Origin of the sequence: Ruminococcus albus 7 = DSM 20455 (genome assembly GCF_000179635.2) — a bacterium.
Classification (GTDB): Bacteria; Bacillota; Clostridia; order Oscillospirales; family Ruminococcaceae; genus Hominimerdicola; species Hominimerdicola alba.
Window position 1 is genome coordinate 2842197 of the sequence record NC_014833.1, and the last position, 230686, is coordinate 3072882.

The following is a 230686-nucleotide window of genomic DNA, read 5'->3' on the forward strand; positions in this document are numbered from 1 at the left end:
TTTTCCAAGTTATGTCCGCAACAAGTATGACACATATCAGGAGGATATTCCCGAACGTTTTCAGAAAACGGAATGGAACGAGCATAATATCCGAGAATGGGCGGCATCTATCGGCAAGCAGACCTTAACTGTCATTGAACGAATTTTCAAGAGCTATCGCACTTCAGAACAGGGTATCAATCCCGCAATGTCAGTGTTGAAGCTGAGTAAGAAATACTCCTCCGAGCGTCTTGAAACAGCTTGTACGATGGCACTTGAACACGTCTGTGTACCTCGCTATTCGCATCTAAAAGCTATCCTTGCTTCCGGGCAGGATCTGGAATACAAAGAGAAAAAGAAGAATGAGAATGTATCATCACCCTCGGGATTTGTACGCGGTGCTGCATATTACGGAGGTGACGATCATGCTGAGTGAGGAAACAAGACGCAAGCTGCGTGAGATGAACTTCGGCGAGCTGGTCGAAGCCATTGACCTTCAGGAGAAACAGCCGGAATATTTGGCACTTACCTTTGATGAACGCATGAACCTTGCGGTAGATCAAGCCTATTCTGCAAAATACAATGCTAAGGTACATCGTCTTATCCATTCCGCTAAATTCCGTATTGCCGATGCCACGCTTGTGAATGTATTTTATGAAAAACGCGGACTTGACAAAGAGATAATACTTTCACTGGGGACCTGTGGTTTCATCGAAAAGAACCAGCCGGTCGTGTTCAATGGATTCACCGGTTCCGGCAAGAGCTACCTTGCGTGTGCCATTGGAAGACAAGCTTGTATGCAGGGCTATCGCACAAGATATATCCGAGTTCCCGATCTTATGCAGCTTCTCGGTGAGGCATCACTTGACATACATGGCAGGGCTAAACTTCTTAAAAAGTTCGTAAGCGCCAACCAAACCCAGCCCCTAAAGAGAAAAGCCGAGGCTTCCAATGAAACCTCGGCTTTGATTATTAGAGCCATCTACTTGTACTTTACTACCGGTTACTATACTTCTCTACCAACGGCTGTAACTCTACTTTACAGCCAATTACTTTACCTCACTGTAAGTTTGCTTAGTAGGTACTGATATTGATGCCGTTCTCATTGCACCATTCTTCGACTTTCTTTCCGCTGCTCTGACATTCCTGTACCATTGCCGCCCATTCTTTGTGACGCACCTGCTTTTTTATCTCGCGTATTCTTCCCATGATATCTTACTCCTTTCAGGTTTCGATTTGCCCTCAGAGTAATTATATCATTCTTTGCTAACTTTGTCATTGGCTGGGGGTGGTTGGCGGTTACAAAAGTTCAGCGGATACCGTCTGCTGATCCTTGACGAATGGCTGCTCAATGATATGACTGAGAGCGAACAGCACTTTATATTTGAACTGATCGAGCGTCGCTATGATTGTACCTCAACGATCTTCTGTACGCAGTACAAGCGTGAGGACTGGCACAGCAGGTTGGGCGGCGGTATTCATGCCGATGCAATAATGGACAGGATCGTACATACTGCTGCTTGGGTGTATTCAGGCGACATCAATATACGTGAGTTGCAGGCAAAGGAGGCGGAGTCATGATGAAAGATCGCTGCGCCTTCAGCAAAGACCATAAATGTCTGAAATGGGAAGACTATGAGCTGACCCGTCACGAACTGGATGAGGCTGATAGACTTTGTCACAGCAATTGGATAGAGATCCAGAGACTGTATAAATACATAGACGCACTCAGATCCATCTTGGATGAAAACAACATTGATTATCCGGAAATGTGATGATCAGTAACATTAGGTTGGTTCACTGCCAATCATCAGGACAGAAGCTTCTTGGCGTGTGACCACCGCCGTTTTCACGGCTTCCGCCTTCATTCCGCTTCGCTCCATTACGGCGGAAGCCGTGAAAACATTTATTCAGATATGATACGTTCTATTATCTTTCTGGTAGTACACTTTGGTTTTGAATCATCGGCAAGTGCATTCCTTACGCGGATTGATGCGTTCCTCGTTTCAAATCGGTGCGTTCCTTGATTCGGATTAACGTTTTCCTTGTTGCGGATTGGTGTTTTCCTGGGAGTGAAATAATCACCATCACAACGGAAGTCTGTTCTGTCTTGCGTCCGAATATCTGCTTTCTGAACCATTCAAGCTGTTGATTTGCCAGTGCGAGTTCGTCTCTGAGAACAGCATTTTCATTACGGAGCGATACGATTTCCGATGTCATATTCTGTTCGGACATAAAGAACCCCTCCGTTCGTGATGATACATTCATGATACCACGAAAAGAGGGGCTTTTCAAGCACATATTCTGAATATTCATATGGCATTGGTTTAATACATCGCACAGGGTTTTCCCTCACGGATAGCTTTCGGCTGTTCGATCTTCAAACCTTCCAGAAGCCAACGTATCTGCTGCGATGTAAGCAAAAGTGCTTCTGATTCACTGCGCGGCCACTGGAATCTTCCGTTATCCAGCCGTTTGTATAACAGCAGAAAACCGTCGCCTTCCCAAAGCAAACCTTTGATCCTGTCACAGCGTCTTCCGCAGAATAAAAACAACGCCTTACTGAAAGGATCGAGCAAAAGCTGACCTTGAACGATAGCTGCAAGACCGTCTATCCCGCGCCGTAGGTCTGTATACCCCGTCACAAGGTAAACTCGTGTATTATTTGCAATATCCTTCAGCATAATTCTTTGACCAGTGCCAGGAGAACTTCAGGAGAAATATCTGTTGGCAGAGATATCTGCAAACCGTTTTTCTCGATACGGATATTCTCACTTGAACGTGGCAACGGTACCGGGACGACAGTCGGAGATTTCTCCATATACTGCTCCCGAACTTTTCTTAAGCGGTTGTAATACGTGTTGGGCTTGATCCCTTTTTCTTTGCACCATTCCCGGATCGTCAGACCGCTTGCCTGCTGCGCTTCGATCTGTGCAGTCCATTCTTGCAGACGTACTTCCTGCTTTATTGTTGTGATGCTTGTCGTATTTGACTGCATATATTTCACCAACTCCTATCTGTCTAATATACTCCAATTAACTCCATGGACCAATTTGGATTGTCCAATTTACTTCATGGTGTTCCTTGGAGTTTATTATACTTCATTAGACTTCGGTGGGGTAGGTGCGGAGGGTTATACGCTTACCCTCATAGGACTGTTTATAAGTCTTATGAGAGATTTTCTTATAAAACTGAACTATTCAATTACATGGTTATCCCTTTAACACACCACAGATAATTTACAATGCTGTCCAAATAAACAGACCTCAAAACTCAGAAAATATAGTATAATAGTGACAGAAACCGAAGGGAGCTGTCGCTATGTCAAAAAGATTTCCGAAACCTGAGATCACACTTGATGGGATATACTCAAAGTTCGCAGATGAAAGCTTTTGCAAGGATTTTCTGCTTGATATCCGCTTTGAAAAGGGTTTTGCCTGCCCGTTTTGCGGTGGCTCTGAGTACCGCAGGATAAGGTCACGCCATCTGCTGCGATGCAAGTTCTGTAAAGCAGATATATCCGCCACAAACGGAACTTTTATGCACAGAACACATATTCCGCTCAGACTGTGGATAGTCACCGCATTCCTCATTATGAGCAACAAATGCAGCGTTTCTGCTGTTACGCTGATGAGGTCTTTGGGGGTGACCTACAAGACTGCATGGTACATCCTTCATCGCATCAGAAAAGCTATGAAATGCCGTGAAGAACGCTATTTGCTTGACGGGATCGTTGAACTTGATGACACGTATCTCGGTGCTCCGACTCACGGTAAAAAGCGTGGCAGAGGAACTGAAAAAGTCAAGATGATAGTAGCTTTGTCAAAGAACGCAGCAGGAAATCCCGAGTACGTTAAAATGAGCGATGTGCCGAATTTAAAGGGTATAACTGTTGGTAGATTTGCCAGGGATAATATCCGCGCAGGCTCGAAGATCGAGAGTGATAATGCTCGAAGTTACAAGAAACCGTTGGCACAGAAATACTTCCATGTTTTTGAAACATATGATCCGACAAGCGGTCAGCTGAACTGGATGCATAAAGTTATATCAAACTTCAAAGCAATGATCATGGGAACTTACCACGGAAACGAAAAGATCCACACAGCGTTATATGCTGCCGAATACTGCTACAAATTCAACCGTCGTAAGCTGGGAAACAGTGCGTATTTAAGGCTTTTGGCTGCTTTGGTGCAGTGATCTTACTTGTGGTGTGTTAAAGGGATAACCATATTCAATTATGAAATCGGGCGATTTAAGCTTGCTGCAAGCAGAAGTTTTTTCTGGTACGCCTCGAAGTCGTTTAAGGTTTCCTTCAGGGTATCCGCTCTGCCGGAGGTAATGCAATCAGAAATATATGAAAAAGCATAACTGTTCCGGTAACTGATTGGAAGCCAACTCCTGCACATTAACGTGCGTATAGACTTTCTCATTCAGCAACATAGCACCGGAATGACCGACGATCTTCTTTATCAGCGTAGGCGATACCTCTTTCTCGGTCATCATCGAGATACAGGTGTGACGGTTATTTTTATGTTTTTTTCAGCATAATTATCCACTTGAAATCGGAGACTTCATGTGATATAATATTATTTGCAGGCTTTTTCCTGTTGATGTATCTTATCCGTGTATGCGGAAAGGTAACATAATTATAAGTATAAGGAGATATATGCTTATGAAAAACACTGTTTCAACCCTACTTAAGCAGAAGCAATCGGGTGAAAAGATCACGATGCTTACTGCTTATGACTACACTACCGCACGTATTATTGATGAGTGCGGTGTAAACTCCATACTGGTCGGAGATTCACTCGGAATGGTTATGCTTGGGTATGAGAATACTCTCCCTGTCACTATGGAGGATATGATACACCATACCCGCGCTGTGGCAAGAGGTGCTGAAAATGCCTTTGTTGTTGCCGATATGCCGTTTATGTCATATCAGGCGAGCGTCAGGGAGGCTGTTCTCAATGCAGGCAGACTTATCAAAGAAGGCGGCGCAAACGCAGTAAAGCTTGAGGGCGGTGCTGAGGTCTGCGAGCAGATACGGGCTATCGTGAATGCTTCTATTCCCGTTGTGGCGCATCTTGGACTTACTCCGCAGTCTGTCAATGTTTTCGGCGGATTCAAGGTGCAGGGCAAAAGCATCGACAAAGCAAAGAAGCTCATAGAAGATGCACTGAAGATACAGGAAGCCGGTGCTTGTGCGGTGACCCTTGAAGGCATACCTGCAAAGCTGGCTGAGATAATTACCTCAAAGCTGTATATCCCCACCATAGGTATCGGTGCGGGCAACGGCTGTGACGGTCAGGTGCTGGTATATCATGATATGCTGGGACTGACTGTCGGTCATACTCCGAAATTTGCAAAACGCTTTGCCGATATAGGCGAGCTTATGCGCAAAGGAATTACGGACTATATCACCGAGGTTAAGAATGGTACATTCCCCTCAGAGGAACATACTTATTCGATAGATGAAGATGTGATAAATGAAATAGCAAAGGAGTATGAGTAAAATGAAGATAGTTAAGACTATAGATGAAGTACGCAGACAGGTAAAGGAATGGAAATCACAGGGACTGAGCGTTGGACTTGTACCTACAATGGGATATCTCCATGAGGGTCATGCAAGCCTTATAGATGCTTCTCACCGCGATAATGACAGGACGGTAGTATCCGATTTTGTCAATCCCATGCAGTTCGGACCGACCGAGGATCTTGAAAGCTATCCCCGTGATATCGACCGTGATGCAGCCCTTGTTGAAGAACACGGCGGTGATATCATATTCAATCCAGAGCCAAGCGAGATGTATCACGAAGGATTTTCTTCCTTTGTTGATATGGATGTGCTGACAAAGGAACTCTGCGGACTCAGCCGACCTGTACATTTCAGGGGAGTTTGCACTGTAGTATCAAAGCTTTTCAATATAGTTCAGCCCGATAAAGCATACTTCGGCAAAAAGGATGCTCAGCAGCTGGCGGTCATAAAGCATATGGTCGATGACCTGAATATGGATATCGAGATAATCGGCTGCCCCATAGTGCGAGAGGAAGACGGTCTGGCAAAAAGTTCGCGCAACACATATCTAAGCGCTGAGGAAAGAAAGGCTGCTCTTGTTCTTTCGCAGGCGATAAATATAGGTATGGATATGGTAAGAAACGGTGTTACCGATTGCAGTAAGATCACCGATGCGATGAAAGCGCATATCAGCGCCGAACCCCTCGCAAAGATAGATTATGTAAAGATAGTTGACCTTGCAACTATGCAGCAGATACCCGCTATAGACCGTCCTGCACTTTGCGCAATAGCGGTATATATCGGCAGTACCCGTCTTATAGATAACTTCTTTACCGAAGATATTTAAGGAGAGCAGCATGAAACTATCTATACTTAAAAGCAAGATACACCGAGCTGTCATCACTCAGGCTGAACTTAACTATGTGGGTAGCGTCACCATAGACGAGGATCTGATAGATGCGGCAGGTCTTTATGAGTATGAACACGTACATATCGTTAATGTAAACAGCGGAAGCCGCATTGAAACATACGTCATCGCAGGTGAACGTGGCAGCGGTATGATATGCCTCAACGGTGCTGCTGCAAGGGCAGGTCAGGCAGGCGACCCTGTAATAATAATGTCATACGCCGATATGACTCCCGAGGAATTAAAGAACTTTGCACCTAAGGTAGTATTCGTTGATGATAAAAACAAGGCTGTACGTGTGGCAAGCTACGAAAAACACGGTGAGCTGAGCGTCTGATCCATAACTTTGATAGTGTAAAGACAGGTATTTAAAATAATAAACAGGATACCGACCGCAGGATGATCTTTCTGAGTAAAGTTCATTCTGCGGTCTGTTTGTTGCAAAGAAATATAAAATACCGGCAGTCCACGTAGAAACTGTCGGTATTTCAATGTTATTTAGTTTGTATCAGTTTACTGAAACCGTAACAGCGTGCGCAGGAGCCTGTGCAGTCACCCATTTGCCGTTTATCTTGGCTACAACAACTGTACTGTAATAGCCGCCGCTTATCTTGGGCGATGTATAAGTGTACACGCTGCTGTCAAGCTGCTTTACTATCTGCCACTTGTTTGCCTGATATAAAGCTATAGAATATTTCTCCGCGCCGGGAACTGCTTCCCACTTGTAGCCTATCTTTCCGTTTATAACTTGTGTCCTGAATTTTGGATAGTAAGACACTATTTTCGGGGTCACTGTTACAGCATTTGAGAAGTCCTTTATCCACTGTCCGCCTGCCTTAGCAACAACGGCTACTTTGTAGCTTGTGCCTGCTTTCAGGTTTTTAAGTACATAAGATGTTCCCTTGCCGTGATCGAGAAGCTTCCATTTGCCGCCTGTGTATCCTGCAACACCGTATTCATCGACACCTTCAACTTCTGTCCAGCTGAGCTTTACTGCGCCGTCACATTTTTCATAGGATATAGCAGGTGCGGTGTAAGTCAGTTTTGGCAGAGCTACAATACAGTTGTTCTCCCATGACTCGCCGTCGATGATCACTGTCCCAACATAGCTAATAAAGCCTGTTCCGGTATAGGTAGCTGGGTATACTTGTTTTTTCGTAACTACAGCATCTTCATCAATAACCTTAGCACCGCATCTATTGCACTTCACGGTAAGGTGGGCTGAAGTATGGTCATCACTCCATGTCCATACAGGTTTGTCAAAGTCGTGACCGAGCGCTTTGACAATTGTATCCTCATAGCTGATCTCGTTCTCGCACTTTTCGTCGGAATAGTATTTGTTACTGAACGTATTGTACCAGTATTCGATATTACCGTCCTTGGTGCAGGTAGGTTCATTGGCTATATAATGTATGGTCCTGTTGAATTCGCTGATATTACCGAAATCTATTTTCAGCGATGTGCTAAGCTGTGCATTTCCATTGAAATCTTCATAAACGATCATTATACTGTAACTTGGTTCTGCACCCGGATAAACAACTGTTGATTTACAAAGGAGCATATGGTTCATGCCGGCTACCAGCTGACTTCCGAGATAAGCTATCGGACGGACATCTACACCTACACGACCGTCCATCGCCTTATTGAAAGCCGCAAGAACATCTTCATGGGCTGAAAGCGAAGTATCGCCGTCATTGACAGAGTAGCCGCCGGTTGCACCTTCACTTGGGCTGTTCAATACCGTTGTTCTGCCGATGAATTCCGCATCGCCCTTGAGATCCTCATAGATGTATACAAGCTGATAAGAGGGCTTTGCCTTCGGTGCGACAGGCTTGACTTTGCATAACATACAGTAATTTGTTCCCGCAACGCACTGCCTTGCAAGTACTGCAACAGGGGTGTAAGCAACTCCGTCGAGATATTTTAGCGCATTATCCAGTGCGGCAACAGCATCGGGATTGCTTTCAGGTGAAGTATCTCCCCTTACGACCTCCCAGCCGCCTGCGACCTGCTCCGAAGCTTCGTGATATCCGTAACTTTCTCCTTTATCCTCTGCATTTGCTGCCAAAGCAGGCAGACAGCCTGCCATGCACATAACAGCGGTCATACCCGCTAGTGTACGCTTAATAACGTTGTGTTTCTTTTCCACTCTGATTACCTCCGTTTTCAATTGATCTTTTTACTACACCATAATACTGTCAGTTTGTTCATCTGACACTGATCATTATATTACAATTTTTCAAACTACGCAAGCAGTTCGGCAGATTTTTTGATTATATCGGTAATAATTTGTGGAAAATAAACATTCAGTATAGAATAAGTTAGGAAAAGGTGACGAGTGTACACAGCAGCGAAAAGCCTTATATTTCCAGCATTTTTGATAACAGCAGACTTGCCGTCATGAAATATAATATATGAGTACACGTCCATTGTATCCTTGGTGTCTTTCAGTTACCTATACATTATTTTTACGGTATTTTGACGGTGATACGCAGGCATATTTCTGGAATACTTTTGAGAAATAAGAATAGTCTGGATATCCGCATTTTTCAGATACCTCGATAACAGAAAGGTCAGTAGTGGTAAGCAGCTGTTTTGCATATTCCATACGGCTGGTGAGTATATCCTTGGTACAGGGGATGCCGTAGCGCTGCTTGTAAAGACGCTGAAAATGAGATACGGACAAATTCAGCTTCTGTGCTGCCTGTGGTATGTTCCAATCTGCAGAAGGATCATCATATATCGCCTTGCGGATATTCTCCAGTTCGCTTTCGTACTGGGTATGACTGCACTTGTCATCAGGATTTGAACTGCTCTTTATCTGCATGAATATAGCTTTCATAAGATACCTTAGGGTAGCATCCTTTTCGGTATCATCAGATCCAAACACATCAACACATATCCTGATAAGCTCGGAAACAACATCGCTGTTCAGATGTATTGGAGAATTTCGCACTATACCAAGGGAATCTATAAATTCGGAATCATCATCCTCAAGGTCGAACCTTATCCAGTCATCAACATACTCCTCCCCTTCACCGTACAGTGCATGGGGATAGCAGCTTTCAACTACAAAAATAGTATTATTATCCACATTGTAGATATTGCTGCCCATACCTATGCGCGCCTTTGAACGCAAAAGAAGTATCTGCATACCGTGTATGCCGTTGGGTCTGTCCTTATAGAAGTCAGCAGGATGCTTGCTATGCCAGCCTAACATATATGCTTTCATAATGTACCCACCTTTTAGATATCATAGTGTTATTCTTTAATAACTTATATTTTTTGAACTTCTTCCCTATAGGGTATATCAATCGTCAACATTATTATATAATATCCTCCCCTGCAATGTCATTAACTTTTTGCAACAAAATGACAAATTTTTGATAGATTTCTACATTGAAAAGAAAGTGTACAAATGGTAAAATGATATTACAAACTCACGACAACCCAAAACAGGTTAGTTTATCAGAATGGAGGACTTTCAAATGAGTGGTATGACCAAAAAAATTGCCTCACTTGCAGCGTCGGTATTGCTTGCAGCAACATCGACAGTAGGTGCAGTGAGCAGCATCACAGCCAACGCTGCTTACGGTGTGGGCGGCAACGGAACTGCGATCATGGAATACCTTGACAGAGGTATTTATGCCGTTAAAAGCGGTAACGGTATGTTCGTAAGCTGGCGTTACAATGCTAACGATGCAGACAATGCCGAGTTCAGACTTTACCGCGACAACAAGCTGATCTACACAAGTAAATCAGGCGATGCAACTTCCTATCAGGACAACGGCGGCAGCACAAATTCAAAGTACCGCGTTGACTGCGTATCAGGCGGAAAGGTAATAGATTCGCAGAACTGCAAATTCACATCCGGCAACAATTATTTCGACATCAAGCTTAACAGACCCGGAAGCCAGTATTCACCCAATGACTGTGTTGTAGGCGACGTTAACGGCGACGGACAGTACGAGATATTCCTGAAATGGGATCCCTCTAACCAGAAGGATAACTCTCAGGAGGGAAAGACTGACAATGTCTATATCGACTGCTATACACTGGAGGGAAAACAGCTCTGGCGTGTAGATCTGGGCAAGAATATCCGAGCAGGTCAGCATTACACCCAGATGTGTGTGGCTGACTTTGACTGTGACGGCAAGGCTGAACTCATAACAAAGACCGCTGACGGCACCAAGGACGGCAAGGGCAAGGTCATCGGCGATGGCAGCAAGGACTACCGCAACGGCAAGGGTTATATACTGGACGGTCCTGAATATATGACACTGTTTGACGGTCAGACAGGTGCAGCACTTGATACCATCGACTTCCCTGTTCCACGCGGCAAGGTTTCAGACTGGGGCGATAACTACGGAAACCGTGTAGACAGAATGAACAGCGGTATCGCTTATCTTGACGGCGTACACCCAAGTGCTATCTACGGCAGAGGCTACTACACAAGACTTACCTGGTCTGCAGTTGATGTAAGTAACAAGAAGCTGAAAGTCAGGTGGAAGTACGATTCGACCTTCAACAAATCCACTAAGGGCTGGGGCTGCGGCAACCACAATGTTATGGTAGCTGACTGCGATAACGACGGCAAACAGGAGATATTCACAGGTGCTAACTGCATTGATGACAACGGCAAGCTGCTGTGGTCAACAGGCGACCTTCACGGTGATGCTATGCACGTAGGCGACCTTATCCCCGACAGAGCCGGTCTTGAAGTATGGGAATGCCACGAGGATAAACCATACGGTGAAACTTGCTATGATGCAAAGACCGGTCAGAAGATATTCCACATAAACAACAGCAAAGATACAGGACGCTGTGTAGCCGACAATGTATGGGCAGGCAGCAAGGGCGCAGAATTCTGGGGCGCTGCAGACGGTAATGTATACAATACTACCGGCAAGAAGATAGGCGGAACAAAGCCTGCTCAGAACTTCCTGATCTACTGGGACGGCGACCTTGAGCGTGAGATCCTCGACGGCAACAAGATATCCAAGATGACTGGTGCCGACAAGATCGACCGCATATTCACAGCTAACGGCTGCGGTTCAAATAACAGTTCCAAGAACAATCCCTGTATGACAGTTGACCTTTTCGGTGACTGGCGTGAGGAGCTGATACTCAGAACTGACGACAACACCAAGCTGCGTGTATGGTGCACAACCAATACCACCAAGGTACGTCTTACCACACTTATGCATGATATGCAGTACAGGGCACAGAACTGCTGCCAGCAGAGTGCATACAATCAGCCTCCCCATGTAAGCTATTATCTGGGAAGCGATGCACCTATCCCCGCAAGACCCAAGATAAAGCTGAATAATAGTTATAATCCAGGTCCTAATCCAAACCCAGATCCTGATCCCGATCCTACACCAGATCCCGTAATACCCGAAACTGACATCATCGACGGACAGGTATACACCTTCAAGAATGTGAACAGCGGACTTTACCTCTCAGTTGAAGGTGCAGCTGCAGCAAACGGCGCTAATGTCGAGCAGGGTAACGCTAACGGCAAGCAGGTACAGTTCAAGGCAGTTTCTGCTGGTGACGGATACTTCTATCTGGTATCACAGCTGGGTGACGGCAAGACCTACGCAATTGATGTAAGCGGCAGACACACAGAAGATGAAACAAACATCGAGATATACGAATTCAACAAGGGCGACAATCAGAAGTTCAGGATAGACAAGAATTCTGACGGTACATACAGCATCCTCACCAAGATAACAAACGGCAATTCTGCACTTGACGTAAACGGCAAATCTACCAATGCAGGCGCAAACGTACAGCAGTACACCTACAAGGGCAGCACAAACCAGAAATGGTATGCAGAGGCAGTTAAGCAGAACAACAACGATAATCCTCAGAACCCTCCCGTTGTTCAGACATCGGATATCACTGACGGACAGATCTACACTATCAAGAACCTCAACAGCGGACTTTACCTCTCTGTTAAGGGTTCAAATGCCGGAAACGGTGTAAATGTTGAACAGGCAGCTGCAAACGGTGCACAGAACAAGTTCAAGGCAGTTGCAGCAGGTGACGGATATTTCTATCTGGTATCTCAGCTGGGTGACGGCAATTCCTATGCACTTGATGTAAACGGCAGAAAGACAGAGGACGGAACTAATATCGAGATCTACACCTTCAACAAGGGTGAGAATCAGAAGTTCAAGTTCGTAAAGAATTCTGACGGAACATACAGCATTCTTACAAAGATCACTGACGGAAAGTCTGCACTTGATGTAAACGGACAGTCCCGCGATGCAGGTGCAAATATACAGCAGTACACCTACAACGGCGGCAATAATCAGAAGTGGTATGTTGAAACTTCTTCTACATCAGGCAATATCACTACAGGCAGCTATCCTGTGGTAACAAGCATCGAATACAACGCACTTTATCATCAGTTCAAGATGAACTGGACATCCGTAAAGAACGCTGAAAAGTACGGTATCGCTGTATACCTCGCAGGCAAGTGGAGAGTTCAGACTTACACCAATGATACTACATTCACATCACCCAAGCTGAAGGCTGGCGACAGATACAGAGTACTCGTTGCTGCAAGAGTTGGCGGTCAGTGGGATCTCTCTGATCTCAAAGAAAGATCTGTCATTATAAGTATCAAGTAATGATTCCTTCAACTGATCATTCTATTATTCATACAATCAACCTTCCTTAAATTATACACTACACCGAGAACATCCCATGTGGCAATACCACACGGGATGTTCTTGCTTATATATAACTTCCGGTATACAGGGTGTATCATTTGTCAGCATTATCCTGCAACACTATGTCATCAGCAATTTGCAACAAAATGACATATTTATGATAGGTTTCTACATTGAAAAAAAAGTCCACAAATGGTAAAATAATATTACAAACTCAGAACATCCGAAAATTGTTTGGATCATCAGAACGGAGGAGTATCAAATGAGCAGTATAAACAAGAAAATTGCAGCGTTTGCCGCATCAATGGTGTTAGCTGCAACTTCCGGTGCAGGCGTAATAAGCAGCATAAATACTAGTGCTGCCGGAAACGGACAGGCTGTAACAAATGTAAGCAAAAAATTTGACCTTGGTGCAAATGCTACCGGCGGCTTTACCACTGTCAAGGCAGCTGACAAGTATTCTGCAAACAAGGGCTACGGTTTTTCAGGCAACAATGTCAAAGACGTTGCAGCCTCAGGCAGAAACGAACTCAGCGACGCTGTACAATTCACAGGCAATACTACTTTCAATGCTGATGTTCCCAACGGTCTTTACAAGGTCAAGGTGACCCTGGGCAACACCTCACGAACCAGCGTGTATATGGAAAATATGCTCCAGATCGTCAATATGACAGGCAACAACGCAGTTGATGAGATAATACTCCCTGTTACTGACGGTCAGCTGAATATACGTGCAGCCGCAGGCAAGGACGGCACTCCTTATTCCATAAGTGCTATCGAGATAAACAGGATATCCGACAAAGCTGTAATGCCCAAGACAGTATGGCTCTGCGGCGATTCAACAGTATGCAACTACTATCCTCTTACATCAAGCAACCAGGCAGGCTGGGGACAGATGCTCGGCAAATATCTGGGTAATGATGTATACATAAGAAATATGGCAGCAAGCGGTGAATACGCTAAGGGCTTTGTTGACCACGGCAATTTCAACTGTATTGAAAAATACGGCAAGAGCGGTGATACATTTATCATCTCTATCGGTATAAATGACGGTAAGTACTACAAAGGTGCTGAGTACAAGAAAGTAGTTACCGATATGGTAAAGAGAGCAAAGGCTAAGGGCATGGATGTCATCCTTGTGAAGCAGCAGGGACGCAAGGGCGATTATACACTCAAGCCACTGCTGAAGAGCAGATACTTCGCTGCTGAGCTGGATCAGATAGCATCCGAACAGGGCTGCAAGATCATCGACCTGTTCACTCTCTGGCAGAACTACTGCGTATCTGTAGGCGCTTCAAAGGCTGATTCAATGTACATCGACAACGTTCACCCCAACCGTACTGGTGCTGACAAGCTGGCTGAGCTGGTCGCATCCAAGATGGATAAGACAAATTCTTCTCCATCTAATCCTTCTACTCCGTCTGATCCGCCTACCTATACAACAGACATCATCGACGGACAGGTATACACCTTCAAGAATGTGAACAGCGGACTTTACCTCTCAGTTGAAGGTGCAGCTGCAGCAAACGGCGCTAATGTCGAGCAGGGTAACGCTAACGGCAAGCAGGTACAGTTCAAGGCAGTTTCTGCTGGTGACGGATACTTCTATCTGGTATCACAGCTGGGTGACGGCAAGACCTACGCAATTGATGTAAGCGGCAGACACACAGAAGATGAAACAAACATCGAGATATACGAATTCAACAAGGGCGAGAACCAGAAGTTCAGGATAGACAAGAATTCTGACGGTACATACAGCATCCTCACCAAGATAACAAACGGCAATTCTGCACTTGACGTAAACGGCAAATCTACCAATGCAGGCGCAAACGTACAGCAGTACACCTACAAGGGCAGCACAAACCAGAAATGGTATGCCGAGGCAGTTAAGCAGAACAACAACGATAATCCTCAGAACCCTCAGAACCCTCCCGTTGTTCAGACATCGGATATCACTGACGGACAGATCTACACTATCAAGAACCTCAACAGCGGACTTTACCTCTCTGTTAAGGGTTCAAATGCCGGAAACGGTGTAAATGTTGAACAGGCAGCTGCAAACGGTGCACAGAACAAGTTCAAGGCAGTTGCAGCAGGTGACGGATATTTCTATCTGGTATCTCAGCTGGGTGACGGCAATTCCTATGCACTTGATGTAAACGGCAGAAAGACAGAGGACGGAACTAATATCGAGATCTACACCTTCAACAAGGGTGAGAATCAGAAGTTCAAGTTCGTAAAGAATTCTGACGGAACATACAGCATACTTACAAAGATCACTGACGGAAAGTCTGCACTTGATGTAAACGGACAGTCCCGCGATGCAGGTGCAAATATACAGCAGTACACCTACAACGGCGGCAATAATCAGAAGTGGTATGTTGAAACTTCTTCTACATCAGGCAATATCACTACAGGCAGCTATCCTGTGGTAACAAGCATCGAATACAACGCACTTTATCATCAGTTCAAGATGAACTGGACATCCGTAAAGAACGCTGAAAAGTACGGTATCGCTGTATACCTCGCAGGCAAGTGGAGAGTTCAGACTTATACCAATGATACTACATTCACATCACCCAAACTGAAGGCTGGCGACAGATACAGAGTACTCGTTGCTGCAAGAGTTGGCGGTCAGTGGGATCTCTCTGATCTTAAAGAAAGATCTGTCATTATAAGTATCAGGTAATGATTCCTTCAACTGATCATTCTATTATTCATACAATCAACCTTCCTTAAATTATACACTACACCGAGAACATCCCATGTGGCAATACCACACGGGATGTTCTTGCTTATATATACTGAAAAAACTGTATCATATCATATAGAACCAGGATGTGTCCTCCTCGAAATCCACTCTCTCCACAGGAGGGAAAGCATCGTAATTATACCTGAGTTCCTGACTCTTCACACTGACTTTCGCTCCATCCGGAACAGACCGCGTTATGAATGCGTTACCGCCTATAACTACGTCCTTACCTATGACAGTATCTCCGCCCAGTATAGAAGCTCCCGAATATATTGTCACATTGTCCTCGATAGTAGGATGACGTTTTCTGCTTTTAAGCGACTGTCCTCCTCTTGTGGACAAAGCACCTAAAGTCACACCCTGATATATCTTTACGTTATTGCCTATGACGGTAGTTTCACCGATCACTATACCTGTACCGTGATCTATGAAAAAATATTTACCTATCGTAGCACCCGGGTGAATATCTATACCTGTTTCATTATGGGCATACTCAGTCATCATACGAGGTATTATCGGAACATTCAGCAAAAAGAGCTCATGGGCTATCCTGTTTATAAGTATTGCAAAAAGCCCCGGATATGAGTATATTATCTCATCCTCGCTGTAAGCAGCAGGATCACCGTCATAAGCCGCCTGAACATCTGTAAGTATATACTCCCTTATCTTGCGCAGACGCTTTATGAATTCAAGGGATATCGCTCTCGCCTTTGCCAGTATCTCATCGTTGTTTTCGCCTTCATTACCAAGTACGATCGTTATCTGTTTTGTCAGCTTGAAGATCACATCCTCCAAAAGCATTGAAAGATTACTTTTAAGTGTATATACCTTGATATCCCTGTTTCTGAAATAACCGGGAAATATTATTTTTCTCAGGCTGCTGAGTATATTTATTATAGCCTCTTTATCAGGGTGGTTGAATATCTTAAACTCCTCAGCACCATTATCATTATCGTAATCAGCAAGCAGATCATTGACAATACCATTAACGGTCTCTTCAATATTACTCATATAGATATAACTCCTTTTTTCATATCATTTCGATTGGAATAATCATTTTAATATAGTATACCATAATAGTATTATAATGTCAACATTACTGTCACCGACTTTTGGAAAAATCGCTGTCTGTGATCATGATACGCAAAAAGACAGCAAAGTGGAACTTAACTTTTCGGGGCGGTATGATAAGAAAGATACTCATATAGAAGTTTTAGCCATAGTATTTCTGATTTACAGTCAGAAGTACTATGGCGTTTTTATTGACAATGCAGCAATGTTATGCTATAATTGTTACGAATATAAACCGTAATTTAGAGGAGAATTGAAAATATATGAACAGCATTGTTTTAGAACATATTAATGACTTGTTTGATTCATATGATTTATTTAGCAGCACAGGCAAAAAGAGGATACGCAGTTCAATTATAACAAGATTTCCCGATATATCAGATAAAGAGATCAAAGAAGCAGAGGAGTATTTGCATTCCTTTTATGAGTGTTGTTTGAAATATGCAGATATAATAGCCTCTAAATATAAAACACCATTCTTACCTAAAGGAGAAGATGCACAAAAGGAAATCTCGGAATATGAGAGTGAATGCAGGAAACAATATCCCGAAATTGATGCAGAGAAAATTAAAAGTGTTTTTTCTATCGTTTGTTGGTTAGCTAACAGATAACTGAGTTATAAATTCTGGTTTATCTTAGCAACCGTATAAAATAGAATGCCCCTAAGCGCTTAAACGCTTGGGGGCAAAACTTCTATATGGGTATCCGTCTTATGCTCCGCAGCTTTTTTATTTTCTCCATAACAACACTTCACGTACAAAGCTTCACGCAAAAAATAAAATCGTCATATTTGCTAAAACCCAAATATTGTCACTAATAGTATTTCACAAAATTATCGGCTGAAATTATTAAAACATCTAAAGTACTTGATAAAAATAAATGAATATGATATAATAATTAACGTTAATGTACATCATGAAACTTTTTCTTAGGATAACAAAGTATATCCCACGAAAAAATCTATTTTTGAGGAGGAAAGAAAAATGATAGTTCACAAAACATTGAAACGCTTAGCTGCCGCATCGCTGGCAATTACTCTTGTTGGTGGTGCAGTACCAGCAAACATAGGGGCATTTGACCTGTCACGCAGTACTTCTGTTGTAGCAAGTGCCGAATCGGAGATCAGCATTTCAAATGCAACCGTAACAATGAAAGCGCACTCAGCCAAAGTTCAGTCCGTAGAACTTAACGGCACAAAATTACAGAAAGACATTGATTACACCGTTTCTTATTCCCAGACGGATTCCGACGGAAAAATCACTGAATTTTCTGCGCCCCCGAAACAAACAGGCAACTATAATGCTGTTATCACGGGTATAGGTGACTATCAGGGTGTTATAACAAGATCGTTTGATATCGTCGGAAGCGGTTATGAGGGTATTTCCATAATTGATGGCAGTCAGGGCTCTGATACACCTTCAAATGAACACCTATTTCTTATATTTGATAAAAATCGAAACACCAAAATGTGCAGCAAAGTTAACCGCGCGGGCATTTATGCCAATAGAGACAGTGACTGGCTGCTGTTTGAGGCTGATACTCCTTTTGCTATCCATAACTATGTTCTGACTACCGCAAATGATACTTCACACTACACGGGCAGAAACTGGAAAAGCTGGCGTATCTACGGAAGCAACAGCGAAGCGGCAGCAGATTATACAGCCTCCTATACCGAACATAAAGTTACAGACATAGATGAAGATATCTGGTCACTTGTACAGCAGGTAACAGACGATACTGTTTTACAGCCTGTGAATTATACGGAATTTGCCTATGCTGTTCCTCATAACAAAAACAAGTATAAATATTATCTGCTTATTCTTGATGATATCGTAGATACCTCCAATAATATCCAGCAGATGTCCGAAATTGAGTTCAATGCCGCTCTGCCTGTCTCCGTTACCCATGTTGATGCAGTACCTGCCGACTGCCTTAACGCAGGCAATATCGAACACTGGTACGACGAGTACAACGATAAGTATTATCTCGATGAAGACGCACAAAACGAGGTAGACGAGGAAGACGTCATTATCCCCGCGTCAGGTCACAGCTACGGCAGACCCGAATGGAATTATGACGCTAAAAACCAAACCGTAACGGCAACTTTCAAGTGTGAGAACTGCGAAGATGTACAGACTGTTGATGCGACCATCACTTCAAAGACTACCAGCCCGACATACGTAAAAGAAGGTAAGATAGTTTATACCGCTTCAGTAAAACTTAACGGTCAGACCTACACCACAAACAAGACAGTGATCATAGACAAGCTCACCTACACTCCTCCTACGATCACCAGCTTAAAGGGCTATGGCGCTGTAAAACTCCAGTGGACTGATGTAAAGGGAGCTGAAAAGTACGCAGTTGCAGGTTTTATAAGCGGCAAATGGAGAATATTAGATCAGGGTGAGGGTACTTCATACGTGCTTAAAAACCTCCTGGCTGGCAAGGAATACAAGGTATGTGTAGCAACAAAACTGAACGGCGAATGGTTCACCGACCCATCCAATGCTATCGTAGTTACACCGAAACTCAAGCCTGTAAAGGACAACCCCGCTGTTACATTTGAAAAGGGCAAGAACACTGTCAAGCTCAGCTGGGATGCTGTTGAAGGTGCTGAAAAATATGCAGTTGCAGGATATATAAACGGCAGATGGAAGATACTTGCTGAGGGTGTCGGCAATTCATATGTGCTCAAAGACCTCAAAGCCGGCTATCAGTACAAGGTGGCTGTATCCGCGATGTTCAACGGAAAATGGAACACAGATCTCAACAATGCGATAACTGTGACCCCGAAATAAATAACCTGTCCCTAGTTCAGTACACAGGACAATTAGGGTAATATAAGCTTTAAACGGATAACAGTCCATGCTCCAACTAAAGGAGTTACGGTCGTGATATACCGATCTCGGCTGATCATCAATTACCCGAATATAACGAAACATACAAGCGGCAGGGACAACAGTCCTTTGCCGCTTTATTTATCGAAATGCTGATTTGTTGGATCAATGTTTGCTTTATGTTGATAGGTAATTGACGTATCGGTGAAGATGCTGTATAATAAATAATAAGGACAAGTAATATGCTTACTCTTGAAATCGGCGATGACCATGCTCTTTAGGAGCATCGGATCCATTTATAAGAAATAACATAATTACAGGAAATCTGACAGCTTTTGAAAAAAGGAGAAATCAATGGATTATAAGGTTTTAGATGATTTTGAAAAATTGAGTGATGTAAGCCCTGAGACTATAAAAAAATATGAGGATAAACTGCCTTCCGAGTGGATCGAGTTTTGGAAAGAATATGGATACGGTTCGTTTATGAACGGATATTTCAGGGTGATCGATCCTGATGTTTACAAGGATTTTTATAAAGAAAGCACTTTGAGATTATACAAACAGGAACCTGTTCCTGTTATAGTTACTGCTTTTGGAGATATTATTGCTTTTATAACTACTTTTAAAGATGGTAAGTTGAAATGGAGTCTGGAGTGTGCGTATTACAGATATATGCGTAACATTTTTTTCCTGCCGTCGGTAGATCATTTCTTTAAAGGTCTATGCAGTCTCGAGGCTTATGGTAATGAAGAACAATATACGTTCATAAAGTACTCCGAGGCAGTAGACAAACTCGGGGAACCAGAATACGATCAGTGTTTCGGATATGATCCGATATTGACAAAGCGGAGCAAAGAAAAAATGAGTGATCTTCGTATCGTAGATACAAAGGATTACTTAAAGGCAGTGTTTGAACAGAATGGACGTATCGAAGATCTTATGCCCGACGGAAAAACTATAGATGTTTCATATGCTGCAAAAAAAGAAAAGAAACCCAAGAGAGTCATCGTTGACAACCCTTATGAGTTAAAGCCGATCAATGAGCCTGCACTTAGATTTGATAATTTCAATTTCAAATTATGTATCATACAGGTGCTTATGTATGAAAAGGAGCTTCTGAAACCTAAATTCGATATATATGAGTTTGCCAAATGCTATCCGCCCCGTGAGATAAATATTGATGATGAAGGCTATGATCCGATCAAACCTGCCATCGAGTATTTTAAGAAACTAGAGATCCCGTCATCTCTTGCCCACGAGATCGAAGAGATCATTATGGATGGCGGCGATGATATCTACGGTCAGATCTATCCGTTCTGGGACGGCGAAGATGATTATTTTGACCTGAAAAGAGTTTCAGATGCAGAGCTTTCTCAATTTCCGAATCTAAAGCTCATACAATTGATAAACAGCCCTGAAAATCTAAGCAAAACGCTGATAAGCAGGCTAAAGAAACATGGGATCGAAATAAAGGAATAATATACAGAATGAATATGATATACCTCCTGCGCTTAGACTTGATTAAGCGGATTCCCTCTATTGCAGGACGTCCGTTCTTTTATAATTCACCCCTTTTGTTTAGCAATTATTAGGAGAGTTAACCGTTACTGCAAAGACCACTTTATCTTTATTGACAAGCTAGAACACATATTCAAATCAAAAAGCCAACCAAATAAACCATACAAAACAAAAAAGCTCTGAAACAACGTATTCTCGTTATTTCAGAGCTTATAACTAAGCGCCACCTGTTGGACTCGAACCAACGACCCTGCGGTTAACAGCCGCATGCTCTACCGACTGAGCTAAGGAGGCAGATACGCCAAAACACTCCGAAGAGTGTTTTGGGAGAGCCGGCGACAACTTATTTTCCCGGGCGGTCGCCCGCCGAGTATTTTCAGCGAAGATGAGCTTAACTTCTGTGTTCGGCATGGGAACAGGTGTGACCTCATCTCAATGATCACCGACTATAAATTAGAGGTAACAGTAACCTCAAAATTGAATAATGAAGGGTAATTTAAGGATTAACATAATTTAGGACAAGCCCTCGACCAATTAGTACACGCTAGCTAAATACATCACTGTACTTACACTTTGTGCCTATCAACCTTGTAGTCTTCAAGGGGTCTTACTCCATAAAGGATGAGATATCTTATCTTAAGGGCGGCTTCACGCTTAGATGCCTTCAGCGTTTATCCGTTCCGCACATAGCTGCCCAGCTGTGCCACTGGCGTGACAACTGGTGCACCAGAGGTGCGTCCATCCCGGTCCTCTCGTACTAGGGACAGCTCCTTGCAAATATCTTACGCCCACGACAGATAGGGACCGAACTGTCTCACGACGTTCTGAACCCAGCTCGCGTACCGCTTTAATTGGCGAACAGCCAAACCCTTGGGACCGAATTCAGCCCCAGGATGCGATGAGCCGACATCGAGGTGCCAAACCTCCCCGTCGATGTGGACTCTTGGGGGAGATCAGCCTGTTATCCCCAGGGTAGCTTTTATCCGTTGAGCGACGGCATTTCCATTCACATACCGCCGGATCACTAACTCCAACTTTCGTTACTGCTCGAACCGTCATTCTCGCAGTTAGGCTCGCTTTTTGCGTTTACACTCTGACGCATGGTTTCCATCCATGCAGAGCGAACCTTTGAGCGCCTCCGTTACTCTTTAGGAGGCGACCGCCCCAGTCAAACTGCCCACCTAACAATGTCCCCCGACTTGATTCAAAGCCGCAGGTTAGAACTCCAGCACTTCAAGAGTGGTATCCCAACAGTGACTCCACATCAGCTGACGCCAATGCTTCCCAGTCTCCCACCTATCCTGTACATGAAATACCGAAATCCAATATTAGGCTACAGTAAAGCTCCATGGGGTCTTTCCGTCTAGTCGCGGGTAACCGGCATCTTCACCGGTACTACAATTTCGCCGGGCGGGTTGTTGAGACAGTGCCCAGATCGTTACACCATTCGTGCGGGTCAGAACTTACCTGACAAGGAATTTCGCTACCTTAGGACCGTTATAGTTACGGCCGCCGTTTACCGGGGCTTCAATTCGATGCTCTCACATCTCCTCTTAACCTTCCGGCACCGGGCAGGTGTCAGCCCCTATACGTCATCTTTCGATTTAGCAGAGACCTGTGTTTTTGCTAAACAGTCGCCTGGGCCTATTCTCTGCGGCTTGATCACTCAAGCACCCCTTATCCCTAAGTTACGGGGTCAACTTGCCGAGTTCCTTAACAACCCTTCTCCCGTTGGCCTTAGAATCTTCTTCCTATCTACCTGTGTCGGTTTGCGGTACGGGCACCTAAGATATTCATATAGCTTTTCTTGTCTCCGTCTATGATGCCTTCTCTACTTATTTTCGATCCCTTACGACCGGGTCAACCATCGCCCGGCTACATCACTTTCGAAGCGTCCCTATACTTAAATCTTTCGGTGGCTACGGAATTTCAACCGTATGTGCATCGGCTACGCCTTTCGGCCTGACCTTAGCCCCCGGCTTACCCTGAGCGGACGAACCTTCCTCAGGAAACCTTAGATTTTCGGCCATTATGATTCTCACATAATTCTCGCTACTCATTCCGGCATTCTCACTCGAATAAAGTCCACCAGCGCTTACGCTCTGACTTCACCCCTTATTCGACGCTCTCCTACCACTCATACTATTGTATGAATCCCAAGCTTCGGTGTATGTTTTAGCCCCGTTGAATTTTCGGCGCAGGGTCACTCGACCAGTGAGCTATTACGCACTCTTTTAATGAGTGGCTGCTTCTAAGCCAACATCCTGGTTGTTTATGCAACCCCACATCCTTTTCCACTTAAACATACTTTGGGACCTTAGCTGTGGGTCTGGGCTGTTTCCCTTTTGACTGTGAGACTTATCTCACACAGTCTGACTCCCATGAATCGATTATCCGGCATTCTTAGTTTGATAAGGTTCAGTAATCTTTCGACCCCTAGCCCATTCAGTGCTTTACCTCCGGTAATCTGTCATGAGGCTAGCCCTAAAGCTATTTCGGAGAGAACCAGCTATATCCGAGTTCGATTGGAATTTCACCGCTAACCACACCTCATCCCCGGCCTTTTCAACGGACGTGGGTTCGGCCCTCCATGGAGTTTTACCTCCACTTCAGCCTGGACATGGTTAGGTCACTCGGTTTCGGGTCTATTGCATACGACTTTGCCGCCCTATTCAGACTCGCTCTCGCTTCGGCTCCGTGCCTTAAGCACTTAACCTTGCCGCATACAATAACTCGCCGGACCATTCTACAAAAGGTACCCGATCACTCATTGACGAGCTCTCGGTGCTTGTAAGCATAGGGTTTCAGGTTCTATTTCACTCCCCTCCCGGGGTTCTTTTCACCGTTCCTTCACAGTACTATTCGCTATCGGTCATTAGGTAGTATTTAGGCTTGGAGGATGGTCCCCCCATCTTCCCACGGGGTTTCACGTGTCCCGCGGTACTCCGGATACAGCTCGCTGATCAGACTTTTCGCTTACGTGACTCTCACACTCTTCGGTTCGTTTTCCCACACGATTCAACTAAATCCTTTCAATACTAAATGCTGTCCAAAACCCCGAAAGTATTGCTACTCTCGGTTTAGCCTCTTCCGCTTTCGCTCGCCACTACTCACAGAATCTCGGTTGATTTCTCTTCCTCGCCCTACTTAGATGTTTCAGTTCAGGCGGTTCCCCCCATACAGCTATTTTATTCACTGTACAGTGCATGAGCATACTCATGCGGATTGCTCCATTCGGAAATCTGCGGATCATTAGATACTTGCTCTTCCCCGCAGCTTATCGCAGCTTATCACGTCCTTCATCGGCTCCTAATGCCAAGGCATTCTCCCTACGCTCTTATTAGCTTAACCTTAGAATTATGTTATCCTTAATGTTATGCTGATTGTAGTTTTCCCGACTAATTTCTTTTAGTCGTTTTCCTCATTTGCATTACTTTTAATATTGCTTCATTATTCAATTTTCAAGTTACTGTCAGAGGACTTTTGTCCTCAGTGGGCACAAGTGGACTCGAACCACCGACCTCACGCTTATCAGGCGTGCGCTCTAACCACCTGAGCTATGCGCCCAAAAATCGCTAAAGCGATGTTTTGGCAACGAGTTTTAGTTCTCGTCTCAGTTCAGCTGTGTGATTGCGTCCTCGTCCCATGGTGGAGATGAGGAGGATCGAACTCCTGACCCCCTGCTTGCAAAGCAGGTGCTCTCCCAGCTGAGCTACACCCCCGTTTAAGGGACTCTTATGCTCTTTTAAAGATACCTTGCGGCATCCTCAAAATTGAACAACCAGCTGTTTCCACCACTTGCTGACCGGAGATTTTTTTGAAGTTTTTTAAACTTCGGTTCTCCATAGAAAGGAGGTGATCCAGCCGCACCTTCCGATACGGCTACCTTGTTACGACTTCACCCCAGTCATCAATCCCACCTTCGACTGCTTCCTCCTTGCGGTTAGAACACAGGCTTCGGGTGTTACCGACTCCCATGGCGTGACGGGCGGTGTGTACAAGGCCCGGGAACGTATTCACCGCGGCATGCTGATCCGCGATTACTAGCAATTCCGACTTCATGTAGGCGGGTTGCAGCCTACAATCCGAACTAAGACTGCTTTTAGGGTTTTGCTCCACATCACTGTTTTGCTTCCCTCTGTTAACAGCCATTGTAGTACGTGTGTAGCCCAGGTCATAAGGGGCATGATGATTTGACGTCATCCCCACCTTCCTCCGTTTTGTCAACGGCAGTCCTGCTAGAGTGCTCTTGCGTAGCAACTAACAGTAAGGGTTGCGCTCGTTGCGGGACTTAACCCAACATCTCACGACACGAGCTGACGACAACCATGCACCACCTGTCTATACGTCCCCGAAGGGATTTCACATATCTCTATGCTATGCGTACGATGTCAAGACCTGGTAAGGTTCTTCGCGTTGCTTCGAATTAAACCACATACTCCACTGCTTGTGCGGGCCCCCGTCAATTCCTTTGAGTTTCAGCCTTGCGGCCGTACTCCCCAGGTGGATTACTTATTGTGTTAACTGCGGCACGGAAGGGGTCAGTCCCCCCACACCTAGTAATCATCGTTTACGGCGTGGACTACCAGGGTATCTAATCCTGTTTGCTCCCCACGCTTTCGAGCCTCAGCGTCAGTTAAAGCCCAGTAAGCCGCCTTCGCCACTGATGTTCCTCCTAATATCTACGCATTTCACCGCTACACTAGGAATTCCGCTTACCTCTACTTCACTCAAGAACTACAGTTTCAAGTGCAGTTCAGGGGTTAAGCCCCTAAATTTCACACCTGACTTGCAATCCCGCCTACGCTCCCTTTACACCCAGTAATTCCGGACAACGCTCGCTCCCTACGTATTACCGCGGCTGCTGGCACGTAGTTAGCCGGAGCTTCCTCCTTGGGTACCGTCATTATCGTCCCCAAAGACAGAGGTTTACAATCCTAAAACCTTCTTCCCTCACGCGGCATCGCTGCATCAGGCTTTCGCCCATTGTGCAATATTCCCCACTGCTGCCTCCCGTAGGAGTCTGGGCCGTGTCTCAGTCCCAATGTGGCCGTTCAACCTCTCAGTCCGGCTACTGATCGTCGGCTTGGTGGGCCGTTACCTCACCAACTACCTAATCAGACGCGAGCTCATCTTTCGGCGAAATTCATTTGATAACAAAGTCATGCGGCTTCGTTATGTTATGAGGTATTAACAATCGTTTCCAATTGGTATCCCTCTCCGAAAGGCAGATTGCTCACGTGTTACTCACCCGTCCGCCACTAGCTAGAGAGTGCAAGCACTCTTTCGCTCGTTCGACTTGCATGTGTTAAGCGTGCCGCCAGCGTTCGTCCTGAGCCAGGATCAAACTCTTAATAAAGTTGTATCCTAATACTCTTCTCAGAGTAATTATGATCTCAGTTTCGTTTCACTGAACGTTTGTACATTTTCTTAGTCTTGTACTTGACTTCGATGAATTCATTCATCGTTAATACCTCAATCACTCAAAGTATTTTCAAGGGTTTTCGTATTCTTGGTTGTTCAATTTTCAAGATGCCTTTTCGTTGTCTGTCTTTTGTCAGACAACTCATTTATTATACCACACTTTTCTTCATTTGTCAACCCCTTTTCAGAAGTTTTTTGAAGATTTTTTCATCTCTTTTTCAGAGATTTTTGTGTGTTATAAGCTTTTCTATTATACCACATTTTTCTTCGTTTGTCAAGTCTTTTTCAGAACTTTTTTGAAGCTTTTTTCTGAGCAGTTCTTTTTTACTGAACTTTTCTCTCGTGCGGTACTTTTTAGTATATCACATTTTCTCGCTTTTGTCAAGACCTTTTGTGATATTTTTTTCTGCCTTTTTCGAGTTCGCTTTTTCTGAACTTCTACCCCACTCGTTCTCTTATCCCTAAGTTTCCTGCGGTTTTTCGCTCTTTTCGCTCGCTCTCTCGTTGACAGCTTAATTATTATAGCATCATTTTCACGTTTTGTCAAGTAAAATCATTTTCCACTATTTGTCGAATTTATGTGTATTTTGACGATGAATAATTTTATACTCTTTGTAAATAATATCCCTATAATTGATTCAGGAGGTCTACTATGAGATCAGACATTAAATATATATCTAAATTCCTCGCTCTTATAATCTCCCTGTTATTGCTTGCCGCTATTATAGGCAGAATTGTTCCCCATGAACAACAAACCGTTTCCTCCATCGGATCTTACGGAAATGAAGTAAGAGCAATTCAGGAGAAATTAAAGGAACGTGGGCTTTTCAAGGCTAACGTAACAGGTTATTACGGCGAGATTACGCGAAATGCAGTCAAAGCCTTCCAGAAACAGCAAGGCATCACCCAAACAGGTACAGCAGGCCCTATAACGCTTAAAGCCCTTGGTATATCAATAGGTACTGTACCTGCTGCAACCGAAGCTAATATAGATCTTCTTGCACGTATCATATCCGCCGAAGCACGAGGTGAACCTTATGTTGGTCAAGTAGCTGTAGGTGCCGTTATACTCAATCGTATCGAACACCCGTCCTTTCCCGATACTCTTGCAGGTGTCATCTATCAGAACGGCGCCTTTACCGCTGTAACCGATGGTCAGTTTAACCAGCCCGTTTCTCCCTCCGCCTATAATGCCGCCCGCGATGCACTCAACGGCTGGGACCCCACAAACGGCTGCATTTACTACTACAATCCCAATAAGACCTCCAACAAATTTATATGGTCAAGGCAGGTCGTGACCGTCATAGGCGCTCACCGGTTCTGTATATGATAAAATAATACGGCGTTCCCATTTTGTGAGAACGCCGTTATTTTTTATACGTTGAATTTGAACAGCACGATATCTCCGTCCTGCATTACGTACTCCTTGCCTTCCTGCCTAGCCAGTCCTTTTTCACGGACAGCTGTCATTGAGCCATACTGCATCAGATCATCGAAGCTTACTACCTCCGCACGTATAAATCCACGCTCAAAGTCGGAGTGTATCTTGCCTGCCGCCTGAGGTGCCTTTGTGCCTTTGGTTATAGTCCATGCCCTTACCTCGGGCTCACCTGCTGTAAGAAACGAGATCAGTCCCAGAAGTGCATATCCTTCCTTGATTATACGGTCAAGTCCGGATGTTTCCAGTCCCAGGTCAGCTAAGAACATTTTCTTGTCCTCAGCATCCATATCCGATATCTCAGCTTCTATCTGTGCGCATATAGGCAGCACTGCTGACTTCTCCTTTGCTGCTATCTCGCAGACCTTCTTGTAATTTGCATTTGTCTCGATATTGTTGCGGAAATCGTCCTCACACAGATTAGCAGCATAGATTACAGGCTTCAGCGAAAGCAGAGGTGTTTCCTTCAGGAGCTCAAGCTCGTCGTCAGTCATATCAAAACTTCTGGCAGAACGTCCTTCTTCAAGATGTGCCTTCAGCCTCTCAAGGAACTCAACAACAGCCCCAAGGCTCTTGTCGCCCTTCATAGCCTTCTTTGTACGGTCGATACGTCTGTCGATAAGCTCGATATCCGAGAATATCAGCTCCAGGTCGATAGTTTCAATATCCCTCGCAGGGTCGATCGAACCGTCAACGTGGATTATATTATCGTCTTCAAAACACCTTACAACATGAACTATCGCATCCACCTCACGGATATTCGCAAGGAACTTGTTTCCAAGTCCTTCACCCTTTGATGCACCCTTTACCAGACCTGCGATATCAACAAATTCCAGTGTTGCAGGTGTGAACTTAACAGGGTGATACATCTCAGCCAGCGCATCAAGTCTTTTATCAGGTACAGATACTATACCAACATTCGGTTCTATGGTGCAGAACGGGTAGTTGGCAGACTCTGCCCCTGCATTAGTAAGTGCGTTAAAAAGTGTGGATTTACCGACATTCGGCAGTCCGACCATTCCGAGTTTCATATTTTTTACTCTCCTTTAAATGATTATTACAATGACCGACAAGGTCACAAGCACATATTACCTATGTAAGCCCGAACTATCAGTCACCGCAGAAATTGCCGCAGCATTCCTCTTCTTCTTCGTTTTTATCTTCCTGCTTGTTCTTGCAGCAAGGTTCAGTTAAATTGCCGCCTTCAATGCAGTTGTTGCCGTTGTCACAGCCTATCTTTATGCCCTTTTTGATGGGCGCAAATGTAAATCCGATGATAATGCCCAGCAGGAAAAGTGCCAGACCCTTCCAGAAATATCCCACCGAAGGAGTCTTGACCTCATTATCGATGATCTCTCTTACTGTTTCTCTGATCTTCTCTTTCATTGTTTGTACCTCCTGTAAAATTATTTATACAACGGGGGTCCCCCGTTTTTTTCTGTTGTTCAAATACAAGTACCGTGTTACCTTGCACACGGAATCGTGATATACATTACTCCACCGATTTCAGCGAGCCTATCATATCTACTTTTTTCAGGCTGAAATGCAGTGCCCCATTTACAGCCAGTGTGAACAAAGCCGTTATGAGCGCACCGTATACCATCGCAGAGGGTGCCAGCGAGTGATCGAATATCAGTATATCCACCTCAGCCGTGACCGTAACGAAATAGTGCAGTATACGTCCCACGGGAAGACCCAGGACTATACCCACAGCCGCCGAGATAAGGTTCTCGCGTAGAATATAATCATCAGTTTCACGGTCAAAGAAACCCAGAACCTTTACAGTCGCTATCTCACGCATACGTTCGGTTATATTAATGCTCGCAAGATCGTACAGCACTACAGCCGCCAGCAGTCCCGCGCTGAATATCAGCACACCTACCACCGTATTCAGGCTGTCCATAGAGTCCAGAAAGCCCCTTGACTGATCTTCCTTGTAGTTCAGCCCGTATACTTCACTGCTTTCCAGCAGGCGGCTCCTGAGCTCATCCTTATCCGTACCTTCCGCCAGCTTTATGAAGCTGACATTGTATACAGGCTTTCTCCCGAAGTATCTTTCATAGTCATTCGGGGTGATGAACACATAGTGGAATGCATAGTTTTTGCATATATCTCCCACCGTGAACTCAACCTTCGATCCGTCCGCTTCTGTAACAGTGAAAGTGCTGCCCTTTTCAAGATCCAGGATATCTGCCATCTTCTGCGTAATTATAACACTTCCGTCCTTTACAGTCAGCGTACTTCCGTCCTTTGTGCTTCTTAACAGTACAAAATCATCAAGCTCGTCCCCTTCAGAAGGAACACAGATATTCACCATGCACTTATTTTCGCCCACCGAAGCATCAACCTCATTGATGAGCGTCTGCATATGGTTTTCCAGACCTTCAGCGTCATTCAGCTTACTTTCAAGCTCATCGTATGTGAACCTGTCGTTCAGCACCGCGATACCGTCATACACGAACACTTCACCGAACTGTCTGTCCGCCACCGAGCTAATGGAATTTTTAAGCCCGAATCCCGTGATTATAAGTGCTGTGCACCCGGTAACTCCGGCAAGGGTCATGAAGAAACGCCGCTTTGAGCGCAGCATATTCCTGGTAGTCACCTTGCCCATAAAGCTGAATCTTCCCCACACCGCCGACCATTTTTCCAGCAGCACTCTCTTGCCTGCCTTAGGGGGTTTCGGACGCATAAGGCTGCCCGGGACTTCTTTAAGATCCCTCATGCAGGTGAATACCGTCACACCGCATATACATACAGCCGATGCCGCAGTGCAGGCGGCTATGTATCCCCACCTCAGGGGAGTATCTATCTTCGGGATATTGTAAAGCATCCTGTACCCGTTGAATATCATCCGCGGGAATATTTTAAGTCCAGCCGCTGAACCGCACAGACCGCCTGTCACAGCAGCCACGCCCGAGTATATCAGGTACTTTGAAAGTATCTTCCCCCGCGGATAGCCCAGCGCCTTGTATACACCTATCAGACCGCGCTGCTCATCCATAAGCCTTGACATCGTAGCAAGACATACAAGTCCTGCCACCAGCATGAAGAATACAGGGAATACCTTTGCTATGGAATCTATCTTCCTGCTGTCGCCCTCAAATGAGGAATAGTCCGAGCTTGCCGAAAATCTGTCATAGCTGTACACCGTCGGTTCAGGAGTATCTTCAAGCTGCTTTTTAGCATCATCTATCTCCCGTCTGGAATCCTGCAGCTGTGCCCTGTATTTCTCATGTGCCGAGCCGTCATCATCATCTGCAAGCTCACGAGCTATATTCAGTGCCTTTTCAGCCTGCAGCATAGTGGATTTTTCAAGGTATGCACGCTTGCCCTTATCGACCTCGCTCTCATAGATGCGTCTTGCCTCCGCAGCCTTTTTCTCCCACTCCGTCAGATGTTTCCGAAGGTCTTCCCTGTCCATATCAAGGACATTATTCAGCGTATCCGCAGTTTTCTGTGCCGCAGCTATCCTGTCCTCAGCACGGCTGCGGAGCGTATCATATCTTTCGTTTACGCTCTTCCTGAAAGCCGCCTCAGCCGCCGCGCCCTTTTCTTTCACGCTTCTGCGGTACTCCTCCGAGAACGGATCGCTCTCATCAAGTCCCTCCAGGTCAACGAACATCTCTGTATAGTAATTGGTATAAAATTCCTCCTCACGGAGAAATACATTACTGACGATAAGCTCTTCTCCTTGGCATAACTTTCAACTTTGCTATTGCCATAACCATGTTATGACCCGCCGTCAAGCAATCTTCCCTCTCTCACAAAACTATAAATAGGCGGAATCGGCCCGCCCGGCCGAGGGCAATTATGAATTAGATTGCCCATATCGCTGTTGAGCCGCAGGGCAGTACGCCCTTTGTCGCTTCAACGGGAAGTCCTATCTCGTCCGCAGTCACACTTCCGCCCCGCTGGGTGGTCAGCACATCATTCAGTATGTACGCCATTACCGAGGGTGAAAGTCCCGTGGTATAGCTGTTCAAAAGGAAGAACAGCGGCTTGTCGCTCAGTACTCCCGCACAGGTCTTGACAAGGTCGTATATGCAGTCTTCAAGCTTCCATACCTCGCCACCGGGGCCTCTTCCGTAGCTGGGCGGGTCCATAACGATACCGTCATAGAAGTTCCCGCGTCTTATCTCACGCTTTACGAACTTTTCACAATCGTCCACCAGCCAGCGTATCGGCTTGTCCGAAAGTCCCGATGCCGCCGCATTATCTCTCGCCCACTGCACCATGCCCTTTGAAGCATCAACGTGGGATACACTTGCTCCCGCCGCCGCACAGGCAAGGGTCGCACCGCCTGTGTATGCAAACAGGTTCAGCACCTTTACGGGACGTCCTGCGTTCTTTATCTTATCTGCCATAAAATCCCAGTTAACAGCCTGCTCGGGGAAAAGTCCCGTGTGCTTGAAGCCTGTGGGTCTTATGACAAAGGTCAGGTCTCTGTACTTTATGTTCCAGCTTTCGGGGAGTTTTCTGCGGTACTCCCACTCGCCGCCGCCCTTTGAAGAACGGTGATATACTGCGTCTGCCTTATCCCACATATCAGTGCGCTTCGGGCTTTTCCAGATTATCTGTGGGTCGGGTCTTACAAGCACCTTGCCGCCCCAGCTTTCCAGCTTGTCACCGTCAGTGGTGTCAAGTATACGATAGTCGTTCCATTTATCTGCAATTCTCATAAATAATTTCCTTTGCTTTGTATTTTAGTCATACCAAGAAATATCCGATGTTATGCCAATGTAGTTCTTCATTACTTAAATTCATTTTATCCTCCTGCTAATATCACTCTATTATTTTTATTGATTCACAATCAATTTTGTGATCTGGATTATTGATTTTATCATTCATAGAATCTAAATAATCATCATCTGCATATATATTTAAGGTTAACTTAATTTTTCCATTAATTTCCTCAATGTGTGATTTTAATTCTGAAAACTCATTTTCAATGTTACTGTTCTTTTCGTATTCACGTTGTGGTATGCATACATGCATAATTAAACTAGGTCTTTCTGAATTATCCTCTATGCTGCTTACTGATTTTATGATTTCTTCCGCGGAAGCATTTACATCGTATTCACTTGAAAATAGGTTGCTTGAAGACGAGAAAAACTTTGTATAATACTCATCAATGTTTGTATCATTCACATATCCGTCAATCCATTTCTCCATTTTTTCTTTAATGACTTTTCCATAATAGGCTTCGCTTTTTACATATAACTCATTATAATTCTTTGGGTATACATTAACATAATACTTTTCCTCATTACCGTCTTCACCAATATTCACTGTAATATTATAATATAGACCCTTAGACGTTCCTAAAAAAACTCCCCCTGAGATTCCTTTATGGGTAACAACAGCCTTGACACCATATTTATCATTAAAATATTTTTCAACTAACGGATCAACCTGATCTTCAAGCTTTTCAAGCGCATCTCTAGATAATTGCACCTGCCCATCATTGTTGTTCTTAAAAAGCGAACAACTCGTTAAACTAAAAAGCCCAATAATTCCAGCCGCCATTATTATTTTTGAAAGATGTTTTCGTAATTGTCCCATAATTATTACCTCAATGAGTTGACATGGAACTGTAAAACAGCATATTTCTTTAAATTCATAGTGTTCTCCTCTGTTTTTTCTAATTATTTAATATAGATACAGCCTTTTTATACTTTTCAAGCCTTGCCCTGTCCTTGTCGGTCATGGGTCTGTTAAATCTTGTGGTATCGCTGTTATGTGTGAGGTCTGCAAGCTTTACAGCCCGCGCTATGGGATCATTCTTTATCCTCTCTACATATTCGAGATAGGGTTCATCATCATCGTGGGTAAGCATCTCCACCGCTTTGACGACTTCCTCGCTTATACCCGCTTTCAGCAGGTCATCGGCTGTGACATCGGTATCTTCGATAACGTCATGAAGAAGTGCCGCGCAGCAGCTTTCCTCCGTCACCATCTGTTCGGCAACGTGCCACGGGTGGAAAACATAGGGCACACCGCTCTTGTCCATCTGATCCTTGTGGGCTTCAAACATTATGCCCATGGCTTTTCTCGTCATATCAGTGTAGATCATTTGCTTTCCTCCGTTCACTTAAAAAGATATTCCTGTGCTCGAACAGATACATTCTCATGCGCAGCCGCATCTCGTCGATATCACATTTCTTTTCAACTACCACACCGCTGTCAGCATATTCTGCCTTGGTATCGTACCACCAGTCCATATACCACACAAATTCGCATAACGCCATGGACATCGCCATATCCCTGCCGTCATACCTGCGTGTGACTTTTATATCGTAGTCGGCTTCGCGCTCGGTAATATCAATATCGAATACGTCCTCTACCTCTTCGAGCACTTCCACAGCTATACCACCTTGGTATAATACTGTTCCAGAATACCAAGTACTTCTTTTCTCTTGTCTTCGGGAACTGTTATTTTCAAATCCTGCCCGCGCTTTGCACTGAATATCACATTATCATCTTCAAGGGAATAGCTGTACTTTTTACGATCGTATTTCTGTCCGCCAAGATAGAAACAGTCATTGCAAAGCCTGAACTCGTTATACTTGAAATAAACTACCAGCCAGTGTATCAAAACAATAACATAGAATCCCATCAATGTACCACACGATGATATCATCTCTATATTTTTAAGTGTCCATTCAGCAACATCACGTCTGTATAATCCCATAAAAACACCAGTTACTAATAACAATATTCCTAAAATTGACATCCACAGTGCTTTCACAAATTCGGGATACTTATGCCTGAACGACACGCCGCCTGCCTTCTCAGCCTCTTTCATTCCTTTGCTTCTCTTCGATATATCTACTGTAATACAGATGAGAAAAACGATCAAAAGCAACGGCATGATATATATCAATATTTTCATACTATCTATCCATTCTCACTTTTAGTATAATGCTTTCCAAGAATACCCAGTACTTCTTTTCTCTTCTTTTCGGGTACTGTTATACGCTTTTCGATACGACCCGATCTGAATACCACTTCTTCGCCGTCAAGAGAATAGGTGTAATGCTTCTTTTCGTACTTGGCACCGCCAAAGTAGAAACAATTCGCACACAGCCTGAATTCGTTATACTTCATATACTGCTGTATCGAGAATATGAAGATCATTACATAGATCACCAGTGCTATCCATAAAAAGATGTCTGCTTTTTTAGCATTTGACCAAGCATCGGCATTCGATTTTGACCTGCCTATTTTCGACATCAGCAGTCCGGACGTAGTCAATATGAATGCAATACTGTTCCAAACCAGACTTAACAGCCCGCGGTCTTTGTGTTTGAAAACTACACCGCCTGCCATCTTTGAACTCTCAGTTACTGTAAAGCGTTTCGATGATGACACTATCATATAGATAATATCCACGATTGCCAGCACCAGCAGGCTAAACGCTATTATCGTATATGCCTTTATCATACTAAACTATCTCCTTTTCAGCGGCGATTATGAACCTCTGTATAATACTGCCCTCACGGACGGTCTTTACAGCTTCTTCAAAGGTGAACCACTTAGCTTCAAGCAGTTCCCCGGAGATATTGGTATCAGCTTTTTTTACTCTTGCAATAAGTCCCAGCATAAGCTGATCTCTGCCCTCGTAAAATGCGCTGTCTATGTAGGTCACGCTTTCAGGAGCAAGCCCTGTTTCTTCAAGAACTTCTCTTGCGCCTGCTTCTTCGGGGGTCTCACCGATTTTCATAAAGCCCGCAACGCCCACATACTTCGATGTATCGCCGTAGCTCTGCCTTATGAGCAGTACCTCGTTATATTCATTGACCACCACGTTCAGCACACAGGTGGAAAACATATCAAACAGGGGACGGCTGCACTTTTCGCAGTAGGGTATATCGCCCTCGTCACCTATCTTTTTGAGTATGGTCTTTTCCCCGCAGAAGGGGCAGTATTCAAATCTCATCTTATCACCCTAAAATTTATCGCCGTAGTAACTCAGCAATGTTTCGGCATCTATACCGCCGATATTGCATATCACAGCGTGTTCCCAGCGTTCTTTTAGAGACTTGCCGTCATAGATCTTCGCCGTGAACATCTCCTCGGCAGAAGAATACTCGCATCCGTCGGGGATATCGCAGTAGCCGACCCAGTAGGGCTTATCCTGACCGCCTATCCAGCCGAGATAATGCTCCTGTTCTTCGGGGTCATCGTCAAAATAGAACGTAGTCTCGTCCACATTTATCTTATCGGCGTTCTCAAATATCCGCAGGAATTTTTCGTAGGTAAGCTCCATAGGTTCACGCTCCTCAATTCGCCGCAGGACTGCGGGGGTATCTTTTCTTTAACACAAGGAAAGCCCCACCCGCCCGCCCACGACAAAGCCGCTTCGTAAAGGGAAAATACCTTACATATTCTCTACAAGCTTAGCTATGCTGTTTGCGTACTCGGTTATAACAGCCGTGTCCTTGCCCTCTATCATAACTCTTACCAGTGGCTCGGTGCCCGATTCTCTTACGAGTATGCGTCCGTCGCCGCCCAGCTTTTCTTCATACATCTTTATAGCATCGGTTATCTCGGGTACAGTATCCCACTTGCCTTTATTATCGGCAGTTATCTTGACATTCACAAGCACCTGGGGATAACATTCCATAACTGATGCCAGCTCGCTTGCCTTTTTGCCTGTTTTTGCCATTATCTGTAAGAACATAGCACCTGTCATCTCGCCGTCACCGGTGTTTGCATGGTCGAGAAGTATGATGTGTCCCGATTGCTCACCGCCTATGTTGTGACCGTTCTTCTGCATCTCTTCAAGCACGTATCTGTCACCGACTTTGGTAGTAGCAGTAACTACGCCCTCTTTTTCAGCAAATTTGAAGAATCCAAGATTCGACATTACAGTAACAACACAGCAGTCGTTTTTCAGAGTGCCCTCAGCCTTCATAAACTTCGAGAATATAGCCAGCAGCTTGTCACCGTCGATAAGTTCGCCGTTTTCGTCTACTGCCAGACATCTGTCAGCATCGCCGTCAAATGCAAGACCTACATCGCAGCCATTCTCCACAACAGCCTTTTTCAGACCCTCCATATGTGTTGAACCGCACTTTTCATTGATGTTAGTGCCGTCGGGCTTGTCGTTGGTCATAACGACCTCAGCGCCAAGACCCTCGAATATCTTCTGTGCGCATACGCTCGAAGAACCGTTGGCACAGTCAAGACATACCTTTATGCCCTTGAAGTCAACGTCAACGGTGCTCTTAACATGGGCGATATAATCGTTTACTGCATCAGCACAGACTTTCATTCTGCCTACATTTACGCCCTCGCTGAGATTTTTCTCCATTTCCTCGGGAGTATCGAGTATAAGCGCTTCTATCTCGTTTTCAACATCGTCGGGAAGCTTGAAGCCCTCGCCCGAGAACAGCTTTATACCGTTGAATTCCACCGAGTTGTGCGAAGCGGATATCATCACGCCCGCATCAGCATTGTATTTTTTTACCAGCATAGCAACCGCAGGAGTAGGCACTACTCCCAGCAGTACAGCATCCGCACCCACCGAGCATATGCCTGCGCAGAGAGCCGCCTCAAGCACATCACCCGATATACGTGTATCCTTGCCTATTATTATCTTCGGTCTGTGACCGCAGTCTTTTGCCAGCACCAAAGCCGCCGCTTTACCTATCTGAGTAGCCGTCTCCACTGTAAGCTCTGTTATAGCTACACCTCTTGCGCCGTCTGTACCAAATAATCTTCCCATCTTGATCTTTTCTCCTTATAATTATTTTTCTATTACAAATATATGATCGGGAATTTCTCCCGTTATTTGCATTTTAAATGTACTGTCTCACTACGCTAAGGGATCTGAAAAACTTTATATACCATATCATAACGCCTATCACCGCACCTGTTATCAAGGCAAGTACGATGTCAGCCGCCAAAAGCTTTCCTGCGCCGATGTCTTTCCTTTTCACCGACATTCCCGAAAGCACACCGCCGATGACCGCCAGTATGAAGCTTACTCCTGCCGCGATCAGCGCTACAGCTTTGCCTGCCAGCAGTATCCAACCGTAGTTTTCAGGATCAACATTATTGAAACTGTTTGCCAACATATACGACGATACTATGCGCCACATCAGCGGAAAAAGCAGTACAGCCCATGCCGCCACCGTGACTTTCTTGGCTGTATAGTACAGCTTACTTCTCATATCATACCTCTTTATACTCCCTGTCCGCCGATGATGATAGCCACGGGTATGCGCACAAGTTTTTTTGCTTTTTTTAGTTGAGCGGAAGCCATTTTTGCCCCTTTCAGACATCTATAAACTCTATCAGCATTTCAAGTTCTGTCATGCCGTTTTCGTCCAGCACTTTTCCCGTGAACTCAAAGCCCATATGCTTGTAGAAATCTATCGCATTCACATTGCCTTTCAGCACAAAAAGCGTGACCCTCCGCGCTTTCATTTCAGCGAAAGCCCTTTCCATAAGCGCCTTGCCGACACCTTTGCGCTGAAATTTTTTCAGCACATACAGTGCGACTATCTCGCCGCTTTCCTCACAGGTACAGAAGTCCCTTGCCCGCGGCAGAAAGCCTACCGCGCCTGCGGCTTCGCCGTCTGCATAGGCTATAAACTTATTTTCGGGAGAGAGCATTGCTCTTTCTGTCCACCGTTCAGCCCTGCGCCCATCGAGTATCTCATCTGGTATCAGACCGCGGTAAGTTTCGCCCCAAGCATCGCATATCACTTTGCCGAAATCCTCGGCGTTTTCTGCACAGACAGAAACTATCTCCACCGCGCATCCTCCTCACATCAGCGAAAGTATTTTAACTGCTTGAAGAAGTCATATGCTTCACCTTTCAGAAAAAAATCTTAATAAGATCAACTATAAGCTATGATGAAAACCAGCTATTACCGAACTAATTAACAAATAAGTCGGGTAACTGAATACTAAAACATTTATTATCCCCAGAATGATATGACCGGTCATGTAATAATCGCCTTTTATTCTGACTGCCACAGAAGCTGCTAAGCCCCCGACAGACATTAAAATGCAAGGAATCGTCAAAAACACACAACTAAACCATAAAAATGCGAAAATAATATTGATCTGAAAACAGCAGCCAATAAACAGTAATATCATTAAACCCGATGCACACAAAGACATCTTCGTAAGTGCTTTAGCAGCAGTAAATAATTTTTCCATTATCTGTAGTCTCCTTTATCATCTAGGTGCGTTGTTTCTCTTTGCCCGCACCAATAATTATGAATTATGAATTAAAGATGCGTCTGCCCGTTTTTCAGTATCCCAAGATGGTCATACGCCAGCTGTGTCGCACAGCGTCCCCTCGGAGTCTTTGCCAGAAATCCCAGCTGCATAAGATATGGTTCACACACATCTTCAAGAGTTACCGCTTCTTCGCCTATGGCTGCCGCCAAGGTCGAAAGCCCCACAGGACCTCCGTTATAGCCCTTGATTATCATTTCAAGCAAACGCCTGTCAAGGCTGTCAAGCCCCAGTTTATCGACTTCCATACGGTTCAGGGCTATCTTCGCGATATCCTGAGTTATGCGCCCGTTGCCGATGACTTCGGCAAAATCGCGCACACGTTTTAAGTAGCGGTTTGCTATTCGGGGGGTACACCTTGCGCGGGCGGCTATCTCAGTCGCACCGTCATCATCGCAGGAAACTCCCAGTATTGTTGCGGAACGCTTTACGATATCCGCTAGTTCTTCCACCGAGTACATCTCCATGTGCATCAGCATACCGAAACGGTCTCTCAGCGGTGCCGAAAGCTGTCCCGAACGTGTGGTAGCGCCTATCAGCGTGAACTTGTTCAGCTCTATCCTTATAGACCTTGCGGCAGGTCCCTTACCCATGATAATATCGAGGGCATAGTCCTCCATGGCGGGGTAGAGTATCTCCTCCACCTGTCTTGAAAGACGGTGTATCTCATCGATGAAAAGTACATCGCCTTTTTCAAGGTTGGTCAGAAGTGCCGCCAGGTCGCCGGGCTTTTCAATGGCAGGTCCCGATGTAGTGCGGATATTCACACCCATCTCGTGAGCTATGATATTCGCAAGGGTGGTCTTGCCAAGACCGGGAGGGCCGTATAACAGCACATGGTCAAGGCTGTCGCCGCGGCGTTTTGCCGCATCTATATATATTTTCATGTTCTCCTTGACCTTTTCCTGACCGATATACTCGGCAAGAGTGAGAGGTCGGAGACTTATCTCAAAATCGTCCGTAGTTTCCTGCTCGGTCTCCTTAGGAGAAACCAAGCGTTCATAATCGAAATCGGATTCTTCTATCATCAGTTCACTTCCCTTTTAAACTCTGTCATCAATTTTTCCATACTTTTTGATCAGATCGCTAAGTTTCATTTCCAATGAAAGTATGTAATCATCGGTAACTGTTTCTCTGCCCATATGATCTTTCACCGTTACCTTTACAGGGGCGTTACCGAGCGCTCCACATAGATCAACTTGAGTTCTGAGACCGTTTTTGTAATCTATAGCCATGATGGTATTATACTCCTCACGCTCAATGGGGATAGTTTTACAGATTTCGCCGTCTTTGAGAATACCCATCGTAGGCTGATCGTCATCGAGATATATCGAATACCCTTTAAAAACGTCGTCTCCGCTTTTTTTGTATTCCAATGTAACGGCAGCAGGTGTGCTGAGAGTAATTGCATAATTCAGCATCATCACTAAAAGTATCAGTGAAAGCATTATAAACACCGCCAGGATAATCGGCTTATTTCTTGCGAAAAACCGCTTAATAAGTGCTTTTACATCTTCCTTTGTGAGCCTACTCATAGTTCTCATAAATATCACCTCCCGAAACCTTGCAGCAGTAAAAAACGAACTGCGCCATCTCAGCCGCGTAATTATGAATTGCTCAGAACCTTGCCAATCTTACAAGTGCTGTCTTTTATCATCAGTTCACTTCCATTTTTAACTTTAGGCTAATCGATATACCTATCTCTCAAAACACCGATCTTGTAGTACAGCGAGCTCAATAAAGCCGGCGTAGCCTTTCCGTTGACAGACTTTTCTTTGCCCGAAGCATCGGTCAGCGTGATCTTATAATATGTCACAACATTTCCATCGACAGTTACGTCGCGATCGGAATAATTACCGTATCCTACATTCATCATAGAATCATAATCTTCCTGTTCGATCGGGATAGTTCTATACGTGACACCGCCTTCGATAAGCCCCATCATTGGCTGTTTGTCATCAAGATAGAACGAATACCCTTGATACCCGCCGTCTTCTTTTCCGCTTAATTCAACTGTCACCGCAACAGGGGTATCTTTTGGCTTTATGATCTTGTCCAATTTGGGAGAAAATTTAAAGTACAATAACAGCACCAGCATTACTATACGTATCAATTTCCAGTGTCTTCTGATAAATTCCTTTATGACTTCCTTTTGATATTTCTCAAATTTCTCATCCATGATATCACTTCCTGAAAAAGTCCATGCACCGCGCAATTTATGAACGCAATATTGCTTCGCTTATATTGCTATGCATTATGAATAGCTCAGAACCTTGCCAGCCTTACAAGTGCCGTCTTTATCAGTTCCTCAACTGTTGCAGTAGGTTCAGCCCCTGCAAGTGCCTGTGCGGCTTCGCCCTCGGAGTAGCCCAGTACAACCAGCGCCGTTATAGCTTCATCAAGGGCGCCGCCCCGGGGTACCGCCGATGCGATAGTCTCACCGCCGCGGACGGAAATCGTATTCTCCTTGGCTATCTTGTCTTTCAGTTCAAGCACTATCCTCTGGGCGGTCTTGGCGCCTATGCCCTTGCTTTTTGTAAGGGACTTGAAATCCCCCGTGGCAACTGTCAGCGCAAACTGCGAGGGTGTATTCGATGAAAGTATGGAAAGCGCTGCCTTGGGACCTACTCCCGATACGGTTATAAGCATTTTGAAACAGCGAAGTTCCTCCTGCGACGAAAAGCCGAAAAGGTCAACGTCATTTTCCCTGACCGCAAGGTAGGTGTACAGCGTTACCTCGCTTTCACCTGCTATTTTCTGCAGGGTATAGAATGTGGTCTTGCAGGCATATCCAACGCCGCTGCATTCGACCACGGCAAGTTCGCTTTCTGTATGTATAAGTTTTCCTCTTACGGAATATATCATTGTTGATTCTCCTTGATGTTTTTTATATATTCGCTCATTCTGCCGACCCACAGGCATTTTTGGCATCTGCCGTTTTTGAATACGTGGGAACAGTTCTCATATCCGTAAAGAATATGTGCGCATTCGGGGCAGAGAGATCTCATTTTCGATGACGAAAGCAGAAATTCACTTCCGCACTCATCGCATATGCCGATATCTTTTTCCATGAGGGCACCTCACTTTGCGGCTTTGTCATACTTCTCCATGACCTTTCTGGTATTCACCGAAAGCCCGTGAGTAATGGCTATCGCCATAGCATCAGCCGCATCGTCGGGTCTTATTATCTCGGAAAGATGAAGCATGGAGCGAACCATTTCCTGCACCTGTTTTTTCTCGGCATAACCGTACCCGACTATTGAGCTTTTCACCTGCAGAGGCGTATATTCATACACGGGAAGTTCATTCATGACAGCAGGCAGCAGGGTGACTCCCCTTGCCTGTGCCACATCTATGCCCGTGGTGATATTTGTGTTGAAGAACAGCTTTTCCACTGCCACTTCATCAGGGCGGTAATACCCTATAAGCTTCTGCATATCGAGATATATGACCCTCAGCCTTTTCATAAAATCCATATCCGAGGGGGTCTTTATGGTGCCTGCCTTTATCGGCGTAAAACGTCCGCGGTCATATTCCACAAAACCGTAACCGACTATACCGTAACCGGGGTCGATGCCCATTATCCTCAAAATACTTCCTCCTTGCCAAAAAGGGTACAATTTCTCATATTAACAATTTATTATAGCATACTTTTTTAATAAATGCAAGTGTGAGCACGCTTAATAAATGGCAAAAACGGCTTGATTTATTGGTCATTCTGATATTTTGGCTATTAGGGCGTATGCTGTATAAGGGCAAATATCAAGACAAAATTGTTATTCTGTTGTCAAGCTGCTGATGAACTCTGTACAGTATAGCACGTCGCTTCATATCCCCGTAGTCATAGTCAGCGTCAGCCTGCCATCGTGCGTACAAAGATCTATATATGTAAACGGCACTTGAAGCACCGGGATTTTTATGATTTATGGTTATACCTTTGGCACACCGCCACAAAGTGCATATAGCACATAAATGATATCCGCCAAGTATTTCAAGTTCCGATATAATACTGATTGATTTGGCGGGTCAGCGGGATAACCATATTATGATTAATAACAGAAGGGGCATTCGGGAAAGTTTCTATTACTTGCTGAAAGGTGATCGGTGAGTCCGCCCGATGAACATCCCCCTCTATATACAGCGAAAAACTGCAAAAAGTTGTACGTTTTTGTACAACTTTTGCAGAAATATGTCCGAGTTAAAAGTAAAATCATTTGTTTATACAAGATGTTGATGCGTTATATGTACAATAAGTACAACACTTTGGAATATATGAACATAGGAACATATGAGTTAAGTCCAAAAATAATCACTTCGACACTTCCGTTTTTTACATGGATGCGGGATCGGTTTTATCACCATTCTGTAATAGTTGTTACAGTTTGTAATAATCCCTCCGCATTCAAGATGACCTGAAAGACCGTACAGCAAAGCAGCTGAAAGATCCCCACATAAAAAAGCAATAAATTACTGTCCAAAAAAGCGAACAAGGTTTTTGGGTGTAAAATTGTACAACATCCACCTTAAAAAGCCTTGAAATAGTCGTGATGTACAATATATAGGACTTGTTTTCATGCCCGAAAATTGTTTTTACAACTTGATAAACAGCTGAAAAATTCATATTTATAGGGATATTTTGTGTAATTTACAAAAATTTTCTCGAATTTTCAAAAAAAGCATTCTGCACCTATTGATTTTTTGAGAATTGTATGGTACAATAAGATAGTCTAAAAAGCTTAATACATTTTTAAGCTTTATCCGGACGGCATCACCTCTCACAGTAGGGCACGCGCGTTTTGCTGATAACGCACGCCGCTCCGTATCGTGCTGCCGCAACGGATGTGGTATTGCCATTTACTGCCGCAGTTATATCGGTATATGCTTTACCACGCTTATCAAATTGCAGGAGTCGGCAAGCGGCAAGATATAAAAATTCTTCCGGCTCTCAAGGAGTGTATTATTTTGGAGAAGTTCTTTATCAGGGGAGGTCATCCCCTTAAAGGCACAGTGTATGTGAGCGGTGCTAAGAATGCCGCAGTTGCACTGGTTGCCGCTACTATTTTATGCGATGAACCCTGTACGCTTGAAAACGTTCCCGCTATAAGCGATATCACAAAATGTCTTGATATCCTTAAAAGCATGGGCGCTGTTGTGAAGATGGAGAGAGAGGGTGTCATATATATTGACACCAGCACCATCACCACCACAAAGGTACCCTACAAGCTGGCGGAAACAATGAGAGCGTCAAGTTATTTTCTTGGCACCTTGCTTGGCAGGTTCCATGAAGCTTTTGTTCCCATGCCCGGCGGATGCTATCTTGGCGACAGACCTATTGACCAGCATTTAAAGGCTTTCAAGGCTCTGGGCGCTACTGATGAGGTAGTGAGAGGGGCTAATTACGTCAAGGCGGACAAGCTGGTGGGCAACCAGATCTACTTTGATTTTGTAACTGTTGGCGCTACGATGAATGCGATCTTCGCTGCTGTTAAGGCGAAGGGACAGACCATTATCGAGAACGCTGCGAAGGAGCCTCATATAGTTGATGTAGCTAATTTCCTCAACTCTATGGGCGCTGATATAAGAGGTGCAGGCACCGACGTTATCAAGATAAGAGGCGTTGAGTACCTCCACGGCACCACCTATGCTACTATCCCCGACCAGATCGAGGCAGGCACTTATATGGTAGCTGCTGCCGCAACAAAGGGCGATGTAGTCGTGGCTAACGTTATACCCAAGCATCTTGAATCCATAACAGCCAAGCTGCGCAAGTGCGGTGTAAATGTTGAGGAGAACGACGAGAGCGTTCATGTATGGGTAGATTCACCGCTTATGAACACCACCGTCAAAACTCAGCCTCACCCGGGTTTCCCTACTGATATGCAGCCGCAGTTCTCAACACTGCTGACCATGGCTCAGGGTACCAGCAAGGTGACTGAGGAGATATTCAACAACAGATTCAGATACGTTGCCGAGCTTCGCAAAATGGGTGCTGATGTATCCGTTGAAGGCGGAAAGGTAGCGATAATACAGGGTGTTCCTACACTGAAGGGAGCTCCCGTACAGGCGACCGACCTGAGAGCAGGTGCTGCGCTCGTTATCGCAGGTCTTGCGGCAGACGGTCTGACAGAGATAGACAATATCCACTACATCGAGCGCGGATATGAGTGCATAGATGTCAAGCTCAGAGAACTGGGCGCTGACATACAGCGTGTCATCGTTCCTGACAACGAGAACGTTGTGCTCAGCAGCTGATAAAAAAACAAGTCCCTCCGCTGTATGGCAGAGGGACTTTATTGGTGTTATAATATTATTCAGCAGGGCTGAAATCATCCTTGCCCACACCACAGAGGGGACATACGAAATCATCGGGAACAGCTTCCCACTCTGTTCCTGCAGGAACTCCGCTGTCGGGTGCACCCTCAGCAGGATCGTAGATATATCCGCAGATGTTGCATACGTATTTCACCAAAACACCTCCTTAATAAAATTTTTATAAGTATAACATAAATTTACAAAAATTGCAAGAGGTATTTTTATATCAAATTTTTCCTCAGCAAAATTACACAGGGTCAGATCGCCGTTCTTTTCCCATGACAGAAAGGAGAAAACCATGCAGCTATATATATCAGATCTGGACGGTACACTGCTTGACAGGAACGCAGAGATCACCGAGTATACCAAAACCGCACTGAACAGGCTTATTGCCAAGGGTATGAACTTTACAGTCGCAACAGCCCGTACCTACAGCTCGGCAGGGCGGATACTGGCAGGGCTTAACCTGCAGCTGCCGATCGTACTAATGAACGGGGTGCTGATATATCACCCTGTCCGCCACGAGTACGAAGTGATAAACACGCTCGCAGACGCAGATGCCGAAAAGATCATATCCCTTTGCGGGGAGCATGGACTGTCACCATTCATGTACCTGATGAACGGAAGCGTTATGTCAACGGCGTACAGCAAGCTCACCAATCAGGCGATGAAGGATTTTCTTGATGAGCGTGTACAGAAGTACGGCAAGGCTTTCATACATACTGACAACCTGACAGAGACGGAGGGTGATGTGATATACTTCTGTTTTCTGGATGACTACGAGAAACTGGCACCCATGCAGGAGATACTTTCCGGTATGCCCTCCCTGAAAACTGCGTTCTATCACGATATTTACGGTGACGAATGGTATCTTGAAGTATTCAGCGCAGAGGCTTCAAAGGAATCCGGTGTCAGGTATCTGCGTGAAAAGTACGGGTTTGAGAAGATAACCGCATTCGGAGACAATCTGAACGACCTGCCGATGTTCGCGGCGGCAGACGAGCGCATAGCCGTAAGCAACGCGGCAGAGGAACTTATAAAAACAAGCCACAGGGTCATCGGTGCGAACACTGAGGACGGTGTGGCGAAGTATCTGGAGGAACTATACAATGGCTAGAATGTACCCTCTGTTCTCATCAAGCAGCGGAAACTGCACTTACATAGGCGATGAAAAGTCAGGGATACTCGTTGATGCAGGTGTCAGCTGCAAAAAGATATGCACTGCCCTGGAAAATGCAGGCATAGGTACCTCTGCAGTAAAGGCGGTGCTTGTCACCCATACCCACACCGACCACATCTCAGGGCTGAAGGTACTTACCAAGAAGCTGAAAGTTCCTGTATACTCTGTTTCGGGAAATCTTGAATTGCTGGCAGAGAAGGACAAGGTCTGCGAGGGGTGCGTGCTGGAAGAACTTGGTGAAGGTACAGAAGATATCGGCGGTTTCGGAGTGACAGCTTTTATGACACCCCATGATACACCCGTAAGCTGCGGATTCAGGATAACCGTTCCCGGAGGTGCTGACTGTGCGGTATGCACAGACTTAGGTATCGTGACCGATGATATTCATGAACAGCTGATAAAGTGCAGACTGGTACTACTGGAATCAAATTACGATCCGAGGATGCTGAAATACGGTCCTTACCCCGAAGAACTAAAATCACGCATAGCTTCTGATCACGGGCACCTTTCAAACGGCGACTGCGGCAGAGAGCTTGTAAGGCTCGTAAAAGCAGGAGTTTACAGCTTTGTGCTGGGGCATATAAGTCAGCACAACAACACACCTCAGCTGGCTGAAGGCGCTGCAGTAAAGGCTCTTTGTGAGTATACCCGCGGCGATGATTACCTGCTGACGGCAGCAAAGCCTGAGGGCACAGGAAGGGCGGTGGTCTTTTAATGATAAGAGTGAATCTTATTACAGTAGGCAAGCTTAAAGAGAAGTACTGGCGTGATGCTGCTGCGGAATACATCAAGCGTCTGGGGGCTTTCTGCAAGGCGGAGATAGTTGAACTTAATGAATACCGACTTCCCGATTCCCCTTCCGACAAGGAGATACAGACAGCCCTCGAGAACGAGGCTGCTTCAATGGAGAAATATCTCAGTGTGAACGGTGCATACAATATTGCCATGTGCATAGAAGGCAAACAGCTTACCAGCGAAGAACTTTCTGCCGCCATGACTGACTGCGGAACGCGTGGTTATTCAACACTGAATTTCATTATCGGCTCATCCTTCGGAATTGCACCCTCGGTAAAGCAAAGGGCGGATATGAAGCTTTCAATGTCGAAGATGACATTCCCTCATCAGCTGGCAAGGATACTTCTGCTGGAGCAGATATACCGCGGATTCCAGATAGAGAAGGGATCCAAATACCACAAGTGATTGTTTGATTCATAATCTGATTATCCCGTTTACACACCAATTAATTTGGTGTAATATCAAAACTAGAAATAATCGGCGGTTATCCTTCCCCCGCCGCAGGCGGGGGAAGGATAACATCAACACGATGATTCATTGTTATATAGCATTTTGTAATGGTGTGTTAAAGGGATAACCATGATTCATAATTATTGACAGAATCGGAAGATAGGCTTCTTGCTAAACTATGCTTTCACCAAAATGTCTTTAAGCATGATTTTTGAACAGTATCCCATATATAGCAAAAGACACTTTCGTTTGGTGCGAAAGTGTCTTTACTATTTTTAAGAGAGGATAATGCCTTTTTTCATAAGTTCCTTGCCCAGTTTTTTCTTGCGGCGGGACAGGATATTTTCTGCCTTTTTAGGTTTAATGTTATGCTTTTCTGCGATATCTCTTATGGTCAGGCGGAAGTAATAACGCTCTATAAAGATCTCACGTTCGGGAGAGGGCATCTCGCGTATAGTTTCGGCTATTATGCGCATATTCACCTTTTTAGCGGCTTCGTCCTCATAATCGATATCTATGCCCAGATCGTTTTCCTTTTCGGAGATATCATCGGTATTTGCATGACGTGCAGTACTGCGGCGCTTGTCCTCGGCGCAGCTTCTCGCCACCATACTTATGTACCCTTTAAGGCTTCGTTTTTCTGTATCTATGGAAGACCTGTTGCGCCACACCTTAAAAAAGGTGTCCTGCACAGCTTCCTCGATATCGGCGCTGCCCCTGACCGACTGTGAGATTATGAAGCTCACGAGTGTTTTATATCTTTCCATCAGCGCATCAAGTGCTGAGGTATCATTCTGCTGCATCAGAGCCAATATCTCTTCATCTGTCATGGGGTCACCGCCTTTCTTTTAGTATTTTTAGATATTATTTTACAGGGATAACAACTGAACCTACATGGATAGCCTTGACCTTACGCGCATCGAAGGGAGCGTCAAGGCAATCGAATACCATAATATAACCTTTTTCAATTTTTCCGTTTTTATCAGGCTTTTCAGTATTCATTATATCAACAGTTTTAAATTGAGGAATCTCTATGTTACCGTCATCTAATTCAAGTTTTATAAAGTCGTAATCACAGTCAAGCTGGTTTACCTGATTATTGTCACTATTACCTGCCATCTTATTTTTCTCAGCTTGTGCCATCCAAGTCAATGTAAGATCATCACGGAGCTCATCAAGTTCTTTGCCGCCAAATATTTCAGCCATTATCTCACAATTTGAAAAATAAATGTCTCCCACTTTATATTTCATTTTTTTGGGTTCTTGTTTCACCGCATACTCGTTGATATCCCACGCACCATTTGTTAACTCATTAGCCATGGCTCCAAAATCCGGGAAACCAAGATCCAATTCTTCAAAGATTTCCGCTTTAAGAACAGCTTCAAACACACCATCATATCTTATCTCTGTATTATCATCTTTTGTCGAAGACATATCACTAAGCCTTATAATAATGTTTGAATCTTCATCAACGGCATCTTCATCAATGCTCAACCAATCTGCATATATAGTATATATAGCCGTATCATTGCTTACACTTACCAAATGTGATACTTCGGGTTTGACTGATTCATCTCCTACAAATACCTCAAGTAACGAATCATTCAGGATTTTTTCAGGGTCTGATATACCTTCTGCAAAATCACTACCGTCCTTGTTTTTGATAACAATATCAAACACGGAACTGTTCGTAGAACTGCACATACGTACATCACACAGGCTGATATCAAGACCTTCAAAGCCTTCTTTTATCTCACCGACTTTGCTTTCCATCGGAAAAACATTATTCTTGGCAAGTTCGTAATCATAGCCGTGGATATCATAGAAAAGTTTAGCATAGGCTTCATTTGCCAGTTTTTCCTCGTTAACTGGCTGAGAACCGAATACATCACCCAGCTTGAATTCAGCTGTGAAAAGACCTTCAAGCGGTTCATCGTAATCATCCATAAACAAATATCTTATTTCATAATGAACTGTACTATCAGCATTAAGAACTTCTGATGCTTCGGGATAATCTTCATAGGGATCGAATCCTTCATCTGCTGCACAAACATGGGCATCAAGATCAATAGTAAACATACCTACTGCTTTATCACCGAAGATATGCATCGACAAACCATCACTGCCGCCTGATAAATTATAGCCATCTATAACAACATCACCTTTAAAAGCTATATACTCCAGATCTTTCGGTAGATCGCTGCCATCCTTGGTCTGCATGGCAACAAGTACGCTGTATTCACTGCCATTTACCAGCACCCCGGGCACCCAGATATCGTAATTATCAAAGCCCTCGGTAACAGTACCTAACTTGCTGTCCATGATATGCAAGCCATCACCCATTGTAGTGATATCCATATCTATGTCTTCAAAAAAGCGTTTGGCTAACTCATAGTTCAGTTCTTCTTCGGGATTTCGTTCCTGTTGTGTTGTGTCCTCGGCATCGGTAGTAACTGTGCTGCTTTCATTCGGTGCTGCAGGTTCGGAGATATCGTTTCCCCTGTAATGTATCGCACCTGCCACAGCTACGACAGCGCAGGCTGCTATAGCAACAGCCGCGGAGGCTTTGTTCTTTATTTTAGCTTTACCGTTCTGCACATTGGTTTTTATTTTATTTTCTTCGCTGTTATTCATATCAAGACCTCCCGTCATTTCTTCAAGGGGGATGTCCTTTAGAAGTTCTGTTAAATTTTTCACTAGGTATCCTCCTTTTCTTAGTTCTGAAAGATCTTTCATATACATATACGGATGAAAATTAAAAACCACTCACTTTTTGAAATAATATTTTCAAAAAAAAGCGTGTACCCGCTTGTGACGGATACACGCATAAGTTTTTTATTAGTTGCCGTACTTAGCAGTATTTACTCTGATACCAACGCCCATTGTAGAAGCGACGGTGATGCTCTTCAGATACTGACCCTTTGCAGCTGCAGGCTTAGCCTTAACTACTGCATCAACGAGAGTATTGAAGTTCTGCTCGAGCTTCTCAACGCCGAAGGAAGCCTTGCCGATTGGGCAGTGGATGATGTTGGTCTTATCAAGTCTGTACTCGATCTTACCAGCCTTAGCATCGGTAACTGCCTTTGCAACATCGGGAGTAACTGTGCCTGCCTTGGGGTTAGGCATCAGACCACGAGGTCCGAGGACCTTACCGAGTCTACCAACAACGCCCATCATATCGGGAGAAGCGATAACTACGTCGAAATCCATCCAGTTTTCCTTGGTGATCTTGTCAACGAATTCCATGCCGCCTGCATACTCAGCGCCAGCTGCCTTTGCAGCCTCGATCTTGTCTTCCTTGCAGAATACCAGAACTCTAACCTTCTTACCTGTACCGTTAGGAAGAACAACTGCGCCTCTGACCTGCTGATCAGCGTGTCTGGAGTCAACGCCCAGACGGATATGCAGCTCGATAGTCTCATCGAACTTAGCCTTTGCATTGCTTGCTGCGAGCTCAAGAGCTTCGTTTGCATCATACTGCTTAGCTCTGTCAACTACCTTGGCAGCGTCAACATACTTCTTGCCGTGTTTCATTCTTTATACCTCCCCTCAGTCCTCAACTACAACGCCCATAGAGCGGCAGGTACCTGCGATCATGCTCATAGCGCTTTCGATGTTAGCAGCGTTAAGATCGGGCATCTTCTGCTCAGCGATCTGCTTAACCTGCTCCTTCTTGATAGTTGCGACCTTAGTCTTGTTGGGCACGCCCGAACCGGACTCGATCTTGCAAGCCTTCTTGATCAGAACAGCTGCAGGGGGAGTCTTGGTGATGAATGTAAAGGATCTGTCAGCATAAACTGTGATAACAACAGGGATGATCAGACCGATATCGTTCTTGGTTCTCTCGTTGAAATCCTTTGTGAATGCCATAATGTTAACGCCGTGCTGACCCAGTGCAGGACCAACAGGGGGAGCAGGAGTTGCCTTTCCTGCGGGGATCTGAAGCTTGATATAGCCTACTACCTTCTGTGCCATTATATTGCACCTCCATAATTAAGTGGTAAGGCGAGCCTTTTGGCTCTCCCACGTTTCCGGAAGTATTACTTCCATGTACCTTCTGTCGGGGACTTTCACCCCGTGCTGTTCTCAGTCCTCTTTTCTCAGCTGAGTGAGAGGCAGTGTTACTGTTGTTTCTCTGCCGAACATAGACACTGTTACATCTGCCGCAGCATTTTCCAGATCAAGTGAGGATACTGTACCGCTCATACCATCGAAGGAACCGCCGACCATGATAACATCGTCGCCGACTGCGATATCGGTTCTTACTGTCTGTGTTCCCACATCTACGCCAAGCGCCTCAACTTCCCTGTCGGAAAGCGGCACAGGCTTGCTTCCGGGACCTACGAAACCTGTAACGCCTCTGGTATTCCTTACTATATACCAGCTGTCATCTGTCAGGACCATTTTTACCAGCACATAGCTGGGAAACAGCTTCTTTTCTGCTTCAACGGTCTTTTCGCCCTTTATCTCGGTGACGGTCTCCATAGGGATCCTCACCTCGGGTATAAGATCGTGGAGCTTACGGTTTTCAACGACCTTTTCAATATTCTGGGCTACCTTATTCTCATAGCCGGAATAGGTGTGTACTACATACCACTTTGCTTCTTCTGCCATGTCTGATTAAACCTCCGTATTGATGTCGTTCATACCGTCGCAGACATTTAGCCTGCTCCCAGACCGATAAGCTGCTTTATAGCGTAGCTCAGTCCGGTGTCGACTGCGAAAAGGAACAGACCTACTACTGACATTACCACCAGTACAACACCCGTATTGTTTACGACCTGCTGTCTTGTGGGCCATACGACCTTTTTCAGCTCAGCGCGAAGCTCTTTGAAATACTTCTTGAGTCCGCCCTTGCTTTTTTCCTCATTCGCATTCTTTTTGTTAGACTTTGTGTCCTTAGCGTCCTTAGCCATAGCTAACTCCTTTCAGAATCACTTAGTCTCTTTGTGAAGAGTGTGCTTCTTGCAGAACTTGCAGTACTTATTCATCTCAAGTCTGTCAGGGTCATTCTTCTTGTTCTTCTTGGTGTTGTAGTTTCTCTGCTTGCATTCTGTGCAGGCGAGGGTGATCTTAACTCTCATTTCGGCACCTCCTGACGAAATTTATACCCCTTAAAGAACGATCGGGGTACGTCTTTGCCTCCCTCATGCGCATCCAAGCGCAAATGCCGCACCTTACGGCATTCTGAGGTAACTTATGATTTTCTGCATCCGTATTTTTTACGGCGCAAAAAAATAGACCTCATAAAGAGGTACAAACATTATAACATATACAGACTCCGATGTCAAGTGTCGGAACGTTTAAATTGTAAACATTATGTAAATTATCATGACCGACGTGTTTTTCCGCCGCCTGACACGGGCATATTATCTCACGGAGAATAATTGTGTAAAGTTTTTTATTATTGTCATTTAACTATCACATTCACGCGTATAATTTATATTATCGGTCAGTGAAGGTGTATCCCTACGGATATACTATATCACGTTTCAGAAGATCTGTCAAGGAGGGCGTTTTATGAGCGAATATAACGGCGGCGGATATCCGCCTTATAACGATAACGGGGCACCCTCTGTTCAGCAGCCCTATGTTAACCGTGAAAGCTACGGTGAACCCAGGTATTATGATCCTCAGGGTGCAGCCAATGAATACTCTTACCAGCCGCCGGTCAGAAAGAGTTCGGCAGGCAGAAAGATACTGACTGCATTTGCAGCGATGGTAGGTGTAGCGGCTATAGCTGTTACTTCGATAGTCGGCTACAGGATAGTTGTCGGGAAGGACAACATCACACCTGCGGACAGGCGGAACAATAATATATCCGATACGGCTGTGGAAAATAAAGGCATAGATCCGCAGACTGCTTCTTTCAGCAGGAGCGATCTTCCGACGCTGGAGCAGCTGGCAGCTCCCGATGATGCCATGAAGATACCCGATATCATCAGCAAGATGTCACCTTCGGTAGTCGGCATAAGCTGTATAACAGACAAGGGCATCGGAACCGGTTCGGGTATAGTACTGAGCGAAGACGGTTTTATAATAACCAACGCCCATGTAATTAAGGATGCGCAGTCCATATCCGTTGTACTGCCGCCTTATTATGGCAATAATAACGAAAGCCAGGATGATCTGACGTATACGGCGGTAAACGTCGGCAAGGATTCGCAGACAGATCTCGCTGTGCTGAAAATAGACAGGAACGATCTTGTAAAGGCTGAGATCGGAAAGTCCTCGGAAGTGCAGGTAGGCGAACTCGCTATAGTAATAGGAAACCCTCTGGGACTTGACCTGGCAAACACTGCGACTTCGGGAATAATCTCGGCTAAGGACAGGACGATAACTGTTGAGGATATCACCATGAAGGTATTCCAGACAGACGCTTCCATAAACGGAGGAAACTCTGGCGGTGCGCTGATAAATGCCTACGGGCAGGTCATCGGTATAACCTCTGCAAAGGTCGCATCGGCTGAGGTCGAGGGTCTTGGATTCGCAATACCGATAGATGATGCGCTGCCTATAGTCAGCGATCTTATGACATACGGATATGTAACAGGCAGACCCAGCCTTGGTATAACAGGCGCTGATGTAAAGCCTGCATACTCCACCTACTACGGTATTCCGCAGGGATTCCTTGTTAAGACCGTGACCCCCGGCAGCGGTGCTGAGGCGGCAGGCCTTAAAGAAAACGATATAATCATAGCTATTGATAATACTATCATAAACGGCATAGTTCAGCTGAACGATGTCAAAAACAAGCACAAGCCCGGTGATACGGTAACACTGACCGTATACCGCAGCAACCGCAAGATAAATATAAATGTCGTACTCGATGAATCCACCGGCGAAGAAGCATCTGTTCCCCAGGGATCACAGAAAGAGGATGACTATTATGACCGGTACAACGACTATGATTATTACTATGATCCCTTCAGCTTTTTCGGAGGGTTCTGACAAAGTATTCTTCTAATCATTTTTTTCATATTCTTTACTTCCGGGAAAGAGCCGTACAGCGATGTACGGCTCTTTTTCTGTCTCAAGATGTGTGATGCGATCTTTTATCTCCGAAAGCATCCGATCGCTGACAGATAATAAGCAAAGCGCTGTCCGTGACCAACAGCGCTTTGAGTTTATTATCAGTTATATATCTCTGCTTTAAGGAGACCGCGGCAGGATTCTATATCAACATCAAGAGTTGACTGACCGCCATGCGAACCGAAGCTGTATTGTCCCTCTGCGGGAAGACGCAGGGTCTCAATATCATAATTCATAGAGAATACAGCCTTATAAGCCAGCAGCATCATCTCGGCGCGGCTCATATTGGTTGAAAGATCGGAGCATACCGCCTTTGCAAAACTGTTTATCGTAAGGGGATCGGATGACCTTACCTTCTTTATGATCTTACCTATGACCTCACGCTGTCTTTCGGTGCGCTGGAAATCAGCGTTGCCCACGTATCTCAGCCTTGCATAGGCAAGTGTCTGGTTGCCGTTGAGCAGAAGCTTTCCGCCATGGTCAAGCCGATCGGTAGCCTCGGGCTGTTTCAGATAATGGTTCTGTTCGCCAAGGGGATCCTCCATGCCTGCGGCTTCACCATCGGTGATATCCAGTTCAAGTCCGCCTATTGAATCTACGATATCTATAAATGAAAAGAAATCAACATACACATAGTCATCTACCGATATATCAAAATTATACTCTATGGTATCCATAAGCAGCTCTGCGCCGCCGAAGACGTATGCCGAATTCATCTTGTCCCAAACGTCGATATCCTCACCATTAGTTCTTTTGCCTCGTATCTCAACATACATATCGCGCATGAAGGATGTCATGGTGATAGTCTTTTTATCCTTGTTGATCGACAGGAGTATCATACTGTCAGTTCTTCCGTTCTCGTTCTCGCTTCGGGTATCTGAACCGATCAGAAGTATATTTCTTACACTGCTGCTGTTCATCGAGCCGTTTGTGAAGGTACGTTCTCCGCGCCCTCTGCGGTTCACAAGGGTGATATAGTAGTAAAGCAGAGCATTCAGACCAATGAAGATCACCAGCAGCAGTATTATCAGCGTTCTGAAAAAGCTGCGTACAGGGTGTCGTTTTTCATGTGCGGGTACCCTGCCTTTGCTGCGTCCGCCAAAATGAAGCTCTTCGCCGCCATAATGAATCTCGCGCTTTTCTGGTCTTTTAGCGGGACGCGGTGCAGGTCTTTTGGTTTTTTGAGGTGTACGCGGTGCAGGACGTTCTTCCCTTCTCTCTCTTGTTCTTTCGGGAGCGCTGTTTCCGCTGCGCTGAGGTCTGCGCCTGCCCTCGGGGGCAGGATAACGCTGCGGGCGTTTTTCACCCGAACCTCTCTCGGGGCGATATCCCTGCTCGCTGCTGCGCTGACCCGGCGCTGTATCTCGCGGATACCTGCTGCCTTCATAGCCTCCCCTTTCCTGCTGTACAGGCGCGGTATACTTACTGTCATTAGAGGCAGAACCGTTACGCTGATACTCCGAGGCAAACGCATCATCGGCGCTGCCCATTGTAAGATCTATATCACCGCTTCCGTCCTCGCCTGCTATACGGGAATACTCTTCCAGCTGACGAAGATACTCTTCCTCATAAGGATCCACGGGGCGGCCTCGCCTTTCGTTTTTATCCATATAATATCCTCTCCGGTATTCAAATATTTAAAAATGATAACTTAATCAAACGAACATCCCTATTATATAGTATAACGAAACGTTTGTCAAACCATCCGAGGATGTTTTCACCTCTATTTCACTGAAATTTTACCATTCTTTCTTACGGGGGCAAAAAAACAGCGCTGACTGCATACAAAGCAAATCAGCACCTTATTGTAAATTTATGTCAGATCCAGCCGCCGTCCACCCGAAGCACCTGACCCGTGATGTATGCCGCTGACGATCCTGCCAGAAACAGCACTGCATCAGCGATATCATCGGGCTTGCCCATGCGTCCCATCGGTATCTCATCGGTCACGGCACTGAGATCCTCCGAAGATAGCGTACTGTTCATCTTGGTATCTATAAGTCCGCAGCTGACACAGTTCACGCGCACCCCGCTTGGAGCGCATTCCTTCGCCAGCGCCTTTGTGAAGCCTATAAGCCCTGCCTTGGCGGCAGAATAAGCCACCTCACAGGAAGCACCGCATTCGCCCCACACTGAGGATATATTTATCACACATCCCTCATGCCTGCGCAGCATAGCAGGCAGTACGGCTTTGGTAAGACGCATATGCCCCAGCAGATCGGTGTTCATTATCTCTGTCAGGCGTTCATCAGTAAGATCGGTGAAAAGACCGATATCGGCTATACCTGCGTTGTTTACCAGAAGTTCACACTCACCCAGAGTGTTTTCGACCGCTTTCAGAAGATCCGCTGTCCCTGAGGGGTCAGCTATGTCGCAGTGAAACGCCTCTGCCGTAAAGCCCTGTGTTCTCAGTTCTTCTGCTAGTTTTTCTGCCGATGCCTTATCCCTGTTATATCCTATGGCGGTCAGGTATCCTGCCTGTGCAAGTCTGCGTGAGACCGCGCCTCCTATACCGCCCGAACCGCCTGTTACTATTGCGGCTTTTTTTATCCTGCCCATGATATACTGTCCTTTCGGTATGATATTTCTACTACATTATATCACGGATATCTCTGTTGTGCAAGACCCTTGCTACTATATACCCTCTGGCGGCATTGGACGTGATGTGTTTTCAGCCCTGATATCATCATCTGCTGTGCAGCGTTCTCCCGACGGTATATACACTCGTGTTCCGTCAATCGGGTCAACGGGAAGAGGACAGTTTTTATTATCTTTCACAGTATCGCTCCTTTCATTTTTCGTTGACTTTATTATGCACCGCAATAGAGAAAATATCCGCAGCAGAAAACAAGTACAATAAAGCGTACACATGATGACAACTTTAATTTTTCCACTTGTATTGAAAATATTTTTGTGTTATAATTACATCATCACATACTTGCAAGGAGTGACCTGATATGAAATATAACAGAAAAACAGCACTGATCTACGGGCTGCTGAAAGGGCTTCAGACTGAGTTTTTCGGGATATTCGTTATGCTTTTTTTCTGGGCGGTGTCCAAGGCTATGGGCATTTTTGCTAACCTGATGTTCGGCTTCACGGGATTGATGTGCGTGGTATGCATAATAGCGGACTACGGCATGAAAGAGGGCGGTAAAGCCGCCAATGCAGATACTCTCCACGGTGATGATGTCGGCAGAAAATTCGGACTTAAAACAGGGCTTATCGCTATGCTGCCATTTGCGCTGACAGCCGTAATACTTGCTGTATCGAAATTCAGCGGAGCATTTGATTTTCTTGCTATATTCAAGATAGCTAACGCCTGCCTTTTCCCCGTAATGGATATTTTTGCACATTCCGCTGACATAAAGGATATGAGCCCCGCAGTTTTCCTGCTGATACTCCCATATCTCGGGCTTTTCCCGCTTTCGGCTTATATCGGCTTCAGATGGGGCTACGATAAGGTAGACCTCAAAGACAAGCTGGTGTACAAAAACAAGTAAGCCCGATTTCAGCAAAGGAGGATATCAATGAGATTCGCACACGTTTCCGATCTGCACCTGGGCAAAAGGCTGGGAAGCTACACACTCATCGAAGATCAGCGCTACATACTTTCACAGATAGCAGATACAGCATCTGCCGAAAAATGCGACGGCATACTCATAGCGGGAGACATCTACGACAAGAGCGCACCGTCAGCGGAGGCTGTGAAGCTGTTCGGTGAATTCCTTACAAAGCTGAGCAAAGCGGGGCTCTCGGTATATATAATCAGCGGAAATCACGACAGCCCCGAAAGGATCGACTACGGACGTGAGATAATGGCAGGGGCTGATATACATATATGTGCCTGCTACGAGGGCAGTGCAGAGGTGCTTACGGTAAAGGACGAGTACGGAGAGCTGGATATATGCTCGGTGCCATTCATAAAGCCGTCATTGGTGCGCAGCTATTGTCCCGAAGCGGATATACATACTTACACCGACATGATGCGCACTGTTATAGAACAAAGCGGCATCGACAGGGATAGGCGCTGTATAATGATGTGTCATCAGTTCATAACAGGGGCGGCTACCTGCGATTCGGAATATCTCTCGGTGGGAACTCTGGACAATGTGGATGCAGAGGTATTCGACGGCTTCGACTATGTGGCACTGGGGCATATCCACAGTCCGCAGAACGTGAGAAAGAATATACGCTACTGCGGAACTCCGCTTATATACTCAGCCTCGGAGATATCGAACAAAAAATCAGTGACCATAGCAGATATAAAGGAAAAGGGTAATGTGGAGATAAGCACAGTTCCCCTCAGACCCCTGCGCGATGTTATGGAACTAAAGGGAAGATATGACGAGCTGATGGCAAGGAGTTACTACGAAAGCCTTGACACCGAAGGCTTCTTCTACATAACGCTGACGGATGATACGGATATACCAAACGTTATGCCCAAGCTCAGGACGGTCTATCAGAATATAGTTCAGCTGAGCTTTGACAACAGCCGTACCCGTACTGTATCAGTGGTGACCGCCGCTGTTAATACCGACACCAAGACCCCATACGAACTTGTGGCGGAGCTTTTCAAAGAGCAGAACGGCGCTGATATGACCGAGGAACAATCGGAGTACGTAAAAGATATTATAGACAGTATATGGGGGGACAATGTATGAGACCTCTTAAACTAACTGTACAGGCGTTCGGTCCCTATGCGGACAGAACAGAGATAGATATGGAAAAGCTTGGCGGCGAAGGTCTTTACCTTATCACGGGCGATACGGGTGCGGGAAAGACCACAATATTCGACGGTGTATGCTACGCCCTTTTCGGCAAAGCCAGCGGAGATATCAGATCGGTGAATACCTTCAGGAGCGAATATGCCGATGCAGGCGTGATAACCTTTGCAGAACTGCTTTTTGAGTATGGCGGTACACAGTACCTCGTCCACCGCGAGCCGCGTCAGAAAACTCCCAAAAAGCGCGGTGAGGGCGAAACTGATCTGAACACTACCAACGAACTTTTCTCAGGCAACGGAGAAAAGCTTATTGCTTCGGGGGAAAACGAAGTCACCGAAAAGATCAAGGAGATACTGGGTCTTGACCGCGAACAGTACAGAAATGTTGCGATGATAGCCCAGGGAAGTTTTGCAGAACTGCTGAACACCAAGACCGAGCACCGCACCAAGATACTGAGTGCCATATTCTCCACGGGAAAGTACAGGTTCCTGCAGGACAGACTCAGGGATGAGGCTATTGCGGTCTACAGAAAATACGAAAGATCGGTGGACAGCATACGCTATCTGCTGGAAAATATAAAACTCGGTGCGGATGACCCCTTCCGCGAAGAAATAGCCGCTGCGGCAGCCGCACCCGAATCCGCGGCAGACACGGATATAGAAGAAGTATGCCATAAAGCACGTGACTATGAAAAAGCTTCGGCAAAGGATGCTGAGAAGGGATACTCCGCGGCTGAAAAAAAGCACAAGGAAGCTGCACTGGCACTGGACAGCGGCAAGAAGCTTTCGGAGATCTTCTTAAAGCTTGCCAACGCAGAAAAAACTATGGAAAAACTTCTTCCCGAGCTTGAAAAGGCTCGTGCGGAAGCAGCTGCCATGAACGAAAGATCTCCCGAGCAGAAAGAACTGATAGGTCAGATAGCTGCGGAGGAAAAGCAGCTTAAGAACTACGATGAGGCTGAGGCTGTTATGAAAGAGGCTGACAAATTGAGGAGATCAGCTGATGCGGAGCAAAAGAAGCTTGCCGCACTGAATGAACAGCTAACGTCGGACAGCCGCAAACTCGATGAAACAAAAAAGCTCATATCCGAGCTTGGTGACCTTGGTGCGATGCAGGCTGAAACATCGGGTGAGGCTGAAAAATGCAGGAGCGAGCTGGAGCATATTATGGCTACAGGCAAGGAATTATCGGATGCGGTAAATATGGAAAAAGAAGTAAATGCCGCACTTAAAGCCTACGAGAATAAACAGGCGGAGATGGAACGTCTTGAACAGCAGTATTCTGAGCTGTTTAAGCTTTATCTTGCAGAACAGGCTGGTCTGCTGGCTAAAAAGCTGGAGGACGGAAAGCCATGCCCTGTATGCGGTTCGTTACACCATCCGCAAAAAGCTGTTATATCCGATAAAGCCCCCGACAAGCAGACCGTTGACAAGGCAGACGCTGCGCTGGGAAGGGCTCGTGAAGCAGCTATGAAAGCGGCAGCAGACCATGCGTCGGCAAAGTCAGCACACAGCAAGGCACTGGAAACCGCTATGGCTCACGCCGGGAAGTACAGCGAGGGCTGCACCCCCGAAAAAGCCCTTGAAAACGCCCGTGAAGACTACAAGGTGAAAAACACGTTCCTGAAAGATCTTGAAAAGAAGAAAGAGCTTCTTGAAAAGCAGGTGCAGCAGAGATCAGCCGCAGAAAAGTCCGCATCCGATCTTGAAAAGGCTATCGCTGATAATACACAGAGTATCACAGCTGTGCAGATCAGTTTAAAAGAGTTCTCCGCCAAAGCAGAGGAAAAAAGTCTTTCCGCCAAAAAGCAGCTTGATGCTCTTGCTTACAATAACAAGGCTGAGGCGATGAAACATATAGATGACCTGAAAAACAAGCTGTCAGCCATTGACAAAGCTATCAAGGAAGCACAGGACAGACTTGCAGTTCTTGAAAAACAGCACACTGAACTCACGGGCAGGATCGGTGAACTGAAAGAACAGACAAAGCTTCAGGAACAGCCCGACTGCGAAACACTTGAAAAGGCTGTCAAGGAATGCAAATCGCTTGCCGCTGCTGCACTCGAACGTCGCGACCAAACGTTGAAATGCCTGTCCTCTGCTGAGGAAACGCTTAAAAAGCTCAAAACAGAAATGGCAGACAACCGCGCGCTGCGAAGAGAGTACGGAATAAAGAATGCCGTAAGCTGCACCGTAAACGGCACGCTGACAGGCAAACAGAGGATCCCGCTGGAAACCTATGCTCAGATGGAATATTTTGACAGGATACTCGCCCATGCAAATGTAAGACTGCTGCAGATGACTAACGGTCAGTACGAACTGATACGCAGCGACTCCAGCCGCGGCACTTCAAAAACAGGTCTGGATATTGATGTTAATGATCATTTCACGGGAAGTATACGAAGCATACGTTCCCTTTCAGGCGGAGAGAGCTTTATGGCATCCCTTGCGCTGGCACTGGGATTCTCCGATGAGATACAGCGTTCTTCGGGTAACGTGCGTATAGATTCGATGTTCGTCGATGAAGGCTTCGGCACACTTGATGACGAAACCCTCGATAAAGCCATTACAGCGCTGAACGGTCTGGCAGAGAATTCAAGACTGGTAGGTATAATCTCCCATGTGCCCGAACTCAAAGAAAGGATAGACAGACAGATAGTTGTCACAAAAGACAAATCCCTCGGAAGCTCGGTAAGGATAGTCACCTGACCGACACAGACAAAAGTATATAGACTCGGACAGCTGTGACAGACCACGGCTGCCCGAGTTTTTTCATGTTGATAAAACGGCTGATGCAAAAACACTGTACCGTCTATAAATACTTGCCTCTCACGTACTGGTTAAATTTTATTTTCAGTTAATTATTTTTTTGCATTTGCGCACTTGGAATAATTGCCCAATAACGCAATCGTTTTATGAAGAAATCACGTCACAAATATTCAGGTTAGTAATATTTTGATGTACATAATGCTGAAATCCAATATTTGGCGCTTTGCGATTGACAAATCGGTCAAATTTGCTTGACAAATTTAATCACTATTGGTATAATATAAATATAAAAGTTATCAGCTGCCGATAGCTGAAATCTATTGGGGAAAGGAATTGAGATTCAATGAAATCTATCGGAATTGTTAGAAAGGTCGATGATCTTGGAAGGATCGTGCTTCCCATCGAACTCAGAAGGACCTTTGACCTTGCAGTTAAGGATTCTATCGAAATATACACAGAGGATGACAAGATCATACTCAAAAAGTATCAGAGAAACTGCATATTCTGCGGCGAAACGGAGAATCTTGTTGACTACAAGGAAAAGTCGATATGCGCTAACTGCCTTGCGGAGATCAAGGGATCAAAGTGATCTGAAGGATAAACTGTGCTGACAGCATAGTATCATCAACAGTTATTGCACTATTGCTGTATCCGGTATCAACAAAAAGTTTCAAAACGTGCGTATAAAGATCAGACCCATCGGGGATAATCCCGATGGGTCTTTTGCTTTACTTTGTATATACCGCTTTAAGGGACAGATCTTTCGTATCCAGCAGCAGGATATGTGTAGCCTTACCAACAGTCAGACTGCCGTAATTGTCATCCGCACCTATCGAGCGGCATGGATTAATGGTGGCTGCTTTTATCGCACTTTCAAGGGGAATGCCCATATTTACAGCGGTACGCACACAGTCAGCCAGAGTTGTTACACTGCCTGCAAGAGTTCCGTCAGAAAGTAAGGCTCGGCTGCCTTTTTTTGTCACCTGCTGTCCGCCAAGCTGATACAAACCGTCAGGCATACCTGCAGCCTCCATACTGTCACTTATCAATACTATACGGTCATCCCCGAACAGGGCAAAGGCTGCCCTTATCGCTGTGGGTGAGATATGTACACCGTCGCATATAAGTTCGGCAAATACATTTTCAGTATCGTAGGCAGCACCTATCAGCGAGGGTTCGCGGTGAGTAAAGGGCGGCATGGCGTTATATATATGCGTTACATGGTCTGCCCCGGCAGCAAAGGCTTTTATTGCTGCATCATAGTCACAGGCTGTGTGACCGAGAGAAAAATGCATACTTCCCGAAAGTCTGTGTATACAATCAGCCGCACCCTCTGTTTCAGGGGCAATAGTCACAAGCTTTATCAGCCCTTCGGCAGCCGACTGCCATTCCAGCAGCTTTTCAGCTGAAGGCGGCTGTATAAGTTCCTTCTTCTGTGCGCCGCATTTTTCATAAGATATGAACGGACCTTCCAGATGTATACCTAAAAGCTTCGCACTCTCCTCCCCTGCCGATGTACTGCTGTGATCGACAGCTGTTTTCAGTATAGCGATGATATCATCATCAGGCAGAGTCATAGTTGCAGGGCATAGGGTCGTCACGCCCTGTGAATACTCATACCTGCAGATACACCCGAGTGCATCTGCTGATGCCTCGCAGAAGTCATGACCTGCACAGCCGTGAAAATGTACATCGGTAAATCCCGGTACAACATAGCACCCCGAAGCATCTGCGACCTCGCCGCCGTATTTTACCATAGCGTCCGCAGGAAGTATATCTGTTATGACCCCACTGTCAGTAATGACAGTGAGAGGCTCAAATCGGCATTTTTCAGTAAACACCAGACCATTCTTTATAAGCATGATATGCAGCCTCCTACGGCATCACGATGAAACCTGCTACATCCCCGACACGCACATCATGCAGACCGCTTTTTATGGCATCGGTGTCTATACTGTCACCAAAAGCATAGCTTACTGCCAGCTGAGGAAAATTCACACCAACGGCATCAGCCTTGTAACATCCGCCTGCCATACGGGTATTTATCTCCATAAAGACGTGTTCACCGTTAAGGGGGCGCAGCTGTATATTGTAAGGGTAGTCTATTCTGACCTTTTCGGATATGCGTTCAGCTATGCTTATGAATTCCTTATCGAACCGCAGTGATGTGATATGGGCATCCAGTTTGCAGCGCGGCACAGCGATAAGTCCGCCATCTGTCCTCATGCAGTCGATGCTTATCTCAGGCTCGCTGAGGTATGGCATAACTACAGTAGGATATATCCTGCTGCGTTTTTTAAGGTCGGCAAGGTATGCCTCATAGCTTATATCCTCAGGCATGGACTTAGGTGCGTCATCGTCATAAAGCCGTCTGTAAGTGATACCGCCCTCGTCGCGGTCAGCCTTTATGCATACCTTATGATCCTTTCCATATCTTTCCTTTACCGCCGCATAAGCCTGCTCAAAACCCTCGACAGTGGTTATGCGCTCCATATACGGAGTAGGACAAAGACCGTTTTCCCTCATGAATATGCAGGACTTCATTTTACTGTCAAGCATATCGTTCTGCTCGGTATCGTGGTCAGCAGTAACGTGGGTGCCAATTGCCTCAAATTCGGATATATGGCTTATAACCGCCGCTCTCCAGCGTTTCGGGAAGAATACATCCACAGAATGCTCTCTGCAGAACCCCAGCGCCCATGCTGCATACTCCTCACCGTTCACACCATTTGGCTCAACATACCTTTCGTCTGCCGATGCACCAAAGACGAAATCGGGTTTCTTGGCTGAGGCTATAATGAAGTTTCGCTCATCGCGTTTGAGCAGCTCTATAAAATTATAAGCCTGGCTGAACCAGTGATTGAACCATATTACTCTTTTTCCGTTTTTCATAAAATATCTCCTTGATCTTCAGCGCTTTTATAGTCGTGCTCCTGTCATTTTATCCAAGCACTGAAATTATAGCACATCTGATAAAAAAAGTAAACCCTAATAAGCTCTCTGCGTATACGTTCCTTTATGCAAAATCTATCACAGTACGTTATCCCTGCGGCACTGAAAGGCTCAGGCACTCCCGATATGGGACTTCTACCCGAAGGACTTCCTGAGCACATACAGACAGAACTGACAGACATAAAGCAAGGCTGTACATTTAAATGCGTACAGCCTTTTCTGTTATATCAGAAGCCTTCCTTCCAGCGGCGGATATCCTTGTCGCTGAAGAATGAGAATCCTCCTACGGTAAAGGATCTCTGTTTCAGCTCTTCCTCAGTGAACCAGGGCGTTGTTTCTCCGCCCTCAAGATCATTTACGATATGGAAGCATACCGCAGGTATAAAGCTTTGTCCGAAAAGGTAGCATTTTTCTCCTTTTTCGTTAACTGCCATATCCACTACCATGACCACATGGGTCTCATCGCAGACGATATCACCTATCTGCAATTCATCAGGAGTTATTACTGTGGATTCTTTCATCAGCGAAAGAGTTCCCGCATAGCGCATCACCATTTTGAGATAATTGCGGTACTGCTGTTCGCTGTCATCGGGAAACGCCGCAGGTATCTCGCAGGAATAGTCACCCAGCACCAGCATCCTTTTGCCGTTTTTCCACCTATCGTAGCTGCATTCATCGCCGTTTGAAAACATGAAAGATATCTTGTCATACTGTTCATTCTCATAATAGTAATCACCGTATAGCCTGATTATACTGTCCGCACACTGCTGATAACCCTCATCCCCCACGGTTATATCGAATATAGCCGCAGTGTAGGGTGATTCTTTCGTTGTACCGTCAAACACCGGCAAAGCAGTACCAGCGGGATAAAGGGGGTAATCACGCAGATATTCCGCAAAGCTGCCTTTATCGACAGGTACGCGAGTGTAGCCCTCAGGCGGGAGTATGCGCGTCTGCAAAGTCGTTCCATCGGGGTCGATGGAGTTTATTTCATATTTTTTCTCCGCCTGAACAATGGTAAGTTCAGCGGCTTTCCACTTGGGATTCACGCGGATAAATACTGCCGCGAGAACAGCAGCTATAAATATCAGAAATACTATCAGTATAACTGTCTTTTTGCTTTTTGGTTTTGCCATTTGACACATTCCTTTCGTATTCTGAGAAGTTCTCTTGATAAATGATACCACAAAAGAGATCTCTTGTCAATATCAGGGGATTTTATTGTACAGTTGCTCCATCCTGTATTGACATCGAAAAGATAGTATGCTATACTGATCTTACATTAAAAAACTGCATCTAAAGGAGAATGGATACTATGAATTACAATACGTTAGGACTTTATTTTGAGGCTGAAATGGCAGGATTTGACGGCGAGTGTTTTCATTACAGTGTATACACCGATGACACCCCCGACGAAAATAAAGTGCAGGAAATCGACAAGGCGATAGCAGAATACTTCGAACCCTACGACAGCAAGGAAATTTATATGGGCTATATCGATGTCACTAACGAGGGTGAGAAAATAAACATCGAACTCGACCTGGGAAATGTCGATCCAAAATACGAAAACACAGCCATTGAGGGAATACTCAAGGCTATGAACACTGTTAAAGGCATCAAAAAAGTAATAGTAAACGAAGATTGTGACGATTTCGATTTCTGAATAATACCACTAACGCTGTACCGCAGTTGGTACAGCGTTTTTTGCTGTCCAAAGTCAAATCGACTAAACAAAAACCTGTTGAACTGCTATGTTTTCGGGGTTTTGCTTATTGTAAATATAATTAAATCATGGTATAATAAATAGGTATGCTGAAATTTGTATCGGAGGTCGGAAATGATGTGATTTGCTGATACCATCGCGATCAAAAGACATGATATCCCTGATCTTCCCTGCAAACGGGAGGGTCTCACATATAACGGAGGAAAATTAATGGGCTTAAAAGAAGAAATAAACCGCAGGCGAACTTTCGCCATAATATCGCACCCCGATGCAGGTAAGACCACACTTACGGAAAAGTTCCTGCTGTACGGCGGCGCTATCGCACAGGCAGGTGCTGTTAAGGGAAAGAAAAATTCCCGTCATGCAGTTTCTGACTGGATGGAGATAGAAAAACAGAGAGGTATCTCTGTAACATCATCGGTAATGCAGTTCCAATACGACGGCTACTGCATAAACATCCTCGATACTCCCGGACATCAGGATTTCTCGGAGGATACCTACCGTACCCTTATGGCGGCGGATTCCGCTGTAATGGTGATAGATGCTTCAAAGGGTGTTGAGAACCAGACCAGAAAGCTTTTCAAGGTCTGCGTTATGAGACATATCCCGATATTCACATTCATAAACAAAATGGACAGAGAGGCACGCAGCCCCTTTGACCTTATCGAACAGATAGAGAACGAGCTTGGTATACAGACCTATCCCGTAAACTGGCCTATCGGCTGCGGCAAGGAGTTCAAGGGTGTATACGACAGAGATAAGCGTCATATCATATCATTCTCCAGTGATTCGGAAATGGCTTTCGGCAAGAAAAAGGTAGCTATGGAGGAAGTCGAGCTTTCCGATCCCGCACTGGATGATATGCTGGGAGAGCATCTGCATCAGAACCTTTCAGACGATATCGAGCTTCTGGACGGCGCAAGCTACGAGTTCGATATAAATAAAGTACGAAACGGTGAGCTTTCACCCGTATTCTTCGGTTCTGCACTGACAAACTTCGGCGTTGAGCCTTTCCTTGAAAGATTTCTGGAGATGACCACTTCTCCCACCGCAAGAATGAGCAGCGAAGGTCTTGTAGACCCCTTTGACCCCGAATTCTCAGCTTTCGTATTCAAGATACAGGCTAACATGAACAAGGCTCACCGCGACAGGATCACTTTCCTGCGCGTATGCTCGGGCAAATTCGATAAGGAAATGGACGTTCTCCACGTTCAGGGCAACAAGAAGATGCGCCTTTCTCAGCCACAGCAGATAATGGCACAGGAGCGAGAGATAATCGATGAGGCTTACGCAGGCGATATCATCGGCGTATTCGACCCCGGCATATTCTCCATAGGCGATACCATATGTTCACCGAAGAGAAAGTTCGAGTTTGAGCCGATACCTACATTCGCCCCCGAACACTTCATGCGCGTAAGACAGAAGGACACCCTGAAGCGTAAACAGTTCGTAAAAGGCGCTACCCAGATAGCTCAGGAGGGTGCGATACAGATTTTCCAGGAACCCGAAACAGGTATGGAAGAAGTGATCATCGGCGTTGTGGGCGTGCTCCAGCTTGAAGTTTTCGAGTACCGTATGAAGAACGAGTACAATGTTGAACTTTTCAAGGAGAGCCTTTCATACAGCCATATCAGGTGGATAGACAACAAGGATATCGACGTTAAGAAGCTGAAGCTTTCCAGCGATACCAAGCTGGTGCAGGATTTCCGCGGAAATTATCTGCTGCTGTTCACAAGTGAATGGAATATCCGCTGGGCACTTGAAAAGAATGAGGGTCTTGAACTCAGCGAGTTCAACCGCGGTGCACTGCAGTAATAAATATGTACATCAATACCCGTGGTACTAAGGCGGGTACTCATACAGAACGTTTGTTATCATTATTTTCAGCTATGCTGATACTCAGGGAAAACTCTTTTTTTCAAAAGAATTTTCCCTCAATAATGATAATAAATTTTCTTTATGGATACCGCCATTAAGTATCACGGATATTTTTATGCTGTTATGTCTTTTTTTCTTAGGTAAAAGCGCTGTATTATACCTAGTATTTTGATAGGATATCTAGTCAGAAATTACAAAGATAAATAATTTTCTAAAAACCTATTGACATGATAGGAAAAATATGATATTATTAGTCCATCGAAAGAAACCTAGTAAACAAGTAGGATAAAGATGATAAGAAAGCAGGTGATGATATGAAACATATCAGCCGAAGCGTAAAAGTATCATCACATCTGCGAATGTGTTGTACGATGCTTTAAAAACGCTTGATCGATACTATTTAAATTTTAAATTATAAGAAAAGAGGATAATAACTATGAGCAATATAAATGAAAGAAAACTGAGATTCGAGACCAGACAGCTTCACGTAGGACAGGAGAACCCCGACCCCGCTACCGATGCAAGAGCAGTACCGATATACCTGACATCCAGCTATGTGTTCCACAACTCCGAGCACGCTGCTGACAGATTCGGTCTGAGAGATGCAGGCAATATCTACGGCAGACTTACAAACCCCACACAGGGCGTTTTCGAGGAAAGAGTTGCTTCACTGGAGGGCGGCGTTGCTGCTCTGGCAGTATCCTCTGGTGCAGCTGCTATAACATACGCTATACAGGGTGCAGCTCACGCAGGTGACCACATCGTAGCTGCTAAGAACATCTACGGCGGTACTTACAACCTGCTGAAGCACACACTTCCCGCTTACGGCATCGAAAGCACATTCGTTGATCCTTTCGATTATGATGCTATCGAAGCTGCTATTCAGGATAACACCAAGGCTATCGAGATCGAAACTCTCGGCAACCCCAATTCCGAGGTAGTTGATATCGAGCGCATCGCTAAGATCGCACACGCACACAATATACCACTGATAGTTGATAATACATTCGCTACACCTTATCTGGTAAGACCAATCGAACACGGTGCTGATATCGTTGTACATTCAGCTACCAAGTTCATAGGCGGTCACGGCACAACTATAGGCGGTATCATCGTTGACAGCGGAAACTTCGACTGGGAGGGTGCAGGCAAGCACCCCTGGCTGTATGAACCAAACGTAAGCTACCACGGTGTAAGCTTCACAAAGGCAGTTGGCGCAGCAGCTTATGTTACCTATATAAGAGCTATCCTGCTGAGAGATACAGGCTCTACCCTCTCTCCCGTACACGCATTTGTATTCCTGCAGGGTCTTGAAACACTCTCACTGAGAGTTGAGCGTCATGTTGAGAACGCACTGAAGGTAGTGCAGTTCCTGAAATCTCAGCCCCAGGTAGAAAAGGTAAATCACCCCTCTGTTTCTGAGGATCCCAAGCAGCAGGAGCTTTACAAGAAGTATTTCCCCAACGGCGGCGGTTCCATATTCACATTCGAGATAAAGGGCGGCGCAGCAGAGGCTCAGAAGTTCATCGACAATCTGCAGCTGTTCAGCCTGCTTGCTAACGTTGCTGACGTTAAGTCACTGGCTATACATCCTGCATCTACAACACATTCCGAGTGCAACGAAGAAGAACTGCTGGAGCAGGGCATCCGTCCCAATACTATCAGACTTTCCATCGGTACCGAACATATCGACGATATCATAGAAGACCTCTCCGAAGCATTTAAAGCGCTGTAAGGCTTGGTGCGAAGCTTTTCAGAACAGATAGCATAACAAAGTATTTTATAGGTCATTGACGATCATACCTTCTTAATAAAAAACGCCGCGGCAAGCCATAGTACCGCGGCGTTATTTGATATATACAGTACCGTTTTATTATCACGAAACGTTAAACAAAAACGCGGCAGACCCTTTATAGGATCATGCCGCGTATATTATTTAAGTTTACTTTGCAGATTTCTTATCAACGAACTCGCCTGTAGAAACATCGAATGCCTCACGGGACTTGCTGCTGATTATGAACCATATAACACCTACAGCAACTGCAACACCGGCAACTATACCTATGATAATGCCGACGATATTCTTCTTCTTGGCTTCCTTCTCTTTCTCCTGTGCTGCCTTTTCCTGCTCAGCGATAGAAGGATCTACCCAGTGATTGCCTTCGTCCTTGCAGTTAGTGATAGTAACGGAATTTACCTTGATCTTAGCATCATTGGTAGAACCGAAAAGCAAAGCATCGACCTTCTCAAAATTGTCAGAGCCGTATGCAGTTACGATATCAGCATAGTTGAAGGATTCGGTATTATTCTCGGTATCGACCTCAGCAGGAGCTACCTTTCCCCATACACCGCCTGTGGCATTTACCATTGGGGTATCGGGATTAGACCAGCTCTGGATGATAAGCTCTACGGGGTAGCCTGTAGGGGTTTCGGTCTCATAAGTTTCAAGGATATCATACTTTACTGTAACAACAGACTGATCTGTGATCCTTGTTGCATCAAAGCTCTTGAGATCATCTGGATCCTCAGCGTTGTAATTGAACTGTACGCTCTGTGTCCAGTTATCCGATTCGACCGCATTTGAGCAATCGAGCTGAACATCACCGTCTGCAAAGGCGATGACAGACTGACCTGCCATAACAAATGCTGCCATTAATGCAGTTGTGATCCTGCTGAAAAGTTTGTTTCTCATTTCATGCACCCTTTCATATCATTATCTATTTCCGAACTAACATATTCCCTAATACCATTTTAATACAAGGTTATTTTAGCATATTTCAGCTACTAAGTAAATAGGCAGACTGTAAATTTAAGTAAAAATTCACAGTTACACTGCTCTAAAATCGTCAGGTTGACAAAGTCTGTAAATTAGTATATAATTAAAGAACATCTTAAACGTTTCATTTCACATTTCTCACAAAGTCGAAGTCAGATCATTGTGTTTAAAGCACAAAATAAATTCACATTTTTTATTGCATATCAATAAATTAATAGCTATACCTCCGGCATACCATATTGATCGGTGTTATATTGGAATTTGAAATACCCGACGGTCATTATTCCCACTGCCTGAGGCAGGTGAAGGATAATATCAGCACGATATTTCATTGTTATATAGCACTTCGTGGTGTTGTACTAAAGGGATAGCCATGATGATAAATGAAAAGGAGGAAAAATATGAGAACATTTTTTAGCCGCAGAATAGCATTATTGAAAGTTATCGCGGTCATAGTGGGCATACTTATGATAGTATTCTCCATGGGCGATGCAGTAAAGATCTGGAAAAAAGACTTCGGGAAGATATACGAGATGGGCAGAACGGATTACTCTGAGGATGAACTTATCACAGGCAAGATAGAATACGTATTCGGTACGGTGGCAACCCTTGAAAGCACACAGACAGTCTACGGGATACCGGTAAAAAAGCAGTTAACGCCTTACTATCTATGCTTTGTAACTCCCGATAAAGGTGATGAATATTTCGTTATAGTCCACGCCACTGACAAGGATACCATAAAGACAATGGACAGTCTTACTATACACACTAATTTCGTTTTCGATCATCCCGATCAGAAGGTCACAAGCAATACCGACCCTGTGTACCTGGAGGTCAAGGCAAGACCTGTTCCCGAGGAAGTTATGAGCTACACCATGGAATACATGAAGACCCTTGAACTCTCCGAAAATGATATCAAGAAGATGTTTGCAGACTATATGCTGGAAGAACAGGATTTCTCCACAGCAAAGTTCCTGCCGCTGATCGGACTTGTGATCGCTCTTATACCCATATTAATGTTCATAGTTTCAAAGAAGCGTGCAAAATCTTTCAAGAACAGCCGCACCCATTATGTTAATCAGGGACCTGACGAATATTACAACACACCGCCCTCAAATACAGGCGGCGAGCCTATGAGGCGTTACAGTGCACAGGCTTATGAAGCACATACCTATCCCGGCGGATACAACAGCGGCGACAACGCATCTCAGGGACAGGAAACAAATGCCGAAATGGATTCCATCGACACTTCAAATCTTAAACTCTGAGGAGGATAATAATGCGTATACTTGCAGTTGATTACGGTGATGCACGTACCGGCATAGCTGTATCGGATAATTCCGAGATGCTTGCTTCACCCGTATGCACCATAACCGAGTACCATGCTGACAGGCTGGCACAGAAAATAGCAGATATAGCCAAGGAACAGGGCGCAGGCGAGATAATCGTGGGGCTGCCCATAAATATGAACGGAACAAAGGGCGTTCGCGCTGAAAAGTGCGAAGAGTTCGCAGATATGCTCCGCGCACTTGTTAGCGTTGAGGTCAGGATGTGGGATGAACGCTCGACTACCGTTACCGCACACAGATTTCTGAACGAAACGAATGTCCGCGGTAAAAAGCGCAAGGCTGTGGTAGATACGGTAGCTGCTACTATCATACTGGAAAGCTACCTGGCTTTTCGATCAAAGCACAAAGGATAAGCTGCGGAGGGCCGTGTCTGTGTGGCACGGCCTTTCATTTTTGAACTTTTTGTGAAAACTATTTACAAATTGTGTAAAGCATGATATAATGATATTTGTAAATATTGATTTTTGATAATTTTTATAATAGCTATCCCACTGACGCACCCTGCTGATAAGCCTTTTGATGCGCTGAAACAATATTCGGTCTCCGTCTGCGGTGGGCGAAGGATACACATAATAAATGTACCCTCGTTATACCGGAGTATAAAGCGGTGTGGATAAGGGATAACAATAATATGTAAAAAGGGGAAGGATCAAATGGATTGGGTCGAAGTTGACATATTTACAACATCTGAAGGTATTGAACCAGTTACAGGATGTCTGCTGGGACTTGGCATAAATGGTTTTGTTATAAAAGACGCAAAGGATTTCGAGGAATTTCTCAGCGACAAGAGTGTAAACTGGGATTATATCGATGACGATCTTATGGGTCTTAAAAACTGTGAAACTACAGTAACAGCTTATCTCCCGAAAAATGCACAGGGTCTTGACTACCTGGAAGCTGTCAAGGCGGAGCTCAGAGCACTTAAAGACCGTGACAGCGAAAGCAGTTTCGGAAGACTTGAATACGAGCTCAAAAACGTCCGTGAAGAGGATTGGGCAAATAACTGGAAGCAGTACTTCAAGCCGCTGGAGATAGGTGACAAACTTCTGATAAAGCCAAGCTGGGAACCTGTTCCCGAGGGCGAGAACAGAAAGATACTTGAGATAGACCCTGCATCGAGCTTTGGTACAGGTCAGCACAACACCACACAGCTTTGCCTTGAACTGGTCGAGAAGTATCTCGGGGATGGCGACAGAGTACTAGACCTCGGCTGCGGCAGCGGTATACTTTCAATAGGTGCTGTTCTTCTGGGAGCGAAAGAATGTACAGCTATCGATATCGACGCAAACTCTGTGAAGATAGCAGGCGAGAATGCTGAGAAGAACAAGATCCCTGCCGAAAAGTACCATGCTATATGCGGAAATGTTATCGATGATCCCGCACTGGTGGCTGAGATCGGTACAGGCTTTGATATGGTATGCGCAAACATCGTGGCTGATGTGCTTATAGGTATGAGCGGTCTGTTCAAAGGATTCCTCAAAAAGGGCGGCAGACTGATAGTATCCGGTATAATAGATATGCGCAAGGATGAAGTACTTGATGTTATAAAAGCGCAGGGCTTCGTACTTGATGAGATAAGAGAAAAAGAGGATTGGGTAGCAGCTTCTTTCAAAGCTCCCTAAACCCGTAAAACAGCAGAACGAAAGGAAGTGCTAAAATGCAGCTGTTATTTTTAGTGATCAAAAGAGTGGAACTGGTAGACATGGTAATGCACGCTCTTGCTTCGGCAGGAATAAAGGGAGGTACCTGTATTGACAGCGTTGGCATGGCAAAATCCATATCTGATATGGACAATCTCCCTATGATAGGTGTTCTCAGAGCGTTGCTAAGCGGTGAAGACCCGAACCAGAAGGGCAAGACTATATTTGTAGCTGTTCATGAAGATCAGGTTGAGATCGCTAAAGAAGCTATCCACAGCGTTACAGGTGATCTTTCAAAGCCTAACGCAGGTGTGCTTTTCGGCGTTCCCATATCATTCGCAGAAGGCATAAACTGACAATTATTTATAATATTACAAAAAAATGCCGGCCGCACAGGGATATTAGTGCTGTCGGCATATTATTTTACAGTATTGCATTCTCTGTAAAAATGTGCTATAATTCACATAAACGATACATACTATCAAAGGTCAAAACAGTTCTCAGATAAACACCTGATGAATAAGATATACAAACAGACGGCAGTACATAACAGTGCTGTGAAGTTCATCTGCGGAAACAGGATATACAGCAAACCTTCAAGCTGTGGCCGATCGGCATTACGTGGGTGATTTTTTCAGGAGATGATATTATGAGCGGAGATAACAGCGTTAAACAGAAGGATCCTCAAAGCCTTGCCATGAAGGTGTCAATAGTCAGTATACTTGTAAATACAGCCCTTTCACTGCTGAAGCTGCTGGCAGGCATATTTGCACGATCGGGTGCCATGATATCCGATGCTGTGCATTCGGCTTCGGACGTATTCAGTACATTCGTTGTTATTGCAGGCGTAAAAATGGCAGGCAAACAGCCCGATAAGGAACACCCATACGGTCATGAGCGAATGGAATGCGTGGCATCTGTGATACTTGCGGTGGTACTTGCCGGCACAGGCTTAGGTATAGGTATAAAGGGTGTTGAAAAGATAGCAGGTAAAACATCGGGCGGAATTGCGGTGCCGGGGGCGCTGGCACTGGCAGCCGCTGTTATATCAGTGCTTGTCAAGGAAGCTATGTTCCACTACACTAAACGTGCGGCTATGAAGATAAATTCAGGGGCACTTATGGCTGATGCTTGGCATCACCGTTCCGATTCCCTTTCCTCTATCGGTTCATTCGCGGGAATACTTGGTGCAAGAATGGGTCTGCCTGTGCTTGACCCTCTGGCAAGCGTGATAATCTGCGTATTCATTGAAAAAGCGGCATTTGATATATTCATAGATGCTGTAAATAAAATGGTGGATAAGTCATGCAGCGATGAGGTCATCAGCGAGATGAAAGAACTGATACTGAATACAAAGGATGTTCTGGGCATTGACGAATTCAAGACAAGACTTTTCGGATCCAGGATATATGTTGAGGTAGAGATTCGCATGGATCCTTTCAAGACCCTTGTTGAAGCCCATAACACCGCCGAGGAAGTTCACGATTCAATTGAAGCCGCCTTCCCCGATGTAAAGCACTGTATGGTACACATCAACCCCGATATCTGAAACAACGAATAAATGATATGAATGTGGACAGAAAGGAAATGTGGTAATATATACCGCTTTACCTTATATGTCCACTTTTTGTTAAGTTTTAATTTTATTTTTAGCCGCAATTAAGACAAATATTCTAACATATTATTGAACTTCACTAAAGCATCACTATAAATATGTCTTTATAATTAATATGTAATAAGATAAAAATTTATAAATCCTATTGACATTTTCATTGTTATGTGCTATACTAATAATCAACAGAAGGTTCGCCTTTTTGAACAAAAGCAGGTTCATAATAGATCTGTTAAGTGTGCAATCAGGCAACAGTATTGATTTTTCCAATTTTTGTAGATGCTGTTTAGATGTACGTATTATCGGACCTTCTGGACTCTTTTCTCCAAAACCGATGTGATGTCCGGAATTATTTAACTTCAATCATTTATTTGCTCATTTCTCCTTTGTCGGGCAGCACGTCGGCAGAAAATATCGTCTGTTATACAGGCTTGAAAACAGTCTTCGATTCTTCGGAGGCTGTTTTTTGATATTATATCAATTCAACTGGAAAAGCTTGACATTTTAACACCAATCTGTTATAATTAATATACATTAGAAATATTGTATTTACATTTGCACAATATTTAAAGATCGAGTTATAAAGATGAGGTGACAAAATGAAAAAAGATAATGCAAAATTCAAAACCAGCAAACAAAATTTCATAATAGCGCTTGCACTTCTGCTGGCAACCAATGTGCTTATGGGCATCATACTCATGGAGATCTCCAAGAGATCATTAAAGGAACAGATATACGGAAGGATGCTGGACGTTGCAAAAACCGCCGCAGCACAGATGAACGGCGATGAGATAAAAACTGTAACAGCTAACGACAAAGGCACCGAGGAATATGAAAGAGCAGCTGCAATACTCCGATCATACCACGATAATATTGATCTTGATTACATTTACGGTATCAACGATGACGGCGACGGAACTTTCTCTTTCACCATTGACCCTGACCGTGAAGATCCTGCGGAATTCGGTGAAACTATAGAAACCACCGAGGCTCTGAAGACTGCCGCCAAAGGAACACCAGCCGTAGATAAATATACTCATTCCGACGAATGGGGCAGATTCTACTCGGCTTACGCTCCGATATTCGATTCCGAGAAAAATGTCGTGGGTATTATAGGTGTTGACTTCAACGCTGATCTGCTGGATCAGAAGATGAATTCTCATATTACAATAGCCATAATATTGACCGCAGCCGCCCTGACCATAGGTATTGCCCTTGCAGGTGTGCTTATGTCCAAAAACCGAAAGAGTTTCGAGCGTATGCTGGCTAAGCTGGAACTGCTCAATGCAGAAACAGAAAAGCTGGATGACATTATCATGAGAAACTCAATAAAGAAAATGGATTTGCTGCCCGGCAACAAAAGCGGAGTTCTTAAAACTCTTGCATCAGGCGAAGCTGTACATGATAAAACCGTACAAAACGAATATGCATCACTGACCGCCAGCGTTGACCAGGCTTACGAAAAGATCGAAAAGTATATGCGGTACATCAACACAGAGGTTTACACCGATCAGACTACAGGTGTGAACAATAAGGCGGCTTACAGAAATAAGATATCAGAATTAGACAAGGATATCTCTGAGGGTAAGGGTGATTTCTCCGTGGCTTTCTTTGATATAAACGGTCTCAAAAAGATATACACCCACCACGGCTTTGAAGCAGGTGAAAAGCTCATGTTTGAATGCGCGAATATTCTTAAAAACGTATTCGGCAAGGACAATGTCTATCATGTCACAGGCGATGAGTTCATAGTTCTGGCGGATAAAGTATCACGTTTCCAAATGGAGGAACTGTTTGCTGCTTTCGATGCCGAGATAGATAAGTATAACGACGAACACGTTAAGGAACACCTGCTCTCCGTCGCTAAAGGTACTGTATCATACGATAAAGAAAAACATAACAGCTACCGTAAAATCTTCATCGAAGCCGAAGCAAACTGTAAACTCGATAAAGAAGAGTATTACAAAAATAAATCCTCAGATAATTCCATCTTCGGAAGATAACATATTATAAAAATTAACTGCTTCAGGGCGGGTACTCATATAGAACGTTTGTGATAATTATTGAGGGAATCCAGTAGTTACCAACAATATTCTGTATGAGCACTGCCATGAAGCAGTTACTTTTTTATGAGTATTATTATCTTACGGTGACAGTGAAGGCTCTGTGTGCTATATCAGCGGTCTGCCACTTACCATTTACCTTAGCGCATACTACCATAGTGTATCTGCTGCCGGGTCTGAGCTTAGGAGAAGTGAAGGTAGTATTATTTGTATACTCCTGGACCTTCCATTTACCTGCCAGTTTTACAGCTATGCCGTACTGTTCTGCGCCCTGAACAGGAGTCCAGTTGATGCGGAACTGGTGGTACTTGATATCATAAAGGATCGAAGATATCTCAGGCTGAGAATAGTTGTATTCAGGCTGCTGCTGACCGCCGAAGACTGAACACTTCTTGGAAGTAGCCTTTATGCCGTTTGAGCCGTTTATAAGAGCATCTCCCCAGGGTGTAAGGGACTTTCCTGCGAAATCATACGAGATATCCAGATATGAAAGATCGGAGTTATTACCCTTCCATGACCAGCCAAGATATCCTACATTCTTCTGAGTGCAGTAACTCATGATAGTAGCCTCATCAACGTCACCGCCTGTGTGCTGTCCGCCGAATTCACCTATAACAACAGGTACATCTATGCTGAGCGCGTCATCTATATTCTTCTTGATGGTTGAAGCGTTTCCGCCTGCATACTCATACATATGTATGGAGAATACAGTATTGCGGTCAACGTCAGCCTCGTATACAGATCTGCCGTATTCCTTTATGCAGGCAGGATACTGTCCCCAGCCAGCGCAGTCTACCATGATCATATTATCTATATCGGCATTTCTGAGCTTCTTAACAGCTGACTTGTTGCCTTCTGCCCAATTATAGCTGTTCCATTCACCGTACCACTCATTAGCGATATTGAGTATTACATATTCCTCATTTCCCTGAAGAACGCTCTTGTTCTCGATCCAGTAATTTACGGCATTATCCAGATCATAAGTGTTGTTGCTGCCTGTAGCGTCATGCACTTCCAGGATGCAGATAACATCATTCTCCTTGCAGATATTGATGATGTTCTCAAGCTCACTCTTTGAAGTTTTTGACCATTTCTGACCGTCAGCTACAACTACTCTTACAGTGTTGGAACCATTTTCAGCCGCGCCGATAACAGATGTGTTGGTATCGTTCTGATACCATGCGTGAGCGATGTTAACGCCTCTCATAACAAAGGGCTCGTTGTTAGCGTCCAGGATCTCTGTACCGCTTACATGGAAGCCGCTCTGTGCAGCGCCCGCACTGATACAGCTCATAGCTGCCGCTGCAGAAACTGCGATAAATGCCGCGCTCATGCCTGAATAAATGTTCTTGAACTTTTTCATACTACCATTTCCTTTCGTTTCACATTGCCTATACACTATTAGACCTTTGCTAACATTTAGTATATCATCTAAGTAAATTTAAGTCAACGGTATATTAAAATGTAAACGAATTCACGAAAAACAATCGTTGTTTTTGATAATTTATAATTATCCTGAATGTGCAGTATTTCCATATTATTTCATTATATTATATCCCCAGGGATCATTAATATGAAAAAGATCCGCCCATACCTGTGTATGGACGGACCTTACCCTATGGCAAAAGTTTCAGGGGTTTTGCATTTTGATTAAAATTACTCAGCTGAAAACAGCAGGTCATTTCGCGGATGAGCCGGGCCTTGCCGCACTCTCCTTTATGATAAGCTCACCGCTTATCTTTATATTAGCTCTTTCCCTGTTGGGGGAATTCAGCTTTGAAAGCAGCATATTTACTGTTTCCTCTGCCATTTTTTCCGAATCAACATTTATAGTTGTTATGGAAGGCTTTGATATTTCCGATATAAGGTAGTTGTCATATCCCACTACCGAGATATCCTCAGGCACCCTTATCCCCCTGCGCTCCAGCTGTCTTATAGTATGGAAAGCAGCTTCATCGCAATTGCATACAAATGCTGTAGGCAGTTTATCGGGAAAATCGATCTCTATAAAATCATGATCATCGCGGTCATCAAGAGTCCATTCCTTCCTTATCTCCAGACCGTTGTCTATCATGGCTTTCATATAACCCATATATCTGTCGAATATACTGCTGGTCGCCCTGACTGTACCGATATAACCTATTTCCTTATGACCAAGTCCGCAAAGGTAGGTAGTCAGTTCATATCCGCCGCCGTATCCGTCAGTTGTTACCGAATCAATGTCCATACCATGGATGTAATAATCCAAGAGCACAATATTTGGTAAGTATTTTCTGAGCTCGTTGATATATTCTTTTCTGACCTGTCCCAGAGATATTATGGATGAAACAGAATTATCCAGCACCAGCTTTGGTATCACCAGATCCTTCTCATTCTCATCGGAAAGCTGTTCGATAAGGCAGTAATATCCCTTATCGGAAAATTTCTTTACCAACGCATTATACAGCGCCCAATAGAAAGAACCGTTGGGATTCATGAATTTTTCAGGTATTATCACGCCAACAATATGGTCGTTAGGGACAGAAACCGACCGTGACGATACATAGCCCAGCTCACAAGCCACGCTCTTGATCTTTTTGCGCAGTTCATCACTGACACCTTTTTTATCGTTAAGCGCCTTTGATACAGTAACTATACTGGTATCACAAGCTTTGGCTATATCATTCAACGTTGCATTTTTAGCCATTTTGACCTCCGATTATTTATCAAAATATATTTCCGTTCTGTTATATTTTAAACTGTATCGTCTACTTTGTCAATATAATTTTTGCGATTTTTAATTTGAACACACATATTTAACACGGATTTTATTTTTATGTGATCCGCAAGTATAACACTGCGTAACACCACTCGGACTAATATTACTTTGGGAAGTAGTATTTTTAACCTGATAAAAAAGCGACAGCTTCATACGAAACTGTCGCTCATTGTTGATGTTAACGCATTCTCAGATTATTTTACAGTAACTGTGATAGCGTTCTTGATAGGATCGGTAGTATTCCACTGACCATTAACTCTTGCAGCAACAGCAACCTTGTAGGTCATGCCGGGAGTCAGGTTCTTAGGAGTAACAAAGCTGTTTGTAGTGATGCTGGAAGTCTGGATCCTCCACTTGCCTGCCAGATATACAGCTATACCGTATCTGTCAGCACCCTCTACCTTGTCCCATACGAACTGGATCTGGTGATACTGTGTGCTGTAATTAGCCCTTACATTTGTAGGATAATCGATCTTACCGGTATTATTGTTGTTATTGTTATTCTGCTCTTCCTGATTATTGTTCTCCTGATTGTTATTCTGCGAAGTCTCAGTAGAAGTCTTGCCGTTTACTACAGTTGTAGCATCCATAGTACCGCCGTAAACATCGAAATAAGATGCCAGCTTGGAGGTATCGGTATGGAGCAGATAGTTGCCGGAAGGAATGTAGCATACAGACGAATTGGTATCAAAGTTTGCATACTGGCAGTCAGTATTTACCTTTGTAGACTTGCTGGATACTACAGTACCCTGCATATCGCCCTTGCAGCCGTTCAGTACATCATTGTAGCTCTTTACTGCGCCCAGTTTAACCTGCATAGGATTCTTGCAGTTGTTGAATACATTGTACTCAGAGAAGATATAAGCGTTAGCTCTGGGATTCATGCAGTAGCTTGACTGACTTTCAAATATATTGTTGTACATATGGATATTTGCCTGACGAGCCAGAGGTCCTCTGGATTCGCACTTGTTCCAGTAGTTGTGGTGATATGTCAGGTGGAACTGGAGGTTGCTGTCAGAAGCACCTACCAGGTTAGTCTTGTGGTAGCCCTCATAGTAGCAGTAGCTGTTTGTGAAGTACAGACCACGCTTGAAGTCGCAAGCACCGTCGCCGCCTGCCTTATCAGACTCAGCAGGGTTGGAGATAGAAGGTGCATAGAACTCACAGTTATGTACCCAGCATCTCTCAACAGGTGCTGTAAGCTTGGAGCTCTCCTGAACGCCTTCCATACCTACACAGTCCTCGGGAACGTTCTTGAATGCTATGTTCTTGATCTCAAAGCTCTTACCAAAGTCAGTTGCAGCAGACTCAGCCATGAAGTGGAAGCCCCAGCCGTTAACTGTTGCATCAGGACCGATACCCTCGATAGTGATATCCTTACCTGACTTCATTCTTGCCATGTAGCCGTTATCACCTACGCTGCCGCCGAAGTCGGTGGAGTCATAAGCTGTCAGACCGGAAGGAGCCTTAACGTCACCGATTATACGGATGACCAGAGGAGTGCCGTCCTGTGCCAGCTTCTTGATGATACCTGCATTGGAGTTAGACTTTGAACCGCCGTTGGAGGTCTTTCCGCCGCCTATATCCTGACCTGCAGAGTTGAGTATATTACCGATACCTGTAACAGTAGTGCCATCCTTGGAGGTAACAGTTACCTTATCCTTGTTATCATTAGTAACATAGATCACCTTTGCGTTGGACTTCAGTGTACCCTTATCGGTGTAAGCACCTACGCCAGCTGTATAGTTATAGTGTGCATAGCCCGAACGATCCTGTGCATTTACCTGCAGACCGCTCTGAACGATAGTGCCCTTGGAAGTAGCAACAAATATAGAATAAGTACCTGCGGGAACACCGGGGATATCGATCCTCAGACCGGAAGATGTATCTCTTACCAGATAAGCAAGATCATCACCTGTCAGCTTGCCGGAAGCTGCGCCGGAATAAGATACGCCTGTTACGTCAGAATCCTTGATACCTGACATTACCAGATACAGAGCCTCGTTCCAGCCGCCTGCGCTTATAATCTTAAAACCGTTTATATTAACGTTGCTGCTGGTATTGTTGTTATTATTGTTATTATTATTGTTATTATTGTTGTTCTCATACTGAGAAGAACTGTCATTGTTCTGATTCTGGGATGAGCTGTTGCCAGGCTCAACATAAGTGCTGCCATCGGTAGAATATACCATATAGAACAGATTTGCTACATCTGCCTTAGCAAGAGTATGTGTACCTGCTGAAACATTTGTAGTGATAACACCGTTAGATGCTGTCAGCTTTGTTCCGTCCAGCTTTATAGTACCTGTGCTCTCAGCGAATACCAGTGTCAGCTTGCCTGCTGCGGGTGCCTTGAAGCTGATGCTTGTAGCGTTCTCGATCTTCAGGCACTGAGTAAGTGTCTTTCCGCCGTAGCTTACAGAGCCCTTGGAGGTAGACAGATTACCGCTGATAGAGAAGAAGCTGCTGGAGGTACCATTAGCTGTGAAGTCATGTGCATAAGCAGAAGATGACGAAGATGTATTGTTATTGCCCTGTGAGCTTGATGAAGTATCAGGCTTGGAGCTTGAAGAGGTATCAGGCTGTGAGCTGCTGCTGTTATTGTTATTATTGTTATTGTTCTGGGAAGGTGTTGTGGAATCAGAGAATCCGGAGCCTATAGCCTTGATGGAATCCTTATAGGACTTCAGTGCAGACTTCAGTTCGTTGTTGACTGCATAGCTCTCATCATCTACTGAGTTATTGAATGTCCACTTGAAGTCACCGCCCTGAACACGGCCTGCATTTGCCTTTACAGTTTCAACAGCTGCTGCAGGTGACTGAGCAGTGTAGCTGTACATAGCGCTTGAAGTATCAAAGTTATTGTATGTGCTGCCGCCCTGCTTTGCCTTTACGGAAGAAGGAACCTTCTCGGTCGCACTGCTTGCCTCATAAGCGTCAAAGTCAGTGGAGTTCTTCTGATAAGAAACATAGCCCTTGGTCTTGTCGCCGGTAACAGTATTGTTGTAAGCCTTGATGATACCGCCGTTCTCACCTGAGAATGTACCGCCTGTAGCATCATCGGAGCCCTGCTTGGATATCAGCATAGGATATTTGCAGTTACGGAAGTAGTTGTTCTCAACGAAAGCTGATGCGCCCAGTGTAACGCCTACGCCATACTTGGAGTTGCCGTCGAAGTAGTTGTTATAGATATGTACCGAGCAGGTTCTGATTCTGGGGTGACGTGAATCAGAGTGATCGTACCAGTTGTGGTGATATGTGATGTAGTTGCTGGTAGTTTCAGACTTCATACCCTGCAGGTTGCACTTTCCGGAATCCCAGAAGTGGTTGTAGGAATGAGTGATGTAGGTAGATGTCTTGGTATCCAGTGCGCCGTCGCCCTTAGCCTGGTCAGCATCGGAACCTGCATCGCCGTAGAACATATCGCAGTGGTGAACCCAAACGTGGTCATTCTTCTGCTGCAGACCAACGTTGTCGCCCTCAGAGCTGTTGCAGTTCATGAAACCGATGTTTCTGATCTCAACATTTGAGGAATTCTTAACTACGCAGCCGAAACCGTTAAAAGTAGCATCCTTGCCGACACCTTCGATGGTCAGACCGCAGGTAACGGTATCAACATACAGGTCGCCGCTGGAAAGAGTGCTTGGGTCGGTGATGTTGCCGATGAAACGGATACAAACAGGACCGCACTTGGTATTGCTCTTCAGATTTGTGATGATGTTCTGTATGCCCTTTACAGAAGTGGAAGAACCCTTTTTGTCAGGCATTGTAACTGTTACGCTGTCCTTGTTGGAGTTAGTAACATATATAACTGTCGCATTAGACTTGAGTGTACCATTGTCATTATAAGCGCCGGAAGATGAGCCGTTTACAAATGCGAAGCCCGAACGGTCATGAGCTATGGTGTTCACCTGAACACTGCCTGCCTTTGAGGTATCTTCCTTGCCACTGATGATAGGAACTATCTTCAGTGTATGGCTGCCGGCTTTAAGACCCAGTGCATCTGCACGGAAGCATGATGAATACTGACGTATCAGCATACTGTCGATCTTTGTTCCGTCAACATATACATTGTAGCCGGATGCGCCGGAAACTGCGCTCCACTCTGCATAAGCGCCCTCAGCATAGCCTGATGCCGCTGTTACTGCTACGGTAGATGTGCTTTCAGCTGTTACTACCATACCTACTGCAAAGAACGGAAGTGAACCTGTGCTGCTTACCCCTGCGCCGAAAGACGAAGCAACTGTTGCTGTTGCCACCAGGGCAGCCATTGTCTTTTTCATAACATTAGCTTTCATACTATCAACTCTCCCTTAGTATTCCTTTTTCATAATTATACACCTTTTACCGAAACAAGCTTGTTCTTGTTTAATGATTTTATTATATACCAACTTCTGATGGATTTCCATTCAAAAATCAGTACTATTTATTCAAAAAATGTATCTTTTTGGCTGATTGTTCTAAAAATACACCACACACAAGAAATAATCTTCCAAAAACTACATAAAATCATTAAACATTTTCCTGATTCACATTCAATGCTTCACCGGATCCGCTACGCCTTCAGATCCATGTGATGCTCTCCGATCAATGCTGCAGTCATTGATTTTTATATACCACTTATGTTATTTCATATTACTTAATTAAAGTATAGTCCCTAATTTCAAATATGTCAACTACCAAAATAAATGTAAACGTTTCCGAAATTTATTTTCGTACCTTTCAATGATTTAAGATGAACACAGATGTGCAATATTTACATATCCTACTTATACTTACCGTTAAGCCAAGCCCCCTCCTCCGTTCTTGGACTTATAAGTAAAATAAACGAAACGCACATATAGCTGCGATACATCTTATTCAATAAACACTCACCACCCTTATGCCCGCAACAAACAAAGACTGTTTACAATTGTGATGTATGCGAATATTTTTATATAGTGCTCATTCAAATTACGAAACTATATAAAATTTTCTGTAATCGTTCGCAGCATATAAATACGTGCCTCGTTAACACCTCCTGCTCATCAGGATGCATCATCTGCAGCAACAGACACTGTACAGAGTTATCATCTCCCGTTCAGTGCCTGCTAAGCTCTTTCAGTATCAAATAAAAAAGACCCGCGAATGCGAGTCTTTAATGATGCAGGTAAGAAGACTTGAACTTCCACGAGGTTGCCCCCACTAGCACCTGAAGCTAGCGCGTCTGCCTATTCCGCCATACCTGCATATTCTGTTTTGTTTTTGAGGTTTTTTTGTTTTGTCCCTCACAACAGTATCTATTATATCACAACGAGCAGAGAAAGTCAACCCCTTTTGAAAATTTTTATCTTAAACATTTCATGAATTATTTTTATCAGTATCATCTTAGCCGTATACGTATTTTTAGGCTTCAAAGTCACCGATGATCTTATAATAAAAGGAGCGCAAACCAATTTGCGCTCCAACATTATCGCTCTTCTTTTTAAGCAGCCATGCTTTTAATTACCGATCTCATTTTTAAGGATCTCAATGTAATTCTTGCAGCCGTTCTTGCTTTCAAGGGCACTGCGGTTCACAGTCATGCCCACACACTTACCATCTATATACGCCCAGTAGCTCTCATCATCTATAGGTACAAGAGCAAGTTCGCGCTTTGTGCCGTCTGTAAGTGTATAGCTGAATGTGCAGGTCGGCTTACCCATTTTCTCGGGTACATCATCACGGTAATCAGCGTGCTCCATTTCAGATACCGATGCAAACAGATATTCAAAATTCGCAGCCGCATCATCATTACCCAACGCTGTTACTTCAGTATCATCAAAGATGTACTTCTGTGCCTCGTGATCCATGCTCAGCTTGTGCTTTTCACCCTCGACATCTATCTCCAGCGAAGATACAGACATAAACTGTTCCCTCATCGCCTGCTTGGCTGTCAGATCATACCACTTGCCTGAAAGGAAAGCTGCATTATTTATAGATATGGAGCAGACAGCACAGCTGTCAGCATCATAGCACCAGACCTCTTCAGCGTCCTCGCTGAATTCGGGGAATTCAAGTATATATGTCTTTTCATCAGTCACCGCAGTGAAGGTGTATGCAGGCTTATCCAGCCCATACTTTGCCAGCTCGTTCTCATCCTTGGTAAAGCCTTCAAACTTACCTGCCTGAACACGCACCAGATTAGTAAGTACGGTATTCACAGTTATGGCATCAATGCTGACATCCGTTTCAGGCGCATTCATCGTCCAGATCGCATCTCCGTCAAAATTACGCTGCAGATCATAGCTTGTTTCTCCGTTATGGACGAGTGAGAACTGTATTATATCATTGTCATCACATTTAAAGATGTAAGGATCACGCAGCTTTGAGATATCACACTGCAGTTCCTTGCCCGTGTCATTATTAATACAGTATACCGTATCATCACCGGGTATCATCACATAGCAGAATTCTTCGGTCGCCGAACTGTTTCCCACAAGAAGAGTATAATCCTTGTCGTCTGTGTGACACACGATAGTCACAGGTGAATCCAGACCATACCTGCTCATATCCCCTTCTTTAAAATCGGCTTTATGGTCAGCTTTCAGCCTGCTCATAGAAGCAGCAATAACATTGAGGTAATAGCTGTAAGGGGTAAAGCTGTACTGATAATCAGTTTCTTCAATGTTCCAGTTTCCCGATTTATCAAGGGTCAAATTAAAATGACCTTCGGAGTTGGTTATATCTATGCCCTTGACGGTGTTGGAATCAAATGAAAACAGATTGAGAGCATCTTTTTCTTCCTTAACTGCCGCTTCCTCATTATCCTTTTTATGATCCACGTAGTAATATGCACCTGCGACACCTCCCAGGAGAATGACCAGAGCAGCACCGGTGGCGATCATTGATCTGCGATTCATTCTGAATACCTCCGTCTGAGATATACTGCGCCGCCGATAAGACCGACAACGACAGGTACAGCGATGAAGATGACATTTGTACCGATCGCCTTGGATCTGTTTTCTATTACCATTTCATCGACCGTCTGCTCCTTGTTTCCAATGCCGAAGTCAAGTGCCAGTTCGGAATCATACATCCAGGAGAATACAGATAACTGAAGGTTTACAAGAACTGTCGAATAAGCCTGATCGATATTATCATCATCCATAAAATCGGCAGTACCGATAACCATGACCTTTGAATCTGCACGAGCCTTATCAGTTGAATACATCGCAAGATCCAGAACACTGTTTGCCAGAGTTTCACGAGGTTTAGCGCCTCCGTAAGGTCTGCCGATAGCAGTAGAAGAACCGTCGCCTATCTTGTCTGTCGTCTGGAGAAGTGAACCGTTAAATACGTGATCACTGTTTGTACCCTGATTATAGATCGATACAAAACTTCTTGAATTTATCATAGTAGGGATCGCACCACCCTTATCTACTATGTCCCTGAGCTCACTTGTAATATCGATATCGGTGGTTTCATCTGCAACTACCAAGCTGCACATGAAAATCGTGTGATCATTCGGAACATACAGACTGGGGTCGGTCTCTTCAACAACGTCATAGTCCATGCCGATGTTGTATTCCTTCAAAAGTTTCTCAATGTTGACATAATCAAGTTCAGCATCGTTTGGCGACATCCAGAAGCAGATGTTTCCGCCTCTGTCAAGATAATCGTTCAGAGTTTTCAGCTCATTGTCCGAAATATCGTTCTTGGGAGCTGCCAAAATAACTATAGCGGCATCCTCGGGAACGGAATCCTTGCTGATCAGATCAAGATTTTCGGCAATATAGTTATGTGCCGCAAGATTAGTTTTCAGCTTGGTGTAATCGGTATCGACAGACTTTTCACCGTGACCGGTCAGGAAATAGATCTTTGTCTCTCTGCCTGTAACAACAGCATCTATCGCACCTGTGATTATGTTCTCACCTGTAAAGTAAAAAGAGCTTCTTGATTGCTTGCCATCGCTGCTTGGAGTGTTGATAGTATTGAACATCGTATATCTTGGGATACGCTTGCTTCTGCCCTCACACTCAACAACTATATCACCCGAAGATAGTTCAAAACCGAGTTTCTTGAGTTCCTTGGTCTTTTCAGGTTCGCTGTCAGGCTCGAAAGCTTCAAAATTGATGCAGTCGTAGCTGGAATACTCTTTCATAGCGTTGTAAAGCGGCATTAACTCTCTTACAGTTGAAAGTTCATCCATATCCTGCAGGAAGTAGAAATTGACTTTCTTGTCAACTGAATCAAGATAATCCGTGGTGGTATCAGTGAGCTTGTAAATGCCTGTGGGTGTCAGATCCCATGTGATATCCAGACGCGATACCATCAGATTTATCATTACGACTATCGCCAGCGAGATCGCTGCGAAAATAAGCGCAACGGCGGTAAAGCCGAAAGACTTTTTCCGTTTATTGGTTTCTTTCTGTGCCATGTATCATTCCCTCCAATCAGTTATGGCTGCGGCGGCGATTTTCTATGTGAAGTATTATCCAGAAAAGCACCATAACAGTAAGGCTCAGGAAGAATATAAGATCTTCCAGACGGAACAGACCCTGTGCGAAGAACAGAAAACGTCGCTGCATAGAGAACCATGTAATAACAGAATTCATTTTGGGATTGCTCTCTATCCACTTAGTTGCCGCCAGCTGATCGAGAGCCAGGAAACCTTCCATAACTATCTCACCGATAATCGCTGCGATGATCGCATTACTCTGCATAGAGCTGAGCAGCATACCAATGGCAATGCATACAAGTCCCCACAGGAAGAAGCTGGCATAGCTGCATATCAGTGAAGACCATATTACCGTTCCGTGGAACGATACATAGATCGGGAAGAAAAGGGAAAGCACCAGCATGAATGCAAATACAGTCACGATAGAAAAAAACTTCGCCAGCACGATCTGTGTTATAGTCAGCGGGCTGGTAAGCAGCTGCACTTCCGTACCTCCGCGGCGCTCATCAGCAAATGAACGCATGGTCAGAAGCGGTATGATAAACATAAAATAGAAGAAATAGTTATAGAACATATCAGGGAAGGAGAACTGGTACACACTGGTCTTCATATTTGCTATACCGATAACGAAAAAGATACCGAAGATCAGCATGAACAGCGCCGACAGCACATACGCGAACGGTGAGTAAAAGAAAGACTGGATCTCCTTTTTATATAAAGAAAACATTTTGCACACCCCTTTTACTTATTATCAGACTTGGAACGTTTGCTCTTTTTGCGTGTGAGGTCAAGGAACACCTTCTCGAGATCGGGTTTGTCTATAGACATCTCAACTACGTTTATACCGTTTTCGATCAGAGCAGACATGATAGACTGTCGCGCCTTCTCATCCTCAAGTATGATCTTGAAAACAGAGGTATTATTATCGATCTCTATAACATCCTGTACCTCTCTTATACCGCTGATGCCGTCAAGAACAAAAGCAGCTGCAAGCTGTTCGCCTTCGATAGTCAGATTGAGGACCGGCGAGCCCGTAGCCCTGCGTTCAAGGTTCTCAATGGTATCCACAGCACATAGTTCACCCTTATTGATGATAACTACACGGTTGCAGACAGCGCTGATCTCACCGAGGATATGTGATGACAGAATAACGGAGTGATCCTTGCCGAGATCACGAATGATATTTCTGAACTCAGCTACCTGTGTCGGGTCAAGACCTACAGTAGGCTCATCAAGTATGAGCAGTTTAGGATCACCGATCATCGCCTGAGCAAGACCCGCACGCTGTTTATAACCTTTTGAAAGGTTAGCTATCAGACGACGGCGCATATCAGTAAGCTCCAGGCGCTTCATTACCTTCTCGACTTCCTTTTTGACGTTACCTCCGCGTATTCCCTTGATACCTGCACAGTAGCGCAGATACTCCTCAAGACGCATATCGGGATACAGCGGGGGTATCTCGGGAAGATAGCCGATGCACTTTTTGGCAGCTCTCGCATCCTCCTTTATATCATGTCCGCAGACGGTCACTGTGCCCTCTGAGGATGGCAGATAGCCGGCGATGATATTCATTGTAGTGGATTTGCCCGCACCGTTTGGTCCGAGAAATCCAAGGATCTCATTATCCCTGATCTCAAAGCTCAGATCATTTATAGCAGTGACGTGACCGTAGTGCTTTGTCAGGTTCTTAACTTCAACCATTGAAAGGCTCCTTTCATCTCATAATAATTGTAGATCAATATGTCCGGATCAGTAATGTCCGCTGTACACCTTTCAACACGGACACACGTTATTTTGTATTATCCTATATAAAAGTGAACTAGGAATGTATAAAATATGCACATTTCAATAATACTTAGTAAGAATAAATAAACCGGAGCCGTAAGGGCAAAAAAAAGTATGAAGAGTGCAGTTTCTCTGAACGTTTTGTCAATTGTTTTTTATAATTAGAAAAGTAAGGGTTCTGAAACTTGTTATTAACTTTATTTTCATATTCATTGAAAATTGTTAGATATAGTAGCTAATTAATAAACAGCATAGGTAGGCAAAGCGCTGAAATTTGTTCTATAAACGATTAAGTACCCGAAAATGCTTGAAAAATCAAGATAATAGATAAAATAGACAAATAACGTTTATTTTAGGTAGGCAAACCGCTGAAAATATAGTCTTCAAACGATTAAGTGATTCAAAAAGCTTGAAAAATAAAAAAAATAGTGTATAATAATTTGTGTAAACAGTGATATATTTGTGTGGCTTTTGTGCACTCATAAAATACACAGGTGTATTCGTCTTTTATAAGGAAGCAGAAAGCCTTACGGATGCCGATATCTCTGTTACGTTGAAAGCGCAGGCAACGCCTGCAACAACAAATGGCAGTTTACTGCCGTGTCTACTTTAACGAGAGGGGAATATTTAATGCTTTCCAAGAAAATCAAAGCTGGAGTTGCTAGTATCCTCACAGTAGCTATGACAACAAATGTTATCGCAGCAACTGTAGTTCCTGCAGCAGCAGCAAGCCAGAGGACCAAAGCAAACAAGTATGGCGATTCGACATACGCACAGCGCTTCATGTCCATGTATGATGATGTCATCACAAACGGACAGGCAAATGGTTATCTGTCTAAGAACAATGATGGTGGTTCCGGTTCTTTCGGTGTACCTTATCACTCAAGAGAGGAACTGATCATCGAGGCTCCTGACTACGGTCACGAGACTACTTCCGAGGCTATGTCCTACCTGGTATGGGTAGCAGCAATGCACGACAACATCGTTAAGAATTCCGGCGAGAAGTTCTCCGGCGCTTCTGCTAACGATCTGCAGAAGGCATGGAAGACAATGGAAGTTATGATCCCTGATGTACAGGATAACTTCTGGCAGTCCTCCAGCGTAAGCGCTCAGTACTGCGGTGAGTATGATACTCCCGATCAGTGCCCCAACGCTTGGGCAGGTGAGGCTAGCAAGACTGCTGAGAACCCCATCTTCAACAAGTTCACAAGCGTATATAGCGGTAAGAACAACCAGGGCGGTCTGTATCTGATGCACTGGCTGGCTGACGTTGACAACTGGTATGGCTTCGGTGAGGGCAGTGAGTTCACCTTCATCAACACCTTCCAGCGTGGTGAGCAGGAGTCCTGCTGGGAAACAGTTCCTTTCCCCTGCGTTGAGGAGAAGAAGTATGGTAACAGCCAGCAGGGTCTGAAGGGTATCTTCAACCGTGACTCTACTGTTACAAATCAGTGGGCTTACACCAACGCACCTGACGCTGAAGATCGTGCAATCCAGGGTGTATATGATGCGATCCAGTGGAAAGTTTCCAACAGCACTATAAACGCTAAGGCAGCTGAGATGGGTGACGAACTCCGTAACAATATGTACGATAAGTACTATCAGGAGATCTCTACCAACACTACTTGGTCCAACGGTAATGCAGGTGACAACTCCAAGCACTACCTGATGAACTGGTATACTTCTTGGGGCGGAGCTCTCAAGGGTTCAGGTCAGAACTGGTGCTGGCAGATCGGCTGCTCACACGCTCATGAGTTCTATCAGAACCCGCTGGCAGCTTATGCTCTGCTGACAGATCTGTCCTCCGGCATGAAGGCTGACGGTGCTAAGGCAGATTACAAGAAGTCTCTGGAAAGACAGCTTGAATTCTATCTGTGGCTGCAGTCCTCTAACGGTCCTATCGCTGGTGGTGCTACCAACTCTTATAAGGGTCGTTACGAGACATATCCTTCCGGCGTTCCTACCTTCTATGGTATGATGTACGTTGAGCATCCTGTATATGCTGACCCCGGTTCCAACCACTGGACTGGTAACCAGGTATGGGCAGTACAGAGACTTGCTGAGCTGTATTACTGGGTTAAGAAGAATGGCGATAACACCGGCGTTAGACCCGGCGGAATGTCCATGGAAGCTGCTCTGGAGCAGATCCTTGACAAGTGGTGCGCATGGTTCGTTAACAACACCATCCTCACTTCTGACGGCGACTTCTATATGCCTTCCACCCTCGATTGGAACGGTAAGCCTGACAGCTGGAACGGCAAGGCTACTTCCAACAGCGGCCTGAGCTGCAAGATCACCGGCTATGGCAATTCTGACCTCGGCTGCATCTCTTCTCTGGCTAACACACTGACATACTACGCTAAGGCAAAGGGCGTTAAGGCTACCGACATCAAAGGTCTGACTGCTGCTTCTGTTGGTGGTTCATTCAACTTCAATATCGAAGGCGCTTCCAATGCTAAGGCTGGTTCTAAGACTTACAGTGCTAACGATTCTGCTCTGCCTAAGGCTTCACTGTTCCTGGCTAAGGAGCTTATCGATCGTTCTTGGACTCTGGGCCGTGACAACTACGGTATGTCCAGAACCGAGCACAATGGTTCTTTGGCTCGTTTCTTCAGCCAGACCGTATATATCCCTGAGAGCTACAACGGCACAATGCCTAACGGCGATGCTCTGAAGAATGGTGCTACATTCGAGTCCATCCGTACTATGTACACCGGCAAGTGCGCAGGTACTCAGACTTCTAATGAAACTGTAGCTCTTGTTGAGAAGCTCAGAGCTGCTTATAAGAAGGACGTTGCTAACGGTGCTAAGTGGACAAGCAAGTACTCCGCTTCTGACGCTGAAGGTCAGGCAGAGCTTGCTAAGTTCAAGAACGTTGGTAATGTTGACCTCAACTACCACAGATTCTGGCACGCAGGTGATGATCTGATGGCTATGGGTGTAATGGCTACTCTGTATCCTGATATGGGCAATCCTATTCCTTATCCTACAAACGTTAAGGCTAACTACAGCACTCAGTATCACCAGATCCAGTTCGTATGGGACAAGGTAGAGGGCGCTGACAAGTACGGCATCGCTGTATACCTGGCTGGTAAGTGGAGAGTTCAGACAACTAACATCACTACCAACAGCTATGTAACTCCTAAGAACCTGACTCCCGGCATGACCTACAAGGTTGCTGTTGCTGCAAGAGTTAATGGTCAGTGGAATACAACTGATCCTATCAAGAATGCTATAACTGTTACAGTTAAGTAATTCGTAAGATCAAGTAGTAATACATAAGCTTACAACAAAGGGTGTTTCTCTTAAATGAGAAACACCCTTTTTATTATGTTATATTCAACACGATGTATTCTTTACAAAGCATTTAAAAACCGGCATTCCGAATATCACGGAATGCCGGTCACTGTTTATTCTGTATATACGGAAGCAGCGCTTATCATCACTCGTTTTCAGTTCCTGCAGTTATGACCTTCATAAAGCCCCTCTTCTTGCTGAGAGCTGATATAATTACCACACCCAGCATACTCACGCAAATAAATTCTCCAACAGATACCGTTAAAACACTTTGCCAGAAAGGAAGTCTGTTTATAAAGTGCAGCTCTGCTCCGACTACAAATCCGTTTATCACTACCGGAAAAAGTGATACAACAAACAGGTTCAGCTTATCCCTGAAAAAATATATAAGCAGCGCCGCTGCCAGTGTAGCCGCAGTACCAAATCCAACATCCGAAAATCCCAGCGGACTATTCAGATTAGTGATGAAACAGCCGATCGTAAGGGAGAAAATATAATCCTTATTGAAAAAGCACAAAAGCATCAGCATCTCCGAAAATCTAAGCTGTATCTGGTCGAATGCCAACGGAGCGCACACAACGTTCAGCAATGCGTAAATCGCTGCCATAACACCGATGTTCATTATCCTTCTGGAATTTAAAAGCTCCACCGTCAGCCCCCCGTTTCAGAAACTTTTACTTAAAAAAGCCGCCTGCTGCATCCAAGCAGCAGGCTGACCGATGATATACTTGAAATTAAGCCTTGCCAACAGAACCGAACAGTTCCATCTTCTCCTTGACCTTAGCCTTGATAGCCTCAAAGCCGGGAGCCAGCAGCTTTCTGGGATCGAAGCCCTTGCCCTGCTTGTCCTTGCCAGCCTCAATGTAGCCTCTTGTAGCGTCAGCAAATACCAGCTGGCACTCAGTGTTAACATTGATCTTAGCAACGCCGAGAGAGATAGCCTTGGTGATCATATCATCAGGGATACCTGTACCGCCGTGGAGTACCAGAGGCATATCGCCAACAGTCTTGTTGATAGCCTCGAGAGTCTCAAAGCTCAGACCCTCCCAGTTGTCAGGATATACACCGTGGATGTTACCGATACCTGCAGCCAGGAAGTCAACACCCAGATCAGCGATCTGCTTGCACTCTGCGGGATCTGCGCACTCGCCCTTGCCGATAACGCCGTCCTCTTCACCGCCGATAGCGCCTACCTCAGCCTCGATTGAAAGGCCAAGACCGTGAGCAACGTTTACAAGCTCAGTAGTCTTAGCAACGTTCTCGTCGATAGGGAAATGAGAACCGTCGAACATTATAGAAGTGAAGCCTGCCTTGATGCACTTGTAGCAGCCCTCATAAGAACCGTGATCGAGGTGGAGAGCAACGGGAACAGTGATACCCAGAGACTTATCCATAGCAGCTACCATAGCAGCTACTGTCTCGAAACCGCACATATACTTACCTGCGCCTTCGGATACACCGAGGATAACAGGCGAATTCAGCTCCTGAGCAGTCAGCAGGATAGCCTTTGTCCACTCAAGGTTATTGATGTTGAACTGACCTACTGCGTACTTACCTGCGCGAGCCTTATCAAGCATTTCTTTAGCATTAACTAACATTATAAACTACCTCCAAAAAAATTATTTATGGATTTTTTGCCATATCTATTATACATCATATCAACATGGATTTCAAGTGTATTTCCCTGATTTAACATTCTGTCTACATTTTCTTAACACGGTTAGTCATAACTGACTATCATACCGTTCTGATATCACAGAGCGTTCCAGTATACAAAGAATATCAGCACACAGCCCCAGGCATTTCCTGTTTCTTTTCTGACTATCAGCATACCGTAAATCAGTATCAGCGTGCACACCATTTCAAGAAAAGCATCAGATGTAACACCTACCACACCGTGGACCAATATGCACATTACAGCACAGACAAATGCACCAACATCCCAGAATCTGTATTTAGATGGTGAAAGCTCGCTTATCTTGTCGCGTATCACCACATAGTTAAAGCCTTCAAAAAATCCCCAGAACAGTGCTGTTATCAACAATCCACTCACTTTGACAGGCAGGCTTTCTTCCAAAAGCTGCGGTGTCATGGACATATCGTAAAACGGGAACCATGGATGAACGTGCCCTCTTGCCAGCTGATAGATGAAGTCGGGCACACAGCAAGCCAGACTCAACAGCAGTGCAGGCAGGAGATTTTTGGTGTTCAGCCCGAATTTTGTGAACTTCTCACGCCTTATGATACAGACTATCGTTATGCCAAGCCCCGCTATTGCAAACTGACCGCAAAGCGCTGTAACACACAGCCTTTTCATCAGCGGTATGCTGGGGTCATATGAATATGCATTTATCTTGCCTGCAAAAAGCAAGACCACAAAACTCACCAATCCGATAATGATGAGATCTGCGATCAGCTGTCTTTTTCTAGCCCTGTCGGGCTTTTTTATCGTTGTCTCCATTTTTTATCATGGTTATCCCTTTAACACACCACAGATAATTTACAATGCTGTCCAAATAAACAGACCTCAAAACTCAGAAAATATAGTATAATAGTGACAGAAACCGAAGGGAGCTGTCGCTATGTCAAAAAGATTTCCGAAACCTGAGATCACACTTGATGGGATATACTCAAAGTTCGCAGATGAAAGCTTTTGCAAGGATTTTCTGCTTGATATCCGCTTTGAAAAGGGTTTTGCCTGCCCGTTTTGCGGTGGCTCTGAGTACCGCAGGATAAGGTCACGCCATCTGCTGCGATGCAAGTTCTGTAAAGCAGATATATCCGCCACAAACGGAACTTTTATGCACAGAACACATATTCCGCTCAGACTGTGGATAGTCACCGCATTCCTCATTATGAGCAACAAATGCAGCGTTTCTGCTGTTACGCTGATGAGGTCTTTGGGGGTGACCTACAAGACTGCATGGTACATCCTTCATCGCATCAGAAAAGCTATGAAATGCCGTGAAGAACGCTATTTGCTTGACGGGATCGTTGAACTTGATGACACGTATCTCGGTGCTCCGACTCACGGTAAAAAGCGTGGCAGAGGAACTGAAAAAGTCAAGATGATAGTAGCTTTGTCAAAGAACGCAGCAGGAAATCCCGAGTACGTTAAAATGAGCGATGTGCCGAATTTAAAGGGTATAACTGTTGGTAGATTTGCCAGGGATAATATCCGCGCAGGCTCGAAGATCGAGAGTGATAATGCTCGAAGTTACAAGAAACCGTTGGCACAGAAATACTTCCATGTTTTTGAAACATATGATCCGACAAGCGGTCAGCTGAACTGGATGCATAAAGTTATATCAAACTTCAAAGCAATGATCATGGGAACTTACCACGGAAACGAAAAGATCCACACAGCGTTATATGCTGCCGAATACTGCTACAAATTCAACCGTCGTAAGCTGGGAAACAGTGCGTATTTAAGGCTTTTGGCTGCTTTGGTGCAGTGATCTTACTTGTGGTGTGTTAAAGGGATAACCATATTTTTTATTATCCTTCCTTTTCTTCAATACAAAATCTGCACCCGTACATTGAGAGCAGTATACCATGATGTTTTTCGCAGGCAGGGTATTCCTTGATGATATTCTCTTTATTAAGCTTGCCGAACCATGACAGCCATTCGGTGCGTTCTTCCTCATTTACAAGGTCTGCCGTCATCTTTTCAACAAGTTTCCCGAAGCTTTCCAGCCACGGTATAACAAGCTCTTCATCAAGCGTATACCTGAGCCTGTCCCACCAAAGCTTTCAAAACCGTCCTTAGTCCAGGGCATTTCAACGATATCAAAACCAACATTGCCCATACCGCATATATCTGTATGCTGAACTCCCAGCCAGACTATCAGCTGCTTTTCACGCTCGGTCTCAGCCAGAGCAGAACCTGCTGCCACCAATGCGTGTATCATTTCATCAGACGCAGCATTGCTTAAACGGAAATATTCTTTATCCCCCAATTCACGGGTCAATCCGAATGTATTGCTCATATCATACTCATCTCCGTTCAAACCCCTGCTCATAATTATGAATTGAGAATTATAAATTCTGATATTACACCAATTAATTTGGTGTAATATCAGAACTAGAAATAATCGGCGGTTATCCTCCCCCCGCCGAAGGCGGGGGGAGGATAACATCGACACGATGATTCATTGTTATATAGCACTTTGTAATGGTGTGCTAAAGGGATAACCATGTTATAAATTATGAATTGAGATCACACCTCATACATCTTGATGACCTTTCGTGCCACCTCAAGCTTTGTGCAGCGCATATCCATAGCCTCTTTCTCGATATACCTGTGCGCCTGCTGCTCAGTAAAGCCGAGGTACTGCATCAGCGCCAGCTTTGCGCGGTTTACGGAGCGTATCTCCTCCAGCTTCTTCTGCAATTTGATATTCTCCGAACGTATACCAAGCATACGCTTTCTTGCCGCCGCAGTGAATCGCATCGCACGGTAGAAGATCTCACGGTTGAGGGGCTTGGATATTACCATCGCACCGAAATCCTCTACCCTGTCAGCCACATCATCGGATATATCGCCCTTTACCAGAAGTACACACATGGCATCAGATGATGAGTAAACGAACTCCGCCAGATCTATCCCGTTCTCGTCGGGCAGCGGACAGCTTACCACCATCATATCAAAATCCTGCTCCGACACAGCACGCCGAGCCTCACGTCCCGTTGAAGCACTTGAGAATCTTACCCCGGGAAAAATCTCTTTCAACTGACCCACAAGCGCTGATACGTGCTTGTCAGACCCTGCAGCTATCAGTATCCTGTCCAAAATTCTTCCCCCTTTCTACGATCATACGGGCTCCTTCTCAGGATAATGCTTATCGATCAGCGCCCGCACTGCCGCCGATGTAACACTTTCCTCTGTGTCACGAAACGGCGAACATATCCTTATCTTCTTATCCTCCGAGATAACGTGTATACGATGTCGCCCCTCCGTTACCCTGACGTACCAGTAAAACACTTTGTCACCATATACAAGTTTTCGCTTTCCCTTTTTCGATACCATTACAGTGTATAGAAATATCTCACGGTCTCAAACATTTCCTTGTCCTCGCAGGCTGCATACTCCTTTGCCTCCTGTTCTTTTTCATTAAGGACATGGGCAATAAGGTTCTCAGGCAACCTCTCTGCCAGGAATTCACTGTTTCTGGCTGCTTCAATTGCTTCATCCAGTGTTGCGGGAAGTTTTTCAGTAAGCTCCTCGATATTATCCGGTGAAAGATCGGTAGCCGAACAGAGTTCCTCACCATTCAGCGCACCCTCCAGTGCCGCATATATCACCAGACCCAGTGCAAAATACGGATTGCAGGTATTATCAGGCGAACGAAGTATCATAGCATTCTCATCGGTATTTATCATCGGCACCCTTATAAGCTGTGCAAAGTTCTCATGGGACCAGGTGATATACTTGGGTGCTCTTGAAGTACCGAGCCTGCTGTAAGAGCTTGCAGTGGAGTCAAGGAACAAAGTTATCTCCCTTACTCTTTTGAGTATACCCGCGATCATGGACTTTGCTTCATTTCCCAGGTCATCCAGTCTTGGCTTGAAGATATTTTCAAGTCCCTTCATGCAAAGAAGCATTATATGCAGACCGGAGCCGGGTCTGTCGCAAAGCGGCTTCGGCATGAATGTCGCATATAGGCCATTCCTGTCCGCAACAGATTTTACAACGTTCTTGAACGTAACAAGATTGTCAGCCGCATTCAGTGCGTTTGAATACTGGAAATCTATCTCGTTCTGTCCCGGGCCGCTCTCATGGCGCGAACTTTCGGGATATATGTCCATCTGTTCTAGTGTCAGGCATATATCACGCCTTAGGTTCTCGCCCTTGTCAGCAGGTGCTATATCGCAGTAGCCTGCATAATCGTGGGGTATCTTGGTTATATGTCCGTTGTCGTTCTTCTCAAATACGTAGAATTCGCAGGAAGTACCTATCTGGAAATTATATCCCTTGCTTCTTGCATATTCCACCGCATTTTTCAGGAACGTTCTGCCGTCGCCTTCAAAGACCGTACCGTCTGCATATTTTATAGTACAGAAAAATCTTACTACCCTGCCCTGCTGAGGTCTCCACGGCAGCAGAGCAAGCGTATCCGGATCAGGGAACAGCAGCAGATCGGTATTTGAAAAATTCATAAATCCGCTGAGCTTTGAAGCATCAAACAGCAGACCCTTATTGAATATCTTAGGCAGTTCCGATGCAGGAACAGAAATACTCTTCAAAGCGCCAAAAATATCACAGAACATCAACTTTATAAATTTTACGTCATTTTCTTCTACAAACTGAAGTACTTCCTTTTCGGTATATCTCATTTTATGACCTCCTTATATATAAGCCTTCAGATATATCCATATCGCTGCTGTCACGAACGGCACTGCACAGAACACTATCTCTGTCGGTGTCCTAAAACGGTTGTCAGCAGCTATCTTGTTTTTTATCATCAAAGCCGCGAGCACTATATCAAGCACGATCAGCACTCCCGAGGCTATAAGCAGCAGATCGGTACGCAGCCACGTCATATCAAGAAAATACTCATCACTGTGAGCGAACTTGTCACGAAGATACTCTCTCTCATCATCGCTGAACTTTCTCACTCTGCCCTCGATCTTCCTGCCGCCTGCGAACTCATCATTCTTGCCCGCACGCACGTATATCCACGCTCCGTCATCGGTGCATACCCTGTAATAATACTCACTTCCCGTAGGTATGAACCTGCAGAAGCTGTTTCTTATGCCTATATCCTCCGCACTGTCATGTTCAGATACTTCCCCTTCCGCATGACCGAAATAGGGTGCATTTTCCATATCACCGACAGTAACATCGGGTCTTATCACTATCCCCGATAGTCCACCCAGGATACACATTATCGCCAGCAGTGCAGCAGCTGCCAACCATATCCTCGGATGTTTTTCTATCTTCTCGATAAGTGTGCCATTTTCTACCATATATTCCTCCTGATGTATGCAGCTCTCACTGCAGCATTCAAATAGATTATACCACACTTTCCTTTTCAATTCAAGTGCCGGATATCAGCAAAAAAGCACAGGCTGTCCGCCGCTGTAGCGCCATTGCCTGTGCTTGTTTATTTATTTAGTAGTTCTGCTCGCAGACATATGAGCCTGTGGACATATTGTAAGCAACACTGTAACCGTGTGCACCGTTGTCAGTAAAGAAGTAGTAGTAAGCATAGCCATCTAACTCTGTTCTGAACTGGCTGCCTGTGATATCGCCGTTGATCTCACCTGCAACTGCTGCACGTACTGTGTTTTCAAGATCCGATATATCTACCTCAGCCTGGCTGCTGTCAGAAGCCTGTGACGAACTGCTGTCACCGTCAGCAGCTGACGAAGAAGAATCATTACCGGGTTCAGCAAAATTAACAGCACTGCTGTCAGTATCGCTCTGTGATGAAGTATCTGCCGCACTGCTCTCTGTCTGCTGTGCGCCCGATTCTGTTTCTGCCGCACTCTCAACAGGCTGTGAAGCCACATCATCGACAGGAGTTGTGACCTCAGGCTCGGTGTTTTCATCATCCTCTGCCACATCGGTCTGCGGCTGCTTCTCTGCCGCACTGGTAGCCGCAGGTCTTGCTCCGCCGTTCTGGGCATTATTGTCGCTGCTGCCCTTTTTTCCGAAGAGCCTCATGCCTACGAATATAGCAGCTATCACGATTATCAGTATACCAATGGTGATGACCGCAGTTATTACGAACAGACGCTTTCTCGCAGCATCTTCCTCGCTGTCATCGCCATAGTTGTCATCATTGTAACGATCGCCGTAGTTGTCATCGTCGTAGCTGTCATCACCATAATCGTCGAAATCGTCAGGAAATACATCCTCAGCGTCCGAATCAGCGATCACTGCTTTTCCATTCTTCCCGCTGCCGCCATCATTTCTGGCATTTTCAGGAAGCACGAAACGCTTAGTCATATCATCGTCAGGCTTTTTGAACACCTTTGTTTCATCGTCCACTCCGCCCTCGGAAGTCATTTTGCCGTCCTCATCGATAAGCAGATTGTGGCAGAACTTACAAAGCACCGCCTCGCCCGAAAGCTCCTTACCGCAGTACGGACAAGTTTTAGTTTTCATTTATATACCATTCCCCTCAGTATTTGATTCCTTACATACGCTCCCCATTTCGGGGCATATAAATATGATAACATAAACGGCGGCAAAAATCAACCGTTTTTAACAAAAAAATCGGAATTTTTTCACACTATGTCATGTTGAACAAAATACCCGGATTTTCGCAGGGGATTTCGCAAAAGGATTCATAAATATCCTTTAGCTTTTTCTTCTTCTGACCTGTATTCCGCCAAGGTTCGAGCCTATGGACTCGATAGTTCTGTTATCCCTTTTATCGGACTGCTTTTTCTTCTTTCCGCCGCCCTGTCTGCGCTCTGGCTTGGGTGCTGCGGGCTTGGAGGGGTCTTTCATGGTAAGGGATACTCTTCCGCGCTGCATATCAACGTCAAGTACCCATACCTTTACTACATCACCGACCTTGACCACTTCAAGCGGATGCTTGATGAACTTGTCGCACAGCTGGGATATATGCACCAGACCGTCCTCATGCACACCGATATCCACGAATGCACCGAAGTCGATAACGTTCCTTACTGTACCCATGAGCTCCATACCGGGAGTAAGGTCTTTCAGCTCCATAACGTCACCGCTTCTCATCAGCGGAGGAGGCAGCTCATCACGGGGGTCACGTCCGGGCTTTTCAAGTTCCTTTACGATATCCGTAAGGGTAGGCAGACCTGTATCCAGTTCCTTTGCAAGTGCTGCAAGGTCACGTCCCTTCATAGCTTCGGAAAGCTTTTCTGTGTTGCCCACATCGCTCTCAGCTATACCGCATTTTTCAAGCAGAGCCTTAGCAGCAGCGTAGCTTTCGGGGTGTATGCCTGTATTGTCAAATGGATTCTTAGCCTCGGGCACACGCAGGAAGCCTGCACACTGCTCATAAGCCTTAGCGCCCAGCTTCTTGACTTTCAGCAGCTGCTTTCTGTCAGTAAATGCGCCGTTCTCCTCACGGTAGAGTACGATATTCTTAGCCACAGCGGAATTTATACCTGCTATATACGAAAGCAGAGAGTAGGACGCTGTATTAACGTCAACACCAACGGAGTTAACGCAGTCCTCAACAACACCTTTCAGCGCATCGTCCATGCGTGCCTTGGGCATATCGTGCTGATACTGACCAACACCGACAGCCTTTGGGTCTATCTTAACAAGCTCTGCCAGAGGGTCCTGCAAACGTCTTGCTATGGATACCGCAGACCTCAGCGATACATCGTAATCGGGGAATTCCTCAGCTGCCAGCTTTGAAGCCGAGTATACAGAAGCGCCTGCCTCGGATACCACCATGTAGCTGACTTTGCTGTCTATACCGCGTATAAGCTCAGCTGTGAAATCCTCTGTTTCACGGGATGCTGTACCGTTACCGATAGCGATAGTTGTAACTCCGTACTTCTTTATCATATCGGTCAGAACTTTTCTCGCTTCTTCCTTGCGGCGCTCGCTCTGTGTCAGATAAACGATAGCCGTATCCAGCACCTTGCCTGTTTCATCAACAGTAGCCACCTTGCAGCCGTGTGCATATCCCGGGTCAAGACCCAGTGTAACAGTATTCTTCACAGGGGGTGCCATGAGCAGCTGACGCAGATTTGACGAGAACACCTTGATAGCGCCCTCCTGTGCATTTGCAGAAAGTTCAGCCCTTATCTCACGCTCAACGGAGGGCGCGATAAGTCTGCTGAAGCTGTCCTCACAGGCAGCAGCCACCAGTTTGCCGCAGGCGGAATCATTCTTCACGTACTGTCCGCGGCATATCTCTTCGCCCATACCCTCGGGTATATCTATGCTGACTTTCAGTGCGCCCTCTTTCTCGCCGCGGTCAAGGGCGAGAACACGGTGTCCTGCTGTCTTTGATACATTCTCGCTGTACTCGAAATAGTTCTGATATACAGCATCAGCATCCTCCGATGCTGCGGACGAGGTTATCTTTCCCGAATTGTTGTAAGCCTCACGCAAAGCCTTTCTCAGTTCCGCATTGTCTGAAACATCTTCCGCGATTATATCCATAGCGCCCTGTACAGCAGCCGCTGCATCAGCAACGCCCTTTTCTTCACTTACAAAAGCAGCAGCCTCGGCAGTGGGATCGGTAGAGTCAGCCTGAGCCAGTATGATCTCAGCCAGTGGTTCAAGACCCTTCTCTCTTGCGATAGATGCACGGGTCTTTCTCTTGGGCTTGTAGGGACGGTATATGTCCTCCACCTCAACAAGAGTTACTGCCTTTTCGATAGCAGCAGCTATCTCGTCGGTCATCTTCTCCTGCTCGGTTATAGCGTTTACAACTTCTTCCTTGCGCTTTTCCAGATTGCGCAGATAGGTCAGCCTGTCATAAAGTTCACGTATCACCTGATCGTCAAGCGAACCTGTTACCTCCTTACGGTAACGGGCAATAAAAGGTATAGTCTTGTCATCATCAAGCAGTGCAACGGTGTTGTCCACCTGTTCCTGTCTTAAATTAAATTCCTGTGCAAGGACCTTGTTTATATCCATAATTACATTCCTTTCTCCGCTTATATTTTCGCGGCATTTTATAATTATAGCATATTTTGTCCAAAAAGTAAAGTCGTAACAAAAAACGCCCTGCCTGCGCCTTTTGCTCGCTCTCAGGCTGAAATACTTGTCATAAGTATGTTATCAATTTATGACGGAAAGTTCGCAATAAATGGATAGCATTGAACGCTGTGTTTGAAATATAATAAAACTGAACACATTATAATACCGCAATTATTATCATGCTTCATGTCTGCCGATATGCATACCGAAGCACAGCGAAAAAAGGAGGTCTAATAGTATGGGATTTTCCAAATTGTGGCTCGATTACAGAAAGCTCGCGGATTCGCGCCGCAGGGTCATAATAAGCTGTGACCGCACTCTGTATGACTCTGCCGCTTTTGAAGAATTAAAGAACGCGATGACAACAATGGTGCCTGATGCTATAGTTATATGGAAGTCTGAAGTATTCGATGACGATTCATACCTGATACTGCTCACGCTCCACCCGGAGCTTTCCCACGAGGAATACGATATAGCGGCTTCTATGGATATAACAGAGATTTGCGGCGGCAGCGAAACAGGTCTTCTTTACGGAGTTTTCGCTTATCTCAGGCAAACAGCACTTGCAGGAGGCTTTTGCAGTTTCACTGCCCACGGCAAGCCATCTCAGCCGCTGCGTATGCTTAACCACTGGGACGAAGCCGACGGAGATATCGAGCGCGGCTATTCCGGCCAGTCATTCTTCTTCGTGAACGGTGATCTGGAAATAAATGAGCGCACCCTGATGTATGCAAGACTTATGGCTTCCATAGGTATAAACGGTGTGGTGATAAATAATGTTAACGTCCGCAGAAGGGCTAAACTCCTCCTGACGGATGAGTTTTCCGACCGTCTTGCCGACCTTGGTGAGCTTTTCGGGAAATACGGCATAAAGCTTTTTATATGCCCTGATTTTGCAGCACCAAAGACCATAGGCGGAATGGACACCGCTGACCCGCTCAACAAAGAAGTTGTAAACTGGTGGGAGTCCACCTGTGCACACCTTTTTGAAAAAGTCGGGAACCTCGGAGGTTTTCTCGTGAAAGCAGATTCAGAGGGCGAACCGGGACCTATGGCTTACGGAAGGACTCACGCAGACGGTGCTAATATGCTGGCAAGGGCTGTAAAGCCCTACGGCGGCATAGTTATATGGCGCTGCTTTGTTTATAACTGCACTCAGGACTGGCGCGACAAGAATACTGACAGAGCCTGCGCAAGCTACGAAAACTTCATCGGGCTTGACGGACAGTTTGATGACAATGTGTATCTTCAGGCAAAGAACGGTCCTGTGGATTTCCAGATACGAGAACCTGTTCATCCTCTCTTCGGTGCCATGAACAATACCAATCTTATAATAGAGTTCCAGCTGGCACAGGAGTATACAGGTCAGCAGAAACACGTTTGCTGGCTGATACCGATGTTCAGGGAGATAATGGAGCATCATACCCGCCACGACCTGCCTGATGACCGCGTGAGCAGGATAGTTTGCGGAGTAGCTGCGGTGGCAAACACAGGCGACAGCTACTGCTGGACAGGCAGTGAGCTTGCAGCTGCCAACCTCTACGGCTACGGCAGACTTCTCTTTGATGAAAAACTTTCATGCACCGAGATAGCCGAGGAATGGGCTGAACTGACCTTCGGTGATGATGATAAGGTAATATCAGCAGTAAAGGAGATATTACTGGATTCAAAACAGGCTTACGAGGACTATACCGTACCACTGGGCATCGGCTGGATGTGTCACCCTAATGACCACTACGGACCATCTCCCTGGGGATATGAATTTGACAGATGGGGTACATACAACCGCGCCGACAGAGATGCCGTCGGAGTGGACAGGAGCGCCAAAGGAACAGGCTACAGCCTCCAGTACGCACCTTCATGGGCTGAGATATACGGAGATACAGACAAATGCCCCGATGAACTGCTGCTGTTCTTCCACCGTGTTCCGTATACCCATATCCTTCACAGCGGAAAGACCGTGATACAGCATATATATGACACCCATTTTGAGGGATACGCAAAAGCTGAACATTTTGCTGAACTTTGGAAAAGTCTTGAAGGCAGGATAGATGACAGTATATACCAAAACGGCTGCGAACGTTTTGCCGAACAGCTGAGATGCGCAAGAGAATGGCGCGATATTATAAACTGTTTCTTCCACAGACTTTCAGGTATTGATGACGAACAGGGACGAGTAATATATTAGGAGATTTGATATGATCGAATTTAAGGCAGATAACATCTTTTCCGACGGAATGATCCTTCAAAGAGATGCTGAGAATTTTATTACAGGCAGCGGTGAGGGCGAAATGACCCTGACACTTGAACGCGATGACAGGATATGCGGACGTTCCCGCATAGCAGCCGACGGCAGATGGCGCATAGCTGTGCCCGCAGGCAAGGCAGACTGTATGCCATATACCATAAAGATACGCTGCGGCAACATGATGCAGGTCATAAGCGACGTGCTTTTCGGTGACGTATTCCATATAACAGGGCAATCGAACATGGAGCTGCCCCTGAACCGTACCTATGATCCCTTCAAGGGAGATGTACCCGTACCCGAAGAGGAGCTTATACGTGAATTCCGTGTACCCATTGAGCTTTGCTTTGAAGCAGGCAAGGAATCTACTACTTTTTCAGACGGCAGCTGGGTGCGTGCCTGCGATGACAAGGATCTTAATATAAGCGCAGCAGGCTATTACTTCGCTAAAAAGCTGTTCAAGGAAACAGGCGTACCCATAGGTCTTGTGAATACATCGGCAGGCGGTTCAGCTATCGAGGGACGTATCCCTGCTGAGGTATGCCGAGAATTCCATGAGCTTGATCCCGTGACAGATATGGTCACAGCCAAGGGATATATGGAAAATACTCTGGCTGAGGGTGAAAAGACAGAGCGCGAATGGAACGAATACGTTGAGAGCCGTGACAAGATCGGCAAGGATATAATCGCAGGCAGATATCCCGAATGCAGCAAATGTACAGTGCCTTTATGGGTAAACGATCTGCCCGATGTGAATGATTTCAGCGGACGTATCTGGTTCTGGAAAGAGTTCGACATCCCCGAAGGATCTGACCTCACGGATGCCATACTGATACTCGGTACTCTGGTGGATGCCGATATGACCTATGTTAACGGTGTCAATGTAGGCGAAACTACATATCTTTATCCCCCAAGGTATTACCGCATACCAAAAGGTTTACTTAAGACAGGTGTCAACCGTATAGCTGTGCGCCTTGATATAAACAGCGGAGCAGGCGGATTTACCGAAGGCAAACGCTTCTGTGTCAAGCTGGGCGAGCAGATCATAGGGCTTGAGGGCGAATGGTCATACAGTATAGCCGTAAAAGCTCCCCGCCGCGGCATAGTAGAATTTCTGCCTTCAAAGGAACTGGCTGTATATGCCCACATGACAGCACCTGCATACAGGCTGCCTTTCAAGGGTATGCTGGTATATCAGGGCGAGACCAACTGCGGCAACGCAGATATCTATGACGGTCTTTTCAGACGTTTTGTTGAATATTACAGACAGCGCTGCGGTTATAATATCCCCGTCGTTTCTGTACAGCTGCCAAACTGGACACCCGGCGGTGAGGGCTGGGTAAAGATTCGCCAGAAACAGCTCGAATGCTGTAATATACCCGATACAACTATGGCTGTTACACTTGGTATGGGCGAAAATAACGATCTTCATCCCATAGACAAAGAAAGTGTCGGCGATGCTCTCTGCGATTGCGTGCTTCGCCTTATATATGGCAGAGGCGATCCCCGCCCCGTTGATCCCACTGATATCCGCCGTACCTCAGAAGGTATCCTCGTAGCATTCCGCGAGGAAGTCCGCCTGACAGATAAAAATACCAGGTATTTTGAGGTACACACCCCTGACGGCTGGGCACCAGTAAACGTCAGAGAAAGCCGCGGCGGTCTCCTGCTGGATTGCTCCGCCGAGAATGCAGATAAGGTGCGCTATGCATGGCTGCCCGATGCAGACTCCCCTGCAGCAGAAGGCGTAAGCGGAAGACTCGTCCCCACCTTTGAATCAGCTATATAAATGCAAAATATCCCGTCAGCGCAAGGCGGATACTCATACGGAAGTTTATGTTATCTATTTGGGAGATTCCTAAGCGTCAGCTTCGCTGATGCTGAACCCCTTTCCGAAAACTTCTATTTATTTCGGGCAGGGGGTAGCTATGTTTGCAAACATAGCTACCCCCTGTCTTTTTCTGTCTTTATAAAAAAACTACCCCCTGCCCAAATGAGTTAAAAGTCTGTTTGGATCTACAAAGGCAAAGCCTTTGCAGACGGGTTCGGGGGATAACTTTTCTTCAGAAAAGTTTCCCCCGATAAATATTATAAACTTCTATATCGGTACCCGCCTTGCGCTGACGGGATATCTTTACGTCATAAAGCCAGAAAAGCCGAGGACAGACCTCGGCTTTTCTGTAGGGTAAAAATGAAGGATATTTTGCGCATCAATTGCTTGCACACGATCAATGCGTTAAATCTGGAAAGCTTGATTATTCAGCTGCCTTGTCTGCTGCGTCAGTATCGATATTATCGTTAGCTTCCTTCAGCAGATAATCAATGGTAGCCTTGTTTTCTTCAACGTTCTGAGTCCAAGTCTTAGCACCGCCGCCGGTGATAACAGTAGCCTGTTTAACTTCCTCCATACTGTTCTTCAGCTCTTCGGAAACACCGTCCTGGAAATCATACAGAGGATGATCGTTGCAGAGTCTGATAACTTCATCTCTCATCTCGATCATATCGTCATTCCACTTGTAGTCGTTCTTCAGCTGATTGATACTGATCTCGTTAGCCTTGGACAGAGTGAGCATACGGCAGTTCATGTAAGCTGCAAAGCCCTCAGGGTTGGGAGCGTTCTTGCAAAGCAGATAGCCGTCAACTCTGGATGTTACATAGTAGGTATCACTGTCATCCATTCTGGGCATAGGAACGAACATGATCTCGCCTGCTTCTACGTCACCGAAAGCGGTAACATTCTCAGGTGAATTCTCGATGCCCCACAGGCCGCAGGGATAGAACAGTGTCTGGTAAGTACCAACACCAAGACCTGTAGTACCGTCGCCTCTGATAGACCAGTTATTTGAAGCTCTGTCGAAGAATACTTCGTTCTTGCCAAGGTTGTACATCAGTTCCTGTACCTTAGTGACCTTAGGATTATCCATATTATTTACGAGCTTACCGTTTTCAAGACCGATAAGAGGAACACCGCAGGTATCGTTCAGAGCAGCTGCATACCACCAGCCGTCCAGACCGACCTTTTCGTTATCCTGATCAGTAAACTCAGTACACATTTCAGTGAACTTGGACCATGTCCACTCGTCATTCTTATAAAGTTCTGCAGGATTGTCCAGACCGTTATCCTCAATGGTCTTTGTATTGTAGATACATACATACTGAGGATATGACTGTATACCTGCTACATAGTGATCACCCTTGAATACGAATGCATCGCAGGTAGCCTTTGCAGGTGCCCACAGATCGCTGTCCAGTTTTATATACGGATCAATTGGTTCAAACATTCCCTTGATAGCACCCTTGGGGAAGCCGTCCATATCCATAGCGGAGAAGAAGTCGGGGGAATCATCGGACATTACATACTTAGCCAGATCGGTGTAACGATCATCCCATGTTGTCTGTACGTATTTAAATGTACCGTCATAGGTATCTCTGAACATCTGTATATCGGGAGGTACTACCTGACCGTCGCCGGGGTTGATATCCCAGTGAGAAAGGAACTTAACTTCTTTGTTAGCAAGTTCGGTAGTATCGAGTTCCTTAGCAGCATCTTTGATAGCCTGCTTGTCCGCTTCATTCATCTCAATAGTCGAGGCATCATTCTTATTGCCTTTGTCTTCATCCTTGCTTCCGCATGAAGCAACGCCGAAACACATTGTAACAGCAAACAGACCTGCCAAAATCTTTTTAGTCATTTTCATAAAAAACCCTCCTAATCAGGAATATAGTGCGTCAAAGTAACGGTTATAGTGTTGACGCCTGCCACTTTACTATGCAAGTATTATTTTAACAGTTTGTTCATTCGTTGTCAATTCGCTTTTGTAACATGATTTGGATGCAATTTTCGTTAATTTTGACTAATACCGCTTTATCATCAGCATAAACTTTAAGCAAACTCCCCGATAAATCTCGGTCACACCCGCATTTTGGCGATCTATAACTTTTCGGATAATTACATTATACATTCATCCATAACATATTTCCTATCAATAATTGCGTTTAAACGGTTATTTTTTGCTGTAGATTTTCCATTTGGTGATATCATTTAGCTAATATTAGCTTTTTTTAGGCAAAATTTGCATAAAAAATGGACAAATTAGCAAATTATATTATTGACTTCACGTAATAAACGTGTTATAATTTTAGTAATATAGGACAATATATCCTTATATATGTCTGTACATATGCCAACAATGGGAGATGATAAAGATGATAAACAGCAGAAAAAGCATAGCAATTTTTACCTGCCAGGTCACGACAGGCTACCGTATGCAGTTTTGTGAAACTGTAAATCAGGCTGCTACCGAGTTGGGATACAATGCTGTATTTTATAATTTTCTTGACGTTGTCGGCAACAATCACTCGGATTACGGTGACTACGAATATAAACTTATCGAAGTGATCCCATATAGCAGATTCAGCGGTATAATCATAGATGAGGAGTCTTTCAAGATAAAGACTACCGTTGAAAAACTGGTCACACGGATAAGAGAAAGGGCGACTTGTCCTGTTATCAGTGCTTCAAGCATAATGGATGGGTTTTATAATCTCAGCTTTGATGACGATGCAGGCATAGAACTTATTGTCAGACATATCCATGAGCACCACGGCTGCAAGAGGATCGGCTTCATGTCAGGTCCGCTGAAGCATATGGACGGTGTAAAAAGGTACAATGCTTTCAAAGCAGCCATGACCAAGCTGGGGCTCCCCGAGGAAGGCGCAGGTATATTTGAGGGCGACTTCTGGTTCAACAAAGGCAGGGAGGCTGCCGATTTTTTCATAACCAAATGCAAAGAGATCCCCGAGGCTGTTATATGTGCAAATGACTATATGGCGATGGCGCTTATCAAGGGATTCAAAGACCGAGGTTTCCGTGTGCCCGAAGATATAATAGTCACCGGCTTCGACGGTGTAAAGGAAGGTCAGCTGTATATACCAAGACTTACATCCGTTGACCGCCGACGCGACGATACTGCTATACAGGCTGTTAACATGATAAATAATATCTCACGCGGCGCGAAGTATCCGGGCATCACACTTATAACGCCAAAGCTGATATGCGGTGATTCCTGCGGCTGTACCAAAGCCGATCCTTCAAAAGAGATCGAAAGGATAAATCTCAACGCCAATCAGGACAGATCTGTGCGCTATTATCTCGGTGATATAATCGGTGCAACACTTAAAATGAATATCGTTGAGAGTATAGGTGAGCTTGAGCGTTCATTCGCTGATTATGCTGTCAACTTCGGAGGCTACAGAAGCTTCTGTGTTATGACTTATGTTGACGAGAACGGAAAAACATCTCTTGAGAGAGGTATGTCCTCACCCACAAATAAAGTATACCCCGCCATAATCGTTGACAGATACGGAGATTTTAAGGATATCGAACGCAAGGTGATATCTACCGATGATTTCCTTCCTGCCGAATCCAGCGACGAACCGAGGATAGTTTATATAACAAGTATGCACTGCGGCGACAGATGCTTCGGCTACTGTTCTATATCCATGACAGGCACCAAGACCTTCAATGAATTCTACAATGTATGGATAGCTACAATGGCTGTGGCTATGGAATCCCTGCTGCGAAGCAATAATATCCGCGGACTTATAACAAGTCTGGAGGATACCAGCGTCAGGGACGGTCTTACCGGACTTTATAACCGCCGTGGTTTTGAACTTCGTTCTGCCGAAGCTGCACAAAGCATGAACGGTACAGGCAAAGCCTGTGCCATGGTAATAGATATGGACGGCTTAAAAAAGATAAATGACCATTACGGTCATGCAGAGGGTGATGAAGCCATTAAATGTCTCGCAGGCATGATCTCCCATGTGCTTTGTGACAAAGCTATCGCAGGCAGAACAGGCGGTGACGAATTCTATGTGTTCGTACCCGATTGTGATGAAGATCTGGTAGCCGAGATAAAAACCAAGCTGCATTCAGCTATTGCTGATAATAACAGCAGATCGGATAAAGAATATATCCTCGATGCCAGCTTCGGTGCTTATGTCCATGATGCTTCAGTAAAATTCAAAGTCGAAGAACTCATACGCATAGCCGACGCGCGGATGTACGCCGAAAAGCAGAAAAAGCGCACACACCGCACATAATGCGGAACTGATACAGATGTTTATATTATTGACCGGGGGATGACCTTTCTGTAGAAAAGTCATCCCCCTAAGCCGTCCGTATCCAACCGTTCCTCTAACTCTTCCGGAATTAGAGAACGGCTTTTTTCGCACAAAAAAGGCTGTGCATTTCTGCACAGCCCGTAATATCAATGATCATTCATTAATCATCTGTCAGAGAATCCTTGAAGTCCTCTACCTTGTCAGCCAGATCTTCAACTGCTTCCTCAGCCTTTTCAGCCAGATCCTCAGCAGCCTCACCGACCTTGTCAGCCAGATCTACGTCATCAACAGGCTCTTCAACCTTATCAAGATCCTCTTCGGGTGTGGTGTCATCGATGCAGTCATCGAAATCGTCGTCAAGATCCTCGTAATCGTAATCTTCAAGCTCCTTGCGCTTCTTATATGCCATAACAGCAGCAGCGCCGCCTGCAACTACGCCGATAGCGAGTAATGCCTTAAAAATATTTCCCATTTTGAACACTCCATTTCTAAAAATTATCTCTCTAAATCAAAGTTCAGATTATTCATAGTATACCACACATTGTAAAAAAAATCAAGCGCGTAAGCTAACTCCTTGCACATTTCGTCATTTTGTGCAAATTTGGAAGACCGTTTTTTACATCACATTAGCACGATAATGCCCTGTTATCTGATTTATCGGGTGTGCAGCGTAAGTGCCTCGAGGTCTTCCCTGCTTCCGCTGAATACGTTCATATCAATGAATTCCTCGTCACCGTCATAGCCGTCAAACTTCTCATGGTCACTGTACTGCCAGAAAGTCCAGTCATTGTTCAGCGGTCTGAAAAATACGTTGCGCTCCCACAGCATACAGCCATCAAATGCCTCTTTGTAGCGCTTGCGTGTTTTCATGGTGGTGTATATTATCGGCTTCGCACCATACCTTTCCTCCACCGCGGATATCATCGCCTTTATCTCAGGCACCGCTTCCTCCGCAGGTTTCGGATCGTTGGTATATTTCCCGTAAAGCTCAACATCTATAACAGGCGGCAGCATACCGTCGGTCTGACCCGTACTTTCGAGCGCACCGATGAAATTGTCTGCCTGAGTGCTGCCTGTGCTGTCAAAGCTGAAAAAGTGATACGCCCCCGTCACCAGTCCTGCTTCCTTCGCCCCCGTGAAATTGTCCATGAACATATCGTCCGTTGAACTGCTGCCCTCTGTTGCCTTGACAAATACAAAATCCATGTGCTTTGAAAGTTCAGCCCAGTCCGTCTGCCCCTGATAGGACGATATATCCGCACCCTTTATACCATCGGGATGATTGAGGCTTATCACCCTGAACCACAATAGCGCCGCAAAAGCAGCCGCAGCTGCCGCCATGATCAGAAACACTATACCGTATCGTTTTTTTCTGCTCAAATATTATCCCTCCATGTCAAATGCGAACCTCGTCATTCTTTCAGACTTTTTCGCACAACAGTGCCAGTATAACACGGACGGGACTATTTGTCAAGCCGCTCTGCGCTTTCCCGCGCTCTTTGTCATTCTCAGACTTCCGCGCGCTCTGCGTGCCTTTCTTTCCGCATCACGTTCATCAAGCTCTCTGAGTCTTTCTGCCGCAGAGCTCCTTCTGTCATCTATACGCGCCAGTTCAACAGCCACAAGCGCACACATTATCATAATGCAGATCACTAATGTACGCGCAGGCGATACCGTTGCCGCCCATACCAGCCCGGCTGCTCCCAGCAGACCCTTTATCACCCCCTTGTACCAGCCCTCTCCCGATGAAGATTCGTTTATTACCAGTAATATCAGTATGCCTACAAGTACCATTTTTTTCTTACTTCCTTTCCACGCCGTTTTCCCTTTGGCGTGAATCTATTATAGCACATACTTTCTCATTTGTGGTAACTTTTTTTGTACAGATACTCATTTTGACATTCAGGGCGTTTTTTTGTACGCAAAAAGGGCACAGCCAAAGAAAGATACCCATATAGAAATTTTGCCCCGAAGCACTTCAAAGTGCTAAGGGGGAATTGTACTTATTGCTGCTAAGATAAACCAGTATTTAACCAATCAAGTATTTTATAATAGATGTTTGCCCATTCAGGTAATTCATTCTCTGTAAATACATGGATTACACTCTCAATTTGTTTTGTTAATTCCTTTTTTGTTATGTGCTTAAAATAACTTTCATCCTTAAAATACTCATCTTCACACCATTGATATTCTTCATACGGTAAGCTGTTGTTATCTATGCCCCATTCATATACTTCACAAGGTCCGAATGATAGCCTCTTAATCAGAACAATATGTCCATCCGAGTCAGCATTCGTATTAGGCATTAAATATGACCAGCTTCCAACAAAAACACTTTTTGAGGGCATTATGATTCCTCCGAAAATTCCGATTTGGTTTATGTTAGTAAAAATTATATCACAACATCGAAGTGCTGTCAATAAAGACGCCATAGTACTTCCGACTGAACATCGGAAATACTATGGCGAAAAAGCTTCTTTATGGGTATCGTTCCAAAGCCGTACCCTGCATAATATTCAGATATTTCCCGTAAGGCTCATGACCACAGCTATCGCAGCCAGAGGAGCCGTTTCGCAGCGCATTATCCTGGGTCCCATACCGATGACCTTCGCACCCTCCGCGCGGCATTTATCGACTTCCGCTTCATCGAATCCGCCTTCACTGCCGATGAATATACCTATGTCACGGCACTCCCGTCCGACAGTTTCCGATAAAGGCGCACCGCCCTTTTCATAGCATATCAGTCCCAGCTCATGTTCTCCAAGACGTTTCGCGCATTCCTCCGCAGATATGATATCTCCCACCGTGGGTACTATACTGCGGCCGCACTGTTTGGCAGCTTCAAGGGCTATCTTGTTAAGCCGCTCACGCTTTTTGCGGTAGCTTTTTTCATCGGGACGCGATACGCACCTTGAAGTCAGCACAGGCACTATCTCCGCCGCACCAAGTTCTACCGCCTTCTGCACTATCAGCTCCAGTTTGTCCGATTTAGGCACAGCCTGATAAAGTGTCACCCTCACCGTAGGCTCACCGCTGCCCTCGCTGACACTCAGCACCGCAAGCCCGCACTGTTCGTCCGATACCGAATCAAGCCTGCAGGTATAGTCCTTTCCCTCACAGCAGACCGTCAGCTCGTCACCCAGCCTCATACGCAGGCTTCGCCCGATATGCACCGCATCAGCGCCGCGCACCACCGCACTGTCACCATTGATATCCTCTTTGTTAACAAAAAATCTTGGCATGATATATACCTCCGCTGACATTATAATTGATGATCATATGGTCATCCTGCTGATGCACCACACTATACAGCATTCTTACAGGATACATCTCACTGATCATACCCCGAAATAACTGTATATCGGCATAACAACGGGATAACTGTATATTTTTATTATCTTTCATGCTTATCACAAACCGTCTTCACAATATTAACACATTCTTAAAGTATATTATAACTGTCGGAAGGATCCGACGGCTTATGTTTCGGTATGTTGGCTTTTACCCCAAGCCTGCATATATACATAGTTGGCAGAGAGATCTGCCGGCTTCTCCCCTATAATTTTTTTATTTGTTTTCACCCACAGCTAAAGTGGGTGTTTTTCTTTTGCCTTTAAGGCACACAGATAAGCTCCGTCTCCCATGCGGGATAATAGCTTTCCTGCCGCATATAGAACGAGTATCCGCCGTATATGTCATTCACCGCAAGAGGTATGTCGATATAGTCGTAACAGCGGTGATACAGCGCACAGCACAGCTTCGGATGATATTTTGCGATAGTCTTCTCCGAACCCTTCAGCGCAGGGATATCTGCCCCCTCAACATCGTACTTGATGTAGGTACATTCCCTACCGTTCAGCACGCTGTCAAGGCTTCTTGCCATGATAAGTCCTCTGCCCTCACCGTCAAGCCTGGCCTGCCTGCCCGAACCTCCGTCGAATCCCATGACCGTATCATGTGACCACGCCGCCGCGTTTATAAGCTCTATCTCATCTATATCGTTACAGTTTTTTACACACTTCTGAAAGTTGCGCTTCTCGGGTTCGAGGGCGTATATTTTTTTGCATCCGCCCGTCGCCCTGACGGTCTGCAGGACGGTATCACCGTTATAAGCCCCGAGATCGCAGTATATCTCCCCTTTTTTCAGCCCCAGCAGAGGCGAGGGTTTGGTGCCGTCAGAAAATACCTCTTTCAGATATCCCAGCCTGCCTGTTATCTTGTAAGCCGTCAGCCCCAGGAACACCTGCCTTGACTCCTCATCAGCCAGCATACCGCACACCTTTTCTGCCCGTTTGATATCCGCAATAAATTCAGCCTTGTCAAAAGCCCTGTCCCCTGCCACGGGAACATCGGGTGCATACAGCGGATGCCTTTTTGCGATATCGTCTATCCTCTCCATTATATCGGGCAGACAGGTACCGAAAGCCAGCAGTACCGTAAACTCCCCGACTTCAGCTTCGACCTGCGAAAGCTTCTTCACCTCATATCCCATGAAGCTCTGCCCTCTTACAAAATCATCGCTGGCAAATACTCCATTCACTCCGATGCCTCTGTCTGCACACCACTTCAGCACCTTCTCGCCGCCGTTGCCCATACCATATATATATATAGGCAGACCGCTCCGCTTTATTTCCGCAGCACATTCAGGCAGTGCCGCAAGCTCCTCAAAGTTCATTTCCAAACCTCACAAAAAAGGCGCAGAACACATCTGCGCCTATGATTTTTTATGTTTATTCATCACCATCGGGTATGCCGTCATCGTCATGATCGTACCCGCTGTAAAGGTCCCTTCCTCTTGTACGGTACCTGTCACGGTTCATATCGATGTACTGATCAAGCAGCTTCATTACCTCACGAGGCTTCTTTACAGACTTTATCTCCTTGATGGGAGTATCCACATCACGCACATTCATAACGATAGTGCCGCAGCCTACCATCCTGTTGCCCATGGTGAGCACCAGCTTTTTATCAAGCACTCTGTAAAGTTCCAGTTCATCCTCCTGAACACTGAAAATACCCGTTCTGGTGATGAACTTGCTCTCTGTCAGGTAATATCTGGTAAAAGACCACGGAAGCCCAAGAAATGTGCGCTTCTTATCTGTCCATACATAATCAAAAACGTCTTTTTTCATAAGGACGCACCTCACTCATTAACATTATATTTACAATATACCACATTTATATACTTTTGTCAATATATAAAAGCCTTTCTATCCCTGTGATACGTCATCATATATCACCCAGTGCACCGCATCGGGAGCAACATCGGAAAGATATTCCCCGGGAACAGTGCAGGTAAGCTGCCATTTTGACACACCGCTCATATTCCCCGAACAATCTCGCTGTATATATATGGTCAGTTTTTTATCCGTTACTACCGCTCTCAGGAATTTGTACTTTGCATCTCCCACCGAACGGTCAGCGTACAGGAATACTACATTTGTGTTGAAACCGCCATCATCATCTAATTTTCTCATGGCATTTTTCAGGCTGTCAAGTCCCAGAGTCTTGTGGTACATATCATAGTAATCCTCAAAATCTCCGTAGGATGAAAAATATTTCTGATACGGAAAAGTTGCCGCAGCTTTTGATGACACCCTGTAATCGGAATATTCAACAGGTACATTCACTGACCCGTCACCGCCCGAAGAAGGCACCTTGTTCAGGAGTATATCACTCAGATAATATTCCAGCTGCTTCTCCTCTTCATTGTATATACTGTATACCTCCACAGGGCTGACAAGCCTTTCAGCGTATTCGACCCCGTCATCTTTCTTTTCCTTTATTCGTACAAGCGCTGTACTGCCTGTGCCGCTTTCGGAGATATGCATCACTTTATCCTCGCTGCATACCGTTACCGAAGCTGTGCTTTCCGCGATTATGTCAACAAGGAAATTCTGCCATATACCGCTGTCACTGCAGCCCATAAAAACACAGTTGTTCTCCGCTGCGGTGCCGGGAGTGACCTTTTCGCCCTGCCAGTTCAGAAAGAAGCTTTCATTGTCATCCTGCTGAACATTCGCAGCACTGTTTACTCCGTCGGGATCCTTGACGTAATGATCCGAAAATGCACAGCCCGAAAAAAATATCGCAGCCGAAAGCACAGCTGCCATCGGAAAAATTCTGATATCCAAGCTCACCCCTCCCTGCGACATTATATACTTTTTTTATTATACCACATCCGGGTTTTTTTGTTAATACGTGATTATCATCAAATCTTCCCCGATCATTTTGGGCATTCTGACTTATGGTCAGCATCAATAAAAAACACTTTCCTATTTTTTTCAAAAAAAGTATTGACAAATGAAAAAAAATATGCTAAAATAATTAAGTCGCTGAGAGATGTGACTATTTGGACAGGTGTCCGAGTGGTTTAAGGAGCCGGTCTTGAAAACCGGTGATACGGCAACGTACCGTGGGTTCGAATCCCACCCTGTCCGCCACTTTTTTTCAAGGCATATATCCTTTGAGGATTATGCCGGAATACTTATGCGGATTTACCCAAGTGGTGAAGGGGCTCCCCTGCTAAGGGAGTAGGTCTCGAAAGGGGCGCGAGGGTTCAAATCCCTCAATCCGCGTATGACCTCCGTAAGCTTAGGCTTACGGAGGTTTTTGTTATATTCTACACTCTTTGCACAATACACACCCTTCAAATTTGTTGAAAGCGTCCTGTTGACAAAAGCGGTATATCGTGCTATAATGATAACAACAAAAAGATAATAACTATTAGTTACTATGAATCAAAAGGACGGTATCATTATGAAGATCTTAGTTGCCATTGACCTGCAGAAAGACTTTACAAACGGCGTTCTCGGTAATGCCGAGTGCGATGCGGCTGCCGATAAGGCGGCAAAAAGGATAGCTGCCTTCCGCAAGGAACAGCCCGATGTCCCCGTCGTGTTCACGCTTGATACTCACACCGAGGATTATATGAATACTCAGGAGGGAAAAAACTTACCTGTTGTACACTGTATCCGCGGCACCGATGGCTGGAAGCTTGACCCCCGTATCGAAGCTGTAAGAAAGGACAATGATATCCTAGTGGAAAAGCCTGCCTTCGGTTCTGCCGAACTTCCCGAAGTGCTGAAAAATCTGGCTGACGGAAAAGATATCGAGCAGATAGAATTCATCGGAGTATGCACCGATATCTGCGTCATCTCCAATGCCATGATAGTCAAGGCAGCCTTCCCCGAGGTACCCATAGTGATAACCGAGGAATGCTGCGCAGGTGTAACTCCCGAAAGCCACGAGAATGCACTCAGCGCTATGGCTGTATGCCAGATGAAGATAGAAAGGAATGATACCTGATGCTCAGATACCGTATAGATGACGGAGAGTATATGGTGCCGAATATCGAAAACTACCCCGACGGCACCATGAAGATAGACCTTTCCCACGCTGATGTATGCAGCCGTGTGGACATAAGCTGGCACTATGAAAATGAACTTGAACAGATGCAGCTGTACTATATGGTAAGCAACCTTAAAGAGCGTTTCCCGAAAGCAGTATTCACGCTGTTCATGCCCTATCTGCCAAACGCACGTATGGACAGGGTACACGCTGATACCGAAGTCTTCACACTGAAATATTTCTGCCGTTTCCTAAATTCCATGGGCTTTGATAAGGTAACTGTACTCGATGTTCATTCAAGCGTGGGTGCGGCACTTATCGACAGGGTGGTGAACCTCTCCCCGAAGGAGTATATACTGAAAGCCTTGGAAATGGCAGGATTCAGCTTTGAAGATGACTGTCTGTTCTTCCCCGATGAGGGTTCTATGAAAAGGTATTCCTCCATGTTCGATGCCAGACACGTCAGCTTCGGCATAAAAAAGCGTGACTGGTCAACAGGAAAGATACTCGGCCTTGAAGTCGAAGGCGACTCCCCTGCAGGCAAAAATATATTCATAATAGATGATATATGTGCTTACGGCGGAACTGTCTACTACTCCGCACAGAAGCTGAAAGAGCTGGGCTGTAAGGATATAAATGTATTTTTCAGCCACTGTGAAGATTCAATAGCAAAGGGCAAGCTGTTTGAATGCGGCATGATAAAGAATATCTATACCACCGATTCTATATGCACCCTGCCCGATAACGATATACTCAAAAAAATCAGTCTTGACTGAACTGAAAGAAGGATCACTATGAAAGGTATAAACGCAGCACTGATGTGCGATTTCTATAAGATAGTCCACAGGGATATGATAAATCAGAAGATGACAAAGTCCATGTCTTACTACACCCCCCGTATGAGCCGTGTAAAGCGCTGGGATAAGGTGGTAATGTTCGGTTTGCAGATGTTCTGCAAGACCTGGCTCCTCGACTACTTCAACGAGAATTTCTTTGAAGTCCCCGAGGAGGAGATAGTTGCCGATTATCAGCGCGTACTGGATAATTCCTTCGGTAAGGGCATATACAATACATCTTCTATTCGCGAACTTCACAGACTGGGATATCTCCCACTGGAGATAATCGCACTCCCCGAGGGTACTCTTGTACCGATACACGTCCCCATGTTCGGAATAACCAATACCCACCCCGATTTCGCATGGCTGCCGCAGGCACTTGAAAGCCTTATCTCTGCTGAAATGTGGTATCCGCAGATAACTGCTACCGTGGGCAAGACCTACCGCGATATCGTTGACAAGTACTACGCACTCACCTGCGAGGACGATATCCCGCGTGCCAAGGCACTGGGTTCTTTCGATTTCCGCGGTGACCAGGGACTTGATGCCGCGCTTAAAGCTGCCGCAGGCTGGTGTATGTCTTTCGTGAATACCGCTACCGTACCTGCTATCCCCTACCTTGAAAAGATGTTCGGCGCAGACTGTACAAAGGAAGCTGTAGCATACGGCGCTGTCAGCACAGAGCACTTTGTTATGTGCTCAAACTTCGCAGTTGACGGCGACGAGGAAACCTTCCTCAGAAAAATGCTTACAGAGCTCTACCCAAACACCAGCTTCTCCGCCGTTCTCGATTCCTATGACTACTGGAACGTCATCGATAACATACTGCCAAAACTCCACAATGAGATAATGGCGCACAACGGCTGTATGCTGATGAGAGGCGATTCGGGCGACTGCGTTGAGGTAGTTACAAAAACAGTTTTCAAACTGTGGGAACAGTTCGGCGGAACAGTCAACAGCAAGGGCTACAAGGTGCTTGACCCTCACGTAAAGGCGATATACGGTGACAGCATAACTGTACAGCGCTGCGAGCAGATATACGAGATACTCATGCAGAACGGCTTTGCCTGCTCAAACGTTGCCCTCGGTGTAGGTTCCTTCTCTATGCACTGTATCGAGGAGACCGAGGATATCACCGTCACAGCCGATGACGGTCAGAAGTTCACAGGCAGACACACAGTCCTCAAGCCCTTCACCCGCGATACCTTCTCCAGCTGCATAAAAGCCTGCTATGCCGAGATAGACGGCAAGGAGTATCCCATATTCAAAGACCCGAAAGAGGGCGGTTTCAAAAAGAGCCAGAAAGGTCTGTGCTATGTTTACCGCGATGACAACGGTGAACTCGCCTATAAAGACGGCTATGTAGGCAGCACTATCCCCGAAGGGAACCTGCTTGAAACAGTATTCAAAGACGGCAGACTTGTCAGGGAGTATACACTCAGTGATATCAGGAACAGACTTAACAACAACGCATTCTGAAATATAATGGAGCAGCTGCGTCATCAAACGCAGCTGCTCCCTTTTTTCATAGCAGTCATCGTTCAGTCATTTACATAGACCCTTCAAGATTCGCCATCATGGCAGCCCTTATCTCCTCAGCAGGAGAAAGTGGTATGATATTGTCCTCCGTCACAAGCACACACTCATCAAGGGTGTCAAGGATATCCGCCTTGATATCAGCTATACACTTAACATCCGTCAGTACAGCACCGCATTCAAAGTCGCGGTAAAAGCTGCGGCTGTTGAGATTTATGCTGCCCACCGTAGCAACGCGGTCATCACTGACAAACACCTTTGAATGTATGAATCCGGGAGTATACCTGTACAGCTTCACCCCCGAAAGCACCAGCCTTTCATAATGGGTACGCGCCAGTATCTCCATGTACAGCTTATCGGGTATCCCGGGTACTATCAGTATCACCTCAACGCCCCGTTCAGCTGCCGAACATATAGCATCCTCCACCTCATCATCTATGTTCAGGTACGGTGCTGTTATGTACAGATAGTCCTCCGCACCGTTCATTATCTCAAGGTATATGTCCCGCGCCGCATCCTCATTGTCAAAGGGAGATTCCCCGTAGGGCATAACATAGCCCTCCGCCGCTGCAGGCTCTGTCTTATCTAGATATTCACCGCATACATCAAGTTCAGCCCCACGGTCCCACTGCTCAAAGAAAAGCTCCGTACAGCTTCTCACAGCATCGCCGCGCATCTGTATCGCCGCATCCTTCCACCGTCCGTATGGCGATGTCACATTAATGTACTCGTCCGAGATATTCACTCCGCCCATGAATGCTGTCTTTCCGTCTATAACAGTCAGCTTGCGGTGATCTCGCTCATTTATGCTCACACGGTCAGGCTCGCGGTAAAGGCGGCAGTCTATGCCATACGACCGCATTTCCTCGCAGAACGCATCGTTCTGCTGTAAGCCGTCACATATCATCCTTACCTCAACTCCTGCATCCATGCGTTCGCAAAGCACATCGAGTATACCATCCAGCATCTCACCGTCCTTCACGATGAAGTACTCCATAAATATGAAGTCCTCCGCCGCGGCAAGCTCCCTGATAAGCGCCTCATAGAACCGCTCCCCCGTCGGATAATAGCTGACCTCGGTATTGGTATAAACAGGATAGCGGCTGTCGGTCAGAAGGTAGAATCTCTCACCCGCCTTTTCCAGTATCTCCTGTTCCTGCGTCAGATGTCTCGGCATATCCGCTCTGACGGACACCTCATTTGTCACGGTCACAGCCGGGCTTTCATCCCTCACCGATGATACCTCGCCGCCGCCAGAAGATATCTCCTCTTTTATACTGCTTTTACGGACCGTTCCGCAGGCGCACAGCGCTGCCGCCGCTGTTATCACTGCCGCCATTCTCTTTTTCATATCCTGACACCTCCTCAGCCCGATCATTCTCCGCTTTGTTCCTCACCCTTGTACGGTACTCAGTAGGTCTTTCCCCCGTCACCTTTCTAAACTGTCTTACAAAATGTATATCCGATGAATACCCGCACATCTGCGCTATCCTGCTCACACTGTGTTCCGTGGATGCAAGCAGATACCCTGCCCTTTCGGTACGCGCATTTATAACATCGTTCATGGGAGTTACCCCGAAAAGCTTTTTATAGCTGTGCTGGAAAGATGAACGGCTCATGTTCATTTCATGGGCAAGCCCCTCGATAGTCCAGTTGTATGCAGGGTCATTGTATATTTTCGCCCTTACCACCGACATCTTCTCATAGCTGCTGCCCATACCCTTATCAGCCGTCCTGTGAAGCTTCTCGCTCAGCTTCATAAAAAACAGCTTCACAAGCAGGTCGCAGGTATCTGTACAGTAAAGTCCCCCGGAATAATGCTCGTGGCACATCATGCTGACAAATACCGTCAGCTCCGAAAGACTGCCAAGCTTTACAGGCGTATCAAATGGTATGTCCAGTTCTCTCAGCAGCCGCTCATCCTCAGTATTTTCAGGCATAAAATGGAACCAGTCATTCCCGAACACTCCGCCGTCCGAACGGTAGTACTGAGGAGTTCCCCTGCTGTACAGCATTACGGTGCCCGCCTCTGTACCGATCTCGCCCTTATATGTCACAAACACCGCCGGAGTTTTGACCAGCAGCATCAGCCAGTCCCCCGAGCCCTCAGGTCGTTCTATCGAAAAATCCGCATCGTGCCGATGATCGCAGCCAACATTTATTATGCGCACAGTCACCCCTCCCTCTTTTAAAACATATTATCATATCGTGCAAATTAAGTCAAGACGTATTTTCTGTAAACTTTCTGCATTTGCATTATATGTTAGTTTAATTGCATTATATGATATTGCACCAAATTCTCAAATGGGTTAAAATGTTTATAAAGACAACCACGTATACCGACGAACTACCGAGGTGACAGCTATGAACAAAAAGAATATCATCACACTTATTTCCGCACTAGCTGTATGTTCCGCAGTACTTTCCTCCTGCGGACAGGGAAACAGCAGTTCATCTTCCAAAGCCGAAAAAGCAGCATCTTCCGCTGCAGAAGAAAGTTCAGAAAATAATACCGACAACAATGATGATACCACCGTCCCGACAGATCTTGCACGCAGCGGTGAGGTCAGGGATATATCCGCCATGGAGCTTGTGGGCGAAATGAAAACAGGCTGGAATCTTGGAAACTCCCTTGATGCCACAGGCGGCTCAGGTGTGGAGTCCGAGGTCAGCTGGGGCAATCCAAAAACCACTCAGGAAATGATAGACGCAGTATACAACAAGGGCTTCGATGTTATACGTATGCCCGTTACCTGGGGCAACCACGTAGGTGAGGCTCCCGACTACAAGATAGACGAAGCATGGCTGGATCGTGTGCAGGAGGTAGTTAACTATGCCTATGACGACGGCGCTTTCGTTATAATCAACTCCCACCATGAGGAGGACTGGCGAATACCCGATAACGAGCATATCGACACTGTCGATGAAAAGACCGCTGCCATCTGGAAACAGATAGCTGAACGCTTCAGGGATTACGGCGACCACCTGATATTTGAAGGTCTGAACGAGCCCCGCGTAAAGGGTTCTCCCGAAGAATGGAACGGCGGCACCGAAGAAGGCAGACGCTGCATCGACAGGCTGAACAAGACCTTCCTTGATACCGTACGTGCAACAGGCGGCAATAACGAAAAGCGACTGCTGCTCATGACTACATACGCATCATCCAGCATGGGCAAGGCTATAAGGGATGCAGCCATACCCGAAGACGAGCATATCGGTTTCTCGATACACGCATACACCCCCTATGCCTTCACCTATAATGCCAATGCCGACTGGGAGCTTTTTGAATGGGATGAAAGTCACGAGGGCGAGATAATATCCCTTATGTCAGACCTCAAAGAAACATTTATCGACAAGAACGTCCCCGTCATACTGACCGAGTACGGCGCTGTCAATAAGGACAACAACGATGAAGAACGTGCCGAGTGGGTATCCTGCTATCTGGACTATGCCGAAAAGCTGGGCGGCATCCCATGCGTATGGTGGGATAACGGCTACTACTCCTCAGGCAACGAGCTTTTCGGTATCTTTGACAGAAATAACTGCTCATGGTTCACCGATACCGTTACCGATGCTTTGATCGAACACTCAAAATAATTCCTGGCTGATTCCATATACTACTACAACGACAACGGCAGCGATGATATCCACCGCTGCCGCTGTCGTTTTTCTTGAGGGTTTATCAGTTAACTGCTTCGATATTCCAAAGCTGGTTACTAGCGCCTGTGTATCTCCACTGGAGAACATTTGCATTATCGTTTTTAGATCTTCCTTCAACATCCAGTGCCTTGCCGCTGTTTTTGTTTATAAGGGCGTAGCTGCTGCCTACCTTCCTGAGCTCCCATTTCTGAGCGTCACTGCCGTTCACGCTGCACTGCTGAACGTTTGCGCCGTCATTCTTGTCACCCCAGCTTACGTCAAGAGCTTTGCCGCTGTTGGCACACTTGATGACATAGTAGCCGTCCCACTGCTTTTCAAGGTACCATTTCTGGTTCTCATAGCCGCTGTATCTGTACTGAAGTACATTAGCACCGTCATCCTTGCTGCCCCAGCTTACATCAAGTGCCTTGCCGCTGTTTACAGACTTTATAGCGTACTTCTGTCTTGAATTGAAGGAGCCGCTGTTGTTATTGTTGTTCTGCTGGTTGTTATTGTTCTGCTTCTGCTGAGTATTGCTGCTGCCGTTGGGTGCAGTGTAGGATATCCAGTCGTACTGTGCAGTAAGGGGCGCTCTGCCATTGTAATGGTTCAGCCATTCATCAACGCCCTTGCCGTTCCATACGTTCATCATTATCTTGCCGGGTGTCTGTGGGATATCCCTGTAAGCTGTGTATACAGGCTTCTTGTCAACATACCAGGTTATACTGCTTTTGTCCCAGTAGAATCCGTACTGGTGGAAACTCTGCGAAGCATCGAATCCGAGATTGTATACATACTCGTGATTGCCCTGTCCCCTGGTGTAATAGTTGAACTGTACCTGATTGGTGTTCTTTCCCAGGAATTCAATATCTATCTCGTCCCATACAGTGCCGTCCGAAGGTCCTGTGTAGGTGAAGAACGAGCTTACTACGCCGTCATTCTTGATAGGCTTCATGCTTACATCGTACATACCAAAACCAAAGGTCTTTGTGGTACGGTACTCAGCACCCTTGTAGCCCTGCCAGCTGTTGCCCGTTATGGAAAGATTCATCTTTCCGCCCGAGAACTGTACATTGTTCCTGCTCCAGGTGCAGTCGAACATACCACCGTTTGACCAGCCGTCAGAAGCTTCCATAGTGCCCCACTCGTAGCTGTCAAATCCCGTTCCGAAATAACTTCCGTTGAAACGTTCCGCTGCGCTTGCACTGAGCATCATGCTCGCAGATATGGCTGCAGCTGTCAGAAAACTTACTATCCTCTTTACTTTCATTTCAATTACCTCCATCTGTTAACTGTGCATTCAGCACATTTTTTTTAGTTGATGTTCGGTTTTTCTGTCCCTTATGACAGCTACATTATATCATCGTATTTCTGAAAAATATATTAAAAACATATAAGTTTTTATCAAAAATCGAATATCCCACAAAAGTTACATTAAGTATTTGATATTTTTTCATTGTTATTTGATATTAAAAAACGAACAAATTCCTGTTAACTACAAATGAACCTCATATTTCCAAAGCATACATTTTAACTTTTGTAGTGCCATGTCAAACCGACTTTCCAGGTATTTTCATTGACATATCATTCAGCAAATGATATAATATAACAGTAACAGTTTATTCTGAAAGGTCGTTATCCGATGCGTCATCATCTGTATAATCCGGATTTCAAATTCATCTCTCCCCCGGAGGATTTCAACAAGTATACCGACAGGGAGCTTTTGCAGTACTGCCTTGGTGCCACCATGTATATGCCCGGTACTAAGGACTTCACCCCGAAGATACTCAGCGGTGCTATGCCGGGGCTTACCACCGTGGTGCTGTGCTTTGAAGATGCCTGTCCCGAGGATAGTGTCGAGGCTGCCGAAAAAAATGTCTACCGACTGCTGGATACAGTCGCATTCGCTACCGAACAGGGCACGCTTTCTCCGGATAAAGTTCCGCTGATATTCGTCAGGATCAGGAATCTTGAACAGTTCAGCCACTTCGCTCAGGGTCTGAACAAGCGCAGATCAAAAGTGCTGTGCGGCATTAATTTCCCGAAATTCAATTCCGTTAACGGCGAAGGCTACTTCTCACTTCTCAGAGAGCTTAACGAAAAACTCGGTGATATCCTCTACGGTATGCCCATTATCGAAAGCCCCGAGGTAGCCTATAAGGAAAGCCGCATGACCGAACTGCTCGGTATAAAGAATATCCTCGACAAATACCGCGATCTGGTACTGCAGGTGCGCGTCGGCGGTACGGATTTTTCGTCGGTATTCGGCGTAAGACGCGGCGTTGACCATTCAATATACGATATACTCACCGTCCGCGAATGCCTGTGCGATATAATCAATGTGTGCGGCAGAAATAATGACTACGTCATATCGGGCCCCGTGTGGGAATACTTCCGCGCCCCGAAAGAGCTTATGTTCGGTGAATTACCTACCCACAGCCTCGATGATTGCCTGCTCAAAAGACAGACTATCGTCAACAGCGAGATCGACGGCCTTCTCCGCGAAGTCATACTCGATAAAGCCAACGGCTTCATCGGCAGAACAGTCATACACCCCTCCCACGTCAGGTTCGTAAATGCCCTCATGGCTGTCACCAAAGAGGAATACGACGATGCCTGTATGATACTCGGCAATAAGGCCGGCGGAGTTGTCAAAGGCTCGGGCAGTAATAAAATGAACGAGATCCGCCCCCACACAAACTGGGCAGTAAAAATATATATGAGAGCCCGCGCCTTCGGCGTTATCGAAAATCAACGCGCCTACGTAAAACTCTTCTCCACAACCGACATCGGTCACGTATAACATACAATAGTCACTCCCGCAGAGGGTGGGTGTCCATATAGAACGTTTGTGATAATTATTGAGGGAAACCCTTTTGAAAAAGGGTTTCCCTCAAACTCCTTTCCGAAAACTTTTAACTCTATTTGGCAGGGGCAGCTATACTATTATAGCACAACAAAAAGCAGACATTCTCTGTTCTTTGAGAGAATGTCTGCCCCTGCCAAATAGAAATAGAAGTCTTTGGAAAGAGGTCTGGAGGATAACCTTTCTTCAGAAAGGTTTCCTCCAGTAGTTACCACAAATATTCTGTATAAGCACCCACCCTCTGCGGGAGTGATCATTTATAAGTTACACCTGCGAGCCGGACATACCGCTGCCGCTTGCGAAAAGCTGCACCCAGTAGAGAGTACCGTTGCCGTCGCGGTAAACGCCTACGCCAAGATACTTCTTATTGGCATCAAGTATACTTGAACGGTGGGGAGCGGAATTCATGAAGCCGTTGAAAGCGCTTTTTGGCGAATCCTGACCATAGGCTATGTTCTCACCTGCTGAAGTAATACTTATACCGTATTCGGGCAGCACCGTGAAGCAATCCCTGCCGTCGGGTCTTTTGTGGTCAAACACCTTTGAGATCTCCTGTGCTCTCTTTGAGGCAGCAGCGCTCAGCTCGGATGAATAAACATAAGCAGTCAATCCGCGTGATCTGCGCTCATTGTTCACAAGCACAGCCAGTTCTTTAGCAAGCTGACTCATAGTGGTCTCACGGGCTTTTGTACCGCCCTTGACGTATGAAGCCAGCATGGATATATCCGTGACATTCACTCTGCCGTCGCGATTAAGATCGGCTGAGGAAACAACACTTGTATATATCGCCTTTTTGCCCTTGATATAGGCTGAAAGCATCGACAGATCCGTTACATTTACTTTTCCGTCCAGATTGATATCTACCTTGCCGTATGTCGCAGCGCTCGCCGAAATGCACCCGACACTCATAACTGCCGCAGCAGCTAATGCGATGATCTTCTTTACCATTACTATCCTCCTGTCAGATCTTCTCTGTTCATAATTGCGGCTGTTTTCTGTATAAATTTATACATAATTAACAGCATCGCATTCCCTTTCATGCGGATATTATACCATATTACACAACATATATAAACAAATGTAAATGAATCAACTGTTAATATATGTAATTTAACTTTTAGTACACCCTTTATTACACTGTCATCGTTTTCGCATCCAAATTCTTTGTCAGAACATACATATTACGTGCCTCATCATTGTGCAAACAAATGATTTTATTTTTAACTCGGACATATTTCTGCAAAAGTTGTACAAAAACGTACAACTTTTCGACCAAAATCGCTGATAGTAGAAAGGCATAAATTTTTAATGCCCGACAAACAGAACGAAGCCACCGCCGACACTACGATGCCCGACCGAGATACTGACCGAGTTTGCGAAGCGTGAAACGATGTAAACGCAGCCGACACTATCGCCATCGGGGTACGTGAGTGCGGATGTTGGATAAAGCTTCGTTACCTGATATTTCTACCGCTTATGCGCACGATGGCAGGCAGCGCCGAATATGACTACGGGATATGAGGTGCGTGTCATACTGTATAACCGGAGAAAGTCCTCAGCATCTTGACAATACTCGCGGTATCGACCCGATCATCCGCGAGCCCATATATATTTTTACGCCATAACGATAACTGCTTATTTATTGTGTTGAACAGCCGTCATTCAGGAAAACAAAAATATTTATGGCTATCCCTTTAACACACCACCACAAAATGCTATATAACAATGGATCAACTTGTTTATGTTATCCTTCCCCCGCCTGCGGCGGGGGAAGGATAACCGCCGTGTATGTCCGTTTCAGTATTACACGGATCAAGTTGGTGTGTCAGCAGGATAACCGAAAAAATATTTTTATCCCCCCCTTGACAAGCGAATGGAAAAGTGCTATAATGTACACAATATTTTTGAAACGCTATGACCGGGAGAAGTAACTCTGGTATTCACTCACAGAGAGCGCGGGAGAGGTGTGAGCCGCGCAGCAGAGCCTTTGTGAATAACACCCGTGAGCGGCAGACCCAACGGCATTCTGCCAAGTAGGAAAGACGTGTTCCTCACGTTATGAGGATAAGAGTGACAACGCTCGGATACTTTTTTTAAGCTTTTGAGCGCTTGTAAATTCAGGTGGTACCGCGAAGTCTATGGCTTTCGTCCTGTTATCGGGACGGGAGCCTTTTTTAATTCATAATTCATAACACTAAAAGCGAAGCGTTAGTGTGTTCATTAATTGTGTTGACAGGGTCGCGGAGCGTCAAGGCTTCCCGAGCGTGAGGGTTTTGGTGTGCACAACATCAGCAAAGCTGACGTTTGGGGTATGGGGGTTTTATATGAACGATACCGATAATAACAATAATATAAAGTGCCTGCGGTGCGGTACAGAGATGATAGAAGCAATTTTTGAAACATATACATATATGGGATCGCAGCCCATAGTTAAGCGCACGCGAAAAGGCATTCTTTCAGCACCTGTGCAATCGGGAGTGAATTGTCTGGTCTGCCGTAAATGCGGCTATATAGAACTCCGCGCAGCTGAACCACATAAACTAAAATTCCGAACGGAATGATCTAAAAGAATTTAATTTTCATAGAGAAAGGAAAAGATCATCATGAAACATATCGACATTAAGGAAGTACTTACAAACAAGGAACTTATCGGACAGCAGGTAACAGTCTGCGGTTGGGTAAGAACATCAAGAAATTCTAAGAACGTGGCTTTCGTTGAACTCAACGACGGCACATCACTGAAAAATATCCAGATAGTTATCGACAAGGCTGACGACCCCGATTATAAGGATATCCCCCGTGTGGGCTGTTCCCTGAAAGTTACGGGCGCACTTGTTGAAGGCAGAAACGCTGCCGAGATAAATGTTACCCCCGCAGATATCACTCTGCTGGGCGACTGCCCTCAGGATTATCCTCTGCAGAAGAAGGGTCACACCCTTGAATTTCTGCGTACAATGCCCCACCTCCGCGGCAGAACAAACACCTTCAACGCAGTTATGAGGATACGTTCCGTACTGGCACAGGCTATACATCAGTATTATCAGGAAAGAAACTTCGTTTACGTCAACACTCCTCTGATAACAGGTTCTGACTGTGAGGGCGCAGGCGAGATGTTCCGCGTAACAACCATAGGTTACTCCACCGAGTACAAGACCGAGGACGATTACGATGCAGCTGATTTCTTCGGCAGAAGAGCAGGACTTTCCGTTTCCGGTCAGCTTGAGGGCGAAATGGCTGCTACCGCTATGGGTAAGATATACACCTTCGGACCCTCTTTCAGAGCAGAGAACTCCAACACCCCCAAGCACCTTGCTGAGTTCTGGCACGTTGAGCCCGAGATAGCTTTCGCTGAACTGGAAGACGTTATCGAGGTAGCCGAGGATATGGTAAAGCACGTTATCGGTACCGTACTTGAAAAGTGCCCCGATGAGATAGCTTTCTTTGACGCACACTTTGAAAAGGGTCTGAAAGCAAGACTTGAAGAACTCATCAGCCACGAATTCGGCAGAGTTACTTATACTGAGGCTATCGAACTGCTGAAAAAGTCTGGCGAGAAGTTCGTATATCCCGTTGACTGGGGCTGCGACCTCCAGACCGAGCACGAGAGATACCTCTCCGAAAAGGTATTCAAGAAGGCTGTATTCGTTACCGATTACCCCAAGGATATCAAGAGCTTCTACATGAAGCAGAACCCCGACGGCAAGACCGTTGCAGCAGTTGACCTTCTTGTTCCCGGCGTCGGCGAGATAATCGGCGGCAGCGAGAGAGAGGCTGATTACGATAAGCTCATCGCCGCTATGAAGGAGAGAAATATGAACCTCGACCTGTACAGCGATTACCTCGACCTGAGAAAGTTCGGTACCGTTCCCCACGGCGGCTTCGGTCTGGGCTTTGAAAGACTTATCATGTACGTAACAGGCGTACAGAACATCAGAGACGTAATTATGTTCCCCAGAACTGTTGGTTCTATCAGATAATAAATGGAACGTATCATGCCTGTTCTGCTTGGGCTGATAATATTTGTGCTGCCCTTTGCAATTATGAGATATCACCGTTACAGTGCTGACAAAAAATGCCTGCGAAAGCTGGATATGCGCATCAAAGACGAACTTATATCCTCGGAGAACAGAGGTGCGATAGACCCGCCCGTCATGGCGATGATAAAGGGGCATATCGTGAAAATCAGATTGCTGTGGTGCGGGATAGCGCTGGCAATATTCGGTTTTTCCGCAATTATGTGGGATCTCCTTCTTGTATTTGGCGCTTTACCGATCTGTGCCGCAGCGATAGCTGATATGCTCTGCCGCCTGTTCAGGCTGAGAGATGTATCAAGTCTTATGAAAGTAAAAGCCTTTGTTTTCAGGAGCAGGAGCACCGATGCCGCCGCAGTTTATTACGATATGCAAAGGCTGGGATACTTCATTTTTGCTCAGAACACAACATTCGTCAGCGGAACTAAAGCTGAAGCAGGAAGATATGTGAATCTTATAGTCAGGCGGAGCAAGAAAAGATATCATCCCGTGATGATACTTGATTTTTAAAATGAATGAGGATATGATATATCCTGCAAAAGATATCCGCGATTATACATTAAAAATAAGATAAGACGGAAAAATCGAGCAAAACCTCTTGACATTTATGCAGTTTTAGTGTATACTTAATGCATAGTTTAGGAACAAGGACGTTCCGGTCGCTGAGGCGGTCGGAGCGTCTTTTCGTTTTTGTAAGTTTTGAAAGGTAGTGAACTTATGTCAAAATCACTTTATCTGCCTGAGGGCTATACCTCGGCACTGTCGCTGAGAGAAACTCAGCACGCTATCAAGTACATAAAAGATGTATTCCAGCAGGCACTTTCCATACAGCTTATGCTGGACAGAGTATCCGCACCCCTTATTGTAAGACAAGGCAGCGGTATAAACGACGACCTCAACGGCGTTGAGCGCAAGGTTGATTTCGATATCAAGGAGATCGAAGGCAAGGCTGAGGTAGTACAGTCACTGGCTAAGTGGAAGAGAATGGCTCTCTACCGCTACGGATATCAGGCAGGCGAGGGCATATACACCGATATGAACGCTATCCGCCGCGATGACGATACCGACAACCTCCACTCCATTTTCGTTGACCAGTGGGACTGGGAAAAGGTCATCAGACGTGACCAGCGCACCGAGGATTTCCTGAAAGATACCGTTAAGTGCGTAGTCAAGGCGATAGTATACACCAAGAGAAAGGTCAGCCTGAGATATCCCCAGCTGAAAAACACAGTAAGCGAAGACGTATTCTTTGTGACCACACAGGAACTTGAAGATATGTACCCCGACAAGACCTCCAAGGAGAGAGAAAGACTCATCACCAAGGAGCATGGTACAGTATTCATAATGAAGATAGGCGGCAAGCTGAAGAGCGGAGAAAAGCACGACGGCAGAGCCCCCGACTACGATGACTGGTCACTGAACGGCGATATCTTCTTCTGGAACGAGGTACTTGACAACGCTATCGAGATATCCTCTATGGGTATCCGTGTTGATGAAAAGTCACTGGCTTCACAGCTGAAAGAAGCAGGCGCTGAGGACAGGATGCAGTATGACTATCACAAGATGATAGCAAACGGCACACTTCCCCTGACCATAGGCGGCGGTATCGGTCAGTCCAGACTTTGTATGCTTCTGCTTGAAAAGGCACACATCGGTGAGGTACAGTCCAGCATCTGGCCTGAGGATATGATAGAAAAGTGCGCAGAAAAAGGCATAACCCTCCTCTAGCCCTCGCGCGGGTTCGCAACACGTCACTTACATAGTGATGTCGGGAAGTATGTTTCTCGGTAGCCATTGTTAGCTATAACGGAAAAGTCCTCGGGCGGACGGCTCGACACGTCACTTACATGGTAAGTTCGGTCAGTATGTTTCTCGGTAGCCATTGTTAGCTATAACGGAAAAATCCCTCGCGCGGGTTCGCAACTCGTCACTTATATGGTTAGTTCGGTCAGTATGTTTCTCGGTAGCCATTGTCAGCTATAACGGAAAAGTCCTCGGGCGGACGGCTCGACACGTCACTGACATTGTGATGTCGGGAAATTTGCCACTCGGCAGCTGTTTGTATGAAAATCAAAAAAGTACAATTATGAGCGTGAGCAACAATATGCCCACGCTCTTTTTGTGTCATCCGACGCGAGGAAACCCTATCCTCCACCATAACCCACATCGGATACCGAGAAGCCAACTTCCCTTACTATCCATGTACGTGACGTACTGCGTACCCGCGCGAGGGACACCATATCCTCCACCATAAACCACATCGGATACCGAGAAGCAAACTCCCTTTACTAGCCATGTACGTAACGTACTGCGTACCCGCGCGAGGGACACCTTGTCCTCCACCATAACCCACATCGGATACCGAGAAACCAGCTCACCTTTACTAGCCATGTACGTGACGTATTGCGTACCCGCGCGAGGGACACCCTATCCTCCACCATAGCCTACATCGGATACCGAGCAACCAACTCCCCTTTACTAGCCATGTACGTGACGTACTGCGTACCCGCGCGAGGGGTGCGTAACCGCGCGAGGGGGGACTTTACTTTTTTGGGGAAGTATGGTAATATGATTGTATATGTATCGCACTGTGTTGTCCTTTTTCGATTTAAAGACTATTTAAGAATTGATGTGCTATCATATACACACAGATAAAACACAGCCCGTGTCACTGTGGGCAGAACAAAAGAAAAGGGGCAATACATCATGTTTTTCAGAATAATGAAAAAAGACCTGAAACGCAAAAAAACTATGAATATCATACTGTTTCTGTTCGTGATACTCAGTTCGCTGTTCGCAGCAGCCAGCATGAACAATATCGCAGCGGTAACAGGAGGTATCGACCACTATTTCGAGATCTCGGATATGCCGGATGCCATAGTAAGCATTCCTGCTGAAACAGATGCAGAAGAAAAGATCAAGGCACTGCCGTCTGTGCATGAAACGAAGACCGAGCACCTGATAAGCATAATGGAATCGAAGATGTTGTTGTACAAGGGTAAAAAAATGGATAATTTCATCAATCCGCCCCTTGTTCATTCCGATAAGGAAATGGGCATAAACTACTTCGATGAAGACAATAACGTGATAGAGAGCGTTGACAAGGGCTGGTTTTATGCTTCATCTCAGTTTACAAAAGGTCTTGACAAGGAGATCGGGATAGGTGATGAGGTAATACTTGATACAGGCAGCACAAAACTCTCACTGAGGTATGCAGGCGCAGCCAAGGGCGTTATATTTGACACTCAGAGCAACGCATCCCCACATTTGATAGTAAACAGTGCAGATCACGAGATCATCAGTAACGATCCCGAGATCAGGAAGTTCAACAAAATGGTCAACGTTACGATCATGTACGTCAAGACCGATGATGTGCAGGCGATAAAGGATCTGGACTATCCGACAATGCGCGTAAACACCGGAGATGATATGAAGGGTTCGTTCCTTTACGATATGCTGGCTGCATACGCACTGCTTATGGTGAGTGCAGTGCTGATGCTGACTGCTTTTATAGTCCTGAGATTCACCATAGGTTTCACAATAAGCGAAGAATTCCGTGAGATAGGTGTTATGAAGGCGGTCGGTATCAATAACGGCAGTATACGCTTTTTGTATATGATAAAGTATCTTGCGATATCGGTCGCAGGTGCAGCAGCAGGCTTCTTCGGATCTATACCGCTTTCGGCATATATGATGAAAACCGTATCCCGTGACATAGTGCTTGAAAGCAACAATAATATCACTATCGGTATACTCAGTTCGATCGGGGTAGTATTGCTGATAATGCTGTTCTGCTACATCAGCACCCGCAGGATAAAGAAGTTCTCTCCCATAGACGCAGTAAGAAACGGTCAGACAGGTGAGCGTTTCAAAAAGAAGAGTATCATACATCTGGGAAGTTCAAAACTGCCTGCAACGGGATTTATGGCGATAAACGATGTACTCAGCGCACCTAAGCAGTTCAGCATAATAACTGTGGTATTCACTCTTTGCATACTGCTTACAACATTGATGTCAACATTCGCCCTGACGCTTAAAAGCGATAAGCTGCTGTGGCTTTTCGGTGTACCTTCAAGTGATATACATATAATGGATACATCATATTTCGGAGAATACTTCGTAGATTTCAATGAGTACAAAAACGTCATGAATAAGACAGAAAAGATCCTGGAAGAAAACGGCATAGAGGGCGAATGCAGCATTACCGCAGGCTTCGGATATGAGGTAAGCCTTGGAGATAAGACTGAAACAGAGATGTGCATGGTGACCAAGGGCAGCGAGAATGATCTGTTGAAATGCAGTGAAGGATATCTGCCTGAAAAGACAGATGAGATAGCGATGACGGGTTACGCCATGGATGACATCGGTGCAGGGATAGGTGACCGTGTAAAGATAAAGATAGGTGATACCACAAAGGAGTTTATAATATCAGGAAAATACTCAACGTTCATGGGCGGCGGACACTGCTGCCTTATGCACCCTGATACGGAACTTGTCACATCCAGCATTATGACCGGATCAGGCTTGCAGATACGCCTGACGGGTGACAATGACAAGGATGATATAGATGCTGCCATAGCAAAGATAAAGAAAGCCATAAACAGCGAGAAGGTATACAACACCAGCGATATGATAAAAGAAGCAACAGGTCTTTCTGACACGCTGAACATGATAAAGAAAATGATGATGTTACTGACTGTGATAGTTACTGCTATGATAGTTATACTGATGGAACGCAGCTTCATATCAAAGGAAAAGAGCGAGATAGCACTGATGAAGGCTGTGGGCATATCCGACAGGAGCATAATCGCACAGCACACACTGCGCTTTGTGATAGTTGCACTGGCAGCCTGCGGTATCGCATCGGGAGTACTGCTGCCCATAAGTAACGTGATGATGGACTATATATGCTCAATGGTAGGCGATGTATCCGGGGTCAGGTGTGATCTCAATGCATTCGAGGTATTCGCGGTATGCCCTGCGATAGTTGTAGTCATAACCGTTTTGGGAGCCATGCTCACATCACTTTACACCAGAACGATCCGTGCGGCTGACACAGCAAGCATCGAATAACGGGAGATGATATAATGGCTGCAGTATTACAGGCAAGGGGTCTTTGCAAGACTTACATAGTGAACAAGCGTCAGAACAACGTACTTAAAAATATCGACCTTACCATAAATGAGGGTGAGATGACGGCTGTAATGGGGCCATCGGGCTCGGGCAAAAGTACGCTGCTGTACTGTCTTTCCGGCATGGACAGAGTTACTTCGGGAAAGGTGAACTTCTGCGGCAGGGAGATAACAGGACTCGGTGAAAAAGAGCTTGCCGAGCTCAGGCTTGACGAAATGGGATTCATATTCCAGCAGATGTACATGATGAAGAACCTTTCGGTGCTTGACAATATTATACTGCCTGCGGTAAGCTCCAAGAAGCTCCGCGAGAGCAGAAAGCAGACTGAGGAGCGCGGCAGAACGCTGATGCGTAAGCTGGGCATAGCGGAGATAGAAAACAACGACATCAACGAAGTATCCGGAGGACAGCTGCAGAGAGCCTGTATATGCAGGAGCATTATAAATACCCCGAAGATGATATTTGCTGACGAACCCACAGGCGCCCTCAACCGCGCAAGCTCAGACGAGGTAATGGATGAGCTTACCACGCTGAACCGCAGCGGTACTACTATCATGTGTGTTACACACGATCCTAAGGTGGCTGCTAAGTGCAGCAGGGTACTGTTCATTGTGGACGGCGGCATCATGGGTGAGAAGATGCTCGGCAGTTTCGACAGTGAGAAGGAAGACATTCGGGACAGGGAAAGAGATCTGAACAACTGGCTGATGGAACTGGGCTGGTAAAGAAACGTAAATGTAAGAGGTAAGAGATATCCTGCTTGCCTCTTGCTTTGCGTTGTGATATAGATATATGGCTGTCCCTTTAGCACACCACTACAAAGCGCTGTATAAAATACAGGTATTTCCAGTTCTGATATTTCACCAATTAATTTGGTGTAATATCAGAACCAGAAACACTCGGCGTTTATCCTTCCCCCGCCGCAGGCGGAGTAAGGATAACATCAACACGATGATTCATTGTTATATTGCACTATGTAATGGTGTGTTAAAGGAATAACCATGATAGATATTACGGAGGAGAATATGACGGATATACTTATTGTAGAAGATGATATTGAGCTTTCCTCTTTGCTGACGGATTTTCTTCGTGCGGAGGGATACACGGTCTCAGCTGTGGAAAGCGGTGACAGGGCTTTACAGCTTTTTGAGAGATACGGTGCAAGGCTGGTGGTACTGGATATAAATCTGCCTGATGTGAACGGGTTCGCGGTATGTTCAAAACTCAGGGAGCAGGCTGATACGCCCATACTCATCGTAAGCTGCCGTACAGACAAGGATGACAAGCTGAACGGCTTCGGTCTCGGGGCGGATGACTATATCGAAAAGCCCTACGATATCGACATACTTATAGCAAAGATCAAGGGCATATTCAAGCGAAGATATCAGCTGGATACCATATCTGCCGACGGCGTGAAGCTTAACCTGGCTGACAGAACCGCCGAGATAGACGGTGAGGCAGTTGAGCTGACGGTAAAGGAGTTCGACCTGCTGACACTGCTGGTACAGAACAAGGACAAGGTACTGAAAAAGGAATATCTGTTCAATAATGTATGGGGCAGCGACAGCGATTCGGAGATGCAGACACTTCATGTGCATATCAACCGTCTGCGGCAGAAGCTGGGTGATGACCCGAAGAGCGCAAAGCGTCTGCTGACAGTATGGGGCGTGGGGTACAAGTTCGTATGAGTGCATTCAAAAAGCTTTCAGCGGTAGTAGTGGTACTGTTCATAGCGCTGGCAGTATTCCTGAACCATGAGATATCAAGGCAGAGCACCGTTACAAACGGCATATACCGACTGGAAGCAAAGCGGCTGGCAGACGATATTGAAGATACGGGAAGCTATGATATTTCTGAGTATCCACATATAACAGGGGTATTCACCGAGGATGACGGGGATCTGTACTCATCTAACAACAGCTATGTTATAGTGGAAGCAGACGGAAGACTCTACCGCGTTGAATACGATATGTACAACAGCTCACAGATACTGCTGATAACGGATATAGTACTTGTCGGGATGATCGCAGTGCTGGCGGTACTGCTTTTATACATCCACAGGAATATAATAAAGCCCTTCGGCAGGCTCAACGATGTACCCAAGGAGCTTGCAAAAGGAAATCTGGCAGTGCCCCTGCCTGAAGAAAAGAGCAGGTTCTTCGGGCAGTTCACATGGGGAGTAAATCTGCTGAGGGAGAGCATTGAGGATAAGCGAAACAAAGAACTTACTATGCAGAAGGACAAAAAGCTCCTGCTGCTGTCACTTTCACACGATATCAAAACTCCCCTTTCGGCTATCAAGCTGAATGCAAAGGCTCTGTCGAGAGGATTATACAAGGACGCGGAAAAACAGCGTGAGGCTGCTGAACATATCAACGCACGTGCAGACGAGATAGAAAACTTCGTTAGCAGGATAACCAAGGCATCCAGCGAGGACTTTATGGAATTTGAGGTGAGCATGGGTGAGGAATTCCTGAGCAGCATACTATCAAGGATAGAGGCAAGATACAAGCCGCAGCTGGAACTTACACATACTGAATTTGTGATAAACGAGTATGACGACTGCATACTCAGCTGCGACGGTGACAGGATAGCGGAATGTTTGCAGAACCTAATAGAAAATGCCATAAAATACGGTGACGGCAAACGGATAGAGATATGCTTCGACACCATGGACGGCTGTGAACTTGTAACAGTAAAAAACACAGGCTGTGCTATTGAAGCTAAAGAACTGCCGCAGATATTTGAAAGCTTTCACCGCGGCAGCAACGCAGGCAATATACGCGGCAACGGTCTGGGGCTGTTTATATGCCGCAAGCTTATGGCACTTATGGGGGGCGAGGTATATGCGGATATCAAGGACGAATGCTTTCTTGTGACGCTGGTGGTCAGGCTTGCATAAAAATAATCGAAACAGGAGAAAATATCATGATCGAAGATTTTGTAAAAGTAAAAGACGTAGACAAAGAGACCATAGAGAAGTACCGCGGCAAACTGCCCGATGAATATCTGGAGATATGGCAGGAACATGGCTACTGCACATTCTATAACGGCTATCTGAAGATAATTGACCCGGAAGAATATCAGGCACTGCTTGAAAGATCTTATTTTCTTGGGAACGTTTCGATACCTATAATGGCGACTGCTTTCGGTGATATTATAACATGGGAGAAAGACGAATTTCTTGGTATCGTCAAATACAGATACGGTGACAATGATGTTATCCAGGCGAGATTCAAGTATTTTATGATGGACGTTGAGTTCGGTGAACTTGATGAAGAATTTTTCACTATTGAACAATACGATGAAGCTGTAGAAAAATACGGCGAACTTGAATACGATGAATGTTTCGGTTATGTTCCTCTGCTTGCACTGGGCGGAAATGAATCTGTAAACAACCTGAAAAAAGTGAAGATGAAAGAACATATAGCACTCATCTATAACATGGTCGGTGAGATATAAGATATCTGCCGATGTCAGCAAGAAAAAATTCTGAGGGAGATCCTTGTCAAAAGGGTCTCCCTCGGTTTTACATATAGTTTGTATCAGTGGAAAGATAATACCTTGTCGTAGTCGTAACCGCGGTCAGGGGTGAAGGTGCGGGGAGTGAGTTCAAAGTAAACTACACCGTTTCTTTTTGCTGTCAGTGAGATATCAGCACTTCCCTTTTCAGCGGAGATAACAACGCTGCCGAAAAGCGGCTTTGCGCAATCACGGAGAAGTTCTGTCTGTGCTTTGGTGAGGTATGAGGGTTCGCCCATATCGTGCCACAGTTTCAGGGGATTGCAGGTATCTTCATCAACTGTTTTGGTGATGAGGGTATATTCGCCGCTGACAGGCAAAGTGAATGTACGGGTGAAATCATCACTGTCAATATTCCACAAAATGCCTGCAAAGCCTTTGTCAGACTTGACGATAACTGCGGTATCATCACGGAAGATGCAATCTGTACCGAAGTTTTTCAGCTGCTTGAAGAAAGCAAAGGTATAGAAAGTGGGCTTGGGTATACAGCCGTTTGCCACCAGACCGAATCCGCCGTGGAAAGGTGTGAAGGGCACGCCCTGTTCTTCAAAGACATCACCGAATGTCCAGTAGGAATAGGAAGTGTTCATATCCCCCAGATGAGAAAGCTGACCTGCAAGATACGCCGCATTCAGGTTGGTATCGTGGATAACGCCCTTGGGTGTATAGGATGTGCTGAATTCGGTTATATGTATAGGCAGACCCTTGAACTCATCGAAGCTTTCAACGATATCGCGGGTGGACTGCAGGTTTGCAAGTCTTGCCACAGGGTCTTCAAGCTTTGAATAGTCGTAGTGACCAATGCGCTCGGGAAATTCAACGGTATAGTGATGACGGGTAACGGAATCGGGCATTATGCCCTCGGCTTTACAGAATTCAAGGAACTTCTGTATCCACTCAGCATCGTTGACACCGCAGATAGCAGGTCCGCCTACCTGAAAACGTTCGTCGTAAGCCTTGATAGCTGTGAAAGTCTCCTTGAATAGTCTGAAATACTCTTCCATATCAGCCTTGTACCAGAATCCCGGGAGATTGGGTTCGTTCCAGACCTCGATATTCCAGTCGAGTACTTCCTCGCCGTAGCGTGAGCGCAGATGTTTCAGCAGAGCGATGACCATATCTGTCCAGAGTTTATAGTCCTTGGGGGGAGTGGTATTGCCTTTCCAGTAGAAAATGGTCTGGGTGCCGCTTGCCATTTTTTCGGGCATGAAGCCAAGTTCGATAAACGGGCGTATACCAAGTTCAAGGTAGCTGTCAAAGATGCGGTCGATATAGGTGTAGTTATACTCAACCTTTGTGACACCGTCCTCCTCGTACTCCTGATAGATAGCAACGTCATCGCAGAACAGACCGTGTCCGCGGATATTTTTGAAGCCTATCTCCTGCTGTACGAATTTCAGCTGTTCAAGATATTCAGCAGTCAACGCAAGACCCAGTCTGCCTGTACCGACACAGTAATCAACATTGTTGTTGAAGGGGATGCTGTTATTTATATCAATGACTGTTTTTTCCATAGGATATTCCTCCTAAAAAAACACCGCCTGCGTCCTGCAGACGGTGTTTCAAACTGCAATTTCTGATATTGTTTACAATAAGATCTGAAATTATTCCTTTACGCCGCCGATAGTAAGACCTGCAACGAAGTATCTCTGTAAGAAAGGATACAGGATAACGATAGGAAGTGCTGTAACAACAGTAGCTGCTGCTCTGACTGAGGTAGGAGTAACTGTTGCAGAAGCGTTCTTCATGCTCTCGGCTGTTGTCTTCTTGCTGGTAACAGAAGCCAGAGTCTTCATCAGCTCATACTGAAGAGTTGACAGACCATCGTTCATTCTGTTATACAGCATAGCATCGAACCAGGAGTTCCACTGACCTACTGCAGTGAACAGAGCAACTGTTGCGATAACGGGCATACACAGGGGGAAGATTATCTTGATGAAGATAGTCAGGTGACCTGCGCCGTCCATCATAGCGGATTCAGCAAGGCTGTCAGGGAGACCGTTCATGTAAGTACGCAGAACCAGCATACTGAATGCAGGTACCATACCGGGCAGTATATATACCATGAAGCTGTTGACCAGACCCAGTGCCTTGTATACAAGGAATATCGGGATAAGACCGCCTGATACGTACATTGTTACAACGTACAGAAGTGAAAGCTGCTTTTTGAACAGGAATTCCTTACGGCTGAGCACATAAGCCAGCAGTGCGGTTATCAGTGTTGAGGAAACAGTACCGATAACGGTTCTGAGTACGCTGATCTTGGCAGCGGTGAGCATATTCTGCTGTGAGAGAACGTGCTGGTAGTTCTTGAGTGTAAATACTCTTGGGAACAATGTGATGCCGCCCTTGAGTGCATCAAGACCATCATTGAATGATACTGCTATCATATTCAGCAGAGGATACATGATAACTATTGTGAATACTATCATAAAGAGAGTATTCAGTACATCGAACACATTATCGCCTTTGGTGCGGCGGCTTACGATGCTGTGCTTGGTTTTTGAACCGATGTCCTTCGCATCACGCTTGGGCTTTTCTGCCTGCGGGATAGGTGCGGACGGAGTCGAAACGATTTTTTTAGTTAATTCTGCCATTTTGCGCCCTCCTTAATACAGACTTTCTTCGCCCATCAACTTAGCTGATGTATTGGCTACTATTACGAGTATGATACTTACAAGGCTCTTGAATATACCAGCTGCGATACCGATAGAGTAGTTACCCTTACTGATACCGTAGTTAAGTACGTAGATGTCGATAGTTTCAGCTACAGACTTTACAAGGTCATTACCCAGCAGATACTGGAGCTCGAAACCAACGTTAAGAACGTTGCCGACGTTCATTATCAGGAGTATGAGTATGGTAGGCTTCAGACCGGGGAGAGTGATGTGCCAGATGCGCTTCATTCTGCCTGCGCCGTCTATTGAAGCTGCTTCGTAAAGGTCGGGGTTGATAGATGTTATAGCTGCCAGATAGATAATGGAATCCCATCCTGTTTCTTTCCACCTGTTAGCAAAACCGACTATCCACCAGAAGTACTTAGGATCAGCCAGCCACTGTATCGGCTTATCTATCGCACCGATAGCTATAAGGAACTTGTTCAGTGTGCCGTTCTCCATAGAGAGGACATCGAATACGATACCTGTCAGGATTATCATGGAGAGGAAGTGGGGCAGATAGGAAATGGTCTGAACAACATTTTTGCCTATCTTAAATCTTAACTCACTAAGGAGTATAGCAAATACTATAGGGCATATCGTACCGAGCACCAGGTTTATCAAACCCATAGCCAGGGTATTTCTTACACATAAGAGGAAATCTTCGTTTCTGAAGAGGAACTTGAAGTTATCAAGTCCTACAAACTGGGAATGAAGGAAACCGTCTCTGGGCTTATACTTCTGAAATGCCATTATCCATCCGAAAAGCGGAGTATAAAAGAATATCAGGGCATAGATCACAAAGGGTATGGACAGCAGCAGCAGAGATTTCTGATTTCTCAGCTTTTTGCCGAAGTCCGGGTCTTTAAACATTATTGCGCACCTCCGAGATGTGGACATCCCCTGCGCCTTGCCCGAAGGCTGCCGGCAGCAAGAGGTTAGAAAAAGTGTCCGAACGGCGAACCCCTTTTCTAACCTCTGACATCATGATACAGATATCAGGGGATAGAAATCATATTGCTTATCATTATTCCGAAATATCCCGCACAAGTCCCCGACAAGCGGGGACTTGATGCAGTATATATTTCATAAAAAAGTTCAGTCAGTAACTGTTAAAGTATAATTATTTACCGGATGCAACGTCGATACGTCTCTGGATCTCCTTATCGAATGCAGGAAGCAGAACGCCGTCAACATCGCACTTTTCCTTGTACTTATCCAGATACTCGTTCCAAGCTGTATCGAAATCTTCAGCGATACAAACCTGAGGCAGATACTCGTGCTTAACTTCAGCCATTGTAGTCCATACCAGACCCTCATCGGTATCTGTTGTCAGGGCATTGGAGTAAGACCACATGGGGAACCAAGCCTCGTTATCGGGAGCTTCGTTCAGCATCTCAACATAGGTCTTAACGCCGTAAGCATCGAAGCATTCCTTAACATCATCGGACAGTGACTCATAGAACTCAGTTGCCTGGTGGTTAGCGTCACAGCCGTTGACACCGTCGTGATCCATACCGTTTGAATAGTTGGGGAAATAAGCGTAAGGACAGAGGTTAGCATTGATGTACTTCTGATCATCAGCATTCTTTCTCATTTCATCGGTACGAGTGAATACGCCGTCTTCGCCCTTATTGTAGTTAACGCCTTCGATACCCCAGTTTCTCAGAGTGAGGATCTCGGGATCGAGCAGGTCGTTCATGAACTTCATAGCGCCCTTGGGATCCTTACAGGACTTGGTGATACCTACACCGTTGGAAACGTCCAGAGCGGGCTTGGTATGCCAGTGCTCCTCAACACCCTTATCCATTGTGATACCAACAGGTACGTATGTGCAGTCATCAAGAGTGCCTGCAGCCTTGATAGCCAGCTCGGCGTCATTGAAATCCCAGTGCTGGTCAACCATACCGCAAACACGGCCGGTGGACAGCTTGGAGATGTAAGCGTCATACTTCATTGTGAAGGTCTCGGGGTCAACGATGCCCTTCTTGTACTCTTCATTCAGCTTCTTGAAGTATCTCTTTGCTGTATCGGTGGTATTATAGTCGATAGCCTTGTGTGTTTCTCTGTCAACTATGCAGCATCCGTCATTGGGATAACCGTCAAGGAAGAAGGGAGCATTCTCAAGGCAGAAGTATCTCCAGTCATCGCAGAGTATCTCATAACCGATGTTGGGAGTACCGTCGGGCATTGTAGGATTAGCCTCGATGTATCTCTCGATAAGGTCGAAGTACTCGTCAAGTGTCTCGATCTTGGGATAGCCTGCCCACTTCAGAACTCTTGTCTGGATCCAGAAAGCTTCGTCATTGTGTACGCAAGTTGTATCGTGATCCCAGGTCTTGCCGAACTGAGGAATGATGTAAACGTGACCATCTTCAGCTCTTATAGAGTTCCACTCAGCCTCGGTGTAGAAGTTCTTGATGTTGGGAAACTCGTCCCAGTAATCATCAATAGCGATAAATGCACCTGCATCTACCATGCTCTTCATACCGGAAGATGCATCAACGAAGTCAGGATACTCATCGCCTGCGATCATAACGCCGATAGCTTCTTCAGCGGTCTGACCTACCAGCCACTCCATATCGCACTTAGCGCCGATCTTTTCAGCGATCTTGTCCTGTACAACATTGCCCTTATCGACCTTGTTGCCGGGAACTGCGAAGAAAGCGGAGAATACCTTTACTTCAACTTTCTTGCCATCTTTGGTCTCGATCGTCTGGGTCTCCTGCTTTTCATCCTTGCTTGCAGGGCCGCAGGCTGCCATTCCGACTACCATTGCTATAGCCATAAGGCCTGCAAATGCTCTCTTGAGTCTTTTCATAAATATCAACCTCCAAAAAACGACTAATTTAGCTTTGAACATATTAGCTAAATTTTGTTTTATTTTTCTTGAGTTTATTATACCAAATAAATCTTGCTTTGTGAATAGTTATCAGGAAACTAAGCAATAATTGCAAATATTTTTTATCAATTGAGCAAAATTTGTATACTCACCTTTTTTGGGTACATTCAAATCGCAAAAAATGTATTGAAAATCGCAATTTTTGAGTTGTATATAATTGCGCAATGTAGTAATATATAAAGATTTGTATCAAAACAACCTAGATTTCAATACAGATTTTTTCCTTTTTTAGAGAATATGTACGTACTTTTGTTATTGTGATATCAAACAATTGTATTTATGGGTGCATCCATAAACTAAACTTGTTCACATTGACAAGAGGCATAGAATATGTTATAATATATTAAGGGATGAATTCATTGCCCTTAATTAATAATGTATACAAAAGAAGATTTTTCACGATGATCAAGGAGATACCATGGCTGTCTATGTAATGAGCGATATACACGGTGAATATGACAAATACCGTGAGATGCTTGATAAAATAGACCTCAGACCCGAGGACACGCTGTACATCCTCGGCGATGTCGTTGACAGGGGTCCCAGACCCGTCGATATACTTCAGGATATGATGAAGCGCCCGAACGTTTATCCGCTTATGGGCAATCACGATCTGCTGGCACTGGATATACTGAAAAAGCTGAATGTTGAGATAACAGAAGAAAACTATGCCGTTCATCTGGATGCGGACACGATGGATGAAATGGCTTGCTGGCTGCATGACGGCGGTCAGACAACTCTGGCTCAATTCAGGGATCTGACAAAGGAAGAAAAGGCTGACGTACTGGACTATATGGAAGATTTCTCGGTATGCGAATCTGCAGAAGCCGGAGGAAAGATATTCGTGCTTGTCCATGCGGGACTGGGTAATTTCCGCAAAGGCAAAAAGCTGCGTGAATACACCTTTCAGGAGCTTCTTATGGACAGGATAGACCCTGAGAAGGACTATTTTGAAGACGATGATATATACGTGATCACAGGACATACGCCCACGATACTGATATGGGGCAAGGCAGAGATATACCACAGTCATCACAATATCTGTATAGACTGCGGTGCCTGCATGGGAGGACGGCTCGCCTGCCTTTGTCTGGATACAATGGAAGAATACTATGTCTGAATAACATTACGGGGAGTATGGGAGAGAAGTCTGCCATGCTCCTTTATTTTAGCTTCTTCAACTTCGTCGCAGCCCCGGGGAACAAGAACGAATCTCCCGTTCAGCCGGTATATCCTTGTATCCGTACAGGTATCGGCAAGGTATCCGATGACTTCCGCGGGATCGGATATGAACTGTGCATGGAGCGAAACCGTGAGAGCAAGTCTGACTCCGTCGGTGCATTTTGATATCCTGATATCCCCATGGGAACTGCAGCCCAGATCATTCATAATATGAGCCCTGACCGCTGCCAAGAATATCCTGCTGCTTATATCACGCTCCCTGAGTGTTTCAAAACTCAGCCCCATATCGGAAAGCTCATCACTGCCTATAAATGCGTATACCTGTGTGCCGTCGCGCTGTATATCCATAAAAACACCCCTGAGTATACTATGCAGCAAGGAGGGTCGCTGACACATCACGGGATAATTCAACATGACCGCGGAAAAATCCACCCACAGATGCATGATATCGTGATATAATATATGCAGAAAAATATAACAATGACGGAGGCGTATAGATATGCTGAAAACACCGAACCACACTAATTGCAGAGTAACAGGCGGAGTGTTCCGCGACAGAATGGAGCTTAACAAAAGGTATCTCAAAGAGCTTGATACTGTATGTCTGATGCAGAACCACTATCTGGAGGCAGGTATCATTCTCCCTGACAGGCAAGTGATATCAGAGCCCGAAAAGGCTGAACTGCACTGGGGGTGGGAATCTCCTGCCTGTCAGCTGAGAGGACATTTCCTCGGGCACTGGATGTCGGCAGCAGCCATGCTTTCAGCTTCGGACGGAGATGCTGAGCTCAGGGCAAAGCTTGTAAAAATCGTAGATGAGCTGGAGCGCTGTCAGCAGAGGAACGGCGGAAAATGGGTGGGCTCCATACCCGAAAAATATTTCAAGCTCATGGAGAGCGAGGAATATATCTGGTCGCCGCAGTACACCATGCACAAAACGCTGATGGGTCTGGTGGATGCTTACCGATTTGCAGGTATACAAAAAGCGCTGGACATCGCGGACAGGCTTGCTGACTGGTACATCGAATGGGCGGCATCTGTTGAAAAGACAGCACCATTCACTGTATTCAAGGGGGAACAGGGCGGTATGCTTGAGGAATGGTGCATACTTTATGAGCTGACAAATGACCCGAAATACCGCAAGCTTATGGATATATACCGTGAAAACGGACTGTACCACAAGCTGGAACAGCACAGAGAGGCACTCACCGATGACCATGCCAACGCAAGCATACCACTTTCTCATGGGGCGGCAAGGATGTATGATATAACGGGTGAAGAACGCTGGAAGATCATAACCGACGAATTCTGGAGACAGGCTGTGACAGAGCGAGGTATGTTCGCCACAACAGGTGCTAATTCAGGGGAATTCTGGGTACCGCCGCACAGCATGGGCAGTTATCTCGGGGATACAGATCAGGAGTTCTGTACGGTATACAACATGGTGCGGCTGGCTGACTTTTTGTACAGAAGAACAGGCGATACGGTATACGCTGACTATATTGAGCGTGCATTGTACAACGGTTTTCTTGCACAGCAAAATATGCACAGCGGTATGCCTGCATATTTTCTGCCGTTATCCTCGGGAAGCCGCAAGAAATGGGGCAGTAAAAGACATGATTTCTGGTGCTGTCACGGTACTATGGTGCAGGCGCAGACCCTATATCCGCAGCTGATATGGTACACTGAAGACAGCACTTTGACAGTCGCACAGTACATACCCTCAGAGGCTGAACTTGATATAGGCGGCAAGAAAATAAAGGTATCACAATGTACGGAGCTTAAAAACCTTAATAATCAGGTGTTTTTCGATGAGGACGAAGGCGGTGAGAAAAGCAGATGGTCGATAAGGTTCGATATCAAGTGCGATGAACCGACGTTTTTCACGCTGTGGCTTCGTATGCCGAAGTGGCTGAATGGCAGACCGCAGCTTATCATTGACGGCGGATCGGTACAGGCAGATATTGCGGATAATTATCTTACGATCAGCAGAACATGGCATAATGATACCATACAATTATTGCTCATACCGACGCTATACACCGAACCTCTGGCTGATATGCCCGAAACTGCGGCACTGCTGGACGGTCCTATCGTGCTGGCAGGTATGACCGACAAGGATGCAGGTATTACAGGGGACTTTTCAGCACCTGAGAGTTTTCTGCACCGCCGCACCACACATGAGTACAAGACCTACGTATGGAAGCAGAACACCTATGTGACACGGAATCAGCCTGTGAATATTGAGTTCAAGCCGCTGTATGAGGTGACTGATGAGGTTTACACGGTTTATTTCAGCAAAAAATAATAGGATAAACAAAAAGCAGCAGTACATTTTTTAGTACTGCTGCTTTGCTTTTGATATATTCAGTTCTGTCCCAGAAGTGTCTGATCGAACCTGAACAGGGCTTCGTTTATCTCAAAGATATCGTATATACCATGTGTGATATGATACTTCACGATGAGGTCGAAGTCCAGAGAATTGGACAGCGCATATCCTGCTCTTGAAAGCAGTTCTTCTGTCTCGCGGATATCGAGTTTAAGTGCAACGGCAAATGCTACCGCTGTCTGCTTTTTAGGCTTATAGTGAACATCGCTTCGTATCTTTGAGAACAGCTTGCGGTCGATATTGGCGCGTTTATAGGCTTCAACATCAGTCATTCCACGCTCGTCTATAAGGCGGAGTAATGCCTGTGAGAAGGATTCATCGCGCATGGAGAAATAATCCTCTGCCGATGCTTCCTCTGCAATTTCGCAGGGTACTGAACCTGCGGCTTCGGAACTTTTTTGTCTGCCGAATATACTTTTCTTTTTTGGCTTGACGGATGCTTCATCACGCATGACCGCCGCACCCATAAGAGGTCTGCGCTCGCTGTCGTCATGGAGTTTTGCATAGGCATCGTCGATATACTGCCGTATGCGGTCGAATCGTTCCGCACTTATATCGAAGCTGTCCTTATCAAATATCACAAGAGTGATATCCATATCGTGTTCTGCCAGGAATTTACGGGCTTCGTCCTCGGCTATCCGTATCGCTTCACGCTTGGGATATCCGTAGACACCTGCCGATATCAGAGGGAAGGCTATGCTTGTACATCCAAGTTTTTCGGCAAGGGCAAGAGAATTTCTGTAACAGCTGCGAAGCTGTTCGCTCTCGCCGTTTTCGCCTCCATGCCACACAGGACCTACGGTATGTATTATGTACCTGCAATCAAGGCGGTAGCCCTTTGTAGCCTTGGCCTGACCTGTTTCACAGCCGCCGAGAAGCCTGCATTCCTCCAGAAGTTCAGCGCCTGCCGCGCGGTGTATGGCACCGTCAACTCCACCGCCGCCCAGCAGTGAGCTGTTTGCGGCATTAACTATCGCATCGGCAGAAAGCTTGGTTATGTCTGCACGTATCAGACTGAATGGCATACTATCCCCTCCGTTATCTTTTATTGTCCGTTCAGATCTTCAAGCTGAAGCTGACCCATATCATCACCGCTGACAGCCTGCATGAGCATCGTCCGCAGGGCTGTACATCTGCGGTTCTTGCCGTTATTCATTATCATGAAGCCCACTCTCTGAGCAGTGCCGAGTATAACTAACAGCTTTTTCGCCCTTGTTACCGCGGTATACAACAGGTTTCGGTAGTAGAGATTATCCATGCCGTCATAGAGGGTAAGTATGACCGCATCATACTCAGAGCCCTGACTTTTATGTACGGTGACGGCGTATGCAAGTTCAAGGTCATCCAGAATCTCACCGCTGTAATCAGCTATCCTGCCGTCAAAATCTATGGTGACTATCTTCAGTGAAGTCCTCACAGCTGTGACTATACCGATATCACCGTTATACACACCTTTGCCGTTTTCCTCTTTTCCGCCGTCTGTGCGAGTCCAGCTTATCTCGTAATTATTGCGGGTCTGCATGACCTTATCTCCCACACGGTATATACCATAGGCAGTTTTCAGCTCAGCCTTTTTCTTATCAGGAGGATTAAGCTCCGCCTGAAGTATCTTATTGAGCTCGGGAGTGCCTATGCGCCCCTGTCTTGTGGGTGATAGCACCTGAATATCCCTTATCGGAGAGAAACCGTACTTCTTGGGAAGTCTGTCGCTGCAGAGTTCAACCAGTGTGGTATATATATCCTCGGCTTCGGGGCGGCGGAGGTAGACAAAATCCCTGTCACGCTTTTTAAGGTCTATCATTTCTCCCGAAACTATCCTGTGGGCATTCATGACTATGTCGGATTCCTGCGCCTGACGGAAGACCTCGGTCAGCCTTACTACGGACATTACACCGCTGTCAATGATATCCCGAAGTACATTACCCGGACCTACGGGCGGCAGCTGGTCACTGTCACCCACAAGTATCAGCTTGCAGGTAACGCTCAGCGCCCTCAGCAGGGCTTCAAACAGCACGCTGTCCACCATGGACATCTCGTCAACCACCATTACCTCACAGTCAAGCAGGTCATCCTCATCGTGTACGAACAGCATCCTGTCACCGTCAGAGGGTATGACTTCAAGAAGGCGGTGGATAGTTTTGGCTTCACAGCCTGTCATATCGCTTATACGCTTTGCCGCACGACCTGTGGGAGCGGCTATCATAACATCAAGACCCTGCTGTTCAAACAGGGAGATTATGGCATTCAGAGTGGTGGTCTTGCCTGTACCGGGACCGCCGGTCAGGACAAGAAAGCCCTCGGATATTGCGAGGTTTATGGCTTTGCGCTGTTTCTCCTCATACTTTATGCCGCTCTCCTGCTCCTCCATATCGATTATCTCGGAGTAGTCGATCTTGTTATCATAGGTGATACTTCGCATGACATCAAGTCTTCTGGAAATATATTCCTCTGCCTTATAATAACAATGCAGCATGGCATATTTGACACCGCTTATATCCAGTTCAAAAATGTCCTGTTCCTCAAGAGCGATCTCTTTGACTTTATCAAACAATTCTGCATTTATATCCAGCAGACGGACTGTATCACGTTTCAGTGTTTCTACAGGTATACAGGTATGTCCGCCCTCTCGCGCTGCATTTCTCAGCACAAAAGCCATGCCCGCCCTTATCCGCTGCTCACTGTCACGGGGGATAAACTCTGCCTCGGCTATCTCATCTGCCTTTGAAAAGCCAAGCTCGATACCATCAGTACACAGAAGATATGGATTTGACTTTATCAGTTCTTCTGCCGAATTGCCCAGCTTTCTCCATGCGCGGACACCGTACTTTGTGGCTACACCGTTCTTGCTCATATACACAAGCAGTGCCCTGGCGGCGAAGGTCTTTTTGAAATCCTCATGTATAGCATCGGCTTTTTTAGCGTCGATGCCGTTGACCTCGGTGAGACGTTCGGGCTCGTTTTCAATTATCTCAAGAGTATCACTGCCGAATGCAGCTACCAGACGCTTGGCGGTCACAGGCTTCACCGAATCCAGTGCTCCGCTGACCAGATAGCGAAGTATCGAAGCTTCTCCCGTCGGCAGACTTCTCTCAAACATCTGCACGCGGAACTGTTTACCGAAGGTACGGTGCTTTACATACTCACCTGTAAGTATAACGCTCTCGCCTTCTTCGATATTGCCAAGTTCTCCCACAGCCTTGATAAGGTCATCACCGGTGTTGACATCTATGACACAGAAGCTGCCGTCATCGCTCTTGAACTGAACGCGGTCTACCTCGCCTTCTATTTTTTCCGCTTCACTCATTTTTGACCTCCCATGTGTCCTTACCAAGTCTGCTTACTGTATCTGACAGTTCATCTGCCGACACCAGCCTGATGCCGTACTTTTCCGCAAGTTTGCATATACCCTGACCGAATCTGCCGTCAGCGCTTACGACTATGACCTGTCTGCCGCAGACGCCCGATGCTTCTTCCTCCCTGATACAGCCGAGTACCGTCCTTTCGATATCTTTATCTTCCTCACGGTACCATATCACCACAGCTGCAACATTGTTTCTGCTTTCCTCAGAAAGCATTAGCAATACCAGTACTGTCACAGTCAGCAGGAATATCACCGATGCCAATACTCCCATACTCTCACCCCCGTCATTACAGTTTACAGATATGCTATGCTGTACGGGGCTGAAACGTTACGCCCCCGGGACCGGCTTGATGCGGTCCGGGGGGCATTAAAACGATTACTTATCGAGTTTCAAAGACTTATATATCTCAGAAAACGTCTTATCCAGTTTCTCTCTGCGGCCATCCGAACAGAGGACACTGAACTGATATACCTTTTCTCCTACCACCTCTATATGCATCTCGACATAATTCTCGGTCATAGTAGTATCCTTATAACGGAACTTCAGCAAACCGCTGTCTTTTTCGACCAGATCATAATCCTTGAGCTGATCGCTGAAAGCTTCGTTGAGTTCATCTGTAAAATCCGATTCAAGCGTTGCCAGCTTATCCTTGCCTTCGTAGTATTCCATAAGTGCATCTACATTATTGGTTGCAGGCTGATTACTCAGTTCGGGGATAATGGTTTCCACATCATAAATAACGTATGTAAACTCCAGTTCGGTATTTGCATACGACTTACATTCGTCGGAGTCCATGACCTCAAAGGATTGATCATCCACCGATCTCATAGATGCCGGAAGGGTGACCTCAAAACCTTTGAGTTTAACGGTGGTGCGCTTACGGTCATAAACGAAGAACACCAGTACAAAAGCCGCAAATATCAGCGCCACGAGAACTATGCTCATCATCTTGGGATCTACGCCCGAAAGGAAACGGCTGCGTCTCTCCTTTACGATCACTCCGCCGAACTTTTCTGCCTGTCGGCTGAATCCGTTATCGGCTGAACTGTCCTTACCCAGTGATACTTTTTTATCAGCAGCGACCTTGACGATATCTCCGCAGTTTTTGCAAATCGTATCGCCATCATTGATGATCGCTCCGCAGGTCTTACAAACCATACTTCCGCCCCCTTATTTATCATACTCTATCGAATCATACATTTTCCTGAATTTGCTTATAAACTTGTTCTCTTTTTTCTTATTGCAGTATGCATAATACATATAACAGGAATCACCCTCGAAATCGATCATCATATCACAGAACCAATCTGTATCGTCTTCTGTAAAATAAAATCTCATGTGATTGCCAAGCTGATCTTTTTTCTCATAGCCTTTGATCTCACTATCACTGCTCATAGCTGCATCCATGAACGGGAACATAAAGTTGAGGTATGTTTCCTCATCTCCGTCACCAAGTTCAAGATCTGACATATCATACTTGGAATATACGAAACCCATATCCCTGTTAGCATACGCAGTAACATCCTCTGCATCTACATCGCCGAATATCGTACTGCTCTTTTTTTCCACTTTCTGCGGAAAAGTTACTGTGATATCGCCTAAGCTTACTGTCTGCGGAGAATTATACTTTATCTGATAACCCAGAATGGATACCAATATAATAATGACAGTAATGAGAATACTTATCAGCTTGGTGGTCGGTATAGAAGCCGAGCGTTTTCTTGTATAACTGCCGCTGTCAAAAGACGAGTTCATGCCATAGTTACCGTAACCCTGACCGCCGCCATTCATACCGTAGTTTCCGTAACCCTGACCACCGCCGTTCATACCGTAATTGCCATAGCCCTGATTTCCGCCGTAGCCATAGCTGCTCTGCTGACCGTATCCTGTGTTGTTATACGCAGGACCCATTTCTGCTCTTCTTGTACCGCAGTTTTTACATTCGTTGTCTGTTGCGCCCAAAGGGGCACCGCAAATAGGACAATTCATATTCTGTTACTCCTTTGCTTTTTTCTTTTGTGTTACGCATTTATGTATATTCTATTATGTGAATATTCCGTAACCCGACTCAATTTCATATAATTACAGCTATGCAGGGCGCACCCGTAGACACGTCCTGCATAAAGCAATTATTTTTAAAAATTATTCCTTGTTGGCAGCTCTCTTTGCAAGGTCAGCGAGAGCGTCCTTTCTTGACAGATTGATCCTGCCCTGATCGTCGATCTCCATTACCTTTACAACGATCTCGTCGCCAATGGAAACAACATCCTCAACCTTCTCGACTCTCTGATTGTCCAGCTTGGAGATATGTACCAGACCATCCTTGCCGGGAGCGATCTCAACAAATGCGCCGAAGTTCATTATACGAACTACCTTGCCCTTGTATATAGCACCGATCTCGGGATCGTTTGCGATAGTATTGATGATATTGATAGCCTGCTGTGCCTTCTCCTTATCAAGACCTGAAACGAATACACTTCCGTCCTCGGAGATATCGATCTTGACATCACACTCAGCGGAGATCTTCTGGATGACCTTTCCGCCTGAACCGATAACTTCTCTGATCTTATCAACAGGAACCTTGGTGGAGAGCATCTTGGGTGCCCACTTGCTGACCTCGGGTCTAACCTCGGGGATAGCCTTGAGCATGATCTCATCAAGGATATACATTCTTGCTTTTCTGGTCTTCTCGAATGCGCTTGCGATGATATCCATAGTCAGACCGTCTACCTTGATATCTACCTGTATAGCGGTGATACCGTTCTTGGTACCGCCTACCTTGAAGTCCATATCGCCGTAGAAGTCTTCAAGACCCTGGATATCTACCATTGTCATCCAGCTGCCGTCTTCCTTGGTGATAAGGCCGCAGGAGATACCTGCAACGGGTTCCTTTATTGGAACACCTGCGTCCATCAGAGCGAGGGTAGAACCGCAGATAGAGCCCTGAGAAGTAGAACCGTTGGAAGAAAGGACCTCAGATACGCATCTGATAGCGTAGGGGAATTCATCAACGCTGGGCAGTACGGGAACGAGAGCTCTCTCAGCCAGTGCGCCGTGACCGATCTCACGTCTTCCGGGGCCTCTTGAAGGTCTAGTTTCACCAACAGAGTAGCTGGGGAAGTTGTACTGGTGCATATATCTCTTGCTGGTCTCTTCGTCAAGACCGTCAAGCTTCTGTGCATCGGAAACAGGGCCGAGAGTACAGATAGTCATTACCTGTGTCTGACCTCTGGTGAAGATACCGGAACCGTGAACTCTGGGCAGTACGCCTACTTCAGCAGCGAGAGGTCTGATCTCGTCGATGCCTCTGCCGTCAACACGCTTGCCCTCATAGAGCCAGTTTCTAACGATCTTCTTCTGCAGCTTGTAGAGAACTTCCTCGAGCATAGCGCCCTGATCGGGATACTGCTCGTCATACTTCTCGTGAACTGCATCATATATAGGCTGCATTCTTGCATCTCTTATGTTCTTGTCATCGGTATCGAGAGCCTTCTTAACGTCCTCGCCTACCATAGCCTCGATCTCGTCGAAGAGGTCGTGATCAACTTCCATAGACTCGAACTCGAACTTAGGCTTGCCGATCTCCTTCTGGATGCCCTTGATGAACTCTACCATCTTCTTGATCTCGGTATGGCCTGTTTCGATAGCCTTGAGCATCAGATCATCGGGTATCTCATTAGCGCCTGCCTCGATCATAACGATCTTATCTGCAGAACCTGCAACTGTCAGGTTCAGTTCATTCTTAGCTCTCTGCTCCAGAGTGGGGTTCAGCACCAGCTCGCCGTCAACGTAGCCTACGTTGATAGAAGCAACGGGTCCGTTCCACGGGATATCGGAGATAGAGATAGCGATAGCAGCAGCGATCATACCTGTGATCTCAGGTGAGTTATCGGGATCAACAGCCAGTACTGTCATAACAACAGTAACATCGTTTCTCATATCCTTGGGGAACAGAGGTCTGATAGGTCTGTCAACACATCTTGAAGTCAGTATAGCCTTATCACTTGCCTTGCCCTCACGCTTGGTGAAAGAACCGGGGATACGGCCTACTGCATACATCTTCTCCTCGAAGTCAACGGAAAGAGGGAAGAAATCAACACCCTCTCTGGGCTTCTTGGAAGCTGTAACGTTAGCCATTACAACGGTCTCGCCGTATCTTACCCAGCATGAGCCGTTTGCAAGTCCGCAGGTCTTGCCTGTTTCTACAACTACAGGTCTGCCTGCATAAGTGGTCTCAAAAGTCCTTGCGTTCTCAAACATTAAATAAATCCTCCTGTCACTGTCCGGCAAAGGCTTTAGCATAAAGCGCAGAGTGCAGATTTTCCCGACTTTTACACTCTCCGTTCAATGCTAAAAAACCATCACGCGAACATAATTTTACTGTTTTTAAAAACACCAAAAGGCAGTGGCGGTAGTCCGCCTCTGCCTTGATGATCTTAACTTGATTACTTACGGATACCCAGCTTATCGATAACGGCTCTGTATCTCTCGATGTCGTTCTTCTTCAGGTAGTTGAGAAGGTTTCTTCTCTTACCGATCATCTTGTACATACCTCTTCTGGAGTGGTTATCCTTCTTGTGCACCTTCAGGTGTTCTGTCAGGTCGCTGATCCTTCTTGTCAGTATAGCGATCTGTACCTCAGGGGAACCTGTGTCGGTGTCATGTGTTCTGTTAGCCTCTATAACGGCTGTCTTTTCGTCTTTTCTCAGCATAATCTTGTACCTCTTTCTTAAAATATTTTCCTCTGCGTCGGGATACGGCAGGTACTTTCTTCTTACCGAAGCGTGACCCGTATTCTGATGCAGGGATACTTATGCCTGCGCGCTATCCGCACAATATGACTTATTTATTATACATCATTACGTGCTGTTTGTAAAGAGAGTTCATAAACTTTTTACATATCACTTCTCATATTCCGCTGCGATATTCTTTCCGTCGCATTTGGCTATGACCGCATTCTTCCTGGTCAGGAACACCTCTGCACCGCATTTTTTAAAAAGCGAAACCGTTTCCTCATCCTCGGGTTCTTCATCGGAGCAGGTAATGACGGCGATATCCGCTTTGATCTTTTCGGCAAAGGGTTTTAACTGCTTCTGCCAGTGACCGTGATAGGGCACTTTGACAAATCGGTAGACTTTATCGTTGTTCGCATTGAACTCTGCAAGCCTTTCATTTTCGGCATCACCTGCAAAGAGCATATCCACATCGCCCAGTGTCACCGATGTTATCAGGGAGGAATTATTGCTGGGGTCTTTGTCATAGACTTCCTGTGCAGGCGGGTCTACGGTGAAAGTTGCTTCCCCCAGAGTGAAGTTCAGCACCTCACGAACCGTCTGCGCGGTCATGCCTTTTTTATCCAGTGCTTCAAGATAGTTTTCGTACTCATTACCTTCCTTCGGGGAGTTGCTTTGCAGCACTGTCCCTACCTCACATTCTTTAAGCACCTTTGCAGCGCCGCCAACATGGTCCTTATCAAAATGGGTGATTATGAGATAATCGAGTTTTTTGATACCATTTTCTTCCATATAGGCGACTATCTCTTTGCCGAAGCCCTTTTCACCGCAGTCGATGAGCACTGCCCAGTCTTCACTGTATATGAGTTCGGCATCAGCCTTGCCGGCACTGAAACTATATATAGTCAGACCTTCACCTATCTCGCTGATATCGATCTTATCTTTATTTGCCGTACACGCTGACAGCAGCGCTGTCAGGACAGCAGTACCGATGCAGAGAAATCTTTTAAGCATAAACATTTTCCTTTCCATTCCCCTGTATCTCCCCTGTTATTTTACCTTTCGGATGCTTACTCCTCACTATCCGTATCATCGTTTCCGCTTTCAGGACCGGGATTCAGACCTCGCAGATACTTTCTCTGTGCCAGCAGGAAGCAGAACACGCAATATGCCCCTATGCAAAGAAGTACGATGCTGCCTGTCACCTTGAACAGTTTTGAACCGAAATAAGCCTTTGTGATCCTGGCTCTTTCCTTGACCGGTGAGCGTTCTACCTTCGTGGTGGATATAAGGTCTATCACCGCAAGTACCTCACCCTTATAGATAAGTTCCATCGTTCCGAGGACATCGCCCTTTTCAACAGGTGCGACAATGTTATCCCTAACGGTTATCCTTTTTTCAACATCTTCTATAGGGATGTTTACAGGCCACATACGGCTGTAGCCGTTTGCGGGTTTGAGATTGGCATAATCCTGCTTTTTGCCGTAGCCTACCTTAACGTCCCTGACCTCACTGGATTCATTGATGAAATCCTTCTGTACAAGGGTATCGAATGCCCATTCATACAGATTTATATGGTCGATGAAGCTGTAATACACCACATCATCCGCATATACGGATTCAGGATCAGCCTCGCCTTTTTTTACATCTTCTGCCAGTTTTTCCATAGGTGCACCCATTGTCACCACCAGATACCTTACACCGTCGCTTACAGCATAGCTGGCAAAGCAGCGTCCCGCAGATTCGGTGGTACCTGTTTTTATGCCGCGGCATTTTGCATAATAGTACTTTGTGTACTCATTTATCATATAGTCTGTGCTGGCGATATACGTGCCCTCGGGGTGGAAATCCGTAGGCGCCATGGTGAATGAGGGACTGCCTACAAGTTCCTCAAAGACAGGGTATTTATCAAGGGCGTATCTGCATATCGTAGAGATATCCTTTGCGGTGGAATAATTCTGCTGGGTAAACAGGCCGTGGGCATTTGAGAAATGGGTGTGCTTCAGACCCAGTTCGGATACCTTCGCATTCATCATATCGACAAATCCCGATATATTTTCCCCGACGTTTATCGCTATTATATTGGCAGCCTCACAGGCTGAGGGTATCAGCAGTGCTGCCAGCAGATCATAAGCGCTGACACTCTCGTTGGGCTGGATATCCGCAGTAGCCGCACCCGTATCATAAAGTTCGTCAAAAGCCTCGGTGCCTGCGGACATCATTTTATTTCTCAGGGTGCTTTCATCACCGCCAAGCTCGTCCAGCAGCACCACGGCTGTCATAAGCTTTGTCAGGGATGCAGGCGGTACTTCCTTTTCGCTGTTGATATCCACAACCACTTCGCCCGAATCCATATTTACCATATAAACACAATCGGAATAAAGCTTCACTTCACTGCGCTCACCGTCGGCATCGACTGTAGTCGGCACAAAGCTCAGCGCTGACGCTGTAAAGCTGCCCATATCCGCAAATATCAGTGCCGCACAGAGCAGCGCTGCTATCACACGTAGTTTCTTCTTCATCTATACATGACCTCTTTGTCCAAAATTCTTAAACATTATCAGTATAGCACAATCCCGTGTCTTTTGCAAGCGGCTTTTGGCGAAAATGGCGTGAAAAATATTACGGCACTATTTTGCCCCCGACATATCGGCTGCAAATATAACAGGCCTGCCGTTTTTAACAGCAAGACGAAGTTCCCTGCCGCAGCCTGCAAGTATGCTGTCACAGAGGATGTCCTCGGCATCCTGCTCGACAAATCGGCGGATATCACGGGCAGAGCCGCCTGAGGAAAGACACTTTTCAGCGGCATAGTTTTCACATTCGCGGGATATCTCCAGGGTATAGCCCAGCTTCGCGGCACGCTCCGAAAGTTTAGCAAGTTCCATACCTGCGATACGGCGCAAAGTTTCGATACAGGGCGGTTCAAATACGATGATATCATCCATGCGGTTTATCAGTTCGGGAGAGAGGACTTTTTTCACCGCCTGCCCGATATCGCGCCTGCAGCTTTCTCCGTCATGGCTGAAAAAGCCTGCGTGCTTTCTGTCTGCCAGTTCTGCCGCACCTGCATTTGTGGTGAGTATCACTGTCAGTTCTGACAACTCTGCCGTTCTGCCTGCGCTGTCGGTAATGACACCCTCCTCCAGCATTTGCAGCAGAACACCGAAAACATCCCTGTGAGCCTTTTCTATTTCATCGAAGAGAAGCACTCCGCAGGGACGGCGGCGGATAAGTTCAACCAGTCTGCCGCCGTCCTCATAACCCACATATCCTGCAGGTGCACCTATCAGCTTTGCGACGCTGTGGGGTTCCATATACTCGCTCATATCCAGACGTATAAGGCTGTCACTGCCGTAAAGCAGAGCTGAGAGTTCTCTTGCGAGCATGGTCTTGCCAACGCCTGCCGGACCTGCGAACACGAAGCTCCCCACTGGTCTGCCTCCCCTTTCAAGCCCCAGTCTGCGCCGCCTTACGGCGCGGGACACTGCCGCTACTGCCCTTTCCTGACCTATGACGGTACTGTTGAGTTTTTCCTCCAGATGTCTGAGAGCCTCACGTTCATCTGTATCGGCACAGGTACATACGATACCGGTACATCTGCTGACGGTCTGTTCCAGTATATCACGGGTCAGAACGGTGCGCCTGTGTGCTTTTGATATCGCATCGAGATATCCGCCTCTGTCGATCTCACCCGCGAGATACTTTTCAAAGGCACGCTCGGGGGTACGGTCTTCACCTGCTGCCAGCCCTGCCGCACTGCAGGCACCGTCAAGGAGCTCCAGTGCTTTATCCGGGAAATGTTTATGCTTCATATAGCGTCCGCTGAGTTCCACCGCACTGCGGCATACTTCCTCGGGTATACTGACCTCGTGATGATCCTCCAGTCTTCCCTTCAGCCCCACGAGTATCCTGTAAGCGGTATCCTCATCCGGTTCGCTTATATCCACCCTGCAGAAGCGCCTGTCCATAGCAGCATCCTTTTCTATGGTGCGGCGGTATTCCTCGGGAGTTGTCGCGCCTATTATCTGTATTCTTCCGCGTGCAAGGTCGGGTTTCAGTATATTAGCGGCATCTATGGCACCCTCTGCCGCACCTGCGCCCATGATATTGTGGAGTTCATCTATAAAAAGGATAACATTTCCTGCCAGCGAAGCTTCATCAAGGCAGGCTCTCAGACGTTCTTCAAAATCTCCGCGGTACTTTGCGCCCGCAAGCAGAAGAGTTATATCCAGTGCGAATATGCGCTTATCTGCCAGCTGAGGCGGTACGCTGCCTGATATTATCTTTACGGCAAGCCCCTCAGCCAGTGCTGTTTTGCCTACACCTGCATCACCTACAAGACACGGGTCGTTCTTGCGGCGGCGGCAGAGTATCTCCATAACAAGGCGGAGCTCATCATCCCTGCCTATAAGCGGATCAAATCCAAGACACACTGCAGGGTCGGTCAGCTCGGTACCATAGCGTGAAAGTGATTTAAGGTGAGGCTGATCTCTTCGGGAGATACAGCTTCCGGCACCGGTCAGGCAGTCAGATGCTATCCTGCGCTCCTCGGCATTGAGCCTGCGGAGTATCTGCATGGCGCAGCTGTCCCTGCAGCGCATAAGCCCTGACAGTATATGCTCACTGCCAACGCTTTTTCCTCCCAGACGTTCCGCAGCCTCCAGCGCTTTGCGTACATTTTCGGTCTGTGCAGTTTCGGGTGTCATACAGGGAGTGCCCCTGCCGATAAGATCATCCATTTCATCACATACCCGTTCAGCAGTAACGCCGTACCTTTTCAGCACAGCCTCCGCCGCACCGCAACAGCTTACAAGCGCAAGCAGCAGATGCTCACTGCCCACATAAGTATGACCGCGTTCACCTGCCAGCACAGCAGCCCTCCGCAGGACTTTCCTGCCCGTTTCAGTATAGTTCTCATAGCTCATGCAAAACACCTCCGCAGAAAGTATAGCCTTATAGGATAAAAGTATTCAGAGCCGCTTGAAATATGCAGCGCTGTAACCATTTTTCCAAAGCAGCATAATATATACCATAAGGCTCACGCAGCCTTAAATAAACAACAAGGGAGTCGATACTATGAATTTCGGAACAAACAACGTATGGTGGATAATCATTCTCATCCTCATCATCGGTATGTCAGGCTGCGGCTGCTGCGGATGCAATAACAACTGCGGCTGCTGATAGGCAGCACACCGAAAACAGGGGGCAGCGCTGCTGTCCCCTATGTTATTGTATACGCAGTTATGGATATCAGAGTATAAGGCATATAAGTCCCGAACAGCCCTCATTTATCATGCGCTCCACCGTTTCTTTAAGGCGCATACGTGCATCATCGGGCAGTTTTGAAAGCTTTGTGTAAAGCCCCTCGCTCACAAGCTCATGCAGTGATTTTCCGAAGATATTTGAGCCCCATATCTTATCGGGCTCCTTCTCAAAATCGCTCATCATGTACATAACCAGCTCCTCGGATTGCTTTTCCGATCCGACTATGGGTGCTACCTCGGTATTAATCTCAGTACGTATCAGATGAACGGCAGGGGCCTGCGCCTTCAGTCGTATCCCGTACTTGCCGCCCTGTCTTATTATCTCGGGTCCTTCCATAGTGAGTTCATCGGGTCCGGGCATGACTATGCCATACCCTGTGCTCTCCATCTGTGTGATCGCATCTTTGTACTTTGCAAACTTCCTGCGTATCTCCACCAGTTCCAGTATACGCGGCAGAAGTTCGTTCTCTCCGTTTATCTCAATACCTGTTGCCTCGCCTATCACGCGGTAGAATAGTCCGCCGGAAAGTTCTGCTGATATGACAGCCGAACCGCTTCCTGCATCTATGGATCTGACAGAACAGCTTTCTATATACTCACATCCGCCGATAGTATCAGCACACGCGGATATCTGCCTGAGTGTTTCAACGCCCTCGGCGGCTTCACGTATATGAGCAAATACAGCTTCTTTCAGCCAGTGCCCCCTGCCAAGGGTGTTTATCCAGCCCGGCATGGCTATACCTATCTCCCGAACAGGGAATGAATACAGCACATTTGCCATTATGCCCATTATATCTTCATCTTCAAGCTCGGTGCAGTTTACCGCCATGACATCGGTGCTGTATTTTTCACTCAGCTGTTTACAAAGCTGTCGGGCTTCATCACTGTCAGGGTCTTCGGTGTTCAGCAGGACCGCAAATGGTTTTCCTGCAGCTTTGAGTTCGTTTATGACCCTCTCCTCGGCTTCTTCGTATTCATCACGTGGGAGATCGGTAAAGCTTCCGTCTGCGGTGATCACAAGACCTATAGTGGAATGCTCAGTTATCACCTTGCGGGTGCCGACCTCTGCCGCCATATTGAAAGGTATCTCGGTATCGAACCAGGGAGTCATCACCATACGCGGAGCTTCTTCCTCGATATACCCCTGTGCCGAGGGAATTATATAACCCACACAGTCGATGAGCCGCACATTGAAGCTGGCTCCGCCTTCCAGCGATACATTCACCGCTTCTTCGGGTATGAATTTAGGTTCGGTGGTCATGATAGTACGTCCCCCTGCGGATTGGGGAAGTTCGTCCTGCGCCCTTTCTCTGCGGTACTCACTGCTGATATTGGGTATAACCAGTTTTTCCATGAACCGTTTTATGAATGTGGATTTGCCCGTTCTCACGGGTCCTGCCACGCCTATATAGATATCTCCGCCCGTTCTGCGGGCTATGTCTGTATATATATCCCTGCTCACCCTTGTATGCCCCCTTACCCTCTGATAACTATCATCCTGCCGTCGTCTATACTGTCAGCACCGTCAGGAAGTCCGTTGTCCTCTCTGACAGCTTCAACTGTTGTACGGCAGCGCTTGGCTATATCCCATATATCCTCATTCTCACCGCACCTGCACAATCTCAGTGTACAGCTGCTGTCACGGGTCGCCGGCTTATCCTTATTAAGTATAACGCTGCTTACCAGCTTTGTGCCGCTTCCGCCGTTCAGCTTATAAACTACGCGCACATCCGTCCTGACCCTGATAGTACCGCCGTCACCGAGATAATACGAACAGCCTGCTGTTTCAGCATAGGCTTCAAGTGTACTTTCACTGCTTTCTTCGGGAACAGCCGCTTCGGCTTCGTATGTACTCTGTCCCTCTATACAGAAGATACCGCCTTCACTGCCCTCTCCCATGACTGAGCAGGTCACTCCGCCGGATATGCGAAAGGTATTCCCGTCCTTTCTTATGGTAGGACGTGTGCATGATGCATAGTGGTCATACACAGCGCCGACTGTGCCGTCAGGTGCGGCAAGGGTGCATTCGGATATACAGGATATATGCTTTTCATCTCCGCTGTCTGAAGATATCTCAACTATCTCATCCGGAAGACAATCATACTCGGTGGAGTATGCATCAGTCACACCGACACCTGCCCCCGATTTCTCTGCCGTACAAAAGACATCAAGTTCCAGTTCCCACTCCACGGTATTATCCTCTCCGCCGCCCGCCGTAATACTGCAGCCCGATGGCTTGACCCTGACACTGACCCTGTAGCTGTCATCAAGACCTTCCATATCTATCATACGGCTGAAGGGCAGGGTAAAACGAAGATCCTGCACACGGTCAGCGCCTGTTTTATCTATACAGGTACACAGTGCTTCCAGCTCGGCTTCTCCCTTTACCGCTAGCTTTCCCGCCACTATACGCTGCTCTGTCCTTGTTACTGAGCAGCCTGTGCGAAGCACTGTTCCGACAGAGGGCTTATCATCAGGGAGGGAGGTCTGCTGGATAACTGTTATTCGCTTTGATGCATACAGCCTTTTAACAGGATAGGTGACCGTCTGCTTACGCAGCTGTATTCCGCAGCCGCTGCCGCCTGTAACAACAGTTTTTTCCCGCTGACAGCACACCTTTACCGATGCGCATAAAGTACCCCGCACATCTATCCGTCTGCTGCCCTTTGCCCGACAGGACAGCCGCAGGCAGTTAAGGTCTATCATTACCTCGGGCGAACTGCATTCACCTTCTATATCCAGGGTACGGCTGATCTCCGCATTCTGCTCTATGCAGTTTATGCGGCCGCTTCCCTCGGTAAGGTACAGCACCCTCACGGTAACGGTGATATCAAATGCCAGTCTCCCGTCGCTCACGCTCTGGGATGTGAGCTGAGGTTCTGCAGTACACCTGAGTATCCTGAAAACATCAGGATAATAATCAGGCAGAACTATATCCCGTTCCAGCGGCAGTTCCTCAGTGCGGTCAAGGGCTTTTTCGGTCACGCACACAGTGTCTGATATAAGTCTGAGTTCATCGTTCATGTTTATTTCCTCCTGTTTATAGGATAGCCTTTTGCTATAAACATGATATGCCTGTATTCACAGGATTATTCCCCTATGAGCCGTGATCGCAGCAAACGATGATCTCAGACAGGATATATTCTATGTGCTTGACAGGCTGGATGGCTGTGACAGTTCAGCATATACTATCATCCCACCCGAAGGCACAGGCTTCACGCCCATAGCGGTGAGCCATGCAGCGTCCCTTGAAGGCAGGTGCTTCGGGTGACGCTTTGAAACAGGCGGAAAGACGGTGGTTTTCACAGGCGATACTTCTTCGCCGGAACCGTTCATGCCTTATCTCACAAACGGAGCTTACCTCTACACGGAGTTACCTGCTTATAACTCACCTGTACACCTGCATATAGATAAGCTGAGAGCAGTCATGCCCGAACTTGCAAAGCGAAATATCAAAGTATTCATAATGCACCTAGATGACGAGGAGGCACTCTGTAAGACCGCCGCGGAGATAGGCGCAGCTCCTGCTCCGATGTACACGGAAGAATGATATAAGAACATAAACACAGCAAGACCCCGATACCGCAACGATATCGGGGTCTTATAATGTATCGATATATCACACGCCGACGGCGCTGCTTCAGATCATTTTTTCCTCATTATACTTCCATACTTCTTCTGTATCAGATGATGCCTGCTGCCTTGAAAGCCTGCTCGAGATCTGCGATAAGATCATCGGCATCTTCAAGTCCCGATGATATCCTTATGAGGTTAGCAGGGATATCAGCCAGCTTGAATTCTTCCTCATTCAGCTCAGAGTGAGTGGTATTCGGAGAATCAACTATCAGTGAACGGGCATCACCGAGATTTACATGATAGTGGAACAGCTTTATATTATTAAGGAATGTCGCTTCCTGCTCGGGTGTTGCCTTTATGCCGAAGCTGAGCACTCCTCCGCCGCCGTTAGTGAGATGCTTATCTGCCAGTGCCTTGAACTTGTAATTCTTTGCACTGGGATGACGTACCCATTCAACAGCAGGACTGTTTTCGAGATACGCAACTATCTTCTCAGCATTCCTTGTCTGCTTTGCAACTCTCTCCGAAAGTGTTTCAAGACCTATGATACCCAGATATGCATCCTGAGGCGAAAGTGCTGCGCCAAGGAGATTAAGGTATACAAGAGTAAGTCTGAATATGAAGAAGTTGTCTGCGAATATATCAGCAGGCGACTTGCCCTTTAGCATTACTATCTTTTCATAGAACTGAGGATATTTCTCGGGGGTATAATAGCTCATATTGCCGTTATCGAGGATAAGTCCTGCGATGAGGTTGCCGTGACCCGTAAGAGATTTTGTAGCTGAATATACTACGATATCAGCACCGTGTTCAAGAGGTCTGTAAAGGTAAGGTGTCGCAAGGGTGTTATCTACCACCACGGGAACACCGTGTTTGTGTGCCACCTCGGATATAGCATCTATATCCAGCAGATAAGCGTTAGGGTTGCTGATGGATTCAACATATATACCCTTTACATCGTCAGTGATCTCAGCCTCCAGCTTTGCAGGGTCAAGCACTGCATCGGTTATCTTGATCTTAACACCCAGTTCAGGGAAGAGTCTGTCAAAAGCATCAATGGTGCCGCCGTATACGTAAGGCGATGCAAGTATCGTACCGCCCTTTGCAGCCAGGTTAAGCAGAGTATAAGATATAGCAGCCATTCCGGAGCCTACTGCAACAACGTTCTTTGCACCGTCGAGAGCTTTTACTCTCTCTGCAAAGTAAGTTACAGTGGGATTGCCTACTCTGGTATAAAGGTAGCCTGCCTCCTTGTAGGTGAAAAGGTTCTGTGCGTGCTCGGTATCTCTGAAGTCGTATGCCGCTGTCTGGTATATGGGAGGCGATACTGCCTGCTGATTATCTCCGGGCTCATAGCCTGCTCTTATTTTTTTGGTGTCGAATGCGAGTTCGCTCATAATATTACTTCCTTTCGGTATGTTGTTTTCGATGAATCCAGTTTAACCGAAAATGCTCCAAAGGTCAATAATAAAGCACGATAACGTTATCATAACAGCCTGTCGGGAATGTTCGCAAAGGGCATTATGGTGCACCTGCGGCACTCATCGGATCTCTCATAAATGAATTCTCCTGCCAAAACACGACAACGTTATCACTTTGCTGTTACGGCGTTTTTCCAAAGCAAGACGCTGTGCGGCAGCATCAGAAAACCGAAATACGGCGCAGTATAAGATAACGCTATCACAAATGCCGGAAAGTTAAATTATTTTTATATCTCTCGATTATTTTTATACATTATGTGCCTTGACAAACAAAAACTAATATGATATATTAGAAAACAATAATTCATAGTAAAGAGGTGGGAAATATGACCCTTCAGCAGATGCACTATGCACTGACAATAGACAAAAACGGTTCAATGAACAAAGCTGCGGACAAGCTGAATATATCCCAGCCGACCCTGACGAGCGCCATGCGTGAGCTTGAAAAGGAGCTTGGCTTTGAAATATTCCTGCGCACCCACAAAGGCGCTGTACCTACAGCAGAGGGTGCCGAGTTTCTGCGCAGCATAGGACTTATATACAGACAGTACGAGCTGGTATGCGAGAAATATTCGGATAAGGATATGAAAAGAAAATTCGGTGTATCTACCCAGCACTATTCCTTTGCGGTGAATGCATTCATTGAAACCGTAAGACAGTTCGATACACTGGAATTTGAATTTGCTGTACGTGAAACAGAAACGCTGAAAGTCATCGAGGACGTGGGCAGCCTTAAAAGTGAGATAGGTGTACTTTATATAAGCAACTTCAACCGAAGATCAATAAACAAACTCCTCGAAGAAAATGAACTGTCCTTCACGGAGCTTATAAAGTGCAAGGCTTATGTATATATGTGGAAGGGACACCCCCTTGCAAAGGAGAGTTCTCTCAGCCTTGAACAGCTTGCACCCTACCCATGCCTTTTCTTTGAACAGAACGGTCATAACAGCCACCTGTATGCCGAAGAGATACTGAGTGAGAACATATACCCCCGTTCCATAAAAGCTACCGACCGCGCTGCCATGGGCGAGCTTATGCAGAAGCTGAACGGATACACCCTGTGCTCGGGTATACTGTGCAAAGAATTCTCAAGTGAATATGTGGTAGTCCCATACCGCGATGATACCGACAACCCCAACAGCATCATGGAAATAGGCTATATACGTAAGAAACACGGCTCTCTCAGCGAGATAGGGCAGAAGTATATTGAAGAACTCAAAAAAAGTCTTGAGCTGAATGCAGAAGAAAATGTTTAGTTTATGTAAATAAAATGTAGACATTTTATGTAAACTCTTGCATTTTTATCTATATGAGGTATAATAGATTTAGCACTCGGATATGTTGAGTGCTAAATCTTTTTGTTTATAATTTGTAAGGAGCTGAAATATAATGGAAACCAAGCAGTTCAAAGCGGAGTCCAAAAGACTTCTGGATATGATGATAAACTCCATCTATACTCACAAGGAGATATTCCTGAGAGAGATAATCTCCAATGCCAGCGATGCTATCGACAAGCTGTATTTCAAGTCCCTGACCGATACGAGCGTAGGTCTCAACAAGGACGATTTTGCTATACAGATAAAGGCTGACAAGGAAGCCAAGACCCTTACTGTCGAGGATAACGGTATCGGTATGACAGAGGAAGAGCTGGAGAACAATCTGGGTACTATCGCACAGTCGGGCTCTCTTGCATTCAAGACAGACAACGACCTCGGTGAGGACGTTGATATCATCGGACAGTTCGGTGTAGGTTTCTATTCCACTTTCATGGTTGCCAAGGAAGTTCGCGTGCTGACAAAGGCTTATGGCAGCGACAAGGCTTTCCTGTGGAAGTCCAACGGCGTTGACGGCTACACCATCGAGCCTGCTGAGAAGGAGACTGCGGGCACTGTCATCACTATGGTGCTGAAAGAAGATACCGAGGACGAGAAGTATTCAGAGTACTGCGAGACATGGCGCATACAGCAGCTGGTCAAGAAATATTCCGACTATATCCGTTTCCCTATAAAGATGGACGTTGAGCATTCCAACTATGCTGAGGAGGGCGAGGAGCCTACCACCACCATTGAGACAGAGACTCTCAACAGCATGACACCTATCTGGAAGAAGAACAAGAGCGAGCTGACCGATGAGGATTACAACAAGTTCTACTCCGAAAAGTTCATGGATTATCAGGAGCCTATCGCTCACATACATTCCAAGAACGAGGGTATTGCTACCTATGATGCTCTGCTGTACATTCCTTCAAAGGCGCCTTTCGATTACTATTCAAAGGATTACGAAAAGGGTCTCCAGCTGTTCTCCAGCGGCGTGCTGATAATGGACAAGTGTGCAGACCTTCTGCCTGACTGGTTCAGTTTTGTAAAGGGTGTTGTTGACAGTGAAGACCTTTCACTGAACATTTCCCGTGAGATGCTGCAGCAGGACAGACAGGTCAAGATAATCGCAAAGAACGTTGAGAAGTCCATAAAGAACGAGCTGGCAAAGCTGCTGAAGAACGACCGTGAGAAGTATGAGAAGTTCTTTGAGGTATTCGGTCTCCAGTTCAAGTTCGGCATTTATCAGAGCTACGGTGCTGCCATAGATACCCTGAAAGACCTGCTTCTGTTCAAGTCCACCTTTGAGGACGGCAAGAGCGTAACTCTGAAAGAGTACGTATCCAGAATGAAAGAAGATCAGAAGTACATCTACTATGCCTGCGGCGAGACCAAGGAGCGTATAGACAAGCTGCCCCAGATCGAGAAGATCAAGGACATGGGCTATGAGGTTCTCTACATGACTCAGGACGTTGATGACTTCTGCCTGAAGGTAATGCTGAACTATGACGGCAAGACATTCAAGTCCATAAGCGATGCCGATGTTGATCTCGACACCGAGGAGGAGAAGGAAGAAGTCAAGAAGCTGGACGAGGAGAACAAGGATATGTTCGCCTTCATGCAGGAAACTATCGCTGACAAGGTAAACAAGGTACGTCTTTCCAAGAAGCTGAAATCTCACCCTGTATGCCTTTCCAGTGACGGCGGCATGATATCCATTGAGATGGAGAAGGTGCTCAACGCTATGCCCCAGAACGACGCTAACCGCGTAAAGGCAGACAAGGCACTGGAGATCAACCCCAATCACGAGATATTCGGCAGATTGCAGAAGCTGTATGCTGAGGACAAGGACACCCTGAAAGATTACACCAAGCTGCTGTACGATCAGGCACTGCTGATAGAGGGTCTTTCCATTGATGACCCCGTTGAGTTCGCAAACCTGGTATGCAAGCTCATGGTTCAGTAATTCACTTCTATCAATTCATAATTGCCCTCGGCCGGGCGGGCCGTTTCCGCCTATTATAGGTTCGCGGTGAAGATAAGTATCGTGTGACGGCGGGTCAAAGGATTGTGATGAAGATAGTATCTATGATACTGAAAATATAGCTAATAAAAAATGTGCGCTTATCGCGGAATTGCGGTAAGCGCATTTTTGTGTTCTTAAAATTGTCAGAGTTGGAACGTATTCTTGATGTTTACTTACGATAGCAAAACACACTATCCGCCCTGTCAACAATTATGAATTATGAATTGTGAATTAGCTAGACTTCCTGCGGGAACTTTAAGCCCCATTTACTGCGGCATTCGTCCATTATGCGCATGATGCTGAGGGTGTCTTCGGGTGGAACAGCTTTGCTGGTTTTAAGTCCCTCTGCAAGACATTTCTCGGCTTCTCTTATCTCGTATTCGTAGCCGTTTATCTCGGGCGGGAATAGCCTGTCCTCTATCTGTCTGCTTTCGGCATCGTACAGTGTACATTCGGGTGAGCAGAAGAACCAGTCGCCCATGATGATACTGCCCTTATCACCCACGATGACAGCGTTGTTGCGGTTCTGTATCTCAAATCCCGATGTGGTAGATGCGTATGCGCCGTCGGGATACAGCAGTGTCACACTGTTTGAAAGGTCGATACCGCCGCTGATGTGCGCATGGGTCTCGATACTACTCGGTTCGCCCATAAGTGACACAGCAAAGGTTATAGGATACACGCCGAGGTCAAGCAGAGCTCCGTCGCCGCATTCGGGCTTGAAGAGCCTGTCATTCTTATCAAAGGGGATAAAGTTGTTGAAATCCGCCTTGATGTAGCGGATATCGCCAATGCGCCCCTCTTTTATCCACTGCCTAACTTTAAGGTAGGCAGGACGCATCTTCATCCACATTGCTTCCATAAGGAACAGTCCTTTTTCTTCGGCTTTCGCGAACATAGCCTCAGCCTGCTTTGTGTTCAGGGCTATGCTCTTTTCGCAAAGCACGTTCCTGCCGTTTTCAAGACACAGCATGGTATCATCATAATGCCTGTGCATAGGCGTAGCGATATATACTATATCTATGCTTTCATCATGTGCCAGCTCCTCATAGCTGCCGTAAGCCTTTTCAAAGCCGAATTCATCCGCAAAGCTTTGTGCACTTTCTACAGACCTTGAAGCAACAGCAGCAGTAACCGAACTTCCCTGCTCTTTGAGTGCCTGTGCAAAAGTTCGTGCTATCTTACCTGTACCAATGATACCCCAGCGTGTCATAAGACCACTCCTTTACATATTTATCTGCATGATCATACCTCTTACATACCGGATCAATCAGTGTAATATCAGAACCTGAAATAACAGCCGATATACCAAAGAGATAACCATGTTCATTTATTATAAATTATATCACACCAAACCTGTCTTGTAAAGGATATCCCTTGATTTTTAGCCCCTTTACACAACCATGCCGCAGATAATTTGTCTGGTTTGACAACTGAATATTATTGAACAGCGTGCAGGGCGAAAGATACATATCATACCCCTCTCCCCCTTTACTTTTTAGGTAAAATATGTTATAATATGAAATAGATATTAATTACGTGGGATATATCCCCTCAAGGGCGGTGAGATCATTGAAAAAACGACTGAACACAACATTCGCTTTCCTGACAGCTGTAATACTGCTGGTGATAGCTATGATATCCGAAATAACCCTCGTGTTCACCGTAAACTCTCAGCAGGCGAACGAAACAGGCAGCAGCAGGCTGGAACTTGTCAGCCGTGAACTCGAACATAACATAAATGATGCCCGCGGAAAAGCTATGCGCTTCGCTGTGACCGCACAGAATGTACTGGATGACCGTGATGAATTGGAAGAACTCGTTAAAAGCTACAAGGAAGATATGTTCCGCGAGACCGAAGGAAGCTGTTATAATGCCTATGTGGCAGGCGAAGACTGGTTCTTCATCCCCGATCTCACCGACACCGATGATTATGATGTAACGAGAAGAAACTGGTACCGCGGCGCTTTGCAGTGCAGCGGCGGATCATATGTTTCCGACCCGTATATAGATGCTGCCACAGGAGATATATGCTATACGGTATCCGTGATGCTCGCTGACGGCAAAACCGTCGCAGCGCTGGACTACAATATGGACAGCATTCGCAGACACATATCCAAAATGTATTCAGACGGCAAAAATGAAGCTGTGATAGTCACCGAAAAAGGCATAATCGCAGGCTGCAGCGATGAAAATATAGTCGGTAAGGACTTGCTTGAACAGCTGCCCGAATACGGCGGCATATTCTCACTTGCCAAAAGCAGCGACGGCTCTGTGCACGTAAGACAGAAGGGCAGCAACCTGTTTGCTGTGCGTTCGGAGTTCGGCTGGTACCTTATTGTATCAGAGGATAACTGGTCACTCTACCGCAGATCGTATATCCAGATGCTTGTAATGATAGGCATATCACTGATAGTATTCATCATGCTTGCGGTGATGTACCTTTCAAGCGAACGCAAAGCAAAACACGCCAGAACTATGCTGAAAAACAACGAGGATTTTCTCGGGAGCCTGACAACAGGACTGCAGGAACCGCTCCACAGGATGATAGCAGCGGCAAGCCCAGAGAACCTCAGGAACTCCGAAAACTACGAGAAGGATTTCGAGAGCATACGCGAAGCAGGGCTGAAGCTCAACGAGATGATAGGAAAGATAGTTTCCTATAACAGTATAGTAAAAAAAGAAAACACAGATAAGCACAAGCGCAGCAAAACTGCAGGGCTTATGATAGGTGTGCGCTTCAGGCGGCTTATCGTCATCGCACTGATGCTGGTATTTATAATGAGTATGTATGTGAATACCACCTCCACCATCAGGTGGGGAAGGTCACAGATGAACGAGGAGCTCGACACCTACACCCAGCGTCTTTCCTCATGGGTCAGCACCGAAAAAAGCGTGCTTGATATGTTCTGCTCCATGATATCCACCGAGCCTGAGATAGTACATGACTACGATGCTGCTGTAAAGAAGCTGGATGATATCACCTCGCAGTACAGCGATATATCCGCCAGCTATATCGTCAACCCCGAATGGGAGCATCCCGTTATCATGAACAGCGGCTGGGAGCCTGACGAAAAATGGCACGTAGAAGACAGAGCATGGTATAAAGAGCTGACATCAGGAGAGGAAAACTGGTGTATATCCGCACCCTATTACGATGAAGCATCAGGTCTTTACTGCGTGACCTTTGCAGAGAAGGTCTTCGATGCCCATACAGGAAAAACCATAGGCTGCTTCGGTATAGATTTTTATATGGATAAGCTGGTGGAACTGCTGGGCAGCAGCTATTCAGGGGACGGATACGCTTTCATAACCGACAGCGACGGCATTATCATAAGCCACCCCTACGGCAGCTACAGGCTCAGCGAAAATAACAGTACCAATGTGGCAGAACTCTCATACGTTGCCGCAGACCCCGACAGCAGCAACGTTTCCATAATATCCGACTTCGACGGCAAACTGCGTGCTGCTATCGCAAGCACCCAGAAAGAGTCCGGCTTTACGGTATATGTCATGAAGAATGTACTGAGCGTATACAGCAGCGTGCTGGTATACGGTTCAATATGCGTATTCGTACTGCTGGGATGTACCGTTACGGTATATATACTCATGAATAATCTTATACAATTGCAGAACAGGGCAAACCGTCAGCTCAAAGAGTCTGCCGATGCCGCTATTGCCGCAGATGAAGCCAAAAGCACATTCCTGGCACAGATGTCACACGAGATACGTACACCTATAAACGTCGTGCTTGGCATGAACGAAATGATAATCCGTGAATGCAAGGACAATGATATCAAGGAATATGCACTGAATATACAGAGCGCAGGACACACTCTCCTTTCACTGATAAACAGCATACTTGATTTCTCCAAGATAGAGGACGGTAAAATGGAGATAATACCTGCCGCCTACTGGACTGCTTCACTTATCAATGATCTTGTTACATCAGTAGCTTCAAGGGCAGCCGACAAAGAACTGAAGTTCATAGTAAATGCCGATCCTTACCTCCCTGCCAAGCTGATAGGCGATGATATGCGCATAAAACAGGTAATATCCAACCTGCTGACAAATGCTGTAAAGTATACCGAAAAAGGCAGCATCACCCTTACAGTGCGTACAGAAAGTTTCAGCGAGGAAGAGATCATGCTGTATGTTGAAGTTGGTGATACGGGCATAGGTATAAGGGAGGAGGATATGAGCGCACTGTTTGAATCCTTCCGCAGACTAGATGAACAGCGAAATAAAAGTATCGAAGGCACAGGGCTGGGTATGTCCATTGTGACAAAACTGCTGAAAATGATGAACAGTGAGCTCCATGTTGAAAGCATCTACGGCGTGGGCAGCACCTTCTGGTTCAGCCTGCCGCAGAAGATATCAGACCCCTCCCCCATGGGCGATTATACCCACAGGATCCAGTCAAAAGACAGGAATAACGGAAAACACATATATGCGCCCGAGGCAAATTTGCTGGTAGTGGATGATAACGAGATGAACATCAAGGTGGCTGTCAGCCTGCTGAAAATATTCGGCATAGTACCCGATACCGCACCCTCAGGATATATGGCGCTGTCGCTGATAAGAGAAAAACATTACGATATGATACTGCTCGATCACATGATGCCCGGCATGGACGGCATCGCGACACTGAAGCGTATATGCGACGAGGGTATGCGTGAAGCTGATACAACTATGATAGCACTTACTGCCAATGCTGTTGTCGGTGCAAGGGAGACCTATCTGCAGGCAGGTTTCGATGACTACTTATCCAAGCCCATTGACAGCGGTCTGCTGGAAAAAATACTGCAGAAGTATCTGCCTTCTGAAAAGGTGTCTATGGTAGATGATAACGCCCCGACACAGGATGACACCATAAAAGACAGATTTACTCTTACCGAGCTGCAGAAGATATGCTCTCTGTATTCGGGAATAAACCCTGTGGTGGGTCTTGAATACTGCATGAACTCAAAAGAATTCTATCTTGATACACTGGAAGGCTACGCTGAAGCTGACAGACTTATCCAGATAAAAGCTGCCTTTATCCAGAAACGGTGGGATGATTACAGGGTAGACGTACACGCAGTCAAGAGCGCTTCACTGACCATAGGTGCACAGATGCTGTCAGAAAGAGCAAAAGCCCTTGAATTTGCTGCAAGGGACGGCGACACGGAATACATCATGCGGAACCATGAAGCCTTCACCGAGGAATACGCAAAGTGTCTTGTGGGCGTTAATGCCATACTTGACACATTCAGCGGAAACAATGATAAATAACTATAAGCCCGAGGCTCAAGCCCCGGGCTTTCTGTATAGCCGATATAAAGATATCTTCAGTTCAGCCCGAAGCTGACCGACAGCGCCGAATCCACTGCCGACATCGCCCCCTTATCCAGCTGTCCCATTTTCTCCCTCAGCCGACGCTTATCGAGGGTGCGTATCTGCTCAAGCAACACCACCGAATCTCTTGAAAGTCCGCAGCCTGTCCCGACAGTTATATGTGTCGGCAGACGCGCCTTGTCCTGCCTGCTGGTTATCGCCGCAGCTATAACCGTTGGCGAATGGCGGTTCCCGATGTCGTTCTGCACGATAAGTACAGGTCTTAACCCACCCTGCTCCGACCCGACGACAGGACTGAGATCAGCATAATAGATATCCCCTCTGTGAACAGTCATATAAAAAACACTCCTTGTGAAAATAATCTCTGTGGTCATTATTCCCGTTTTTCATGTGATGATTCAATGTAACGCGGATTTTTACGTTTACCATATCATATGCAGAACAGCTCGCAGCGGATAATGTTCAAGTAGATCCATGTTGCGCCATATATTATATCATATGCATCATTCAATATTTCACATATCGGAGATTTTATGAAAAAAAGGCTTGACATTTACATTCCATCGTGATATAATAATTAAGCTGAATGTTTGAGATTCAGTTAAAACCCTCATAAATATCGACAATGCGGCAGTGCTGGAACTGGCAGACAGGCACGTTTGAGGGGCGTGTGTCCTAGACGTACGGGTTCAAGTCCCGTTTGCCGCACCAACAACAAGGCTTCTAAAACAGCGTAAATGCGTAGTTTTAGAAGCCTTTTGTTTTTATATTATTGGCGTTTGTGTACTGTTTGTGTACTACTGTGTTAAAAAACGGCAGATTTGGAATGATTTTGTTCCGGATCTGCCGTTTTTTGTTATCCATATTTTTCTATCGAATTATGGCTGTCGTTATTGCTATCACTTATTGTTAGCCTTAAAGTGTCGGCTACTGATTCCATAGCTTCTGCATTGGCTTTAGCCATCGAATGAGCATAAATGTTTAAAGTCGTTGAGGTTTGGGAGTGCCCTAAACAAGCTGATACAGTGCGTATATTAACTCCGCTATGGATAAGTAAACTAGCGTTCAAATGACGTAGGCTGTGTAATCCAAGGAATCTTAGGTTATTACGGTCACAAAGCTTTTTGAGCCAATTATACGGAGTTGCACCGTCCATTACTTTACCATTCCAAGTTGTAAATAAGCGATCTGTTTCATTCCATTGGTCGCCGACTTTTAAAATTTGTTTAGCTTGTTCCGCTTTGTGAATTTTTAAAATGTTAATTACATCGGCAGTAAATTTAAGATCACGTACAGAGCCTTTTGTTTTAGGAGTATCGGTATAATGACCTTTTTCCTTGGTGTAAAGAGCGGTTCGTCTGATGCTTACAACATTTGTATTAAAATCGACATCTTTCCACTCCAGTCCAAGGAGTTCACCACGCCTGAAGCCACCATATATAGCAAGTGTTAAAAAGGCTCTGTATTTTGTTGGGGCTTCCTGCAGAAGTGATAATAAATGCTGTGTTTCTTCAAGCGTATATATTTCCTTTTCATGTTCTGCAATTTTAGGTAATAAAACATTTTTGCACGGATTATCCGAGATCATTTGCATTTTCTCGGCATAGCTGAAAACCATTGAAATAAATGTCGAATAATGCTTTATGGTTTTGGGAGAAAGTTTACCGCCTGTACGAATGTTTATTCCCTCTCCCCCGAGATCGTTTATAAATTTTTGTATAATGCGTGTATTTATCTTATCGATTCGTAAATGACCTATAGCCTTATATGTTCGTGCTTTAAGCTGTTTAGTGCGTTCAAGAGTTTTGGGCTTATAGTTTTTTTCGGCATAAGTTGAAAACCATTCCTCAGCCACTGTCTCGAATTTTGCCGCATTGACGATCATGTTCCCTTTACACTGTTCCTCGAACATAACAGCAAATCGGTTTAGCTCTTTCTCGTTCTGCATTTTGCTCCTTTTGGGGTCGGGGTGCCATGTGGTCGATTGCGTAATTTTGCGTCCGCTGACATCGTAACCACACGATACACGAATAAGATAACTATTGCCACGTTTTTTGATGTAAGCCATAAAAACAGTCCTTTCCAAAAAATAAAATTCTTTTATTGAAAAAATACGCAAATAACTTTTACTAAAGTGCTGTATTACGTTACTGCATATAGTATAAGACAGTATCATGGGTTTTGTAAACTGAAAGGACGCTAATGTTATTAATTTTATAAAAAATTTACCAAGACGGAAATATGAGTAAAGCAGATGGCTGCCTTCAGAGTTAAAAAAATTAAAAAGATTTTATAGAAATAATCCTCAGGAACAACAAGAAAAAATCATGAGGACCCTACTTACTTATATTATAATTTTGAAATCTGACTATACCTTTACCAACCACTTAAAATTCGGCTCGACAAGAATATATTACATGGTTATCCCTTTAACACACCACAGATAATTTACAATGCTGTCCAAATAAACAGACCTCAAAAACCGGAAAATATAGTATAATAGTGACAGGAAACGAAAGGAGCTGTCGCTATGTCAAAAAGATTTCCGAAACCTGAGATCACACTTGATGGGATATATTCAAAGTTCGCAGATGAAAGCTTTTGCAAGGATTTTCTGCTTGATATCCGCTTTGAAAAGGGCTTTGCCTGCCCGTTTTGCGGTGGCTCTGAGTACCGCAGGATAAGGTCACGCCATCTGCTGCGCTGCAAGTTCTGTAAAGCAGATATATCCGCCACAAACGGAACTTTTATGCACAGAACACATATTCCGCTCAGACTGTGGATAGTCACCGCATTCCTCATTATGAGCAACAAATGCAGTGTTTCTGCTGTTACGCTGATGAGGTCTTTGGGGGTGACCTACAAGACTGCATGGTACATCCTTCACCGCATCAGAAAAGCTATGAAATGCCGTGAAGAACGCTATTTGCTCGACGGAATCGTTGAACTTGATGACACGTATCTCGGTGCTCCGACTCACGGTAAAAAGCGCGGCAGAGGTACTGAAAAAGTCAAGATGATCGTAGCTTTTATCGAAGAACGCAGCAGGAAATCCCGAGTACGTTAAAATGAGAGATGTGCCGAATTTAAAGGGTATAACTGTGGGTAGATTTGCCAGGGATAATATCCGCGCTGGCTCGAAGATCGAGAGTGATAATGCTCGAAGTTACAAGAAACCGTTGGCACAGAAATACTTCCATGTTTTTGAAACATATGATCCGACAAGCGGTCAGCTGAATTGGATGCATAAAGTTATATCAAAACTTCAAAGCAATGATCATGGGAACTTACCACGGAAACGAAAAGATCCACACAGCGTTATATGCTGCCGAATACTGTTACAAATTCAACCGTCGTAAGCTGGGAAACAGTGCGTATTTAAGGCTTTTGGCTGCTTTGGTGCAGTGATCTTACTTGTGGTGTGTTAAGGGGATAACCATAATATATTATGCTGAGGTTCTCTTTCTTCACCGCCGACGGTGGGAAAGAGAGAACTGCCAAACTCTCATTATATTCGTTTAAACGATATTAAGTCAGATGTGTCAGGGGGATAACCATATTTTGATATTATCTTGCTAAAAAATAATAAGGGGGTGAGTTCATGAGCGGAGAAGAAGTAAGAAAGCTGATACTGGCAAATAATGTAAAACTTTGGGAAGTGGCAAAAAAAGCATTCGGGATATCTGACGGCAATTTTTCAAGAAAACTGCGCAAAGATTTTACCGATGAGGAGCTTCAAAAAGTTATTGTTGCCATCGAGGAACTAAAGTCTGAAAAGAGAAAAACATATGAACTCTTTCAGACAATCGAAAGCAAAAAATAAGGAGGATAATTATGAATGAAAAACCAATACCGAGAATGAGAACAGTTAGACAAGCGGCTTTAGAAACCGGGGTTTCCGAATACTTTGTAAGGCAGCTTGTAAAAAACAAGGAAATTTATTATGTACGATCGGGTAAGAGAGTTTTGATAAATCTCGATTTGTTTATCAGCTTTTTGAACGGCGAAACTGAAAATAATGGAGGATACGATAATGAATAATATATTTGGTATTGATACCATAGAAATAGTTGCGAACAAGCGTTTGATAAACGCTTATAATTCGCTATTTGTTCCGACTCATTATCTGGATTCAGTCCGTACCAAGTACGTAATGAACCCAGATTTCATCAACGGTGGTATAACTGTTGAAAAATATAGTGATTATATGTCGTTGATAGGTGAAGCACTGCAAGTTGCAGGGATAGAAGCACCAGTAATAAGGAGGATAGATTTTCGTGTAGATAATTTTGTCGATGAATATGAGAAGCATTATAAACTACATAAGTTTATGATTCTTTGTTTAGCGATGTCATATCATAACATTCAGAGTTATGAAAGCTATGATCCTGTGACCCAAGACATTTTATGTATTCGAGCTCAAGGAAAATATTGGGAAGCAGAGTACTATAATAAGCTCAAGCAAGAGCCGAAATCGGGAATCAAGTCGCGCTTTGAAATGCGAGCCAAAGCAGGCTCGTATCACGTAGGAGATGAGAGGAGATATTTTGATCTGTACTCTGAAAGATTGATTAAAATCACAAGTAAACAATATTTGCTTAATGTGGCTGAATATTTAAATGATTGTTTGAACGATAAATGGGAGCAAGAGAAAAAAAATATTTCCAAACGAGGGTTTTTAGAAAAATATAGTGATAATATTTTTATGAAAGAACAAGCTATTGGATTATGCAATATGCTCGGCTATAAAGATCCTAAACAGACTGCCTCCAAATTGGATATTAAATATATAAGCCATAAAGAATTATCGCTTTATGTAAATGAGTTGATCACTCTAGGTGATCGCTTTTTTGAAAGCTAAATGTATAAAAAATACATTTTTAAAATTATTCATGAAGCGATATAAACTCGCAGATAGTAGGAAAAGTGATGTAATAGTGTTTTTGATATGTCTAAATAACAGTCATTACTCTTATATTAGATGGTTTGTTTTGGTTTGTCTTAGTTGAGTTAACACTATGATTGAGGAGAGAAAATATATGATTATAATGAACTTAGCAGAACAGCATAAAAAACTTAGAATAAATGAACATGATAGAAGAGCTGAAAGAGCGTATTGGAAATATGTTGAGTGTGATGGTGTTCCAGATGGCTTTTATTTAAAATGCAGTTACTGCGGATATGATATCAGCAGGAAAGATGCAGACCATATATGCGCAAACTGCGGAGCTCGTATGAGCTATTAAATTAGCTTGTATAAAGGAGCGGACAGTGTGGCAGTATGTTTATACTGACGAGAACGTAAAACGCATTGTACAGTATTTTTATTAGCAATAAACCTGAATAAACCACAACTACACAAACTGAAATAAAAACTACTTATACAAAAGCAATGTCGTAAACAAAAATCGGCATTGCTTTTTTTATTTTGCCTTTTTATGTTAACTACAAAAATAAGAAAACAGATATTTTTATTTTGTTAGGCTGCCTTCACATGATTATTTATTTAAGTTATAAAAAATATATAAACTCTATCCGAACATACTCGTATTGCATATTGTAGGATTTAATGTTATAATATACCCGATAAAGAAATTTAAGGGGAGGGGCTTATGAACACATTTGTCTGCCCTCACTGCGGGGGTGAAGTTCCCGAGGGTATGCGGTTTTGTCCGCACTGCATGACTGTGCTTGCCGAGCCGCAGGCTATTGAGATAGGAGCGAAAGGCAGGAAAAAGAACAGTTTAGTTTTTATAATAGTCCTGTGTGCTTGTATCGTGACAGGGGCGGCTGTATATTTTGCTGCAAGAGGACATAACGATATTTCCGTACAAAAAAATAACACAGACACTGAAGTAAGTGCCGATGTATCGGAAACAGAAAGTTTTACAAGTGATGTTGATTCGTGGGTCGATAGTATGACCGAAAGCATACCTGATAATATTGTTACTGATGAAAGCAGTTCTGCTGAAAGTCACGATGAAACTGAGAGTTCTGCAGACAGTTCGGTAAATGAGCATATCACGGAACAAGGCATCACACCCGAGAGCCTGTATGCCGATATAAAGGACTGGTGCGGTACACATCCGCCTAAGTATTTCGGTGTGGAGAGTGCTGAAGATATATCCGCCGAGCAGGACGGAGACACCACAATGTTTTCGTTTGCCGACAAGGGCGGGGCAAGGATATTTATAGGCACGGATACGGACGGTAATGCAAGCTTTATCATACGGCTGAATGATATTTCCGCAGAGGGCAATAACGAGCATGGAGAAGAGATATTATCTGCACTGGGTGACATATTTTTCAGCACTGATCTCAGCGGCAGGGACGGCAATTTTACCGAGAATGGCTATTCTTTTGAGATAATATGCAATGACTACCCCGATATGTTCTATACAGAGTACATTATCACAGCCGAAAAGCTATAATGTTGCTTCACCGCGAGAATAAAGCTCGTTGTTTGTTTCGATGACGGACTTTCTGTTCTCTATGCAGAAGATGATAATGCTGTCACGCTTCTTTTTTGCATACAGGAAAGGATATCCCGACAGCTTTAAAAAGCTCTGCACCTCGTCAAGGGAAAGACTCATAGCTATAAGTATAGAGAGCACTTTGTCACGGGCAGGAGCTTCCTTGACCCCCGAAAATATCTGATAGGCATATACCTGGCTTATTTCCGACTTAGCTATAACTTCGGATTTTACAAGACCCTTTTCGGCAAGGATATTTTCAAGCATTTCGGAAACCTTTTTGCAAGATATGTTCTCGACGTTGTCCGAAAGATAGCTGTCGATGCTATCGGCAGATCTGATTTCATTAAGCAGTTCGTCTGTGGATTTTTTCATGGTGATCTACTCCTTTTTATTTGCTGTATTATAGATTATAATAACACGCTTTATCTGATTTTACAAGGGGGCGGTAATATAAACCTCTCGGAAATTTTATCTGCCGAATACACGCTTGTATCGGTGCTTAACAGCAAGGAAAACAGTACACTGATACGCTATCGGAACAATAGACTGGGCAGAGATATAGTAGTGCGTAAGTTAAGCACTGACAGTAATACAGATGTTTATCGAAGTCTCTCGTGGGTCTGCCATGAGAACTTAGTGCGGATATACGATGTCGTTACCGAGCAGGACTATACCTATATCCTTGAAGAATACATAGAGGGCATAAGCCTTTCGGAACTTGTACCGATGAACGAAAAGGGCGCACGGACGACAGTGATACAGATAGCGAGGGCGCTGTATGTTCTGCAAACGCTGGGCATCGTACACCGTGATATAAAAGAGGACAACGTAATAGTAACAGAGGACGGCACGGTAAAGCTAACCGACTTCGATATATCAAAAATATACACCGAGGGCAAAAGCCGTGATACACAGCTTCTGGGTACGTCTACCTATGCCCCGCCCGAGCAGTACGGACTTGCACAGACCGACAGCAGGAGCGATATATACTCTCTCGGTATACTCGCAAACAAGCTAGTCACTGGCAAGCACCCGTCTGCCTCGCTGTACACCAAAGGCAGGCTCGGTAAGTTTATAGTCAAGGCAACGAATATCAGCCCCGACAAGCGTTTTAACTCTGCCGAAGATGTACTGGCGCACTTTCGTTAAATATAAAAATTATGCTGTCAGCATAAGACAAAAAGATCCTCCTGTGGTATAATCACCATAGGAGGATCTTTAAAGTTCATCAATATTCTCCGCTAATATTTTGACCGTGTTGAGGAATTTGCTCACCTGCTCGGGTGAATGATTTTTTAATTCTGCCGAAATGCTTTCGAGAACACCCACATCACCGTTCTCGTTTTTGACATCAAGCAGAAGATAATCAAGGCTTATTTCCAGCACGGTCGAAATGCTTATGGCAGTATTAAGTGAGAGCTGCCTTGAAGCACGTTCGATATGCCCCACATAGGAAGGCGTGATACCGCAAAGCTCCGCCAGCTGTTCCTGACTGAGCCCCAGCTTTACCCTGCGTGAGCGTATCCTCTCGCCAACGGCGGTAAGGCTTAAATTATTGTTGCCGTCATTCATTTACATCACCACCAACATTATACATTATGAACAAATATGATGTAAATATACTGTATGTCATGATATTGACAAATAGTACAGAACAGTGTATAATGTAGTTAATCCGATATGAGTTAATGTTGATTATAGCTAATTGAAGGAGGAGCGGTTCATGATAGCTTTAGGAATTATTATTACTTTTATAGGTGGGTTATTTTTACTATATGATTTATATGTATTCTTAGCATTGGGTGAATCCGGTGATGGTTTATTCCTTCTTATTTCAGCCTCTGTAACTGCGCTGGGAGTATTTTTGTGGCGAATGGGATTGAGGAGAGAGGCTGATGAGATAGAGCAAGGACAGGAAGCTGTCCAAAACGGAATGACACCGTCTCAAAAAAAGGGTGCTGTGATCGGTATAATAATACTTATCATTATTTTTGCAACGCCATTTGTGCTGAATTTTATTCCCGATACGCCTGTGAACAAAGAAGAACAGGTATTGAAGTATGTTGAGGACATAATGAAAGATAAAGAAAAGGCAGTAAAAGACACGGAAGTAAATGCGTCGGTGAGCCATACAAAACCCAAGATACTTGATCATTCGGGTGATGTGTATTTTGTTTTATGGTTATCCCCTTAACACACCACAAGTAAGATCACTGCACCAAAGCAGCCAAAAGCCTTAAATACGCACTGTTTCCCAGCTTACGACGGTTGAATTTGTAACAGTATTCGGCAGCATATAACGCTGTGTGGATCTTTTCGTTTCCGTGGTAAGTTCCCATGATCATTGCTTTGAAGTTTGATATAACTTTATGCATCCAATTCAGCTGACCGCTTGTCGGATCATATGTTTCAAAAACATGGAAGTATTTCTGTGCCAACGGTTTCTTGTAACTTCGAGCATTATCACTCTCGATCTTCGAGCCAGCGCGGATATTATCCCTGGCAAATCTACCCACAGTTATACCCTTTAAATTCGGCACATCTCTCATTTTAACGTACTCGGGATTTCCTGCTGCGTTCTTCGATAAAGCTACGATCATCTTGACTTTTTCAGTACCTCTGCCGCGCTTTTTACCGTGAGTCGGAGCACCGAGATACGTGTCATCAAGTTCAACGATTCCGTCGAGCAAATAGCGTTCTTCACGGCATTTCATAGCTTTTCTGATGCGGTGAAGGATGTACCATGCAGTCTTGTAGGTCACCCCCAAAGACCTCATCAGCGTAACAGCAGAAACACTGCATTTGTTGCTCATAATGAGGAATGCGGTGACTATCCACAGTCTGAGCGGAATATGTGTTCTGTGCATAAAAGTTCCGTTTGTGGCGGATATATCTGCTTTACAGAACTTGCAGCGCAGCAGATGGCGTGACCTTATCCTGCGGTACTCAGAGCCACCGCAAAACGGGCAGGCAAAGCCCTTTTCAAAGCGGATATCAAGCAGAAAATCCTTGCAAAAGCTTTCATCTGCGAACTTTGAATATATCCCATCAAGTGTGATCTCAGGTTTCGGAAATCTTTTTGACATAGCGACAGCTCCTTTCGTTTCCTGTCACTATTATACTATATTTTCCGGTTTTTGAGGTCTGTTTATTTGGACAGCATTGTAAATTATCTGTGGTGTGTTAAAGGGATAACCATGTTTTGTTTATATGGAAGTCACTTCAAAAACTGCAATGTACGGAGAAGCAGGTGGTGATCTGGTAGTTGTAAAGGTCGAGGATAAAAATAAATGCTCGTGGGTGACTGATATGGCTACCGATACAGATGATGAACATATCCAAAAGGCTTTAGATGTGGCAAAACAACTATACGGAAACGGATAAAAAGGAGGGTCTTAGTATGAAAAAAATACTAGCAATTTTACTATCAATGGTCATGGCAGGAATGGTTTTCGGTTCTTGCGGAAGTGAGGAACAAACTGAAACACAGGCTAAAACAACGGAGCAGGTTTCATCGGAGGATGATCAAAACAGAGAGCCGACAGAGAACGACTACAAGGAGCAGCTTAAAGCTATTTATGATGCTTTAAAAGATCATCCTTTCAGTAATGGAAATCCCATAGAAGAGATACGAATAGAATTGGGACGAGATACATATGACGGGGGGGATAAATATGAATCAGGAACAACAGAAGCGGATATTGTAAACACTGTAAATGGTATTTATGACAGTAAATTATCAGATTGTCATGTTTCTATTGAGTATAATACAACTAACAATTATAGTATTGACTCCATCAAAATAATTACTGATCGCGGAACAGAAGAAAACTATTGCTTAGTGTATTATCCCGAGACTGACAGATGCAATAATTTAGATTTAACCAATATAGCAAGGGAAATTGCGGCAGTAGGATATAATGTTTTTACTGGAAATATGGATACAATGAATGGAAAAATGGCTGAAATTGTAGATTTTTCAAATTCAGAAGCTAACAGTGAGATAGGGAATAAAATCGTTGAAAAATACAAAGCCGATAGTTATTTCGATTTTACTGGAAGGGCATTTGTATATAGTGAGGCTATATATAGTGGTGCAGTATGTACATATGATGATAATTGGTCATCTATGGAGTTTGCACCTTATGATTTTGAAACATACTTCAAATCTGATATTGAAAGCAAAGGATTATCTTTTGACGAAGCGTGTGAGTATCTTAGCAAAGATGATGTTGGAGTTTCGGCATATAAACAGTACAAAACACAGGAACTGAAAGATATGTTTGCAATAGAATAACGTCCAATAGATACTATTAGTGACTACTGCAATACAATGAGTGTGATAACTAATTATGATAATAAACAATGTTGATATTTTTGCATTGCAATGATATCAATATAAATCTTAAATTACTAATTCAGAATGGAGGTCGAAATAACTATGGAAGACGGAGTAGGAGTATTGATCGGTTTGGTATGTGTTGCTTTAATACAGCTTATAATGGTCATAGCTATTCTAAGATTGTCGGATAACACAAAAGAGATATTAAGGATATTATCCGACTGGGAAGAACGCAGCGAAAATAAAAAATAAACCAAAAACACTCCGCCTGACCGCAAACTCGGGTGGAGTGTACTGTTTGTGTACTAACGATGTGATACGATCAATTTTATTATACCACGATATGCAGCATTCATGCGCACGAAATACTACGTTTTGATACGATAGATATCGATATAGCACCAGAACAAATATGCTATTACTTATTCAAGTCCCGTTTGCCGCACCAAAACAAAACCTCGTAAACACAGCGTTTGCGAGGTTTTTTCATGCCCAAAATCCAGGTTTGGACTTTATTTTGGACCTTACCCGGGAAAAAGTGTCGGCGGGAGCCCTGTGTATAGAGCTCCCGCCGATTTTTGTTTGGGTGTTATTTGGGTGTTAGCCAGCTTCTTTCCCCTCTATGACATCTGCCATTATATTGCTCGCCCTGCGCTTGCTCTCCGCGAAGTAATGACTGTAAGTAGACATCGTAGTCACAGGCGTGCTGTGACCTAACATTGCAGCAACTGTGGTCGGATCAACTCCTGCTTCGATCTCGACCGATGCAAAGAAATGCCTGAAGCTGTGAAGTCCATAGAATGGGAAATTCCTGCGTTCACACTCTCGCATCAGCCATGTGTATGGCGTGTTCGGATGCATGGGCTGACCGTCCCATTTTGTGAACAGGCGGTCGTGTTCCTGCCACTCGTCTCCGAGATTGGCTTTGTAGCTATCCTGATCATGCTTGTATGCTTTCAGCAGACCGATGACAGCAGGCGGAAGATCGACCATCCGCGTGGATCTCTCTGTCTTTGTCGCATCGGAGTATATACCCTTGTCTGCAGTGTAGTTTGAAGTGTGGTCGATCTTTACAGTGCCACGTTCAAAATCAATATTCTTCCATTCGATGCCAAGCAGTTCTCCACGCCTGCAACCCGTGTATATAGCCAGTGTGAAAAACACCTTGTATTTCATCGGCGCTTCACGAAGAATCTTCATGAACTCACGTGCCTGTTCTTTTGTGTAGATGTGCTTCTCGGGTTTCTTGTACGCTTTCCCGCTTGCATCTATTTTAGGTATCATGACTTTTGAACACGGATTTGTATTCACCATGTCCAGCCTTATCGCATACTCGAATATGGATGAGATATGAAAGATAAATGATGCCGCATTGTCTTTTGCGACAGCGGTTTTCCGTTGCGCTTGTTTGCACCCGGCTTTGCAAGTGAGTTGATGAATTTCTGAATGTCCCGCGCAGTTATCTTGTCTATGCGCAGATGTCCCAGCGCAGGAATGACCCTGTCTGCAATGAGATGTTCACGCTGAAGTGTCGTACTGCGGTGATTGAGTTCAGCATATTCGGTCGCCCACATCTCAATTACTTTCTGGAACTTGACAGCCGCAGTCACCTGACCATGCGCGCACTCCTCCTCGAACAGTATCGCAATGCGCTGTACCTCTTTTTCAGCTTGTTTGACAGACATATTTTCAGGTGGTTTCCATGTCCTGAACCGAACCATCTGCTTTCCGTGCACATCATAACCGCAGTACGCACGAATGCGGTATGATGTAACTTCACCTTTCTTGTTTTTACGTTTTTCAATGTACGCCATGTGTTTCGTCCTTTCGATTTATATTTGCCTGTCGGCAACGCCATTCTACCACAGACTGACGGGCATATCCAGTTGACACGCAAACGTTAATTTCTGCAACATCTTTTTCTACCGAACCACTAACTCGCCGTTCAGGTATTTGTGCAGTATCTCTTTGTTGATCAGATATTTTTTGCCCGCTTTGAAGCAAGGCAGTTCACCCGACCTGCACATCTCGCGGATGCGGTACTCTGTTAGTCCGTCCACAAGTGCAGCAGCTTCTTTTATCGTTAGCATAGTTATTTTATTTTCTGTTTTGGTTTCAGCCATGTTGTTATCACTCTCCTTGATGTCTCATGAGTTCTGTCTTGTGATAAATTTGCTGTTCATTTTTGATCTTCCTCGTATAATAAAAGTAGTAGTTTTTAGAGTTCCTCTCCAAGAACTATGGTATAATATTGTTTAGATGCTGTGGATTGGTTTGATCTTCCTACCGTATGACGGTTTACGAAAGGCTCCGACCGCAGTCTCTATGCAATTTGTTGATCAGTTAGATACCGCCCGACGGTTTATTTAGAACGAGGTTACATTAGCGTAGAGTCTCTGTGGATCTAAACAGCATCAATAATTTTTGGAGGTATCATTATGATCGTTGTTGGTATTGATGTGGCAAAGGACAAGCATGACTGCTTTATTGTTGATTCTGAAGGTACAGTACTCTTTGATGTGTTCACTATCCCAAACACTCTTGACGGCTTTAATATCCTGCTTGATAACATCAAGTCCGTTACCGAAAATTTTGACATAATAAAAGTAGGACTCGAGGCTACGGGACATTACAGCTACAATCTGTTGGGATTTCTGTTGAACAACGGCCTGCCAACCTACGTTCTGAACCCTTTGCACACTAATCTTTACCGAAAAAGCCTTACACTTCGTAAAACGAAGACAGACAAGGCAGATGCGCGCGTGATTGCTTCTATGCTAATGTCTTGCGTAGACCTAAAGCCCTACACAAATACATTATATCAGAGCGAAGAGCTAAAGTCAATGACCAGATACAGATTTGACAAGGTTTCCGAGCGTGCAAAGCTCAAGACCTCCGTATCAAGGCTTGTGACTATTCTCTTTCCCGAACTTGAAGCGCTCGTGCCTTCGCTGCACATGAAGTCTGTCTATACTCTTTTGAGCGAGTTTCCTTCAGCGCAGCATATCGCAAATGCTCACCTTACAAGGCTTGCCAATCTGCTTTCAGAGACTTCCAAAGGTCACTACGGCAAGGACAAAGCTATTCAGATCAGAGGTGCCGCAAGACGCTCTGTCGGCTCTGTAATGCCTGCAAAGTCGCTGGAACTCAGGCACACCATAAAGCTCATTGCTGACCTGACCGAGCAGATAGATGAGATAGAAACCGAGATAAAGAAGCTGGTCGATGCAACCGACACTACACTTCTGACCGTTCCCGGTCTCAGCTATTCAACTGTCGCTATGATCCTCGCAGAGGTCGGTGACTTTTCAAACTTCGCAACACCCGACAAAGTACTTGCATTTGCGGGAATGTCGCCCTCTACATACCAATCGGGACAGCTGACGAATTGTTATGCCAAGATGGAAAAGCGCGGCTCAAAGTATCTTCGCTATGCTCTCTACAACGCTGCCAAATTCGTCTGCACCTGGGACAAGACATTCAAAGATTATCTCGCCAAGAAGCGAGCCGAGGGCAAACATTACAATGTTGCATTATCTCACGCTGTCAAGAAACTCGTCAGACTCATTTTTGCTCTTGAAAAGTCTCATTCGCCATATCAGCCTGTTGTTTGAAATTTTTGTTAATCTTCATTTTTAGGGGTTGACTTTTGATAGTTAGTCTTTCTATTGAAATTTAGGGCTTGACGCCACGCAAAACCCGCGTACCTACGCACTTATCTCGCGATTTTTGAAATATTGACACCACACTTTTCAGCAATTTGCGTGATTGACACCAATTCCCGATACGCCAAAACCCCCGTAGAATGCGGTCGGCGTTGCCGTCCGCTGTGAGATTTGCGGCGAATTGACGCCGCACTTTAACCTGCACATCGTTTCCTCCTGATATATCTGCCCGAATAATACGATACGGGTAAATATCGAATCATACTATTCCGCAACAATATCGCTCACAGCCGCGCACAAATCGCTTGTGTGGCGTTTTGTTGGCGTGGTGGACTAACTACCCGACAGGCGATATTTGTCGGGCACAAATCGGCTCACGTTCCGAGTTTCAACTCCGGCACCAGGATACCTCGCTTTTCTTAGATTTTTTGCCTTAATCTCGTGGCACTTCTAAGGACAATATCCTCGAATGACATTCTCACGATAGGTACACGCTTGCCGTTGATGAGTACATACTCACTGCCTGAACCGTCACCCTCACGACCTTTGCCGTCACCCACAGCTGAGCCGTCACCCTGCTCAGACAATGTATCTAAAGGCTTTTCGACACTTCGGGTGCCGGCTGGACAGCAGCTCTCGGGGTACAGCAACCTGCCGTCACTGCTGTCACCCGCTCGGTCGTAGGTCAGCTCCAGCCAACGTTTTCCGTGACTGCGTTTGATCTGGAATCGTATACCATAGCCATTCAACTCCTGCCAGTGCTGCATGAGTTTCTTGCTGACCATGTTGCTTGGCAAGTGCATACCGAATCGGTTTTCAAGTTCTGCACTCAACTCGGTCGCCGTTGCTGACAGCTTTTCTTTCTCCGACATCATGTCATGGACTGCGAACACAAAAGTATCGGGCGGCTTGTCCTCACGTTCATCAGTAAGTAACCAGCGTGCGCCCTTTCTCGCAAGGGACAATTCACTGTCTTCAATATCACGACCCGTCGCATACAGCACAGCCTGCCCGCCGCACCGCTTGTCCTTTTTCAGAACAAGCATACCGTCCACGCAACCATTCAGACCAGTGCTGCCCGAGATCATATTAAACGGATCGCTGTCCATCGCTTTACGCAGATGATGAACAAGAACTATGCTTATGTCAAGCTGTTCAGCCAGAGATTTCAGCGGTATCAACTCAGCATAGTCACTGCCGTAGCTGTTGTCCGTTTCGCTCCGCACCATCTGCAACGTATCGATGACCACCAGCCGCAGGTCATCATGCTCCGACTTGAACTTTACTATCTGTTCGCACAGACCATCGCTGATAGTATCCGCTTTCAGCGCAAAGTGAAGCTTCTCCGATGGCTCATCGGTCAGTTCATACAACCGACTTTGTATCCTCTGCCAGCTGTCTTCGAGACAAAAATACAGCGCCGTACCTTGCCGTGTCGGACGTTCCAGCAGTTTTTCTCCTTTCGATATTGCAAGGCAAAGTTCCAGAGCCAACCACGATTTTCCGGCCTTGGGTGAGCCTGCAAGAATGTACAGTCCCTGTGAGATGAGACCCTCTACTGCGAACACTGTCGGCTTGTAGAGCGTGGTCATGATCTCCTCGCAGGATTTTGTTTTCAGTTCTCTCAATATATCGACCTCCTTTTCACTTGTATAAGGAAAGATGAACGTGTTTTGATACCCCTGCTTTACAGAATATTTAAAAACTTTTTATTTTTTGAACATTCAGCAGGGTATGAAATTGTTAGATGTGCAGATCTGTTTTTCTCTTACTTGTATAGGGTAAGATGTCCGGTTTTTTACACCCCTTGTTTACAATAAATTTAAAATATTCTATGTTTTGCATATATTGAGTGGCCTTAAGTTGCCATTTATGCTGAAGTTAAATTGTGTATAGTATTGAGAAATCACTTAGTTAATTAATGTATTATGTTTTTATTTCTGAATCGATTATTAGTGTGTTGACACTCGATACTCGTATGTAGTTTCAATAGAGAATGGTTCACCAACAAGACCAACTACACCAGTGCAAAGCATATCCTTGTTCATAACACTTTCGACATTAGTTGCCTTCTGAAGATTTCCTGTACCCTCCATAGAAACGATAACTTCGGTCACAGCACAGTCTTCGTTCACTACCTTGTGTGTAAATGTCTGGAAACGCTTCTCTGCGCCGTCAAGAATTCCATTGTCATCTGAATCGGAATCTTTGGAATCGGTGGTGCCGAAATAGATCTCGTCATTATCATTCAAACCGTCTTTATCGGTATCAACTTCAAGATGATTGGTAAAGTATGTATTTACCTCTTCACCGTCTTTAAGGTGATCTCCGTCTGTATCTTCATTAAATGGTCTGGTACCGATCTCGCATTCCTTACTGTTTGAAAAGACCATCATTGTCGAAATCCTCATCATAATTGGATACACCATTATCGTATGTATCAAATTTTAACGGATTAGTGATAAGTGTGAGATATTCATATCCATCAGGCCGAAAATCGCCATCGGTATCTGCGTCATAAGGCTTTGTTCCTATTTCTTTTTCAATAATGTTAGGCAGACTGTCTTTGTCTGTATCGGCAAGGAACTTCCAGTCAGCAAAAGTCCAGCTGAGTTCTTCTGTTTCTGTACCAACAAATTTGGCTTATAGAGACATACTCTGTTAAGGTTTTATTGATTGATTCTTTATAATTGTCTATAAATCTTTGAGCAACTGTGAGCAGGATTACGGGATATAAGCAATTGTGATACTATGATTGCAGAGCTTAAAAATGGATTCGCATTAGTGAATCTGTATCTAGCTGGCGGAAAACCTTGTCAATCTAATCTAGTGCGCCAATTACACGGAATTTGAGTGGATTGCTTGTGGCTTTCTCTTTTTTCGTGAAGCCACTTTTGATGAATTTGTAATTATACGATGTTGCATTAGAATGATACAACCTCACGAATTATTCATAGCTTTGATGAATTCTTTTTAACTTTGAGCAATGGGTGTTGACTTTTGATAAGGATTGTGATATAATTTCAGCCGGTGATATGATGCATACTAAAAACATACTATGGTTAATAACTTTTGTAATAATTTCTTTGACGTTTTTTTCGTGTTCTTCTATCAAAACTGAGGATGGTACAGAAACAATGGATTATAATATACTAACACAAATGGAACTGCTAAATAATGGGGAAAGTGTAAAGACAATTAATATTGTAAAAAATGAAACTGAAGTGGATTTAAAAATCAACTATCGTTCCGATATTTCCTTTGAATTGGAGATTGGAATGATAGATAATTATTCACAAAGAGATTTTTATATGAAAAAGGACGATAAATGGCTTAACGATAAAACATTTGTTCTTGATTTGCCGAATTCAAATGGTGAATTTGTAGAAGCTCATTACAAAATAAAGGTTGATAATTTAAATTATCAACACCATGATATAATATGGTATATAAAAAACAATACAAAGATTCAACATGATAGTATGCGTGCATTCAGCTTTTTACGACTTGGCATAAATACAGCATCTAATGATGTTTTTCAAATTTCTGATGAAGCGGAAGTTGTTTTTTCAAAGAATACTATTGAATCTCCATCATTTGAAATAATGGCAATAGAAAGTAATGAGAAGGATTTATTATTGCAATTTAATATTAGTCTAATTTATTATGGTGAGCATTTTGTAAACGAATATAATGCACATTTAAAAGATGATATTCCTTTTGCTGTTATGGCGTTAGATGAAAATGGGATTGTAACCTTTGATTTGGAAAATAGTTATTTTATTAGCAACTCAAAAATTGGTGAAGATGGTTACATAAATATTCCTAAATTGCAATCTGAAACGAAACAAATTACTTATATATTAGTTCCGTATATTTGTCAGACCGATTATGAAGAATTGGAAAGATACCAAAAAATAGCGTATAATAACGTATGTTATTATCAATATATTCAATCATCAAACTAAACGTTGCATAATCTAGGAGGTAAAAAATGAAAAGAATTAAATCACTTTTATGCATCACAACAGCTATCATCATTTCAACATTATCATCAGTTGCAGTTGTCCCTGCTAATGCTGCTGAGCTAAAATCTGATAAAGAGGCTCCAACTGTTGTAAGTGCTACGATTCGAGGATACGATGGCCCTTCAGGTAATATCTCTGTTTCGCCCAATGGAGTTAAACGTATGAAAACTGCAAATTCAAATGGATACGCAGTATCTAAAATTTATGATTCTTGTAACGTTATAGAAAATGGCTATTGGGGCAAAAGAAGGACTGATGTTTACGGCGAAGTGTCATCTGAGCTTATTCTTCCGTCTTCAGGTACAAGTGATGGGATCCCTGACTGGACTATGATCGTAATGTGCCAGCTTTATGTATCCAATGCAAAACAAAAATACACAAATTCTCCCACAAAAAGTGTTTATAATCGTACTTATGTATCGGAATGCACTAAAACTGTCCAGGGAAAGGATTTTGGCACAGCGAAATGCACTGGCTACCATACAGTCAAAGACTATTATGGAAATATCATTTGGCAAAACGAAACGTCTAAGTCAAAATGGATATAATATCCGAACTATGTAAAGCGTGAAAACAAATTAAGGGACTGAGTGGTTATGTCCATCTTATAATTCTTGGTTCACATTTCTGATATGAAATCGGATTGTTCGATGACATGATAGATTGGCTTGAAAACAATGGGCATTCGATAATAGAATGTTCGCTTTACCCACCAATCAAAGCCTTAACCATACTTTTCCTCCTAAATCATAACAGTTCTAATAAACTTACTCAAAGGTGAGATCGCTGCTGCTGATAAATAACCAAAATACAGAATACATTTATGCTTTACTTTTCTGTGCAATTATGCTATCATCTTCAGTAGCAAATGAGTATGATCGAATTGAAATTCAAAAACATAATTGAGAATTTAGATAACGTACTGAAATATGACAGCAAGGGTTTTGATATGTAATAATAGAATGGTTACTTATATCTAATATATATCGGACCTTATTCGGACTTTATCTCCGCCAAAGACTGCTTTAGACAACTTCAAATCACTTGAAACGCAGACCTCAGAAACGTCGCAATACCGCAGATAAGCTGAGATAACAATCAATTACAATGGACAGCGGCTATCGTTCAAGTCCCGTTTGCCGCACCAAAACAAAACCTCGTAAACACGGCGTTTGCGAGGTTTTTTCATGCCCAAAATCCAGGTTTGGACTTTATTTTGGACCTTATTGGGGAAAACGCTATCGGGAGATTGCGCAGATGAGCGGTCTCCCGAATTTTGTTTGGGTGTTAGCTTGCTTCTTTTTTCTATATGATCTCCGCCATAATAATGTTTTCGGTAGTTGACTTTGCTGGTGGGAGATAGTATAATGATATCATGAGTGAGGGTATACAACGAAGAATTAATCTGTGCATGTGAAAGATAAGGAGAACATTTTATGGAGTACAATTTTTATGTTGAAAAGCCTATCGACAGAGATGAATTACACCAAAGTATAATAGACATATTAAAAGAGTTATCAAATAAAAAACAGGTCGATGATGACGACGATATTATTGCATGTTATCCTCTTCTAATATATATTTATGGTCCTGAATATGGAGCAGATTGTGTTAAGGAAGAATATGGATTCGAATTGAGCTGGGAATTGACATTTGAAGTCTTTTCAAAAAATGAAACTGATAATGAAGTTGAGAATTTAAGGTTTTTCTTTAAGGTAATTAATTATTTGGTTGAAAAGTTTGATATTGACATCTTTGTCTTAGCGGATACGGGTGGTACTTGGATAATGAAAAGTCTGGGAGAAATAAAGGAATTACGAGATACAGATATATTTAATTATCCTTTTGAACTGCTAAAGTGTGCAGCGGATTTTGAACGCTGTGAAGCAGAAAGATTTGGTATGAATATTTTATAAAAGTTATACTTCTTTTGACATCGTTGAGATATCTACTAATTTATATTATGAAGTATCGGATAAATATTCGTTTGAATATTTAGAAACACTGGCTCAGGTTAGAATGATAGCTGAAAACCAAGTATGTAAAACCGCTGAAGAATACACTTTGATTAGTTCACTGTTTTGTGATTATGAGTATACTTATGATACCGCAGTTGATAATGTAAATAAAGTCAAAAGAATAACAGATAAGTATTATAAGCTTAAATCTTCATTAAAATTCAGAAATTCTGTTTTTTAATGATTATGGTGAATAATTATGAAGAAAGCATATATAACAAAAGCAGAATACGAACTTGGTTATGCAAAGCTTGGTATTATATTTGCAGTTATTCTTATTGTGGTTAAATCTATAATAGCGATAGTATGCGGATATAACATAATAGAGTATGTATTTTTATCTTTTGATACGTTATTTTTTTTATTCGCAATAAGTGGCACTTTGATTACGATAAGTTGTGTAACTAGCGTAAAATATATGATATGCAAATATATTGTCTTAAAAAATGGAATATGTATAAAAGGGCGTATAGTCGGCAAAGAATTGAAGCGTGATTTTGGCATCTATGATACATACACTTTTACGATTAGCGTAAAAGTGGGTGACAATAGTGAAGAATTTTCGTTTAAAAGCGTACCTTATATGGCTAGAATAGTTACAGAGCAGTCTTCTATGAAATATTGTGACGTATACTGCTACAAAAACAAGTATATCCTTGATAATTTCAGAGCAGAGGAGTGATAACAATGAGCAATTTCAAATCAAAATTTATAGTACAGTTTATAATCAATCTGATAATCGTTGGTATTATTGCAACTATACTGGGGCGTGTCGTAACGGCATTGCTGTTTAAGGCACTTGGTGTTCATGGAACTTCTGTTTGCTGGCTTATGGTGCTGGTCACAGGTGTTTTCAATGCGGCTGCCATGATAGTTTCGCTTATACTGACGCAGAACGAACTAAAAAAGAAGTCTTTGGATAATATACCCGATATCCCGATGAAATTCTATATTGGTTTTACAGCGGCTTTGATAGTATTGAATGTTGTGATCTCGGTGATCGGCTTTTCTTCAACATATAATACCTGCGTTCAGAATATAAGTGTGATTGCAATGGAGAATGAACTGGTAAGTGCAGGTACGGACAGAATTGAGGTAAAGTCTGTTGTTGAGGAACAGCTTCATGCGGCTGTAAGAAATGCAGTTATCGTTGCAAATGTTATTCAGGCGGCAGTTCTTGCTTTGATGACGATAGTTATTTCAAACAGACATAGAAAGATTTGGAATTGATACTTACCTAAGAATCGCATTGAAAAAGAGTTTCTATTTAGAAGTTAAGAATTACTATTCGGACCTTATTTGGACTTTATCTCCGCCAAAGACTGCTTGAGACCACTTCAAATCACTTGAAACGCAGACCTCAGAAACTCCGCAACATCGCAGATAAGCTGAGATAACATTCAATTACAATGGGCAGCGGCTATCGTTCAAGTCCCGTTTGCCGCACCAAAACAAGACCTCGTAAACACGGCGTTTGCGAGGTTTTTTCATGCCCGAAATCGAGGTTTGGACTTTATTTTGGACCTTATTGGGGAAAAAGTTTCGGCGGGAGCCCTGTGTATAGAGCTCCCGCCGATTTTTGTTTGGGTGTTATTTGGGTGTTAGCCAGCTTCTTTCCCCTCGATTACCTCCGCCATAATATTGCTCGCCCTGCGCTTGCTCTCTGCGAAGTAATGACTGTAAGTAGACATCGTAGTCACAGGCGTGCTGTGACCTAACATTGCAGCAACTGTGGTCGGATCAACTCCTGCTTCGATCTCGACCGATGCAAAGAAATGCCTGAAGCTGTGAAGTCCATAGAATGGGAAATTCCTGCGTTCACACTCTCGCATCAGCCATGTGTATGGCGTGTTCGGATGCATGGGCTGACCGTCCCATTTTGTGAACAGGCGGTCGTGTTCCTGCCACTCGTCTCCGAGATTGGCTTTGTAGCTATCCTGATCATGCTTGTATGCTTTCAGCAGACCGATGACAGCAGGCGGAAGATCGACCATCCGCGTGGATCTCTCTGTCTTTGTCGCATCGGAGTATATACCCTTGTCTGCAGTGTAGTTTGAAGTGTGGTCGATCTTTACAGTGCCACGTTCAAAATCAATATTCTTCCATTCGATGCCAAGCAGTTCTCCACGCCTGCAACCCGTGTATATAGCCAGTGTGAAAAACACCTTGTATTTCATCGGCGCTTCACGAAGAATCTTCATGAACTCACGTGCCTGTTCTTTTGTGTAGATGTGCTTCTCGGGTTTCTTGTACGCTTTCCCGCTTGCATCTATTTTAGGTATCATGACTTTTGAACACGGATTTGTATTCACCATGTCCAGCCTTATCGCATACTCGAATATGGATGAGATGAAAGATAAATGATGCCGCATTGTCTTTTGCGACAGCGGTTTTCCGTTGCGCTTGTTTGCACCCGGCTTTGCAAGTGAGTTGATGAATTTCTGAATGTCCCGCGCAGTTATCTTGTCTATGCGCAGATGTCCCAGCGCAGGAATGACCCTGTCTGCAATGAGATGTTCACGCTGAAGTGTCGTACTGCGGTGATTGAGTTCAGCATATTCGGTCGCCCACATCTCAATTACTTTCTGGAACTTGACAGCCGCAGTCACCTGACCATGCGCGCACTCCTCCTCGAACAGTATCGCAATGCGCTGTACCTCTTTTTCAGCTTGTTTGACAGACATATTTTCAGGTGGTTTCCATGTCCTGAACCGAACCATCTGCTTTCCGTGCACATCATAACCGCAGTACGCACGAATGCGGTATGATGTAACTTCACCTTTCTTGTTTTACGTTTTTCAATGTACGCCATGTGTTTCGTCCTTTCGATTTATATTTGCCTGTCGGCAACGCCATTCTACCACAGACTGACGGGCATATCCAGTTGACACGCAAACGTTAATTTCTGCAACATCTTTTTCTACCGAACCACTAACTCGCCGTTCAGGTATTTGTGCAGTATCTCTTTGTTGATCAGATATTTTTTGCCCGCTTTGAAGCAAGGCAGTTCACCCGACCTGCACATCTCGCGGATGCGGTACTCTGTTAGTCCGTCCACAAGTGCAGCAGCTTCTTTTATCGTTAGCATAGTTATTTTATTTTCTGTTTTGGTTTCAGCCATGTTGTTATCACTCTCCTTGATGTCTCATGAGTTCTGTCTTGTGATAAATTTGCTGTTCATTTTTGATCTTCCTCGTATAATAAAAGTAGTAGTTTTTAGAGTTCCTCTCCAAGAACTATGGTATAATATTGTTTAGATGCTGTGGATTGGTTTGATCTTCCTACCGTATGACGGTTTACGAAAGGCTCCGACCGCAGTCTCTATGCAATTTGTTGATCAGTTAGATACCGCCCGACGGTTTATTTAGAACGAGGTTACATTAGCGTAGAGTCTCTGTGGATCTAAACAGCATCAATAATTTTTGGAGGTATCATTATGATCGTTGTTGGTATTGATGTGGCAAAGGACAAGCATGACTGCTTTATTGTTGATTCTGAAGGTACAGTACTCTTTGATGTGTTCACTATCCCAAACACTCTTGACGGCTTTAATATCCTGCTTGATAACATCAAGTCCGTTACCGAAAATTTTGACATAATAAAAGTAGGACTCGAGGCTACGGGACATTACAGCTACAATCTGTTGGGATTTCTGTTGAACAACGGCCTGCCAACCTACGTTCTGAACCCTTTGCACACTAATCTTTACCGAAAAAGCCTTACACTTCGTAAAACGAAGACAGACAAGGCAGATGCGCGCGTGATTGCTTCTATGCTAATGTCTTGCGTAGACCTAAAGCCCTACACAAATACATTATATCAGAGCGAAGAGCTAAAGTCAATGACCAGATACAGATTTGACAAGGTTTCCGAGCGTGCAAAGCTCAAGACCTCCGTATCAAGGCTTGTGACTATTCTCTTTCCCGAACTTGAAGCGCTCGTGCCTTCGCTGCACATGAAGTCTGTCTATACTCTTTTGAGCGAGTTTCCTTCAGCGCAGCATATCGCAAATGCTCACCTTACAAGGCTTGCCAATCTGCTTTCAGAGACTTCCAAAGGTCACTACGGCAAGGACAAAGCTATTCAGATCAGAGGTGCCGCAAGACGCTCTGTCGGCTCTGTAATGCCTGCAAAGTCGCTGGAACTCAGGCACACCATAAAGCTCATTGCTGACCTGACCGAGCAGATAGATGAGATAGAAACCGAGATAAAGAAGCTGGTCGATGCAACCGACACTACACTTCTGACCGTTCCCGGTCTCAGCTATTCAACTGTCGCTATGATCCTCGCAGAGGTCGGTGACTTTTCAAACTTCGCAACACCCGACAAAGTACTTGCATTTGCGGGAATGTCGCCCTCTACATACCAATCGGGACAGCTGACGAATTGTTATGCCAAGATGGAAAAGCGCGGCTCAAAGTATCTTCGCTATGCTCTCTACAACGCTGCCAAATTCGTCTGCACCTGGGACAAGACATTCAAAGATTATCTCGCCAAGAAGCGAGCCGAGGGCAAACATTACAATGTTGCATTATCTCACGCTGTCAAGAAACTCGTCAGACTCATTTTTGCTCTTGAAAAGTCTCATTCGCCATATCAGCCTGTTGTTTGAAATTTTTGTTAATCTTCATTTTTAGGGGTTGACTTTTGATAGTTAGTCTTTCTATTGAAATTTAGGGCTTGACGCCACGCAAAACCCGCGTACCTACGCACTTATCTCGCGATTTTTGAAATATTGACACCACACTTTTCAGCAATTTGCGTGATTGACACCAATTCCCGATACGCCAAAACCCCCGTAGAATGCGGTCGGCGTTGCCGTCCGCTGTGAGATTTGCGGCGAATTGACGCCGCACTTTAACCTGCACATCGTTTCCTCCTGATATATCTGCCCGAATAATACGATACGGGTAAATATCGAATCATACTATTCCGCAACAATATCGCTCACAGCCGCGCACAAATCGCTTGTGTGGCGTTTTGTTGGCGTGGTGGACTAACTACCCGACAGGCGATATTTGTCGGGCACAAATCGGCTCACGTTCCGAGTTTCAACTCCGGCACCAGGATACCTCGCTTTTCTTAGATTTTTTGCCTTAATCTCGTGGCACTTCTAAGGACAATATCCTCGAATGACATTCTCACGATAGGTACACGCTTGCCGTTGATGAGTACATACTCACTGCCTGAACCGTCACCCTCACGACCTTTGCCGTCACCCACAGCTGAGCCGTCACCCTGCTCAGACAATGTATCTAAAGGCTTTTCGACACTTCGGGTGCCGGCTGGACAGCAGCTCTCGGGGTACAGCAACCTGCCGTCACTGCTGTCACCCGCTCGGTCGTAGGTCAGCTCCAGCCAACGTTTTCCGTGACTGCGTTTGATCTGGAATCGTATACCATAGCCATTCAACTCCTGCCAGTGCTGCATGAGTTTCTTGCTGACCATGTTGCTTGGCAAGTGCATACCGAATCGGTTTTCAAGTTCTGCACTCAACTCGGTCGCCGTTGCTGACAGCTTTTCTTTCTCCGACATCATGTCATGGACTGCGAACACAAAAGTATCGGGCGGCTTGTCCTCACGTTCATCAGTAAGTAACCAGCGTGCGCCCTTTCTCGCAAGGGACAATTCACTGTCTTCAATATCACGACCCGTCGCATACAGCACAGCCTGCCCGCCGCACCGCTTGTCCTTTTTCAGAACAAGCATACCGTCCACGCAACCATTCAGACCAGTGCTGCCCGAGATCATATTAAACGGATCGCTGTCCATCGCTTTACGCAGATGATGAACAAGAACTATGCTTATGTCAAGCTGTTCAGCCAGAGATTTCAGCGGTATCAACTCAGCATAGTCACTGCCGTAGCTGTTGTCCGTTTCGCTCCGCACCATCTGCAACGTATCGATGACCACCAGCCGCAGGTCATCATGCTCCGACTTGAACTTTACTATCTGTTCGCACAGACCATCGCTGATAGTATCCGCTTTCAGCGCAAAGTGAAGCTTCTCCGATGGCTCATCGGTCAGTTCATACAACCGACTTTGTATCCTCTGCCAGCTGTCTTCGAGACAAAAATACAGCGCCGTACCTTGCCGTGTCGGACGTTCCAGCAGTTTTTCTCCTTTCGATATTGCAAGGCAAAGTTCCAGAGCCAACCACGATTTTCCGGCCTTGGGCGAGCCTGCTAGAATGTACAGCCCCTGCGAGATGAGACCTTCGACTGCAAACACTGTTGGTTTGTACAGCGTGGTCATGATCTCCTCGCAGGATTTTGTTTTCAGTTCTCTCAATATATCGACCTCCTTTTTCACTTGTATAAGGAAAGATGAACGTGTTTTAATACCCCTGCTTTACAAAAAGTTTAAAATATTTTATGTTTTGCACATATGGGACGGTCTAAAGTTGTTATTTATGCCGATGGCGAATTGTATATAACATCGAGAAAGAGCTTAGTTGATCAACGTATTATGTTGGTATTTCTGAATTAATAATTAACCTGTTGACACTTTATACTTTAATATGATATAATTTTTATCTGTGAGTTATTTATAAAATATGATTCACATTGCCATATTGGTGAAAACAGTATAGGAGGAATAAAATGAAAGTAAAAAAATTATTAGCGATAGCATTGTCATTATGTATGCTATACGGCGAAGCAAGCTATGGTGTTCCGTTTATAAAACAGAGCATAACTGCGCAGGCAGCAACTTCTGATAATGGTTGTTATTCTTTCAATGCAACAACAGGTGAACTTACACTTAGCGGTGTGGTGGACAAAGACACCTTATCCGAATTTAAACGTTCAATTAATATTAAGACTGATATTAAATCTGTTGTAGCTAAAAATGGAACTGTCCTTCCTGAAAATTGTAGCTATCTATTTTCATACTTAGAAAATTGTACTTCTATCGACCTTTCAAAGGCGGATACAAGCAATGTTAAAAAAATGAGTTTCATGTTCTCACGTTGTTACAACCTAACATCACTTAACATTAGGAACTTCGATACAAGCAATGTTACAAGCATGGGTCAAATGTTCTCTTATTGTTCCAATCTGACTTCAGTTGATGTTAGCAGTTTTGATACAAGCAAGGTTACAGATATGGTTGCTATGTTCACTAGTTCCGGACTGACATCACTCGATTTAAGCGGTTTTAATACAAGTAATGTTACAAATATGACACAAATGTTCAAAAATTGTACAAAATTGACTTCAGTCGATGTTAGCAGTTTTGATACAAGTAATGTTACAAATATGATACAAATGTTTGATTCTTGTTACGCTTTGACTTCACTTGATGTAAGCGGTTTTGATACAAGCAAGGTTACAAGTATGGGTGCTATGTTCTTTAATTGTTATAATCTTACCACACTTGATGTAAGTGGTTTTGATACAGGCAAAGTAACATCTATGGGAAATATGTTCTACTTTTGTGACAAACTGACCAAACTTGATGTAAGCGGATTTGATACAAGTAATGCTACAACTACAAGAGGTATGTTCTATTTCTGCCAAAGTTTAACCACACTTGATGTTAGCGGATTTGATACAAGCAAAGTAACGGATATGAGAGAAATGTTCTATTTCTGTAATGGCTTAACTTCACTTGATTTGCGCAGATTTGATACAAGCAAAGTAACAAACATGAGTGGTATGTTCTTTTACTGTAAAAATTTAACCACACTTGATGTTAGCGGATTTGATACAAGCAAAGTAACGGATATGAGAGAAATGTTCTATTCCTGTCATGACTTAACTTCACTTGATTTGCGCAGATTTGATACAAGCAATGTTACAGATCTGAAATCTATGTTCTATGGCTGTAAAGACCTTACCAGCCTGGATCTAAGCAGTTTTGATACAAGCAGTGCTACAAATATGACCGATATGTTCAAAGATTGCAAAAAGCTTAAATCACTTACTCTTGGCATAAATTTCAGAAATATACCAGAAAAAGCTGCTCTTCGAAACGGTTATGGCTGGATTAAAAGAATTCCAAAATTGAAACATGTCAGCGGTAACGGAGAATATGCCGTTATTGATAATGATGGTTATAACACTTACTATCTTTTCGAAGCATATCAACCCACATATCCTACCAAAATCAAATACGAATACAACGAACAATATCACCAGGTAAAATTTACATGGAATAAGATATTACTTGCTGAAAAATACGGCATACTTGTATATCTTGCAGGCAAGTGGAGAATACAGACACAGGATATCCCTGCTACGACCACAAGCTACACTACTCCAGAGAATTCCATATTATCCAGTTCGACTTACTATGTTGCTATCGCTGCAAAGGTAAACGGTAAGTGGGATACAGCAAACGCTATCAAAAATTATTTGACAATCAAAATTACTAAGGATGGTTTGTTAGATTCGGATGGCGATGGAATACCAGATGATGAGGATGAATTTCCATTAACACCATTAACTGAAGATGAGAAAACTGTAATAGAGTTTTTTAATTCTGCTGAAAAATTTGAAATCTATTATTTATCAAAATTCTGTACTCGATTCGATGCTACCCCAATTCAATGTATTACATACATTAATGTGTTCAGACAATATGCTGATTATGATGTCGATGGCGTACAGCAAGGTCTTAAAGATATTGGTTTAGTATGTGATATAGATTCATTGAAATTTTATTATGGCGAATATTGTAATTACAAAAATGGAACCTCTTGGGCAGAAATACAGGCACATGGTTACGAAGAATGGTATGTTTGTTATCATTGGTTTTTAGCTGAGTGGATGTGGGGAGTCTCTGCGCAATTGTTACAAGATGCTTATAAAGTCCCCAAAGACGTAGAAGAAAACGTAAAATTTGACTTTAGCGTATTTGATGATACTTTTGATGTTGAAAGCTATATAATTGATAATCAAAAAAGATCAACAACACATCCTTCAAATCTAAAATATGAACCATACGGAGCTCCATTTTCTAATAAGAAGTCTTGGGGAGATATGGGCGAAAAGCAAGCGGCTGAACATCTTGCGGAAAATGGATATGATGTAGAAATGCTACCAGAGGTTTACAAAGAAGTAGATGGTAAAATAATCGGAAATGGTTATGGTAAAGATATCAAAACTAATCCAGATTGTAGAATAGAAGGAAAAGTATACGATATCTATTCCCCTTCCACCCAAAATTTAACAACTATAAAAAAAGAAGTACTAAAGAAATCTAGGCAGCAGACATCTAATGTAGTGTTAAATTTAAATAATCCAGAAAAATATTTTGATGATGGAACTTTAGTATCAGATTGGCAAAGCGTAGATGAAATAGTTAAAATGTTCAAATATAACTCTAATAATAGTTTAAATGAATTAGATGAGTTGATTATTCTATACAACGAAGAAGTGCTCTATGCATATGTAAGATAAGGAGATCATTTTTATGGAGTACAATTTTTATATTGAAAAACCTATCCAGAGAGATGAATTACACCAAAGTATAATAGACATATTAAAAGAGTTATCAAATAAAGAACACATCGATGGTGACGATGTTATTTCATGTTATCCTCTTCAATTGTTTATTTATGGCCCTGAATATGGAGCAGATTATGTTAAGGAAGAATTTGGATTCGAATTGAGTTGGGAATTGACATTTGAAGTCTTTTCAAAAAATGAAACTGATAATGAAGTTGAGAATTTAAGGTTTTTCTTTAAGGTAATAAATTATTTGGTTGAAAAGTTTGATATTAATATCTTTGTCTTAGAGGATACGGGTGGTACTTGGATAATGAAAAGTCTGGGAGAAATAAAGCAATTACGAGATACAGATATATTTAACTATCCATTTGAACTGCTAAAGTGTTCGTCTGATTTTGAACGCTGTGAAGCAAAACAATTTGGCTGATTATAGGTGCAACACCTAGGTATTGTTGGTCTAAATGGGAACAAACACAATATCTAAATAAGTATGCACATGGATTTAGGACGGAGATAATAACAGGATTATCCTATGAATAATTCGAAGAAGAAGCCACGTGATAATGGTATAGATCAATGAATAGAAAACAGGGCGTTCGCTTAGACCGCCCTATCCTTTTATAAGGTAAGAGTAAAATATCCCGCGTCTTCCCTCCCGTTGACCAATGATGTATAATAAACTCCAAGAAACTTGATGGAGTAAATTAGAGTCCGTTGGACACGGGAGGTATCATTATGCAGAATAAAACAACAGAGATCGCAACGATCAGACAGGCAGTACGCCTGCAGGAATGGACTGCACAGATTGAAGCGCAACAGGCAAGCGGTCTGACGATCCGGGAATGTTGCAAAGAAAACGGTATCAAGCCCAACACGTATTACAACCGCTTTTATCGATTGATTATGTTAATTTCAAATTTACCATGGAGGTCAAAATATGCACGAAATAGTTGAAAATGCAGTACATAATGAATTGTTTGGTGTATATAAATGGTGAAACTGTAATTTTTATGCTGCTTAACAGCATAAGCTATATTTTTGATACCAAAGATAAGATGAGTGAAATCGAGTATTTTTGTAGAATAGTTTTGAATCTTCGGACCTTATTTGGACTTTATCTCCGCCAAAGACTGCTTGAAACTACTTCAAATCACTTGAAACGCAGACCTCAGAAACTCCGAAACACCGCAGATAAGCTGAGATAACATTCAATTACTATGGACAGCGGCTATCGTTCAAGTCCCGTTTGCCGCACCAAAGAAAAGCCCGAAACTACGCGGTTTCAGGGCTTTTTTATTTTGCTTTTTTGGGTTTTGGTCATTGTTTGGTCATTATCCATTTTTTTATAAAATAAGTAAGCGTATAACCCCCCGCATCATAAAAGCAAACAGCCGGGCAGATAACACCCGGCTGTAACATCATATTCTGGCTTTGATTTCTCCATTTCTCTTTGCGTCCATGTATATTTCTTTGAAATCAGCTTTGCTGTTCGGACCGAATATGATCGGCATAACAGATACAAGGCCATCGGAAATGATCGCATTTTTAAATGGCAGAAGCGCTGCATCAAGCAAAGTTGGCATCGGTGCATTTCTCAGCATTTCCTCCCAACTGCTGACAATGCCGTTTACAAGAAAACAGAATTGTCATCGATCGATATAAATACCGATCCCTTTTTCAAATGTCGCTCAATGATAAATCTGCCGGTGATGCACCCTTTCCAGCTTTTAAGTATCTCCATGTGTTCTTCGGGCAGATCCGATCGCTCAAGATAATCATCAATGATCCATGTCCGTTCCCATAAAAAGTGGGCAACCTCCGCAGCATCCTGTGGGTCGATCATTCCTTGCCCGAAATAATCTTCCTCAGGAAGTATATGATATTCTCTGTTCACATAGTCAAGCAGTGGAAAAAACAGTTCATAAAACAGCTTTGCATCTTCATTACTAAGTTTCATTTTCTTCCCTCCATGGTAATAATATCGTCCCCGCAGGCTGTGAAAACAGCTCGGTCAGGTATTTCTCAGCATCAACACCGTTCGCCTGTGCAGTTGAAATGATCGAATACAGCGTTGCACTTGATCTGGCTCCGTTTGCTGTATTTGAAAACAGCCAATTTTTTCGGCCTAACGCAAACGGTCTTATTGCGTTTTCGGCTCTGTTGTTGTCGATAGGCACGTCTCCGTTTTCAAGAAACGTGTAAAGATATTTCCGTTCATTCAACGCATATCTTACTGCATCTGTCAGCTTGCCCTTACCACTGACCTGAACATTTTCAAGCCACGCAAAAAACTCGTCAAGCAAAGGCTTTACCTTCACAAGGCGCTGTTTATATCTGTATTCTGTGGAGCTGTCGGCAAGCAGATTTTCTTCGTGATATATCTTGTTGAAATATTCTACTGCCTTTGCCGCAACAGAAGTGCTGTGCAGCTTTTGGTCGTTCGGAAGAGCCTGAATAAAACCACGCCTTGCATGAGTCATACAGCCGCATCGCTTAGCACCCTCGACTGCATTGTAGGCATCGTATCCGTCACAGATAAGATAGCCGATAAATCCTTTCAGGAAATTCGAGGCGTGCTCACCCTTTCGTGTCGGCTGATAATCGAAAATGATGATGCTCCTGTCATTCATTTTGCCGTTGCAGTAGACCCACATTCTTGATGTCGTGGTAGGCTTTCGGCCTTCCTCGTGAAGCACCTGAACGGTCGTTTCATCGGCATGGATCATCTGCCCTGCGATAAGCATCTCATGCATTTTCTCCACAATCGGCAAACACCATTTTTCGGCAGCAGTGCCTACCCAATTAGACATAGTCGCTTTGAGCAGAGGTATGTTTTTGGAATTAAAGTCCTTTTCCTGACGGTGCAGAGGTACTGACTTTGCATATTTTTCGTAGATGATATGAGCCAGAAGTTCGGGAGAGCAATAGCTTCCCGGGATCATAGCGTGAGGATATGGCGCACGGATGATATGACAAGGTTCGTCCCTTTCTTCGGGCTTTTCTCCGCACTCGGGACACTTGTACTTATGTACTATATGCCTGCGGATATGATATTTTGGCGGCGTAAATATAAGTTCATCGTAAGCCTTTTCGGGAGTCAGTTCTTCCATTTCGGCGCCGCATATTTCGCATACCGGGTTGTCAATTTTGTGATGTTCTTCTTTTACAGGCAGATTGTTCATCCATTCATCGTGAGTGCGTTTTTTCTTGCGCTTGTGTTCGGGAACAGTAATTGTTTCGGCAGATTTAGCTGCGGATTTTTCTTCATTGTTTCCGAACATGGAAAGCTGAACACCGAACTCCTTTTCCATAACAACAGATGTCTGCTCTGTTTTTCTTCCGAATATCTGCTTTCTGAACCACGCTAACTGCTGATTGGCAAGTGCTAGTTCTTCCTTGAGAACAGCGTTTTCATTACGGAGCGATACAATTTCCGATGTCATATTTGGTTCGGACATAAAGCACCCCTCCGTTCGTGATGATACTTTAATGATACCACGAAAAGAGGGGCTTTTCAAGCACATATTCTGAATATTCGGTAAGTATTGCCTTAATACAGCGCCCCCGGCTTTCCCTCACGGATAGCCTTCGGCTGCTCTATTTTCAAGCCTTCCAGAAGCCAGCGAATTTGCTGAGATGTGAGCATTACTGCTTCGGTCTCACTGCGCGGCCACTGGAATCTTCCGTTGTCAAGGCGCTTGTACAACAGCAGAAAACCATCGCCCTCCCACAGCAGACCTTTGATGCGGTCACAACGTCTGCCGCAGAACAAAAACAATGCTTTCGAGAACGGGTCAAGTCGAAGCTGAGCCTGAACGATAGTCGCAAGTCCGTCTATCCCGCGTCGAAGGTCGGTGTATCCCGTAACAAGATAGACCTGTGCGTCCGCTGCCAGATCATTCAGCATAGCTCATGCACCAAAGCGGTCAGAGTGTCCGCAGATATATCTGCCGGAAGAGATATTTGAAGTCCGTTTTTCTCAATGCGGATATTTTCGTTTGAGCAAGGAACTGATACAGGAACGATGGTCGGAGAATTTTCGATATACTTTTCACGAACTTTTCTTAGGCGGTTGTAATACGTGTTTGGCTTGATCCCTTTTTCTTTGCACCATTCCCGGATCGTCAGACCGCTTGCCTGCTGTGCTTTGATCTGCGCAGACCATTCCTGAAGCTGCATTTCTTTTTTGATTGTTGTGATGGATGTTGTTTTGTCCATACCTGTTACCTCCTTGTCTAATCGTCTCCAATGAACTCCATGGATCAATTTGGATTATTCAATTTACTTCATGGTGTTCCTTGGAGTTTATTATACTTTATTAGACTTCGGTGGGGTAGGTGCTGGGGGTTATACGCTTACTAAAATAATAGATGTTTCCTGAAATATTCCAAATCACATAAAAACAGAGCTGACCGATTAAAGCCTGCTCTGTTGAAATGTATTAAATTTGATACATTATTCTGCTTTTCTCTGCTTACCCTCTGTGAGGATATCAGCAACCACGCCCAGCGCCTGAGCTTCACGATCTTGAAAGGCTGCGGCATAGATATCAAGTGTTGTACTTGCCTGAGAGTGACCGAGTACGCTTTGCACCGTCTTAACGTCAACGCCCGAGCTGATAAGCAGGCTTGCATTTAAGTGACGGAAGCTGTGCAGGTTTACTTTCGGGAGATCATAAGCTGCACAAATCTTTGTGAGCCAACCAAAAGGGCTTGCACCGTTCATCTGGTGACCGTCCCACGATGTAAACAAGCGCTCTGTATTATGCCATTTATCACCGAGTATTAACCGCTGAGAGTTCTGGTCATTACGGAGCTGCTTCAAAGTAAATATGACGTTCTCGGGAAGTGTCAGCGCCCTGACTGATTTTTTAGACTTCGGTTCAGTGTCATAATATCCGAGTTCCTTTGAATAGTGTACAGTCCTGCGGATATGTATCACGCCCGTGTCGAAATCTATGTCAGACCATTCAAGCCCGAGTATCTCACCCCTGCGGAAGCCGCCGAACAATGCCAGCTGGAAGAAAGCACGGTATTTGACAGGTGTTTCGGGCAGGTCAAGGATATCAAGAAACTGTTTTGCCTGCTCTATCGTGAACATTGTATGCTCTTTCTGGGGTATCTTCGGAAGCACTGCATTCTTGCAAGGGTTATCAGATATCGCCTTGATCTTGATAGCATAATCGAAAACCGAGCTGATAAACGATACATAATTCTTGATAGTTTTCGGGGTGAGGGCTTTTTCTGTCTTTATGCGATCAAAAGTCTTTGCAAGGGGTTGACCGAGTGCTGCGTTTATCTTCTCAGCGCTGGTAAGCATGACTTGCTTACCGTCCCATGCATATTTGATAGTTTGAGCGCTGACACCTGCCTGCTCTGCAAACTGTGCTTGTGTGAGCTTCCTCTTTTTGAGTTCTGCTTTCAGGTCAATTTTAACGACTGCCTTTTCTTCACTCTTGACATTCTCATGAGTTAGCCATAATATAAAGTTGTCGATTTCTCGGGGAGTGATCTTGTCTATTCTCAGGTGACCCAAGCGCTCATATACTCGGGGGCAGTACTGGCGGCAGCGGTCAATGCCTGACTGCTTCAAAGTACGCTTTGCATAGTTTTCAAACCACGTTTCACAGAAGTTCTCAAACTTCTCAGCGTTGACGGTCTGACCCCTGCGGCACTGTTCTTCAAACTCAAAAGCCGCCTTGTTAACTGCCTTTTCTATCTGCTTGTCGCTCATGCCCTCTCTCGGGGGCTTCCATGTCATGCTTTGTGTTTTCTGAGCAGTTCCGTCCGCTGAATAACCGCAGAACACCTTTATTCGGTATGAGCCGTTTGGTCTTTTGTCGATGTGTGCCATTTAATCACATTCCTTTCAGTGTATAAGGTTGACACCCGAAAGGAATAATGCTATAATAATACTGTGAGAGTACTTATCCTTTGGGGTGAGTTTATATGAACCGTTCTTGTGTTGCTGCACAAGGGCGGTTTTTTATTTGTCTATTATACTATTTGCTATATCTCCGAGTTTATCTTTTATCTCTTGTTTCATCATTCTATCATATTTATCCTTGTGTACAAACAAATATCCTTCTGCATAAAGCATATCACGTAAGCGTATAACCCCCCGCATCATAAAAGCAAACAGCCGGGCAGATAACACCCGGCCGTAACATCATATTCTGGCTTTGATTTCTCCATTTCTCTTTGCGTCCATGTATATTTCTTTGAAATCAGCTTTGCTGTTCGGACCGAATATGATCGGCATAACAGATACCAGGCCATCGGAAATGATCGCATTTTTAAATGGCAGAAGCGCTGCATCAAGCAAAGTTGGCATCGGTGCATTTCTCAGCATTTCCTCCCAACTGCTGACAATGCCGTTTACAAGAAAAACAGAATTGTCATCGATCGATATAAATACCGATCCCTTTTTCCAATGTCGCTCAATGATAAATCTGCCGGTGATGCACCCTTTCCAGCTTTTAAGTATCTCCATGTGTTCTTCGGGCAGATCCGATCGCTCAAGATAATCATCAATGATCCATGTCCGTTCCCATAAAAAGTGGGCAACCTCCGCAGCGTCCTGTGGGTCGATCATTCCTTGCCCGAAATAATCTTCCTCAGGAAGTATATGATATTCTCTGTTCACATAGTCAAGCAGTGGAAAAAACAGTTCATAAAACAGCTTTGCATCTTCATTACTAAGTTTCATTTTCTTCCCTCCATGGTAATAATATCGTCCCCGCAGGCTGTGAAAACAGCTCGGTCAGGTATTTCTCAGCATCAACACCGTTCGCCTGTGCAGTTGAAATGATCGAATACAGCGTTGCACTTGATCTGGCTCCGTTTGCTGTATTTGAAAACAGCCAATTTTTTCGGCCTAACGCAAACGGTCTTATTGCGTTTTCGGCTCTGTTGTTGTCGATAGGCACGTCTCCGTTTTCAAGAAACGTGTAAAGATATTTCCGTTCATTCAACGCATATCTTACTGCATCTGTCAGCTTGCCCTTACCACTGACCTGAACATTTTCAAGCCACGCAAAAAACTCGTCAAGCAAAGGCTTTACCTTCACAAGGCGCTGTTTATATCTGTATTCTGTGGAGCTGTCGGCAAGCAGATTTTCTTCGTGATATATCTTGTTGAAATATTCTACTGCCTTTGCCGCAACAGAAGTGCTGTGCAGCTTTTGGTCGTTCGGAAGAGCCTGAATAAAACCACGCCTTGCATGAGTCATACAGCCGCATCGCTTAGCACCCTCGACTGCATTGTAGGCATCGTATCCGTCACAGATAAGATAGCCGATAAATCCTTTCAGGAAATTCGAGGCGTGCTCACCCTTTCGTGTCGGCTGATAATCGAAAATGATGATGCTCCTGTCATTCATTTTGCCGTTGCAGTAGACCCACATTCTTGATGTCGTGGTAGGCTTTCGGCCTTCCTCGTGAAGCACCTGAACGGTCGTTTCATCGGCATGGATCATCTGCCCTGCGATAAGCATCTCATGCATTTTCTCCACAATCGGCAAACACCATTTTTCGGCAGCAGTGCCTACCCAATTAGACATAGTCGCTTTGAGCAGAGGTATGTTTTTGGAATTAAAGTCCTTTTCCTGACGGTGCAGAGGTACTGACTTTGCATATTTTTCGTAGATGATATGAGCCAGAAGTTCGGGAGAGCAATAGCTTCCCGGGATCATAGCGTGAGGATATGGCGCACGGATGATATGACAAGGTTCGTCCCTTTCTTCGGGGCTTTTCTCCGCACTCGGGACACTTGTACTTATGTACTATATGCCTGCGGATATGATATTTTGGCGGCGTAAATATAAGTTCATCGTAAGCCTTTTCGGGAGTCAGTTCTTCCATTTCGGCGCCGCATATTTCGCATACCGGGTTGTCAATTTTGTGATGTTCTTCTTTTACAGGCAGATTGTTCATCCATTCATCGTGAGTGCGTTTTCTTGCGCTTGTGTTCGGGAACAGTAATTGTTTCGGCAGATTTAGCTGCGGATTTTTCTTCATTGTTTCCGAACATGGAAAGCTGAACACCGAACTCCTTTTCCATAACAACAGATGTCTGCTCTGTTTTTCTTCCGAATATCTGCTTTCTGAACCACGCTAACTGCTGATTGGCAAGTGCTAGTTCTTCCTTGAGAACAGCGTTTTCATTACGGAGCGATACAATTTCCGATGTCATATTTGGTTCGGACATAAAGCACCCCTCCGTTCGTTATGATACTTTAATGATACCACGAAAAGAGGGGCTTTTCAAGCACATATTCTGAATATTCGGTAAGTATTGCCTTAATACAGCGCCCCCGGCTTTCCCTCACGGATAGCCTTCGGCTGCTCTATTTTCAAGCCTTCCAGAAGCCAGCGAATTTGCTGAGATGTGAGCATTACTGCTTCGGTCTCACTGCGCGGCCACTGGAATCTTCCGTTGTCAAGGCGCTTGTACAACAGCAGAAAACCATCGCCCTCCCACAGCAGACCTTTGATGCGGTCACAACGTCTGCCGCAGAACAAAAACAATGCTTTCGAGAACGGGTCAAGTCGAAGCTGAGCCTGAACGATAGTCGCAAGTCCGTCTATCCCGCGTCGAAGGTCGGTGTATCCCGTAACAAGATAGACCTGTGCGTCCGCTGCCAGATCATTCAGCATAGCTCATGCACCAAAGCGGTCAGAGTGTCCGCAGATATATCTGCCGGAAGAGATATTTGAAGTCCGTTTTTCTCAATGCGGATATTTTCGTTTGAGCAAGGAACTGATACAGGAACGATGGTCGGAGAATTTTCGATATACTTTTCACGAACTTTTCTTAGGCGGTTGTAATACGTGTTTGGCTTGATCCCTTTTTCTTTGCACCATTCCCGGATCGTCAGACCGCTTGCCTGCTGTGCTTTGATCTGCGCAGACCATTCCTGAAGCTGCATTTCTTTTTGATTGTTGTGATGGATGTTGTTTTGTCCATACCTGTTACCTCCTTGTCTAATCGTCTCCAATGAACTCCATGGATCAATTTGGATTATTCAATTTACTTCATGGTGTTCCTTGGAGTTTATTATACTTTATTAGACTTCGGTGGGGTAGGTGCTGGGGGTTATACGCTTACTTTGTCTATTATACTATTTGCTATATCTCCGAGTTTATCTTTTATCTCTTGTTTCATCATTCTATCATATTTATCCTTGTGTACAAACAAATATCCTTCTGCATAAAGCATATCACGGTTTTCTTCCAAAATCCTCTTTACCTGTTCTTCCTCATTATCATCTGTGGTATTACCTGCATTATCTCTGCGGCTTTTAGTTACGTGTATCAATTGCAGAACTTCTTCAAATTCCCCGTGAACTATCATGTCACTCACAATGCTGAGATATATGTCATTAAGCTCACCAAAATCATTATAGTCTTTGTGCCAAATATGACGAAGTCTTTTTACAGCTGCTTCACTTAATCCCGTATATTCACAGATCATTTGAATATCAGGGCTTTGGGCTTTTGTTTCACCGAGCAAATATTCATAGCTAACACCGAAATATTTATGATAAGCTTGAAGCTGTTCGATTGTAGGCGGGTTCTTGCTTTTTTCTATATCTGAAATGGTTGAGTGTACTATATTTAGAGCTTTTGCTAGTTCCTTTTGTGTCAATCCTTTATCTGTTCTCAACCTTTTATAGTTTTCACCATAGTTATTACAAAACTCAAAATTCGGCTGCGGTTTATTTGCCATAAAATAACACTCCCTTGATTATTCTAAATCGAATTCATGATTTTAGTATAATTTAAAACATTTATGGAATCTCTTGCATTTTGCTGAAAAACCATGTATACTATAGTTAGCGATTAAGATAAACGATAAGTAAAAATTTAGATTAATGATAGTTTACCACATTTTTAATCGCTTGTCAAGCTGTTTTTTAGGATTGGGGGTGAAACTATGACCAAGCAGGAGCGTGAGCAGGTTAAACAGGTGCAGCGCGAGTATTACCGAGAATGGCGTGCACGAAACAAGGACAGGGTCAAAGCTGCAAATCAGCGTTACTGGCTGAAAAAGGCTCAGGAAGCTAAGCAGGAGCAAAAAGAGGGGGAATAATTTTTATGCATGAAAAACCGCCCGAGTGCTGCGAACACTCAGGCGGCGGGCAGGTTCAAGCCTGCTGAAAACATAAGCATTTGGTTGTAGTATGCTCCATTGGTATTATAACATATATGGAGCGGGTTTGCAAGAATATCTTGCAGAAAGGGTTTTTACTATGGAAAATATTTATACAAGACCGCTTCCAAAAATGCGGACTATAAAAGAAACTGCGGCGGAGCTTAATGTACCCGTTTACGCACTTCGTCAGTGGGTAAAGTCGGGGGAAGTTCCTGCCGTGTATGCAGGTAGAAAAGCTCTGCTCAATCTCGATCTAGTCATTAAGTTCCTGAACGGGGGTGAGGATAATGACTGATATCGAAAAGGCGCTTATATCCATCATCGGGCGCGGTGAACACAACGCTGTCAAGCAGTCCGAGATCACGCGGCTGACTGGTTTGTCCGATCGGGATACCCGTGCGATCATCGAACGCTTGCGGGCAGGTGGTATGGTGATCTGTTCAAGCAATGCAGGGCGGTTCTTCCCTGAGAGCATCGAGGAACTTGACAGCTACATCAAACGGATTCAGGCGAGTGTCCGAGCTGAATGTATAGCTCTTGCGCCTGCAAGGCGGCTTTTGAAAGAATGGCAGCGAGAGGGGGGCTATCAGAATGGCAGAACGTAGGATGTTCAGTAAAACTATTGTCGATAGCGATCTTTTTCTTGAAATGCCACTTTCAGCTCAGTGTTTGTACTTCCACTTGTCGATGAGGGCAGATGATGACGGATTTGTTAACAGTGTGCGGAAGATAATGCGCGTTGTAAACGCTTCTGACGATGATTTTAGGATTCTGGTCTCTAAGGGCTTTGTTCTTTTGTTTGAGAGTGGGGTCATCGTCATCAAGCATTGGCGCGTGCATAATTGTATCCAAAAAGACCGATATCGCCCGACTATTTATAGTACTGAAAAATCTCGCTTGTCTACGGACGGAAACAAGGTTTATTCATTGGATACGACTTGTTTACAACATGAATCCAATCTGGATACGCAATGTATACAAAACGTTGCCGATATGGATACTCAGGATAGTTTAGGCAAGATCAGTTTAGGCTATGCGAGAGAAGAACAGGAAAGACAAGGTGAGGGAAGGAGTTTCGAGGAAACCCAAGCAGCGCTGCAGGCAGAGCTTCATGCTCAATTATTAGAGTCAAAAAAACGCATAGATCAGATAACACAGCAGGCTTGACCTGCTGTGCTATCTAAATAATAAGGAGCTGATTATAATGATAGACATTGCAACCCTTAATCAACGGATAGAAATACAGCAGCTGACCTCTGATAAAGATGATAGAGGAAATCCCGAGCAGGTCTGGACAACGATATATAAACGCTGGGCATCTGCAAATGTTACGGGTACAGCATTTTACGATGCTAGGCAGGAGCTTGTCAAAGCTCAGGTTGAATTTGTAACTAGGTATAATAAGCAGCTTGCTATGATCGACACGACTAAATATCGCATCATCTGGAAAGGTGATATCTATCACATTCTGTTCGTTGACAATTACAAGGGATTGAATGAGCAGCTAAACATAACTGCGGTATGTTACGATCAAAACGATTCACTGAGGTAGCAGCGGGCTTAATGCTCATGAGAAGATACACCGAGATCATAACGCTTGTCAGATGCACACAGAACAACGCTGTGAGCTTCTACGGGCTTATGACTGAATGTTTCTCTACAATGCTAACGTCACACAGAGCTTATATGTAGGCTTATAATGAAAGCAGGCTTGCGGTGTTGAACCGCAGGTCTGCTTTTGCTTTATTCGCTCATCATATAATCGAAGTGTCTGCGGTATCTTTTCGGTATGTTTATACCCACCATAAAGCCCAGCTCTGAAAGTGCATCTGATATCACTGCAAAGCCGTCTTTGTAGAAAGCTGTTATTCTACGCTGCTTGTCTGCTATGCCCTTGTAATCAGGCGGACAAACGAAAGTCCAGTCAGCGCCGTCCTCATCAAGCACAATTCGGAAATACTTGTCAATATCCGTACTCGGGAAGCCTGCTTTTGCAAGCAGTATGTGATGTTCCATAGCTTCATCTATCTGGCTGACTATTGCTGTTTTACCGTCAAAGGATATAAGCACAAGCAAAGGTTCTTTCTCGGATATAGCTGTGTTAACATCGTTCTCTGAGGGGTATTTGATTATGGTCATTCGGTGTCACCGTCCTTTTTTATATCTTCTTTCAAGAGGTCATTAATAAGACCGTTCAAACTCTTGCCTTTATTTTCTGCGTGTTGCTTGTATTCTTCTTTCATGCCCTTTGGAAATGTGGCGGTAAATCTATCATATTTTTCAGCAACATATTTATTCTGCCGTTTGATCTGCTTTTGCTTGTCCACACTATCACCTCACACTTAAATATATTATACTCGATTTTGAGATATTACACAATACATATTATTTACAATATTACGTAATACTAAAAATGATACTTTGTAAACTAATAATATTGACGTATTACGTAATACTATGTATAATAAAATACATTAAATCACTTTTGACCATAAGATCATGAAAGGAAGAATCATAATGAACAGTACTGAAATTGCAAACGCCTACCATACTTTGATTTCAGACAGCGAACAAGCCAAAGCGTTAATTGAATCAATATGGGTATTGGGGAAAATGGATAACACCACAGACTTTGACCTGATATTGCAACCGTCTGAACTAAGAAAACCCGAAAACGATAATGCTTACGGAATTATATGCAGCATCATACAAAATCATAACACAGTATCAGGCTTATTAAGTATCTTATCTGATAAAATAGAGGAAATAGAAAGAACTGCTGAAATACTGGATAACTTCACAGATCACTAGCCCTTAGACCGCATATAACATAATTATTCCCCCTTGACATTAACAGTTTGTCGGGGGGATTTCTCTATATATGAAAGGAAAATGCAGGAAAAAAGCCCGCTTTTTTTGATTAATTTTGATTTTTTTTGATTTATTTTACTAGGAAATCAAAATTTTGTACTATTTTAAAACTAAGGGGTTATATCCCCCCTTTGATTTTAAGATAATTCACACGTGAGCAGGCAACCGTTGTTTTGACCTTTTGTGAAGTTTTCAGATACCCCCTGCCCCTATGCTTACCAAATTACTCTGATAGCTTGAAATACTATTGTACAATAAATCGGATTTGTTTTTGGTCATTATTTGGTCATTATAAGTGTCAAAAAATCCAATAAATTGTACTGCAAAACGCTAAACGTTATTTATCACTAACACGCATAAAACTGCGTAAAATAGGGCTTTGCTTAACATTGCTTAACGTCACTTTTCAAATCTCCGAGTGTTCAAGTCCCGTTTGCCGCACCAAAACAAAACCTCGTAAACACGGCGTTTGCGAGGTTTTTTCATGTCCAAAATCCAGGCTTGGACTTTATTCTGGACCTTATTGGGGAAAAACGCTATCGGGAGATTGCGCAGATGAGCGGTCTCCCGAATTTTGTTTGGGTGTTAGCTTGCTTCTTTTTTCTCTATGATCTCCGCCATAATAATGTTGTCGGTAGTTGACTTTGCTGGTGGGAGATAGTATAATGATATCATGAGTGAGGGTATACAACGAAGAATTAATCTGTGCATGTGAAAGATAAGGAGAACATTTTATGGAGTACAATTTTTATGTTGAAAAGCCTATCGACAGAGATGAATTACACCAAAGTATAATAGACATATTAAAAGAGTTATCAAATAAAAACAGGTCGATGATGACGACGATATTATTGCATGTTATCCTCTTCTAATATTTATTTATGGTCCTGAATATGGAGCAGATTGTGTTAAGGAAGAATATGGATTCGAATTGAGCTGGGAATTAAGAGTTGATGTCTATTCAAAAAATGAAACTGATAATGAAGTTGAGAATTTAAGGTTTTTCTTTAAGGTAATTAATTATTTGGTTGAAAAGTTTGATATTGACATCTTTGTCTTAGCGGATACGGGTGGTACTTGGATAATGAAAAGTCTGGGAGAAATAAAGGAATTACGAGATACAGATATATTTAATTATCCTTTTGAACTGCTAAAGTGTGCAGCGGATTTTGAACGCTGTGAAGCAGAAAGATTTGGTATGAATATTTTATAAAAGTTATACTTCTTCAGATATGATGACTTTTGAACACGGATTTGTATTCACCATGTCAAGCCTTATCGCATACTCGAATATGGATGAGATGAAAGATAAATGATGTCGCATGGTCTTTTGCGACAGCGGTTTTCCGTTCCGCTTGTTAGCACCGGGCTTTGCAAGACTGTTTATGAATTTCTGAATGTCCCGAGCAGTTATCTTGTCGATGCGAAGATGTCCAAGCGCAGGGATGACCCTGTCCGCAATGAGATGTTCAAGCTGAAGTGTAGTACTGCGGTGATTGAGTTCAGCATACTCAGTCGCCCACATCTCAATTACTTTCTGGAACTTTACAGCCGATGTTACCTGACCATGTGCGCACTCCTCCTCGAACAGCACAGCCAAGCGCTGTACCTCTTTCTCTGCCTGTTTAGCAGACATATTTTCGGGTGGTTTCCATGTCCTGAACCGAACCATCTGCTTTCCGTGAACATCATAACCACAGTATGCACGAATGCGGTATGAAGTGACTTCGCCTTTCTTGTTTTTACGTTTTTCAATGTACGCCATGCTATTGTAATCAGGATAATTTTATGATATAATGATTTGTATCATAAATATATGAGATCTGTTATCAATATACTGAAAGGAATTGATATATATGGATTTCCCGAAATTTGAATCGATACTGCTGCTATGTGCAGCTCCTAAAGAGGTAGCTGATGCTGCGGTTAAATGGCTGGATATTAACAAAGAGCGTGATTTTGGATTGCTCGAAAAGCTGTCCGAAATCGATAAAAGCAAAGTATTATTTTACAAAATCGATTTTTATGAATATGTCAAACAAGAGATAATGCCTAACATCTGCGATGAACTATATCAGCGCTACATGATAATGGCATATAAGCTTCTTGACGCTTCTGCATACTGTCTTATCAGTTTTTTACGTTATGAAGAATGGAAGCATATAAAAGAACTTTTCAGCAGAGAGATGGAAAATATATATGGTGATGAAGCGCCTGCGCGTATGTTGTCGGTTGACTGTGATGCATTTATAACATCAAGTCGTTATTTCAATATGCCTGATGATCCCGAACTTATACTTAAAGCAGCTGAGCTTACATCTGAGAAGCACATGATAACAAAAGCATATCTTGCCGCAGCTGCCCTCGACCATATGTCTCTGCCGGATGACGGAAAACTTTCCAAAAAAGCAGAGATCGCAGTAACGATTATTAAAAATGCTGTAAACAACAGTATAGAAAAAGATAACATATTTCTCCTTAATGCACTGGCAAATGCATCGTATTTTGATGAGGTTATAAAAGCGCATTTTGAAGAATATGCGGCAGCTAACGCCGAAGAACTCTGCAGCCTCATATCTCGTGGATCAACAGACATCGAGCGCGCAGCCGATGCATTGTTTGCTGTTGAAGGTACTTTCAGCAGAGATGTCCTATTCCAGTTGATGCGCTATGGTATAAATGAAAAACTGATGATCTCTGCTGCAAAAATGCAGACAGAGACTTTCAAAAAGCTTATTTTATGTAGAAAGAACACAACCGATCTTGTGAAAATGAATAGTGCACTGAAAACTGTAAGTCCTGATGAAGCTCTTAGTGATGACGCCATAAAAAATATATCCGATGACAAGATAATTGATGGAGTAGCTTCGTGCTACAAGGACGTTGAAAAAATAAAAGCATTCCTTAAAGATGAGATATCCTTTGATGAGGTATATCCGGCAATTAAAAGCACAAAACTGGAGTACACATCACCTTTGAAATCTAACTATATTCCAGTATACGGCATAGATGACTTTATACTGCGCTGTGTTGTCGTGCTGGGCGGAAGTGTGGGCAGATACAGTCATCATCTTAAAGAAATCACAGGTTTTTCAGATAACGATATACCGAGCCTGATAAACTGGTTTAATTCACATGATGCAGATATGGCAAAAGCTCTGGATATATGCGGCGGGATAATTGATAATTGCTATTATCCCGAGGACCGAATAAAATTATTTGCTGATGCTTTATCGGAACGTACTGATGATATCGCAGCAGCAGATCTCTCAAAGTGTAATACAGTCGCAAAGTTCATTGCACTGAAACTTTTCGGGAATAATGAAACCAAATACCACAAAAGCATAATCGCCCTTGCAGGTGATACTTCAAAAGTTATACGTGATATCGTAATGGAAATAGTTATGCGTCACCCCGACTGGAACGATGATATAAAAGTGCTGCTCACGTCAAAAAAATCATCGGCAAGAGAATTTGCTCTCAATGTGATCGAAAGACATGGTGCAAAGGCTTATATACAGGAGCTCAGAAAAGCTCTTGAAGCTGAAAAGACAGATAAACTGAAAGCTCGTATAGGCAGTATGCTCGCGGTGGTATCGGAAAACTTGGTCGTTGAAGATAAGGTCTCCGCCGAAGATACAGTAAAGGAAATGACCAAGGGCAAAAAGGCATCGAAGCTTGACTGGCTGTTCAAGGAGCCATTTTCACCTGTTCACATGAAAGATGGTTCGGTGGCAGATGAAAGCTATCTCAGGGCACTGATGCTCTGTTTTGCGAATTCGGTTGGTCTGAAAGATCCGAAAGCGGATATCATCACCGCTGAACTTGATGAAAAAGATGTATGCAGATTGGCAAATGAGGTACTGGTGAGATGGCTTCAAACTTCTCCCGAAGTCAAATCTGAGTCGCTGGAGTTTTTTGAAGAGTTTACGGGATTGGAAACTCTTGGTGCGCAGGCAAAATACAAATGGGTTCTGTACTTTGCGAGCGTATACGGCGGCAAAGAAGCACTTGAGGTGTTTGAAGATCTAATGTCCACATGGCCGCTGTGGCAGAAAGGCGCACTTGCAAAAGAGATACCCCATGCCATAGTTCTTAACGGCAGCAGCAGTTATATAATGTTGGTGGAAAAGATGTCCCGCAAACACAGATTCAACTCCATACGCAAAGCATCGGCAGATGCCCTGTTATGTGCTTCTGAGAAACTTGGTATAAGCAAAGAGGAATTTGCTGACCGCATGATCCCCGACCTTGATTTCGATAAAAATATGTGCAGGACTTTCGACTACGGCAGCAGACGGTTCGATGTATATATCACCCCTAAGCTGGAGCCCGAGATATACTGCGACGGCAAGAAACTGAAGACAATGCCCAAGCCAAGCGCAGATGAAGGAACTAAAGCAGCAGAGGTGTACAAGGAATTCACGGCGATGAAAAAGCTGATGAAGAATATCGTTGATGCGCAGAGAGTTCGTCTTGAAAACACTCTGCTTACCGCAAGAAACTGGACAGCGGAAAACTGGAAACAGATATTTATGAAAAATCCCATAATGCACTGCTTTGCCATCGGTCTTATCTGGGGCGTATACAAGGACGGCAGGCTTGAAAGCAGTTTCAGATATCTTGATGACGGCAGTTTGACAACTGTTGATGATGAGGAATTCACCTTAGCTGAGAACTCGGTCATCGGGCTTGTTCACCCTGTTGAACTCAGCGAAGAGGAATTGGAAAAATGGAAGCAGCAGCTGAAAGATTATGAGATAGCTCAGCCGTTTATACAGCTTGGCAGAGGTATATCCAGACCCACCGAAGAAGAAAAGGAGCAAAACTTCATCGGACGTTTCAAGGGTAATGTTATCAAAAGCAGAGAATTTGTCTCGGCTATGAACAAGATCGGCTGGAGCAAGGGTAAAGTCGGAGACGGCGCAATATTCGATGATTTTGTCAGAGAAGAGATTTTCAGCCGTAATGATGGTATCAGGGCGAGCCTTTTGCATTCGGGCATTCCCATTGAGGTATTCAGAGAAAAAGAGACTGACATCACGGTGGGTAAGCTGATATTTGAAACACTCCCGAAACAGGAATCCATAAAGATCGGTGATCTCAGCGACAGATATTTCAGCGAGATCATGTACCAGCTGGGTAAAATATTTGCAGATTAAAACAACGTATAGATATTTTGGATATAGATCAATCGGCAAACCATGCAAGATCCTTCCGTATTATCGTGAAGTAATATCGGAGTGAGAACATGATCGCATTGGAAACTATTAAATGCTTTGATAGTAAAGGAAAAATTCATTCTGAAGACGCGATGATTGAATACTTAAAAAATAATATTAGTGGTGAAAATGTAAAAAGAATATATAGTGAAAGAGAACCGTGTGTTCGTACCGAAACTAATCCAGATAATGATTGCGCACACCATATTAATGATTATGCACCTGATGCCGAGGTTACTTACTCCTATGATTATGGAATAAAGGCGGAAGAAGGAAGGACTGCAAGGCTAGCCCTTAAAGAATTTTTGCGAGGTGTATTTGGCAAATGAGAAATGCTTTAATTAATTATTTTAACCGTACTTCATCAAATGAACAGTGGTGGAGTAAAGATGATCTTGATAAATTCGGAAAAGAATTTTACCCGTTCTTAAATAAAAAAATATATCTCATTGAAAGACGAGATAAAACGGATTTCACAATTTTAAAAAACAGATTCGGTTATGATATTCCAAATGATATACAAGAATATATTAACTTGTTTTGGCACCCATATATCAAAGGCTTTTATAAGGAAGATGAGTGCATTATTCTGTTCCCAGTAATTAAATATGATAATGAATCATGTGATGATGTACTTTATCATGAAAATGGCTTGATCAAGTTGGCTGATGAATGGGAATCTGTGTTTGAAGGAAATATACAGGAATTTCTTCCTATAGGGTGGTTAGTCTATACAGGAAGATATGTTTTATATGAGATTAAAACAGGTAAAATTTATATAGAAAAGTATGGTTGTGAAGGTGTACCATCTGAACGACCTATATCTAATTCTTTTACAGAATTGATAAATAATTTAAATATCGATAGTAGTATGAACGAATTAAATTGAAACAGTAAAATAGGAGGAAATCATGTATAAGATTGAGTCTGCTCAGAAAGAGCTTTGTGAGTACCTTATTAGTATTATGCCGGTTGAGTGGAAGAGAATTTGCTACTACTCAGAATGCACTACGGGAAGTCGCACTTCATGGATAGCGTTGATCGAGGAAAAGACAGGAAGGATTTGTACGCAGGAAGCCTTTTGGAAAAGATATACTTCCTATCCGTATGACGAAATGAAGGCTTATGTCATGCTTAACAAACTCACCCGTAATCTTTATAATGCTTATTTGGAGAAGTTTGGTGAGGATAAGATTTGGTGTACCTACTACTTGACCATTGAAAGCGACTATACGTTTCACGTTGATTTTGGTTATGAAATGCCTGAAGGCGATATCGTAGAACAGCATGATGCTGTTTTTGAAAAGTTTTTTAATACTAAATATGAGTATCTTGAGGGTAAATATCCATATTGATACAGCATAAGTATCTGGTATTGAAGATCAACTTTGAATATGCTTCGGAAGTAGCATATTCCTAAAATAGTAGGAGAACTTATGAATAATAACTACAAAAACCAATTCGTCAACATAAAACAACAAAAACTAGATAAAGAGAGAACTGCGTTCAGTAACTGTCGTTTGGATATGACCGATGTCAGCTTTGAAATAGGAAAAAGCAGTTATACTGCGAAGCTTTTCGGTTTTATCGTTTTATTTGCCATTTTCTTTGGAGGACGAATACTTGCAAGGCAATATGTAGGAAATCCGAATATGACATTCTCGGTGGGAGATATTATATTCTGGTGCTGTATAGGAATGATCGCCATACTCGTCATTGTAACTTTCATCCATGAGAAAAACAAGCCCACTATATCTGTTTTGGGTAAAAAAATATTTTATAACGGAAACTGTTGGACAAGCGATGATATTTCATTTGTCAGGTGTACGAAGTGGTTTGAGCGGGTCGAGGTTTACTCAAACGGTAAGAAAGTATTGACTTTCCCATGGGAATTGGATAATTCCGAGCTATTTATTGCTTGGGTCAACAAATGCGGGATAACATTTGAAGATCATCGTATGAAGGCTTTTCAATAATCTAATAATAGTTGGCATTATTGCGACTATTCAAATTATACGATATAACAGATAATGGTGGAGATTTTGATATTATTCCAAAATCATAATTTTGATGGTGATACATTATGAAAAAAACAATCCTAGTCATTATAATGATAATAGCTATTACTGCAACAATTGTTTGTTGTATATTTTTTAACACCCACACAATTATAGGTAAAAAAGTTTATGACAACAAATCAACACGGTTAACTATCGATAAATTAACGCTTTACGATGATTTTGATAAGCTCAAACGACTTTCAAAATTAAAAGAGTTAATTTTTTCCAGAGATGATGTGACGAATATTGATTTCCTTACAGAATTAAATGACTTGGATTATTTGTATCTAGAAACCCCTAATGTCACCGATTTTAAGCCGATTTCAAGCTGCGAAAAACTTAGCATTTTATCTACTTTTCGAACAAGTTTTTCCGATCTGAGTTTTCTATATAATAATCACAAACTAAAAAAACTTAAAATAATAAGCGATGACTTAGTATCACTTAATGGACTGGAAGAACTCTATGAGCTCGAAGACCTGACTTCTTTTGCACCACATCTGAACGATATATCTGCACTAAAAGAAGCAAAACAAATCAAAAAAATCATAATAACCACAAATGAAAATATTGATTTACAGTGTATATCCTGCTGTACTGATCTTATTGAACTAAGTTTGCATGGAGTGAAAAATTTAAGTACACTTTCAGTTGATGGTCTTGATAATTTACATCAGATAAATATAGCACATACTGATTTTACAAACTTTGAATCGTTGCTAAACCTCAAAAGTTTGAAAAAAGTGATTGTATCAAATGGTCAGCTAAATGATGAAATAACAGGAGCACTTGAAGAAAAAGGGGTCAGCATAGAATACGTAGAATAATCTGATCAATGACCAATGAACCACCAACACAACAAAAGCTCAGCGATATATTTGTCGCTGGGCTTTTGTGTTTTCTATCGGATAAGGATCGTGGTCTCCTTACTGGACCTTATTTGGACTTCGTTTCTGCCAAAGACTGCTTTAGACCACTTCAAATCACTTGAAACGCAGACCTCAGAAACGTCGCAACATCGTCGCCACCGTGGTCAGGTCAACTCCTGCTTCGATCTCAACCGATGCGAAGAAATGCCTGAAGCTGTGAAGTCCATAGAATGGGAAATTCCTGCGTTCACACTCCCGCATCATCCATTCGGTATCGAATCCACATCATACAAAGCGGCAAGAGCGAAGCTCATGTCTATCAAGAATGATGTAATCAAGGGTTTTAAGGCTTTCGGAGTCGAAGCGGAACTGCTTGACGGCAAGTCCACAAGCTACACATCTAAGGGCAAAAAGACGATCGTCCGTCCTGAGATCCTGGAAAATCCGTACAATGGCAAGG

General features: G+C 44.7%; 211 protein-coding genes, 7 tRNA genes, 3 rRNA genes, 3 pseudogenes and 1 other annotated feature (2 of these 225 only partly in view). Of the genes and pseudogenes, 96 read left to right on the plus strand and 128 right to left on the minus strand.

Going from position 1 to position 230686, the window contains the following annotated elements; genetic code table 11:
• Positions 1-415, plus strand: the end of a protein-coding gene (locus RUMAL_RS12790; protein WP_242843388.1) for a Mu transposase domain-containing protein. Its footprint begins 500 nt before the window's first position; the window shows 415 of its 915 coding nt (coding positions 501-915); its start codon lies off the left edge, out of view; the stop codon is at positions 413-415.
• Positions 405-1067, plus strand: a complete 663-nt coding sequence (locus RUMAL_RS12795) for an ATP-binding protein (protein WP_242843389.1) — start codon at positions 405-407, stop codon at positions 1065-1067. The genes RUMAL_RS12790 and RUMAL_RS12795 overlap by 11 nt, the downstream gene beginning before the upstream one ends.
• Here RUMAL_RS12795 and tnpA (RUMAL_RS22715) read toward each other — a convergent pair.
• Positions 1054-1188, minus strand: a complete 135-nt coding sequence (gene tnpA / locus RUMAL_RS22715) for an IS66 family insertion sequence element accessory protein TnpA (protein WP_013499132.1) — start codon at positions 1186-1188, stop codon at positions 1054-1056. The two genes, RUMAL_RS12795 and tnpA (RUMAL_RS22715), sit on opposite strands and share 14 nt — an antisense overlap.
• 69 nt (positions 1189-1257) lie before the next feature.
• Between tnpA (RUMAL_RS22715) and RUMAL_RS12800 the strand changes: the two genes are divergently transcribed.
• Entirely contained in the window at positions 1258-1560 is a 303-nt protein-coding gene (locus tag RUMAL_RS12800) for an ATP-binding protein (protein ID WP_242837779.1), read from the plus strand.
• Positions 1557-1754, plus strand: coding sequence for a mobility-associated LCxxNW protein (locus RUMAL_RS12805; protein WP_013499133.1), 198 nt, complete (start codon positions 1557-1559; stop codon positions 1752-1754). Before RUMAL_RS12800 ends, RUMAL_RS12805 begins: the two co-directional genes overlap by 4 nt.
• A 205-nt stretch (positions 1755-1959) precedes the next feature.
• Here the strand turns inward: RUMAL_RS12805 and RUMAL_RS22530 are convergent, their stop codons facing one another.
• From RUMAL_RS22530 to tnpA (RUMAL_RS12820), 3 genes are all read right to left on the minus strand, one after another.
• Positions 1960-2214 carry a hypothetical protein gene (locus tag RUMAL_RS22530; RefSeq protein ID WP_013499134.1) on the minus strand — a complete coding sequence of 85 codons (255 nt, stop codon included), beginning with the start codon at positions 2212-2214 and terminating at the stop codon, positions 1960-1962.
• 92 nt (positions 2215-2306) lie between these two features.
• Positions 2307-2663 carry an IS66 family insertion sequence element accessory protein TnpB gene (gene tnpB / locus RUMAL_RS12815; RefSeq protein WP_013499135.1) on the minus strand — a complete coding sequence of 119 codons (357 nt, stop codon included), beginning with the start codon at positions 2661-2663 and terminating at the stop codon, positions 2307-2309.
• A complete protein-coding gene (gene tnpA, locus RUMAL_RS12820) occupies positions 2657-2977 on the minus strand; it encodes an IS66 family insertion sequence element accessory protein TnpA (RefSeq protein ID WP_013499136.1) in 321 nt (106 codons plus the stop codon). The genes tnpB (RUMAL_RS12815) and tnpA (RUMAL_RS12820) overlap by 7 nt, the downstream gene beginning before the upstream one ends.
• 323 nt (positions 2978-3300) lie before the next feature.
• Between tnpA (RUMAL_RS12820) and RUMAL_RS12825 the strand changes: the two genes are divergently transcribed.
• The 4 genes from RUMAL_RS12825 (at position 3301) to panD (ending at position 6738) form a co-directional block, all read left to right on the plus strand.
• Positions 3301-4176: an IS1595 family transposase gene (locus RUMAL_RS12825; protein ID WP_013483548.1), complete on the plus strand. Its 876-nt coding sequence runs from the start codon at positions 3301-3303 to the stop codon at positions 4174-4176.
• Between the two features lie 475 nt (positions 4177-4651).
• Entirely contained in the window at positions 4652-5491 is an 840-nt protein-coding gene (gene panB / locus RUMAL_RS12830) for a 3-methyl-2-oxobutanoate hydroxymethyltransferase (protein WP_013499137.1), read from the plus strand.
• Between the two features lies 1 nt (position 5492).
• On the plus strand, positions 5493-6341 hold the full coding sequence (gene panC / locus RUMAL_RS12835) for a pantoate--beta-alanine ligase (RefSeq protein WP_013499138.1): 849 nt from the start codon (positions 5493-5495) through the stop codon (positions 6339-6341).
• A gap of 10 nt (positions 6342-6351) precedes the next feature.
• The gene (gene panD / locus RUMAL_RS12840) at positions 6352-6738 is read left to right on the plus strand and encodes an aspartate 1-decarboxylase (RefSeq protein WP_013499139.1); all 387 of its coding nucleotides are present in this window, start codon (positions 6352-6354) and stop codon (positions 6736-6738) included.
• Positions 6739-6909: 171 nt separating this feature from the next.
• Here the strand turns inward: panD and RUMAL_RS21555 are convergent, their stop codons facing one another.
• Positions 6910-8550 (minus strand): fibronectin type III domain-containing protein, encoded by a 1641-nt coding sequence (locus tag RUMAL_RS21555; protein ID WP_013499140.1) that lies wholly within the window; start codon positions 8548-8550, stop codon positions 6910-6912.
• Positions 8551-8856: 306 nt separating this feature from the next.
• On the minus strand, positions 8857-9633 hold the full coding sequence (locus RUMAL_RS12855) for an AraC family transcriptional regulator (RefSeq protein ID WP_013499142.1): 777 nt from the start codon (positions 9631-9633) through the stop codon (positions 8857-8859).
• Positions 9634-9889: 256 nt separating this feature from the next.
• On the opposite strand from RUMAL_RS12855, the gene RUMAL_RS12860 reads away from it, so the two are divergent.
• Together RUMAL_RS12860 and RUMAL_RS21390 are read left to right on the plus strand one after the other, a co-directional pair.
• Positions 9890-13042 (plus strand): rhamnogalacturonan lyase family protein, encoded by a 3153-nt coding sequence (locus tag RUMAL_RS12860; protein WP_013499143.1) that lies wholly within the window; start codon positions 9890-9892, stop codon positions 13040-13042.
• 304 nt (positions 13043-13346) lie between these two features.
• Entirely contained in the window at positions 13347-15773 is a 2427-nt protein-coding gene (locus RUMAL_RS21390; RefSeq protein ID WP_013499144.1) for an RICIN domain-containing protein, read from the plus strand.
• Positions 15774-15902: 129 nt separating this feature from the next.
• Here RUMAL_RS21390 and RUMAL_RS12875 read toward each other — a convergent pair whose 3' ends face one another.
• Entirely contained in the window at positions 15903-16847 is a 945-nt protein-coding gene (locus RUMAL_RS12875) for a serine O-acetyltransferase (protein WP_013499145.1), read from the minus strand.
• A gap of 323 nt (positions 16848-17170) precedes the next feature.
• Here RUMAL_RS12875 and RUMAL_RS12880 point away from each other — a divergent pair, with 323 nt between their 5' ends.
• The 3 genes from RUMAL_RS12880 to RUMAL_RS20860 all read left to right on the plus strand — a co-directional run bounded on the left by RUMAL_RS12880 (position 17171) and on the right by RUMAL_RS20860 (position 21223).
• Positions 17171-17518 (plus strand): hypothetical protein, encoded by a 348-nt coding sequence (locus RUMAL_RS12880; protein WP_013499146.1) that lies wholly within the window; start codon positions 17171-17173, stop codon positions 17516-17518.
• 372 nt (positions 17519-17890) lie between these two features.
• Positions 17891-19705, plus strand: coding sequence for a fibronectin type III domain-containing protein (locus RUMAL_RS20855; protein ID WP_013499147.1), 1815 nt, complete (start codon positions 17891-17893; stop codon positions 19703-19705).
• A 393-nt stretch (positions 19706-20098) separates the two neighbouring features.
• A complete protein-coding gene (locus RUMAL_RS20860) occupies positions 20099-21223 on the plus strand; it encodes a DUF6892 domain-containing protein (RefSeq protein ID WP_013499148.1) in 1125 nt (374 codons plus the stop codon).
• A 260-nt stretch (positions 21224-21483) separates the two neighbouring features.
• On the opposite strand, the gene RUMAL_RS12895 is transcribed toward RUMAL_RS20860, so the two are convergent.
• The 6 genes from RUMAL_RS12895 to RUMAL_RS12920 form a co-directional block, all read right to left on the minus strand.
• Positions 21484-21556 (minus strand) — tRNA-Asn (locus tag RUMAL_RS12895).
• A gap of 36 nt (positions 21557-21592) precedes the next feature.
• A 5S ribosomal RNA gene (rrf, locus tag RUMAL_RS12900) occupies positions 21593-21709 on the minus strand.
• 67 nt (positions 21710-21776) lie between these two features.
• Positions 21777-24613: ribosomal RNA gene (locus tag RUMAL_RS12905) — 23S ribosomal RNA — on the minus strand.
• Between the two features lie 142 nt (positions 24614-24755).
• A tRNA-Ile gene (locus RUMAL_RS12910) sits at positions 24756-24829 on the minus strand.
• Positions 24830-24908: 79 nt separating this feature from the next.
• Positions 24909-24984: transfer RNA gene (locus RUMAL_RS12915), tRNA-Ala, on the minus strand.
• A 126-nt stretch (positions 24985-25110) separates the two neighbouring features.
• Positions 25111-26621 (minus strand): 16S ribosomal RNA (locus tag RUMAL_RS12920).
• The 16S, 23S and 5S rRNA genes sit together here with 3 tRNA genes alongside, the layout of an rRNA operon.
• A gap of 717 nt (positions 26622-27338) precedes the next feature.
• On the opposite strand from RUMAL_RS12920, the gene sleB reads away from it, so the two are divergent.
• Entirely contained in the window at positions 27339-28016 is a 678-nt protein-coding gene (gene sleB / locus RUMAL_RS12930) for a spore cortex-lytic enzyme (RefSeq protein ID WP_013499149.1), read from the plus strand.
• 44 nt (positions 28017-28060) lie between these two features.
• Here sleB and ychF read toward each other — a convergent pair whose 3' ends face one another.
• The 21 genes from ychF to ruvC form a co-directional block, all read right to left on the minus strand.
• Positions 28061-29155, minus strand: a complete 1095-nt coding sequence (gene ychF / locus RUMAL_RS12935) for a redox-regulated ATPase YchF (RefSeq protein WP_013499150.1) — start codon at positions 29153-29155, stop codon at positions 28061-28063.
• Positions 29156-29234: 79 nt separating this feature from the next.
• On the minus strand, positions 29235-29510 hold the full coding sequence (locus RUMAL_RS12940) for a hypothetical protein (RefSeq protein WP_013499151.1): 276 nt from the start codon (positions 29508-29510) through the stop codon (positions 29235-29237).
• A gap of 106 nt (positions 29511-29616) precedes the next feature.
• A complete protein-coding gene (locus RUMAL_RS12945; RefSeq protein WP_013499152.1) occupies positions 29617-31749 on the minus strand; it encodes an ABC transporter permease in 2133 nt (710 codons plus the stop codon).
• 193 nt (positions 31750-31942) lie between these two features.
• Positions 31943-32806 carry a class I SAM-dependent methyltransferase gene (locus tag RUMAL_RS12950; protein WP_013499153.1) on the minus strand — a complete coding sequence of 288 codons (864 nt, stop codon included), beginning with the start codon at positions 32804-32806 and terminating at the stop codon, positions 31943-31945.
• 103 nt (positions 32807-32909) lie between these two features.
• Positions 32910-33689 carry a hypothetical protein gene (locus RUMAL_RS12955; RefSeq protein ID WP_013499154.1) on the minus strand — a complete coding sequence of 260 codons (780 nt, stop codon included), beginning with the start codon at positions 33687-33689 and terminating at the stop codon, positions 32910-32912.
• A 79-nt stretch (positions 33690-33768) separates the two neighbouring features.
• Complete coding sequence (locus tag RUMAL_RS12960; RefSeq protein ID WP_013499155.1) at positions 33769-34200, minus strand: HD domain-containing protein; 432 nt, start codon at positions 34198-34200, stop codon at positions 33769-33771.
• Positions 34187-34489, minus strand: a complete 303-nt coding sequence (locus tag RUMAL_RS12965) for a hypothetical protein (RefSeq protein WP_013499156.1) — start codon at positions 34487-34489, stop codon at positions 34187-34189. The genes RUMAL_RS12960 and RUMAL_RS12965 overlap by 14 nt, the downstream gene beginning before the upstream one ends.
• Before the next feature lie 2 nt (positions 34490-34491).
• Positions 34492-35019 carry a hypothetical protein gene (locus tag RUMAL_RS12970; RefSeq protein WP_013499157.1) on the minus strand — a complete coding sequence of 176 codons (528 nt, stop codon included), beginning with the start codon at positions 35017-35019 and terminating at the stop codon, positions 34492-34494.
• Positions 35020-35024: 5 nt separating this feature from the next.
• Complete coding sequence (locus tag RUMAL_RS12975) at positions 35025-35570, minus strand: hypothetical protein (protein ID WP_013499158.1); 546 nt, start codon at positions 35568-35570, stop codon at positions 35025-35027.
• Between the two features lies 1 nt (position 35571).
• Complete coding sequence (locus tag RUMAL_RS12980) at positions 35572-36066, minus strand: NAD(+) diphosphatase (RefSeq protein WP_013499159.1); 495 nt, start codon at positions 36064-36066, stop codon at positions 35572-35574.
• A 9-nt stretch (positions 36067-36075) separates the two neighbouring features.
• Entirely contained in the window at positions 36076-36396 is a 321-nt protein-coding gene (locus tag RUMAL_RS12985) for a hypothetical protein (RefSeq protein ID WP_013499160.1), read from the minus strand.
• A 111-nt stretch (positions 36397-36507) separates the two neighbouring features.
• A complete protein-coding gene (glmM, locus tag RUMAL_RS12990; RefSeq protein ID WP_013499161.1) occupies positions 36508-37857 on the minus strand; it encodes a phosphoglucosamine mutase in 1350 nt (449 codons plus the stop codon).
• 73 nt (positions 37858-37930) lie between these two features.
• On the minus strand, positions 37931-38305 hold the full coding sequence (locus tag RUMAL_RS12995) for a hypothetical protein (protein ID WP_013499162.1): 375 nt from the start codon (positions 38303-38305) through the stop codon (positions 37931-37933).
• 103 nt (positions 38306-38408) lie between these two features.
• Positions 38409-38891 (minus strand): GNAT family N-acetyltransferase, encoded by a 483-nt coding sequence (locus RUMAL_RS13000; RefSeq protein ID WP_013499163.1) that lies wholly within the window; start codon positions 38889-38891, stop codon positions 38409-38411.
• Positions 38892-38981: 90 nt separating this feature from the next.
• Entirely contained in the window at positions 38982-39302 is a 321-nt protein-coding gene (locus RUMAL_RS13005) for a hypothetical protein (RefSeq protein ID WP_013499164.1), read from the minus strand.
• Between the two features lie 71 nt (positions 39303-39373).
• Positions 39374-40411 carry a Holliday junction branch migration DNA helicase RuvB gene (gene ruvB, locus RUMAL_RS13010; RefSeq protein WP_013499165.1) on the minus strand — a complete coding sequence of 346 codons (1038 nt, stop codon included), beginning with the start codon at positions 40409-40411 and terminating at the stop codon, positions 39374-39376.
• A 15-nt stretch (positions 40412-40426) separates the two neighbouring features.
• The gene (locus RUMAL_RS13015; RefSeq protein WP_013499166.1) at positions 40427-40927 is read right to left on the minus strand and encodes a hypothetical protein; all 501 of its coding nucleotides are present in this window, start codon (positions 40925-40927) and stop codon (positions 40427-40429) included.
• Positions 40928-41067: 140 nt separating this feature from the next.
• Positions 41068-41562 (minus strand): hypothetical protein, encoded by a 495-nt coding sequence (locus RUMAL_RS13020; RefSeq protein WP_013499167.1) that lies wholly within the window; start codon positions 41560-41562, stop codon positions 41068-41070.
• 86 nt (positions 41563-41648) lie between these two features.
• Positions 41649-42248, minus strand: coding sequence for a Holliday junction branch migration protein RuvA (ruvA, locus tag RUMAL_RS13025; protein ID WP_013499168.1), 600 nt, complete (start codon positions 42246-42248; stop codon positions 41649-41651).
• On the minus strand, positions 42245-42454 hold the full coding sequence (locus RUMAL_RS13030; RefSeq protein ID WP_013499169.1) for a hypothetical protein: 210 nt from the start codon (positions 42452-42454) through the stop codon (positions 42245-42247). The genes ruvA and RUMAL_RS13030 overlap by 4 nt, the downstream gene beginning before the upstream one ends.
• 9 nt (positions 42455-42463) lie before the next feature.
• Entirely contained in the window at positions 42464-42973 is a 510-nt protein-coding gene (gene ruvC, locus RUMAL_RS13035) for a crossover junction endodeoxyribonuclease RuvC (protein ID WP_013499170.1), read from the minus strand.
• Between the two features lie 1372 nt (positions 42974-44345).
• On the opposite strand from ruvC, the gene RUMAL_RS13040 reads away from it, so the two are divergent.
• Positions 44346-45635, plus strand: coding sequence for a UDP-N-acetylglucosamine 1-carboxyvinyltransferase (locus tag RUMAL_RS13040; RefSeq protein WP_013499171.1), 1290 nt, complete (start codon positions 44346-44348; stop codon positions 45633-45635).
• Positions 45636-45690: 55 nt separating this feature from the next.
• On the opposite strand, the gene rd is transcribed toward RUMAL_RS13040, so the two are convergent.
• Positions 45691-45852, minus strand: coding sequence for a rubredoxin (gene rd / locus RUMAL_RS13045; RefSeq protein WP_028504236.1), 162 nt, complete (start codon positions 45850-45852; stop codon positions 45691-45693).
• 141 nt (positions 45853-45993) lie between these two features.
• Here rd and RUMAL_RS13050 point away from each other — a divergent pair, with 141 nt between their 5' ends.
• Genes RUMAL_RS13050 through rlmH form a run of 3 tightly spaced genes read left to right on the plus strand, consistent with a single transcriptional unit; the run spans position 45994 to position 48075 of the window.
• The gene (locus RUMAL_RS13050; protein ID WP_013499173.1) at positions 45994-46812 is read left to right on the plus strand and encodes an HAD family hydrolase; all 819 of its coding nucleotides are present in this window, start codon (positions 45994-45996) and stop codon (positions 46810-46812) included.
• The gene (locus tag RUMAL_RS13055) at positions 46805-47590 is read left to right on the plus strand and encodes an MBL fold metallo-hydrolase (RefSeq protein ID WP_013499174.1); all 786 of its coding nucleotides are present in this window, start codon (positions 46805-46807) and stop codon (positions 47588-47590) included. The genes RUMAL_RS13050 and RUMAL_RS13055 overlap by 8 nt, the downstream gene beginning before the upstream one ends.
• Positions 47590-48075, plus strand: coding sequence for a 23S rRNA (pseudouridine(1915)-N(3))-methyltransferase RlmH (gene rlmH, locus RUMAL_RS13060; protein ID WP_013499175.1), 486 nt, complete (start codon positions 47590-47592; stop codon positions 48073-48075). Before RUMAL_RS13055 ends, rlmH begins: the two co-directional genes overlap by 1 nt.
• Before the next feature lie 320 nt (positions 48076-48395).
• Here rlmH and RUMAL_RS13065 read toward each other — a convergent pair whose 3' ends face one another.
• From RUMAL_RS13065 to rpmG, 7 genes are all read right to left on the minus strand, one after another.
• Complete coding sequence (locus RUMAL_RS13065) at positions 48396-48950, minus strand: RNA polymerase sigma factor (RefSeq protein WP_013499176.1); 555 nt, start codon at positions 48948-48950, stop codon at positions 48396-48398.
• Between the two features lie 34 nt (positions 48951-48984).
• Positions 48985-50817: a hypothetical protein gene (locus tag RUMAL_RS13070; RefSeq protein WP_013499177.1), complete on the minus strand. Its 1833-nt coding sequence runs from the start codon at positions 50815-50817 to the stop codon at positions 48985-48987.
• Between the two features lie 141 nt (positions 50818-50958).
• Positions 50959-51654 (minus strand): 50S ribosomal protein L1, encoded by a 696-nt coding sequence (rplA, locus tag RUMAL_RS13075; RefSeq protein WP_013499178.1) that lies wholly within the window; start codon positions 51652-51654, stop codon positions 50959-50961.
• Between the two features lie 15 nt (positions 51655-51669).
• On the minus strand, positions 51670-52095 hold the full coding sequence (rplK, locus tag RUMAL_RS13080) for a 50S ribosomal protein L11 (RefSeq protein WP_013499179.1): 426 nt from the start codon (positions 52093-52095) through the stop codon (positions 51670-51672).
• A 111-nt stretch (positions 52096-52206) separates the two neighbouring features.
• Positions 52207-52734, minus strand: coding sequence for a transcription termination/antitermination protein NusG (gene nusG / locus RUMAL_RS13085; protein ID WP_013499180.1), 528 nt, complete (start codon positions 52732-52734; stop codon positions 52207-52209).
• A gap of 47 nt (positions 52735-52781) precedes the next feature.
• Positions 52782-53036, minus strand: a complete 255-nt coding sequence (gene secE / locus RUMAL_RS13090; RefSeq protein WP_013499181.1) for a preprotein translocase subunit SecE — start codon at positions 53034-53036, stop codon at positions 52782-52784.
• An 18-nt stretch (positions 53037-53054) separates the two neighbouring features.
• Complete coding sequence (rpmG, locus tag RUMAL_RS13095; protein ID WP_002848320.1) at positions 53055-53204, minus strand: 50S ribosomal protein L33; 150 nt, start codon at positions 53202-53204, stop codon at positions 53055-53057.
• 436 nt (positions 53205-53640) lie between these two features.
• On the opposite strand from rpmG, the gene RUMAL_RS13100 reads away from it, so the two are divergent.
• Positions 53641-55071, plus strand: coding sequence for a S1C family serine protease (locus RUMAL_RS13100; protein ID WP_013499182.1), 1431 nt, complete (start codon positions 53641-53643; stop codon positions 55069-55071).
• A 182-nt stretch (positions 55072-55253) separates the two neighbouring features.
• Here the strand turns inward: RUMAL_RS13100 and RUMAL_RS13105 are convergent, their stop codons facing one another.
• The 3 genes from RUMAL_RS13105 to RUMAL_RS21830 form a co-directional block, all read right to left on the minus strand.
• Complete coding sequence (locus tag RUMAL_RS13105; protein ID WP_013499183.1) at positions 55254-56762, minus strand: LCP family protein; 1509 nt, start codon at positions 56760-56762, stop codon at positions 55254-55256.
• 208 nt (positions 56763-56970) lie between these two features.
• Positions 56971-57711: an elongation factor P 5-aminopentanone reductase gene (gene ymfI / locus RUMAL_RS13110; protein ID WP_013499184.1), complete on the minus strand. Its 741-nt coding sequence runs from the start codon at positions 57709-57711 to the stop codon at positions 56971-56973.
• A 75-nt stretch (positions 57712-57786) separates the two neighbouring features.
• Positions 57787-57930 (minus strand): hypothetical protein, encoded by a 144-nt coding sequence (locus RUMAL_RS21830; protein ID WP_154662780.1) that lies wholly within the window; start codon positions 57928-57930, stop codon positions 57787-57789.
• Positions 57931-58109: 179 nt separating this feature from the next.
• Here RUMAL_RS21830 and RUMAL_RS13115 point away from each other — a divergent pair, with 179 nt between their 5' ends.
• The 4 genes from RUMAL_RS13115 (at position 58110) to RUMAL_RS13130 (ending at position 63236) form a co-directional block, all read left to right on the plus strand.
• Entirely contained in the window at positions 58110-58655 is a 546-nt protein-coding gene (locus RUMAL_RS13115) for a hypothetical protein (RefSeq protein WP_013499185.1), read from the plus strand.
• A gap of 27 nt (positions 58656-58682) precedes the next feature.
• Entirely contained in the window at positions 58683-59816 is a 1134-nt protein-coding gene (locus RUMAL_RS13120) for an exonuclease SbcCD subunit D (RefSeq protein ID WP_013499186.1), read from the plus strand.
• Entirely contained in the window at positions 59813-62587 is a 2775-nt protein-coding gene (locus RUMAL_RS13125; RefSeq protein ID WP_013499187.1) for an AAA family ATPase, read from the plus strand. Before RUMAL_RS13120 ends, RUMAL_RS13125 begins: the two co-directional genes overlap by 4 nt.
• A gap of 403 nt (positions 62588-62990) precedes the next feature.
• The gene (locus RUMAL_RS13130) at positions 62991-63236 is read left to right on the plus strand and encodes an AbrB/MazE/SpoVT family DNA-binding domain-containing protein (protein ID WP_013499188.1); all 246 of its coding nucleotides are present in this window, start codon (positions 62991-62993) and stop codon (positions 63234-63236) included.
• 139 nt (positions 63237-63375) lie between these two features.
• Here RUMAL_RS13130 and nagA read toward each other — a convergent pair whose 3' ends face one another.
• The 3 genes from nagA to RUMAL_RS13145 all read right to left on the minus strand — a co-directional run bounded on the left by nagA (position 63376) and on the right by RUMAL_RS13145 (position 66735).
• On the minus strand, positions 63376-64509 hold the full coding sequence (gene nagA, locus RUMAL_RS13135; protein WP_013499189.1) for an N-acetylglucosamine-6-phosphate deacetylase: 1134 nt from the start codon (positions 64507-64509) through the stop codon (positions 63376-63378).
• Between the two features lie 13 nt (positions 64510-64522).
• On the minus strand, positions 64523-65539 hold the full coding sequence (locus tag RUMAL_RS13140) for an ATP-grasp domain-containing protein (protein ID WP_013499190.1): 1017 nt from the start codon (positions 65537-65539) through the stop codon (positions 64523-64525).
• Positions 65540-65826: 287 nt separating this feature from the next.
• Complete coding sequence (locus RUMAL_RS13145; protein WP_013499191.1) at positions 65827-66735, minus strand: DUF4846 domain-containing protein; 909 nt, start codon at positions 66733-66735, stop codon at positions 65827-65829.
• A 179-nt stretch (positions 66736-66914) separates the two neighbouring features.
• Here RUMAL_RS13145 and RUMAL_RS13150 point away from each other — a divergent pair, with 179 nt between their 5' ends.
• The 3 genes from RUMAL_RS13150 to RUMAL_RS13160 all read left to right on the plus strand — a co-directional run bounded on the left by RUMAL_RS13150 (position 66915) and on the right by RUMAL_RS13160 (position 70935).
• A complete protein-coding gene (locus RUMAL_RS13150) occupies positions 66915-67262 on the plus strand; it encodes a hypothetical protein (protein ID WP_013499192.1) in 348 nt (115 codons plus the stop codon).
• A gap of 270 nt (positions 67263-67532) precedes the next feature.
• Complete coding sequence (locus tag RUMAL_RS13155) at positions 67533-69137, plus strand: peptide chain release factor 3 (protein ID WP_013499193.1); 1605 nt, start codon at positions 67533-67535, stop codon at positions 69135-69137.
• 499 nt (positions 69138-69636) lie between these two features.
• Positions 69637-70935 carry an O-acetylhomoserine aminocarboxypropyltransferase/cysteine synthase family protein gene (locus RUMAL_RS13160; protein ID WP_013499194.1) on the plus strand — a complete coding sequence of 433 codons (1299 nt, stop codon included), beginning with the start codon at positions 69637-69639 and terminating at the stop codon, positions 70933-70935.
• A gap of 207 nt (positions 70936-71142) precedes the next feature.
• Here RUMAL_RS13160 and RUMAL_RS13165 read toward each other — a convergent pair whose 3' ends face one another.
• Positions 71143-71892 (minus strand): hypothetical protein, encoded by a 750-nt coding sequence (locus RUMAL_RS13165; protein ID WP_013499195.1) that lies wholly within the window; start codon positions 71890-71892, stop codon positions 71143-71145.
• A 485-nt stretch (positions 71893-72377) separates the two neighbouring features.
• On the opposite strand from RUMAL_RS13165, the gene RUMAL_RS13170 reads away from it, so the two are divergent.
• The 6 genes from RUMAL_RS13170 (at position 72378) to RUMAL_RS13195 (ending at position 78580) form a co-directional block, all read left to right on the plus strand.
• Positions 72378-73244, plus strand: coding sequence for a DUF6709 family protein (locus RUMAL_RS13170; protein ID WP_013499196.1), 867 nt, complete (start codon positions 72378-72380; stop codon positions 73242-73244).
• Between the two features lie 11 nt (positions 73245-73255).
• Positions 73256-73678 (plus strand): Holliday junction resolvase RuvX, encoded by a 423-nt coding sequence (gene ruvX, locus RUMAL_RS13175; protein WP_013499197.1) that lies wholly within the window; start codon positions 73256-73258, stop codon positions 73676-73678.
• A gap of 300 nt (positions 73679-73978) precedes the next feature.
• Positions 73979-74947 (plus strand): 50S ribosomal protein L11 methyltransferase, encoded by a 969-nt coding sequence (gene prmA / locus RUMAL_RS13180; protein WP_013499198.1) that lies wholly within the window; start codon positions 73979-73981, stop codon positions 74945-74947.
• A 35-nt stretch (positions 74948-74982) separates the two neighbouring features.
• On the plus strand, positions 74983-75321 hold the full coding sequence (locus tag RUMAL_RS13185) for a hypothetical protein (RefSeq protein WP_013499199.1): 339 nt from the start codon (positions 74983-74985) through the stop codon (positions 75319-75321).
• A gap of 293 nt (positions 75322-75614) precedes the next feature.
• The gene (locus RUMAL_RS13190; RefSeq protein ID WP_013499200.1) at positions 75615-76514 is read left to right on the plus strand and encodes a cation diffusion facilitator family transporter; all 900 of its coding nucleotides are present in this window, start codon (positions 75615-75617) and stop codon (positions 76512-76514) included.
• A gap of 662 nt (positions 76515-77176) precedes the next feature.
• On the plus strand, positions 77177-78580 hold the full coding sequence (locus RUMAL_RS13195; protein ID WP_013499201.1) for a diguanylate cyclase domain-containing protein: 1404 nt from the start codon (positions 77177-77179) through the stop codon (positions 78578-78580).
• Between the two features lie 136 nt (positions 78581-78716).
• On the opposite strand, the gene RUMAL_RS13200 is transcribed toward RUMAL_RS13195, so the two are convergent.
• The 8 genes from RUMAL_RS13200 to RUMAL_RS13240 form a co-directional block, all read right to left on the minus strand.
• Entirely contained in the window at positions 78717-80003 is a 1287-nt protein-coding gene (locus RUMAL_RS13200) for a glycoside hydrolase family 5 protein (protein WP_013499202.1), read from the minus strand.
• Positions 80004-80318: 315 nt separating this feature from the next.
• On the minus strand, positions 80319-81326 hold the full coding sequence (locus RUMAL_RS13205) for a substrate-binding domain-containing protein (protein ID WP_013499203.1): 1008 nt from the start codon (positions 81324-81326) through the stop codon (positions 80319-80321).
• A gap of 266 nt (positions 81327-81592) precedes the next feature.
• Positions 81593-85696, minus strand: coding sequence for a pectate lyase family protein (locus tag RUMAL_RS22535; protein ID WP_013499204.1), 4104 nt, complete (start codon positions 85694-85696; stop codon positions 81593-81595).
• Between the two features lie 846 nt (positions 85697-86542).
• Positions 86543-86626 (minus strand) — tRNA-Leu (locus tag RUMAL_RS13220).
• 252 nt (positions 86627-86878) lie between these two features.
• Positions 86879-88279, minus strand: a complete 1401-nt coding sequence (locus tag RUMAL_RS13225) for a DUF4340 domain-containing protein (RefSeq protein WP_013499205.1) — start codon at positions 88277-88279, stop codon at positions 86879-86881.
• A complete protein-coding gene (locus RUMAL_RS13230; RefSeq protein WP_013499206.1) occupies positions 88276-89796 on the minus strand; it encodes a GldG family protein in 1521 nt (506 codons plus the stop codon). The genes RUMAL_RS13225 and RUMAL_RS13230 overlap by 4 nt, the downstream gene beginning before the upstream one ends.
• Before the next feature lie 16 nt (positions 89797-89812).
• The gene (locus RUMAL_RS13235; RefSeq protein ID WP_013499207.1) at positions 89813-90544 is read right to left on the minus strand and encodes an ABC transporter permease; all 732 of its coding nucleotides are present in this window, start codon (positions 90542-90544) and stop codon (positions 89813-89815) included.
• 14 nt (positions 90545-90558) lie between these two features.
• A complete protein-coding gene (locus RUMAL_RS13240; protein ID WP_013499208.1) occupies positions 90559-91518 on the minus strand; it encodes an ABC transporter ATP-binding protein in 960 nt (319 codons plus the stop codon).
• Positions 91519-92232: 714 nt separating this feature from the next.
• Between RUMAL_RS13240 and RUMAL_RS13245 the strand changes: the two genes are divergently transcribed.
• Positions 92233-94857: a glycoside hydrolase family 48 protein gene (locus tag RUMAL_RS13245; protein ID WP_013499209.1), complete on the plus strand. Its 2625-nt coding sequence runs from the start codon at positions 92233-92235 to the stop codon at positions 94855-94857.
• Positions 94858-95044: 187 nt separating this feature from the next.
• Here RUMAL_RS13245 and RUMAL_RS13250 read toward each other — a convergent pair whose 3' ends face one another.
• From RUMAL_RS13250 to RUMAL_RS13260, 3 genes are all read right to left on the minus strand, one after another.
• Complete coding sequence (locus tag RUMAL_RS13250) at positions 95045-95548, minus strand: QueT transporter family protein (RefSeq protein ID WP_013499210.1); 504 nt, start codon at positions 95546-95548, stop codon at positions 95045-95047.
• Between the two features lie 85 nt (positions 95549-95633).
• On the minus strand, positions 95634-96497 hold the full coding sequence (gene fba / locus RUMAL_RS13255; RefSeq protein ID WP_013499211.1) for a class II fructose-1,6-bisphosphate aldolase: 864 nt from the start codon (positions 96495-96497) through the stop codon (positions 95634-95636).
• A 155-nt stretch (positions 96498-96652) separates the two neighbouring features.
• Positions 96653-97360: a hypothetical protein gene (locus RUMAL_RS13260; RefSeq protein ID WP_013499212.1), complete on the minus strand. Its 708-nt coding sequence runs from the start codon at positions 97358-97360 to the stop codon at positions 96653-96655.
• A 121-nt stretch (positions 97361-97481) separates the two neighbouring features.
• Here RUMAL_RS13260 and RUMAL_RS13265 point away from each other — a divergent pair, with 121 nt between their 5' ends.
• A complete protein-coding gene (locus RUMAL_RS13265; RefSeq protein WP_013483548.1) occupies positions 97482-98357 on the plus strand; it encodes an IS1595 family transposase in 876 nt (291 codons plus the stop codon).
• 40 nt (positions 98358-98397) lie between these two features.
• Here RUMAL_RS13265 and RUMAL_RS21840 read toward each other — a convergent pair whose 3' ends face one another.
• From RUMAL_RS21840 to RUMAL_RS13300, 8 genes are all read right to left on the minus strand, one after another.
• The gene (locus RUMAL_RS21840) at positions 98398-98565 is read right to left on the minus strand and encodes a hypothetical protein (RefSeq protein WP_013499213.1); all 168 of its coding nucleotides are present in this window, start codon (positions 98563-98565) and stop codon (positions 98398-98400) included.
• Positions 98562-98888, minus strand: coding sequence for a hypothetical protein (locus RUMAL_RS13270; protein WP_028504268.1), 327 nt, complete (start codon positions 98886-98888; stop codon positions 98562-98564). The genes RUMAL_RS21840 and RUMAL_RS13270 overlap by 4 nt, the downstream gene beginning before the upstream one ends.
• A gap of 230 nt (positions 98889-99118) precedes the next feature.
• Positions 99119-99691 carry an ANTAR domain-containing response regulator gene (locus RUMAL_RS13275; RefSeq protein ID WP_013499215.1) on the minus strand — a complete coding sequence of 191 codons (573 nt, stop codon included), beginning with the start codon at positions 99689-99691 and terminating at the stop codon, positions 99119-99121.
• 21 nt (positions 99692-99712) lie between these two features.
• Complete coding sequence (locus RUMAL_RS13280; protein WP_154662802.1) at positions 99713-99883, minus strand: hypothetical protein; 171 nt, start codon at positions 99881-99883, stop codon at positions 99713-99715.
• 44 nt (positions 99884-99927) lie between these two features.
• On the minus strand, positions 99928-101235 hold the full coding sequence (locus tag RUMAL_RS13285) for a glutamine synthetase family protein (protein WP_013499217.1): 1308 nt from the start codon (positions 101233-101235) through the stop codon (positions 99928-99930).
• A gap of 12 nt (positions 101236-101247) precedes the next feature.
• Positions 101248-101868, minus strand: coding sequence for a hypothetical protein (locus tag RUMAL_RS13290; protein ID WP_013499218.1), 621 nt, complete (start codon positions 101866-101868; stop codon positions 101248-101250).
• 145 nt (positions 101869-102013) lie between these two features.
• A complete protein-coding gene (locus tag RUMAL_RS13295) occupies positions 102014-103012 on the minus strand; it encodes a hypothetical protein (protein WP_013499219.1) in 999 nt (332 codons plus the stop codon).
• A gap of 195 nt (positions 103013-103207) precedes the next feature.
• Positions 103208-105490: a Tex family protein gene (locus tag RUMAL_RS13300; RefSeq protein ID WP_013499220.1), complete on the minus strand. Its 2283-nt coding sequence runs from the start codon at positions 105488-105490 to the stop codon at positions 103208-103210.
• A gap of 301 nt (positions 105491-105791) precedes the next feature.
• Here RUMAL_RS13300 and RUMAL_RS13305 point away from each other — a divergent pair, with 301 nt between their 5' ends.
• Positions 105792-107741, plus strand: coding sequence for an alpha-glucuronidase (locus tag RUMAL_RS13305; RefSeq protein WP_013499221.1), 1950 nt, complete (start codon positions 105792-105794; stop codon positions 107739-107741).
• Between the two features lie 10 nt (positions 107742-107751).
• Positions 107752-109587 carry a sialate O-acetylesterase gene (locus RUMAL_RS13310; RefSeq protein ID WP_013499222.1) on the plus strand — a complete coding sequence of 612 codons (1836 nt, stop codon included), beginning with the start codon at positions 107752-107754 and terminating at the stop codon, positions 109585-109587.
• Between the two features lie 466 nt (positions 109588-110053).
• Here RUMAL_RS13310 and RUMAL_RS13315 read toward each other — a convergent pair whose 3' ends face one another.
• Positions 110054-111496 carry an ABC transporter substrate-binding protein gene (locus RUMAL_RS13315; RefSeq protein ID WP_013499223.1) on the minus strand — a complete coding sequence of 481 codons (1443 nt, stop codon included), beginning with the start codon at positions 111494-111496 and terminating at the stop codon, positions 110054-110056.
• 508 nt (positions 111497-112004) lie between these two features.
• On the opposite strand from RUMAL_RS13315, the gene RUMAL_RS13320 reads away from it, so the two are divergent.
• The gene (locus RUMAL_RS13320) at positions 112005-113903 is read left to right on the plus strand and encodes a substrate-binding and GGDEF domain-containing protein (protein WP_013499224.1); all 1899 of its coding nucleotides are present in this window, start codon (positions 112005-112007) and stop codon (positions 113901-113903) included.
• A gap of 181 nt (positions 113904-114084) precedes the next feature.
• On the opposite strand, the gene RUMAL_RS13325 is transcribed toward RUMAL_RS13320, so the two are convergent.
• From RUMAL_RS13325 to RUMAL_RS13360, 8 genes are all read right to left on the minus strand, one after another.
• Positions 114085-114396, minus strand: coding sequence for a hypothetical protein (locus RUMAL_RS13325; RefSeq protein WP_013499225.1), 312 nt, complete (start codon positions 114394-114396; stop codon positions 114085-114087).
• Between the two features lie 182 nt (positions 114397-114578).
• Positions 114579-115304 (minus strand): GH25 family lysozyme, encoded by a 726-nt coding sequence (locus RUMAL_RS13330; RefSeq protein ID WP_013499226.1) that lies wholly within the window; start codon positions 115302-115304, stop codon positions 114579-114581.
• Between the two features lie 90 nt (positions 115305-115394).
• Positions 115395-115718 (minus strand): hypothetical protein, encoded by a 324-nt coding sequence (locus RUMAL_RS13335; protein WP_013499227.1) that lies wholly within the window; start codon positions 115716-115718, stop codon positions 115395-115397.
• Between the two features lie 218 nt (positions 115719-115936).
• A complete protein-coding gene (locus tag RUMAL_RS13340; RefSeq protein WP_013499228.1) occupies positions 115937-116272 on the minus strand; it encodes a hypothetical protein in 336 nt (111 codons plus the stop codon).
• Between the two features lie 168 nt (positions 116273-116440).
• Entirely contained in the window at positions 116441-117166 is a 726-nt protein-coding gene (locus RUMAL_RS13345; protein ID WP_013499229.1) for an RsmE family RNA methyltransferase, read from the minus strand.
• A 371-nt stretch (positions 117167-117537) separates the two neighbouring features.
• Entirely contained in the window at positions 117538-118599 is a 1062-nt protein-coding gene (locus tag RUMAL_RS13350) for an FkbM family methyltransferase (protein WP_013499230.1), read from the minus strand.
• A gap of 55 nt (positions 118600-118654) precedes the next feature.
• Positions 118655-119056 (minus strand): PH domain-containing protein, encoded by a 402-nt coding sequence (locus RUMAL_RS13355; protein ID WP_013499231.1) that lies wholly within the window; start codon positions 119054-119056, stop codon positions 118655-118657.
• Positions 119057-119134: 78 nt separating this feature from the next.
• The gene (locus tag RUMAL_RS13360; protein WP_013499232.1) at positions 119135-120058 is read right to left on the minus strand and encodes a hypothetical protein; all 924 of its coding nucleotides are present in this window, start codon (positions 120056-120058) and stop codon (positions 119135-119137) included.
• A gap of 220 nt (positions 120059-120278) precedes the next feature.
• Between RUMAL_RS13360 and RUMAL_RS13365 the strand changes: the two genes are divergently transcribed.
• From RUMAL_RS13365 to RUMAL_RS13385, 5 genes are all read left to right on the plus strand, one after another.
• Positions 120279-120367 (plus strand) — tRNA-Ser (locus RUMAL_RS13365).
• A gap of 48 nt (positions 120368-120415) precedes the next feature.
• Positions 120416-120502, plus strand: a tRNA-Ser gene (locus tag RUMAL_RS13370).
• Between the two features lie 181 nt (positions 120503-120683).
• Positions 120684-121232, plus strand: a complete 549-nt coding sequence (locus tag RUMAL_RS13375) for a cysteine hydrolase family protein (RefSeq protein ID WP_013499233.1) — start codon at positions 120684-120686, stop codon at positions 121230-121232.
• Positions 121232-122050: a ribose-phosphate diphosphokinase gene (locus RUMAL_RS13380; protein ID WP_013499234.1), complete on the plus strand. Its 819-nt coding sequence runs from the start codon at positions 121232-121234 to the stop codon at positions 122048-122050. Before RUMAL_RS13375 ends, RUMAL_RS13380 begins: the two co-directional genes overlap by 1 nt.
• 18 nt (positions 122051-122068) lie before the next feature.
• Complete coding sequence (locus RUMAL_RS13385; RefSeq protein WP_013499235.1) at positions 122069-123589, plus strand: nicotinamide phosphoribosyltransferase domain-containing protein; 1521 nt, start codon at positions 122069-122071, stop codon at positions 123587-123589.
• Positions 123590-123659: 70 nt separating this feature from the next.
• On the opposite strand, the gene RUMAL_RS13390 is transcribed toward RUMAL_RS13385, so the two are convergent.
• The gene (locus RUMAL_RS13390) at positions 123660-124997 is read right to left on the minus strand and encodes a phospholipase D-like domain-containing protein (RefSeq protein ID WP_050793291.1); all 1338 of its coding nucleotides are present in this window, start codon (positions 124995-124997) and stop codon (positions 123660-123662) included.
• A complete protein-coding gene (locus tag RUMAL_RS13395; protein WP_013499237.1) occupies positions 124930-125817 on the minus strand; it encodes a helix-turn-helix domain-containing protein in 888 nt (295 codons plus the stop codon). The genes RUMAL_RS13390 and RUMAL_RS13395 overlap by 68 nt, the downstream gene beginning before the upstream one ends.
• A 193-nt stretch (positions 125818-126010) precedes the next feature.
• On the opposite strand from RUMAL_RS13395, the gene RUMAL_RS13400 reads away from it, so the two are divergent.
• Positions 126011-127243: a glycoside hydrolase family 5 protein gene (locus tag RUMAL_RS13400; RefSeq protein WP_013499238.1), complete on the plus strand. Its 1233-nt coding sequence runs from the start codon at positions 126011-126013 to the stop codon at positions 127241-127243.
• Between the two features lie 85 nt (positions 127244-127328).
• Here the strand turns inward: RUMAL_RS13400 and bglS are convergent, their stop codons facing one another.
• Positions 127329-128555, minus strand: coding sequence for a beta-glucanase (bglS, locus tag RUMAL_RS22855; protein WP_013499239.1), 1227 nt, complete (start codon positions 128553-128555; stop codon positions 127329-127331).
• Between the two features lie 372 nt (positions 128556-128927).
• Between bglS and RUMAL_RS13410 the strand changes: the two genes are divergently transcribed.
• Positions 128928-130088: an HpcH/HpaI aldolase/citrate lyase family protein gene (locus tag RUMAL_RS13410; protein WP_013499240.1), complete on the plus strand. Its 1161-nt coding sequence runs from the start codon at positions 128928-128930 to the stop codon at positions 130086-130088.
• Positions 130089-130415: 327 nt separating this feature from the next.
• On the opposite strand, the gene RUMAL_RS13415 is transcribed toward RUMAL_RS13410, so the two are convergent.
• Positions 130416-131099, minus strand: coding sequence for a CAP domain-containing protein (locus tag RUMAL_RS13415; protein ID WP_013499241.1), 684 nt, complete (start codon positions 131097-131099; stop codon positions 130416-130418).
• Positions 131100-132056: 957 nt separating this feature from the next.
• Positions 132057-132307: a binding site (T-box leader), on the plus strand.
• Positions 132308-132475: 168 nt separating this feature from the next.
• On the opposite strand from RUMAL_RS13415, the gene RUMAL_RS13420 reads away from it, so the two are divergent.
• The 9 genes from RUMAL_RS13420 to RUMAL_RS13460 all read left to right on the plus strand — a co-directional run bounded on the left by RUMAL_RS13420 (position 132476) and on the right by RUMAL_RS13460 (position 142777).
• Positions 132476-132712, plus strand: coding sequence for a hypothetical protein (locus RUMAL_RS13420; protein WP_013499242.1), 237 nt, complete (start codon positions 132476-132478; stop codon positions 132710-132712).
• 42 nt (positions 132713-132754) lie between these two features.
• Positions 132755-134128, plus strand: a complete 1374-nt coding sequence (gene asnS, locus RUMAL_RS13425; protein ID WP_013499243.1) for an asparagine--tRNA ligase — start codon at positions 132755-132757, stop codon at positions 134126-134128.
• A gap of 3 nt (positions 134129-134131) precedes the next feature.
• The gene (locus tag RUMAL_RS13430) at positions 134132-134692 is read left to right on the plus strand and encodes a hypothetical protein (RefSeq protein ID WP_028504267.1); all 561 of its coding nucleotides are present in this window, start codon (positions 134132-134134) and stop codon (positions 134690-134692) included.
• 207 nt (positions 134693-134899) lie between these two features.
• On the plus strand, positions 134900-135910 hold the full coding sequence (gene asnA, locus RUMAL_RS13435) for an aspartate--ammonia ligase (RefSeq protein ID WP_013499245.1): 1011 nt from the start codon (positions 134900-134902) through the stop codon (positions 135908-135910).
• Positions 135911-136888: 978 nt separating this feature from the next.
• A complete protein-coding gene (locus RUMAL_RS23015) occupies positions 136889-139255 on the plus strand; it encodes an ABC transporter permease (protein ID WP_013499246.1) in 2367 nt (788 codons plus the stop codon).
• Positions 139256-139269: 14 nt separating this feature from the next.
• Positions 139270-140040: an ABC transporter ATP-binding protein gene (locus RUMAL_RS13445; protein ID WP_013499247.1), complete on the plus strand. Its 771-nt coding sequence runs from the start codon at positions 139270-139272 to the stop codon at positions 140038-140040.
• A 300-nt stretch (positions 140041-140340) separates the two neighbouring features.
• The gene (locus RUMAL_RS13450; protein WP_013499248.1) at positions 140341-141003 is read left to right on the plus strand and encodes a response regulator transcription factor; all 663 of its coding nucleotides are present in this window, start codon (positions 140341-140343) and stop codon (positions 141001-141003) included.
• Positions 141000-142217: a HAMP domain-containing sensor histidine kinase gene (locus RUMAL_RS13455; RefSeq protein ID WP_013499249.1), complete on the plus strand. Its 1218-nt coding sequence runs from the start codon at positions 141000-141002 to the stop codon at positions 142215-142217. Before RUMAL_RS13450 ends, RUMAL_RS13455 begins: the two co-directional genes overlap by 4 nt.
• 26 nt (positions 142218-142243) lie before the next feature.
• Positions 142244-142777: a T6SS immunity protein Tdi1 domain-containing protein gene (locus RUMAL_RS13460; RefSeq protein WP_013499250.1), complete on the plus strand. Its 534-nt coding sequence runs from the start codon at positions 142244-142246 to the stop codon at positions 142775-142777.
• An 83-nt stretch (positions 142778-142860) separates the two neighbouring features.
• On the opposite strand, the gene RUMAL_RS13465 is transcribed toward RUMAL_RS13460, so the two are convergent.
• From RUMAL_RS13465 to RUMAL_RS13480, 4 genes are all read right to left on the minus strand, one after another.
• On the minus strand, positions 142861-144351 hold the full coding sequence (locus RUMAL_RS13465) for a GH39 family glycosyl hydrolase (protein WP_013499251.1): 1491 nt from the start codon (positions 144349-144351) through the stop codon (positions 142861-142863).
• A 90-nt stretch (positions 144352-144441) separates the two neighbouring features.
• Positions 144442-145434: a carbohydrate ABC transporter permease gene (locus RUMAL_RS13470; RefSeq protein WP_013499252.1), complete on the minus strand. Its 993-nt coding sequence runs from the start codon at positions 145432-145434 to the stop codon at positions 144442-144444.
• A 12-nt stretch (positions 145435-145446) separates the two neighbouring features.
• A complete protein-coding gene (locus RUMAL_RS13475; RefSeq protein WP_013499253.1) occupies positions 145447-146367 on the minus strand; it encodes an ABC transporter permease in 921 nt (306 codons plus the stop codon).
• 250 nt (positions 146368-146617) lie between these two features.
• Entirely contained in the window at positions 146618-148315 is a 1698-nt protein-coding gene (locus tag RUMAL_RS13480; RefSeq protein WP_013499254.1) for an extracellular solute-binding protein, read from the minus strand.
• A 499-nt stretch (positions 148316-148814) separates the two neighbouring features.
• Between RUMAL_RS13480 and RUMAL_RS13485 the strand changes: the two genes are divergently transcribed.
• Complete coding sequence (locus RUMAL_RS13485; RefSeq protein ID WP_013499255.1) at positions 148815-149516, plus strand: metallophosphoesterase; 702 nt, start codon at positions 148815-148817, stop codon at positions 149514-149516.
• On the opposite strand, the gene RUMAL_RS13490 is transcribed toward RUMAL_RS13485, so the two are convergent.
• Complete coding sequence (locus tag RUMAL_RS13490) at positions 149507-149926, minus strand: hypothetical protein (protein ID WP_013499256.1); 420 nt, start codon at positions 149924-149926, stop codon at positions 149507-149509. The genes RUMAL_RS13485 and RUMAL_RS13490 overlap by 10 nt on opposite strands.
• Before the next feature lie 151 nt (positions 149927-150077).
• Here RUMAL_RS13490 and RUMAL_RS13495 point away from each other — a divergent pair, with 151 nt between their 5' ends.
• Positions 150078-151886 (plus strand): beta-L-arabinofuranosidase domain-containing protein, encoded by a 1809-nt coding sequence (locus RUMAL_RS13495; protein ID WP_013499257.1) that lies wholly within the window; start codon positions 150078-150080, stop codon positions 151884-151886.
• Between the two features lie 59 nt (positions 151887-151945).
• Here the strand turns inward: RUMAL_RS13495 and RUMAL_RS13500 are convergent, their stop codons facing one another.
• From RUMAL_RS13500 to RUMAL_RS13555, 12 genes are all read right to left on the minus strand, one after another.
• On the minus strand, positions 151946-152992 hold the full coding sequence (locus tag RUMAL_RS13500; protein WP_013499258.1) for an O-acetyl-ADP-ribose deacetylase: 1047 nt from the start codon (positions 152990-152992) through the stop codon (positions 151946-151948).
• A gap of 20 nt (positions 152993-153012) precedes the next feature.
• Entirely contained in the window at positions 153013-155271 is a 2259-nt protein-coding gene (gene recD2, locus RUMAL_RS13505) for an SF1B family DNA helicase RecD2 (RefSeq protein ID WP_013499259.1), read from the minus strand.
• Positions 155264-155599 carry a hypothetical protein gene (locus tag RUMAL_RS13510; protein ID WP_013499260.1) on the minus strand — a complete coding sequence of 112 codons (336 nt, stop codon included), beginning with the start codon at positions 155597-155599 and terminating at the stop codon, positions 155264-155266. The genes recD2 and RUMAL_RS13510 overlap by 8 nt, the downstream gene beginning before the upstream one ends.
• A gap of 105 nt (positions 155600-155704) precedes the next feature.
• Positions 155705-156487 carry a zinc ribbon domain-containing protein gene (locus tag RUMAL_RS13515; RefSeq protein WP_013499261.1) on the minus strand — a complete coding sequence of 261 codons (783 nt, stop codon included), beginning with the start codon at positions 156485-156487 and terminating at the stop codon, positions 155705-155707.
• Positions 156488-156499: 12 nt separating this feature from the next.
• Entirely contained in the window at positions 156500-157318 is an 819-nt protein-coding gene (locus RUMAL_RS13520; protein ID WP_013499262.1) for a zinc ribbon domain-containing protein, read from the minus strand.
• A 153-nt stretch (positions 157319-157471) separates the two neighbouring features.
• Positions 157472-159589: a polyribonucleotide nucleotidyltransferase gene (locus tag RUMAL_RS13525; RefSeq protein ID WP_013499263.1), complete on the minus strand. Its 2118-nt coding sequence runs from the start codon at positions 159587-159589 to the stop codon at positions 157472-157474.
• Positions 159590-159774: 185 nt separating this feature from the next.
• Complete coding sequence (rpsO, locus tag RUMAL_RS13530) at positions 159775-160041, minus strand: 30S ribosomal protein S15 (RefSeq protein WP_013499264.1); 267 nt, start codon at positions 160039-160041, stop codon at positions 159775-159777.
• A gap of 189 nt (positions 160042-160230) precedes the next feature.
• A complete protein-coding gene (locus RUMAL_RS13535) occupies positions 160231-161076 on the minus strand; it encodes a ComEC/Rec2 family competence protein (protein ID WP_242843390.1) in 846 nt (281 codons plus the stop codon).
• A gap of 56 nt (positions 161077-161132) precedes the next feature.
• A complete protein-coding gene (locus RUMAL_RS13540; protein ID WP_013499266.1) occupies positions 161133-162584 on the minus strand; it encodes a D-alanyl-D-alanine carboxypeptidase family protein in 1452 nt (483 codons plus the stop codon).
• Positions 162585-162692: 108 nt separating this feature from the next.
• On the minus strand, positions 162693-164990 hold the full coding sequence (locus RUMAL_RS13545; protein WP_013499267.1) for an AAA family ATPase: 2298 nt from the start codon (positions 164988-164990) through the stop codon (positions 162693-162695).
• 325 nt (positions 164991-165315) lie between these two features.
• A complete protein-coding gene (gene spoIVA, locus RUMAL_RS13550; protein ID WP_013499269.1) occupies positions 165316-166791 on the minus strand; it encodes a stage IV sporulation protein A in 1476 nt (491 codons plus the stop codon).
• Between the two features lie 14 nt (positions 166792-166805).
• Entirely contained in the window at positions 166806-168353 is a 1548-nt protein-coding gene (locus RUMAL_RS13555) for a DUF3794 domain-containing protein (protein WP_013499270.1), read from the minus strand.
• A gap of 82 nt (positions 168354-168435) precedes the next feature.
• Between RUMAL_RS13555 and RUMAL_RS21845 the strand changes: the two genes are divergently transcribed.
• Together RUMAL_RS21845 and RUMAL_RS13560 are read left to right on the plus strand one after the other, a co-directional pair.
• Positions 168436-168600, plus strand: a complete 165-nt coding sequence (locus RUMAL_RS21845) for a hypothetical protein (protein WP_154662801.1) — start codon at positions 168436-168438, stop codon at positions 168598-168600.
• A 24-nt stretch (positions 168601-168624) separates the two neighbouring features.
• Complete coding sequence (locus tag RUMAL_RS13560; RefSeq protein WP_013499271.1) at positions 168625-168879, plus strand: hypothetical protein; 255 nt, start codon at positions 168625-168627, stop codon at positions 168877-168879.
• Between the two features lie 133 nt (positions 168880-169012).
• On the opposite strand, the gene RUMAL_RS13565 is transcribed toward RUMAL_RS13560, so the two are convergent.
• Positions 169013-170302 carry an O-acetylhomoserine aminocarboxypropyltransferase/cysteine synthase family protein gene (locus RUMAL_RS13565; protein ID WP_013499272.1) on the minus strand — a complete coding sequence of 430 codons (1290 nt, stop codon included), beginning with the start codon at positions 170300-170302 and terminating at the stop codon, positions 169013-169015.
• Positions 170303-170712: 410 nt separating this feature from the next.
• On the opposite strand from RUMAL_RS13565, the gene RUMAL_RS13570 reads away from it, so the two are divergent.
• Complete coding sequence (locus tag RUMAL_RS13570; protein WP_013499273.1) at positions 170713-171642, plus strand: LysR family transcriptional regulator; 930 nt, start codon at positions 170713-170715, stop codon at positions 171640-171642.
• 133 nt (positions 171643-171775) lie between these two features.
• A complete protein-coding gene (gene htpG, locus RUMAL_RS13575) occupies positions 171776-173668 on the plus strand; it encodes a molecular chaperone HtpG (RefSeq protein ID WP_013499274.1) in 1893 nt (630 codons plus the stop codon).
• Between the two features lie 295 nt (positions 173669-173963).
• On the opposite strand, the gene RUMAL_RS13580 is transcribed toward htpG, so the two are convergent.
• Positions 173964-174941, minus strand: a complete 978-nt coding sequence (locus RUMAL_RS13580) for a Gfo/Idh/MocA family protein (RefSeq protein WP_013499275.1) — start codon at positions 174939-174941, stop codon at positions 173964-173966.
• A 350-nt stretch (positions 174942-175291) separates the two neighbouring features.
• Between RUMAL_RS13580 and RUMAL_RS13585 the strand changes: the two genes are divergently transcribed.
• Positions 175292-179002 (plus strand): hybrid sensor histidine kinase/response regulator, encoded by a 3711-nt coding sequence (locus RUMAL_RS13585; RefSeq protein ID WP_419247557.1) that lies wholly within the window; start codon positions 175292-175294, stop codon positions 179000-179002.
• Positions 179003-179058: 56 nt separating this feature from the next.
• On the opposite strand, the gene RUMAL_RS13590 is transcribed toward RUMAL_RS13585, so the two are convergent.
• Positions 179059-179400 carry a type II toxin-antitoxin system PemK/MazF family toxin gene (locus RUMAL_RS13590; protein WP_013499277.1) on the minus strand — a complete coding sequence of 114 codons (342 nt, stop codon included), beginning with the start codon at positions 179398-179400 and terminating at the stop codon, positions 179059-179061.
• A gap of 292 nt (positions 179401-179692) precedes the next feature.
• On the opposite strand from RUMAL_RS13590, the gene RUMAL_RS13595 reads away from it, so the two are divergent.
• A tRNA-Leu gene (locus RUMAL_RS13595) sits at positions 179693-179776 on the plus strand.
• A gap of 145 nt (positions 179777-179921) precedes the next feature.
• Here RUMAL_RS13595 and RUMAL_RS13600 read toward each other — a convergent pair.
• Positions 179922-181133, minus strand: coding sequence for a tyrosine-type recombinase/integrase (locus tag RUMAL_RS13600; protein WP_013499278.1), 1212 nt, complete (start codon positions 181131-181133; stop codon positions 179922-179924).
• A 462-nt stretch (positions 181134-181595) separates the two neighbouring features.
• Here RUMAL_RS13600 and RUMAL_RS22975 point away from each other — a divergent pair.
• From RUMAL_RS22975 to RUMAL_RS13635, 6 genes and pseudogenes are all read left to right on the plus strand, one after another.
• Positions 181596-182473 (plus strand): annotated as a pseudogene (locus tag RUMAL_RS22975) (IS1595 family transposase).
• Positions 182474-182666: 193 nt separating this feature from the next.
• Positions 182667-182888, plus strand: coding sequence for a hypothetical protein (locus tag RUMAL_RS13615; protein ID WP_013499279.1), 222 nt, complete (start codon positions 182667-182669; stop codon positions 182886-182888).
• 11 nt (positions 182889-182899) lie between these two features.
• Entirely contained in the window at positions 182900-183106 is a 207-nt protein-coding gene (locus RUMAL_RS13620) for a helix-turn-helix domain-containing protein (protein WP_013499280.1), read from the plus strand.
• The gene (locus RUMAL_RS13625; protein WP_013499281.1) at positions 183099-183926 is read left to right on the plus strand and encodes a hypothetical protein; all 828 of its coding nucleotides are present in this window, start codon (positions 183099-183101) and stop codon (positions 183924-183926) included. Before RUMAL_RS13620 ends, RUMAL_RS13625 begins: the two co-directional genes overlap by 8 nt.
• A 157-nt stretch (positions 183927-184083) precedes the next feature.
• Positions 184084-184311: a hypothetical protein gene (locus tag RUMAL_RS13630; RefSeq protein WP_154662908.1), complete on the plus strand. Its 228-nt coding sequence runs from the start codon at positions 184084-184086 to the stop codon at positions 184309-184311.
• A 366-nt stretch (positions 184312-184677) separates the two neighbouring features.
• Positions 184678-185496, plus strand: coding sequence for a zinc ribbon domain-containing protein (locus RUMAL_RS13635; RefSeq protein WP_013499283.1), 819 nt, complete (start codon positions 184678-184680; stop codon positions 185494-185496).
• Here the strand turns inward: RUMAL_RS13635 and RUMAL_RS21850 are convergent.
• Positions 185491-185913, minus strand: a complete 423-nt coding sequence (locus RUMAL_RS21850; protein ID WP_013499284.1) for a hypothetical protein — start codon at positions 185911-185913, stop codon at positions 185491-185493. The genes RUMAL_RS13635 and RUMAL_RS21850 overlap by 6 nt on opposite strands.
• Before the next feature lie 192 nt (positions 185914-186105).
• Here RUMAL_RS21850 and RUMAL_RS21855 point away from each other — a divergent pair, with 192 nt between their 5' ends.
• Complete coding sequence (locus RUMAL_RS21855) at positions 186106-186690, plus strand: serine/threonine-protein kinase (RefSeq protein WP_157865481.1); 585 nt, start codon at positions 186106-186108, stop codon at positions 186688-186690.
• 69 nt (positions 186691-186759) lie between these two features.
• Here the strand turns inward: RUMAL_RS21855 and RUMAL_RS13650 are convergent, their stop codons facing one another.
• Positions 186760-187113, minus strand: coding sequence for a helix-turn-helix domain-containing protein (locus tag RUMAL_RS13650; RefSeq protein ID WP_013499286.1), 354 nt, complete (start codon positions 187111-187113; stop codon positions 186760-186762).
• Positions 187114-187264: 151 nt separating this feature from the next.
• Here RUMAL_RS13650 and RUMAL_RS13655 point away from each other — a divergent pair, with 151 nt between their 5' ends.
• Positions 187265-187735 (plus strand): hypothetical protein, encoded by a 471-nt coding sequence (locus RUMAL_RS13655; RefSeq protein WP_013499287.1) that lies wholly within the window; start codon positions 187265-187267, stop codon positions 187733-187735.
• A gap of 16 nt (positions 187736-187751) precedes the next feature.
• On the opposite strand, the gene RUMAL_RS13660 is transcribed toward RUMAL_RS13655, so the two are convergent.
• A complete protein-coding gene (locus RUMAL_RS13660; protein WP_013497884.1) occupies positions 187752-188627 on the minus strand; it encodes an IS1595 family transposase in 876 nt (291 codons plus the stop codon).
• Positions 188628-188751: 124 nt separating this feature from the next.
• Here RUMAL_RS13660 and RUMAL_RS21860 point away from each other — a divergent pair, with 124 nt between their 5' ends.
• From RUMAL_RS21860 to RUMAL_RS21865, 3 genes are all read left to right on the plus strand, one after another.
• Entirely contained in the window at positions 188752-188925 is a 174-nt protein-coding gene (locus RUMAL_RS21860; RefSeq protein WP_013499288.1) for a hypothetical protein, read from the plus strand.
• 16 nt (positions 188926-188941) lie between these two features.
• On the plus strand, positions 188942-189838 hold the full coding sequence (locus RUMAL_RS13665; protein ID WP_013499289.1) for a hypothetical protein: 897 nt from the start codon (positions 188942-188944) through the stop codon (positions 189836-189838).
• A 144-nt stretch (positions 189839-189982) separates the two neighbouring features.
• Complete coding sequence (locus RUMAL_RS21865) at positions 189983-190135, plus strand: hypothetical protein (RefSeq protein WP_013499290.1); 153 nt, start codon at positions 189983-189985, stop codon at positions 190133-190135.
• 348 nt (positions 190136-190483) lie between these two features.
• Here the strand turns inward: RUMAL_RS21865 and RUMAL_RS23020 are convergent.
• Positions 190484-191697: pseudogene (locus tag RUMAL_RS23020) on the minus strand (tyrosine-type recombinase/integrase).
• Positions 191698-191805: 108 nt separating this feature from the next.
• On the minus strand, positions 191806-192006 hold the full coding sequence (locus RUMAL_RS13675) for a helix-turn-helix domain-containing protein (RefSeq protein ID WP_013499291.1): 201 nt from the start codon (positions 192004-192006) through the stop codon (positions 191806-191808).
• Between the two features lie 315 nt (positions 192007-192321).
• Between RUMAL_RS13675 and RUMAL_RS13680 the strand changes: the two genes are divergently transcribed.
• Entirely contained in the window at positions 192322-193497 is a 1176-nt protein-coding gene (locus RUMAL_RS13680) for an IS110 family RNA-guided transposase (protein WP_013497097.1), read from the plus strand.
• A 470-nt stretch (positions 193498-193967) separates the two neighbouring features.
• Here the strand turns inward: RUMAL_RS13680 and RUMAL_RS13690 are convergent, their stop codons facing one another.
• Together RUMAL_RS13690 and RUMAL_RS13695 are read right to left on the minus strand one after the other, a co-directional pair.
• A complete protein-coding gene (locus RUMAL_RS13690) occupies positions 193968-195176 on the minus strand; it encodes an AAA family ATPase (RefSeq protein WP_013499292.1) in 1209 nt (402 codons plus the stop codon).
• 324 nt (positions 195177-195500) lie between these two features.
• Positions 195501-195944, minus strand: a complete 444-nt coding sequence (locus tag RUMAL_RS13695) for a hypothetical protein (RefSeq protein ID WP_028504474.1) — start codon at positions 195942-195944, stop codon at positions 195501-195503.
• Positions 195945-196541: 597 nt separating this feature from the next.
• On the opposite strand from RUMAL_RS13695, the gene RUMAL_RS13700 reads away from it, so the two are divergent.
• The 5 genes from RUMAL_RS13700 (at position 196542) to RUMAL_RS13720 (ending at position 200824) form a co-directional block, all read left to right on the plus strand.
• Positions 196542-197516 carry a hypothetical protein gene (locus RUMAL_RS13700; RefSeq protein ID WP_154662909.1) on the plus strand — a complete coding sequence of 325 codons (975 nt, stop codon included), beginning with the start codon at positions 196542-196544 and terminating at the stop codon, positions 197514-197516.
• A gap of 26 nt (positions 197517-197542) precedes the next feature.
• The gene (locus RUMAL_RS13705; RefSeq protein ID WP_013499294.1) at positions 197543-198124 is read left to right on the plus strand and encodes a hypothetical protein; all 582 of its coding nucleotides are present in this window, start codon (positions 197543-197545) and stop codon (positions 198122-198124) included.
• A gap of 888 nt (positions 198125-199012) precedes the next feature.
• Positions 199013-199492 carry a hypothetical protein gene (locus tag RUMAL_RS13710; RefSeq protein ID WP_013499295.1) on the plus strand — a complete coding sequence of 160 codons (480 nt, stop codon included), beginning with the start codon at positions 199013-199015 and terminating at the stop codon, positions 199490-199492.
• A gap of 301 nt (positions 199493-199793) precedes the next feature.
• A complete protein-coding gene (locus tag RUMAL_RS13715; RefSeq protein ID WP_013499297.1) occupies positions 199794-200276 on the plus strand; it encodes a hypothetical protein in 483 nt (160 codons plus the stop codon).
• A gap of 5 nt (positions 200277-200281) precedes the next feature.
• Positions 200282-200824, plus strand: coding sequence for a hypothetical protein (locus tag RUMAL_RS13720; protein ID WP_013499298.1), 543 nt, complete (start codon positions 200282-200284; stop codon positions 200822-200824).
• 371 nt (positions 200825-201195) lie between these two features.
• On the opposite strand, the gene RUMAL_RS13725 is transcribed toward RUMAL_RS13720, so the two are convergent.
• Together RUMAL_RS13725 and RUMAL_RS13730 are read right to left on the minus strand one after the other, a co-directional pair.
• Positions 201196-202329 carry a tyrosine-type recombinase/integrase gene (locus RUMAL_RS13725; protein ID WP_242843391.1) on the minus strand — a complete coding sequence of 378 codons (1134 nt, stop codon included), beginning with the start codon at positions 202327-202329 and terminating at the stop codon, positions 201196-201198.
• Between the two features lie 185 nt (positions 202330-202514).
• The gene (locus tag RUMAL_RS13730; protein ID WP_013499291.1) at positions 202515-202715 is read right to left on the minus strand and encodes a helix-turn-helix domain-containing protein; all 201 of its coding nucleotides are present in this window, start codon (positions 202713-202715) and stop codon (positions 202515-202517) included.
• Positions 202716-203030: 315 nt separating this feature from the next.
• Here RUMAL_RS13730 and RUMAL_RS13735 point away from each other — a divergent pair, with 315 nt between their 5' ends.
• On the plus strand, positions 203031-204206 hold the full coding sequence (locus tag RUMAL_RS13735; protein ID WP_013497097.1) for an IS110 family RNA-guided transposase: 1176 nt from the start codon (positions 203031-203033) through the stop codon (positions 204204-204206).
• A gap of 470 nt (positions 204207-204676) precedes the next feature.
• On the opposite strand, the gene RUMAL_RS13745 is transcribed toward RUMAL_RS13735, so the two are convergent.
• Positions 204677-205885, minus strand: a complete 1209-nt coding sequence (locus tag RUMAL_RS13745) for an AAA family ATPase (protein WP_013499292.1) — start codon at positions 205883-205885, stop codon at positions 204677-204679.
• 311 nt (positions 205886-206196) lie between these two features.
• On the opposite strand from RUMAL_RS13745, the gene RUMAL_RS20875 reads away from it, so the two are divergent.
• The 3 genes from RUMAL_RS20875 (at position 206197) to tnpA (RUMAL_RS13760) (ending at position 210003) form a co-directional block, all read left to right on the plus strand.
• Positions 206197-208998, plus strand: coding sequence for a BspA family leucine-rich repeat surface protein (locus RUMAL_RS20875; protein WP_013499300.1), 2802 nt, complete (start codon positions 206197-206199; stop codon positions 208996-208998).
• Positions 208999-209011: 13 nt separating this feature from the next.
• Positions 209012-209476, plus strand: a complete 465-nt coding sequence (locus tag RUMAL_RS13755) for a hypothetical protein (protein WP_013499301.1) — start codon at positions 209012-209014, stop codon at positions 209474-209476.
• Positions 209477-209784: 308 nt separating this feature from the next.
• Complete coding sequence (gene tnpA, locus RUMAL_RS13760; protein ID WP_013499302.1) at positions 209785-210003, plus strand: IS66 family insertion sequence element accessory protein TnpA; 219 nt, start codon at positions 209785-209787, stop codon at positions 210001-210003.
• 464 nt (positions 210004-210467) lie between these two features.
• Here tnpA (RUMAL_RS13760) and RUMAL_RS13770 read toward each other — a convergent pair whose 3' ends face one another.
• The 13 genes from RUMAL_RS13770 to RUMAL_RS13820 form a co-directional block, all read right to left on the minus strand.
• A complete protein-coding gene (locus tag RUMAL_RS13770; RefSeq protein ID WP_043550584.1) occupies positions 210468-210650 on the minus strand; it encodes a hypothetical protein in 183 nt (60 codons plus the stop codon).
• A gap of 26 nt (positions 210651-210676) precedes the next feature.
• On the minus strand, positions 210677-211006 hold the full coding sequence (locus tag RUMAL_RS13775) for a hypothetical protein (protein ID WP_043550806.1): 330 nt from the start codon (positions 211004-211006) through the stop codon (positions 210677-210679).
• The gene (gene tnpC, locus RUMAL_RS13780) at positions 210996-212507 is read right to left on the minus strand and encodes an IS66 family transposase (RefSeq protein ID WP_013483805.1); all 1512 of its coding nucleotides are present in this window, start codon (positions 212505-212507) and stop codon (positions 210996-210998) included. Before tnpC (RUMAL_RS13780) ends, RUMAL_RS13775 begins: the two co-directional genes overlap by 11 nt.
• A gap of 92 nt (positions 212508-212599) precedes the next feature.
• Positions 212600-212956 carry an IS66 family insertion sequence element accessory protein TnpB gene (gene tnpB / locus RUMAL_RS13785; protein ID WP_013483393.1) on the minus strand — a complete coding sequence of 119 codons (357 nt, stop codon included), beginning with the start codon at positions 212954-212956 and terminating at the stop codon, positions 212600-212602.
• Positions 212950-213267 carry an IS66 family insertion sequence element accessory protein TnpA gene (gene tnpA, locus RUMAL_RS13790; RefSeq protein ID WP_013483496.1) on the minus strand — a complete coding sequence of 106 codons (318 nt, stop codon included), beginning with the start codon at positions 213265-213267 and terminating at the stop codon, positions 212950-212952. The genes tnpB (RUMAL_RS13785) and tnpA (RUMAL_RS13790) overlap by 7 nt, the downstream gene beginning before the upstream one ends.
• Before the next feature lie 237 nt (positions 213268-213504).
• Entirely contained in the window at positions 213505-214902 is a 1398-nt protein-coding gene (locus RUMAL_RS13795) for a tyrosine-type recombinase/integrase (protein ID WP_013499303.1), read from the minus strand.
• Positions 214903-215217: 315 nt separating this feature from the next.
• Positions 215218-215757: a hypothetical protein gene (locus RUMAL_RS13800; RefSeq protein ID WP_013483890.1), complete on the minus strand. Its 540-nt coding sequence runs from the start codon at positions 215755-215757 to the stop codon at positions 215218-215220.
• The gene (tnpC, locus tag RUMAL_RS13805) at positions 215747-216742 is read right to left on the minus strand and encodes an IS66 family transposase (protein ID WP_050793293.1); all 996 of its coding nucleotides are present in this window, start codon (positions 216740-216742) and stop codon (positions 215747-215749) included. The genes RUMAL_RS13800 and tnpC (RUMAL_RS13805) overlap by 11 nt, the downstream gene beginning before the upstream one ends.
• On the minus strand, positions 216642-217067 hold the full coding sequence (locus tag RUMAL_RS22555; protein WP_242843392.1) for an IS66 family transposase zinc-finger binding domain-containing protein: 426 nt from the start codon (positions 217065-217067) through the stop codon (positions 216642-216644). The genes tnpC (RUMAL_RS13805) and RUMAL_RS22555 overlap by 101 nt, the downstream gene beginning before the upstream one ends.
• Positions 216988-217257 carry an IS66 family transposase gene (locus RUMAL_RS22560; RefSeq protein ID WP_050793294.1) on the minus strand — a complete coding sequence of 90 codons (270 nt, stop codon included), beginning with the start codon at positions 217255-217257 and terminating at the stop codon, positions 216988-216990. The genes RUMAL_RS22555 and RUMAL_RS22560 overlap by 80 nt, the downstream gene beginning before the upstream one ends.
• 92 nt (positions 217258-217349) lie before the next feature.
• The gene (gene tnpB / locus RUMAL_RS13810; protein ID WP_013483393.1) at positions 217350-217706 is read right to left on the minus strand and encodes an IS66 family insertion sequence element accessory protein TnpB; all 357 of its coding nucleotides are present in this window, start codon (positions 217704-217706) and stop codon (positions 217350-217352) included.
• A complete protein-coding gene (tnpA, locus tag RUMAL_RS13815; RefSeq protein ID WP_013483804.1) occupies positions 217700-218047 on the minus strand; it encodes an IS66 family insertion sequence element accessory protein TnpA in 348 nt (115 codons plus the stop codon). The genes tnpB (RUMAL_RS13810) and tnpA (RUMAL_RS13815) overlap by 7 nt, the downstream gene beginning before the upstream one ends.
• A gap of 98 nt (positions 218048-218145) precedes the next feature.
• On the minus strand, positions 218146-218778 hold the full coding sequence (locus RUMAL_RS13820; protein ID WP_013499304.1) for a helix-turn-helix domain-containing protein: 633 nt from the start codon (positions 218776-218778) through the stop codon (positions 218146-218148).
• A gap of 207 nt (positions 218779-218985) precedes the next feature.
• On the opposite strand from RUMAL_RS13820, the gene RUMAL_RS13825 reads away from it, so the two are divergent.
• From RUMAL_RS13825 to RUMAL_RS13845, 5 genes are all read left to right on the plus strand, one after another.
• Positions 218986-219141 (plus strand): hypothetical protein, encoded by a 156-nt coding sequence (locus RUMAL_RS13825; protein WP_013499305.1) that lies wholly within the window; start codon positions 218986-218988, stop codon positions 219139-219141.
• Between the two features lie 160 nt (positions 219142-219301).
• Positions 219302-219499 (plus strand): MerR family transcriptional regulator, encoded by a 198-nt coding sequence (locus RUMAL_RS13830; RefSeq protein ID WP_028504476.1) that lies wholly within the window; start codon positions 219302-219304, stop codon positions 219497-219499.
• Positions 219492-219809 carry a hypothetical protein gene (locus RUMAL_RS13835; RefSeq protein WP_013499307.1) on the plus strand — a complete coding sequence of 106 codons (318 nt, stop codon included), beginning with the start codon at positions 219492-219494 and terminating at the stop codon, positions 219807-219809. The genes RUMAL_RS13830 and RUMAL_RS13835 overlap by 8 nt, the downstream gene beginning before the upstream one ends.
• The gene (locus RUMAL_RS22170; protein WP_013499308.1) at positions 219796-220371 is read left to right on the plus strand and encodes a hypothetical protein; all 576 of its coding nucleotides are present in this window, start codon (positions 219796-219798) and stop codon (positions 220369-220371) included. The genes RUMAL_RS13835 and RUMAL_RS22170 overlap by 14 nt, the downstream gene beginning before the upstream one ends.
• 37 nt (positions 220372-220408) lie before the next feature.
• Positions 220409-220756 carry a phage head closure protein gene (locus tag RUMAL_RS13845; protein WP_013499309.1) on the plus strand — a complete coding sequence of 116 codons (348 nt, stop codon included), beginning with the start codon at positions 220409-220411 and terminating at the stop codon, positions 220754-220756.
• Between the two features lie 191 nt (positions 220757-220947).
• On the opposite strand, the gene RUMAL_RS13850 is transcribed toward RUMAL_RS13845, so the two are convergent.
• Together RUMAL_RS13850 and RUMAL_RS13855 are read right to left on the minus strand one after the other, a co-directional pair.
• Entirely contained in the window at positions 220948-221343 is a 396-nt protein-coding gene (locus RUMAL_RS13850) for a hypothetical protein (RefSeq protein ID WP_013499310.1), read from the minus strand.
• Positions 221340-221531: an Arc family DNA-binding protein gene (locus tag RUMAL_RS13855; RefSeq protein ID WP_013499311.1), complete on the minus strand. Its 192-nt coding sequence runs from the start codon at positions 221529-221531 to the stop codon at positions 221340-221342. Before RUMAL_RS13855 ends, RUMAL_RS13850 begins: the two co-directional genes overlap by 4 nt.
• Positions 221532-221721: 190 nt before the next feature.
• Here RUMAL_RS13855 and RUMAL_RS13860 point away from each other — a divergent pair, with 190 nt between their 5' ends.
• A complete protein-coding gene (locus RUMAL_RS13860; protein ID WP_013499312.1) occupies positions 221722-222015 on the plus strand; it encodes a hypothetical protein in 294 nt (97 codons plus the stop codon).
• Positions 222016-223006: 991 nt separating this feature from the next.
• Positions 223007-223288 carry a hypothetical protein gene (locus RUMAL_RS22565; RefSeq protein ID WP_013499314.1) on the plus strand — a complete coding sequence of 94 codons (282 nt, stop codon included), beginning with the start codon at positions 223007-223009 and terminating at the stop codon, positions 223286-223288.
• A 3-nt stretch (positions 223289-223291) separates the two neighbouring features.
• On the opposite strand, the gene RUMAL_RS13870 is transcribed toward RUMAL_RS22565, so the two are convergent.
• Positions 223292-223840, minus strand: coding sequence for a tyrosine-type recombinase/integrase (locus RUMAL_RS13870; RefSeq protein WP_013499315.1), 549 nt, complete (start codon positions 223838-223840; stop codon positions 223292-223294).
• A 91-nt stretch (positions 223841-223931) separates the two neighbouring features.
• On the opposite strand from RUMAL_RS13870, the gene RUMAL_RS20885 reads away from it, so the two are divergent.
• The 7 genes and pseudogenes from RUMAL_RS20885 to RUMAL_RS22980 all read left to right on the plus strand — a co-directional run.
• Positions 223932-227237 carry a DUF4132 domain-containing protein gene (locus tag RUMAL_RS20885; protein WP_013499316.1) on the plus strand — a complete coding sequence of 1102 codons (3306 nt, stop codon included), beginning with the start codon at positions 223932-223934 and terminating at the stop codon, positions 227235-227237.
• Between the two features lie 89 nt (positions 227238-227326).
• Entirely contained in the window at positions 227327-227626 is a 300-nt protein-coding gene (locus RUMAL_RS13880) for a nucleic acid/nucleotide deaminase domain-containing protein (protein ID WP_013499317.1), read from the plus strand.
• Entirely contained in the window at positions 227623-228186 is a 564-nt protein-coding gene (locus RUMAL_RS13885) for a hypothetical protein (RefSeq protein WP_013499318.1), read from the plus strand. The genes RUMAL_RS13880 and RUMAL_RS13885 overlap by 4 nt, the downstream gene beginning before the upstream one ends.
• 22 nt (positions 228187-228208) lie before the next feature.
• A complete protein-coding gene (locus RUMAL_RS13890; RefSeq protein ID WP_013499319.1) occupies positions 228209-228652 on the plus strand; it encodes an immunity protein YezG family protein in 444 nt (147 codons plus the stop codon).
• An 81-nt stretch (positions 228653-228733) separates the two neighbouring features.
• Positions 228734-229273, plus strand: a complete 540-nt coding sequence (locus RUMAL_RS13895) for a hypothetical protein (RefSeq protein WP_013499320.1) — start codon at positions 228734-228736, stop codon at positions 229271-229273.
• Positions 229274-229380: 107 nt separating this feature from the next.
• Positions 229381-230184 (plus strand): leucine-rich repeat domain-containing protein, encoded by an 804-nt coding sequence (locus RUMAL_RS13900; protein ID WP_013499321.1) that lies wholly within the window; start codon positions 229381-229383, stop codon positions 230182-230184.
• A gap of 309 nt (positions 230185-230493) precedes the next feature.
• Positions 230494-230686: pseudogene (locus tag RUMAL_RS22980) on the plus strand (hypothetical protein); its annotated part runs 35 nt beyond the window's last position; the annotation flags it as partial.

Coding starts and splice junctions, on each gene's coding strand:
- RUMAL_RS13310 (WP_013499222.1), top strand. CDS start 107,752: ATGATCGAATTTAAGGCAGATAACATCTTTTCCGACGGAATGATCCTT.
- RUMAL_RS20855 (WP_013499147.1), top strand. CDS start 17,891: ATGATAGTTCACAAAACATTGAAACGCTTAGCTGCCGCATCGCTGGCA.
- RUMAL_RS13350 (WP_013499230.1), bottom strand. CDS start 118,599: ATGAACTTTGAGGAGCTTGCGGCACTGCCTGAATGTGCTGCGGAAATA.
- RUMAL_RS13375 (WP_013499233.1), top strand. CDS start 120,684: ATGAAGATCTTAGTTGCCATTGACCTGCAGAAAGACTTTACAAACGGC.
- RUMAL_RS13820 (WP_013499304.1), bottom strand. CDS start 218,778: ATGGCAAATAAACCGCAGCCGAATTTTGAGTTTTGTAATAACTATGGT.
- panD (WP_013499139.1), top strand. CDS start 6,352: ATGAAACTATCTATACTTAAAAGCAAGATACACCGAGCTGTCATCACT.
- RUMAL_RS13400 (WP_013499238.1), top strand. CDS start 126,011: ATGAACAAAAAGAATATCATCACACTTATTTCCGCACTAGCTGTATGT.
- RUMAL_RS13730 (WP_013499291.1), bottom strand. CDS start 202,715: ATGGCTGAAACCAAAACAGAAAATAAAATAACTATGCTAACGATAAAA.
- RUMAL_RS13480 (WP_013499254.1), bottom strand. CDS start 148,315: ATGAAAAGACTCAAGAGAGCATTTGCAGGCCTTATGGCTATAGCAATG.
- tnpA (WP_013499302.1), top strand. CDS start 209,785: ATGCAGAATAAAACAACAGAGATCGCAACGATCAGACAGGCAGTACGC.
- RUMAL_RS13430 (WP_028504267.1), top strand. CDS start 134,132: ATGGAACGTATCATGCCTGTTCTGCTTGGGCTGATAATATTTGTGCTG.
- RUMAL_RS13140 (WP_013499190.1), bottom strand. CDS start 65,539: ATGAAAAACGGAAAAAGAGTAATATGGTTCAATCACTGGTTCAGCCAG.
- tnpB (WP_013483393.1), bottom strand. CDS start 217,706: ATGCTGAATGATCTGGCAGCGGACGCACAGGTCTATCTTGTTACGGGA.
- RUMAL_RS21860 (WP_013499288.1), top strand. CDS start 188,752: ATGGAAGTCACTTCAAAAACTGCAATGTACGGAGAAGCAGGTGGTGAT.
- fba (WP_013499211.1), bottom strand. CDS start 96,497: ATGTTAGTTAATGCTAAAGAAATGCTTGATAAGGCTCGCGCAGGTAAG.
- RUMAL_RS13315 (WP_013499223.1), bottom strand. CDS start 111,496: ATGAAAATGACTAAAAAGATTTTGGCAGGTCTGTTTGCTGTTACAATG.
- RUMAL_RS13160 (WP_013499194.1), top strand. CDS start 69,637: ATGAGCAATATAAATGAAAGAAAACTGAGATTCGAGACCAGACAGCTT.
- RUMAL_RS13355 (WP_013499231.1), bottom strand. CDS start 119,056: ATGAAAAAAGACGTTTTTGATTATGTATGGACAGATAAGAAGCGCACA.
- RUMAL_RS13150 (WP_013499192.1), top strand. CDS start 66,915: ATGAATTACAATACGTTAGGACTTTATTTTGAGGCTGAAATGGCAGGA.
- RUMAL_RS20860 (WP_013499148.1), top strand. CDS start 20,099: ATGGATTATAAGGTTTTAGATGATTTTGAAAAATTGAGTGATGTAAGC.
- RUMAL_RS13720 (WP_013499298.1), top strand. CDS start 200,282: ATGAGCAATTTCAAATCAAAATTTATAGTACAGTTTATAATCAATCTG.
- RUMAL_RS13625 (WP_013499281.1), top strand. CDS start 183,099: ATGAATAATATATTTGGTATTGATACCATAGAAATAGTTGCGAACAAG.
- RUMAL_RS13500 (WP_013499258.1), bottom strand. CDS start 152,992: ATGCCATTCAGTCTGATACGTGCAGACATAACCAAGCTTTCTGCCGAT.
- RUMAL_RS21390 (WP_013499144.1), top strand. CDS start 13,347: ATGAGCAGTATAAACAAGAAAATTGCAGCGTTTGCCGCATCAATGGTG.
- RUMAL_RS13535 (WP_242843390.1), bottom strand. CDS start 161,076: ATGCTTAAAAGATTTCTCTGCATCGGTACTGCTGTCCTGACAGCGCTG.
- RUMAL_RS12950 (WP_013499153.1), bottom strand. CDS start 32,806: ATGAGAATTGCAGATAAATGGAACGACTATCGTATACTTGACACCACT.
- RUMAL_RS12970 (WP_013499157.1), bottom strand. CDS start 35,019: ATGAAAATATTGATATATATCATGCCGTTGCTTTTGATCGTTTTTCTC.
- prmA (WP_013499198.1), top strand. CDS start 73,979: ATGGATTGGGTCGAAGTTGACATATTTACAACATCTGAAGGTATTGAA.
- asnA (WP_013499245.1), top strand. CDS start 134,900: ATGTCAAAATCACTTTATCTGCCTGAGGGCTATACCTCGGCACTGTCG.
- RUMAL_RS13305 (WP_013499221.1), top strand. CDS start 105,792: ATGGGATTTTCCAAATTGTGGCTCGATTACAGAAAGCTCGCGGATTCG.
- RUMAL_RS13105 (WP_013499183.1), bottom strand. CDS start 56,762: ATGGATAAAAACGAAAGGCGAGGCCGCCCCGTGGATCCTTATGAGGAA.
- RUMAL_RS20875 (WP_013499300.1), top strand. CDS start 206,197: ATGAAAGTAAAAAAATTATTAGCGATAGCATTGTCATTATGTATGCTA.
- RUMAL_RS13325 (WP_013499225.1), bottom strand. CDS start 114,396: ATGGGAAATATTTTTAAGGCATTACTCGCTATCGGCGTAGTTGCAGGC.
- RUMAL_RS13520 (WP_013499262.1), bottom strand. CDS start 157,318: ATGAATTGTCCTATTTGCGGTGCCCCTTTGGGCGCAACAGACAACGAA.
- RUMAL_RS12980 (WP_013499159.1), bottom strand. CDS start 36,066: ATGAGATTTGAATACTGCCCCTTCTGCGGGGAAAAGACCATACTCAAA.
- RUMAL_RS13660 (WP_013497884.1), bottom strand. CDS start 188,627: ATGTCAAAAAGATTTCCGAAACCTGAGATCACACTTGATGGGATATAT.
- RUMAL_RS13340 (WP_013499228.1), bottom strand. CDS start 116,272: ATGCCCTCAAAAAGTGTTTTTGTTGGAAGCTGGTCATATTTAATGCCT.
- RUMAL_RS13285 (WP_013499217.1), bottom strand. CDS start 101,235: ATGAGATATACCGAAAAGGAAGTACTTCAGTTTGTAGAAGAAAATGAC.
- RUMAL_RS13055 (WP_013499174.1), top strand. CDS start 46,805: ATGGCTAGAATGTACCCTCTGTTCTCATCAAGCAGCGGAAACTGCACT.
- RUMAL_RS13510 (WP_013499260.1), bottom strand. CDS start 155,599: ATGGGAGTATTGGCATCGGTGATATTCCTGCTGACTGTGACAGTACTG.
- rpmG (WP_002848320.1), bottom strand. CDS start 53,204: ATGAGAGTTAAGATCACCCTCGCCTGCACAGAATGCAAGCAGAGAAAC.
- RUMAL_RS13650 (WP_013499286.1), bottom strand. CDS start 187,113: ATGAATGACGGCAACAATAATTTAAGCCTTACCGCCGTTGGCGAGAGG.
- RUMAL_RS13200 (WP_013499202.1), bottom strand. CDS start 80,003: ATGAAAAAGTTCAAGAACATTTATTCAGGCATGAGCGCGGCATTTATC.
- rpsO (WP_013499264.1), bottom strand. CDS start 160,041: ATGCTGAGAAAAGACGAAAAGACAGCCGTTATAGAGGCTAACAGAACA.
- RUMAL_RS13485 (WP_013499255.1), top strand. CDS start 148,815: ATGGCTGTCTATGTAATGAGCGATATACACGGTGAATATGACAAATAC.
- RUMAL_RS13240 (WP_013499208.1), bottom strand. CDS start 91,518: ATGGTTGAAGTTAAGAACCTGACAAAGCACTACGGTCACGTCACTGCT.
- tnpA (WP_013483496.1), bottom strand. CDS start 213,267: ATGGACAAAACAACATCCATCACAACAATCAAAAAAGAAATGCAGCTT.
- recD2 (WP_013499259.1), bottom strand. CDS start 155,271: ATGAGTGAAGCGGAAAAAATAGAAGGCGAGGTAGACCGCGTTCAGTTC.
- RUMAL_RS12940 (WP_013499151.1), bottom strand. CDS start 29,510: ATGAAAGAGAAGATCAGAGAAACAGTAAGAGAGATCATCGATAATGAG.
- RUMAL_RS13475 (WP_013499253.1), bottom strand. CDS start 146,367: ATGTTTAAAGACCCGGACTTCGGCAAAAAGCTGAGAAATCAGAAATCT.
- RUMAL_RS13030 (WP_013499169.1), bottom strand. CDS start 42,454: ATGGAAAAAGATATCGGCATATGCGATGAGTGCGGAAGTGAATTTCTG.
- RUMAL_RS13590 (WP_013499277.1), bottom strand. CDS start 179,400: ATGACTGTTCACAGAGGGGATATCTATTATGCTGATCTCAGTCCTGTC.
- RUMAL_RS23015 (WP_013499246.1), top strand. CDS start 136,889: ATGTTTTTCAGAATAATGAAAAAAGACCTGAAACGCAAAAAAACTATG.
- RUMAL_RS12995 (WP_013499162.1), bottom strand. CDS start 38,305: ATGAGAAGTAAGCTGTACTATACAGCCAAGAAAGTCACGGTGGCGGCA.
- RUMAL_RS13620 (WP_013499280.1), top strand. CDS start 182,900: ATGAATGAAAAACCAATACCGAGAATGAGAACAGTTAGACAAGCGGCT.
- RUMAL_RS22560 (WP_050793294.1), bottom strand. CDS start 217,257: ATGTCCGAACCAAATATGACATCGGAAATTGTATCGCTCCGTAATGAA.
- RUMAL_RS13260 (WP_013499212.1), bottom strand. CDS start 97,360: ATGGAGACAACGATAAAAAAGCCCGACAGGGCTAGAAAAAGACAGCTG.
- RUMAL_RS13890 (WP_013499319.1), top strand. CDS start 228,209: ATGTATAAGATTGAGTCTGCTCAGAAAGAGCTTTGTGAGTACCTTATT.
- RUMAL_RS12975 (WP_013499158.1), bottom strand. CDS start 35,570: ATGATAAAGGCATATACGATAATAGCGTTTAGCCTGCTGGTGCTGGCA.
- tnpA (WP_013499136.1), bottom strand. CDS start 2,977: ATGCAGTCAAATACGACAAGCATCACAACAATAAAGCAGGAAGTACGT.
- RUMAL_RS13205 (WP_013499203.1), bottom strand. CDS start 81,326: ATGGCTAAAAATGCAACGTTGAATGATATAGCCAAAGCTTGTGATACC.
- RUMAL_RS13555 (WP_013499270.1), bottom strand. CDS start 168,353: ATGAACGATGAACTCAGACTTATATCAGACACTGTGTGCGTGACCGAA.
- RUMAL_RS13225 (WP_013499205.1), bottom strand. CDS start 88,279: ATGAATCGCAGATCAATGATCGCCACCGGTGCTGCTCTGGTCATTCTC.
- panC (WP_013499138.1), top strand. CDS start 5,493: ATGAAGATAGTTAAGACTATAGATGAAGTACGCAGACAGGTAAAGGAA.
- bglS (WP_013499239.1), bottom strand. CDS start 128,555: ATGAAAGTAAAGAGGATAGTAAGTTTTCTGACAGCTGCAGCCATATCT.
- rplK (WP_013499179.1), bottom strand. CDS start 52,095: ATGGCACAGAAGGTAGTAGGCTATATCAAGCTTCAGATCCCCGCAGGA.
- RUMAL_RS13130 (WP_013499188.1), top strand. CDS start 62,991: ATGAAATCTATCGGAATTGTTAGAAAGGTCGATGATCTTGGAAGGATC.
- RUMAL_RS13900 (WP_013499321.1), top strand. CDS start 229,381: ATGAAAAAAACAATCCTAGTCATTATAATGATAATAGCTATTACTGCA.
- RUMAL_RS13230 (WP_013499206.1), bottom strand. CDS start 89,796: ATGGCACAGAAAGAAACCAATAAACGGAAAAAGTCTTTCGGCTTTACC.
- RUMAL_RS13385 (WP_013499235.1), top strand. CDS start 122,069: ATGAAAGGTATAAACGCAGCACTGATGTGCGATTTCTATAAGATAGTC.
- RUMAL_RS13870 (WP_013499315.1), bottom strand. CDS start 223,840: ATGGCGTACATTGAAAAACGTAAAAACAAGAAAGGCGAAGTCACTTCA.
- RUMAL_RS13695 (WP_028504474.1), bottom strand. CDS start 195,944: ATGATGGTCTTTTCAAACAGTAAGGAATGCGAGATCGGTACCAGACCA.
- RUMAL_RS13735 (WP_013497097.1), top strand. CDS start 203,031: ATGATCGTTGTTGGTATTGATGTGGCAAAGGACAAGCATGACTGCTTT.
- rplA (WP_013499178.1), bottom strand. CDS start 51,654: ATGAAACACGGCAAGAAGTATGTTGACGCTGCCAAGGTAGTTGACAGA.
- RUMAL_RS13675 (WP_013499291.1), bottom strand. CDS start 192,006: ATGGCTGAAACCAAAACAGAAAATAAAATAACTATGCTAACGATAAAA.
- RUMAL_RS13235 (WP_013499207.1), bottom strand. CDS start 90,544: ATGTTTTCTTTATATAAAAAGGAGATCCAGTCTTTCTTTTACTCACCG.
- tnpC (WP_013483805.1), bottom strand. CDS start 212,507: ATGTCCGAACCAAATATGACATCGGAAATTGTATCGCTCCGTAATGAA.
- tnpA (WP_013499132.1), bottom strand. CDS start 1,188: ATGGGAAGAATACGCGAGATAAAAAAGCAGGTGCGTCACAAAGAATGG.
- RUMAL_RS13415 (WP_013499241.1), bottom strand. CDS start 131,099: ATGGTAAAGAAGATCATCGCATTAGCTGCTGCGGCAGTTATGAGTGTC.
- ruvA (WP_013499168.1), bottom strand. CDS start 42,248: ATGATATATTCCGTAAGAGGAAAACTTATACATACAGAAAGCGAACTT.
- RUMAL_RS13335 (WP_013499227.1), bottom strand. CDS start 115,718: ATGGTACTTGTAGGCATACTGATATTACTGGTAATAAACGAATCTTCA.
- RUMAL_RS13615 (WP_013499279.1), top strand. CDS start 182,667: ATGAGCGGAGAAGAAGTAAGAAAGCTGATACTGGCAAATAATGTAAAA.
- RUMAL_RS13460 (WP_013499250.1), top strand. CDS start 142,244: ATGATCGAAGATTTTGTAAAAGTAAAAGACGTAGACAAAGAGACCATA.
- RUMAL_RS13545 (WP_013499267.1), bottom strand. CDS start 164,990: ATGAGCTATGAGAACTATACTGAAACGGGCAGGAAAGTCCTGCGGAGG.
- RUMAL_RS13630 (WP_154662908.1), top strand. CDS start 184,084: ATGATTGAGGAGAGAAAATATATGATTATAATGAACTTAGCAGAACAG.
- RUMAL_RS13800 (WP_013483890.1), bottom strand. CDS start 215,757: ATGAAACTTAGTAATGAAGATGCAAAGCTGTTTTATGAACTGTTTTTT.
- RUMAL_RS13465 (WP_013499251.1), bottom strand. CDS start 144,351: ATGGAAAAAACAGTCATTGATATAAATAACAGCATCCCCTTCAACAAC.
- RUMAL_RS21850 (WP_013499284.1), bottom strand. CDS start 185,913: ATGAAAAAATCCACAGACGAACTGCTTAATGAAATCAGATCTGCCGAT.
- RUMAL_RS13020 (WP_013499167.1), bottom strand. CDS start 41,562: ATGGATGAGAAATTTGAGAAATATCAAAAGGAAGTCATAAAGGAATTT.
- rlmH (WP_013499175.1), top strand. CDS start 47,590: ATGATAAGAGTGAATCTTATTACAGTAGGCAAGCTTAAAGAGAAGTAC.
- RUMAL_RS13490 (WP_013499256.1), bottom strand. CDS start 149,926: ATGGATATACAGCGCGACGGCACACAGGTATACGCATTTATAGGCAGT.
- RUMAL_RS22535 (WP_013499204.1), bottom strand. CDS start 85,696: ATGAAAGCTAATGTTATGAAAAAGACAATGGCTGCCCTGGTGGCAACA.
- RUMAL_RS13850 (WP_013499310.1), bottom strand. CDS start 221,343: ATGACCATAATCAAATACCCCTCAGAGAACGATGTTAACACAGCTATA.
- RUMAL_RS13845 (WP_013499309.1), top strand. CDS start 220,409: ATGATAGACATTGCAACCCTTAATCAACGGATAGAAATACAGCAGCTG.
- ymfI (WP_013499184.1), bottom strand. CDS start 57,711: ATGGGCAGGATAAAAAAAGCCGCAATAGTAACAGGCGGTTCGGGCGGT.
- nagA (WP_013499189.1), bottom strand. CDS start 64,509: ATGCTTATAAAGAATGGTCTGGTGTTTACTGAAAAATGCCGATTTGAG.
- RUMAL_RS12945 (WP_013499152.1), bottom strand. CDS start 31,749: ATGTTCGTTGACCTGGAGGGACTTGATGAGAGCGATCCGTTCTCGGAG.
- secE (WP_013499181.1), bottom strand. CDS start 53,036: ATGGCTAAGGACGCTAAGGACACAAAGTCTAACAAAAAGAATGCGAAT.
- RUMAL_RS12805 (WP_013499133.1), top strand. CDS start 1,557: ATGATGAAAGATCGCTGCGCCTTCAGCAAAGACCATAAATGTCTGAAA.
- ruvB (WP_013499165.1), bottom strand. CDS start 40,411: ATGATAGAAGAATCCGATTTCGATTATGAACGCTTGGTTTCTCCTAAG.
- RUMAL_RS13775 (WP_043550806.1), bottom strand. CDS start 211,006: ATGAAACTTAGTAATGAAGATGCAAAGCTGTTTTATGAACTGTTTTTT.
- RUMAL_RS13705 (WP_013499294.1), top strand. CDS start 197,543: ATGAAAAGAATTAAATCACTTTTATGCATCACAACAGCTATCATCATT.
- RUMAL_RS13100 (WP_013499182.1), top strand. CDS start 53,641: ATGAGCGAATATAACGGCGGCGGATATCCGCCTTATAACGATAACGGG.
- RUMAL_RS22555 (WP_242843392.1), bottom strand. CDS start 217,067: ATGAAGAAAAATCCGCAGCTAAATCTGCCGAAACAATTACTGTTCCCG.
- RUMAL_RS13145 (WP_013499191.1), bottom strand. CDS start 66,735: ATGGCAAAACCAAAAAGCAAAAAGACAGTTATACTGATAGTATTTCTG.
- RUMAL_RS21865 (WP_013499290.1), top strand. CDS start 189,983: ATGGAAGACGGAGTAGGAGTATTGATCGGTTTGGTATGTGTTGCTTTA.
- nusG (WP_013499180.1), bottom strand. CDS start 52,734: ATGGCAGAAGAAGCAAAGTGGTATGTAGTACACACCTATTCCGGCTAT.
- RUMAL_RS13170 (WP_013499196.1), top strand. CDS start 72,378: ATGAGAACATTTTTTAGCCGCAGAATAGCATTATTGAAAGTTATCGCG.
- RUMAL_RS13495 (WP_013499257.1), top strand. CDS start 150,078: ATGCTGAAAACACCGAACCACACTAATTGCAGAGTAACAGGCGGAGTG.
- RUMAL_RS21840 (WP_013499213.1), bottom strand. CDS start 98,565: ATGACGGCAGACCTTGTAAATGAGGAAGAACGCACCGAATGGCTGTCA.
- RUMAL_RS13710 (WP_013499295.1), top strand. CDS start 199,013: ATGGAGTACAATTTTTATGTTGAAAAGCCTATCGACAGAGATGAATTA.
- RUMAL_RS13655 (WP_013499287.1), top strand. CDS start 187,265: ATGATAGCTTTAGGAATTATTATTACTTTTATAGGTGGGTTATTTTTA.
- tnpB (WP_013499135.1), bottom strand. CDS start 2,663: ATGCTGAAGGATATTGCAAATAATACACGAGTTTACCTTGTGACGGGG.
- RUMAL_RS13345 (WP_013499229.1), bottom strand. CDS start 117,166: ATGCCAAGATTTTTTGTTAACAAAGAGGATATCAATGGTGACAGTGCG.
- RUMAL_RS13580 (WP_013499275.1), bottom strand. CDS start 174,941: ATGACACGCTGGGGTATCATTGGTACAGGTAAGATAGCACGAACTTTT.
- RUMAL_RS12825 (WP_013483548.1), top strand. CDS start 3,301: ATGTCAAAAAGATTTCCGAAACCTGAGATCACACTTGATGGGATATAC.
- RUMAL_RS12860 (WP_013499143.1), top strand. CDS start 9,890: ATGAGTGGTATGACCAAAAAAATTGCCTCACTTGCAGCGTCGGTATTG.
- RUMAL_RS13450 (WP_013499248.1), top strand. CDS start 140,341: ATGACGGATATACTTATTGTAGAAGATGATATTGAGCTTTCCTCTTTG.
- tnpC (WP_050793293.1), bottom strand. CDS start 216,742: ATGATCCCGGGAAGCTATTGCTCTCCCGAACTTCTGGCTCATATCATC.
- RUMAL_RS13860 (WP_013499312.1), top strand. CDS start 221,722: ATGAACAGTACTGAAATTGCAAACGCCTACCATACTTTGATTTCAGAC.
- RUMAL_RS13565 (WP_013499272.1), bottom strand. CDS start 170,302: ATGAGCGAACTCGCATTCGACACCAAAAAAATAAGAGCAGGCTATGAG.
- RUMAL_RS13830 (WP_028504476.1), top strand. CDS start 219,302: ATGGAAAATATTTATACAAGACCGCTTCCAAAAATGCGGACTATAAAA.
- RUMAL_RS13635 (WP_013499283.1), top strand. CDS start 184,678: ATGAACACATTTGTCTGCCCTCACTGCGGGGGTGAAGTTCCCGAGGGT.
- RUMAL_RS13525 (WP_013499263.1), bottom strand. CDS start 159,589: ATGTTTGAGAACGCAAGGACTTTTGAGACCACTTATGCAGGCAGACCT.
- RUMAL_RS22170 (WP_013499308.1), top strand. CDS start 219,796: ATGGCAGAACGTAGGATGTTCAGTAAAACTATTGTCGATAGCGATCTT.
- RUMAL_RS13050 (WP_013499173.1), top strand. CDS start 45,994: ATGCAGCTATATATATCAGATCTGGACGGTACACTGCTTGACAGGAAC.
- RUMAL_RS13190 (WP_013499200.1), top strand. CDS start 75,615: ATGAGCGGAGATAACAGCGTTAAACAGAAGGATCCTCAAAGCCTTGCC.
- RUMAL_RS13115 (WP_013499185.1), top strand. CDS start 58,110: ATGAAATATAACAGAAAAACAGCACTGATCTACGGGCTGCTGAAAGGG.
- RUMAL_RS13295 (WP_013499219.1), bottom strand. CDS start 103,012: ATGAAAACTAAAACTTGTCCGTACTGCGGTAAGGAGCTTTCGGGCGAG.
- RUMAL_RS13715 (WP_013499297.1), top strand. CDS start 199,794: ATGAAGAAAGCATATATAACAAAAGCAGAATACGAACTTGGTTATGCA.
- RUMAL_RS13155 (WP_013499193.1), top strand. CDS start 67,533: ATGGGCTTAAAAGAAGAAATAAACCGCAGGCGAACTTTCGCCATAATA.
- asnS (WP_013499243.1), top strand. CDS start 132,755: ATGAAACATATCGACATTAAGGAAGTACTTACAAACAAGGAACTTATC.
- RUMAL_RS13680 (WP_013497097.1), top strand. CDS start 192,322: ATGATCGTTGTTGGTATTGATGTGGCAAAGGACAAGCATGACTGCTTT.
- RUMAL_RS13825 (WP_013499305.1), top strand. CDS start 218,986: ATGACCAAGCAGGAGCGTGAGCAGGTTAAACAGGTGCAGCGCGAGTAT.
- RUMAL_RS13455 (WP_013499249.1), top strand. CDS start 141,000: ATGAGTGCATTCAAAAAGCTTTCAGCGGTAGTAGTGGTACTGTTCATA.
- RUMAL_RS13185 (WP_013499199.1), top strand. CDS start 74,983: ATGCAGCTGTTATTTTTAGTGATCAAAAGAGTGGAACTGGTAGACATG.
- RUMAL_RS13320 (WP_013499224.1), top strand. CDS start 112,005: ATGATAAACAGCAGAAAAAGCATAGCAATTTTTACCTGCCAGGTCACG.
- RUMAL_RS13515 (WP_013499261.1), bottom strand. CDS start 156,487: ATGGTTTGTAAGACCTGCGGAGCGATCATCAATGATGGCGATACGATT.
- RUMAL_RS12960 (WP_013499155.1), bottom strand. CDS start 34,200: ATGATCTACACTGATATGACGAGAAAAGCCATGGGCATAATGTTTGAA.
- ruvX (WP_013499197.1), top strand. CDS start 73,256: ATGCGTATACTTGCAGTTGATTACGGTGATGCACGTACCGGCATAGCT.
- RUMAL_RS12855 (WP_013499142.1), bottom strand. CDS start 9,633: ATGAAAGCATATATGTTAGGCTGGCATAGCAAGCATCCTGCTGACTTC.
- RUMAL_RS12795 (WP_242843389.1), top strand. CDS start 405: ATGCTGAGTGAGGAAACAAGACGCAAGCTGCGTGAGATGAACTTCGGC.
- RUMAL_RS13835 (WP_013499307.1), top strand. CDS start 219,492: ATGACTGATATCGAAAAGGCGCTTATATCCATCATCGGGCGCGGTGAA.
- RUMAL_RS13165 (WP_013499195.1), bottom strand. CDS start 71,892: ATGAGAAACAAACTTTTCAGCAGGATCACAACTGCATTAATGGCAGCA.
- RUMAL_RS13390 (WP_050793291.1), bottom strand. CDS start 124,997: ATGAAAAAGAGAATGGCGGCAGTGATAACAGCGGCGGCAGCGCTGTGC.
- RUMAL_RS13265 (WP_013483548.1), top strand. CDS start 97,482: ATGTCAAAAAGATTTCCGAAACCTGAGATCACACTTGATGGGATATAC.
- RUMAL_RS13120 (WP_013499186.1), top strand. CDS start 58,683: ATGAGATTCGCACACGTTTCCGATCTGCACCTGGGCAAAAGGCTGGGA.
- tnpB (WP_013483393.1), bottom strand. CDS start 212,956: ATGCTGAATGATCTGGCAGCGGACGCACAGGTCTATCTTGTTACGGGA.
- RUMAL_RS13290 (WP_013499218.1), bottom strand. CDS start 101,868: ATGGTAGAAAATGGCACACTTATCGAGAAGATAGAAAAACATCCGAGG.
- RUMAL_RS13420 (WP_013499242.1), top strand. CDS start 132,476: ATGAACGATACCGATAATAACAATAATATAAAGTGCCTGCGGTGCGGT.
- RUMAL_RS13270 (WP_028504268.1), bottom strand. CDS start 98,888: ATGAGCAATACATTCGGATTGACCCGTGAATTGGGGGATAAAGAATAT.
- RUMAL_RS13885 (WP_013499318.1), top strand. CDS start 227,623: ATGAGAAATGCTTTAATTAATTATTTTAACCGTACTTCATCAAATGAA.
- RUMAL_RS13015 (WP_013499166.1), bottom strand. CDS start 40,927: ATGAGAACTATGAGTAGGCTCACAAAGGAAGATGTAAAAGCACTTATT.
- RUMAL_RS13570 (WP_013499273.1), top strand. CDS start 170,713: ATGACCCTTCAGCAGATGCACTATGCACTGACAATAGACAAAAACGGT.
- ychF (WP_013499150.1), bottom strand. CDS start 29,155: ATGAAACTCGGAATGGTCGGACTGCCGAATGTCGGTAAATCCACACTT.
- sleB (WP_013499149.1), top strand. CDS start 27,339: ATGAGATCAGACATTAAATATATATCTAAATTCCTCGCTCTTATAATC.
- RUMAL_RS13245 (WP_013499209.1), top strand. CDS start 92,233: ATGCTTTCCAAGAAAATCAAAGCTGGAGTTGCTAGTATCCTCACAGTA.
- RUMAL_RS13410 (WP_013499240.1), top strand. CDS start 128,928: ATGCGTCATCATCTGTATAATCCGGATTTCAAATTCATCTCTCCCCCG.
- RUMAL_RS13795 (WP_013499303.1), bottom strand. CDS start 214,902: ATGGCACACATCGACAAAAGACCAAACGGCTCATACCGAATAAAGGTG.
- RUMAL_RS13770 (WP_043550584.1), bottom strand. CDS start 210,650: ATGCTGAGAAATGCACCGATGCCAACTTTGCTTGATGCAGCGCTTCTG.
- RUMAL_RS13195 (WP_013499201.1), top strand. CDS start 77,177: ATGAAAAAAGATAATGCAAAATTCAAAACCAGCAAACAAAATTTCATA.
- RUMAL_RS13470 (WP_013499252.1), bottom strand. CDS start 145,434: ATGGCAGAATTAACTAAAAAAATCGTTTCGACTCCGTCCGCACCTATC.
- RUMAL_RS12880 (WP_013499146.1), top strand. CDS start 17,171: ATGAACAGCATTGTTTTAGAACATATTAATGACTTGTTTGATTCATAT.
- RUMAL_RS20885 (WP_013499316.1), top strand. CDS start 223,932: ATGGATTTCCCGAAATTTGAATCGATACTGCTGCTATGTGCAGCTCCT.
- RUMAL_RS13755 (WP_013499301.1), top strand. CDS start 209,012: ATGGAGTACAATTTTTATATTGAAAAACCTATCCAGAGAGATGAATTA.
- RUMAL_RS13540 (WP_013499266.1), bottom strand. CDS start 162,584: ATGAAGAAGAAACTACGTGTGATAGCAGCGCTGCTCTGTGCGGCACTG.
- RUMAL_RS13300 (WP_013499220.1), bottom strand. CDS start 105,490: ATGGATATAAACAAGGTCCTTGCACAGGAATTTAATTTAAGACAGGAA.
- panB (WP_013499137.1), top strand. CDS start 4,652: ATGAAAAACACTGTTTCAACCCTACTTAAGCAGAAGCAATCGGGTGAA.
- RUMAL_RS12875 (WP_013499145.1), bottom strand. CDS start 16,847: ATGAGTAATATTGAAGAGACCGTTAATGGTATTGTCAATGATCTGCTT.
- RUMAL_RS13125 (WP_013499187.1), top strand. CDS start 59,813: ATGAGACCTCTTAAACTAACTGTACAGGCGTTCGGTCCCTATGCGGAC.
- RUMAL_RS22530 (WP_013499134.1), bottom strand. CDS start 2,214: ATGTCCGAACAGAATATGACATCGGAAATCGTATCGCTCCGTAATGAA.
- RUMAL_RS13665 (WP_013499289.1), top strand. CDS start 188,942: ATGAAAAAAATACTAGCAATTTTACTATCAATGGTCATGGCAGGAATG.
- RUMAL_RS13005 (WP_013499164.1), bottom strand. CDS start 39,302: ATGGAAAAATTATTTACTGCTGCTAAAGCACTTACGAAGATGTCTTTG.
- RUMAL_RS13880 (WP_013499317.1), top strand. CDS start 227,327: ATGATCGCATTGGAAACTATTAAATGCTTTGATAGTAAAGGAAAAATT.
- htpG (WP_013499274.1), top strand. CDS start 171,776: ATGGAAACCAAGCAGTTCAAAGCGGAGTCCAAAAGACTTCTGGATATG.
- RUMAL_RS13445 (WP_013499247.1), top strand. CDS start 139,270: ATGGCTGCAGTATTACAGGCAAGGGGTCTTTGCAAGACTTACATAGTG.
- RUMAL_RS13600 (WP_013499278.1), bottom strand. CDS start 181,133: ATGGCTTACATCAAAAAACGTGGCAATAGTTATCTTATTCGTGTATCG.
- glmM (WP_013499161.1), bottom strand. CDS start 37,857: ATGGGAAGATTATTTGGTACAGACGGCGCAAGAGGTGTAGCTATAACA.
- RUMAL_RS13380 (WP_013499234.1), top strand. CDS start 121,232: ATGCTCAGATACCGTATAGATGACGGAGAGTATATGGTGCCGAATATC.
- RUMAL_RS13065 (WP_013499176.1), bottom strand. CDS start 48,950: ATGACAGATGAAGAGATATTGGCTCTGATGCAGCAGAATGATACCTCA.
- RUMAL_RS13895 (WP_013499320.1), top strand. CDS start 228,734: ATGAATAATAACTACAAAAACCAATTCGTCAACATAAAACAACAAAAA.
- RUMAL_RS12955 (WP_013499154.1), bottom strand. CDS start 33,689: ATGGGACAATTACGAAAACATCTTTCAAAAATAATAATGGCGGCTGGA.
- RUMAL_RS12985 (WP_013499160.1), bottom strand. CDS start 36,396: ATGGAGCTTACCTACGAAAAATTCCTGCGGATATTTGAGAACGCCGAT.